Origin of the sequence: Tunturiibacter empetritectus, assembly GCF_014201375.1 — a bacterium.
In the GTDB taxonomy this organism is placed as follows: Bacteria; Acidobacteriota; Terriglobia; order Terriglobales; family Acidobacteriaceae; genus Edaphobacter; species Edaphobacter lichenicola_D.
Map to the genome: position 1 here is coordinate 1 of NZ_JACHDZ010000001.1, position 225,633 is coordinate 225,633.

Annotated in this window: 219 protein-coding genes, 3 tRNA genes and 2 pseudogenes (1 of these 224 only partly in view); 120 read left to right on the top strand and 104 right to left on the bottom strand. The window is 58.5% G+C overall.

The window, feature by feature from the left end; translation table 11 throughout:
- Positions 1–378, top strand: a pseudogene (locus tag HDF10_RS00005) (hypothetical protein); the annotation flags it as partial.
- Positions 379–421: 43 nt separating this feature from the next.
- Entirely contained in the window at positions 422–1,903 is a 1,482-nt protein-coding gene (gene xylB, locus HDF10_RS00010) for a xylulokinase (RefSeq protein ID WP_183809292.1), read from the top strand.
- Between the two features lie 105 nt (positions 1,904–2,008).
- On the opposite strand, the gene HDF10_RS00015 is transcribed toward xylB, so the two are convergent.
- From HDF10_RS00015 to HDF10_RS20530, 13 genes are all read right to left on the bottom strand, one after another.
- Entirely contained in the window at positions 2,009–2,362 is a 354-nt protein-coding gene (locus tag HDF10_RS00015) for a PH domain-containing protein (protein ID WP_183809294.1), read from the bottom strand.
- A 12-nt stretch (positions 2,363–2,374) separates the two neighbouring features.
- Entirely contained in the window at positions 2,375–2,602 is a 228-nt protein-coding gene (locus HDF10_RS20645; protein WP_260177508.1) for a hypothetical protein, read from the bottom strand.
- Entirely contained in the window at positions 2,595–3,056 is a 462-nt protein-coding gene (locus HDF10_RS20650) for a sodium:solute symporter family transporter (protein ID WP_260177509.1), read from the bottom strand. The genes HDF10_RS20645 and HDF10_RS20650 overlap by 8 nt, the downstream gene beginning before the upstream one ends.
- 192 nt (positions 3,057–3,248) lie before the next feature.
- On the bottom strand, positions 3,249–3,803 hold the full coding sequence (locus HDF10_RS20655) for a sodium:solute symporter family transporter (protein ID WP_260177510.1): 555 nt from the start codon (positions 3,801–3,803) through the stop codon (positions 3,249–3,251).
- Positions 3,804–3,849: 46 nt separating this feature from the next.
- On the bottom strand, positions 3,850–3,939 hold the full coding sequence (locus HDF10_RS21290; RefSeq protein WP_406705780.1) for a hypothetical protein: 90 nt from the start codon (positions 3,937–3,939) through the stop codon (positions 3,850–3,852).
- Between the two features lie 171 nt (positions 3,940–4,110).
- Positions 4,111–5,697, bottom strand: coding sequence for a ribulokinase (locus HDF10_RS00025; RefSeq protein ID WP_183809296.1), 1,587 nt, complete (start codon positions 5,695–5,697; stop codon positions 4,111–4,113).
- A gap of 41 nt (positions 5,698–5,738) precedes the next feature.
- Positions 5,739–6,428 (bottom strand): L-ribulose-5-phosphate 4-epimerase, encoded by a 690-nt coding sequence (locus tag HDF10_RS00030; protein WP_183809299.1) that lies wholly within the window; start codon positions 6,426–6,428, stop codon positions 5,739–5,741.
- Between the two features lie 61 nt (positions 6,429–6,489).
- The gene (gene araA / locus HDF10_RS00035) at positions 6,490–7,971 is read right to left on the bottom strand and encodes an L-arabinose isomerase (protein ID WP_183809301.1); all 1,482 of its coding nucleotides are present in this window, start codon (positions 7,969–7,971) and stop codon (positions 6,490–6,492) included.
- A 280-nt stretch (positions 7,972–8,251) separates the two neighbouring features.
- Complete coding sequence (locus tag HDF10_RS21555) at positions 8,252–9,166, bottom strand: beta-galactosidase (protein ID WP_455685146.1); 915 nt, start codon at positions 9,164–9,166, stop codon at positions 8,252–8,254.
- Positions 9,167–9,203: 37 nt separating this feature from the next.
- A complete protein-coding gene (locus tag HDF10_RS20670) occupies positions 9,204–9,878 on the bottom strand; it encodes a beta-galactosidase (protein ID WP_260177511.1) in 675 nt (224 codons plus the stop codon).
- A gap of 173 nt (positions 9,879–10,051) precedes the next feature.
- Positions 10,052–11,164, bottom strand: coding sequence for a LacI family DNA-binding transcriptional regulator (locus HDF10_RS00045; RefSeq protein WP_260177512.1), 1,113 nt, complete (start codon positions 11,162–11,164; stop codon positions 10,052–10,054).
- 184 nt (positions 11,165–11,348) lie between these two features.
- Positions 11,349–12,143 carry a hypothetical protein gene (locus tag HDF10_RS00050; RefSeq protein ID WP_183809303.1) on the bottom strand — a complete coding sequence of 265 codons (795 nt, stop codon included), beginning with the start codon at positions 12,141–12,143 and terminating at the stop codon, positions 11,349–11,351.
- Positions 12,144–12,202: 59 nt separating this feature from the next.
- Positions 12,203–12,349 (bottom strand): hypothetical protein, encoded by a 147-nt coding sequence (locus tag HDF10_RS20530; protein ID WP_221271315.1) that lies wholly within the window; start codon positions 12,347–12,349, stop codon positions 12,203–12,205.
- A 960-nt stretch (positions 12,350–13,309) separates the two neighbouring features.
- Here HDF10_RS20530 and HDF10_RS00060 point away from each other — a divergent pair.
- On the top strand, positions 13,310–14,935 hold the full coding sequence (locus HDF10_RS00060; protein WP_183809307.1) for a hypothetical protein: 1,626 nt from the start codon (positions 13,310–13,312) through the stop codon (positions 14,933–14,935).
- Positions 14,936–16,251: 1,316 nt separating this feature from the next.
- On the opposite strand, the gene HDF10_RS00070 is transcribed toward HDF10_RS00060, so the two are convergent.
- Complete coding sequence (locus HDF10_RS00070) at positions 16,252–17,247, bottom strand: AraC family transcriptional regulator (RefSeq protein WP_183811380.1); 996 nt, start codon at positions 17,245–17,247, stop codon at positions 16,252–16,254.
- A gap of 122 nt (positions 17,248–17,369) precedes the next feature.
- On the opposite strand from HDF10_RS00070, the gene HDF10_RS00075 reads away from it, so the two are divergent.
- The 4 genes from HDF10_RS00075 (at position 17,370) to HDF10_RS00090 (ending at position 20,074) form a co-directional block, all read left to right on the top strand.
- Complete coding sequence (locus tag HDF10_RS00075) at positions 17,370–18,104, top strand: SDR family NAD(P)-dependent oxidoreductase (protein ID WP_183809309.1); 735 nt, start codon at positions 17,370–17,372, stop codon at positions 18,102–18,104.
- A 135-nt stretch (positions 18,105–18,239) separates the two neighbouring features.
- On the top strand, positions 18,240–18,971 hold the full coding sequence (locus HDF10_RS00080) for an SDR family NAD(P)-dependent oxidoreductase (RefSeq protein WP_183809310.1): 732 nt from the start codon (positions 18,240–18,242) through the stop codon (positions 18,969–18,971).
- A 46-nt stretch (positions 18,972–19,017) separates the two neighbouring features.
- A complete protein-coding gene (locus HDF10_RS00085) occupies positions 19,018–19,620 on the top strand; it encodes an NADPH-dependent F420 reductase (protein ID WP_183809312.1) in 603 nt (200 codons plus the stop codon).
- A 37-nt stretch (positions 19,621–19,657) separates the two neighbouring features.
- Positions 19,658–20,074, top strand: a complete 417-nt coding sequence (locus HDF10_RS00090; protein ID WP_183809314.1) for a nuclear transport factor 2 family protein — start codon at positions 19,658–19,660, stop codon at positions 20,072–20,074.
- Between the two features lie 157 nt (positions 20,075–20,231).
- On the opposite strand, the gene HDF10_RS00095 is transcribed toward HDF10_RS00090, so the two are convergent.
- Positions 20,232–20,813, bottom strand: coding sequence for a helix-turn-helix transcriptional regulator (locus HDF10_RS00095; RefSeq protein ID WP_260177514.1), 582 nt, complete (start codon positions 20,811–20,813; stop codon positions 20,232–20,234).
- Between the two features lie 20 nt (positions 20,814–20,833).
- Entirely contained in the window at positions 20,834–21,046 is a 213-nt protein-coding gene (locus HDF10_RS00100; RefSeq protein ID WP_183809316.1) for a hypothetical protein, read from the bottom strand.
- Here HDF10_RS00100 and HDF10_RS21295 point away from each other — a divergent pair.
- Positions 21,045–21,770, top strand: a pseudogene (locus HDF10_RS21295) (tyrosine-type recombinase/integrase). The gene HDF10_RS00100 and the pseudogene HDF10_RS21295 overlap by 2 nt on opposite strands.
- Before the next feature lie 85 nt (positions 21,771–21,855).
- Here the strand turns inward: HDF10_RS21295 and HDF10_RS00115 are convergent.
- A tRNA-Val gene (locus tag HDF10_RS00115) sits at positions 21,856–21,932 on the bottom strand.
- A gap of 80 nt (positions 21,933–22,012) precedes the next feature.
- Here HDF10_RS00115 and HDF10_RS00120 point away from each other — a divergent pair.
- The 7 genes from HDF10_RS00120 (at position 22,013) to HDF10_RS00150 (ending at position 28,030) form a co-directional block, all read left to right on the top strand.
- Entirely contained in the window at positions 22,013–22,588 is a 576-nt protein-coding gene (locus HDF10_RS00120; RefSeq protein WP_183809320.1) for a CDP-alcohol phosphatidyltransferase family protein, read from the top strand.
- A gap of 378 nt (positions 22,589–22,966) precedes the next feature.
- Positions 22,967–23,434, top strand: a complete 468-nt coding sequence (locus tag HDF10_RS00125) for an RrF2 family transcriptional regulator (protein WP_183809322.1) — start codon at positions 22,967–22,969, stop codon at positions 23,432–23,434.
- 68 nt (positions 23,435–23,502) lie between these two features.
- Complete coding sequence (locus HDF10_RS00130; RefSeq protein WP_455685148.1) at positions 23,503–24,783, top strand: IscS subfamily cysteine desulfurase; 1,281 nt, start codon at positions 23,503–23,505, stop codon at positions 24,781–24,783.
- A 60-nt stretch (positions 24,784–24,843) separates the two neighbouring features.
- The gene (iscU, locus tag HDF10_RS00135) at positions 24,844–25,260 is read left to right on the top strand and encodes a Fe-S cluster assembly scaffold IscU (RefSeq protein WP_183809324.1); all 417 of its coding nucleotides are present in this window, start codon (positions 24,844–24,846) and stop codon (positions 25,258–25,260) included.
- Between the two features lie 99 nt (positions 25,261–25,359).
- Entirely contained in the window at positions 25,360–25,860 is a 501-nt protein-coding gene (locus HDF10_RS00140; RefSeq protein WP_183809326.1) for a HesB/IscA family protein, read from the top strand.
- Complete coding sequence (gene hscB, locus HDF10_RS00145) at positions 25,861–26,472, top strand: Fe-S protein assembly co-chaperone HscB (RefSeq protein ID WP_183809328.1); 612 nt, start codon at positions 25,861–25,863, stop codon at positions 26,470–26,472. It begins immediately after the preceding gene.
- Positions 26,473–27,169: 697 nt separating this feature from the next.
- Complete coding sequence (locus HDF10_RS00150) at positions 27,170–28,030, top strand: WD40 repeat domain-containing protein (protein WP_183809330.1); 861 nt, start codon at positions 27,170–27,172, stop codon at positions 28,028–28,030.
- 391 nt (positions 28,031–28,421) lie between these two features.
- Here HDF10_RS00150 and HDF10_RS00155 read toward each other — a convergent pair whose 3' ends face one another.
- From HDF10_RS00155 to HDF10_RS00165, 3 genes are all read right to left on the bottom strand, one after another.
- On the bottom strand, positions 28,422–28,919 hold the full coding sequence (locus HDF10_RS00155; protein ID WP_183809331.1) for a DinB family protein: 498 nt from the start codon (positions 28,917–28,919) through the stop codon (positions 28,422–28,424).
- Positions 28,920–29,161: 242 nt separating this feature from the next.
- Positions 29,162–29,656: a VOC family protein gene (locus tag HDF10_RS00160; RefSeq protein ID WP_183809333.1), complete on the bottom strand. Its 495-nt coding sequence runs from the start codon at positions 29,654–29,656 to the stop codon at positions 29,162–29,164.
- 63 nt (positions 29,657–29,719) lie between these two features.
- On the bottom strand, positions 29,720–30,541 hold the full coding sequence (locus tag HDF10_RS00165) for a helix-turn-helix domain-containing protein (RefSeq protein WP_183809335.1): 822 nt from the start codon (positions 30,539–30,541) through the stop codon (positions 29,720–29,722).
- A 107-nt stretch (positions 30,542–30,648) separates the two neighbouring features.
- Between HDF10_RS00165 and hscA the strand changes: the two genes are divergently transcribed.
- Together hscA and HDF10_RS00175 are read left to right on the top strand one after the other, a co-directional pair.
- The gene (gene hscA, locus HDF10_RS00170) at positions 30,649–32,655 is read left to right on the top strand and encodes a Fe-S protein assembly chaperone HscA (RefSeq protein ID WP_260177515.1); all 2,007 of its coding nucleotides are present in this window, start codon (positions 30,649–30,651) and stop codon (positions 32,653–32,655) included.
- Positions 32,656–32,658: 3 nt separating this feature from the next.
- Positions 32,659–33,093 carry a 2Fe-2S iron-sulfur cluster-binding protein gene (locus HDF10_RS00175; protein WP_183809337.1) on the top strand — a complete coding sequence of 145 codons (435 nt, stop codon included), beginning with the start codon at positions 32,659–32,661 and terminating at the stop codon, positions 33,091–33,093.
- A gap of 7 nt (positions 33,094–33,100) precedes the next feature.
- On the opposite strand, the gene HDF10_RS00180 is transcribed toward HDF10_RS00175, so the two are convergent.
- Entirely contained in the window at positions 33,101–33,520 is a 420-nt protein-coding gene (locus HDF10_RS00180; protein ID WP_183809339.1) for a DUF1348 family protein, read from the bottom strand.
- 46 nt (positions 33,521–33,566) lie between these two features.
- Positions 33,567–34,637 (bottom strand): PGN_0703 family putative restriction endonuclease, encoded by a 1,071-nt coding sequence (locus tag HDF10_RS00185; protein ID WP_183809341.1) that lies wholly within the window; start codon positions 34,635–34,637, stop codon positions 33,567–33,569.
- Positions 34,638–34,718: 81 nt separating this feature from the next.
- On the opposite strand from HDF10_RS00185, the gene iscX reads away from it, so the two are divergent.
- A complete protein-coding gene (gene iscX / locus HDF10_RS00190) occupies positions 34,719–34,934 on the top strand; it encodes a Fe-S cluster assembly protein IscX (protein WP_183809343.1) in 216 nt (71 codons plus the stop codon).
- A 105-nt stretch (positions 34,935–35,039) separates the two neighbouring features.
- On the opposite strand, the gene murJ is transcribed toward iscX, so the two are convergent.
- Complete coding sequence (murJ, locus tag HDF10_RS00195; protein WP_311732618.1) at positions 35,040–36,707, bottom strand: murein biosynthesis integral membrane protein MurJ; 1,668 nt, start codon at positions 36,705–36,707, stop codon at positions 35,040–35,042.
- 71 nt (positions 36,708–36,778) lie between these two features.
- Here murJ and HDF10_RS00200 point away from each other — a divergent pair, with 71 nt between their 5' ends.
- Entirely contained in the window at positions 36,779–37,696 is a 918-nt protein-coding gene (locus tag HDF10_RS00200; protein ID WP_183809345.1) for a LysR substrate-binding domain-containing protein, read from the top strand.
- Positions 37,697–37,778: 82 nt separating this feature from the next.
- The gene (locus tag HDF10_RS00205; RefSeq protein WP_183809347.1) at positions 37,779–38,714 is read left to right on the top strand and encodes a YeiH family protein; all 936 of its coding nucleotides are present in this window, start codon (positions 37,779–37,781) and stop codon (positions 38,712–38,714) included.
- Between the two features lie 128 nt (positions 38,715–38,842).
- On the opposite strand, the gene HDF10_RS00210 is transcribed toward HDF10_RS00205, so the two are convergent.
- The 3 genes from HDF10_RS00210 to HDF10_RS00220 all read right to left on the bottom strand — a co-directional run bounded on the left by HDF10_RS00210 (position 38,843) and on the right by HDF10_RS00220 (position 40,989).
- Positions 38,843–39,220: a hypothetical protein gene (locus HDF10_RS00210; protein ID WP_183809349.1), complete on the bottom strand. Its 378-nt coding sequence runs from the start codon at positions 39,218–39,220 to the stop codon at positions 38,843–38,845.
- 2 nt (positions 39,221–39,222) lie between these two features.
- Positions 39,223–39,741 carry a MerR family transcriptional regulator gene (locus HDF10_RS00215; RefSeq protein ID WP_183809351.1) on the bottom strand — a complete coding sequence of 173 codons (519 nt, stop codon included), beginning with the start codon at positions 39,739–39,741 and terminating at the stop codon, positions 39,223–39,225.
- A gap of 117 nt (positions 39,742–39,858) precedes the next feature.
- Positions 39,859–40,989 (bottom strand): NADH:flavin oxidoreductase/NADH oxidase, encoded by a 1,131-nt coding sequence (locus HDF10_RS00220; RefSeq protein WP_183809353.1) that lies wholly within the window; start codon positions 40,987–40,989, stop codon positions 39,859–39,861.
- 331 nt (positions 40,990–41,320) lie between these two features.
- Here HDF10_RS00220 and HDF10_RS00225 point away from each other — a divergent pair, with 331 nt between their 5' ends.
- The 7 genes from HDF10_RS00225 (at position 41,321) to HDF10_RS00255 (ending at position 50,660) form a co-directional block, all read left to right on the top strand.
- Positions 41,321–41,947 (top strand): hypothetical protein, encoded by a 627-nt coding sequence (locus HDF10_RS00225; protein WP_183809355.1) that lies wholly within the window; start codon positions 41,321–41,323, stop codon positions 41,945–41,947.
- Between the two features lie 79 nt (positions 41,948–42,026).
- A complete protein-coding gene (locus HDF10_RS00230) occupies positions 42,027–42,713 on the top strand; it encodes a TFIIB-type zinc ribbon-containing protein (RefSeq protein ID WP_183809357.1) in 687 nt (228 codons plus the stop codon).
- Between the two features lie 231 nt (positions 42,714–42,944).
- Positions 42,945–46,130: a DUF3857 domain-containing protein gene (locus HDF10_RS00235; protein ID WP_183809359.1), complete on the top strand. Its 3,186-nt coding sequence runs from the start codon at positions 42,945–42,947 to the stop codon at positions 46,128–46,130.
- 84 nt (positions 46,131–46,214) lie between these two features.
- Complete coding sequence (pyrR, locus tag HDF10_RS00240) at positions 46,215–46,790, top strand: bifunctional pyr operon transcriptional regulator/uracil phosphoribosyltransferase PyrR (RefSeq protein ID WP_260177516.1); 576 nt, start codon at positions 46,215–46,217, stop codon at positions 46,788–46,790.
- Between the two features lie 229 nt (positions 46,791–47,019).
- A complete protein-coding gene (locus tag HDF10_RS00245; protein ID WP_183809361.1) occupies positions 47,020–48,021 on the top strand; it encodes an aspartate carbamoyltransferase catalytic subunit in 1,002 nt (333 codons plus the stop codon).
- Complete coding sequence (locus tag HDF10_RS00250) at positions 48,018–49,325, top strand: dihydroorotase (protein WP_183809362.1); 1,308 nt, start codon at positions 48,018–48,020, stop codon at positions 49,323–49,325. The genes HDF10_RS00245 and HDF10_RS00250 overlap by 4 nt, the downstream gene beginning before the upstream one ends.
- Positions 49,326–49,538: 213 nt before the next feature.
- A complete protein-coding gene (locus HDF10_RS00255; protein ID WP_183809363.1) occupies positions 49,539–50,660 on the top strand; it encodes an alpha/beta hydrolase family protein in 1,122 nt (373 codons plus the stop codon).
- A 181-nt stretch (positions 50,661–50,841) separates the two neighbouring features.
- On the opposite strand, the gene HDF10_RS00260 is transcribed toward HDF10_RS00255, so the two are convergent.
- Both HDF10_RS00260 and HDF10_RS00265 read right to left on the bottom strand, forming a co-directional pair.
- Entirely contained in the window at positions 50,842–51,750 is a 909-nt protein-coding gene (locus HDF10_RS00260; RefSeq protein WP_260177517.1) for a hypothetical protein, read from the bottom strand.
- Between the two features lie 98 nt (positions 51,751–51,848).
- Positions 51,849–53,069 carry a glycine C-acetyltransferase gene (locus tag HDF10_RS00265; RefSeq protein WP_183809365.1) on the bottom strand — a complete coding sequence of 407 codons (1,221 nt, stop codon included), beginning with the start codon at positions 53,067–53,069 and terminating at the stop codon, positions 51,849–51,851.
- A 133-nt stretch (positions 53,070–53,202) separates the two neighbouring features.
- On the opposite strand from HDF10_RS00265, the gene HDF10_RS00270 reads away from it, so the two are divergent.
- Positions 53,203–54,117, top strand: a complete 915-nt coding sequence (locus tag HDF10_RS00270; protein WP_183809367.1) for a hypothetical protein — start codon at positions 53,203–53,205, stop codon at positions 54,115–54,117.
- Positions 54,118–54,174: 57 nt separating this feature from the next.
- Here HDF10_RS00270 and miaA read toward each other — a convergent pair whose 3' ends face one another.
- Entirely contained in the window at positions 54,175–55,134 is a 960-nt protein-coding gene (gene miaA / locus HDF10_RS00275) for a tRNA (adenosine(37)-N6)-dimethylallyltransferase MiaA (protein ID WP_183809369.1), read from the bottom strand.
- Between the two features lie 258 nt (positions 55,135–55,392).
- Between miaA and HDF10_RS00280 the strand changes: the two genes are divergently transcribed.
- Complete coding sequence (locus HDF10_RS00280; protein ID WP_183809371.1) at positions 55,393–55,854, top strand: hypothetical protein; 462 nt, start codon at positions 55,393–55,395, stop codon at positions 55,852–55,854.
- A gap of 110 nt (positions 55,855–55,964) precedes the next feature.
- Here HDF10_RS00280 and HDF10_RS00285 read toward each other — a convergent pair whose 3' ends face one another.
- Entirely contained in the window at positions 55,965–56,999 is a 1,035-nt protein-coding gene (locus HDF10_RS00285) for a TonB C-terminal domain-containing protein (RefSeq protein WP_183809373.1), read from the bottom strand.
- A gap of 217 nt (positions 57,000–57,216) precedes the next feature.
- Between HDF10_RS00285 and HDF10_RS00290 the strand changes: the two genes are divergently transcribed.
- Both HDF10_RS00290 and HDF10_RS00295 read left to right on the top strand, forming a co-directional pair.
- Positions 57,217–57,720: a MogA/MoaB family molybdenum cofactor biosynthesis protein gene (locus tag HDF10_RS00290; RefSeq protein ID WP_311732675.1), complete on the top strand. Its 504-nt coding sequence runs from the start codon at positions 57,217–57,219 to the stop codon at positions 57,718–57,720.
- Positions 57,721–57,735: 15 nt separating this feature from the next.
- Positions 57,736–58,383, top strand: coding sequence for a YqaA family protein (locus tag HDF10_RS00295; protein WP_183809377.1), 648 nt, complete (start codon positions 57,736–57,738; stop codon positions 58,381–58,383).
- Positions 58,384–58,397: 14 nt separating this feature from the next.
- On the opposite strand, the gene HDF10_RS00300 is transcribed toward HDF10_RS00295, so the two are convergent.
- Positions 58,398–59,495, bottom strand: coding sequence for a metal-dependent hydrolase (locus HDF10_RS00300; RefSeq protein WP_183809380.1), 1,098 nt, complete (start codon positions 59,493–59,495; stop codon positions 58,398–58,400).
- A 238-nt stretch (positions 59,496–59,733) separates the two neighbouring features.
- Between HDF10_RS00300 and gatB the strand changes: the two genes are divergently transcribed.
- The 5 genes from gatB (at position 59,734) to HDF10_RS00325 (ending at position 64,423) form a co-directional block, all read left to right on the top strand.
- Complete coding sequence (gene gatB, locus HDF10_RS00305) at positions 59,734–61,236, top strand: Asp-tRNA(Asn)/Glu-tRNA(Gln) amidotransferase subunit GatB (RefSeq protein WP_183809382.1); 1,503 nt, start codon at positions 59,734–59,736, stop codon at positions 61,234–61,236.
- Between the two features lie 327 nt (positions 61,237–61,563).
- Complete coding sequence (locus tag HDF10_RS00310; RefSeq protein ID WP_260177518.1) at positions 61,564–62,994, top strand: hypothetical protein; 1,431 nt, start codon at positions 61,564–61,566, stop codon at positions 62,992–62,994.
- A gap of 92 nt (positions 62,995–63,086) precedes the next feature.
- On the top strand, positions 63,087–63,350 hold the full coding sequence (locus tag HDF10_RS00315) for a DUF6496 domain-containing protein (protein WP_221271321.1): 264 nt from the start codon (positions 63,087–63,089) through the stop codon (positions 63,348–63,350).
- Between the two features lie 2 nt (positions 63,351–63,352).
- Positions 63,353–63,808 (top strand): nucleoside deaminase, encoded by a 456-nt coding sequence (locus tag HDF10_RS00320; protein ID WP_183809384.1) that lies wholly within the window; start codon positions 63,353–63,355, stop codon positions 63,806–63,808.
- Positions 63,809–63,868: 60 nt separating this feature from the next.
- The gene (locus tag HDF10_RS00325; RefSeq protein ID WP_183809387.1) at positions 63,869–64,423 is read left to right on the top strand and encodes a DUF2199 domain-containing protein; all 555 of its coding nucleotides are present in this window, start codon (positions 63,869–63,871) and stop codon (positions 64,421–64,423) included.
- Positions 64,424–64,525: 102 nt separating this feature from the next.
- Here the strand turns inward: HDF10_RS00325 and HDF10_RS00330 are convergent, their stop codons facing one another.
- Entirely contained in the window at positions 64,526–65,911 is a 1,386-nt protein-coding gene (locus HDF10_RS00330; RefSeq protein ID WP_183809389.1) for an APC family permease, read from the bottom strand.
- A gap of 331 nt (positions 65,912–66,242) precedes the next feature.
- Between HDF10_RS00330 and HDF10_RS00335 the strand changes: the two genes are divergently transcribed.
- Positions 66,243–66,686: a hypothetical protein gene (locus HDF10_RS00335; RefSeq protein WP_183809390.1), complete on the top strand. Its 444-nt coding sequence runs from the start codon at positions 66,243–66,245 to the stop codon at positions 66,684–66,686.
- Between the two features lie 25 nt (positions 66,687–66,711).
- On the opposite strand, the gene HDF10_RS00340 is transcribed toward HDF10_RS00335, so the two are convergent.
- The 4 genes from HDF10_RS00340 to HDF10_RS00355 all read right to left on the bottom strand — a co-directional run bounded on the left by HDF10_RS00340 (position 66,712) and on the right by HDF10_RS00355 (position 70,757).
- Positions 66,712–67,128, bottom strand: a complete 417-nt coding sequence (locus tag HDF10_RS00340; RefSeq protein ID WP_183809392.1) for an FmdB family zinc ribbon protein — start codon at positions 67,126–67,128, stop codon at positions 66,712–66,714.
- An 84-nt stretch (positions 67,129–67,212) separates the two neighbouring features.
- Positions 67,213–68,835, bottom strand: coding sequence for a phosphoglycerate dehydrogenase (gene serA / locus HDF10_RS00345; RefSeq protein WP_183809394.1), 1,623 nt, complete (start codon positions 68,833–68,835; stop codon positions 67,213–67,215).
- Positions 68,836–69,146: 311 nt separating this feature from the next.
- Entirely contained in the window at positions 69,147–70,313 is a 1,167-nt protein-coding gene (locus HDF10_RS00350; protein WP_183809396.1) for a glutathionylspermidine synthase family protein, read from the bottom strand.
- Between the two features lie 27 nt (positions 70,314–70,340).
- Entirely contained in the window at positions 70,341–70,757 is a 417-nt protein-coding gene (locus tag HDF10_RS00355; RefSeq protein WP_183809398.1) for a hypothetical protein, read from the bottom strand.
- Between the two features lie 63 nt (positions 70,758–70,820).
- On the opposite strand from HDF10_RS00355, the gene HDF10_RS00360 reads away from it, so the two are divergent.
- A complete protein-coding gene (locus tag HDF10_RS00360; protein ID WP_221271322.1) occupies positions 70,821–72,119 on the top strand; it encodes a serine hydrolase domain-containing protein in 1,299 nt (432 codons plus the stop codon).
- Positions 72,120–72,431: 312 nt separating this feature from the next.
- Here the strand turns inward: HDF10_RS00360 and HDF10_RS00365 are convergent, their stop codons facing one another.
- Positions 72,432–73,631 carry a pyridoxal-phosphate-dependent aminotransferase family protein gene (locus HDF10_RS00365; RefSeq protein ID WP_183809400.1) on the bottom strand — a complete coding sequence of 400 codons (1,200 nt, stop codon included), beginning with the start codon at positions 73,629–73,631 and terminating at the stop codon, positions 72,432–72,434.
- A 169-nt stretch (positions 73,632–73,800) separates the two neighbouring features.
- Here HDF10_RS00365 and HDF10_RS00370 point away from each other — a divergent pair, with 169 nt between their 5' ends.
- Positions 73,801–74,268, top strand: a complete 468-nt coding sequence (locus HDF10_RS00370; protein ID WP_183811398.1) for a GatB/YqeY domain-containing protein — start codon at positions 73,801–73,803, stop codon at positions 74,266–74,268.
- 86 nt (positions 74,269–74,354) lie between these two features.
- Positions 74,355–74,822: a hypothetical protein gene (locus HDF10_RS00375; protein WP_183809402.1), complete on the top strand. Its 468-nt coding sequence runs from the start codon at positions 74,355–74,357 to the stop codon at positions 74,820–74,822.
- Here the strand turns inward: HDF10_RS00375 and HDF10_RS00380 are convergent.
- Complete coding sequence (locus tag HDF10_RS00380) at positions 74,810–75,049, bottom strand: hypothetical protein (protein ID WP_183809404.1); 240 nt, start codon at positions 75,047–75,049, stop codon at positions 74,810–74,812. The genes HDF10_RS00375 and HDF10_RS00380 overlap by 13 nt on opposite strands.
- A gap of 13 nt (positions 75,050–75,062) precedes the next feature.
- Here HDF10_RS00380 and HDF10_RS00385 point away from each other — a divergent pair, with 13 nt between their 5' ends.
- Positions 75,063–75,518 carry a hypothetical protein gene (locus HDF10_RS00385; protein ID WP_183809406.1) on the top strand — a complete coding sequence of 152 codons (456 nt, stop codon included), beginning with the start codon at positions 75,063–75,065 and terminating at the stop codon, positions 75,516–75,518.
- 137 nt (positions 75,519–75,655) lie between these two features.
- On the opposite strand, the gene HDF10_RS00390 is transcribed toward HDF10_RS00385, so the two are convergent.
- Positions 75,656–77,539, bottom strand: a complete 1,884-nt coding sequence (locus tag HDF10_RS00390) for a TonB-dependent receptor plug domain-containing protein (protein WP_311732619.1) — start codon at positions 77,537–77,539, stop codon at positions 75,656–75,658.
- Positions 77,540–77,686: 147 nt separating this feature from the next.
- Between HDF10_RS00390 and HDF10_RS00395 the strand changes: the two genes are divergently transcribed.
- A complete protein-coding gene (locus HDF10_RS00395) occupies positions 77,687–78,148 on the top strand; it encodes a MarR family winged helix-turn-helix transcriptional regulator (RefSeq protein WP_183809410.1) in 462 nt (153 codons plus the stop codon).
- 26 nt (positions 78,149–78,174) lie between these two features.
- On the opposite strand, the gene HDF10_RS00400 is transcribed toward HDF10_RS00395, so the two are convergent.
- Positions 78,175–79,374, bottom strand: coding sequence for a hypothetical protein (locus tag HDF10_RS00400; RefSeq protein ID WP_183809413.1), 1,200 nt, complete (start codon positions 79,372–79,374; stop codon positions 78,175–78,177).
- Between the two features lie 437 nt (positions 79,375–79,811).
- On the opposite strand from HDF10_RS00400, the gene HDF10_RS00405 reads away from it, so the two are divergent.
- Positions 79,812–80,240: an OsmC family protein gene (locus HDF10_RS00405; protein WP_183809415.1), complete on the top strand. Its 429-nt coding sequence runs from the start codon at positions 79,812–79,814 to the stop codon at positions 80,238–80,240.
- A 2-nt stretch (positions 80,241–80,242) separates the two neighbouring features.
- Here HDF10_RS00405 and HDF10_RS00410 read toward each other — a convergent pair whose 3' ends face one another.
- The gene (locus tag HDF10_RS00410; RefSeq protein ID WP_183809417.1) at positions 80,243–80,926 is read right to left on the bottom strand and encodes a ribonuclease HI family protein; all 684 of its coding nucleotides are present in this window, start codon (positions 80,924–80,926) and stop codon (positions 80,243–80,245) included.
- A gap of 354 nt (positions 80,927–81,280) precedes the next feature.
- Between HDF10_RS00410 and HDF10_RS00415 the strand changes: the two genes are divergently transcribed.
- The 5 genes from HDF10_RS00415 to HDF10_RS00435 all read left to right on the top strand — a co-directional run bounded on the left by HDF10_RS00415 (position 81,281) and on the right by HDF10_RS00435 (position 86,273).
- Positions 81,281–82,072, top strand: coding sequence for an RNA polymerase sigma factor (locus tag HDF10_RS00415; protein WP_221271324.1), 792 nt, complete (start codon positions 81,281–81,283; stop codon positions 82,070–82,072).
- 99 nt (positions 82,073–82,171) lie between these two features.
- The gene (locus tag HDF10_RS00420) at positions 82,172–83,158 is read left to right on the top strand and encodes a HEAT repeat domain-containing protein (RefSeq protein ID WP_183809419.1); all 987 of its coding nucleotides are present in this window, start codon (positions 82,172–82,174) and stop codon (positions 83,156–83,158) included.
- Between the two features lie 62 nt (positions 83,159–83,220).
- A complete protein-coding gene (locus HDF10_RS00425; protein WP_183809421.1) occupies positions 83,221–84,219 on the top strand; it encodes a PDZ domain-containing protein in 999 nt (332 codons plus the stop codon).
- 155 nt (positions 84,220–84,374) lie between these two features.
- The gene (locus HDF10_RS00430; RefSeq protein WP_260177519.1) at positions 84,375–85,439 is read left to right on the top strand and encodes a radical SAM protein; all 1,065 of its coding nucleotides are present in this window, start codon (positions 84,375–84,377) and stop codon (positions 85,437–85,439) included.
- Positions 85,440–85,496: 57 nt separating this feature from the next.
- Entirely contained in the window at positions 85,497–86,273 is a 777-nt protein-coding gene (locus tag HDF10_RS00435; protein WP_311732620.1) for a class I SAM-dependent methyltransferase, read from the top strand.
- A gap of 47 nt (positions 86,274–86,320) precedes the next feature.
- Here HDF10_RS00435 and HDF10_RS00440 read toward each other — a convergent pair whose 3' ends face one another.
- Together HDF10_RS00440 and HDF10_RS00445 are read right to left on the bottom strand one after the other, a co-directional pair.
- A complete protein-coding gene (locus tag HDF10_RS00440; RefSeq protein ID WP_183809422.1) occupies positions 86,321–86,887 on the bottom strand; it encodes a PPC domain-containing DNA-binding protein in 567 nt (188 codons plus the stop codon).
- A 4-nt stretch (positions 86,888–86,891) separates the two neighbouring features.
- Positions 86,892–87,545, bottom strand: a complete 654-nt coding sequence (locus tag HDF10_RS00445; protein WP_260177520.1) for a DsbA family protein — start codon at positions 87,543–87,545, stop codon at positions 86,892–86,894.
- 98 nt (positions 87,546–87,643) lie between these two features.
- Here HDF10_RS00445 and HDF10_RS00450 point away from each other — a divergent pair, with 98 nt between their 5' ends.
- The 4 genes from HDF10_RS00450 (at position 87,644) to HDF10_RS00465 (ending at position 91,909) form a co-directional block, all read left to right on the top strand.
- The gene (locus tag HDF10_RS00450; protein ID WP_260177521.1) at positions 87,644–89,143 is read left to right on the top strand and encodes a TolC family protein; all 1,500 of its coding nucleotides are present in this window, start codon (positions 87,644–87,646) and stop codon (positions 89,141–89,143) included.
- Between the two features lie 165 nt (positions 89,144–89,308).
- A complete protein-coding gene (locus HDF10_RS00455) occupies positions 89,309–89,704 on the top strand; it encodes a hypothetical protein (protein ID WP_183809424.1) in 396 nt (131 codons plus the stop codon).
- An 82-nt stretch (positions 89,705–89,786) separates the two neighbouring features.
- Positions 89,787–91,127 carry an MFS transporter gene (locus HDF10_RS00460; RefSeq protein ID WP_183809426.1) on the top strand — a complete coding sequence of 447 codons (1,341 nt, stop codon included), beginning with the start codon at positions 89,787–89,789 and terminating at the stop codon, positions 91,125–91,127.
- A 38-nt stretch (positions 91,128–91,165) separates the two neighbouring features.
- Complete coding sequence (locus HDF10_RS00465) at positions 91,166–91,909, top strand: hypothetical protein (RefSeq protein ID WP_183809428.1); 744 nt, start codon at positions 91,166–91,168, stop codon at positions 91,907–91,909.
- A gap of 68 nt (positions 91,910–91,977) precedes the next feature.
- On the opposite strand, the gene HDF10_RS00470 is transcribed toward HDF10_RS00465, so the two are convergent.
- The 4 genes from HDF10_RS00470 to HDF10_RS00485 all read right to left on the bottom strand — a co-directional run bounded on the left by HDF10_RS00470 (position 91,978) and on the right by HDF10_RS00485 (position 96,506).
- Positions 91,978–92,808, bottom strand: coding sequence for an energy transducer TonB (locus HDF10_RS00470; RefSeq protein ID WP_183809430.1), 831 nt, complete (start codon positions 92,806–92,808; stop codon positions 91,978–91,980).
- A 66-nt stretch (positions 92,809–92,874) separates the two neighbouring features.
- Entirely contained in the window at positions 92,875–95,811 is a 2,937-nt protein-coding gene (locus HDF10_RS00475; RefSeq protein ID WP_183809432.1) for a phosphoenolpyruvate carboxylase, read from the bottom strand.
- 141 nt (positions 95,812–95,952) lie between these two features.
- Positions 95,953–96,201: a hypothetical protein gene (locus HDF10_RS00480; protein WP_183809434.1), complete on the bottom strand. Its 249-nt coding sequence runs from the start codon at positions 96,199–96,201 to the stop codon at positions 95,953–95,955.
- A 125-nt stretch (positions 96,202–96,326) separates the two neighbouring features.
- Positions 96,327–96,506, bottom strand: coding sequence for a Trm112 family protein (locus tag HDF10_RS00485; protein WP_183809436.1), 180 nt, complete (start codon positions 96,504–96,506; stop codon positions 96,327–96,329).
- A 52-nt stretch (positions 96,507–96,558) separates the two neighbouring features.
- Between HDF10_RS00485 and HDF10_RS00490 the strand changes: the two genes are divergently transcribed.
- The 5 genes from HDF10_RS00490 (at position 96,559) to HDF10_RS00510 (ending at position 101,611) form a co-directional block, all read left to right on the top strand.
- A complete protein-coding gene (locus HDF10_RS00490) occupies positions 96,559–97,506 on the top strand; it encodes a bifunctional 5,10-methylenetetrahydrofolate dehydrogenase/5,10-methenyltetrahydrofolate cyclohydrolase (RefSeq protein ID WP_183809438.1) in 948 nt (315 codons plus the stop codon).
- 5 nt (positions 97,507–97,511) lie between these two features.
- Positions 97,512–98,168 carry a dephospho-CoA kinase gene (gene coaE, locus HDF10_RS00495; protein WP_183809440.1) on the top strand — a complete coding sequence of 219 codons (657 nt, stop codon included), beginning with the start codon at positions 97,512–97,514 and terminating at the stop codon, positions 98,166–98,168.
- Between the two features lie 138 nt (positions 98,169–98,306).
- Positions 98,307–98,855, top strand: a complete 549-nt coding sequence (locus HDF10_RS00500) for a hypothetical protein (protein ID WP_183809442.1) — start codon at positions 98,307–98,309, stop codon at positions 98,853–98,855.
- Positions 98,856–99,109: 254 nt separating this feature from the next.
- Entirely contained in the window at positions 99,110–100,327 is a 1,218-nt protein-coding gene (locus HDF10_RS00505) for a S1C family serine protease (RefSeq protein ID WP_183809444.1), read from the top strand.
- A gap of 351 nt (positions 100,328–100,678) precedes the next feature.
- The gene (locus tag HDF10_RS00510; RefSeq protein WP_221271326.1) at positions 100,679–101,611 is read left to right on the top strand and encodes a site-2 protease family protein; all 933 of its coding nucleotides are present in this window, start codon (positions 100,679–100,681) and stop codon (positions 101,609–101,611) included.
- Between the two features lie 25 nt (positions 101,612–101,636).
- On the opposite strand, the gene purN is transcribed toward HDF10_RS00510, so the two are convergent.
- Both purN and HDF10_RS00520 read right to left on the bottom strand, forming a co-directional pair.
- The gene (purN, locus tag HDF10_RS00515; protein ID WP_183809448.1) at positions 101,637–102,245 is read right to left on the bottom strand and encodes a phosphoribosylglycinamide formyltransferase; all 609 of its coding nucleotides are present in this window, start codon (positions 102,243–102,245) and stop codon (positions 101,637–101,639) included.
- A gap of 62 nt (positions 102,246–102,307) precedes the next feature.
- Entirely contained in the window at positions 102,308–104,044 is a 1,737-nt protein-coding gene (locus tag HDF10_RS00520; protein ID WP_183809450.1) for an amidase, read from the bottom strand.
- 99 nt (positions 104,045–104,143) lie between these two features.
- On the opposite strand from HDF10_RS00520, the gene HDF10_RS00525 reads away from it, so the two are divergent.
- The gene (locus HDF10_RS00525) at positions 104,144–104,806 is read left to right on the top strand and encodes a DUF6629 family protein (protein ID WP_183809452.1); all 663 of its coding nucleotides are present in this window, start codon (positions 104,144–104,146) and stop codon (positions 104,804–104,806) included.
- Positions 104,807–104,906: 100 nt separating this feature from the next.
- Here the strand turns inward: HDF10_RS00525 and purM are convergent, their stop codons facing one another.
- Positions 104,907–105,989, bottom strand: coding sequence for a phosphoribosylformylglycinamidine cyclo-ligase (purM, locus tag HDF10_RS00530; RefSeq protein ID WP_183811409.1), 1,083 nt, complete (start codon positions 105,987–105,989; stop codon positions 104,907–104,909).
- A gap of 202 nt (positions 105,990–106,191) precedes the next feature.
- Positions 106,192–106,641, bottom strand: a complete 450-nt coding sequence (locus HDF10_RS00535) for a thiol-disulfide oxidoreductase DCC family protein (protein ID WP_183809455.1) — start codon at positions 106,639–106,641, stop codon at positions 106,192–106,194.
- A gap of 46 nt (positions 106,642–106,687) precedes the next feature.
- Here HDF10_RS00535 and hemL point away from each other — a divergent pair, with 46 nt between their 5' ends.
- On the top strand, positions 106,688–107,977 hold the full coding sequence (gene hemL / locus HDF10_RS00540) for a glutamate-1-semialdehyde 2,1-aminomutase (protein WP_183811411.1): 1,290 nt from the start codon (positions 106,688–106,690) through the stop codon (positions 107,975–107,977).
- A gap of 392 nt (positions 107,978–108,369) precedes the next feature.
- Positions 108,370–109,278, top strand: coding sequence for an NADP-dependent oxidoreductase (locus tag HDF10_RS00545; RefSeq protein WP_183809457.1), 909 nt, complete (start codon positions 108,370–108,372; stop codon positions 109,276–109,278).
- A 49-nt stretch (positions 109,279–109,327) separates the two neighbouring features.
- Here HDF10_RS00545 and HDF10_RS00550 read toward each other — a convergent pair whose 3' ends face one another.
- Positions 109,328–109,948: an FMN-dependent NADH-azoreductase gene (locus tag HDF10_RS00550; RefSeq protein ID WP_183809459.1), complete on the bottom strand. Its 621-nt coding sequence runs from the start codon at positions 109,946–109,948 to the stop codon at positions 109,328–109,330.
- Between the two features lie 115 nt (positions 109,949–110,063).
- Here HDF10_RS00550 and HDF10_RS00555 point away from each other — a divergent pair, with 115 nt between their 5' ends.
- The 6 genes from HDF10_RS00555 to HDF10_RS00580 all read left to right on the top strand — a co-directional run bounded on the left by HDF10_RS00555 (position 110,064) and on the right by HDF10_RS00580 (position 114,237).
- Positions 110,064–110,516 carry a MarR family winged helix-turn-helix transcriptional regulator gene (locus HDF10_RS00555; RefSeq protein WP_183809461.1) on the top strand — a complete coding sequence of 151 codons (453 nt, stop codon included), beginning with the start codon at positions 110,064–110,066 and terminating at the stop codon, positions 110,514–110,516.
- 149 nt (positions 110,517–110,665) lie between these two features.
- On the top strand, positions 110,666–111,127 hold the full coding sequence (locus HDF10_RS00560) for a cupin domain-containing protein (RefSeq protein WP_183809463.1): 462 nt from the start codon (positions 110,666–110,668) through the stop codon (positions 111,125–111,127).
- A gap of 111 nt (positions 111,128–111,238) precedes the next feature.
- A complete protein-coding gene (locus HDF10_RS00565; RefSeq protein ID WP_183809465.1) occupies positions 111,239–112,501 on the top strand; it encodes an RNA polymerase sigma factor in 1,263 nt (420 codons plus the stop codon).
- A gap of 163 nt (positions 112,502–112,664) precedes the next feature.
- The gene (locus HDF10_RS00570) at positions 112,665–113,102 is read left to right on the top strand and encodes a YciI family protein (protein ID WP_183809467.1); all 438 of its coding nucleotides are present in this window, start codon (positions 112,665–112,667) and stop codon (positions 113,100–113,102) included.
- A gap of 174 nt (positions 113,103–113,276) precedes the next feature.
- Entirely contained in the window at positions 113,277–113,663 is a 387-nt protein-coding gene (locus tag HDF10_RS00575; protein ID WP_183809469.1) for a YciI family protein, read from the top strand.
- A 166-nt stretch (positions 113,664–113,829) separates the two neighbouring features.
- A complete protein-coding gene (locus HDF10_RS00580; protein WP_183809471.1) occupies positions 113,830–114,237 on the top strand; it encodes a YciI family protein in 408 nt (135 codons plus the stop codon).
- A gap of 29 nt (positions 114,238–114,266) precedes the next feature.
- Here HDF10_RS00580 and HDF10_RS00585 read toward each other — a convergent pair whose 3' ends face one another.
- On the bottom strand, positions 114,267–115,571 hold the full coding sequence (locus HDF10_RS00585; protein ID WP_183809473.1) for an MFS transporter: 1,305 nt from the start codon (positions 115,569–115,571) through the stop codon (positions 114,267–114,269).
- A gap of 198 nt (positions 115,572–115,769) precedes the next feature.
- Positions 115,770–116,501, bottom strand: a complete 732-nt coding sequence (locus tag HDF10_RS00590; protein WP_183809475.1) for a polysaccharide deacetylase family protein — start codon at positions 116,499–116,501, stop codon at positions 115,770–115,772.
- Between HDF10_RS00590 and HDF10_RS00595 the strand changes: the two genes are divergently transcribed.
- Positions 116,500–116,682: a hypothetical protein gene (locus HDF10_RS00595; protein ID WP_183809477.1), complete on the top strand. Its 183-nt coding sequence runs from the start codon at positions 116,500–116,502 to the stop codon at positions 116,680–116,682. The two genes, HDF10_RS00590 and HDF10_RS00595, sit on opposite strands and share 2 nt — an antisense overlap.
- Before the next feature lie 235 nt (positions 116,683–116,917).
- Positions 116,918–117,754 (top strand): hypothetical protein, encoded by an 837-nt coding sequence (locus HDF10_RS00600; RefSeq protein ID WP_183809479.1) that lies wholly within the window; start codon positions 116,918–116,920, stop codon positions 117,752–117,754.
- A gap of 114 nt (positions 117,755–117,868) precedes the next feature.
- On the opposite strand, the gene HDF10_RS00605 is transcribed toward HDF10_RS00600, so the two are convergent.
- From HDF10_RS00605 to fabD, 4 genes are all read right to left on the bottom strand, one after another.
- Positions 117,869–118,153 (bottom strand): hypothetical protein, encoded by a 285-nt coding sequence (locus HDF10_RS00605; protein WP_183809481.1) that lies wholly within the window; start codon positions 118,151–118,153, stop codon positions 117,869–117,871.
- Positions 118,154–118,214: 61 nt separating this feature from the next.
- Complete coding sequence (locus tag HDF10_RS00610) at positions 118,215–118,694, bottom strand: peroxiredoxin (RefSeq protein ID WP_183809483.1); 480 nt, start codon at positions 118,692–118,694, stop codon at positions 118,215–118,217.
- On the bottom strand, positions 118,691–119,146 hold the full coding sequence (locus HDF10_RS00615) for a hypothetical protein (RefSeq protein ID WP_183809485.1): 456 nt from the start codon (positions 119,144–119,146) through the stop codon (positions 118,691–118,693). The genes HDF10_RS00610 and HDF10_RS00615 overlap by 4 nt, the downstream gene beginning before the upstream one ends.
- A 43-nt stretch (positions 119,147–119,189) precedes the next feature.
- The gene (gene fabD, locus HDF10_RS00620; protein ID WP_183809486.1) at positions 119,190–120,179 is read right to left on the bottom strand and encodes an ACP S-malonyltransferase; all 990 of its coding nucleotides are present in this window, start codon (positions 120,177–120,179) and stop codon (positions 119,190–119,192) included.
- Between the two features lie 121 nt (positions 120,180–120,300).
- Between fabD and HDF10_RS00625 the strand changes: the two genes are divergently transcribed.
- Positions 120,301–120,738: a universal stress protein gene (locus HDF10_RS00625; RefSeq protein WP_183809488.1), complete on the top strand. Its 438-nt coding sequence runs from the start codon at positions 120,301–120,303 to the stop codon at positions 120,736–120,738.
- 16 nt (positions 120,739–120,754) lie between these two features.
- On the opposite strand, the gene HDF10_RS00630 is transcribed toward HDF10_RS00625, so the two are convergent.
- From HDF10_RS00630 to HDF10_RS00665, 8 genes are all read right to left on the bottom strand, one after another.
- Positions 120,755–121,039 carry a hypothetical protein gene (locus HDF10_RS00630; RefSeq protein WP_183809490.1) on the bottom strand — a complete coding sequence of 95 codons (285 nt, stop codon included), beginning with the start codon at positions 121,037–121,039 and terminating at the stop codon, positions 120,755–120,757.
- A 334-nt stretch (positions 121,040–121,373) separates the two neighbouring features.
- The gene (locus tag HDF10_RS00635) at positions 121,374–122,033 is read right to left on the bottom strand and encodes a DUF4230 domain-containing protein (RefSeq protein ID WP_183809492.1); all 660 of its coding nucleotides are present in this window, start codon (positions 122,031–122,033) and stop codon (positions 121,374–121,376) included.
- Positions 122,034–122,276: 243 nt separating this feature from the next.
- A complete protein-coding gene (locus HDF10_RS00640; protein WP_183809494.1) occupies positions 122,277–124,508 on the bottom strand; it encodes an alpha/beta fold hydrolase in 2,232 nt (743 codons plus the stop codon).
- A 98-nt stretch (positions 124,509–124,606) separates the two neighbouring features.
- On the bottom strand, positions 124,607–125,161 hold the full coding sequence (locus tag HDF10_RS00645; protein ID WP_183809496.1) for a chlorite dismutase family protein: 555 nt from the start codon (positions 125,159–125,161) through the stop codon (positions 124,607–124,609).
- A gap of 67 nt (positions 125,162–125,228) precedes the next feature.
- Positions 125,229–126,872: a CTP synthase gene (gene pyrG / locus HDF10_RS00650; protein WP_183809498.1), complete on the bottom strand. Its 1,644-nt coding sequence runs from the start codon at positions 126,870–126,872 to the stop codon at positions 125,229–125,231.
- 153 nt (positions 126,873–127,025) lie between these two features.
- Positions 127,026–128,207, bottom strand: a complete 1,182-nt coding sequence (locus HDF10_RS00655; RefSeq protein WP_183809500.1) for a carboxypeptidase-like regulatory domain-containing protein — start codon at positions 128,205–128,207, stop codon at positions 127,026–127,028.
- A gap of 276 nt (positions 128,208–128,483) precedes the next feature.
- Entirely contained in the window at positions 128,484–129,230 is a 747-nt protein-coding gene (locus HDF10_RS00660; protein ID WP_260177522.1) for an NAD-dependent epimerase/dehydratase family protein, read from the bottom strand.
- Between the two features lie 37 nt (positions 129,231–129,267).
- A complete protein-coding gene (locus tag HDF10_RS00665; protein ID WP_183809502.1) occupies positions 129,268–131,127 on the bottom strand; it encodes an LssY C-terminal domain-containing protein in 1,860 nt (619 codons plus the stop codon).
- 129 nt (positions 131,128–131,256) lie between these two features.
- Between HDF10_RS00665 and HDF10_RS00670 the strand changes: the two genes are divergently transcribed.
- Genes HDF10_RS00670 through HDF10_RS00680 form a run of 3 tightly spaced genes read left to right on the top strand, consistent with a single transcriptional unit; the run spans position 131,257 to position 132,785 of the window.
- Positions 131,257–131,709, top strand: a complete 453-nt coding sequence (locus tag HDF10_RS00670) for a YraN family protein (RefSeq protein ID WP_183809504.1) — start codon at positions 131,257–131,259, stop codon at positions 131,707–131,709.
- On the top strand, positions 131,703–132,236 hold the full coding sequence (locus tag HDF10_RS00675) for a DinB family protein (RefSeq protein ID WP_183809506.1): 534 nt from the start codon (positions 131,703–131,705) through the stop codon (positions 132,234–132,236). The genes HDF10_RS00670 and HDF10_RS00675 overlap by 7 nt, the downstream gene beginning before the upstream one ends.
- Before the next feature lie 54 nt (positions 132,237–132,290).
- A complete protein-coding gene (locus tag HDF10_RS00680; RefSeq protein ID WP_183809508.1) occupies positions 132,291–132,785 on the top strand; it encodes a hypothetical protein in 495 nt (164 codons plus the stop codon).
- A 49-nt stretch (positions 132,786–132,834) separates the two neighbouring features.
- Here HDF10_RS00680 and HDF10_RS00685 read toward each other — a convergent pair whose 3' ends face one another.
- Both HDF10_RS00685 and HDF10_RS00690 read right to left on the bottom strand, forming a co-directional pair.
- On the bottom strand, positions 132,835–133,983 hold the full coding sequence (locus HDF10_RS00685; protein ID WP_221271328.1) for a glycosyltransferase family 4 protein: 1,149 nt from the start codon (positions 133,981–133,983) through the stop codon (positions 132,835–132,837).
- Between the two features lie 78 nt (positions 133,984–134,061).
- Entirely contained in the window at positions 134,062–134,871 is an 810-nt protein-coding gene (locus HDF10_RS00690; protein ID WP_183809512.1) for a 2OG-Fe(II) oxygenase, read from the bottom strand.
- Between the two features lie 360 nt (positions 134,872–135,231).
- Here HDF10_RS00690 and HDF10_RS00695 point away from each other — a divergent pair, with 360 nt between their 5' ends.
- Together HDF10_RS00695 and HDF10_RS00700 are read left to right on the top strand one after the other, a co-directional pair.
- Positions 135,232–136,236, top strand: a complete 1,005-nt coding sequence (locus HDF10_RS00695; protein ID WP_183809514.1) for a glycosyltransferase family 2 protein — start codon at positions 135,232–135,234, stop codon at positions 136,234–136,236.
- A 98-nt stretch (positions 136,237–136,334) separates the two neighbouring features.
- The gene (locus tag HDF10_RS00700) at positions 136,335–137,255 is read left to right on the top strand and encodes a glycosyltransferase family protein (RefSeq protein WP_183809516.1); all 921 of its coding nucleotides are present in this window, start codon (positions 136,335–136,337) and stop codon (positions 137,253–137,255) included.
- Positions 137,256–137,412: 157 nt separating this feature from the next.
- On the opposite strand, the gene HDF10_RS00705 is transcribed toward HDF10_RS00700, so the two are convergent.
- On the bottom strand, positions 137,413–138,327 hold the full coding sequence (locus tag HDF10_RS00705; protein ID WP_183809518.1) for a glycosyltransferase family 2 protein: 915 nt from the start codon (positions 138,325–138,327) through the stop codon (positions 137,413–137,415).
- A 435-nt stretch (positions 138,328–138,762) separates the two neighbouring features.
- Here HDF10_RS00705 and HDF10_RS00710 point away from each other — a divergent pair, with 435 nt between their 5' ends.
- Together HDF10_RS00710 and HDF10_RS00715 are read left to right on the top strand one after the other, a co-directional pair.
- On the top strand, positions 138,763–139,440 hold the full coding sequence (locus tag HDF10_RS00710) for a class I SAM-dependent methyltransferase (RefSeq protein ID WP_183809520.1): 678 nt from the start codon (positions 138,763–138,765) through the stop codon (positions 139,438–139,440).
- Between the two features lie 104 nt (positions 139,441–139,544).
- Positions 139,545–140,921 (top strand): lipopolysaccharide biosynthesis protein, encoded by a 1,377-nt coding sequence (locus HDF10_RS00715; protein ID WP_183809522.1) that lies wholly within the window; start codon positions 139,545–139,547, stop codon positions 140,919–140,921.
- Positions 140,922–141,213: 292 nt separating this feature from the next.
- Here HDF10_RS00715 and HDF10_RS00725 read toward each other — a convergent pair.
- Positions 141,214–141,289, bottom strand: a tRNA-Ile gene (locus HDF10_RS00725).
- A gap of 831 nt (positions 141,290–142,120) precedes the next feature.
- Between HDF10_RS00725 and HDF10_RS00730 the strand changes: the two genes are divergently transcribed.
- Both HDF10_RS00730 and HDF10_RS00735 read left to right on the top strand, forming a co-directional pair.
- Positions 142,121–142,753, top strand: coding sequence for a hypothetical protein (locus tag HDF10_RS00730; RefSeq protein WP_221271331.1), 633 nt, complete (start codon positions 142,121–142,123; stop codon positions 142,751–142,753).
- Positions 142,754–143,270: 517 nt separating this feature from the next.
- Positions 143,271–145,337, top strand: coding sequence for a PP2C family protein-serine/threonine phosphatase (locus tag HDF10_RS00735; protein ID WP_183809526.1), 2,067 nt, complete (start codon positions 143,271–143,273; stop codon positions 145,335–145,337).
- A gap of 48 nt (positions 145,338–145,385) precedes the next feature.
- On the opposite strand, the gene HDF10_RS00740 is transcribed toward HDF10_RS00735, so the two are convergent.
- The 4 genes from HDF10_RS00740 to HDF10_RS00755 form a co-directional block, all read right to left on the bottom strand.
- Positions 145,386–145,751, bottom strand: coding sequence for an STAS domain-containing protein (locus HDF10_RS00740; RefSeq protein WP_183765013.1), 366 nt, complete (start codon positions 145,749–145,751; stop codon positions 145,386–145,388).
- A gap of 12 nt (positions 145,752–145,763) precedes the next feature.
- The gene (locus tag HDF10_RS00745; RefSeq protein WP_311732621.1) at positions 145,764–146,207 is read right to left on the bottom strand and encodes an ATP-binding protein; all 444 of its coding nucleotides are present in this window, start codon (positions 146,205–146,207) and stop codon (positions 145,764–145,766) included.
- 8 nt (positions 146,208–146,215) lie between these two features.
- Positions 146,216–147,364, bottom strand: a complete 1,149-nt coding sequence (locus HDF10_RS00750; protein WP_183809528.1) for a PP2C family protein-serine/threonine phosphatase — start codon at positions 147,362–147,364, stop codon at positions 146,216–146,218.
- 205 nt (positions 147,365–147,569) lie between these two features.
- Entirely contained in the window at positions 147,570–147,794 is a 225-nt protein-coding gene (locus tag HDF10_RS00755; RefSeq protein WP_183809531.1) for a hypothetical protein, read from the bottom strand.
- Between the two features lie 169 nt (positions 147,795–147,963).
- On the opposite strand from HDF10_RS00755, the gene rfbB reads away from it, so the two are divergent.
- Genes rfbB through HDF10_RS00775 form a run of 4 tightly spaced genes read left to right on the top strand, consistent with a single transcriptional unit; the run spans position 147,964 to position 151,470 of the window.
- Positions 147,964–149,127, top strand: coding sequence for a dTDP-glucose 4,6-dehydratase (rfbB, locus tag HDF10_RS00760; protein WP_183809533.1), 1,164 nt, complete (start codon positions 147,964–147,966; stop codon positions 149,125–149,127).
- Positions 149,124–149,999 carry a glucose-1-phosphate thymidylyltransferase RfbA gene (rfbA, locus tag HDF10_RS00765; protein ID WP_183809535.1) on the top strand — a complete coding sequence of 292 codons (876 nt, stop codon included), beginning with the start codon at positions 149,124–149,126 and terminating at the stop codon, positions 149,997–149,999. The genes rfbB and rfbA overlap by 4 nt, the downstream gene beginning before the upstream one ends.
- The gene (rfbD, locus tag HDF10_RS00770; RefSeq protein ID WP_183809537.1) at positions 149,999–150,925 is read left to right on the top strand and encodes a dTDP-4-dehydrorhamnose reductase; all 927 of its coding nucleotides are present in this window, start codon (positions 149,999–150,001) and stop codon (positions 150,923–150,925) included. The genes rfbA and rfbD overlap by 1 nt, the downstream gene beginning before the upstream one ends.
- Positions 150,922–151,470 (top strand): D-glycero-alpha-D-manno-heptose-1,7-bisphosphate 7-phosphatase, encoded by a 549-nt coding sequence (locus HDF10_RS00775; RefSeq protein WP_183809539.1) that lies wholly within the window; start codon positions 150,922–150,924, stop codon positions 151,468–151,470. Before rfbD ends, HDF10_RS00775 begins: the two co-directional genes overlap by 4 nt.
- Before the next feature lie 101 nt (positions 151,471–151,571).
- On the opposite strand, the gene rfbC is transcribed toward HDF10_RS00775, so the two are convergent.
- Positions 151,572–152,159, bottom strand: a complete 588-nt coding sequence (gene rfbC / locus HDF10_RS00780) for a dTDP-4-dehydrorhamnose 3,5-epimerase (RefSeq protein ID WP_183809541.1) — start codon at positions 152,157–152,159, stop codon at positions 151,572–151,574.
- Positions 152,160–152,547: 388 nt separating this feature from the next.
- Between rfbC and HDF10_RS00785 the strand changes: the two genes are divergently transcribed.
- The 6 genes from HDF10_RS00785 (at position 152,548) to HDF10_RS00810 (ending at position 159,752) form a co-directional block, all read left to right on the top strand.
- A complete protein-coding gene (locus tag HDF10_RS00785) occupies positions 152,548–153,288 on the top strand; it encodes a sugar transferase (RefSeq protein WP_183809543.1) in 741 nt (246 codons plus the stop codon).
- Between the two features lie 288 nt (positions 153,289–153,576).
- Positions 153,577–153,849, top strand: a complete 273-nt coding sequence (locus HDF10_RS00790) for a DUF721 domain-containing protein (RefSeq protein ID WP_260177524.1) — start codon at positions 153,577–153,579, stop codon at positions 153,847–153,849.
- On the top strand, positions 153,846–154,172 hold the full coding sequence (gene gatC, locus HDF10_RS00795) for an Asp-tRNA(Asn)/Glu-tRNA(Gln) amidotransferase subunit GatC (RefSeq protein WP_183809548.1): 327 nt from the start codon (positions 153,846–153,848) through the stop codon (positions 154,170–154,172). Before HDF10_RS00790 ends, gatC begins: the two co-directional genes overlap by 4 nt.
- 11 nt (positions 154,173–154,183) lie before the next feature.
- Positions 154,184–155,638 carry an Asp-tRNA(Asn)/Glu-tRNA(Gln) amidotransferase subunit GatA gene (gatA, locus tag HDF10_RS00800; RefSeq protein WP_183811418.1) on the top strand — a complete coding sequence of 485 codons (1,455 nt, stop codon included), beginning with the start codon at positions 154,184–154,186 and terminating at the stop codon, positions 155,636–155,638.
- Positions 155,639–155,799: 161 nt separating this feature from the next.
- Positions 155,800–158,637: an SLBB domain-containing protein gene (locus tag HDF10_RS00805; protein WP_183809550.1), complete on the top strand. Its 2,838-nt coding sequence runs from the start codon at positions 155,800–155,802 to the stop codon at positions 158,635–158,637.
- Positions 158,638–158,846: 209 nt separating this feature from the next.
- Entirely contained in the window at positions 158,847–159,752 is a 906-nt protein-coding gene (locus HDF10_RS00810) for a glycosyltransferase family 2 protein (RefSeq protein ID WP_221271335.1), read from the top strand.
- A gap of 80 nt (positions 159,753–159,832) precedes the next feature.
- Here HDF10_RS00810 and HDF10_RS00815 read toward each other — a convergent pair whose 3' ends face one another.
- From HDF10_RS00815 to HDF10_RS00825, 3 genes are all read right to left on the bottom strand, one after another.
- A complete protein-coding gene (locus HDF10_RS00815) occupies positions 159,833–162,445 on the bottom strand; it encodes a capsule assembly Wzi family protein (RefSeq protein ID WP_183809552.1) in 2,613 nt (870 codons plus the stop codon).
- Positions 162,446–162,617: 172 nt separating this feature from the next.
- Positions 162,618–163,778, bottom strand: coding sequence for a YeiH family protein (locus HDF10_RS00820; protein WP_183809554.1), 1,161 nt, complete (start codon positions 163,776–163,778; stop codon positions 162,618–162,620).
- A gap of 358 nt (positions 163,779–164,136) precedes the next feature.
- Positions 164,137–164,916 (bottom strand): CHAD domain-containing protein, encoded by a 780-nt coding sequence (locus HDF10_RS00825; protein WP_183809556.1) that lies wholly within the window; start codon positions 164,914–164,916, stop codon positions 164,137–164,139.
- 128 nt (positions 164,917–165,044) lie between these two features.
- On the opposite strand from HDF10_RS00825, the gene HDF10_RS00830 reads away from it, so the two are divergent.
- Complete coding sequence (locus tag HDF10_RS00830; RefSeq protein ID WP_183809558.1) at positions 165,045–165,323, top strand: hypothetical protein; 279 nt, start codon at positions 165,045–165,047, stop codon at positions 165,321–165,323.
- A gap of 30 nt (positions 165,324–165,353) precedes the next feature.
- Here the strand turns inward: HDF10_RS00830 and HDF10_RS00835 are convergent, their stop codons facing one another.
- On the bottom strand, positions 165,354–166,043 hold the full coding sequence (locus HDF10_RS00835) for an FmdE family protein (RefSeq protein WP_183809560.1): 690 nt from the start codon (positions 166,041–166,043) through the stop codon (positions 165,354–165,356).
- A gap of 92 nt (positions 166,044–166,135) precedes the next feature.
- On the opposite strand from HDF10_RS00835, the gene HDF10_RS00840 reads away from it, so the two are divergent.
- Positions 166,136–166,588: a CBS domain-containing protein gene (locus HDF10_RS00840; protein WP_183764953.1), complete on the top strand. Its 453-nt coding sequence runs from the start codon at positions 166,136–166,138 to the stop codon at positions 166,586–166,588.
- Here the strand turns inward: HDF10_RS00840 and HDF10_RS00845 are convergent.
- Together HDF10_RS00845 and HDF10_RS00850 are read right to left on the bottom strand one after the other, a co-directional pair.
- Positions 166,578–168,281 carry a SulP family inorganic anion transporter gene (locus HDF10_RS00845; RefSeq protein WP_260177525.1) on the bottom strand — a complete coding sequence of 568 codons (1,704 nt, stop codon included), beginning with the start codon at positions 168,279–168,281 and terminating at the stop codon, positions 166,578–166,580. The two genes, HDF10_RS00840 and HDF10_RS00845, sit on opposite strands and share 11 nt — an antisense overlap.
- A 153-nt stretch (positions 168,282–168,434) precedes the next feature.
- The gene (locus HDF10_RS00850) at positions 168,435–169,166 is read right to left on the bottom strand and encodes a hypothetical protein (RefSeq protein ID WP_260177526.1); all 732 of its coding nucleotides are present in this window, start codon (positions 169,164–169,166) and stop codon (positions 168,435–168,437) included.
- A 325-nt stretch (positions 169,167–169,491) separates the two neighbouring features.
- Here HDF10_RS00850 and HDF10_RS00855 point away from each other — a divergent pair, with 325 nt between their 5' ends.
- The gene (locus tag HDF10_RS00855; RefSeq protein ID WP_183764945.1) at positions 169,492–170,022 is read left to right on the top strand and encodes a bactofilin family protein; all 531 of its coding nucleotides are present in this window, start codon (positions 169,492–169,494) and stop codon (positions 170,020–170,022) included.
- A gap of 67 nt (positions 170,023–170,089) precedes the next feature.
- Here HDF10_RS00855 and HDF10_RS00860 read toward each other — a convergent pair whose 3' ends face one another.
- Positions 170,090–170,515 (bottom strand): DUF2752 domain-containing protein, encoded by a 426-nt coding sequence (locus HDF10_RS00860; RefSeq protein WP_183809564.1) that lies wholly within the window; start codon positions 170,513–170,515, stop codon positions 170,090–170,092.
- Positions 170,512–171,186 (bottom strand): DUF4339 domain-containing protein, encoded by a 675-nt coding sequence (locus HDF10_RS00865; RefSeq protein ID WP_183809566.1) that lies wholly within the window; start codon positions 171,184–171,186, stop codon positions 170,512–170,514. The genes HDF10_RS00860 and HDF10_RS00865 overlap by 4 nt, the downstream gene beginning before the upstream one ends.
- Before the next feature lie 146 nt (positions 171,187–171,332).
- Between HDF10_RS00865 and HDF10_RS00870 the strand changes: the two genes are divergently transcribed.
- Positions 171,333–172,286, top strand: a complete 954-nt coding sequence (locus tag HDF10_RS00870; protein ID WP_183809568.1) for a diacylglycerol/lipid kinase family protein — start codon at positions 171,333–171,335, stop codon at positions 172,284–172,286.
- Positions 172,287–172,329: 43 nt separating this feature from the next.
- On the opposite strand, the gene HDF10_RS00875 is transcribed toward HDF10_RS00870, so the two are convergent.
- Both HDF10_RS00875 and HDF10_RS00880 read right to left on the bottom strand, forming a co-directional pair.
- The gene (locus HDF10_RS00875) at positions 172,330–173,049 is read right to left on the bottom strand and encodes a response regulator transcription factor (RefSeq protein ID WP_183809570.1); all 720 of its coding nucleotides are present in this window, start codon (positions 173,047–173,049) and stop codon (positions 172,330–172,332) included.
- Positions 173,046–174,200 (bottom strand): histidine kinase, encoded by a 1,155-nt coding sequence (locus HDF10_RS00880; protein WP_183809572.1) that lies wholly within the window; start codon positions 174,198–174,200, stop codon positions 173,046–173,048. Before HDF10_RS00880 ends, HDF10_RS00875 begins: the two co-directional genes overlap by 4 nt.
- A gap of 17 nt (positions 174,201–174,217) precedes the next feature.
- On the opposite strand from HDF10_RS00880, the gene HDF10_RS21135 reads away from it, so the two are divergent.
- The gene (locus HDF10_RS21135) at positions 174,218–175,669 is read left to right on the top strand and encodes a DUF4118 domain-containing protein (RefSeq protein WP_183809574.1); all 1,452 of its coding nucleotides are present in this window, start codon (positions 174,218–174,220) and stop codon (positions 175,667–175,669) included.
- Positions 175,670–175,671: 2 nt separating this feature from the next.
- Here HDF10_RS21135 and HDF10_RS00890 read toward each other — a convergent pair whose 3' ends face one another.
- The 3 genes from HDF10_RS00890 to HDF10_RS00900 are packed head-to-tail and all read right to left on the bottom strand — an operon-like array spanning position 175,672 to position 181,597.
- Positions 175,672–177,126, bottom strand: a complete 1,455-nt coding sequence (locus HDF10_RS00890) for an efflux transporter outer membrane subunit (protein WP_183809576.1) — start codon at positions 177,124–177,126, stop codon at positions 175,672–175,674.
- Complete coding sequence (locus HDF10_RS00895; RefSeq protein ID WP_183809578.1) at positions 177,123–178,388, bottom strand: efflux RND transporter periplasmic adaptor subunit; 1,266 nt, start codon at positions 178,386–178,388, stop codon at positions 177,123–177,125. Before HDF10_RS00895 ends, HDF10_RS00890 begins: the two co-directional genes overlap by 4 nt.
- A 29-nt stretch (positions 178,389–178,417) precedes the next feature.
- Positions 178,418–181,597 (bottom strand): efflux RND transporter permease subunit, encoded by a 3,180-nt coding sequence (locus HDF10_RS00900; RefSeq protein ID WP_183809580.1) that lies wholly within the window; start codon positions 181,595–181,597, stop codon positions 178,418–178,420.
- A 135-nt stretch (positions 181,598–181,732) separates the two neighbouring features.
- On the opposite strand from HDF10_RS00900, the gene HDF10_RS00905 reads away from it, so the two are divergent.
- Both HDF10_RS00905 and HDF10_RS00910 read left to right on the top strand, forming a co-directional pair.
- On the top strand, positions 181,733–182,641 hold the full coding sequence (locus HDF10_RS00905) for a LysR family transcriptional regulator (protein ID WP_183809582.1): 909 nt from the start codon (positions 181,733–181,735) through the stop codon (positions 182,639–182,641).
- Positions 182,642–182,682: 41 nt separating this feature from the next.
- The gene (locus HDF10_RS00910) at positions 182,683–183,087 is read left to right on the top strand and encodes a DNA-binding transcriptional response regulator (protein WP_311732622.1); all 405 of its coding nucleotides are present in this window, start codon (positions 182,683–182,685) and stop codon (positions 183,085–183,087) included.
- 66 nt (positions 183,088–183,153) lie between these two features.
- Here HDF10_RS00910 and HDF10_RS00915 read toward each other — a convergent pair whose 3' ends face one another.
- The 3 genes from HDF10_RS00915 to HDF10_RS00925 all read right to left on the bottom strand — a co-directional run bounded on the left by HDF10_RS00915 (position 183,154) and on the right by HDF10_RS00925 (position 185,134).
- Entirely contained in the window at positions 183,154–183,738 is a 585-nt protein-coding gene (locus tag HDF10_RS00915; RefSeq protein ID WP_183809586.1) for a YceI family protein, read from the bottom strand.
- Positions 183,739–183,864: 126 nt separating this feature from the next.
- A complete protein-coding gene (locus tag HDF10_RS00920) occupies positions 183,865–184,569 on the bottom strand; it encodes a pirin family protein (protein ID WP_183809588.1) in 705 nt (234 codons plus the stop codon).
- Positions 184,570–184,663: 94 nt separating this feature from the next.
- Positions 184,664–185,134, bottom strand: coding sequence for a MarR family winged helix-turn-helix transcriptional regulator (locus HDF10_RS00925; protein ID WP_183809590.1), 471 nt, complete (start codon positions 185,132–185,134; stop codon positions 184,664–184,666).
- 315 nt (positions 185,135–185,449) lie between these two features.
- Between HDF10_RS00925 and HDF10_RS00930 the strand changes: the two genes are divergently transcribed.
- Complete coding sequence (locus tag HDF10_RS00930; protein WP_183809592.1) at positions 185,450–186,130, top strand: carboxypeptidase-like regulatory domain-containing protein; 681 nt, start codon at positions 185,450–185,452, stop codon at positions 186,128–186,130.
- Between the two features lie 59 nt (positions 186,131–186,189).
- Here HDF10_RS00930 and HDF10_RS00935 read toward each other — a convergent pair whose 3' ends face one another.
- Complete coding sequence (locus HDF10_RS00935; RefSeq protein WP_183809594.1) at positions 186,190–186,660, bottom strand: hypothetical protein; 471 nt, start codon at positions 186,658–186,660, stop codon at positions 186,190–186,192.
- Between the two features lie 22 nt (positions 186,661–186,682).
- Between HDF10_RS00935 and HDF10_RS00940 the strand changes: the two genes are divergently transcribed.
- Positions 186,683–186,967 carry a hypothetical protein gene (locus tag HDF10_RS00940; protein WP_183809596.1) on the top strand — a complete coding sequence of 95 codons (285 nt, stop codon included), beginning with the start codon at positions 186,683–186,685 and terminating at the stop codon, positions 186,965–186,967.
- Here HDF10_RS00940 and HDF10_RS00945 read toward each other — a convergent pair.
- Together HDF10_RS00945 and HDF10_RS00950 are read right to left on the bottom strand one after the other, a co-directional pair.
- The gene (locus tag HDF10_RS00945) at positions 186,951–189,323 is read right to left on the bottom strand and encodes an OPT family oligopeptide transporter (protein WP_183809598.1); all 2,373 of its coding nucleotides are present in this window, start codon (positions 189,321–189,323) and stop codon (positions 186,951–186,953) included. The two genes, HDF10_RS00940 and HDF10_RS00945, sit on opposite strands and share 17 nt — an antisense overlap.
- 177 nt (positions 189,324–189,500) lie before the next feature.
- Positions 189,501–190,031, bottom strand: coding sequence for a hypothetical protein (locus HDF10_RS00950; RefSeq protein WP_221271337.1), 531 nt, complete (start codon positions 190,029–190,031; stop codon positions 189,501–189,503).
- Positions 190,032–190,329: 298 nt separating this feature from the next.
- Here HDF10_RS00950 and HDF10_RS00955 point away from each other — a divergent pair, with 298 nt between their 5' ends.
- The 4 genes from HDF10_RS00955 (at position 190,330) to HDF10_RS00970 (ending at position 194,440) form a co-directional block, all read left to right on the top strand.
- A complete protein-coding gene (locus HDF10_RS00955) occupies positions 190,330–191,217 on the top strand; it encodes a ComF family protein (protein ID WP_183809602.1) in 888 nt (295 codons plus the stop codon).
- Between the two features lie 68 nt (positions 191,218–191,285).
- Complete coding sequence (locus HDF10_RS00960; RefSeq protein ID WP_183809604.1) at positions 191,286–191,957, top strand: HNH endonuclease; 672 nt, start codon at positions 191,286–191,288, stop codon at positions 191,955–191,957.
- Positions 191,958–193,084: 1,127 nt separating this feature from the next.
- A complete protein-coding gene (locus HDF10_RS00965; RefSeq protein ID WP_179639586.1) occupies positions 193,085–193,348 on the top strand; it encodes a hypothetical protein in 264 nt (87 codons plus the stop codon).
- 372 nt (positions 193,349–193,720) lie between these two features.
- Positions 193,721–194,440: a hypothetical protein gene (locus HDF10_RS00970; RefSeq protein ID WP_183809606.1), complete on the top strand. Its 720-nt coding sequence runs from the start codon at positions 193,721–193,723 to the stop codon at positions 194,438–194,440.
- Positions 194,441–194,592: 152 nt separating this feature from the next.
- Here the strand turns inward: HDF10_RS00970 and HDF10_RS00975 are convergent, their stop codons facing one another.
- From HDF10_RS00975 to HDF10_RS00985, 3 genes are all read right to left on the bottom strand, one after another.
- Entirely contained in the window at positions 194,593–195,339 is a 747-nt protein-coding gene (locus HDF10_RS00975; RefSeq protein WP_183809608.1) for a hypothetical protein, read from the bottom strand.
- A gap of 16 nt (positions 195,340–195,355) precedes the next feature.
- Positions 195,356–196,156: a hypothetical protein gene (locus tag HDF10_RS00980; RefSeq protein WP_183809610.1), complete on the bottom strand. Its 801-nt coding sequence runs from the start codon at positions 196,154–196,156 to the stop codon at positions 195,356–195,358.
- Between the two features lie 335 nt (positions 196,157–196,491).
- Positions 196,492–197,442, bottom strand: coding sequence for an outer membrane lipoprotein-sorting protein (locus HDF10_RS00985; protein ID WP_260177527.1), 951 nt, complete (start codon positions 197,440–197,442; stop codon positions 196,492–196,494).
- Between the two features lie 104 nt (positions 197,443–197,546).
- On the opposite strand from HDF10_RS00985, the gene HDF10_RS00990 reads away from it, so the two are divergent.
- The 3 genes from HDF10_RS00990 (at position 197,547) to HDF10_RS01000 (ending at position 202,918) form a co-directional block, all read left to right on the top strand.
- A complete protein-coding gene (locus HDF10_RS00990) occupies positions 197,547–199,040 on the top strand; it encodes a sensor histidine kinase (protein WP_183809612.1) in 1,494 nt (497 codons plus the stop codon).
- 215 nt (positions 199,041–199,255) lie between these two features.
- A complete protein-coding gene (locus tag HDF10_RS00995) occupies positions 199,256–202,198 on the top strand; it encodes an alpha/beta hydrolase family protein (protein WP_260177528.1) in 2,943 nt (980 codons plus the stop codon).
- A 174-nt stretch (positions 202,199–202,372) separates the two neighbouring features.
- Entirely contained in the window at positions 202,373–202,918 is a 546-nt protein-coding gene (locus HDF10_RS01000; protein WP_183809614.1) for a regulatory protein RecX, read from the top strand.
- A gap of 192 nt (positions 202,919–203,110) precedes the next feature.
- Here the strand turns inward: HDF10_RS01000 and HDF10_RS01005 are convergent, their stop codons facing one another.
- On the bottom strand, positions 203,111–203,494 hold the full coding sequence (locus HDF10_RS01005) for an RNA-binding S4 domain-containing protein (RefSeq protein WP_183809616.1): 384 nt from the start codon (positions 203,492–203,494) through the stop codon (positions 203,111–203,113).
- 33 nt (positions 203,495–203,527) lie between these two features.
- Complete coding sequence (locus HDF10_RS01010) at positions 203,528–203,719, bottom strand: hypothetical protein (RefSeq protein ID WP_183809618.1); 192 nt, start codon at positions 203,717–203,719, stop codon at positions 203,528–203,530.
- A 69-nt stretch (positions 203,720–203,788) separates the two neighbouring features.
- Here HDF10_RS01010 and HDF10_RS01015 point away from each other — a divergent pair, with 69 nt between their 5' ends.
- The 3 genes from HDF10_RS01015 (at position 203,789) to alaS (ending at position 208,238) form a co-directional block, all read left to right on the top strand.
- The gene (locus tag HDF10_RS01015; protein WP_183809620.1) at positions 203,789–204,700 is read left to right on the top strand and encodes a hypothetical protein; all 912 of its coding nucleotides are present in this window, start codon (positions 203,789–203,791) and stop codon (positions 204,698–204,700) included.
- Positions 204,701–204,823: 123 nt separating this feature from the next.
- Entirely contained in the window at positions 204,824–205,237 is a 414-nt protein-coding gene (locus tag HDF10_RS01020; RefSeq protein ID WP_183809622.1) for a methyltransferase family protein, read from the top strand.
- A gap of 31 nt (positions 205,238–205,268) precedes the next feature.
- Positions 205,269–208,238 (top strand): alanine--tRNA ligase, encoded by a 2,970-nt coding sequence (alaS, locus tag HDF10_RS01025; RefSeq protein ID WP_183809624.1) that lies wholly within the window; start codon positions 205,269–205,271, stop codon positions 208,236–208,238.
- Between the two features lie 200 nt (positions 208,239–208,438).
- On the opposite strand, the gene HDF10_RS01030 is transcribed toward alaS, so the two are convergent.
- Genes HDF10_RS01030 through HDF10_RS01040 form a run of 3 tightly spaced genes read right to left on the bottom strand, consistent with a single transcriptional unit; the run spans position 208,439 to position 210,778 of the window.
- Entirely contained in the window at positions 208,439–209,770 is a 1,332-nt protein-coding gene (locus HDF10_RS01030; protein ID WP_183809626.1) for an Nramp family divalent metal transporter, read from the bottom strand.
- 57 nt (positions 209,771–209,827) lie between these two features.
- On the bottom strand, positions 209,828–210,547 hold the full coding sequence (locus HDF10_RS01035; RefSeq protein ID WP_183809628.1) for a metal-dependent transcriptional regulator: 720 nt from the start codon (positions 210,545–210,547) through the stop codon (positions 209,828–209,830).
- Positions 210,548–210,607: 60 nt separating this feature from the next.
- Positions 210,608–210,778 carry a hypothetical protein gene (locus HDF10_RS01040; protein ID WP_183809631.1) on the bottom strand — a complete coding sequence of 57 codons (171 nt, stop codon included), beginning with the start codon at positions 210,776–210,778 and terminating at the stop codon, positions 210,608–210,610.
- Between the two features lie 181 nt (positions 210,779–210,959).
- On the opposite strand from HDF10_RS01040, the gene HDF10_RS01045 reads away from it, so the two are divergent.
- From HDF10_RS01045 to HDF10_RS20685, 5 genes are all read left to right on the top strand, one after another.
- A complete protein-coding gene (locus HDF10_RS01045; protein WP_260177529.1) occupies positions 210,960–213,344 on the top strand; it encodes an N-acetylmuramoyl-L-alanine amidase in 2,385 nt (794 codons plus the stop codon).
- Between the two features lie 391 nt (positions 213,345–213,735).
- Positions 213,736–214,998 (top strand): flagellin lysine-N-methylase, encoded by a 1,263-nt coding sequence (gene fliB / locus HDF10_RS01050; RefSeq protein ID WP_183809633.1) that lies wholly within the window; start codon positions 213,736–213,738, stop codon positions 214,996–214,998.
- A gap of 161 nt (positions 214,999–215,159) precedes the next feature.
- Complete coding sequence (locus HDF10_RS01055) at positions 215,160–216,320, top strand: DUF6599 family protein (RefSeq protein ID WP_183809635.1); 1,161 nt, start codon at positions 215,160–215,162, stop codon at positions 216,318–216,320.
- A gap of 188 nt (positions 216,321–216,508) precedes the next feature.
- Positions 216,509–216,691: a hypothetical protein gene (locus HDF10_RS01060; RefSeq protein ID WP_221271341.1), complete on the top strand. Its 183-nt coding sequence runs from the start codon at positions 216,509–216,511 to the stop codon at positions 216,689–216,691.
- Positions 216,692–216,792: 101 nt separating this feature from the next.
- The gene (locus HDF10_RS20685) at positions 216,793–216,924 is read left to right on the top strand and encodes a hypothetical protein (protein ID WP_260177530.1); all 132 of its coding nucleotides are present in this window, start codon (positions 216,793–216,795) and stop codon (positions 216,922–216,924) included.
- 104 nt (positions 216,925–217,028) lie between these two features.
- Here the strand turns inward: HDF10_RS20685 and HDF10_RS01065 are convergent, their stop codons facing one another.
- Entirely contained in the window at positions 217,029–217,520 is a 492-nt protein-coding gene (locus HDF10_RS01065) for a GNAT family N-acetyltransferase (protein WP_183809639.1), read from the bottom strand.
- A 122-nt stretch (positions 217,521–217,642) separates the two neighbouring features.
- On the opposite strand from HDF10_RS01065, the gene HDF10_RS01070 reads away from it, so the two are divergent.
- The 3 genes from HDF10_RS01070 (at position 217,643) to HDF10_RS01080 (ending at position 219,596) form a co-directional block, all read left to right on the top strand.
- Positions 217,643–218,536 (top strand): LysR substrate-binding domain-containing protein, encoded by an 894-nt coding sequence (locus tag HDF10_RS01070; protein ID WP_183809641.1) that lies wholly within the window; start codon positions 217,643–217,645, stop codon positions 218,534–218,536.
- A 94-nt stretch (positions 218,537–218,630) separates the two neighbouring features.
- A tRNA-Thr gene (locus tag HDF10_RS01075) sits at positions 218,631–218,706 on the top strand.
- Positions 218,707–219,140: 434 nt separating this feature from the next.
- Positions 219,141–219,596: a hypothetical protein gene (locus tag HDF10_RS01080; protein ID WP_183809643.1), complete on the top strand. Its 456-nt coding sequence runs from the start codon at positions 219,141–219,143 to the stop codon at positions 219,594–219,596.
- 28 nt (positions 219,597–219,624) lie between these two features.
- Here HDF10_RS01080 and HDF10_RS21140 read toward each other — a convergent pair whose 3' ends face one another.
- Complete coding sequence (locus HDF10_RS21140; RefSeq protein WP_183809645.1) at positions 219,625–221,640, bottom strand: PP2C family protein-serine/threonine phosphatase; 2,016 nt, start codon at positions 221,638–221,640, stop codon at positions 219,625–219,627.
- Between the two features lie 276 nt (positions 221,641–221,916).
- Between HDF10_RS21140 and HDF10_RS01090 the strand changes: the two genes are divergently transcribed.
- The 5 genes from HDF10_RS01090 to HDF10_RS01110 form a co-directional block, all read left to right on the top strand.
- Positions 221,917–222,483: a helix-turn-helix domain-containing protein gene (locus HDF10_RS01090; RefSeq protein WP_183809647.1), complete on the top strand. Its 567-nt coding sequence runs from the start codon at positions 221,917–221,919 to the stop codon at positions 222,481–222,483.
- Between the two features lies 1 nt (position 222,484).
- A complete protein-coding gene (locus tag HDF10_RS01095) occupies positions 222,485–223,099 on the top strand; it encodes a hypothetical protein (RefSeq protein WP_183809649.1) in 615 nt (204 codons plus the stop codon).
- A 134-nt stretch (positions 223,100–223,233) separates the two neighbouring features.
- Positions 223,234–224,652: a flotillin family protein gene (locus HDF10_RS01100; protein ID WP_183809651.1), complete on the top strand. Its 1,419-nt coding sequence runs from the start codon at positions 223,234–223,236 to the stop codon at positions 224,650–224,652.
- A 65-nt stretch (positions 224,653–224,717) separates the two neighbouring features.
- Positions 224,718–225,386, top strand: a complete 669-nt coding sequence (locus tag HDF10_RS01105) for a PspA/IM30 family protein (protein ID WP_183809653.1) — start codon at positions 224,718–224,720, stop codon at positions 225,384–225,386.
- Between the two features lie 227 nt (positions 225,387–225,613).
- Positions 225,614–225,633, top strand: partial view of a tetratricopeptide repeat protein gene (locus HDF10_RS01110; protein WP_183809655.1) — the start only. It continues 847 nt past the right edge of the window; the window shows 20 of its 867 coding nt (coding positions 1–20); its start codon is at positions 225,614–225,616; its stop codon lies off the right edge, out of view.

A 225,633-nucleotide genomic window follows, 5' to 3' on the forward strand; every position in this document is an offset into this window, starting at 1 on the left:
AACGCAAACGTCACTTCCATTCAAAGCCTCATGCATCTCACCGAAGAAGGTGATCCTCTCGCCATCAAGGCGATACAGAAGCAGGCCCTGCATCTCGGACAAGGTCTACGCCTCGTCACTGCGGCCCTTTCTCCGGAACTCATCCTCATCACCGGCGCTTTCACCACAGCGTGGTCTGCCTTTGGTTCCATCGTGCAGGACGAGTTGGTATCCGGAATTCTCGCAGGCTCTCCCCCCGCCTTGAGGTCACAACGGGAGGAGAGATGGCCCGCCTTCGTGGAGCTGCAGCGATCGCCTCCAGCGTCACTCCGGCTATCACAGCTCATCCCGCCGCGGCACGAAAGAAAAATCGAACGCAAGCAAGCGCTCCGAGACTAGTAGCTAAGCCTAATCAACGCACACAATCACGAGACTCACATCTATGTATCTAGGCATCGACTGCGGCACGCAAGGAACAAAGGCTCTCCTGATCGATGAGCAGGGCATCGCGCACGGTCGAGGGCATGCCACGCATCAAGTGATCCAGCGATCCTCCGGCGCCCGCGAGCAGGATCCTCAATGGTGGATTGAAGCCCTCCAACTCTCAGTCAAGCAAGCGATAGCACAGGCTCCCGGCCATCCCATCAAAGCCCTCGCAGTCTCCGGCCAGCAGCACGGCCTTGTCGTTCTTGACGAGCGCATGCAGGTCATTCGTCCCGCCAAGCTCTGGAACGACACTGAAACAGCAACGCAAAACGCGGAACTCATCGCCCGCTTCGGAGGCCAGCAAGCCTTCTTCGAGCGCTTCGGCATCATCCCCCTCACCGGCTACACCGTATCAAAGTTGCTCTGGCTGCAGCAGCGGGAACCAGAAAACTTCGCCAGAATCCGTCACATTCTACTTCCCCACGACTACCTCAACTTCTGGCTTACCGGCAATCTCTGGGCGGAGTACGGAGACGCCTCCGGAACCGGATACTTCGATGTCCGCAATCGCACCTGGGCTGCCGAGGTCCTAGCCTCAATCGACCAGGGTACTGGCCATCTCCTTCGCGCGCTCCCGACCCTCGTTCCTGCGCAGCGAATCATCGGCACGGTAAAGTCAGATGTAGCCGCCGATCTCGGGATCTCCAACACCTGTCTTGTCGCCAGCGGCGGTGGCGACAACATGATGGGAGCCATTGGCACCGGTAATGTCACCGAAGGCGTCGTCACGATGAGCCTTGGCACTTCCGCTACCGTCTACTCCTTCCGCAACGAGCCCGCAGCCAGCCCTAACTCGAGCATCTCTCCCTTCTGCTCCTCCTCCAACGGCTGGCTTCCGCTCGTCTGCACCATGAACGCAACCAATGTTGTCACGCAGATTCTGGATACGCTTGGCCGTACAGTCACTGATATCGAATCAGCTCTGGCCACCACGGTCCCCGGAGCTGATGCCCTAACGTTCATCCCGTTCCTCAACGGTGAACGCACCCCCGACCTGCCGTCTGCGCACGGCGTTATCCTCGGGATCTCGGCGTCCAATTTTACTCCAGAAAATCTCATCCGCGCGACGATCGAAGGAGTCAGCTTCGGAATTCTCGAAGGCCTCGATCTCATCCTCGATGGCACAAACGCGAAACGCATTCTGCTCATCGGAGGCGGGTCACGTTCCGCGCAATGGCGTCAGCTCCTCGCCGACGCCAGCGGCACAGACGTTCAGGTTCCTCTTGAAGAAGAGGCCGGCTGTCTCGGCGCTTGCATTCAAGCCATCTTCGCCGCTCGCAGCGATATGGGCTCGCCGGAGACCTTCATCGAAATCTGCGATCGTTGCATCAAGCTCGATAACCAACGAACAGCCTCACCCGATCCTGTCCTGGCATCGCAATACGCTCAAGCGCGCGCAGCTTACAAGCACCACCGGGCCACTCAATACGACGTCTAGCCGCGTCGATTCGCTATTCGGAAGGGTCGCTCCCACAATACGAAGGTTCAGGTGAGATTCGCTCTTGAACCGATCGCGAGAATTTTTCTGGTGCTTGTCGGACTCTTACGGCGAATCCCTCCGAACCCAACCGGAGAAGCGTGTGAAGAGACTTCTGGCGCTGGCCTTTCGTGGCTTGGGCGCAACAGATACCACTCTCGGCCTAAATCGGGTTGCGTAGAAGACGCCGAAGACGGTCATGCCGATTCCCCACCATAAGGTGGCGTGGAGCTGAGGAAGCACGACAGCGGGTGGGTGCCGAAACTGGTAAATCCCGATGGGAATAAGCACTAGTCCGTAGACGAGGCAGGGCGAGCAGACGAAGAACCAGATGGAGAGCGGATCCCGGCGGCGTGCGGGTCCCTTTGTAATAGTGCTGGAGGTAGATGGAGACTGGATGTATCCCGTTGGATCCGACATGTTGCGCACTCCTTACCAGAAGATGAAGTTGAGGATGAAGAAGACGGTGCCGACGACGATGGCCCAGAAGATCGGCTTCTGCCAGAGGGCTGCGGCTCCGTCGTGGGGGATAATTGTTGCGCCGTAGACCAGGCCCTTGAGCTCGGCTTTGGTCTTGGGCTTGGTCATGTAGCTAACGGCGACTGTTACAAGTACGCAGACGAGCCAGCTCCACAGAGCGCGGTAGAGGTTCTCAGCCATGGGTTTGGCGTCGGGTGAGAGGGCGATGTAACGCAGCGCGCCAGCGTGCCGCTGCACCCATGCCCACATGCCGATTGAAGCCACGGTGCCGCAGAGCAGACCCAAAATCCGCCGCTGCGGTAGCACGCTTCCATAGCATGCCCAATATCACCGTGCCGAATAGCGGCGCGATGAAGAAGCTGAAGAGCGCCTGGACGTAATCCATAATGGAGGCCGCGTTCATAACCAAGTACGCGGTACCCACGCTGGCAAGCATGCCGACGACAGTTGAGATGCGGCCCATGAACACGTAGTGTTTGTCCGTTCCGTCCTTCTTCAGGTAGGCACTGTAGAGGTCGTAGGTCCATACGGTGGAAAATGCAGTGACATTGCCAGCCATACCGGAAATGAAGCCTGCGACCAGCGCCGTGATGCCGAGACCAAGCAACCCTGGACCGCAGTAGCGCACCAACATGAGTGGCAGCACCTCGTTGTAGCTGTACTGGCCGGTGACGGCAGCGCGACTGACTCAGGCACGAGCTTCATCAATGACCCGTCGGGGTTGCGCAGCACGGCAAGCGCGAGCAGTCCGGGGATGATCACGATGATGGGTACTGCCATCTTGAAGGCCGCGCCAATGATTGGAGCCATACGCGCTGCGCGAAGGTCATTGGCCGAAAGCACGCGCTGGACGACGAGGAAGTCCGTGGTCCAGTAGCCGAAGCTGATAACAAAGCCTAGCCCGAAGACGATGCTCGTCCAATGCACGCCCATCTGGTTCGCCGAGAAGGAGCCCAGAGTGGACCACATGTGCGTATATTCGGTAGTGTGGCAGATTGGCCGCGATCTGCGCTTTGAGGTTGTGCCATCCGCCAACCTCGATGAGGCCAACAATGGGGATCAGGGCAGCTCCAGCCCAGATGAGCACAAACTGCAGCACCTCATTGATGATGGCCGAGCGCAGGCCGCCCAACATCACATACAGGCCTACCGTCGCTGCGCCTACCCAGATAGAGAAGTTGATATCCCAGCCGAGCACGACCTTCATAACCAGCGCCATGGAGTACATGTTCACACCACTCATCAATACGGTCATGAATCCGAACGATATTGCCGACAGGGCCCGAGCACCTTCACCGAAGCGCAGTTGCAGATACCCTGGCACCGAGTGCGTCTTAGAGATGTAATAAAAGGGCATCATTGCAATGCCGAGAAACAGCATCGCAGGAATGGCCCCTATCCAGTACCAGTGCGTCGCCAGGATGCCGTTACTGGTACGCCGACCCTGCCCAACCCATTAGCTCGAGCGAACCAAGGTTGGCCGACACGAAGCTAAGGCCCGCGATCCATGCCGTCATCTCTCGACCAGCAAGGAAAAACTCTTCACTTGTACTCGCCGAATCCTTCACATAGAAACCGATAAAGAGAACAATCGCAAAGTAGAGAAGAAGAATTGCAATGTCCGGCGGAGACAAATGTGAGCGTGCGGCTCGCGAAGAAATACAGGGCTAGCGGCATAAGTGAGATTCCTAGTCTTCCGTTCTTGATTGATGCGCGATGTGACGAAGCTGCGGCAGTACATCGCCGAGCGTGACGGCATCGGCATTGCGCGATCCGAGCGCGAAGTAGAGCTTGCGATAGAGCTGGTAGAGCAGTTCATATCGCTTGACCGCCTTTGGTCCAGGTATAAAGGTCCTGAAGGGAAGGCACAGTTTCTGCTGCGCGGCTTCGATCGATGGAAAGACTCTTGCGGCGGTGAGAGCCACGATGCCTGAGCCGAGACTTGTGGGGGTTCCGTTCGGCACCAGGACCGGCTTGTTCAGCACATTGGCGTACACCTGGTTCAGCACAGCGTTGTTCTGTGGAATGCCGCCGGCGTTAATAACACGCTCGATCGGCACGCCGTGCTCGGCCATGCGCTCCAGGATGATGCGCGTATGGAAGGCCGAGCCTTCAATGGCCGCGAAGAGCTCATCCTGCGCGGTGTGCATCAGGTTCCATCCGAGGGTCAGGCCTCCGAGCTCAGGGTTGACGAGCACGGTGCGGTCGCCGTTGTCCCAGCTCATGCGCAGCAGGCCGGTCTGGCCGGGCTTGTAGGCCTCGAGCCCCTGGGCAAGCTGCTTGACGTCGGTTCCCGCGCGTCGCGCGATGGCCTCGAAGATGTCGCCAACGGCGGAGAGTCCCGCCTCGATGCCAGTGAGCTTCGGATCCACGCTGCCCGGCACGATGCCGCATACGCCGGGGATAAGCTCAGTCTTCTGGGCCATGGCGATGATGCAGGTAGAGGTGCCGACTACATTGACGAGGTCGCCTTCTTTGCATCCTGCGCCGAGCGCGTCCCAGTGGGCGTCGAAGGCACCGACCGGAATGGGGATGCCAGGGCGCAGGCCCATCTCCGCGGCCCATTGCTCTGCGAGGCCGCCGTAGATGTGGTCCGAGGTTAGGTATTCACCAGCCATCTTTGCGCGCGCGCCTTTGAGCAGGGGATCGACCGCGACCAGAAACTCCTCAGAGGGCAGGCCGCCCCACTTCGGGTTCCACATCCACTTGTGACCCATGGCGCAGACGCTGCGCTTCAGGTCAGACGGGCTGCGGACGCCTGTGAGTGTTGCGGCCACCATGTCGCAGTGTTCGAGCGCAGTGGCAAACTTCGCGCGCTTCGCGTCATCGGCGTTGCGAAGCCAATGCAGCAGCTTGGCCCAGCCCCATTCGTGCGAGTACACGCCACCACACCAGTCGATAGCCTCAAGCTTCATGGCGTGGGCCTTTCCAGTGATCTCGTGCGCCTCGCGATGCGCGCGATGGTCGCACCAGAGGTAATACTCGTCCAGGGGCTGGAGCGCGTCATCGACCACGACGACGCTTGAGCCGGTGGTATCGAGTGCCATGGCCACGATGTCTTCGCCGCGGACGCCTGTCTCGGCCAGCACGTCGCGCGTGGCCTTCACCAGTCCGTTCATCTGGTCGGTGTGCGACTGGGTGGCATAGTCCGGATCTTCACGCCGGCGGTGCAGCGGATAATCGGCCAGGGCGGTTCCCAGCCGTCCGCGAACGGAGTCCAGCAGCGTGACGCGGACACTCAACGTCCCAAAATCAATACCGGCAACAATAGCCATAGAAACCTATCCGGAATGCGTAAGCAACCAAAGACTACAGTCTAAGAATTTTGTCCATAGGTTGCCTTCGCGCCGTGCTTGCGGAAGTAATGCCGGTCGAGCAGCGCCTCCGACACTCTGGAGTTCGAGTTGAGCAGTACGGTAATGAAGGCCATCTTCGCGACGGCTTCGAGCACGACGGCGTTGTGAGCGGCATCGCGTGGGCTGGTGCCCCAGGTAAACGGAGCATGGCCTGCGACGAGCACTCCGGGCACCGCCAGAGGGTCGACGTCGGCGAAGCGCTCGAGGATGGCTGTGCCCGTGCTCAGGACGTAGTCGCCGTTGATTTCGTCATCGGTCAGCTCGCGGGTGCATGGCACCGGCCCGTGGAAGTAGTCGGCGTGGGTGGTGCCGAGTGGAGGGATGTCGCGGCCCGACTGAGCCCACGCCGTGGCATGCTCGCTGTGCGTGTGCACTACGCCGCCGATGCCGCTGAAGGCTTTGTACAGCTCGAGATGTGTCTTCAGATCGCTCGAAGGACGGAGCGAACCTTCGACAATGTTACCTTGAAGGTCCGTGACGACCATATGCTCCGGCTTCATATCGTGATAGTCCACGCCGCTGGGCTTGATGACTACGAGACGGGTTTCGCGGTCGATGCCGCTGGCGTTGCCGAAGGTGTAGAGCACCAGCCCGCTGCGCACCAGCTCAAGATTTGCTTCCAGCGTGGCTTCCTTCAACTGCTCGAGCATCTGTTGTGCCGCCTTTCTGTGAGAGATGTGAGGCCTTCGCCGCGACTGTCAAGGGTGAGCATCAGTACCGAACGATTCCTGCGTCATTCCAACGGAGTTCCTGACGGAGTTGGTGGAGTGTTGTGTCGGCATTGATGCGGATGCACTCGATGCCGGCGATCTCCGCGTAGTCTTCCATGTGCTGCAGGGTAAGTGCCTGGCTGAAGCTGGTGTGATGGGCGCCGCCGGCATAGATCCAGGCAGCGGCGCCGACCTTTAGGTTGGGTTTGGGGATCCAGAGGGCGCGCGCGACGGGCAGCTTCGGCAGGCTCTGCTCGGGCTCGACGACATCGACTTCGTTAACCAACATGCGGAAACGAGTGCCCATGTCGATGATGGACGCATTGATAGCAGCCCCTGCAGGCGCGGTAAATACTAGTCGCACCGGATCATCTTTTCCGCCGATGCCAAGCGGATGTACCTCCAGCGACGGCCTGGCGGCGGCGATGGACGGGCAGATCTCGAGCATGTGCGAGCCCAGTACCTTTGGGGTTCCGCTGAAGTCGTAGGTGTAGTCCTCCATGAAGGAGGTTCCACCGCTCATGCCCTCGGCCATAACCTTCATGATGCGCACCAGAGCGGCTGTCTTCCAGTCGCCTTCGCCAGCAAAACCGTAGCCGTCAGCCATGAGCCGTTGAGCTGCGATTCCCGGCAGCTGCTTGATTCCGCGGAGGTCCTCGAACGTATCGGTAAAAGCGCCAAATCCGCCCTCGTCGAGGAATGCGCGCAAGCCGAGCTCGATCCTGGCGGCATCAAGCAGCGACCGCGGGCGATCGTGCTGCTTCGCAATGGAATATGCATCGCGGTATTCTGCGACGAGCTCGTCTGTCTCCGCATCGCTGAACTCATCGATGCGCGCGACCAAATCGCCGACGCCATATCCGTTTACCGAGTACCCGAAATGTGCTTGTGCGGCTACCTTGTCGCCTTCGGTGACGGCTACCTGGCGCATGTTATCGCCGAAACGCGCGACCTTCAGATGCTGCGATTCATGCCAACCAGCAGCCGCACGCGCCCAGGCGGCAACCTCGGACACTGTATCGGGGTCTTTCCAGAAACCTACAACCACCTTTCGCGCCAGCCGCAGACGCGCAGTGATGAAGCCGAACTCACGGTCTCCATGGGCTGCCTGATTCAGGTTCATGAAGTCCATGTCGATGGTGGACCATGGTAGCTCACGGTTGAACTGAGTGTGGAGTTGCAGGAACGGCTTGGAAAGCGCGCTCAGCCCAGCGATCCACATCTTCGCGGGCGAGAAGGTATGCATCCACAGGACCAGGCCGATGCAATGCTCTGCATTATTCGACTCCCGGCAGAGGCCGCGGATCTCCTCCGGCGTGGTGACCACTGGTTTGAACACTATTTTTAACGGCATCGAGGTCTCCTGCGCGAGTGACGCGGCGACGGCCTGTGCGTTAGCCGCAACCTTCTCCAGGGTCTCGGGCCCGTACAGGTGCTGGCTTCCGGTTACGAACCACACTTCAAGCGTCTTCAAATTCGTCATAGTCCTGTTGTTCTTCTGTGTATCTGATGGCTGGCCAAATGGCGGAGAGAGTAATAAATGTTAAATTTCAGGAAAACGCTTCCTTACCGCGATTGAAGTCACGATTTGCCTATCTTTTTGCGAAGCCGAGTAAACGTATTCTCAGCTGCGAAAGACATCCTAGGAGTTGGATCCGCCAATTGTCAAGAAATACCCTTTGCTGGGCCCGCTACGTGCGACCGAGTCAGTGCCCACCATCGCTCAAAAAGTGTTCCCTATTCGTATGGCACGGGTACAGAGCTTACCTCCGGCAAACCGGCTGTGCACGGAACATCTCTAAGCATCGCCCCCTTGGGGCCTGGCCGTTATCGAGGAGAGATGAACGAAGCCATTGGCCCGCTTCTTGCAGAAAATTTTGCCGGTTTCTAGAGTGACGCGTACGCTTGACGGCAGGGTCTGGTCTGAGTTCAGCAGGCTTGCCAGGCCGAGTACCTGCGAGACTACAGCAGTCTGACGCTTCTCGTTGAGCCAGGTGCCCTCGTAGGTCAATGTGCCGGACCCGAACTGGTTGCGGGTGATGGCGGGCCAGTGCCCGAAGAACGGGTGATCGTAGTATGCGAGAGGCTGGGCGTGCGTGCGCGATATATAGCGCAGGCACGATGAGAACCTTGTATTTCGAGAAGTCAGCGTCCTCGGGAAAGACAAAGTCTGTGCCGATGTTCAGGTTGTACAGGACGCGATGCATCTGTGTGACGAGGGCGCCGTAGTCGGCGGCCGGCGGACTGGAGGTCCACTGCGGCCCGGCACTGTGGGAAAAGGGCATGAAGTCCAGGACATTCGCCGAATCTACGCTGTAGAGAATGGCGACTTGGTTGGTGATTTTAAGGCCGACCAGATGCTGGCCGATGCGGTCGAGCTCGTGAGCTGTCCGCGAGACCTCGGCGTAGGCGCGGTTCGGTTCGAGGTCATGGCCGAGGACGCCCTTCCAGTAAGTCTCCTGCCCGGAGTGGATGGAGTGCCAGTGCCAGTGCTCGACCATGTCGGCGCCGTTCGAAAGATGGGTGTAGACGTCTTGGCGTAACTGGCCATCATAAGGCGGGTACTGCCATGCGGAGGTCCAGTCGGTAGTCTGAGCGTTGGTCTCTGTAACCAGGTAGTTGCCGTGCTTGAAAGATCGAATGTAGTCGCCAGTAAGGGACTGCGACTCGCCACCCATATTCGAACTGGTCAGGGCGCCGATACTGCCGCACCAGTTAGGCTTGCCATGAAAGGTAGTTGGTGACCCGCATCTGCTGCCAGCGAGACCATTCGAGCTTGTATCCCGTGACCTGTACGCTGTCTCGTGTAGGCAGTTCATCCCAGCTGTGGATGTCCTGTCCCCAGTAGTTCAGAAACCACGCTTTATCTAGATTTTCCGGAGTCGAGAACCTGCTCTTGAGATGGTCGACGAAGCCAGTGAAGACGTGGGGATTGGAAGCACCATACGAAGAAGTCTCGTTGTCGATCTGCCAGCCGATTACGGCGGCATTGTTGCGGTAGTGTTCGACCAGATTGTGCACGATTCTTCCTGTATAGAAGCGGAAGGTTGTATTGTCTGTGTCCATGTTTTGGCGCATGCCGTAGAAGACAGGCGCGCCGCCCAGGGGACGCGCGAGTATCTCGGGATGCGCCTTGTAGAGCCACGAAGGAATGGAGTAGGTTGGCGTTCCCATGATCACTTTTATGCCGGCCTTCCCCATGGCATCGACGACGCGATCCATCCAGGCGTAGTCGAAATGTCCATCCTCCGGCTCCCAAAGACTCCAGGTGGATTCTCCTAGGCGGACGACGGAGATGCCGGCCTGCTTCATGAGAGCGACGTCGGTATCGAGCCGGTCGTACGGCATGTACTCGGGATAGTAGGCCACGCCATACAGGACGTTGGGCAACTTCGGTAGCTGGGTAGCGGAGCCTGATTGTGAACGAGATGCAGGATGCTTGCCAGCAGGGAGCGACTGTCCTTGGACTTGTGAGGACGTGGTCTGTGAAGCTAACAAAAGGCCGAGGGAGGCGCAGAGGCACAGTTTTCGAGTGGTCAAGATTACCTCTCAGAATTCCGAATTCAGGAGTTGGAGCGGCGCCGGCGCGAGGGCTTTGATTGCTGCTGATTGTCGAGCATGGTTCCACGTGGATAACTCGTGGTCTGGCGGACGATCAATCGCGTTGTGATCGTCCATTCCCTTGCTGCAGAAGCATCGTTGGGTTTTTCGATTCCCGCGCGCAAAGCTTCTATGGCCGAACGCGCAATATCGGAACACGACATTTGAATGGTGGTCAAAGGGGGAAAGGTGAATTCAGCGATACGGATGTCATCAAATCCGATGACTGAAATCTCATCAGGCACCCGGGTATTGGTCTTGTAGAGCTCGTGCAGGACACCAATTGCGGTCATGTCGTTGGAACACATGACCGCCGTAGGCATGTGCTTGTTGCGTGCCAGAATACGCATGCCCTCCGTGCCTCCCTCGAGTGTGTGGGCGCCCTCGACGATACTCTCCGGGCTCACGGTTACGCCTATTTCGCGCATCGCTTTGGCGAAAGCATCGCGTCGCGCCTTCGCAGAGTGCAGCGCCAACGGACCCGTAATGAATGCGATGCGACGGTGTCCCAAGGCCGCGAGATGCTGCACTCCTTGGCGAATGCCGGTCTGATAATCCACCTTCAAAGTCCGCACAAAGGGAGAATCGGGACCTGTATCGATGAACACCAAAGGAACCTGCCGCGCTGCCAGCTCGTCGAGCAATGGCGCCTCAATGCCAAACGTCATGATAGCCACGCCATCGACTTTTCGCTCTAGCATCCGGCGGATACAACGGAACATTCGCTTGGGATCGTAGTTCGTTGAGCCGATCAGCACCTCGTAGTTGCTTTCGACGGCTACGTCTTCAAACTGCTGGATCAATTCAGGAAAAAACGGGTTAGTGATTTCGGAGATGATTAGTCCCAGGATCCGGCTACGTCCGGACACGAGCGCGCGAGCCTGAGTGTTGGGGAAATAGTTCAGATCTTCAATTGCCTGCCAAACACGTTTTGCCAGTTGAGGATTCACGGTCGAGACCTGGTTGATCGTGCGTGAAACCGTGGCACTGGAGACATTTGCACGGCGAGCGACATCTCGGATATCCATGCGGCCCGGTGCGAGCTCACGTTTACGTGTTTTTGTACTTTTTTTCATTGTGAGTGAGTATACGTATACCTGAATCCATTGAACAGGCCTCTCTTCGCCCTTCCGAGACAAAACAGGGAATCGGCACTTCCGACACGGTTGCTGCGCGCACAGAGCAAAAGAATCTTCAAAATCACTTGACATTCTTTTGGCGTAGCGAGTAGTTTTCTATCGACTCTGAGAAAACGTTTTCTCAAACAGTGATTGCATGAGTCTTCGCCTGTTTCAGAGCCCCACCGAAGACAGCATAGATCTGTCCTGTGGCGGTCAGATCGCCGCCCGTCGCGTGGAACGTCATGTTCTTATTGAGACATGCGTTCCAGTACGACGATGTGTTCTGGAACATGAGCGAGCTAGTACTTCCTGTGGCGTTGTAAAGCTCAATCTGATCGATCGAAGAGGTCGACAGGAATTGGATGGCCATCTGAGCCTGATAGATTGCCTCCAGCCATGTGCCTGTGAACTGAGCGTTCGAGGTGCAGTCTCTTAATCCTCCAAACTCAGTAACCCATATACGCAGTTTGGCCTTCTCGATCGGGTTCACTTCACCCGAAACGATCTTAGCCCAATCGCTGAAGGCATTGCTGAGAACTGTATCCGCCGAAGTTCCATTCCGGATTCCACCGTCGAGGATGCTGTCATAGCGATGGAGCGTCACGGTGTTTACATCACGGATCTTGCCGACCACCGCGTCGTTCCAGTTCTTGGTGCGCGCATCTCCCGATGAAGGAATAGAGCCGACCGAAGCGATGTGCGCGTTGGGATGCGTGCGCTTAAGATTAGCGGTCCATTCATTCATCTGCGACACATAGTCGGCTGCCGTGGGAAATGCTTTGTCATGGTCTGGAGAACTCCAGGAGAATTCGTTGCCAAGTTCCAGATCTTCCACCGGCAAGTTCAACCCGCGTGCTGCGTCGAGCATCTGGAGCTGGTTTGCCATCGCCTGCGGCAGGTTCGCGCGCTGCAGCACGGCATTGTTTAGCGTCATGACGTTCAGGCAGTAGACAGGATAGGTCCCGGTGGTGTGGGTCAGATCTGCGAGAGCACTTAGTGTGTCCTGTGTCCTGTGTCCTGTGTCTTGCTGGCTTTGCCCAGCGGATAGACGATTCCGTTCTTCCAGTCCCAGTAGTTGCTAACATCTCCGCCAGGAAAGCGAACCGTCTCAATTCCAGTCTCCTTGATAGTGCGTTGCAACTTGGGATCGTCCCAAAAGGGAACAGGGTTCGAGTAGCTGTTCTCGATGTTGACGCCTAAGAAATGCGGTGCAATCGCGTGAGGGGATGCTGTGCTTTTCGGGATGGGGCCTTGTGCGGCGGAATTGGAGCACGCGCAGAAGATCACACATCCCATCACCATGGCATTCAAAAAGACATTCAAACGATGTCTACGGTTAAGATGGCGCATTTCTTTTTCTATCACTAGCCGAAGTTCCTTCACTCGTTGCTGAACTACACTTGACTGAGAACCATGGAAGCAAAAATGCGAGCGTAACGACTCATATCGACACCATGCCAATCCGAAGATATCAAGTGATGGATATCTACACGACAATATCCGACTAGACCCGGATGTCTTGGTAAAGTTCTTCTTCATTTCGAATCTCAGTAGCGTGAAAATTGAGTCGCTCATCGCGTGCAGTTCTTGATGCGTCATCCAGTTTGTACGAATGAACAAGATCGAGATTCACCAACTAGAAACTTGTCCCTTGATAGTTCTTTCGATGCCCGCTTGAGCGCCCCGCTTCGACGGAAATCGGCAAGTCTCGCCGGCTACCTCATAAACGGCCTGAGTTAACCATTCAGGCATGTTTCAGCACCCAATGGGAGAGTCTCGGTCGAAAACCTCTGCCGTGCGCTAACAGAAGTTTCCCCCTAAATCCCATCTGCATAGCGACAAAGACAAAGCCACGTTCGATGAGCGCATTGGCGATTTGACATCAATCGAGGATCAAAAGAGCAGGCGAATCCCATTCGCTGCATACATTCAGTAAGTCGATTTTACGGATAGCCTGGTTTATAGAATCTGCCGGAACCTTCGATTTCTTTTGGGGTCTTAACAACCGGGGCTTCAATTCTCTCCGAGCTCATCGTAGGCTTGAAACGTGCAATATGCAGAGTCCCGTTGCTTTTCTCCGATAAGCACTGAAAGGTCGCTATGTCCAACGCCACAAGTGTGTTTAGGATGTTTTGGCTGTTTTTCTCCCTCGCAACGGGAGGGATCGATCTCGCAGTCGCCTCCTCGGCAGCGCCAGCTCAAAACGCTCACGCGGGACCGGTGACCGGAGTCATTGACGGCGTTCAGTTCCAAGGCGACCAATACTACGCGTCTGGTTGGGCTTGCCAGGAGGGCCAGCGAGGCTCCATTGATGTTAATATTTACGCCGACCATGCCGCGGGTGATAAGCCACCAGGAACGTTTGTTACTGCAGGCACGGCAAATCTGGCGAACGAACCTGCCGTGGACCGAGAGTGCCACGCGAATGGGGGCAAACACCGTTTCCGGATTCCGCTGCCGAACCAACTGTTGAGGACGTTTCAAAACAAGAAGCTCTACGTACACGGGATCGCGGTCGCGGGCAACGTCGGGAACGCCGCGATTGCAGGGTCAGGAAATTTTAGTCTTCCGATGCCGAAATGGCCGCCCGATCCGCCCACACCTAACTTTCTCGATGGTCCTCCTGTGGCGGCCTTCGACACCAGGAAGGATTCTTGCGAGCAGATCGACATTCCCGACGCCGCGGCGCGCGCCTTTCGAGACTACAAAGGGACGATCCACCTGATCGCTTCGCACTACGTGACGCGCGCGGGGCTCGGAGCAACGCTCGAAACCGTGAAGCACAATTGTCAGGTTGTCTATCAAACTCCACATGACGGAAACATTGCGGACTACAACGACTACACCTGGCTCAATGCGTTCTACAACGTGGATGGAAAACGGGTTGTGGCCCTGGGGCACATGGAATATCACGGCTGGGAGCATGGCCAGTGCGCAGGGAAGACGGACACCTTTACCTGCTGGTACAACATGCAGACATTCAACCTGTCGGAAGATGGCGGTTATCATTTCGCCCGCCCGAAGCCACCTGCGAACTATCTTTTGAGCCTTCCATATAAGTATCAGGTAAATCAGGGGCCTGAGGGGTGCAGCGTCGACGCCAACATCGTGAAGGTTGGCGGATGGTACTACGACGCGCTGAACGGGTGGACGTGGCCGCCCAATTGCGGCGACGGCAAGGGGTTGCGGCCTTGCCTGAATCCCGGAGGTAGTTGCCCGATTCGCACAGTGAATATCCAGGACGCATCATCCTGGCGCGGCTGGGATGGAAAGGGATTCAATGTTGTGTTCGCAGATCCCTACCGCGGACCGGTGGCTAATCCGGCGGCTCATCTTTGCGTTTCGGTGCCGAATATAGAGTTTTTGTCGGGGTTCAACTACTACGAGGCAGCGCATTTGTTTATTGGGACGCAGTTCACTCCAGTGGAGACCGCGTACGGTCCGCCGGGCGTTTACTTCACGACCACGCCGGACTTTGTGCATTGGAGCAAGCCCGCCCTGGCGCTAACTATGAACCAGATGCTCCGGCGGGAGCCTGAAGGAAGTTGGTCTTATGCGTATTTTTCACTGATCGATCCAAGATCGACGGATTCGAGCTTTATGACGATTACAGACACTCCTTATCTTTATTACGTACGGATGGACGACAACCACGGTCCCTACCAGCGCGTCTTGTTCCGGCAAAAGACCAAGTTGAACTGGTTAACGAAGGGACGAAATCGATGAACGAGTAGCGCCGGGTCGATTTTGACGACGTATTGCTCCAGGAATTCGGCGCCGAGTAAGCCATCTATCCTTACCGGAACTGGTACTTTGGAGAGGTCGACGATTTTCGCGTGCGGAATCCTGGTGACTAGGCCAGCAATAGTCAGTGTGACTTCGCCGGCGTCGCCACCAGACACTTCTCCTTTTCCGACGCCGTGAATCGAGCCGCCGGACCGTATTCCAATGTTCAGCTTCTGAGCTGCGGCTTCTCAATGATGCTGTTGGGCGCGCCCGTATCGAAGCAGAACCAAAGAGGGCCTGAGCCGTTCACCTGGACGGGAATGTAGATAAACTTTCCGACCGCAATTTGGGATGGCTGCTTCTATGCCATTTCGGCAACGTCACGCAACTCATTGAAATTGCGAGACATCAACCGCGCTATAACGCTACAAACGCACAGATTTTTCCTGTTATTGGACCCTCGAAACCACTCCACATATGCGCGTATACCGGGACCGATCCTGTATTCGCCGCAGAACTGATCAATGAGTGCATTGGGCCTTTTGGGTATTGAAAAACTCGCTCCCGGAAAACCGTGCTCAGAAACATCGCGCTGGGATGACCCTATAAACAATTTTCCCCGGCCGCCTATACATTTCTGGTCGCCCATTTCGAATCGGTTTTCAGAAAAATCGACTTTTTCAACACCCACGGCCTCTTGTCGCCAAAGTGACAACCGAAGACCACTTGTCCGACATGCCAATTACCAACTTTCCGTGAAAGCTAGCAACCGTGCTGTCGTACTCACCGGCATTCAGCCTGAATTGCCGCGTCCCGCATTGGCGCCGCGTTCCACAGTCTTTCGACCGCCACGCCTGGCTATCTCCTAGCTCACATCTTCCGCATTTTTGTCGCGGATCGAATCAACATTGAACCTGGAGACTTCCCACGCGTATACGCGCGTTCACGCTTGTAGGAGCGTACGTTTTTCTACTGTGCTGTCTGCATGCCCTTGGGCAGACAGCGCAGAACGATCCCTCTGCTAACCCAACGAAAACCTTTAAAGATAGCGACGATACGGTGGCGATCCTGGGGGTAGGAGCATCCACCAACTGGAACTTCAGCGGTGGTACGGCTACATTCGCGCCCAACCTTGCGGCAGAATGTACCGGGGATTTCATGTTCGGGCCAACTGGCAAGCATCGTTTCGGATGGTACCTGGAGCCTGCCTATGACGAGGACTGATCGTGGTCCTCCGGTCGATTTTGCAAGCGCTATGTTCCGTTCGTGAACGCGAGGCACTTGGGGCACCGCCACCAAAGTCAGAGTCCTCCGCTTCAAAAAGCTTCCGCTGTTCCGCCATTGGCGCGGCCTTCACGAGCACGTTTGATGTATTCACCAGTATTGACCCCAACAACTCGCTTAAACGCTTTACTGAAGGCAGCGTCGGACTCGTAACCGACCAACCGCGCTACGTCTATGAGCTTTTTGTCGCGCTGTTCGAGTAACTGCATCGCCTTCTGCATCCGCCATCCAGTCACATACTCCAGCGGTGTTTGTCCGAGTAGCTCTCTAAAACGGGCTGCGAATGCGGAGCGAGACATACCCGCGGCTGCGGCCAGCGATTCGACCGTCCAGGCTGTATTCACTCTGTCGTGAATGACTCTGAGGGCAGTGCCCAGTTGAGGATCGAAGACGGCACGAAGCCATCCTTTGTTGTGTTCCGGCCCGGACGCGATATGCGCCCGGAGTAGCTGGATAAATAGAACCTCGGCCAACCGAGTTGCGACCACTCCAGATCCGGGCGCCTGTTCTGCCATCTCTGATGCCAGCGCCTGCACAGTGTTGTGAAGAGCAAGTGTGCGTGCCTGATCGGCCTTGACCAGAATGAAGCTCGGCAACAACTGGGTGATGGGCCTCAGGCTGCGGCGATCGAAACTAAAGGATCCACAGACGATTGTCGTCGGTGTGCCACCACCTCCGTAATGAACGACATTGTCGTTGGCTATCTTGGCGATTTCGCGGAAAGTTGACCTTGGACGTGTTCGCGGGCTATCGCGCATGACGATCGAAGTGCCGCGGGCCAGCAAGAAGCAGTCGCCACCGGTCAACGGAATCGGATCCGACATGCCTTCGACATTGAGCCAGCAGTTCCCGCGTAACAGCATGGCGAAGTGCGCCAAGTCTGTGGGTGTATGTTTGTCTCCAGACGGAGTGGCCTGTTCTTCGGCCTGTTTCTCTTGGACTAAGCCCCATGGAGCGGTAACTTCGAGTCTGTGCTGACCGAAAGCTGTGATGTGCATGGTTCTAAAGATGTCGCTTATGGGATCCACATTAGCCTCCTTCTCTTGGACGAATAGACAAAATGTTTGGACATTCGAGCAGTTCTCGTCCACTGCCAAAGAACTCTACTCCTCAGTAGTGGATGCTGGACATCCACCAAAGGGAGGCAATTATGGGAAAGCTTGAAGGAAAAGTTGCAGTCATCACGGGTGGGACGAGCGGTATGGCGCTGGCGAGCGCCAAGCTCTTCGTGGAAGAGGGTGCTTACGTTTTCATCACGGGACGGAAGCAGGAACAGATCGACCAGGCAATCAAGGTCATCGGACGGAATGTAACCGGCGTCCAGGGTGACGCGGCCAATCCCGACGACCTCGATCGGCTGTTCGACATCGTGAAGCGGGAAAAGGGCAAGATCGACGTCCTGTTCGCGAGCGCCGGCATAGGGGAGCCCGTGCCGCTGGGGCAGATCACCGAGGAGCACTTCGACAAGACCTTCAACTTGAACGTGCGCGGCACACTTTTCACGGTGCAGAAAGCGTTGCCACTATTCAACGATGGTGGATCAATCTTCATGACCGGGTCGAATGCTGCGGCGAAAGGTTTCCCTGGTTTCGGCGTGTATGCGGCGAGCAAGTTGGCGCTGCGCTCCTTCGCCCGTACTTGGCTCAACGAGCTGAAGGACAGAAAGATCCGCGTGAACCTGCTGGTTCCCGGCGCTATTGCCACACCGATGCAGGAAGCAGTTCTCACCAAGGAAGCGAAGCAGTATTTCGAATCCCTCATCCCGCGGGGAACGATGGGTCAGCCTGAGGAAGTCGCGACGGTCGCTCTGTTTCTTGCTTCAGACGATTCAAGCTTCGTGAACGGGGCGGAGTTGTTCGTCGACGGCGGCATGACGGCGATCTGAAATCTCAATCGTTACTTCGAGGCGAGTCACTCATCGCCGCGCCACGCGCAAACAATCGAAGTTCCCCGGGCCAACAAAAGGCAATCGAAGGGATCTTCGGTACTGAATGTTCCATATCTACCAAAGGGAGTCATCATGGGAAAGCTTGAAGGTAAGGTTGCAGTCATCACGGGTGGATCGAGCGGCTTGGCGCTTGAGAGCGCCAAGCGGTTTGTGGAAGAAGGCGCCTACGTTTTCATCGTGGGCCGAAGGCAGGAGCAGCTCGACGAGGCCGTCAAGCTGATCGGCCGCAACGTGACGGGCGTGCGCGGCGACGTGTCCAATCTCGACGACCTCGACCGCCTGTTCGACACAGTCAAGCGGGAAAAGGGCAAGATCGACATCCTGTTCGCGAGCGCCGGCAAGGGCGAGGCCGCCAAGCTGGGCGAGATCACGGAAGAGCACTTCGATGCGGGCTTCGGCCTGATTGTGCGCGGCACCTTGTTTACGGTTCAGAAGGCGTTGCCGTTGATCAACGATGGCGGATCGATCATCATGACCGGCTCCGTTGCTTCCGTGAAAGGGTTTCCTGGTTTCGGCGTGTATGCGGCGAGCAAGGCGGCCTTGCGCTCCTTTGCACGTACCTGGCTCAACGAACTGAAGGGCAGGAAAATTCGCGTGAACGTGCTGAGCCCCGGGCAGGTCGACACGCCGGATTCCCAGCGCCTCGACAAGGAGACGAGGGATATGTTTGAGTCCCTGATCCCGCACGGCAAGATGGGTCGTCCTGAGGAAATTGCGGCGGTCGCGCTCTTTATGGCTTCAGACGAATCGAGCTACGTGAATGGCGTGGAGTTGGCTGTCGACGGCGGCTTCTCCGCAATCTAAAAGCCGGGAAATCAAGAGCAACATCAACATGTATCGGAGACACGTCATGAGCTATGCCATCGTAGGATTCGGCAAGATAGGCCAGGCCCTCGCCCACGCCTTCGCCCGTAAGAACATCGAAGTCACCGTCGCGAGTCGGCGGCAGCCCGAAGAGTTAGCGCCGCTGGCTCGGGCGGTTGGACCCACGGTCGTCGCCAGGTCGCTGCAGGATGCGCTCGGGGCCGCCACAATCATCTTGGCGGTTCCGTTCGGAGAACATCGCGAGATTGCGAAGGTCCTGTCAAGTTGGAAAGGCAAGACAGTCATTGACGCGATGAACTCGTTTCCAGTCCCACCTGAGGAACTGGACGGTCTCCTGTCCTCCGCCTTCGTTGCGAAGTCGTTTACTGGCGCCAAGCTCGTGAAAGGCTTCAATCACCTGGTTGCGGCCATACTGGCGACCGATCCAGTCGTCGAGGGCGGCCACCGGGTCGTCTTTCTGTCGAGCGATGACGAGGACGCGATCGACCCCGTGGCGGACCTAGCCAAACAACTCGGGTTCGCACCCGTCAAACTGGGGAAGCTCAACGAGGGTGGCGCGCTGGTGCACGCACGCGGCCGCTCCTGGGGTCCGCTCATCTTCCAGGATTTGTTCAAGAAGGGGCAGTGAGCGGACACGCTTGTTCTAAGGGAAAAGGAGAGACTTGATGAGCATTGAAAAGAACGTCCAGGTTGTGAAGGATTTCTTTGCAGCGATGGGCAGCGAGGATAAGCAAGGCCTGCTGTCATTGTCTGCAGAAGATATTGAGTGGATCGTTCCGGGTGAGGACTGGCCGCTGGCAGGCACGTACCGCGGGCACGCGGGATTGGCGGGGGTGCTGCAGAAGGCTTCCGAAGAGATAGAAATGACCTATCCGGAGCCCTTAGAATTTGTGGCGCAGGGAGAACGGGTTCTGGTCGTCGGCGTCGCTACAGGGAAAATCAAGGCCACGAATAAGGCGTTCAAGGACGACTGGGTCTTCGACATCACTGTTCGGAACGGCAAGGTGATGAAAATCCGGGAATACATCGACACGCAAGCGCTGGCGCGGGCCTCGGAGTTGGACGCGAGCCCCAGGCTTTAACCCAATCTGAAATTGGCGATCTCGGTGAGTGCATTTTCGCCACTGCACTCACAGAGACGCGATAACTGCCGAGAAGTCGGCTTATAGTCATCGATCCGCAAGGGACGAGAAGGACGTTTGTCGGTACTTATGTCTCTGACCACGCCATGAGGACCGATCACATCACCTTTGTTGGTCTTTGCGCTTCCCGCCAATCGCTCGGCGGCATGCCTTCCCAATTCCTAAAGGCGCGTCCGAATGAGTTGGGATCTTCGAAGCCTAATAGGTAAGCGGCCTCGTTCAGTTCCAAGGCTGAGTTGCTAAGGTAGTAACGCGCCATCAGGTGACGCGCTTCGTACAGAACGCGCTGAAAACTCGACCCCGAATCTTGGAGTCTTCGTTGCAATGTGCGGGGTCCCATATGGAGAGCTCTTGAAATTGCGTCGATTGAAGGACGATGACCTGTGAGCTTGTCTTGGATGGTGCGGCGCACAAGCTCCAAGAAGCTGTCCTCTTCTTTGTACTGTCGCAACTGTTCTTCGAACTGTGGGGTAAGTAGATCGAGAAGTTCCGCGTTTCGCGTGATGAACGTCTTCGTAGCATCTTCCGCACGAAAAACAATCACATTCCGCGGAGCGCCCATGACGATATCGCAGCCAAGGCTGCGCTCTATCTGCCGAAGATTCGAGCGCTGTTGAACATATTCGGCTCTGAGCGGGTTTACCGCCGTGCCACTTCCATGTCGAGCAAGAGAGCGCATCCACGAAAAACAGTAGTCGGTTAGCCTTTGGCGATCTTGCCGCCAGCTATCTTAGCAATGGTGCGAAGAAACTGGCGGTCACAACCCAATACACCGTGAAACATAGCTTTGATAATTACCTGGTACCGCGATGGGGTGCGATCCCGGCTCTCGATATCCAACCGCTCGAAGTAGAGCATTGGCTGCGCATTGCCGCTCGCAAACCCCACGAAGGACAAATTACGCCGCCTCATGTCCATCGTGTACACACAAGCCCAGAAGTACGGGCTCGTGCCGCGAACAGAATCGTCAAATCCAATATGGTGGGTTGAGCAATCGGCGAAATCGAGCTATAAGCCAATTGTGCTGGATCCATCTTCAGCTGCCAAAATCTTTGAGACTCTATCCGGCGCAGACCGAGCCCTCGCGATTTTGGTTGCTGCCACTGGCATTCGTATCAGTGAGGCGTTGGGCTTGAAGTGGGAGGATATCGACTACCAAACCAAGCAGATCAACCTCCGTTGAGTTTGGGTTGCGAAAACAATCGTCGAGCGCCTCAAGACGGATGACTCAGAGGCTCCGGTTCCGCTCACCGATCTTCTAGCCACCATTTTGCAGGACTGGCAAAAGGAAACGGTGTACGGAAGGCCAGACGACTGGGTTTTCGCCAGCAAGAGATGCAAAGGGCAGAAACCAAGGTCGGCAAGTGTTCTTGCGTTTGATCATCTCCGTCCGGCTGCGCTGGCCGTCGGGGTCAAGATTAGGCCGGGACAACGGTTCGGCTTTCACAACTTCCGCCACGGATTGGCAAGCTGGTTGGTCAACAAGGGTACGGATGTCAAGACGGTACAGAGTCTTCTCCGTCACTCCAATTTCACAACAACACTCGGTCTGTACACTCACCTGGTAAACGAATCAATGCTGTTGGCAAAGGACTCGGTCATGCGAGCAATGACCGCCTGTCAAACCATTCAGTAGGGATAGATCTCGATGGGTAGATCGAGGCAGGTGAGATTTAGCAGGCGAGAATTTCGCGGCCTTCGGTCTAACCTATTGAAAGGGATGGTAGGCACGAGGAGACTCGAACTCCTGACCTCTACCGTGTCAAGGTAGCGCTCTAACCAACTGAGCTACGCGCCTGTGCGTCTTCTAAGACTAAACGGAGATCGGCGTTGGGGCAACCTTGGCAGGGTTGGGTTAGGATGGATTGACCCCGCAACGTGCCCTTTCTGAGCCAATTTCGCGCCGCGCCAAACCTGCTTACGCTGATGCGGCTCTTTATTATCCCCTTCCTTTTGATTGAGATTCTGGATGGGCACTATGGCGTGTCGTTTGCGCTGTTCATGTTGGCGGGGATCAGCGATGCGCTGGATGGGCTACTGGCTCGATGGCTGAGCCAGAAGACTACGCTGGGGCTGTATCTGGATCCGATTGCGGACAAGCTGCTGCTGAGTTCGCTGTTTGTGGTGCTGACGCATGTGGGGCTGATTCCACTATATGTTACGGTTCTGGTCTTCAGCCGCGACGTGGGGATTCTGTTGATCGCTACGCTGCTGTTCGCGACGGGAACGCTGCGGGACTTCCGGCCGAGCGTGTTGGGAAAGCTGAACACGTTTGTGCAGATCGTCGCTCTGATTGTGGTGATCTGTCAGAAGCTGTTTCTGTCACTGCAGCTTGCGACGCTGCGGGATGTTCTGGTGCGCGCAATCGCGGTGCTGGCTCCGCTCTCTGCGGCCCAGTATGCATGGATTGTGTTACGCAGGATGAATTCACCGCCAGAGCAGACGGTCGTCTAGTCGTCTGAGGGGATCTCGGCGAGGGCAGACTTTTCTTCGATGGCGATATCGCTGTACTCGGCCGAATCGAAGACTTCTCCGCACTTTTGACACTCAACAAATTCAGCGTCTTCCTCTCGGGCGACGATTTTGACAATGGGATGTTTGCAGATGGCAGTCATTTTGGGGAGAAAAATGTGAATGGTATGGATTTTGCGCGTCCACAGACCCCTTGTCAACCTGGATTCCAGAGTTTTGTTGGGTGAAAACTCTGGAAGGAACGTTGAATCGGAGGGCTGTCCCTTCCGGTTGCACATGCGGAATTTTGGACGTACACTATTTAGGACTGGAATTGTCTGATTTACATCAATTTCAAGGGAGCGGGAGCTCGAAGCCGACATGCTGCGTCTGACCAAAAAAGCCGATTACGGTCTGATGGCTCTGAAGTATCTGGCAGAGCAGACGGACGGCAGCGCGCACAGCGCCAAGGATATTGCAGAGGCTTATCACATTCCGCCCCAGTTGCTGGCGAAGATTCTACAGACCTTAGCAAAGGCTGGACTGCTCGTTTCGCATGCCGGGACCAATGGGGGCTATGCGCTCTCTCGTAGTGCTACGGAGATGACAGCGTTTGAGGTCATTCGGGCAATTGATGGGCCGCTTTTCATTACGAGTTGCATTACCATTCACGGAACTTGCGACCTTGCCGGGCATTGCACCATCAAAGAACCACTGCGCAAGGTCAACGACAGCATCAAGGAGTTGTTGAATGGAATCCGTATCGCGGATTTGATCGAAGCCGGGGATACGGAGCAGGCTGGACCGGGAGCGCCGGTGGGCGGTGGTCTGGTAAGCATTGCGGTTTAGCCGTACGCTGCCGACGATAGACAGTTTGAGTGGAGTGACGAGTCAGAAGCATGAGTTTGGGAGATACGATGAGCAACGAGATGAGCAATAGCGGCGTAGTGATCAGCGAGTCCTCTGCACCACTACCGGCTGGCGTAACGCTGCCGATTTACATGGACAATCACGCGACGACACCGATGGATCCGCGGGTTCTGGATGCAATGCTGCCTTACTTCGGCAAGGTTTTTGGCAATGCGGCGAGCCGCAACCATATGTTTGGCTGGGAGGCCGAGCAGGCGGTGGAGAAGGCGCGTGAGCAGATCGCCAAGCTGATTGGCGCGACCGCGAAGGAGATTATCTTTACCAGTGGTGCGACCGAGTCGAACAACCTCGCGCTAAAGGGAATCGCCGAGATGTATCGTGAGCGCGGCAACCACATCATCACGCAGGTGACCGAACACAAGGCTGTTCTGGATACATGCAAGAAGCTCGAGAAGCAGGGCTATCGCGTGACCTACCTGCCGGTGCAGGCTGATGGGCTGATTGATCTGGAGGATCTGAAGCGTGCGATCGACGACAAGACGATCCTGGTTTCGATCATGTACGCGAACAACGAGATTGGCGTGATTCAGCCTATCGCAGAGATCGGCAAGCTGTGCCATGAGAAGGGTGTGATCTTCCACACCGATGCGGTCCAGGCTGTCGGCAAGATTCCGGTGGATGTGCAGAAGGACAATATCGATGTGCTCTCGCTCTCCGGGCATAAGATCTATGGGCCGAAGGGCGTGGGCGCGCTGTACGTTCGCCGCCGCAATCCGCGGGTGCAGATCTCGGAGCAGATCAATGGCGGCGGTCATGAGCGCGGGATGCGGTCGGGTACATTGAACGTTCCGGGTATTGTTGGTCTGGGCGCGGCTTGCGAGATCGCTGGGCAAGAGATGGAGGCCGAGGCGAAGCGTGAGAAGGAACTGCGCGACTACATGAAGGCCAAGTTCGAGAAGGCTCTGGACTATGTTCATGTCAACGGCAACATGGATCATCATCTCCCGGGCAACTTGAATATGAGCTTTGTCTACGTTGAGGGCGAGAGCCTTTTGATGGGAATCAACGATATTGCGGTTTCTTCGGGTTCTGCTTGCACCTCGGCGACGCTTGAGCCATCTTATGTATTGAAGGCTCTGGGTCTGGGCGACGATGTCGCGCATAGCTCGATCCGGTTCGGTTTTGGCCGCTTCAACACGAAGGCTGAAATCGACTATGTTTCGGACAAGGTAATCGATGTGGTTTTGAAGCTTCGGGAACTTTCACCCCTGTATGAGATGGTGAAGGAAGGCATAGACCTCACGAAGATTGAGTGGGCTGCTCACTAATTCGGCAGCATTTACACTTTAGAGTTTGGAATCTGAAAAGTTAGAGACAGGAGAAACAAGATGGCATATAGCGATAAGGTCGTAGATCACTACAATCATCCACGAAACGTTGGCACGCTGGACAAGAGCGCTGCCGAGGTTGGCACCGGGCTTGTAGGCGCACCGGAGTGCGGCGACGTGATGCGGCTGCAGATTCGCGTGAATCCCGAGACGAATGTGATTGAAGATGCGAAGTTCAAGACGTTCGGCTGCGGTTCGGCGATTGCGTCTTCGTCGCTGGCGACGGAGTGGGTGAAGGGCAAGACGATCGACGAGGCGTTGGCGATCACGAATACGGATATCGTGAAGGAGCTTGCGCTTCCTCCGGTGAAGATTCACTGCTCGGTGCTCGCGGAAGACGCGATCCGCGCGGCGATCGGCGACTGGAAGAAGAAGAATAACGTTGCCGAGACGGCATCGGTTGCTGTTGCTCACTAAGTTTTGAGTGGCGGTACAGGGTTGAGAACAACGGTAGCGGCGCATTTTTCAGTCGCGTCGCTACCGTGTTCTGTTGGTAGGTGCGGCAAGGACGGCGATATGGCGATGGTGACTCTACAAACCGCGGCGGAGATGGAGGAGGCCCAGCGGGCTGCTGCATCCGGCCAGGCGAAGAATCCGCTGGCGGGGATGAATGTGCTGACGGCGCAGGGGCAGGAGCCAGGTCAGAAGGGCATTCAAATTACCGAGAAGGCGCTGAAGCGGATTCGCGTTGCGATGGCCAAGGAAGGTGTTTCGCCGGAGCAGGGTGGACTGCGGGTGGGGATTCAGGGTGGCGGCTGCTCGGGGCTGAGCTATAACATTCGCTTCGATACGCAGCCTCGTGAGCGAGATCGTGTCTATGCGTTCGGTGAGGGGCTGGCGACCGTCGGCGATCCTACCGACGGGAAGGCGATACGAATCTTCGTTGATCCGAAGAGCTTTATTTATCTGCATGGCATGGTGCTCGACTTTGAAGAGACGCTGATGCGGCAGGGGTTCAATTTCATCAATCCGAATTCGACCAAGAGCTGTGGGTGTGGGTCGAGTTTTACGGCGTAGATGGATTATTTCTCTTTTTTCGATCTTCCGAGGAAGCTGACGCTGGATGTGGCGGCGTTGGAGAAACAGTTTTATGTGCTGAGCCGTAAGCTGCACCCGGATCGCTTCGCTTCGAAGCCGGTAGCTGAGCAGGAGGCCGCGCTGGCGCAGAGTTCGCTGCTGAATGACGCTTACCGCACGCTGAAAGACCCGATCTTGCGGACGCAGTATCTGCTGACGCTTGAGGGGGTCGAGCTGGAGGAGCAGTCGAAGGCGGCGACGGATGCGGCGCGGGCGTCGGGCGAGCAGAAGAAGCAGATTGTCCCTCCGGAGTTGCTGGAGGAGGTCTTCGAGCTGAACATGCAGCTGCAGGAGATGCGCGCGGCGAACCAGATGGGTGAGGATGAGCCGGAGTTGCGGCGCGACCTGATGACGGCGAAGGACAGCTTCGACGCAAAGATGGTGGAGACGCAGGCGGAGTTGGAGGGGCTATGGTCGGCCTGGGACTCCGGCGTGGATGCCGGGGATGAGGAAGCGAAGCTCCGAGCGAGAGACGCGATGGTGGTACTGCTGAACAAGCGGAGCTACCTGCGGAACCTGGTGCGGGATGTGAACGAGGCCCTGGGACGGTAGGGCGCTGGGGCTGTGATGGGTCCGCATTGTTACTCTCCTCTGCCGGGGGCCCCCCCCCCTATTACCCGCGTATAAACCTTTTATTATGAGTAGTTTGCGGCAAGTAAACCTTCGCAAATAATTCATTCTAAAAGGCTTACCTGCAGATTATTCATTCCAAACGGTTTACGGCCAATTTGCCCAGTTCTGGGGTTCTAGCGCCGCTTAAAACGAAAGAGCCCTGGCTTATGGGCCGGGGCTTTTTTGTCTTCCTTCATTCATTATAGTGGAGTTCCCCTAACTAATACGCCACGCGAATGTGCTGGATTGACGCGGGGTTTTGCGTTTCAGGGGCTTGACAGGATTTTGGCTCGGGAAGTTGTTATCCAACATACAAAGATTCCGATTTGCCGTCGGACCTGGTTTTTGGGAACTTGCTCAAAAGCAGACTTTACGGGCGTTTCATAAAAGGTCGTCTGAAAGGGTAATTTCTATTCATGAGTCGAGCGATCTGCATCATGGCCTTATTTTCGTCCCTTCTTCTGTTAGCGCAGGAGAAGCCTGCGGGGCCACCCGCCATCAACTCGTTCCCCGATTCGGACTTCACACTCCGCGACCACGGCGTGAACCACAGAAAGGTAGGGTCGTGCTGGGCCCAATGGAAAGCGACGGCAAGGGAGGAACTAAAGGCTCCTTCGCGGTATATGGAGGCGCATCCATGATTCAAGTTGGAAGCCTGTCGTTCAGTGGCGACGGAAAGATGTTAGCAGTTGGAAGTACGCCCGGGCATGTAGACGTGTGGGACATTGAAAAGCGAACAAAGCTTTTCTCATTAGACGGAGGCACTACGGTTGCATTGAGTCCCGATGGTCGCCTGCTTGCGAAGGATGGAAACGGAATCGAGATTTGCGACGCGGCGACGGGCAAACTGATCAGGAGAATTCCGTGGTCCATCACAACCTCAACTCCAGGCGTTCAGCGAATGATCAAGAAGCTGGAGTTCAATGCTGCGGGAAGCCAGTTGGAGGTCTCCTCAAACGGTGAAAATGATTTAGTTTTCGGTGTTTCTTCCGGCCAGTTGGTAGCCACTCTCACAAGTACACAGCAGGGGCAGTTTTCACGGGACGGGACGGCCTTTGTTGGCGGCAACGGAAAACACTTGATTGCATGGAGTACGAACGATTGGAGCAAGGTTAGCGATGTGCCGAATGGCCCCGACTACGTCACGCAAATTGCTGCTTTCCCCGAGAAAGACCTCGCGATTGTAGGAGGCCCGAACGGTGCGCGCCTTGTCCATATCAGTTCGGGAGAAGACGTTGCAAATGTGGGATCGGGGTACACGAATTTTGCCGCATTCAATCAAGACGGGACTTTGGTTTTCGCCTACACGGGTGGCGGCTTCGGTGTTTGGGATACCAGTGGAAAACAACATTGCCACAAGGAAGGTCTCGGCAATGGCACCGCCGCAATCAGTTCTGATGGTCGCTGGCTAGCTGCGGCGATGGTGGACGGTGGTACGAATGTAGCGATCTGGAATCTCAAAAACCTAACAGGTGTTTGTGGCGGCTCGGCTCCATGACGGGCCGGTGACCGCAATTTCTTGTATTGTCCGCTTGTTATATCTCCGTAGATCCTGTGCCCTCACTCGACGCGGTCATCGTTCAGTTCCACTAAGTGCTGCCACCCGGATGATCCGCGTTCGTGAAAAACGGGGTTTTGACCAAGTTCGAATCTCCCGCGCACGCCTTCGGCGCGGATGAGATTTTGAACACTCACCCGGCAACCAATCGAGTGGCGGCATAACGTTGTGGTCGGTGGCGGAATTCATAGTATTCCGCACGATACACGCTGACTAGTTCGATCGCTTTAGCTAAGAACTTTCAATAAATGCTCTGACCCAACCGTGCACGGGAAAGCGCTAAAGCTGATTGGGCGGTGGCGAACTCGACCTTGAAAAAAGGGGTGCAGGCTTAGTTGCCGCTTGCGGTTAGGCGCTCTAGTTGCTGGAGGTGGTTGATGTCGTGGCCGGCCATGGTCTCGACGATGGTCCAGAGGGTCATGGTGCCGCGTTCGGGGTGGGTGGCGGGGTGGTGGCGGTCGTCTTCAGAGACGGTGGCAAGGAAGAGGAGGTTCCAGTTGCGGATGGCGTCGAAGAGAGCGAGCGCGGGTTCGAGCTGGTAGACGGCGTAGCGCTGGGACCAGGCGTCCTGGTCGAAGGGCTGGATGATGTGGTGGGGCTGGTCGGGAGCGGCGGCGAGGGTCTGGCGGAGACGGAAGGCGAAGACCATCTCTGTGTCGGCGAGGTGGGTGATGATGTTGCAGATGCTCCATTTGCCGGGGGCGGGTGGAGTGTTGACCTGCGCGCCGGAGAGATGAGCCGTGAGGGTGTGGAGGCGCTCGGAGGTGCTGGTGAGGACAGGGATGGGGTCGTTGCCGTCGAGGTACTTTGCGTAGGGGTTTAATTCCATCTGGAGACGGTATCACGAGGGGCAGGGGGGAAGGCTAGATGTTGGTTTCGGATGTTGGGTTGATTGAAGTTGATTTAAATAGACGCTGTCCTGCCGGACGGGCTCCCTGCGCTCGGCCACCCCACAAACGAAGACCTGTTTGTGGGGACCCCGGTTCAGGCGGTCACTTCGTGACGTGTATACCCCTTCGGTTGGCGCTCCCGATGGTCACGAGGAAGATGGGATCGACGGCTATGTTTCGGTCATCGACGTGCGCTTTCTTGAGCGTGCTCGATTGCTGACTCGGGCTTTGGCTGCGATGATTCCTGTTGCCAGGGGTTGTAGGTGCCGATGCCCCACATGTGGCCTTCGAGGTCGCGGCAGGAGAAGTGGCGGCCACCGTAGTCCATGTCGCGGATGTCAATGATCATCTCAGCGCCGGCTGCCTTTGCGGTGGCGTAGATGGCGTCGGCATCGGGGACTACGAGGTAGGCGCCCTGGGTTTCGCGGAAGCCGATCTCGTCTGGTTGGGCCATGAACTTGCCGGCTTCGCCGCCGTTGTCGACCGAGCCGATCATGATCATGCCCGGGCCGAGAGTGAGTTGGGCGTGCTGGACGGTTTTGTTGTCGGGGGCGACGAAGACTGCTTGCTTTTTCAAGCCGAAGGCGGTGACGAGCCAGTCGATGGCGGCTAGCGCGTTGCGGTAGCGGAGGCTCGGGATGATGGTTGATCCGGTGGTGTTGATTGGAGTGTTCATGGTTGGAAGGATGCCATGTTGTTGTGGGGTCGTCTTGGAAAAATCGGCGGTGGTGGGAGATTTTTAGTCGAGCGGAATGTGGTTGGCCCAGATGCGGTTGGTGGTGGTGTAGTCGGAGGCGCTGAGGCCGGAGAAGGCGCGGAAGTCGTTGGCGAAGTGGGACTGGTCGTAGTAGCCGCAGTTGAGGGCTAGTTCGGCCCAGTGGACGTCGGAGCCGCGATGCATTTGTTGGATGGCTTGCTGGAAGCGCTGGATGCGGCAGTAGAGTTTGGGGGAGATGCCGACCTGTTGGTTGAAGCGCTCGGAGAGACGACGGGGGCTGAGGCCGGTGGTGCGGGTGAGCTCGGCGATGGTCGTGGTGCCGGGTGAGGTGTCGAGGTGGGTGAGGGCGTAGTCGAGGATGGGGTCGCGGCGCTGATGTTTGCTGAGGGAGAGGCGCGTGAGGAGGGCGAACTCGAGGAGAGAAAATTTTTGTTCGGGGGTAGGGGCTTCGCGGAGGTCGTTGCGGAGGTTGAGGGAGGCGCGGCCCCAGAGGTCGTCGAGGGAGGTTTCGCAGTTGGTGAAGAGGTGTGCGTCTTCGGGGAAGAAGGCAGCGGTGCCGCCGGGATGGAAGACGACGCCGATGAGCTCGGTGAAGTCGATGGCGTCGATCTGCTGGTGGCGGGAGTAGATGCCGAGGAAGATGGCTGCCGGGGTGTGTGAGAGTGGGTTGATGAAGTTGTTGGCGTCGGTGAGGTAGTCGCGGGCGAGGGAGAGGACGATTTGGGCGCGGCCGGTGGGGAGAACGCGCTCGTGGCGGTGGGTGGCGTGAGGGTCGCGGGCGTACCAGAGGCTTTTGATGAAGGGAGAGAGGGCGGGGTGGGGGTTGTGCTCAAGATAGAGCATGCATCGGCCTCGGTTCGGAGCACATCTGAAGGAGATGCGCGTGGGTGGCGGTGCTCGTGATGCGATTGTAGGACAATAGAAGATGGACTAATAGGGGATTTGAAGCGATGGCGGATGAACGGGTTGTAGGGATTGATTTGGGTACGACAAATTCGCTGGTGGCGTATATGGAGGGTGGTGCGCCGGTGGTGATTCCCGGCGAGGACGGCGAGCGGCTGGTGCCGTCGGTGGTGGCTTGGACTGATAACGGGGTGGTGGTGGGGAATGCTGCTCGTGGGACGCTGATGGCGGACTCGGCGAGCGCAGTTTATTCAGCTAAGCGGCTGATGGGAAGGGACATCGAGGACGTGCAGGGGGAGTTGAAACTGTTTCCGTTCAAGCTGGCGGAGGGGTTGAGGCCGGGTGAGGTGTTGAAGGTGAGCGTGGGCGGATTGATGCTGACGCCGCCGGAGATCTCGGCCTATGTGCTGCAGCAGTTGAAGAAGAACGCGGAGAGATTTTTTGGTGGGCCGGTGACGAAGGCGGTCATTACGGTTCCGGCGTACTTCAATGATGCTCAACGGCAGGCTACGAAAGATGCAGGGCGGATTGCCGGCCTCGAGGTGCTGCGGCTGGTGAATGAGCCTACGGCCGCTGCCCTGGCTTATGGGTTGGAGAAGAACAAAGACGGCCTGATTGCTGTGTATGACTTTGGTGGTGGGACATTCGACGTCTCGATTTTGAAGCTGCATGAGGGGATCTTCGAGGTGGTCGCGACGGGTGGGGATACGCATCTGGGTGGGGATGATATCGACAACCTGATGATCGCGATTGCGCTGGATGATATTGCCGGGGATCTGGGGGAGGATGTTCGTGGGAACGGCGAGGCGGTGCAGGCGGTTCGTAAGGCGGTGATCGAGGCGAAGATTCTGCTTTCGAGTACGGACAACGCGACGTTGAATGTTGAGCTGCCGAGTGGGAAGCATTATCTGCGGCAGATCTCGCGGGAGCAGTTTGAGGGCCTGATTGCCGGCGTGATTGCGCGGACGGCTGGGCCTTGCAGGCAGGCTTTGAAAGACGCTGGATTAAGCGCGGCGCAGATCGATGAGGTTGTGCTGGTTGGCGGGTCGACGCGGATTCCCGCGGTGCGGGCTCTCGTGGATGATCTGTTTGAGATGAAGGCGCGTGGGAAGAAGCCGCATACGGAGTTGAATCCGGACGAGGTGGTGGCGCTGGGGGCTGCGGTGCAGGCGCAGATTCTTGCGGGTGGGTCGGCTGCGACGGAAGACCTGCTGCTGTTGGATGTAACTCCGCTTTCGCTTGGGATCGAGGCGCTGGGTGGTGTGGTGGCGAAGATTATTCAGCGGAACTCGACGATTCCTGCGAGCGCGACGGAGCACTTTACGACGGGCGTGGATGGGCAGACGAATGTTGCGATCCATGTGGTGCAGGGAGAGCGGGAGCTGGCGAAGGATTGCCGGTCGCTGGCGCGGTTTGATCTGAAGGGGATCCCGCCGATGGTGGCGGGGCTGCCGCGGATTGAGGTGAAGTTTCTGATCGATGCGAATGGGATTCTCCACGTGAGTGCGCGGGAGCAGAGAAGCGGGAAGGAGGCTGAGGTTGAGGTGAAGCCTACGTACGGGCTCACCGACGAGCAGGTGGAGACGATGATTCTGGACTCGTTCGATAACGCGGAGACCGATATCCAGGAGCGGCAGACGATTGAGGCGAAGAATGAAGCTGAGACGATTCTGAGTGCGGTGAAGAAGGGTAAGGGCCACGCTGCGTGGCAGATGTTGACGAGCGTGGAAATAGAGAAGATCGCTACGGAGGTCTCGTTTCTAGAGGCTGCGGTGCAGGGTGGGGAGTACAAAGTGATTCGCAACGGGATCGAACGGCTGGATAAGGCGACGCGGCGGTTTGCGGAGTTGATGATGGATACCGCGGTCTCGGGCGCGATGCAGGGCAAGACGATGGAGGCTGCAGGTGAGAGCATAGGAGAGGGGCCTACGGCTCCGCATCCGTTTGCGAAGGCGCAGGTGAGCAGCTCGCATGCTGCTGCGGATACTGAGACAAAGAGCATTGAAGAATCCATTTACGATGAGGCTACGGCCGGAGAGTCGACGGAAGATTGAACAATGAGTGAGACGAAGAAGATTGCTGAAGCTGTGGATCTGTCGAAGCCTGCGGGCGAGGGAATGGTTCGCGTGACGTTTTTGCCTGAGGGCAGAACGGTGGAGTTTCCGTTCGACACGCTGCCGTATGAAGGACATGGATTGCCGATGTCGTTTCTCGATGTGGCGGAGAACTATGACATCTTTTTGGATCATGCGTGTGGTGGAGTTTGCGCTTGTACCACGTGCCATATCCATGTGAAGGAAGGCGCGCCGGGGATTAGCGAGGCTGAGGATCTGGAGTTGGATCGGATGGAGACGGCGGCGGATATTCAGTTGAACTCGCGGCTGGGATGCCAGGCGGTGATTGAGAAGCCGGGGACCTATGTGGTGGAGATTCCGAAGTGGAACAGGAACTATGTGCAGGAGGGCAAGCCTGCTCATGGACCCGGCGCCTAGAATCCCGTTATCGTGGCTCACGTGATCGCGGGCGCAATTGACTTTGGTATTCGGCGCTGTCGAAGCTTCCTAGCGAGGAAGCAACGCATCCATCGGAGTCGATATGCCACGTCTCGGAGCCGCTAATGCGAACCGGTTGTCCGGTGCCTCCCGGACCTGTGTTGTTTCCTGTGAGAGTCCAGTGGTAGATGACTCGGTCGTTTTGGATGCTCAGGTCGTCCATGACGATGCGCAGATCGGGGAAAGCGGCCATGAAGGATTGAACTACTTCCGCAATTGCGGTTCTCCCGACTGCGGGAGTGCCGTCGTTGATGCGGAGTGAGCCGTTCGCTGCAAAGAAGGCAGCGACGCTCGCGGCATCCTGGCTGCACCAGGCGTCGGTATAATGCGCTGCAAAATCTCGCAGCTCGGACGGATCGGCTTGCATGGACTCCAATTGTATCGGTGAGTCCGCGAGAGCGATGGTGTGATGACTACGCGGGGAGGATTCCGTACTTTGCTTCGAGGAATTGTTGCAGGTCTTCAGGGAGTACGGATGTCAGCTCCTGCCAGGTTAGGAGTTTGAGGCGCCAGGCGAAGCTGGGGTAGTGGACAGCGGAGAGGACGGAGTACCAGATCTCGATGAGGTCGTGGCGGCGAGCGTCGCAGAGGACGCAGAAGGATGCGTTGGAGTCAAAGGCGGCGAGAACGTTGCGGATGAGCTGGTAGCCTTGGATGATTGTGCGTGAGTGCGCTGATGTTACGGCCGAAGGCGCTGGGTTGGGTGGCTCTTCAAGGTCGGAGAAGTCCTCTGCCGATGGGTGCGTTGGTGGCGCGATGATTTTGTGGGGGAGGCGTTCGACGGCGAAGATGGTTTCGAGATCGCGATAGCGCTCGACGAGGCGCGGGCTGGCGGTCTGGAAGTTGGATTCGGTGAGCTTGGCTTCGACGAAGAGTTTGCCGAGTTGTAGGTCGATCTCGGTGCGGTCTTTGAGGTGATGCGCTTCTTCCGCTTGTGGCGAATTTGTGCGGATGCTGGCGTCGCTGAAGAGTGATGCGGTCGATTCTTGTTGATCGATGATGCGCGTTGTCTTCTTTCTGCTGGCATGAGATCTCTTCAGCGGTACTCCGGGGTGAATTCCGAAGTTGGGTTGGGTCTCGGAGTGGATGCCTAGAAGATTGGCGACGGCGGGGTTGAGACGGCTGTTGGAGAAGACTCCTGGGTGGCAGAAGATGTTCATCAATAGGGCGTCGGAGCTGTTGGCACAGTCGAGCTCCTTCCATTGCCAGTCGGCGCGGGCGCGAACGCGGCGGTGGGCGGTGTGGGCTTTGGCGAGGCGGCGTGACCACGCTGGGCTGGCGCTGATGGCGGCATAGCTTGCGGGATGGAAGTTGCCGTGGCGGGCTTGCTCGTCGCAACCGAAGAGGATGCTGGGTTCGGTGCCGGTGGTTTGTTCGTGCAGGAGATTGCTTGTGGTGGCGAGATGCTGGGCGCGGGCGTTCAGATCGCGGCGGAGGAGGGATGCGGACCAGGGTGTGGGAACGGTTTGGTGGTTGTGCGCCATGGAACTGTTACCGGTTTCTTGTAGTCTTTTGAATAAGGCGGTTCTTAGCCGCTTGAGATTAGTTTATTTGGGGGGGGCGCTATGGCGTTTGAGTTTGATTGGACGGATGCGGAAGAGATTGGGATTCAGCTGCAGGAGAAGTATCCGGAGATCGAGCCCTATTCGGTGCGGTTTACGGATCTGCACAAGTATGTGACAGGGCTGCCGGGATTTGTGGGTGATCCGGCGAAGTCGAATGAGGGGATTCTGGAGGCGATTCAGACGGCGTGGAATGAAGAGTATGAGGATGCGAAGTAGTGGACTGTTGAGCAGAGGCGAAACCAGAGAGGGTTTCCTGCCGGACGGCCCGTGCGCTTGCCACCTACGAACGAAGACCTGTTCGCGGAGACATCGATTCGGCTGTCACTTCGTACTTTGTTTGGTCGAGGCAAAGCGGGAGCGGATTTGATGCAGGAGCTTGGAGCCTGTTAGTTGGAGGGTTGCGATTGAGAGCGTGGCCCAGACTGCGGTGGCGGCGGCGATGATGACTAGATCGCGAAGGTGGCTGTGATGGAGAGGGAGGAGATGGACTACGACGGCCGCTCCGGCAAAGCTGATGATGGCGGCGAGGAGTGCGCCTGCTAATTCGCGGAGTTCGAGGCCGGAGAGACGGACGAGCTTGCGGTGATTGAGGAGGATGGCGAGGGTCAGGGTTTGAATGACGATGCCGATGTCGGAGGCGATGGTGAGGCCTTTGAGTCCGAGGGTGTGAAAGAGAAGCGCGTAGATGGGGATGGAGACAAGGGTGACGATCCAGCCGGCGGTGGCCGGGGTGATGGTGTTGCCGGCGGCGTAGAAGGAGCGGGCGTAGATTCCCTGGGCGGCCCAGAAGGCGATGGAGAGGGTGAAGAGAGTGAAGTAGAGCGCAGTGGCGCGGGCGTCTTCCGGCGAGAAGAAGCCGCCGCGGAAGAGATCGACGATCGGCTTGGCGAGGGCGATCATCCACGCTCCGAGGAGGAAGGATGCGGCTAAAACTCGGGAGACGGAGCGGTTGACGGCGTTGGCGAAGTCGTCGAATCGACTCTGGCTGTAAAGGGCGGAGAAGAAGGGGAGCGAGGCTGCTCCTGCGGCCTGACCGAGGATGCCCATGGGGGCTGTGAAGAGCGTTTTGGCTACGGTGAGGAGGCTTATGCCGCCTACGTCATTGGAGGCGAAGTAGCTGAGGATCCACTTGTCTGCGGTAACGAGGGAGACGCCGATCATGAGAGGGAGGGTGAGTCGCAGCCACTCGAGGAAGGCGGGGTGGCGGAGGTTGAGGATGGGGTGATAGCGGAGGCCGCCGTGGAAGGCTCCGTAAAGATTGAGGGCGGCAGGGCCGAGGATGACTCCGGCCAGCACTCCGATGGCGAGAGAGTAGATGCCGAAGCGTTGATGGAGGAAGATGGCTCCGAGGATGATGCCGGAGTTGTAGATGAGTGGGCTGATGGCCTGGTAGAGAAATATTTTGCGGACGAGGAGGCGGGAGCCTAAGACTCCGCCAAGGAAGAAGAAGAACTGCGCGGGCAGCAGGAGGCGAGTAAGGGCGGTGCAGCGGGCGGCTCGGTGAGGGTCGAAGCCGCGGAAGGCAATGTGGGTGTAGTAGGGGGCGAAGATTTCGGCCAGGACGATGCCTAGGAGAAGCACGGCGGCCATGGCGTTAAGGATGATGGAGAGTGCGCGGTCGGCGCCTGCTTCGTCATTTTGCGCTCGGTAGCGGCTAAGGATGGTGACAAGTGAGATGGAGACGACTCCGCCGACGAGGAAGTAGGCGAGCATGTCTGGTAGCTGGAAGGCTGCGTTGTAGGCGTCGGTCTCGGGGCTGGCTCCGAAGATGCGGTTGATGTACTTGGTGCGGATGAGGCCGAGGACTCCGGAGAGGAGGGTGGAGAGCATGAGCAGGAGTGTGGCGGAGAAGGCGCTCTGCGTCGAGGAGGGGTGGAGGAGAGCGAAGAGGCTGCGGCGAGGTTTTGGTTTGGAGGCTGGCGTGGCAGGCTCGAGAGTACTGGATTCGAGGGGGCTGAGAGCCGGGTTGGGATCTTCGTTGATGGCCACGGGTTAAATTGATTTTATCGGGTGGGCTTATGCTGATGGGTGGCGGGTCTGGTTCGTGGTGAGGAGTGAGCTTGGAGAACTTTCGGTTGCGGGTGTTTCGCGCGGTGGCGGAGGAGTTGAGCTTTCGTAAGGCTGCGGAGGTGCTGCATCTGAGCCAGCCGGCGGTGAGTCAGCATGTGCGTGCGCTGGAGGAAGAGGCTGGGGTGCAGTTGTTTGACCGTGCGAGAGGCGCAGGGCATGGGAGCCAGATCTCGCTGACCGAAGCTGGGCGAGTGCTGCTGAGGTACGCGAACGCTGCAGCGGAGACGATGGTTGAGGCGCGGCGCTCGCTTGCGGCTCTGCATGAGGAGGCGGATGGTCCGCTCAAGCTGGGTGCTTCGACGACGGTGGCGCAGTATCTGCTGCCTCGGATCTTGGGGGCGTTTTTGAAGCAGTATCCGCAGGTGAAGCTGTCGCTGGTGAGCGGGAATACAGAGCAGATTGTGGAGGCGGTGGCGGAGAAGAAGGTGGCGCTGGGAATTATTGAAGGGCCGGCGATGCGACGGGAGGTGAAGACGGAGCGGATGGTGGAGGATGAGATGGTGCTGATTGTGTGCCCGAATCATGCCTGGGCGCGGAAGGGAGGGGCGATTGAGAAGAAGGAGCTGGCGAAGGTGCCGTTGTTGTTGCGGGAGCGGGGGTCCGGTTCGAGGCGTGTGGTGGAGCGAGCGTTGAAGGAGATGGGGTTGCCGCTGCGGTCGCTGCAGGTTGCGATGGAGCTGGACTCGACCGAGGCTATTATCTCTGGTGTTGAGGCGGAGCTGGGAGTGGGGTTTGTTTCGCTGTGGGCGCTGGGAAAGGCTTTGCGGCTTGGTACGGTGAAGGTGGTTGCAGTGAAGGGGCTCGAGATGCGGCGGGACTTCAGCTTTGTCCGGCTGGCTGGTGCAGAGATGACGGGTGCTGCGGCGGCGTTTCAGCGGTTTGCGCTGGGGGCGGCCGACGGGCAATAGCTGATATACGTGATAAGTATTACTTATCGGCGATTGGAAAGTACTTCTCGACTCGCAGACTAGGTGCGCACATGCTTTATGCATGTGGAAGAAGTATCTTTTCTATATCGGAATTATTGTTTCTGCGAGCGGGCTGATCGGGCCTCCGCTTGCGTTGGCTGCGGGACTCGCGTTCGGACTGAGTACGGTGCATACCTTTCATGGGGAGGGGCGGAACCTTTCAAAGTTTCTGCTACAGGCTGCTGTGGTTTGCCTGGGCTTTGGGATGAACCTGAAGGAGGTAGTGCACGCGGGTGCATCGGGCTTTATGTACACGGCGATCAGCATTACGTTTGCGCTGGCTCTTGGTGTTGCTCTGGGTAAGCTGCTGCAGGTGGGAAAGACGCAGTCGCTGCTGATCAGCTTTGGGACGGCGATCTGCGGGGGGAGTGCGATTGCGGCGATGGGGCCGGTGCTCAATGCGAACGAAGAGGAGATGGCGGTTTCGTTGGGTACGGTGTTTGTGCTGAACTCGGTGGCGCTGCTGCTGTTTCCGTTTATCGGACATCTGATGAACTTCTCGCAGACGCAGTTTGGGCTGTGGTCGGCGCTGGCGATTCACGACACGAGTTCGGTGGTGGGCGCAGGCGCGAAGTATGGGCCGACGGCGCTGGCAGTGGGAACGACGGTGAAGCTGGCTCGGGCGCTGTGGATTGTGCCGCTGGCGATTGCTACGGCGATGCTGAAGAAGAGCAAAGCGAAGGTGCCGTGGCCGTGGTTCATTCTGTATTTCTGTTTCGCGGCGGTGGCGGCGAGTTACCTGCCGCGATATATGCCGCAGTCTGTGCCGCTGTTTTCTGCTCTCAATCGGTTGGGGCGCGCTGCTTTGACTGTTGTGCTATTTCTGATTGGGACCGGCATTACGCGGGAGACGTTGAAAGAAGTCGGAGTAAGGCCGATGGTGCAGGGAGTCACGCTTTGGATTGTGGTGGCGAGCCTATCGCTATGGGCGATTCATGTGGGATGGATTTCGCTGTGAGGAGTTAGCGTGGTTCTTGTTGAGGTAGAGTTCGGACGGTTCGCCGCAAAACCTATGTTTCAGAAATCGAGGCAAGGGCACCCGCATCTTTGCCAAGACTCTGGTTCTATTTCATCAAGAATTTTGCTCTAGCGGTCGGGAGGCGTCGAGGCGGTGGCTCGCGGCTGGTCGCCGCTCCTGTCTTTGAAGGGATCTATCCATTGGGTGGGGAGGCTGTTTCGACTGCCTCTCTTTTTTATTTTGATGCTGGAAGAGATGGAGATGCCTGCTACGGTGAAGCTCACCATCTGCCGCTGGCTACAACGGAGGCAGCGGACCGGGTAGCGCATGAAGAGTATTTCAGTGAGGTCCTGCGATCGAAGGCTGGACCGGCGGAAGTTCTGGCCGGAGCAATACTGACAGCGGATGGGAGCGCCGTTGCGAGACTCGGTGCCGAGGTAGGGGACGCGTGTGTGGGAGGAGTGCCTGCGGCGGGAGCTTTCCTTGTAATCGTCGTTGAATCTCATCTTCAACTCTTGTCCTCTTCGGGGAGGAGTGGAAGGTTGAAGAGTCTCTCCGGAGTTTGGCGCGGGGTGTTTGGAGTGCGAGGAGCGCGAATCGGGTGCACGGTGGGGCGGGCCGGTGATTTCGAGAGTAGGGTGTGGAGATCGCGGAGATCTTTATGCAGTTTGCGGAGCTGGCGGGAGTCGATGCTGGTGGGTGCGCCCTCGATGGTGAGGGCTAGTTGTGGCTCGCGCTGCCGGAGTTCTCCTTTGAAGACTTGGCGGGCGCCAGGGATGGTGTAGCCCTCGTTGTAGAGGAGACTCTTGATGCGGAGTGCCATCTCGACGTCGCGCCGGCGATAGAGTCGCTGGCCTGTGCCGCCTTTGTGTGGCTTGAGCTGAGGGAACTCGCTCTCCCAGAAGCGAAGGACATAGGCGGGGACGTCACAGAGTTTGGCGACCTCACCGATGCGGAAGTAAAGCTTGTCCGGGATGTCAGACCCGGAGGGTGGGGTGGTTTTGCGGATTGGCTGGTGCTGCGCCATGCCAGAAGCTCCGGAACCGCCTGCCCGGCGGGAGTGGCCTATCGTTCGGCTGCTGCCAGTATAGGCCACTCCCGCCAGCGTGGTTTGTAATTTTCCCTGGTAGGGGCTGTTGAATTTTCAGGCACCTGGGGTGGAAACGGGCTGGCGTGGTTCGGTCTTTCCGCGTGCGCTGCGGACGTATTGGACGGGCCAGGTGGTGGATTGATGTAGAACCGCCGCGGCGTGCAGCGGCCAATAGGGGTTACGGAGCAGTTCGCGAGCCAGCAGGATGAGGTCTGCCTGTCCGGTGCGGATGATCTGGTCGGCTTGCGCTGGCTCGGTGATCATGCCGACTGCGGCGGTGGGGATTTCGGCCTGGCGGCGGATGGTGTCGGAGTGATGGACCTGGTAGCCGGAGCCTACTGGAATCTGTTGTGCGGGGTGGTTGCCGCCGGTGGAGACGTCTACGAGATCGACCTCTGCCTGCTTGAGGAGCTTGGAGAAGGCGACGGACTGGGGCAGATCCCAGCTTGGACCGAGGGACTCGGGAGCCCAGTCTGTGGCTGAGATTCGGACGAAGAGAGGCAGGTGCTGGGGCCATGCGGCGCGGACGGCCTGGACTATCTCGAGTGGGAAACGTACGCGGTTTTCGAAGCTTCCGCCGTACTCGTCGGTGCGTTGGTTGGAGAGCGGGGAGAGGAACTCGTGCAGGAGGTAGCCGTGTGCAGCGTGGATTTCGACGAGGTCGAAGCCGGCGGTGAGGGCGCGATGGGTGGCTGCTACGAAGTCGGCGATGATTTTATCCATACCGGCGCGGTCGAGAGCGGTTGGGACTGGGTATGCTTCGTCGAAGCGGATGGCGGAGGGGGCCACGGGCGGCCAGCCGCCTTCGGAGGCGGGCATGGTGCGAGCTGGTTCCCAGGGGACGGACATGCTGGCTTTGCGTCCGGCGTGGGCTAGCTGGGTGCCGACGTAGGCGCCGTGCTGGTGGAGGAAGGTGGTGATGCGCTTGAGCTCAGGGGTGTGCTCGTCCTTCCAGATGCCGAGGTCTCCTAGAGTGATGCGGGCTTCGGGGCTGACGGCGTTGGCCTCGGTGATGACGAGGCCGGCGCCGCCAATGGCGCGGCTTCCGAGGTGGACGAGGTGCCAATCGTTGGCAAAACCGTCGACTGAGGAGTATTCGCACATGGGGGAGACGGTGATTCGGTTGGGAAGAGTGAGGCTGCGGAGCTTGAGAGGAGCGAAGAGGTGGTCGGTTGGCTGAGTCACAATCAATTGGATGTGGCGGGAGGGATTTGGATGTGGGTGAGGGGCAGCCGTATGGATTAAATTCTCTTGTTGTGTTTTGGAGGGGTTTTAGCGAAAGTCGTGGATTTTTGGTGGTTTTTTTGTGGTGTAGATGTGGTGAAATGCGTGGTGAACGTGGAGAAAAAACAGCGTTGATTTGAACGCTGAAAGATGCGCCATGGATTCCGGCTTTTTTTTGACCAGACCGAGGGACGGAGTTCGGCTAGACCAAAACGGAGTTCGGCCAGACCGAGAGACGGAACCTAAGGCGGCGAGAGAGCGTATTGTTTTTCTGACGGAATGGAGGCTTGAGATGCGGGTGAACCAGAGTGCAGCGGCGGGGATGCTGGCAGGGGCGATGGCAGTGTCGACGATGCTGATGAGCGGCTGCCGGATTGAGAACGACAAACATGGCGATGCCGATAACGTGAAGATCGCCACGCCGTTTGGCGGGATGTCGGTGAAGACGAACGAAGCGGCCGGAGTGGATGCGATTGGGCTGCCGGTGTATCCGGGGGCCGTGATGGTGAAGAAGAAGGATAAGAACGACGGGGCGGCCGATATCAATTTGAGCTTCGGCAGCTTTTCGCTGAAGGTGAAGGCGGCCAGTTACACGACGCCCGATAGTCCGGACCTGGTGGCGGCGTTTTATCGCAAGGCGCTGGGGCGATATGGCGATGTGATTCAGTGCCAGAACAACAAGCCGGTGAGTTCGCAGACACGGACGGCAGACGGGTTGACCTGTGATGACGATCAAAAGAATCACATCAAGGTGGACAACGACCTTTCGGGCAAGCTGGAGTTGAAGGCTGGGTCGAAGCAGCATCAGCATATCGTCGGGATCGATCCGGATGGCAGTGGAACGAAGATCGGGATGGTGGCGCTGGATCTGCCGGGGCATATCTCGGTTGGCGATGACGACAACTCGAGCAAACAGTAGCGCGGCAGGGTGCGGCTGGACGGTGCGGCGGAGTCGGTGCGCTTGCCGCGCCCTTTGGGGTGGGGTAGCTTCATAAGATATGCATGAGTACTGTCACCGTTGCGGAGGCGAGCTTTCTGCCAGTGTTGGCGATTCGCCGTTTTGCCCCCATTGCGGGTCTCCGCAGATCTATCTGCAGGACTACGAAGAGCAGAGCAACGGCGCGGAGGGCGATACGACGGGTGCGATGCCGCCGCCGCGGCCGCAGCAGGTGGAGTGGAAGACGGCGATTCGATGTGCGCTGCTGGTAGCGGTTGTGGCGGCGGTGCTGAGTGTGCTGTCGGCGCGGGTGCAGCTGGTGTCGCCTCTGACGTGGTTATGGACGATCAGCGGGTCGATGATTACGCTGGCGCTGTATCAGAAGAGGAAGCCGCTGGCGTGGATGGATGCCGGCATCGGGGCGCGGATTGGCGTGGTGGTGGGGCTGGCTCTGGTCTCGTGTCTCGCGGTGGCGATGGCGGGTGCGGGGTTGGTGGCGAGGTTTGGGCTGCATAACATGGCGGGGTTCGATGCGGAGCTGACGCAGGCGCTGCATGCTCAGGTGGAGAAGGCCGCTGCAACGACGCCGGAGCCGCCGGATGTGGTGCGGTTTCTGTATTCGCCTGAGGTGAGGGCGGGGATTATGCTGGCGGGGTTTGCGATGGTGTCTGGCGTGCTGCTGGTGTTGTCGACGGTGGGTGGGGCGCTGGGTGGATTTATGCGGATGCGGCGTAAGGTTTCGGCGTAGGTCTGGTTGGGCGGTTCCTCTACGACCTTTGTGGTAATTCCTTGGTTTCGATGCGGTCGTGCGCCAACGGGGCGGTGAATTCCATGGTTTGTCGGATCGGGTTCTGCTATACACAGCAGAGAGATTATGAAAGCCACTTTGTTTTGCTGTGCTCCTCTGTTGGTTCTCTCTGCCTTAGCGTTCGGCCAAAGCCCGACTTCGCCGGAACGTATTCCTGTTAAGAATTTGCCCTTGTCCGCGCCCGCATCGGGTGTGAAGGGTGCGGTAAGTCCCCCTGACTACTCTGGAGAGCCAGGCATCATTCAACATATGGACAGGGTGTATCAGGTGGAGGCAGACGGTACGGGCTGGCGATTGCTGACGACATCGGTTCAGGTGCTGACCGAAGGTGCGGTGAAGCAGTTTGGCGTGCTCAGCGTTGCTTTTGCGAGTAGTTCGGAGAGCGTCGAGATTATCTATGCCAGGGTGAAGCGCCCGGACGGCACGGTGGTGGAGACGCCGGTGAGCGGCGCGATGGAGCAGGCCGATTCCGTGACGCAGGCGGCTCCGTTTTATAGCGATCTGAAGCAGAAACAGCTTCCGATTCGGAGTTTGAGCGTGGGCGACACGCTGGAGTGGCAGGCGAAGGTGGTGCGGACAAAGGCAGAGGCTCCCGGTCACTTCTGGGGTCAGGAGACCTTCTTCGAAGATGCGGTGATCCTGTCTCAATCGGTGGAGCTGCGGGTTCCGAAGGATGCGTTTGTGAATGTGTGGAGCCCTACGTTGAAGCCGACGGAGACGACTGCGGCGGGTTACAGGGTGCTGCGGTGGGAGAACTCGCAGCTGAAGCCGACTGTGGGCAAAGAGGCCGATGCGGCGAAAGAGGCCAAGAGCAAGGTGGTGTGGACGCCGGAGCAGGAGTTGGAGGCGACGCAGGGCAAGCTGCCTATGATTGCGTGGACGAACTTCAAGAGCTGGGAGGATGTGGGTGCGTGGTATCGAGGTCTGGAGAAGGATCGGACCGCGCCGGATGAGGAGATCAAGGCGAAGGTTGCGGAGTTGACGGCGGGGAAGACGACGGAGGAAGAGAAGGTTCGCGCGGTGTATGGGTATGTGGCGACGCAGATTCGGTATATCGGAGTTGCGTTTGGTGTGGGCCGGTATCAGCCGCATCGTGCGGAGGAGGTGATGCAGAACCGGTATGGGGACTGCAAGGATAAGCACACGCTGCTGGCTTCGATGCTGGAGGTTTTGGGTTTGCACCCGGATGCGGTGTTGATTGGTGCGGGGATTAGGTTCAACGATGCGGTGCCTTCTCCTGCCGCGTTCAATCATCTGATCACGATGGTTGCGGTCGACGGGAAGGATGTGTGGCTGGATGCTACGGCGGAGGTGGCTCCGTACAAGATGCTGTCCTACTCGATTCGCGACAAGCAGGCGCTGGTGATTCCGGGCGCTGCAGTTGCGCAGGTGGAGCGAACTCCGGCGAAGCTTCCGTTTGCTTCGTATCAGGCGATGCATGCGGAGGGTTCGCTGGATAAGGAAGGGACTTCGAACTCGCGGCTGACGATGACGTTTCGCGGCGATGATGAGTTGGTGATGCGGAGCGTATTGCGGCAGCTATCGCCTGCGCAGTATGACCAGGTGGTGCAGCAGATGTCGCAGAATATTGGTTATCAGGGAACGACGAGCCACGCCGAGGTGAGCAAACCTGACGATACGGCAGAGCCACTGAAGATCAGTTACGACTACAAGCGAGAGAAAGGAGGCGACTGGGACAACTATCGCATCCTCCCGCAGATCGCGCCGGTGTCTCTTACGAGACCGGACGAGAAGACGCCTCCGGTTCGCGCGATCTTACTCGGTGTTCCGAGGACGGAGACTTCGACGGCGGAGATGAAGCTGCCGGCGGGTTGGGGTGTTGAGTTGCCAGAGGCGGTGCATCAGAAGTCGCCTTATGCGACGTATGACGAGACGTACCGGTTTGAAAAAGGGACTTTGTATACGGAGCGACGAATCGAGGTGCTGCAGGATAAGGTTCCGGTGAGTGACTGGAAGAGTTACAAGAAGTGGGCGGATGCGGTCGATCTGGGGAATGAGCAGTATGTGCAGTTGACTGGGATGGCGGGAAAAACGTCTGATGCTTCAGTCGGATCGCCTTCGACGATGGAGAACAACACCGAGGCGCAGACGTTGGTGGAGGATGCTTTTAGCGATGTGCAGCAGGGGCATCTGGACGCCGCGCAGCTCAAGTTGGATACAGCGAAGAGTTTGAACGCACGACAGATGGGGTTGTGGAGGACTTATGGGTATTTGGCGTTTTCACGAGGCCAGTCCTCTAATGCGATCGAAGACCTACAACAAGAGGTGAAAAATCATCCGGAACAACAGGCAATGTATGGGCCTCTAGCGGAGGCGCAGATCAGGTTGGGTCGGGTTGCTGAAGCGAAAGAGACTCTGAAGAGTTGGGCTTCAGTCGATAAGAGCAATTCGATGCCTTCGGTGAGGCTGGTACAAGTGCTTTTGGAACAGAAGAACGCGAAGGAGGCGGTATCAGAGGCAGAGTCAGCGATTGCCAAGCTTCCGGCTGACAAGAAGAACGATGGGGCTCTTCAATTGGAGCTGGGCAGGGCGGAGCTGCGGGCTGGGATGAAAGATAAGGGGCGCGTGACGTTGCTTGCGTTAATGCGCAGTACGGAAGATCCGCTGATGATGAATAACAGCGCTTATGAGTTGGCGGACGCTGGCCTGGAGCTTGAAGCCGCCGATGCAGCTACGCGGACTGCGTTGGACAAAATGGCGGAGGAAAGCAGGGCGTGGACGCTCGATGAAAGTCCACAGATGCTAGCTGCCAAGTCGCGATTGATTGCCGCAACGTGGGACACGATGGGGTGGATTCTTTATCGCGAAGGGAAGACGGAGGAGGCGGAGAGCTACCTCAGGGCATCCTGGAGGAACGATCAGAGTGCAGAAGAGGGCAAGCATCTGGCGTTACTGCTAGAGAAGAAGGGTGATAGGGACGCGGCTTTGACTATGTACGAACTCGCAGCCGCGACAATTTCGGACTATGACGCAACGGGTGCGAAGAAAGCTCCAGGAGAGCAGAAGCTCGAGTTGCAGAAGGACGCGGAGGCGTTGCGGAAGATGGGTGCGACTTCGTCGACGCATGACGCACATAAAACTCTCCAGGAACTGCGGACGATTCCGCTGGGCGCGGCGAAGGGGCTATCGGGGAGGGCCGAATATCGCTTGCTGATGAACGACGGCAAGGTGACTCAGTCAAAGGCGGTGAGGAGTTATGGTTTGAAGGATGGAGAAGAGCGAGTGAAGGCTATGCGGGTAACCGGGTTTACCCCGGCGGGTTCACAAGCCAACCTCGTGAGGACAGGGATGATGGATTGCCATGGGAATGTTTGTGAGGTGGTGCTCGAACCTTAGGGGTGTTCGCGGGGGAGACGGATTGGCTGGGGTGACGGCGGTTCTTTTAGGTGGGCGGATGCTGGTATCATCAAGCGCAATTGTATGAGTGAAGATACTGAAGTTCGGAAGCCGAAGTTTCGTGAAAAGGGCAGGCTGATGTCGGCCTCAGAGATCGAGCGTACGCTGGTAAGGCTGGCGCATGAGATCGTGGAAAAACATGGCGGCAGCAAGAATGTCGGCCTGGTGGGGATCAAGCGGAGGGGCGTTCCGCTGGCGCAGAGGCTGGGCTTGCTGATCGAGAAGATCGAGAAGCATCCGGTGGATGTTGGGGTGCTGGATATCAGCTTTTATCGCGACGATCTTTCGACCGATGGACCGAGGCCGAAGGTGACCCCGGGGGCGATCGGATTCGATGTGACGGGGCGCGACGTTATTTTGATGGACGACGTGCTGTATACGGGGCGGACGATTCGGGCGGCGCTGGATGCGTTGTTTGACTATGGGCGGCCGAAGAGTGTGCGGCTGCTGGTGCTGATAGACCGTGGGCATCGCGAGCTGCCGATCGAGGCGACGTATGTGGGGCGGCTGATTCCTACGTCGAAGCGGGAGATTATTGAGGTGAAGCTGAACGAGGTGGATGGGCAGGAGCAGGTGCTGCTGGTTGAGCTGGTGGATTGAGCTTGTCCTGCCGGACGGGCGCCCGCGCGGGCAGCGGTCACTTCGTGACTTGTATACCCCTTCGGTTAGTGCTCCCGTTGGTCGCAGGCAGGAGTTTGTGCCGACCAACAGGAGGACCTAAGGTGTTTGTCCTGCCAAGACCGGTACACGCGTGACGAAGTGACCGCCCTCCGCGCAGGAGGCACGTCCGGCAGGACAGAGATTCGCTCCAGGCTCTAAGATAAATTCGATGACGATATTAGAGACGGGCACGATTGCGGCGGGGTCGTTGCTGACGGTTGCGAGCCTGACGGTGGAGGAGGTTGCGGCGATTCTGGCGGCGACCGATCGGCTGGAGCGAATGGCTGCGGCGGAGCGGGCGAGGATTCTCGAGGGGCGGCGGATTGCGCTGCTGTTTTACGAGTCGAGCACGCGGACCAGGACTTCGTTTGAGCTGGCGGCGAAGTCGCTGGGGGCGATGACGACGCTGGTGAGCGATAAGTCGTCGTCGATTGAGAAGGGCGAGAGCCTGAAGGACACGGGGCTGACGCTGCGGGCGCTGGGGGCGGAGTGCATTGTGCTGCGGCATGCGAACTCAGGGGCGCCGTATCTGCTGGCGAAGATGACGGGGCTGCCGGTGCTGAATGCGGGAGATGGGATGCATGAGCATCCTTCGCAGGCGCTGCTGGATCTGCGGACGATGTTGGTGCGGTTGCCGGGGATGGGTGGGCGGCTGGTGAATGCCAAGACGCTTGAGGGCGTGACGGTGGTGATTACGGGGGATATTTTGCATAGCCGGGTGGCGCGGTCGAATGCAATGCTGCTGCCGCGGCTGGGGGCGAGGGTGGTGCTGTGCGGGCCAAAGGAGTTGCTGCCGGAGGATGCGTCGGGATTGGGTGCGGGGGTTGAGATTGAGCGGGATTTCGATAAGGCTTTGAAGCAGGCCGGCTCGCGAGGGAAGGCGGTGGTGATGATGCTGCGGATTCAGCGGGAGCGGCTGGCGGGGTTGGAGCTGGACCTGGGGGAGTATATCTCGCGGTATCAGCTGGATGAGGAGCGGCTGATGGCGCGGGCGCCGGAGGCTTTGGTGATGCATCCGGGGCCTATGATTCGCGGGCTGGAGATCGCGGGCGAGGTGGCGGATGGGCCGAACTCGGCGATTGAGGACCAGGTGCGGCATGGGCTGGGCGTGAGGATGGCGCTTCTGGTGAGGGCGCTGGGTGCGGGTGGATTTGAGAGTGTAACGGTATGAGTGACCTATTGATTTTGAACGGGCGGCTGGTGGATCCGGCTGGCGGGGTGGATGGGGAGCGGGACTTGTTGCTGCGGCATGGTCGGGTGGCTGCGGTGGAGATGCCGGGGGTGTTGCGGGCGGCCAAGGCAAAGGAAACGATTGACGCGAAGGGGATGATCGTCGCGCCGGGGCTGGTGGATGTGCACGTGCACCTGCGGGAGCCGGGGCAGACTTATAAGGAGTCGATCAGGACGGGTACGGCGGCGGCGGCGGCGGGCGGGTTTACCAGCGTGGTGGCGATGCCGAATACCGTGCCGGTGAATGATTCGGTGGAGAAGCTGGAGTGGATGCTGGATGCGGCGCGCGGGGCTTGCGTGAAGCTGTTCGCGATGCCGGCGGCTACGTTTGGCAGCAACGGTGAGGAGATTACCGACTATCACGAGCTGCAGAGGGCCGGGGCGGTGGGGTTTACCGACGATGGAAAGCCGGTGCTGCTTGATCGCGTGATGCGTGCGGCTCTGGTGGCGGCTGCGGGGATTGAGGTGCCGGTGTCGCAGCATGCGGAGGATACGCGGCTGACGGGTGGGTGCAGTATGAATGCGGGGCCGGTGGCGTTTCGGCTGGGGCTTCGCGGGATGACGGTGGAGGCGGAGTCGAAGATTGTGGAGCGGGATATCCGGTTATTGAAGGATATTGAGCGGCAGGATGGACTGCGCCCGCATCTGCATGTGCAGCATGTGTCGACGGCGAAGGCGATGTCCTTGATACGAGCGGCAAAGGCGGAGGGGCTGCATGTGACGTGCGAGGTTGCGCCGCATCACTTTACGCTGACCGATGAGGCGATTGGAGACTACGACACGAATGCGAAGATGAATCCGCCGCTGCGCAATGATGCGGACCGGTTGGCGATGATTGCGGGGTTGATGGATGGAACGGTGGCTTGCATTGCGACCGATCATGCTCCGCATGCGCTGTTTGAGAAGGAGCAGGAGTTTGAGCGGGCTCCGAATGGGATTACGGGGCTGGAGACCGCGCTGGGACTGGCGTTGCGGGTGTTGCATAAGGGCAACGGGATGCCGATCTCGCGGGTGATTGAGTTGATGAGTGCGCAGCCGGCCGGGATTGTTTCGCTGGAAGGGCGTGGCACGTTGAAGGTGGATAGCTTTGCGGATGTGGTGGTGTTTGATCCGGCGGCGGAGTGGAGTTTTGAGGCGGCGAAGAGTCTGTCGAAGTCGCGGAATACTCCGTTTGATGGGGCGCCGATGTTGGGTCGCGTTGCGGCTACTATTTGCGAAGGGCGTGTCGTTTTTAGGGGAGCCTGATCAGGTTCAACAGAGTGCCGACGCTGCCTAGAACGTAGTTGTGTCCTGCCGGACGAGCGCCCTGCGCGGGCGGCGGTCACTTCGTGACGCGTAATTGCTTCGCGAGACGCTCCCGCTGGTCGCGAGCCATCTTCCTTTCCGGCAAACGCTTGAATCTATGGCATTCGCAGTGGCAGCGTGGAACTAAGGGGAGGCGGTTTCGTATAGTGGCGCATGAGAACTTTGCGATGGGCGGCGACGCTGGTTGTTGGATTTACGGTGATGTTGAGCGTACGGGGTGGTTTGGCGGCAACCGGTGCGACGACTACGTACGAGGTGGGAGAGAGTTCGCGCGTGTTCAAGCCGGGGCATGCGCGGAACTGGCGGGGCGCGAAGACTGAGGCGTTGCGGGCGACGATCTGGTATCCGGTGAATGCGGACGGGAAGGTGTATGAGGAGCCGCAGGTGATTGGTCCGCCGGATGGGCCGCTGTTTCTTGCGGGTGGCGCGGCGGTGGATGCTCCGATTGCGACTTCGCCGGCGAAGTTTCCGGTGGTGATGCTGTCGCATGGGACGGGTGGGTCGGCGATGCAGTTGGCGTGGCTGGGCACGGTGCTGGCGCGGCATGGGTATATCGCGGTGGGGATCAATCATCCTGGGAACAACGCGCTTGAGCCGTATACGGCTGAGGGGTTTGTGTTGTGGTGGGAGCGGGCGACTGATATCAGTGACGCGCTGGATGCGCTGTTGAGTGATGCGACGTTTGGGACGCATGTTGATGAGGCTCGGATTGGTGCGGCGGGATTCTCAATCGGCGGCTATACGGTGTTGGAGTTAGCGGGTGCGCGAACGGACCAAGAGCAGTTTCTCAAGGCTTGCAGGACCGACCCGACTCTGCACAAGTGCGTGGTGCCGGAGATGAAGAGCATGGGAGATCCGGAGCAGATGCTGGCGAAGGTGAGGGCGAGCAGCGCAGAGTCGATGGTGCGTGGAGGTGCGAGCTATCGAGATTCGCGGGTGAAGGCGGTGTTTGCGATCGCTCCGGCTGTGGGGCAGGCGTTCGATGCGGACGGATTTCGTGAGGTGACGATTCCGGTGGCGATGGTGGTGGGGGCGGCGGATCAGATTGCTCCTGTGGCGACGAACGCGGGGAGGTTTCTGGCGTTGATGCTGAATGCGCACCTGACGGTGCTGCCCGATGGCGTGGCGCACTACACGTTTTTAGACACGTGTACGGATGTGGGAAGGGCTAAGCTTGGGGTGTTTTGCGTGGATGCTGCTGGTGTGGATCGCGAGAAGGTGCATGCGACTGTGTCGGCGATGGCTGTGAAGTTCTTCGATAAAAATCTGAAGTGAAAACGGAGAACGGTCTAGGCAGCAGCTTGCAGTGAATGGCAGACAGGATGCAACTGCAAAGACGAATGCGGGGGTCTCTCCACTGCGCGGCGGACGATGAGACTGTCCGCCGCTTCGGTCGAGATGACGATGTTGGTGGGGCGGAGAAAAACGCGATCTGCTTTAGTGGGTGTGGAAGAGTTTAGTGGGTGTGGAAGACGGCTTTGTTGACGTCGGGCCAGAACTCTTTGTAGAAGAAGTTGAAGCCGTCGATGATGTCGCTGGTAAGCCACTTCTGACCGACCTTGGTCCAGGTGCGGTAGGTGGTGGGGTAGTAGAGGCTGGAGATGCCGGAGGCTGCGCCGGATCCGATGACCTCGGCGAAGTTGAAGGTCGCGCCGCCGTCATCTTTGCGGGATATCAGAACGCGTGAGACTGCGTAGAGAGAGCGTTTGCGGAAGCCGCCGTGGCCGAGCGTGTAGAAGCGGTTGTCCTGCTTGAAGATGATGGGGCCGAGGCCGCCTACCCAGAAGTTCTCGTCGATGGTGTCGGCGAGGGTGTGCCAGTAGTAGCGGCCGTAGCCGGCTACGCCCTGATGGAACTCGGGGTAGGACTTGCTGTTGAAGGAGACGCCAGCCTGGATGCCGGCGATGAAGAAGGAGGAGTAGTCGAAGGTGTCTTTGCCGGCGATGAGGAACTTGTCCTTTGCGCTCATGGGCGGGAGCTTGGTGTCGGCAGAGACGGAGCGGAAGTTGGGTACAATGCCTAAGATGCGCTTGGTCTGCTGGGTGCCGTTCGGGCTGACGATGTCGGGATTGTCGGTCTTGACGGGCGGCGGGGGAGTGCTTTGCGGATAGAGCAGGGCGCCGGGAGCGTCGGGTAGATCGGGGGCGGCGATAGTGGCGGAGGCATCGGCGTGGGCATCGGCAGAGGTATCGGCGGGATTGGCTAGGCTGGACGACTCGGTGGCTGCGGAGGTCGGCGGGATTGCGCTGACGAGGAGTGTCTGTTGAGCGTGAAGAGTTACGGCTGCCCCGGGAAGTGAGATCGAGAGTACGGTGCCTAGCAGGAGGCCGGTTAGCCTCAGCTGGCGGAGGTTGTAAAGGGGCATACCATTAAGACGCATACTTTCAAGAATAGACTCTCCGCCGGGCGCTATTCGTGAAAATAGCCCCGTTTGCGGCGGATCGTTTGGGTCGATAACGTGGATCAGGATTGGAGGATGCCTATTTTTCTGGCGACGGAGGAGAAGGTTTCGAGGGCCTGATCGATCTGCTCGCGGGTGTGTTCGCTGGTCATGATAGTGCGAATACGGGCTTTACCTTCGGGAACGGTGGGGAAGGCGATGCCGGTGGCCATGACGCCGGCGTCGAAGAGGGCGCGGGAGTAGTCCATGGTGCGGCGGCTGTCTCCGATGATGATGGGGGTAATGGGGGTCTCGCTTTTGGGCGTGGTGTTGCCGCCTGTGTCAAAGCCGGCGTCGGCGAGCTGCTGCTTGAAGTAGCTGGTGTTGGCCCAGAGGCGGGCTATGCGGTCGGGCTCATTCTCCAATATGTCGAAGGCGGCGATGCAGGTGGCGGCGACCGAGGGTGGATGCGAGGTGGAGAAGAGGAAGGGCCGGGCGCGGTGATAGAGGTAGTCGATGAGGTCGCGGCTGCCGCAGACGTAGCCGCCGAGTGCTCCGATGGCCTTTGACAGGGTGCCGACCTGAACGTCGACTTTGTCGGTGGCGTGGAAGTGATCGACGGAGCCGCGACCGTTGCGACCGAGAACGCCTGAGGCGTGGGCGTCGTCGACCATCATGATGGCACCGTACTTTTCGCAGAGGTCGGCGAGTTTGTCGACGGGGCCGATGTCGCCGTCCATGGAGAAGACGCCGTCGGTGATGAGGAGCTTGCGGCCGGGCTCGTTCTGGACCTCTTGCAGGAGCTGCTCGGCGTGGGCGATATCTTTGTGGCGGAAGACTTTGATCTTGGCCTTCGAGAGGCGGGCACCGTCGATGATGCTGGCGTGGTTGAGCTCGTCGGAGAGGATGAAGTCTTCTTTGCCGAGGATGCTGGAGACGGTGCCGGCGTTGGCGGCGAAGCCGGACTGGAAGACGACGCAGGCCTCGACGCCTTTGAAGGCGGCGATCTTTTCTTCGAGCTCCATGTGGATGTGCATGGTGCCGGCGATGGTGCGGACGGCGCCGGAGCCTACGCCGTATTTTTTTGTGGCGGCGATGGCGGCTTCTTCGAGGCGGGGGTCGTTGCAGAGGCCGAGGTAGTTGTTGGAGGCGAGGTTGATGACGCGCTTGCCGTCGTAGGTGCAGACGGGGGCCTGCTGGTCGTCGAGTACGCGCAGCTTGAAGAAGGTGCCGCGCTCGCGGAGATCGTCGAGCTGGGCGGTGAGGTGGGCAAGCTGGGGGCGTCTGGCGGCTGCGGAGGTCATGTAATTATCTTAAACCTTTTGTGGCCGGGCGGTCTCTGGTGCGGAATGAGCATCTTACGAGATGTATCGGTTTGCGATCTGCGACTTATTCGTCGCTGAAGCTTATTTTCGAAGTAAGAACGAGGATGGCACGATGAACTTTCAATATTCGGGCAAGACAGCTGGTGCAATGATGCTGGCGTTGGTGATGCTGGCTGGATGCAAGTCGAAGCAGGACGCTGCGATCGATCAGGCTAAAAAACAGGCAGCGGCTACAGGGCAGGCACAGCAGGTGGTTTCGACCGATGGCAATGGCAATGTGACCACCACGACAGTGCAGCCGCCGGCACAGGGACAGACTGCGCAAGCTGTGACGACGACTACGACTCCCGCGTCTCCAACGGCAACTGTGGCGCCCAACACGCCCGCTACCGCTCCTGGAACTCCTGATCAGACGGCCACGGGACAAGGGGCGACGCCGGGGCAGGTGGATTCTTCAGGACAACTCGTGACGGCGCCTGCTCCCGGGGCCGCACCGATTATTCGGCCGGCAGATGTGAATATTGCTGCGGGGACGAATCTAACCATTCGGATCAATCAACACATCAGCGTGAAGACCAGCCATGCCGGAGACCGGTTTACCGGAGAGGTGGAAGAGCCGGTGGTTGGCCGGGGTGATCGCGTCGTGATTCCGAGGGGTACGCCGGTGAGCGGTGTGGTGGTTGCTTCTCATCGACGGGGGCACTTCAAAGGGTCTTCGATCCTGGAGTTGAGGCTGACCTATCTCACTCTCAACGGGTCGCGATATGCGCTGGATACTTCGGATTTGACGCGGACGAAGAAGGGCAAGGGTAAGCGGTCGGCGGCGATTATTGGCGGCGGAGCGGGAGCGGGCATGCTCGTGGGCGGGTTGGCGACCGGAGGCGTTGGGCTTCTGGTTGGCGGGCTTGTTGGCGGTGGTGGCGGGACGCTCATAAGCGGGTTGACGGGGAATCGGGACATCGAGATTCCGGCTGAATCGATTGTGCGGTTCAAGCTGGCGGATAACCTGGTAATTCAGCCTTCTTAATTTTTGTTCGAAGACCTGAAGGAAAAAGCTCATCCTTGCGGGTGGGCTTTTTTCTTGTCAGTGAAGATGCTTTGCGACGAGGTGATGGGCCTGGTCTGTGATGTCTGCGTCGCCGCCGCAGCCAGGAAGCCAGTGCATGTCGGGTTCGCGGCGGAACCAGGTGAGCTGGCGCTTGGCGTAGTTGCGATGGCCTTGCTGGGCTTGCGCGACGGCTTGCTCGCGGGTGAGCTCGTTGCGGAGGACGGCGACGGCTTCAGCATAGCCGAGTGAGGTGAGGGGACGGCAGGCTTCGCCATAGCGGGCTATAAGGCGCTCTGTCTCCTCGACGAGACCGCGGGCGAACATGCTGGCTGCGCGCTGGTTGATGCGTTGGTAGAGGAGGGAGCGGGCGGGGTTGAGGCCGAGGCGCAGGATGCGATAGCCGGTGAGGGCGTCGCGGCCTTGCTGCCATTGTTCGGTCATGGGAGTTCGCTTGTTGGGGCTGAGGCTTTGGCCGGTTGCGAGAGAGATCTCGATGGCGCGTACGACTTTGGGGACGTCGTTGGGGTGAATGGTTGCTGCTGCGGCCTGGTCGAGGCGGGTCAGGATGCGATGCAGATAGGCAGGGCTGCGGGTCGAGGCGATGTTGCGGAGGCGTTCGCGCTGGCCGGGTTTTTGTGGAGGTGCGGGGAAGAGGCCGTCGATGAGGGCCCGGAGATAGAGGCCGGTTCCGCCCGCGATGATGGGGAGATGACCGCGTTCGGTGATGCCGGCGAGGGCTTCGCGAGCCTGACGGCTGTAGTCGCCGGCGGTGCATGACTCGTCGGGCCAGGCGATGTCGATCATGTGGTGGGGGACGAGGGCGCGCTCTTCGTGGGTGGGCTTGGCGGTGCCGATCTCCATCTCGCGGTAGACGGCGACTGAGTCGCAGCTGATGATCTCGCCGTTGAACTGCTGAGCGAGCGAGAGCGCGAGGGAGGTTTTGCCGCTGGCCGTGGGACCTGCGAGAACGATGAGGGGATGTTCAGGCGGCTTCACCAAAGGCGCCACCAGCCTGGATGAAAGAGGTTGTGGACGCCAGCGCGGAGAAGACTGAAGAGGAACACGACGAGGGCTAACAGAAGTAGGCCGCGAATCTGGCGGCGGCGTTCTGTCTGAAGGGGTTCGGTTGGGTTCTGATGTGCGATGTTGGTAGCCGGAGTTTTCTCTGAAGCTCTTCTCGATGATAGATGACGAGGCGCAAACAAGGCTTCGGTACATTTGCTCAAAAGACAGCTGAGATGTGATCCTTGAGAGATGATGCTGAAGAAGATGATCTGTGCGGTAGCAGGATTTTTGTTGGCCTGCGGTGTTCCTGTTGTCGCACAGGAGAAGGGTTTGTGGCGTGCAGAGAGTTCTACGGCACAGAATATTACGGGTGATGTGGCCTTCGGCGGGGAGAAGATGTCGATCAACTTTACGAGCTTCGTGGTTGCGCAGATACGTTCTCTCGAGCCGGGCGAGGTGAGCGCAGTCTTCGATGCAGACAGCGGTGCCGGCGGGAGTGGCAACCTCTTCAGGCTGAATATCCCGGCTGCAAAGAAGTTTCTGCACAAAAATACTCTATGCGGTACTGAAGATGTGCAGTGGATGGCGACTTACGTTGTTGGGCGCTCGTTGAAGATTGCATTTTTCTCGGGACCAAAGATGCCGGTATTCGCGTTGAATGAGATCGCAAATTCGACGGAGTTGTGCGGCACGTTTTCTTATGTTCGGTGAGCTGCTTGCCCCTTGTGTCCTGCCGGACGGGCCCGCTGCGCGCGGGGCGGTCACTTCGTGACTTTTGTACCGCTTCGCAGGTCGCTCCCGTTGGTCGCGAATGAAGGCGATTAGGGTAGGGGCTTGTTGGTGAGGAAGTCGATGCGTAGTTCGAGGTTGGGGCCGTGGAAGTTGGCGGGGAGCGGGGGGAACTGGCCTACGCCGGTGATGCCGCCCCAGCAGGCGCGGTCGATGGCCTGATCCTGACTGCTGCCGTCGAGGTTCATGGCGGCGATGCGGCCGTCGGGAAGGATGGTGAAGCGGATGAGGGTCTCGCCTTGTTTGTTGAGGGGCGGACGTGCCTCTTCGGGGATGAGTGGGATCCAGTTGCGCTTGATGTCACCGAGGATGCGACGAATGTAGGGGCCGAAGTCGACGCCTTGCGTGTCGGAGAGGATCTCGGCGCCGGTGCCCATGCCGGCGCGTCCACTGGATTGGCCCCCGCTGTAGTCGCCGGCGCTGCCGTGGTCGCGGGCGGCACCCTGGGCGGCCTGGCGGATGGCGTCGCCTGCGGTCTGGTTGGGGTTGCCGAAGTTTGGCCGGGTTGGGACTGGCTTTGGTGCCTCGACCAGAGCCTGCTGGGCGGGTTGCTGCGTAGGCTGAGGCTGTGGAGACGGAGGCAGCGGTGTCGCCTGTTGCTGAGGAGTCGGCTGCGCGGCGGGTGGTGTGGGAGTTGGCGGAGCGGGGGCAGCGGGTGTGGGCGGAACGGGCTTGCGCATCGCTTGAAGCTGTTTCAACATCTTTTGGTCAACGACTGGCTGCGCCGGCCGTGCCTTGGGGGTTCTGGGTGCGATTTTGGCGAGGTTCGTCGGGTCGTCGAGGCGGGTCAGTTGCTGGTCGCGTTCTTTGAGCACCTGGGCGGGACTGATGAGGCGGGGCTGATGGAAGAGTACGCGGGGGCCATAGAAGAGGAACCAGCCGATGGCCAGGTAGATGATGAGCGAGATGTAGATGGACTCGCGGAAGCGCGCTTTGGAGCGTTCGTCGTCGAGAGAGTCCAGCAGGTGAATGAGCTCACGCTCGTCGAGTTCGCCGAAGCGGCCGGTGCGCACCTTTACGGGCTGGTTGGGCGGTGCGGATTTGGGCGGAGTCTCGAGTAGGGGCATGGGCTATGAGGTCTGACGTGTACGGGGGGCGAAAGTTTCGTGCGGGATGGATTGTGACACTCCCGGCAGGATGCACCGGGTTGCACAGTCCTCTCTAGTTTCTCATCTTTGATGCTTGTGTTGGGAAAAGAAGCGTTTCGGGAAACTTTCGGACAGACAGGGGAAACCGTAGACTGGGAGGGTGACTCTAAAATTTGCGCCCGATGTTCGTGCCGTTGTGCTGACAATCAGCGACCGCTGTTCTCGCGGGGAACAGATGGACTTATCGGGGCCTGCTGTGTGCGAGCTGCTGGAAGATGCCGGGGTGGGACAGGTGTTGAGCGAGATGTTGCCGGATGAGGTCGATCAGATTGCCGAAGCTTTGAGGCGTAACGCGAAAGTTGTAGACCTGATTGTGACGACCGGTGGGACAGGGCTGGCGAAACGCGATGTAACGCCGGAGGCTACGAGGATGGTCTGTGAGCGGTTGGTCGATGGGTTATCGGAGCGCATGAGAGCCGACGGGCTGCTGCAGACGCCGCTGGCAGCGTTGAGTCGTGCGGTTTGCGGGACTCTGGGAGATGCGCTGATTGTGAATCTGCCGGGGAGCCCGTCTGGCGCGAAGAGTTCGCTCGCGTCAATTCTGTCGGTGCTGCCGCATGCCTTGGATTTGCTGGCGGGGCGGACGGCTCATCATGCATTCACAGAGGGCGATCAGCATGGAAGAACCGACGGCAATTAGAATGAGAAGGACCTCGTGAAGATCTCTCCCGTTGCACTTCTGCATAAGTTGAATGTCGTGATGCTTGCGGCACTGAAGCCGCTCGGCGTGTGGGGTATCGGCGCGCTGGCGGTGATCGATTCGGCGGCAATTCCGGTGCCGATCGATGCTCTGCTCATCGACTATGTGGTGCACGATAAGTCACGTTTCTTGCTCTATTGCTTTATGGCGGCCGTAGGTTCTGCAATTGGAAGTTTGTTGCCTTACTACCTTGGGCGCGCGGGTGGGGAGCTGTTTCTGCTGAAACGGATCAACCGGCAGAGGTACGAGCAGATGCGGGACCGGTTCGCGAAGCAGGAGTTTCTCGCGATCATGATTCCTGCGATGATGCCGCCGCCGACGCCGGTGAAGCTGTTTGAGTTTGCCGCGGGCGTGTTCGAGATGAAGATGCTGTGGTTCTTCAGTGCGATCTGCGTCGGCAAGTTTATTCGGTTTTTGATCTGGGCCATTATCACGATCACGTACGGGCCTGCGATTCTGCATATGATTACGCGCGCGATTCATCAGCACCTTGCTTATGTGCTTGGGTTCAGCGGCATTTTGATTGTGCTGCTGCTGGTGTACGTGCTGCGGAAGGTGTTCGACCGGCGGCGGGGAACGACGCTTCCGGTGGAAGAGAATTAGGAAGTTTCAAGTTGCTAATGCTGGATGCGGCCGTCCATCTCCATGCGGACGATGCGCCGGTCGTTGTTGAGGTAGACGGCGCCTGAGAGTGGGGGCTTTTCGCGGCCAGCCAGGAATGGTGTGTCGTAGAAGAAGCGCAGGTCGCGGAAGGTGACGGTGGTGAGGCCTTCTTCGTTGGGGCCGATGTCGGTGACTACAGGAAACTGCGACCAGTCGAGGTAGGCTTCACCGAGCCAGCTGCGTTTGGCTACGAGGGTGGCCAGGGTAGTGGGTGGCTTATAGATGACGTCGGCCTGGGTGCTGGTGGTGACTACGCTGTTGAGTGTGTCGATGGTGGCGAGCTGGTAGAACTGCGGAGTTTCGGCGATTGTCTGCCAACGAAATGGATTGATGGGGTTGGGGCTGGCGAAGACGCGTGAGACAGGCGCTTCGCTGTAGTCGGTGGATTGGGCGAGTTGGAGCGCCTTGGCGTGTTCGACGAAGCGAAGAGTCCAGAGGACGGCGATGGCGAGGAGGGCGAAGATGGCCCAGCCTCGTCCGCGGAACGCTTGCTTGCGTGCGCCTACTTCGCTGTTGATGAGACCGAAGAGGGAGGGCGCGATAAGAGCCAGGAGCAGGAGGAGAAAGATGACAGGCTCGAAGATGAAGACGATGGAGCCGGCGTACCAGTGGGGGTTGAAGGGAAAGAAGGGGCGGATGCCGTAGTTGTTGGTCCAGTCGAGCAGAAGGTGGCTGAGCAGGGCGACGAGGGAGAAGCAGTAGAGCAGGCCCCAGCGGATGGGGGCGTGTCGATGAGGTAGCGGGGTGGTGGTGGGGTCATACGGAAGGGTGGGGTCGGGTTGCTTACGGGCTTCGTTGCGGCGGCTTCGCCAGTGGTGGAAGAGCCAGAAGCCGCCGACGATAACGGCGGCTTCGAGAGGGATGCCGAGGAGGGTGTGGGTCCAGCCGCGATGATGCTGGAAGGCTGCGATGGGGCCGCGGATCGACCAGAGGGTGTCAAGGTCGGGAGCTTCGGCGGCGAGGGTCATCGCTACGGTGGCGTAGGCTGCTTTGCGATTGAAGCCGGCGCGGGAGAGGACGGCTCCCGTCATGAGGTGGGTGATGGGTTCCATGCTGATGCGATGTTAGCTTGTTTCGAGGCGATGTCCTGCCGGACGGGCCCACTGCGCGTGGGGCGGGCGTTCACACGCCTTTTTAGAGCTTCGCGTGGTCCTCCCGTTGGTCGGAATCAACTTTTTCCTCGCGACCAACGGGAGCGCCAACCGAAGGGGTATACGCGTCACGAAGTGACCGCCCCACGCGCAGTGGGCCCGTCCGGCAGGACATGAGCTTGGTAGAATCAAGTTGTCTATGCCTACTTTGACCGCACTCTCACCCGAGATTCTTGCCAAGTATCAGCCCGTAATCGGGCTGGAGGTTCACGTTCAGCTTTTGACCAAGTCGAAGGCGTTTTGTGGGTGCGTGAACAAATATGGCGGAGAGCCGAATACGCATTGCTGCCCGACGTGTCTCGGGTTGCCGGGAGCGCTGCCGGTGTTGAATCGCAGGGCGGTGGAATTTGCGGTGCTGGCGGCGAAGGCGATCAACTGCGAGATTCGCGAGACAAGTATCTTTTCGCGGAAGAACTATTTTTATCCGGATTCGCCGAAGGGATACCAGATCTCGCAGTTCGACAAGCCGATTGCGGAGCATGGATGGATTGAGGTTCCGGCATTTGATGCGAGTGGCGCGGCGGTAATGAAGCGGATCGGCGTGACGCGGCTGCATATGGAAGAGGATGCGGGGAAGAGCATTCACGACGGGTTTGCAGATTCGGTGTCGAAGACGTATATCGACCTGAACCGCTGCGGGACGCCGCTGGTGGAGATTGTGAGTGAGCCTGATCTGCGAACGGCGGATGAGGTGTTTGAGTACCTGACGAAGTTGAAGGAGATTCTGCTCTATACCGGCGTGAGCGATTGCAATATGGAGGAAGGCTCGCTGCGGTGCGATGCGAACGTGAGCGTGATGTTGAAGGGCGCGAAAGAGTTCGGGACGAAGGCCGAGGTGAAGAACGTCAACAGTTTCCGGTACATTCGCGCTGCGGTGGAATACGAGATAGAGCGCCAGATTGGCGTGCTCGAAGATGGTGGGCGGGTGGTGCAGGAGTCGCGGCTGTGGAATAGCGCGGAGGGGCGGACCTACTCGATGCGGAGTAAGGAGCAGGCGCATGACTACCGATACTTTCCGGAGCCGGATCTGCCGCCGCTGGTGGTTGGGGCGGAGTGGCAGGCGGAGATTTTGAAGATGATGCCGGAGCTGCCTGAGGCTCGGCGAGCGCGAATGATTGCGGAGTATGAGATCTCCGCGCAGGACGCGTCTACGCTGACGGCGACGCGTGAGTTTGCGGACAAGTTTGAAGATGCGGCGAAGAAGGCGAAGAGCCCTCGGCGTGTGGCGTCGCTGCTGACGAGCGAGTTGACGATGCGGTTGCGGGCGGCGGGGTTGGAGTTGGAGCAGTCGCCGGTGTCGATGGCGGGTGTGGTGATGGCGGCTGACCTGGCGGAGTCGGGCGAGCTGTCGAGCAAGATGCTGAAGCAGTTGCTGGATACGGCGTTTGCGAAGAATGAAGATTTTTCTGTTGTGTACGAGCGGGAGAAGCCGCAGCAGATCTCAGATACGGGCGCGATTGAGGTGATGATCGACGAGGTGATCGCTGCGAATGCGAAGCAGGTGGAGCAGTATCGCGGGGGGAAGAAGACGGTGGCCGCGTTCTTTGTCGGTCAGGTGATGAGGTTGTCGAAGGGACAGGCAAATCCTGCGCTTCTGAATGAGTTGGTGGCGAAGAAGCTGGATGCGTTGGGGCCGCTGTAAAGGATAGCGGTCCTGCCGGACGGGCCCACTGCGCGTGGGGCGGGTGTTCACACGCCTTTTTAAAGCTTTGCGTGGTCCTCCCGTTGGTCGGGATCAGCATGTGCCGACCAACGGGAGGACCTGTGACTATCATCCTGCCGAGACCGGTATACACGTCACGAAGTGACCGCCCCACGCGCAGTGGGCCCGTCCGGCAGGAACATGGTTTCTAATGAGCAGATGCCATTGTCTCAATCCAGAAGCTTCTACCGTGGGGTGTATGTGAGTATTATGCTTGCTCTTTTTGGGTGCCGGAGCGAGGCTCCGTATGTTGTGCCGGAGGAGCCTATGCCGGCGAACACTGTGATGCTGTCGCAGATGATGCGGGAGTTGTCGGCTACGCCGGGATTTACCGACGCGATGCTCGCGCAGCTGGATAAAAACGGGAAGAAGGGCCCGGCGTTGATGACGCCAGCGCTGGTGAAGCGGCTTCGAGAGTTGATCCTCGGGAAAGACTGGCAGGGTCTGGACCGGTTTCCCGGGTGGACGATGCAGGCGATCAATCCCACGGTGAGAGTTGCTGGTCGCGTGGTTGCCAAGGATCAGGGCGTAACGGATCTTGCAGCACAGCATCCGGGAGCACCTGTGGGTTCGGAGGCAGCGAAGAGCGCGGTGACCACTGGGCAGACCAAGGACTATATCGATCTGGGGGGCTATTCGCTGAAGAAGGCTGAGAGGGTGAGTCTGGACACTCCGTCGAACCTGCCGGGATTTACTACGGATGGCTTGATAAGCGAGCTCGGTGCTGGTGTGGTTCGGGGAGATGGGGCGAATGTGACGCTTGCACCGATGCATGCTGAGAGTCAAAGGCTTGCAGATGTGTTGAATCGGCTAAGTCTGAATGAGCTGGATGGTTCTGCTCCTGTGGAGGTTACAGTTGAGGGGCAGAGCGCGAAGACGCCGCAGGAGCTTGTGAAAGCGCTGATGGCTACCGGGCACACAGTGGTGGTGGCAGATGCACGGTACTTTGCCAACTTCGGGCACTTTCATTACAAGGGGCAGGATGTGATGATGCCGTTCTGGGTGGACTCTCAGATTCGCATACCGGGGACGAGGCGTCCGCTGTTGGTTCCGGTGAGTCATGCTGAGTACGAGTGGGAGGTTCGCGGGCCGAAGGTGAATGCGGATGTGAGTTGGTACTTCGGCATCGACGGCAAGGCGGAGTTTCGCACGATGGATACCCAGGATCAGCCTTGGGTGCTGGGTCGCCATGCGCATGAATATCGTGATGCGGATGCGGTGGAGGTGACGCGGCTGGTGGGGAAGATGGCGATTGCGTATGTGCATCAGCATCTGGCGCGGCCGGACCTTCCGTTTGGCGGGTATTATCCGCTTGGCGTTTGCCAGGACGGCGTTGCTGCGATTGAGAGGAAGATGACGGGGAACGACACTCTGTTTCCCAACACTGCGGATGGAGCACTGTTTGACGATCCACGTGATGCGGAGATCAATGAACTGATCAAGGCTATTCCGAAGGACCGGGAGGGAGGCGTGCCGGAGCCTGCACGGATCTTCGGTTCGCTTCCGACTGCTGATCTGAATGCGATTACGATTCCAGGGTTGGCCGCTGATCTCGAGAGCGTGCATGCTGCCTGGCAGGATGGGTCACTGGAACGGACGCCCTCGTGGATACGGAAAGTGACGTTGAGAGTTGTCGGCGTGGCAGCTTTGGGGATGCTGGCGGGAATTGTGGTGTGGCGAAGAAGGCGGAATCGCTGACACTGCTGATGGATGTCGTTTGAGGTGCGGTGTTCGGATGTTGATGCAACGTTGTGGCGGTCTTGAAGCCTCTTAGTGTGAGGAGGAACTCTATGACTACGAAGAAAGCAACAGCAAAGAAGATGTCTGCGAAGAAAGCTTCGGCAAAGAATGCCGCAAAGAAGAGTTCGACGCGAAAGTACAGTCCTTCGGCCAGCAAGAACGTCGAGACTGAGATGCGCGAGATGAAGAAGGGTACGCTCAAGAGTGGTCGCAGCGGGAAGAAGGTGACCAATCCGAAGCAGGCGATTGCGATAGGTTTGTCAGAGGCGCGGAAGGCCGGTAAAAAGGTTCCGCCGCCGCCGAAGAAAGGGTAAGGATGACTGAGGTCGAGAGGTATCGCACGATGCTGGAGGTCGCGCTGAAGGAGGCTCGCACAGGGCGGAGTGAGGGTGGTGTTCCGATCGGTGCGGCGTTGTTTGATGGGGATTGCAAGCTGTTGGCCTCGGGAAGAAATCGCCGGGTGCAACAGGATGATCCGTCGGTGCATGGAGAGACCGATGCCTTTCGACGCGCGGGCCGGCAGCGGTCTTATAAGGACAAGGTGATGGTGACTACGCTTGCTCCTTGCTGGTACTGCAGTGGGCTGATTCGGCAGTTTGGCATTCGCACTCTGGTGGTCGGAGAGAGCAGGAATTTTTCTGGCGGGGTGGAATGGCTGAAGCAGTTGGGCGTGAAGGTGATCGACCTGGATTCGCAGGAGTGTTCGGATCTGCTGACCGGGTTTATTGCGGAAAAGCCTGAGATCTGGAATGAGGATATCGGTGAGGAGTAAAGGCTCCGCGGCAAAATCGCTCTCTCGTGAAGATGCTCTCTAATATGGAATGATGGAGAGATGGGAATTGAGTCAGAGAGCGGATTTGGTTGTAGCGTGTGTGGCGAGCGTCACGTTTTGTCTTTGAGCTACAGCGTCAAAGCTCCGTTGGCCGTGGGTGCGATTCCGACGGAGGAGTTCGATCAGCGAGTGGTGATTACTCCAGATCAGTGTGTGATCGATGGCAAAGATTTCTATCTGCGCGGACGTATTCTGGTGCCTGTGATTGGGCTGGAGGAGCCGTTTATCTGGGGAATTTGGGCTGAGGTGGGTCCGAAGAACTTTGTGCGGTCGAATGAGCTGTGGGTCGTTGAAGGGCGAGAGAAAGAGCCGGCGTTTCCGGGCTGGGTGAATTCGCAGCTGTCGGTGTTTGGCGATACCTACAACCTTGAAGTGAATGTCCAGACGCAACCTGTTGGGCAGCGGCCGCAGTTTACGATTGTGAATCAGGATCATCCGCTGGCAGTAGAGCAGAGGGATGGGATCACGATGGAGCGTGTGGAAGAGATTGCGGTGAAGATGCTGCATCCAGTCCTGCCGGACGGGCCCGCTGCGCTTAGCCACCCCACAAACTAAGACCTGTTTGTGGGGACCCCGGTTCGCGTGGTCACTTCGTGACTTGTATACCTTTTCTTGACTGCTGACCGGCTAGGCGGCCTCCCGTTGGTTGGCGTGGTATTAGATTGCTGAGGATTGGCGACGCGTGGTGAAGCCGAACCAGGCCATGCCGCCGAGGATGTAAGCGAGATAGACGTACGGTAGCCAGTTGTAGGGGCGCTCGGGGACGGGGTATAGGGTTCCGGCGAGTGCCAGGACGATGGCGAGTGTGGTGGCGGTGGAGAGGATCAGCGAAGCGCTGGTGAGGTGGTGGTTGCGCTTGAGGTAGAGGGGAAACGCGATTGCGGCGAGACCGTAGGTGGTGAGGAAGCCGTAGACGGCGAGGGAGCCCATCCAGCCATAGATGTCGGTTCCGGCTACTCCGCGGAGAGCGAGGACTGTCACAGGGAGCGCGGTGAAGATTCCGGAGACGAGGACTGCTGAGGCTGGGGTGGCGTTCTTGCGGTGGGCCAAGCCAAGTCGCTGGGGGACGAGGCCGTTGTGGCCCATGCGCATAAGGACGCGCGCGGCCGCGGTGATGCAGGCGAGGGTGCAGGCGAACATGCTGACGAGAGCGCCGAAGTCGATGAAGGGGCCGAGCGGGGTGACGCCGGCAAGTGTGGCAAGGACGCGCATGGGTGCGGTGGACTCGCCGAGGTTCTGGTGGGCGGTGTGCATGCCGAGGGTTTCAAGGTAGGCGCAGAGGATGAAGAAGAGGCCAGTGAACACGGCGCTCTGGATGACTGCACGGGGGATGGTGCGGAGCGGATTGGAGGCTTCGGCTCCGAGGGTGGTGGCGCTCTCGAAGCCGACGAAGCTGAAGAGGGCGAGGACGACGCCGAGACGGACTCCGGAGGCGGTGACGCCTTGCAGGTGGAGTTGGACGTGGTCGATGTGGAGGCCGTTGTGCCAAAGCAGGAGCGCGAGGACGATGGCGATGAGCGCGACGGATATGGCTTCGATCCAGAGCATGAGGCGGGCGGAAACCTGGACGTCACGATAGGCGATGAAGGAGGAGACGCCGACGCAGAGGATCGCGAGGAGGAAGGTTGGGGCCGACCTGCCGATGATCGAGAGGAGGAAGACGTTGGCGTAGTTGATGAAGCCTCCAGCGACTGAGGCTCCCGTGGCGATGTAGGCGAGCAGGAGCGCCCAGCCGGCGATGCCGCTGATGGATGGCGGTAGAGAGGAGGTGGCGTAGGTGTACAGCGAGCCGGAGCAGGAGGTGTAGCGGGCGAAGCGGCTGATGCAGAGGGCGATGAGCAGGACGGCGGCGGTGGCGAAGAGGTAGGCGAGCCAGGTTCCGTTGCCGGCGAGGACGAAGACCAGAGGGATGGTCATGGTCGGTGTGGTTGTGGGAGCGATGGTGGAGATGGATTGGGCGAGGGTCTCCATCGGCGAGAGGATGTTCGCGCGCAGACCGGGAGGAGGAGCGAGGGAGGCTTCGGATTCGGCGACTTGCTCCATTGTGCTTGATCCTTCTTGTGTCGTTGGGGACAGAGATGCGGATGCTGAAGCGTTGCCGGATGTCCGGGGCAGAGCTGCTGGTGGCTGGAACGATGACAGGGAGTTAGATCGAGGATAGCTGAAGTTGGCAGGAGCGCGAAGGGGTATCTTGCGCGGGTATCGATGACGCGAGTCTGCCGTAATTGAACGCAGAGGTTGGTTTGCCGGAAAAGGCTAACTTGTTGCTGCGATGGAACTCTTCAGAAGAGTGAACCGGAGATCTTCAAAGTCTCAAAATAGGTGTAAGCTTTCGGGCGGGTCCCCCACACACCTAAATCTATGAGGTACGACCATGAAGGCGTTCGCACGTTGTTTCGTCGCTTTGGTACTTACAGCTATTCCGCTCAGCGGGCTGGCACAACAGTATTACAGTCATGTCGGAGTTACTCGAGCTGTAAAGCTTCGGATATTGCCGGGGAAGACGAAGGAGTTTTACGAGGCGTTCGCTTATGCGCCTAAGGTCTTTGAGGCGGAAAAAGCAGCAGGAATAATCACGGGCTATCAGATTTTCGCTTCAGTTAACTTCGAGGGACCGGAGAAGTGGGATGTGATGTATGTGCTCCACTTCAAGAACATGGCCGTGCTGGATACGTCCGGGGATCTGGCCGAACCGATTATTGCGAAGGTGTATGGCTCGCCCGAGAAGAGAGCCGAGGTGCTCAAGATGAGGGCGGAGAGCACGGAGGTGGTCTCGAGCGAACTGGTTCGCGAGATTCAACTGAAGCCGCTGCCATAGACTGAAGCTCGGAGCGCCTGCGCGGCTATTTCTTGTCTGACGACGAGGAGGCTGCTGCCGCAGGCGCTGCTGCCGGGGCGGACGTGACTGCCGGAGAGCTGCTGTTCGAAGAGCTGGAGTCGGTGCTCGACTTTGAACCACCAGACTTGGAGTCTCCGGACTTGGCATCACCAGACTTGGAGTCGTCAGATTTCGAATCGGCGGACTTCGAGTCACTGGCGCTTGATCCTGAGCCATTGCTATCGCTCGAGGACTTTGGTTTGGCGTTGCCGTAGCCGTCCGCGTACCAGCCCCCTCCTTTGAAACTAATCGCTGGAGCGGAGATGACCCGCTCGAGGTGGCCGCTGCAGTGAGGGCAGACGGTGATCTCGGGGTCGGAGAACTTCTGGATCTTTTCTGTGTGCTTGTGGCAGGTGGTGCATTCGTATTCGTAGAGCGGCATGGTGTTCTTTCTTTACTTCTGATGATTGTGATGCGGTCCGAAGACTGAAGATGCGGTTTCAGTCTTCAGACGGTGCTGCAGGCGTTAGAGTTTGCCTAGTTCGATGAGGCGGACGCTGGCGATGGCTTCCACTTTGCGCAGGGCTTCAACGGCGGCGGTAGCTGAGGCGGCTTTGGAGACGTCGATCTGAACGACTGCGAGGGCCTGGCCGTGCGGGACGCGATGGCTTTGTGTGGAGCTTGCTCGGCCTAGGGCGAAGTTGGCGATGTTGACCGAGTGGTCGCCGAGGATGGTGCCGATGCGGCCGACGACGCCGGGGACGTCGTGGTTACGGATGGCGACGAGGGTGCCGTGGAGTGGTGCCTCGATATCGATGCCGTCGTAGCTGAGCAGGCGGGGCGAGGTGCCGTGGAGGACGGTTGCGGAGGCGCTGGCGTCGCCCTGGGAGGAGTGGAGAACGATCTTGAGGACCGAGCCTGCGCCGCCGATGGTGAACTCTTTTTTGTCTTCCTGAATGCGGATGCCGCGCTCGGCTGCGATGGCGGCGGCGTTGATGCGGTTGGCGGTGCTGCCTCCGTCTGCTCCCGAGAAGATGCCGGCGAGGGCGGCGTTGCGTATGAGGTCGGTCTTGCCCGAGGCGATGCGGCCGGTGTAGGAGATCTGGATGTTTTCGAGATTGCCTGGGGTCGCATGCGCGAGGAATTGACCGAGGCGTTCGGCCATCTCGATGTAGGGGGCGACCTCTTTGTACTCCTCGTGCGATAGGGAGGGGAGGTTGACGGCGTTCTGGACGACGCCGAGCTTGAGGTAGTCGCGAACCTGCATGGCGAGCTGGATGCCGATGGCCTCCTGGGCTTCGTCGGTTGCTCCAGCGATGTGCGGAGAAAGCAGGACGTTATCCAGATTGTAGAAGGGAGACTCCTTGAGCGGCTCCTGATGGAAGACGTCGAGGGCTGCGCCGCCGATGTGACCGGATTTGATGGCGTCGGCGAGGGCCTGTTCGACGATGAGTTCGCCGCGGGCGCAGTTGATGATGCGAATGCCCTTCTTCATGATCTTGATGGAGGTCGCGTTGATGAGGCCTTCGGTCTGGGTGGTGAGGCCGACGTGGAGGGTGAGGTAGTCGGAGGCTTTGAAGATCTCGTCGATGGGGACGAGGGTGACGTTGTTTTCGCGGGCGATGACGGGGGCGACGAAGGGGTCGTAGCCGATGATCTCCATGCCGAAGCTGGCGGCGCGGCGGGCTACTTCGAGGCCGATGCGGCCCAGGCCGACGATGCCGAGGGTCTTGCCGCGGAGCTCTTGGCCCTGGAGGGATTTTTTGTCCCACTTGGCCTGGTGCATAGTGGCGTTGGCGCGGGGGATGGACCGGGCGAGGGAGATCATGAGGCCGAGGGTGAGTTCGGCGACGGCGACGGCGTTGGCGCCGGGGGTATTCATGACGACGATGCCGCGATGGGTGGCGGCATCGGTGTCGATGTTGTCGACGCCTACGCCGGCGCGGCCGATGACACGGAGTTTGGGAGCTGACTCGAGGAGCTTGGCGTCGGCCTGGACGGCGGAGCGGACGACGAGAGCGTCGGCATCGGCTAGTTCGGCTGCGAGGCCGTTTTTAATCTGGTCGGGGGTAACGATCTGCCAGCCGGGTTCTTGTTGGAAGACGGCGAGGGTTGCAGGGGAGACTTTTTCAGCGAGAACGATCTTCATGGACCTTCTAATTCCTCTTCTTCTTGCTTTTGGGCAAAGTGGCCGCTACTGCGGTTTGGGACGGGAAGACACGAACAACGCTGCGAACTTCTAGTGTACTTGGGATTGCGTCCTGCCGGACGGGCGCCCTACGCGGGCAGCGGTCACTTCGTGACTTGTATACCGCTTCGCTTGGTCCTTCCGTTGGTCGCAAGCTAAAGTCCACGCCGACCAACGGGAGGCCCTATGCTGCTCATCCTGCCCTGACCGGTACACGCGTCACGAAGTGACCGCTCCGCGCGTAGCGGGTCCGTCCGGCAGGACATCAGCTTTCAAAGAAAGAAGTGGGGGACAAAGGAGCTGAGGTTGTCGGTGATGGGGTTGAAGGACTCGCGGACGCCCAGGCCGCAGCAGTCCTGGTCGATCATCCAGAGGCCTAGGACGGTGTGGCGATGGTCGAAGACCGCGTCGGGAGCGAGGGTTTGCACGATTTGTTTGCCGTTGTAGGGGCCGGGGGTGGTGGCGATGTTGGTGCCTTCGCGGACGAGGGTGATATTGGCGCCCTCGCGGGACATCAGCGGCTTGCGGACATAGTTGCGGAGCTGAGCTGCGGCGGGCGATTCGGCGAAGTGGGATTCGAGGAGTAGCTCGTGGTTGGGGTAGAGCTCCCAGAGGATGGGCAGGATGCCTTTGTTGGAGAGGAGCATCTTCCAGATGGGCTCGATCCAACGGGTGCTGGGGTAGGTGTCGATGGCGTGGGGACCGAACTCCTCCTGAAGCATGGCCTCCCAGGGGTAGAGCTTGAAGATGGAGAACATGGGCTGCTCGTCGGGATCGAGGAAGAGCTGCTGCTCGTCGTTCCAGCCGATCTCGTTCATGAACATCTGCAGGGTCTCGAGGCCGGCCTGCTGGGCGGTGTCGCGGAGATAGGTGATGGTGAGCTGGTCTTCGGGGTTGTCGAGCGCCGCGAAGTAGATTGGCTTCGAGAGGTAGGGGTCGATGTCCTTCCACTTGGCGATGAGCTTTTCGTGGATGGAGTTGAACTGGTCCGGCTTGGCGGAGACGAGCGACGAGGGCATGTCTTTGAGCCAGTGCCACTGGACGACTGCGGCTTCGAGGAGGGAGGTGGGAGTGTCGGCGTTGTACTCGAGGAGCTTGGGGGCGTGGCCTGATTGTGCCCCGGCCCAGCTTAGATCGAAGCGGCCGTAGAGGGCGGGCGGCTCGTTGTTCCAGGCCCACTCGATGGCTTCGATGGCGAAGGCGGGGATGTCGAGTTCGGCGTAGCGCTTCTGGTCGATGATGTGCTGGGCGGCGGCGAGGCACATCTCCTGCAGGGTGTTGCCGGCGGCTTCTAGGGTGTCGATCTCGGCTGCGGTGAAGCTGTAGGCGGCGGACTCGTCCCAGTAGGGCGTGCCGTTTTCGAGGGTGTGGAAGGTGAGGCCTACGGACTCGACTTTTTGCTGCCAGTTGTCGCGGGGGGCTAGGGTGATGCGCTGCATGAGTCTCCTGTTTTATTGCTTGCGGACTTATTCGCCCGCGCTGCCACCGTGGGCTCCGCCTTCGCCACCGCTGCTGCTGTGGCTTCCGCCTTCGGAGAAGGAGCGGCCGAAGCCTCCGCGGGTGGTGACGCCAGAGCGGTTGGCGTAGCTGCGACCGGAGATGGGAGCGTATCCTCCTCCGCCGGCTACGCTGCCGAGGCCATAGCCTCCCCAGCCGCCGTAGTAGTAGCGATAAGGGATGAGGATTGGGAGGAAGCCGCCATGGCCATCGGGACGTTGCTGCACGCCCTGCTGATTGGCGGGGAGATTGGCGCAGAGGCTGTCGTCGACGACGTGGTTGTTCTCGTCGACGCAGCGCTGCATCTCGGGCTTTTGGCAGCCGGTGAGCATGGAGAGGGCGGCTGCAGCTAGAAGTGGAGCGGCGACTTGGGTTGAGCGGCGCATCGTGAGTGGTGGCTTGTTGTTGAAAGATTAGCAGGCGGCTCCTTCGATTTCGGGACGATTTTTATGTCGAGACTGCGGCCACTGTTTGCCGGTGACGAAGATGCCGTCTTAGACTGGCTCGGGCGGAGCGGAGAAGACGCGGCTGGGGGTTTTGGGATGACCGACGCACTCAACAAGGGACGGGTTGCAGATTTGCATGGGACGATGAATGGTTATGTCGAACGCGGAGATATTCCGGGTATCGTTACGCTGATTGCTTGCGGTGAGGAGATTTATGTCGATGTGATGGGCAGGATGACTGTCGATGGAACGAAGCCGATGCGGCGCGACACGATCTTCCGGATTGCGTCGATCACGAAGCCGATTGCTGCGGCCGCAACTATGATTCTGGTCGATGACGGCAAGCTTCGGTTGGAGGACTCGGTGGAGCGGTGGCTGCCTGAGCTTGCGAATCGCAGGGTGCTCCGCCGCATGGATTCACAGCCCGACGACACGGTTCCTGCGACGCGGTCGATCACGGTGCACGATGTGTTGAACTTCGCCTTCGGCTTTGGCAGCGTGATGGCGAGGCCGGGAACCTATTGGATTCAGGAGTTGATTCGCGATGGTCATCTTGGTGGCGATGGGCCGCCGCGTCCGTCGCTGACTCCCGGCACGGACGAGTGGATGCGCAGGCTCGGGGAGCTGCCGCTGATGTATCAGCCGGGTGAGCGTTGGCTCTACAACACCAGCTGCGATGTGATGGGTGTTTTGGTGGCACGCGCCTCGGGGAGGTCGTTCGGAACGTTTCTGCGCGAGCGGCTGTTCGATCCGCTGGGCATGAAGGACACGGCGTTCAGCGTTCCCGCGTCGAAGCTCGATCGGTTGCCGGGTGTGTATCTGTTCAATCACGAGAGCAAGAAGCTGGAGGAGTTCGACAGTACGCAGGACAGTGAATATAGCCGGGCGCCTGCGTTTGAATCGGGTGCTGGTGGGCTTGTATCGACGGTGGACGACTACTACGCCTTCTGCCGGATGATGTTGAACAAGGGCGTGTGGGGTCGAGAACGTGTGCTGACGGAGGCGTCCGTTGAGGCGATGACGAGAGATCAACTTACGCCGCAACAGAGAGAGGGCGCGGAGTTGTTCTTCGGCAATCACAGCAGTTGGGGCTTTGGGATGTCGGTAGAACTTCAACGTGAGAAGCCGTGGATGGTGCCGGGGAGATTCGGTTGGGACGGAGGCTTTGGGACTTCGGCTTATTCGGATCCGGCGAACGACTTTATTGGCATTTTGATGACGCAGCGCATGATGGATTCTTCGGAGCCGCCTGCAGTGTTCGAGGATTTTTGGTCGGGTGCTTATCGGGCACTCGAAGCTTGATGGGACAGTTGGCTATTCGGCCCTGACACAGCTTTGATTTCGAAGATAGTCGGCCATTCGAATGCAGAAGACGAACGCCCCGAAAATAAATCTCAAAAAGCTGGCGTATTTTTCAGAGCCGGAAAAGTCGTTGCCTAAACACCACGTTTACACCACAACTCACCACAAACCCACCACGATTTCACCACCAGAAAACACCGCAAAATCGTAAAACCCCCTTGAAAAACCAGCTTTTCCCCACACCTGACTTTTTTTTGCAAATTCCGGCGCTCGAAGCTCCAAAAACAAGACCTCGACCGCCGGAGATTTTAGTTATTTGGCGTGTTCGGCGAAGAAGGTTTGGGCGGCGATGAGGCCTTTGCCGAAGGTGAAGTTGGGGGCGGGGAATTTGGTTTTATGGATGACTTGCTCGAGAGCGCCGAGGATGGCGATGGTGTCCATGTAATCGAAGAAGCCGATGTGGGCGATGCGGAAGAGCTGGCCCTTCATCTCGCCCTGGCCGTCGGTGACGATGGCTCCGAACTGCGACTTGAGACCTTTGACGAGGGTGCCGGAGTCCGAGCCTTCGGGGGCTACGATGGCGGTGGCTGCGGCGGCTTCGTTGCCGACAGGGGCGAAGAGCTTGAGGCCGAGTGCGGTGGCTGCGGCGCGGGTCATGGCGGCGCAGGTGATGGCATTGTCGACCAGTTTGACGCGGCCCGCGGCTAGGTCGCCTTCGGGTTTTCCGGGTGTGGCGGCTTGTGCGGCTATGTAGTTCAAGGCTGCGCCCAGAGCGGCGATGAGCGCTACTGAGGGAGTATAGGCGGATTCGCCCTTGGCGGCGTTCTTGCGCTCCTTGCGGAGGTCGAAGTAGTAGCGCGGGTTGTAGGTGGCCTCCATGCGGTCCCAGGCGCGGGCGCTGACGGCGAGGTAGCTGAGGCCGGGGGGAATCATGACGGCTTTTTGCGAGCCGCCGATGAGGACGTCGATGCCCCAGGCGTCCATGTCGAGGTGCGAGGTGCCGAGGCCGGTGATGCCGTCGACGATGAGGAGTGCCTCTGATTTTTCCTGCTTGAGGAGCTTGGCGATGGCCTCGATGTCGTGGCGGACGCCGGTGGAGGACTCGGTGGCCTGGACGAAGACGGCGCGTGTTTCGAGGTGGAGATGGGCTTTGATCTCGGCTATGGAAAACGTCTGACCATACGGGGCCGAGACAACGTCGACGTGGCAGCCGAAGGCTTTGGTGATGCCGGTCCAGCGCTCGCCAAACTTGCCGGCGGTCAGCACAAGCACGCGATCTCCTGGTGACGTCAGGTTCGAGACGGCGGCTTCCATGGCGCCGGAGCCGCTGCTCGAAAGGATGATGACGTCGTTTTTGGTGCCGACGAACTCCTTGAGCTGGGCGAGGACGCGGGTGTACATGGCGCGGAACTCGGGGGTGCGGTGGTGAATATCGGCCGCAGCCATGGCGAACTGGGCGGCGGGGAGGAGAGGGGTCGGACCAGGGGTGAAGAGGCGCGTTTTGCGGATCATGGGTTTATTGTAGCGGGGTCCTGCCGGACGGGCCTCCTGCGCGGAGGGCGGTCACTTCGTGACTTGTATACCTTCTTTCGGTGATGCGGGCGGCTTGGGGCCTCGCGATGCTCGGCGGATGATTGCGTTACTTATAATGAAGGGATTGATTCGATGAGATGAGGGAATGATGACGATTGGCGAGAAGATTCAGACGGATATTGTGGTGGCGATGAAGGCGAAGGACGAGCATAAGCTGACGACGCTGCGGATGGTGAAGTCGGCGCTGAAGAATAAAGAGATCGACAAGCGGGAGAAGCTGACGGATGCGGAGGAGTCACAGATTCTGACGACGCTGATCAAGCAGCGGAGGGAGTCGGTGGAGTCGTTTACCAAGGGCGGACGGCCGGAGCTGGCGGAGAAGGAGCAGGCGGAGATTGGGATGATCGAAGGGTATCTGCCGCAGGCCGCGGGTGAGGATGTGATTCGCGGGGTGGTGCAGGGGGCGATTCATACGATGTCCGAGGGCGGTGCGAAGCCGACACCGAAGGAGATGGGCGCGGTGATGAAGGTGGTGCAGCAGCGGATTTTGGCGGATGGGCTGAGAGCGGATGGGAAGCTGGTCAGCGAGATCGTGAAGGCGGAGTTGGCGAAGTAGTTGCGTGATGCCGGGTGCGACGGCTGGTTGATCGCGCGAACGGTACGTAGGCTGGGAAGGTTCATGTCCAGGAGCTTGTTTCTTCGATGTCGTATGCTTCTTTCAAATCAGTTGAATCGGAAGAGATTTTGTCGCCGCGAATGCCTGCGGCCAAGGCGATGAGAGCTCAGGGGCTTATTGCCTGGTCGAGCCTCTTCTTCGTGCTTCTGCAAAGCATCTGCAGCTTCTTTGTCGCTCTGGATGGTCTGCGTGTCGTAATTGGAGTAGGGGCTTTGGCCGGCATCACACAGGCCGGGATGACCTGGAACAAAGTCCACACAGACTGGATTCGCGTTCCCATGATTGCGTTTGCCCTGGTGGGTGCGCTGCTGAACCTGGCGATTCTGCGGCGCGCTCGATATCTCCGCAGACGCCCGTCGTCGCTCTGGCGTCAAAGGCCTCTGACCCTGCGCAAGATTCGAATGGAACGCGTCCAGTTGGTTTTGTCACTGGTCACGCTGGCACTCATAGCGATTGAAGAGCTGACACACTTTCATACGTTTCATCGGATGTGATCTTCGTTTTGCGTGCGGGTTGGCGGCTGTATCTTCGCGACCAGTTGAACTTGCGTGGTGCCATGATGGGAGATCTTTGCGAGGGAGGCCGGCGGATGAGCTGCGCGCGGATGGTAGGCTCTGGTGAGCGAGATGGTGAAGGCGGAGCTGGCGAAATAATCAGGCGCTTCGAGGGGAGTTTTCTGGATTGCGTGTCCGCTTCCAGCAGGTGTATATTCCTCGGCCATCGAGGTAACAACTATGCGAAAGATTCTGTGCGCTTTAGTGCTGTTAACGTTTGCGACGCCGCTGCTGGCTAGTGATCCCTTCGCTGGGACCTGGACGCTCAACTCTGCAAAGACGAAGTATACGACCGGGACTGCACCAAAGAACGTAACGCTCGTAATTGAGGAGCAGGGGGCCAATCTTCAGGTGACTGGTACTGGCACGACCGGTGATGGCTCGCCGATATCGGTGAAATATACGGTTCCGGTCAAAGGCGGGGTAGGGACCGTACAGGAGGGCGACTTCGATGGCGTCAGCTCGAAACTGATCAGCTCTCACGTTCGCCACAATACCTTCATGAAAGACGGGAAAGAGATCAGGACACGTCATGCCGTCGTTTCGGAAGACGGGAAGACGCTTTCGACCACCGTCAAGGGAACTGGCGCGGACGGGAAGCCGGTGGCCGGGGTGGACGTTTACGACAAACAGTAGCGTGGCGGTAGACAAGATTTAGCTTCGATTCGCATGAGGAAGATCTTGTAGGGCTAGGTTGACAGCGCGGTTTGCACAGATCAACAGGTTTGGGGTTCCTGAGTGCTGTTTATTCAGGAACCCCAAATTCGTGTCGGCTAATGGCGCGAAGCGGTCCAGTTGAACTCGGTTCCGGCAAGGATGGTGCGGCCTTGCAGGGGGACTTGCGGGATCTCCTGATAGCCGGTGTTGCTTAGGTTCAGCAGGCGAAGGTAGGGGCGGAGGTGGCCGGTGTTGCGGGAGAGGGTGACGTCCCAGAGCGGGTAGGCGGTGTGCTGGGTGCGCTGGACGATGTTGATCTGGGTGCGGGCGTTGATCTGGTGGCCGAGTCTGCCGAAGAGTTCTCCGGGCAGGGTTCCGTTCCAGGCGAAGATGGCGTTTTGTGCGGCGTAGTTGTAGGCGTACTCGGAGATAAGGTTGGCGGGTGGCGAGGCGGCGTGGGCGGCGGTGTAGCTGAATTGCAGATTTTGCGTGGTGGTGAGTCGGAGGCGGAGGGTGGTCTCGGCTCCGGTGATGTTGAGGTTCTGGATGTTGACGGCCTGATAGGGCTCGGCGAAGGTGAGGGCTGAGGTGGCGAGGGCGAACTTGGAGTAGTCGATGGAGTCTTTTTGCTGGAGGCGGAAGGCGGTTGCGGTGAGGGTGAGGCGTCCGTTAGTGGGGGTCCAATCGGCGCCTGCTTCGTAGCTCCAGGAGGACTCGGGTTTGAGGTTTGGGTTGCCGATGGTGGTGGGGTCGGCGTAGTAGAGATCGACGTAGGTGGGGAGGCGGAAGCCGTGGCCGGCGGCGGCGCGGAGTCGCGTGGTGTGGGTGAGTGTGTAGGCGGCGGCGATGCTGGGGGAGAAGACATTGCCGTTGCTGGAGAGGAGTTCGTCGCGTGCTCCGATCGACAGGGAGAAGCGGCCTAGGGCGCGGAGATTGAGGTTGGCGTAGCCTGCACCCTGGTTGCGGGCGTGCTGGCCGAGCGAGTTCGAGTGGATGGAGTCGCCGTCGGCTTCGAGGCCGTAGGAGAGGGTGATGTTGGGGGTGATGGTGTCGGCGCGGCGGAGGGCGGCTTCGTAGCTGGTGGTGATGTGGTTGTTCTCGTAGATCTGGGGCTGGTCGGCGAAGAGGACGAAGAGGTCGGAGTGGCGGCGGTAGCCGAAGCTGGCGGCGGTGCGTGCCCCGAGCTGCTGCTGGATGCTGGCGAACCAGCCTTTGGTGCGCTCCTGGGAGTCGTATGGGCCGTAGAAGAGGTTGGCGCCGTAGGGGCGGTCGCTGGTGGCGAGGAGGATGTCGGTTGTGCCGGGTTTGAGGGTGAGCCAGGTCTCGGAGGCGAGGGCGTTGCTGCTGTAGTTGCGGTCGGGGATGAAGCCGTCGGAGGTGTCACGGCTGCCGGTGAGCTGCTCACTGAGGGGGCCGTGGGCGTAGGAGACGCGGAGGTGCTGCTCGATGGAGTAGAAGCTGCCTGCTCCTGCGCTGGCGACGATGGTGACGCCGGGGGCGGGCGGCTGGGTGAGGAGGTTGACGGCGCCGCCGATGGCGTCGGAGCCGTAAAACGTCGATCCCGATCCGTGGAGGATGTCGATTCTGGTGACGGCGTCGAGGGGGATGGGGAGGTCGAGGTTGAGGTGGCCGGTTTCGGGGTCGTTGATGCGGAGGCCGTTGAGGAGGATGAGAGACTGCTCGAAGGTGGTGCCGCGGAGGGAGAGGTCGGCCTGGACGCCGTTGGCTGCGCGGGCCTGCAGGTTGAGGGAGGGATCCTGACGGAGGAGGTCTACTACGGAGTTTGAGACGAGGGGCTGGTCGCGGGGCGAGAGGAGGTTGACGGAGCGGTCGCTTTCGGCGAGTGGGAGGGGCTCGAGGGTGGTGGTGACGGTGATGCTTTCGGCGGTGGTCGGGATGGATGCGGGCTTCTGCGGATTGGCGGTGGATGATTGAGGGGATGGCTGCTGGGAGAGGGCTGTGCCGACGCAGAAGATTACAGCCAGTAGATTTCGCTTCACATATCTTTTCAGTTGGTGCGCGGGCATGAGTCCATCATCGCCGGTGCGCGAGCGGAGTGAAAAGTAGTTTTGTCCTTATCTAAACAATTGATCCGGTAAACCATATATGCTGGTTGCGCTGCTTTTGATTGACGGTGAGGAGATCAGGTGAGAATTGATGCGTTTTTGAGTCAGAGCCCTGTGGTGCAGACGATTCGTGCCGCTCGCCGGATGGAGTCTGCGGTCAATCAGGTTCTGCGGGGGCACGGCGTCACTCTGTTCGAGTCGCTGGTGTTGGCGGCGATTCTCTTCGAGAGAACAGGGGAGATACAGCCGTCGCATCTGGCGGAGACGTTTCAGACGACTCGAGGCAATATAAGCCACTGCATCTCGTCGCTGGAGGCGAAGGGGCTGGTTCGCAGGAAGATGAATGTGGAAGATGCCCGTGCGCTTCGGTTGGTGCTATTGCCTGCGGGGCGGCGGCGGGCTGTCCGGGTGGCTGGGATTCTGGATGGGATGCAGAGGCGCTTCGAGGACAGGTTTGGGGCGGTGAAGCTAGAGGGAATGATAGGGCAGATGAGTGCGGTGGAGGAGGTCTGCTCGAGTCTGGCTCGGGCCGCAGAGTTGTGAGGTCACACAAGTGCGATTCGAAGCAGTTAGCTTTTAGCAGAGAGGCCACTCTCCGCGTCGAACTGAGGGTTGACGTAGTCCCACTCTTCGGGATCCTCCAATCCGACTCTGATGGAGTCCTGTTTGAAGCCGTGGTGATCGAGCAGATCCATCATCAGTCTTAGAAGCGAAGGATTTTTTGTGACGAAGTCGATTCCGGGCACCGGGGTAACAGGGCCTCGGGTGAGGCCGGCGAGAAATTGCATCAGTTCACTTGTGGTTTGCAGCTTATCGGGATAGGTGGCGTAGTCGGTTGAGGCAGGAAGCTCCTGAATGATGATCGTCCTGGCGGTTCCGTCGACGATACATTCCACTGGCGTCCATACCTTGCTGAAGCTAAGGTGCCCGAGCAGAACGTGGAAGTCTGCGTTGAGCTGCTCCATTTCTTTCGCGTGGTCGGCTTTTATCTTGTCCAGAAGCCTGTTTCTCTCGGGACTGTCGAAGGGCAGTTTGTAGAGTGGGAAGAATGCTTTGAGGTCGCGCTCGGCAATTTCGTAGAGGTTGCGGCAGAAGTCGGCACGCTGGCTGATCGCGGTGACGACGAGAGCTTTGTGGTTGTCCGGCACGATCCTCTCCTCGATAGTGAACGCGGAGACAAAACGGATGTAGGGCTGGGTAGGAAAGGTCTTTGCGAGAGCTAGGCACATGGTCTGTAGAAAGCCCTGCTTTGCGGCATCGCTGTCGCTAATGAGTGCGATCTTCTGCACGGAGAGAGGGCGCCACTGTGTCCGGCTTTTCTGGTTTGCATTTTGAACGATCTGCTGATCGATATGGACGGTAAAGTTTCCCATCACGACGCCGGGAGATTGATCTCCCAGGGTGGTGACGCCACCCATTTTCACTTTTTCGATGGGCGCTGCGGGGCCGGTTGGCGCGGACGAGCCATAGTCTCCGCCGACAAACCCTGGGGAACCTGACCCCGCGGTGCGGATGTCGCCTATGGTCACGCTGCGGGATCTCCGGGCGGCGCTTCTGCTGACCAGGATGACGATAACCGCAGCAAGAAAAAGCCCGGCCGCAGCGATGCCGCCCCTGGTGAACTCCTGGCCGAAGATGGTGAACGCTACGTCGTTGCCGACGTGCTTCAGCGCCAGCACCGCACCTACGATAGCCAGCAGCGCAGCGATGAGGTATGCCCCAATAAGGGTCAGACGCCCATGATCCGATCTGTCCGGGTTTCCAGTCATATCTGACGGTCCCTCGCTCTTGTGGAAGATATTGGGAATGGTGTCAGGTGAAAGGAAAATTGGCAAATGCTTTTTTTTGAGGCCGCAGGTAAATTTGCAGTCTTTCGGGCACTACGGGAACGCATCCAAGGGCTCGGTGCCTGCTGGGAGAAGGCAGTTATTCCCGGATGATTTTGACGACGGCTAGGTCTCAATACATGATTGAAGGATCAGAGATTCAGAAAATCAAGTCAGCTGGACTTTGGCACGCGTTTGATGACCTGGGAGAGTTTAATCAAGCTGTTACCCATTGAATAACCAGCCATGGCTCGCCTAATGATGCGAATCCCAAGTCAAACTGAGGACCGTTACTCGCGGATGATTTTTACGAAGACTCCGTCGCGGAGGATTTTCAGGCTCTTATCGACTGACGCGATGAATCCAGAAAGGAACGACCCATGTTTGCCAAAACGGTTTGGAAAAAGGGGATGGAGTTTGAGGGGCACTCCGAAAGTGGCCATCATGTCGCCTTCGACGCTGGAGCTGCGCACGCCAACGGCCCTACCCCCATGGAGGCGGTTCTGATGGCCCTTTGCGCCTGCACGTCTGTCGACGTCGTGTCGATCCTCGAAAAGAAGCGCGAACCCCTGACCAGCCTTACTGTGTCTGCAACCGCTGAACAGGCCGCTGCGCCGCCCCGGGTGTTTACAAGGATCATGCTGACTTACCGGATTGGCGGTGCTGTCTCAAAGAAGGCTGCCGAAGACGCTGTTGAACTCTCGAAGAATAAGTACTGTTCGGTCTCGAAGATGCTGGAAAAGGCCGCCCAGATCGACTTCAGGATCGAATACGCGAACGACTCCAGCGTGGACGTCTCGAGGAAATAGGGTTATTCGCGGATGATTTTTACGAAGACGCCGTCGGGGAGGGTGGCGTTGCCGAGGATGTGGACGACGCCGTCCTTGGTGAAGCCGCGGAGCATGGTGTCGGCTTTGGCGTAGGGGTTGGGTGGGGCTTCGGATTTGTCGGGATATGGGTTGGCTTTGGGTGGGGCGGCGGGCGGGCTGGAGGTGCCGGCTCCGGCTGGGGTGTGGCGCATTCCGCGGTCCATGGCTTCGTTGGCTAGGCGGTCGGCGTCTTTGTTTTTGTGGCGTAGGGCGTGGGAGATCTCGAAGGCTTCGAGTTTGGCGATGCGGTTTCGGGCCTCCTGCCAGAGAGGTTTGAGGTCGGGGGAGTTGACCTTGTACTTGCCCTGGATCTGTTTGACCATCAGCTCGGAGTCGGAGACGACGCGGAGGCGGGGGTGGTGGTGATCGAGGGCGTATTGCAGGCAGCCGAGGAGACCGGAGTACTCGGCGTAGTTGTTGGTGCGGAGGCCGAGGAATTCGGAGAGCTCGGCGAGGACGTTGCCGTGGTCGTCCTGGATGAGAGCGCCGTAGCCGGAGGGGCCGGGGTTGCCGCGGGCTCCGCCGTCGCAGTGGGCGTTGATCCAGGCGGTCTTTTTCGGGGCAGGTGGATTGGGGGTGGGGGCTTCGGAGAAGAGGCTGGGAGCGGTGGTCGGGCGGGGAGGCATTGGGTGAGTTTACCGGATGGTGGGCTCGGGTGAGTTCGGCGGCGTGGATGGATAGGTGGTTCGAACTGGTGGGTAAATGCGAAATGCGGGGGGCTCTCCACTACGGAGGCAAAGTGCGCCGCCTCCGGTCGAGATGACGAGCATTTTTTGGAGATGACGGGTGTTTGTCGGGATGAGGAGCATTTTTGTGGATAACGAGTATTTGTGGATATGACGAGTATTTGTGGAGATGGCGATGCTATTGCGGTCTCGGTGGGGGGCTGCCCCTTTTGTGGTAGCTCAGGATGCTCACCTTTTGGAAGTTCGGGGGTCTATCGGGGTGTAGTTCGATTTCCTGACTCCGGAGTCAGAACGATGAATGCAGAGGCTGCTGGGTTGAATCCTGGCGGGGAGTTGTCTTCTCCGCTCGCTGTGGGGCTCCGAAAACGGCACGTCAGCCCGTTTGCCACGGGATTATTAGGGGTAACAGCGGTAGAATCGTTGCCAGCGATGGCAAAGGCAGCGGCTCAACCAGGAACCCGAAACGGCGGCAAGCTGACGCAGGCGCAGCTGGACGCGCGGGCACAGCAGCGGACCGAAGACGACGAACTGATTCGCGAGGCTCAGAAGGGCCAGCGAACGGCGTTCGACGCTCTGGTGCGGCGATATGACCAGTCTGTGCTTCGGCTGGCGCTGCATATGCTCGGCAATGAGCAGGATGCGCAGGATGTCCACCAGGAGGCCTTCATCAAGGCGTATCGCCACCTGGGGAACTTCCGGTTCGAGTGCAGCTTTTATACGTGGCTTTACCGGATTGTTACGAACCTTTGCCTGGACCAGCTGCGGCGGCGAAAGAGCCGCAGGGAAGATCCGGCGACGGTGTTGGATGCCAGTGGCGATGAGATGGACCTGATGGCCAATATCACCGACGACCGGGCGATGGCGAATCCGGGACGGGAGTTGGACCGCAAGGTGATGAGTGAGCGGATCGGCGAGGCTTTGAGCAAGCTGACGCCGCGGGAGCGAACGGTCTTCGAGCTGAAGCACTATCAGGGGCTGAAGCTGCGGACGATTGGGGAGATGTTGAGTACGACGGAAGAGACGGCTAAGAATACGCTGTTCCGGGCCACGCGAAAGCTGCGGGCTAATCTGGCGGAGCTGCGATAGCGGAGAGTTGTGAGTGCAGGCGAGTTGGGGATGATTTTATAAGGGCGCACTTAGAGCCCACAAAACAAAGCAAAATTTGAGGCTGGTTGAGGTAGGACAATGAAGTGTGAGAGCGCAAGAGACTGTATAGTTTTGTTGAACTACGGCGAGCTGCCCGACGAGCTGGCTGGGGGATTGGAACAACATCTGACCGAGTGCGAGGGTTGCCGCGCGGAGCTGGAGGCGTTCCGGACGTTCGAAGAGCGGTTGGCGTTGCTGCCCGTGCTGGAGCCTTCGCCGAATCTTCTGGCGCAATCGCGGATGCGGCTTGATGACGAGCTGGACATGATTCCGCCGCATGGGTTTCTTACTCAACTAAGGACACATTTTTATCGTTGGCTGGGGCATGTGCGAGGTGCTCCGGCGCTGGCGACGCTGCTGCTGGGAGTGGGTTTCCTGGGAGGAAACTTTACGCTGCGCTATCAGGTGGCACATGCTCCGAAGCCTCAGAAGCCGGTGATTGTCACGGGTCCGGATGAAGGCGTGGATAAAGGCGTGATCGCCAATGTGACCGGGATCGTGCAGACGCCGAACTCGGAGCTGGTACAGGTGAAGTACAACAGGGTCGTTCCTGAGACGATGGAAGGATCGCTGGACAGTCCGGAGATTCGGAATCTGTTGATGGTGGGGACACGTGCTGCCGGCGTGGATGGCGCCGATACAGTACGGAAGGATTCGGTTGCGTTGCTGACGAGCGAATGCAAGTCCGGTCATGCGTGCCAGCCAACCGCCGTAGACGGGAAAGAGATTCGCAATGCGCTGATGGTGTCGCTGCGATATGACCATGATGCCGGCGTTCGAATGACGGCGCTCGAGGGTTTACAGCGTTTTGTGGGACAGGATCAGCATGTGCGCGATGCGGTGCTCGAAGCCGTGATGCATGATTCGGATGCGCAGGTTCGGAAGACCGCGATTGGGTTGCTGGAGCCGGTGCAGTCGGACTCGAGTGTGCGGCAGGTGCTGCGAACGGTTTCTACGCAGGACGCAAATCCGTATATTCGGACGGCATCGTATAACGCGCTGCAAAGCTCCGCAGATATTCAGTAGACAGGGCAGGATAAGTGCGCTCGGTTGCCGGGCGTGAGTGCAGTGCGGATGAGGGTAGGCCGATGAAATACCGCAGGTCGCTGGGGATAGTGGCGGGGGTTGTGGCGCTGACGGCTGTCCTGCCTGGCGGGCAGAGTTTGCTGGCGGCGCAGGGTCTGCCTTTCTGGTCTGCGGGCACAGTGCTCGAAGGGGCGATGGGGGGCGGCTCGCACAAGTACGCGGTGCAGGGATATCTCGGGGTGGAGGCACGCGACGTGAGCGACGATCAGGCTGGTTCGCTGCGGATGAAAGAGGCGCGTGGGGCGGAGATTGTGAGTCTGGATCATGATGGACCGGCCTGCAAGGCAGGGATGCGGATGCATGACGTGATCCTGCAGATGAACGGCCAGGCGATTGACGGCCAGGAGCAGTTGAAGCGGATGTTGCGCGATCAGCCCGTGGGGCGGACGGTGAGCTTCGTGGTCAGCCGCGATGGGCAGACGATGACGATGACCATGCAGATGGCGGATCGGCGAACGGTCGGGCAGCAGGCCTGGGACCAGCACTACACGGTTCCGGCTCCGGGGGATGGGCCTTCGGGGTCTGTGCGGGGCGGCAATAGTTTTATGGGCGCCTCGACGTCGTCCGGCACGGCAACGACTCCCAAGGGGCATCGCGAGATGCTGGCGATGAATATGATTCTGAGTTCGTCTTACACGGGCGCTCAGCTTGAGGTGATGGGACCGCAGTTGGCGGGTTTTTTTGGCGCGGAGGGTGGAGCGGGGCTGCTGGTGCGGAGCGTGGACAGCAACAGTCCGGCGGAGCAGGCAGGTCTGAGGGCAGGAGATGTGGTGGTGCGGGTTAACTCGATCGCGGTTTCAAGTGGAACCGACTGGACCAAGACGATCCACGACAACAGGGGGCGGCCGGTGCCGGTGGTGGTGATTCGCGACAAGCAGGAGCAGACGCTGACGCTGACGCCGGATACCAAAAAGCGCTCGTGTGTGATTCCAGGGTTTGGGCTGGAGGAGTTTTTTGGCGAGACGGGCCAATATACTCGCGAACTGTTGGCCAAATTGTAGGGTGAGGTGGGTTTGGAAGACTCGGCGGATTTTTTTAGCAGAACTCTATTTGGGTAATAAGACGCGATAGTTTTTGGTGTTTTCTTGGGGATTTGCCGGTTATCGGGTTGGCGAAGAAGGAGATCGGCGCGCACTTCGATATACTTGAAAGTGATATGTCTTCTGCTCCTACAACTGCCGTGGTGAATGGCAGCCGTCCGATGACTGCCAGGCGCCGCTGGAAGGCAGTGACGCGAAAGCTGCGTGAGTTGGGTTCGATCGGTTCGGCGGTGATGTCGACCGGGCATCCGTACATGGCGCACATTGTGCCGATGCGGCGATGCAACCTGGCGTGCACCTACTGCAATGAGTACGACGACCACTCGGAGCCGGTGCCGCTGGAGGAGATGCTGCGACGCATCGATCATCTGGGGCGGCTGGGGACTTCGGTGATTACGATCTCGGGCGGCGAGCCGCTGCTGCATCCTGAGCTGGATCAGATTATTGCGCGGATCAGGCAGACGGGCGCGATTGCCGGGATGATCACGAACGGATATCTGCTGATGCCGGACCGGATTGAGAGGCTGAATAAGGCCGGGCTCGATCATATGCAGATCTCGATCGATAACGTGATGCCGGATGAGGTCTCGAAGAAGAGTCTGAAGGTGCTGGACAAGAAGCTGCAGATGCTGGCCGAGCACGCGGACTTTCATGTGAATATCAACTCCGTGGTTGGCGGCGGAATTGCGAATCCAAATGACGCGCTGACGGTGAGTGAGCGGGCGCTGGCGCTGGGGTTCAGCTCGACGATTGGGATCATTCACGATGGCAGCGGGCAGTTGAAGCCGTTGGGCGAGGCGGAGCGCACGGTCTGGGACAAGGTGCGGAACCTGACCCGGCGGAGCTACTCGCGGTTCAACCACTTCCAGGAGGCGATCGCCAACGGGAAGACGAATGATTGGCGTTGCCGGGCGGGCGGGCGATATCTGTATATCTGCGAGAACGGGTTGGTGCACTATTGCAGCCAGCAGCGCGGATATCCGGCGGTGCCGCTGGCGCACTATAAGACTGCCGATGTGAAGCGGGAGTTTTTGACGGAGAAGAGTTGCGCGCCGAGCTGCACGATTAGTTGCGTGCACCAAGTGAGCTACATCGACCACTGGCGCGCTCCGCAGACCTCCTCGGTGACGCCGGGCGCATCGGGGCATGGGGCTGACGCGGAGCTGGTACAGATTCGTTGATTGGGCGGGTGGAGTTGTTGGTGAGGCTGTAATCAGCGACGCACGGGAATTGCCCTCGTGCGCGAATTGGCGGATGCTGTTGGGATGATGTTTCTGAGTAATTTTCTGCGGCCACGGGTGGGTAAAGCTCTTTTGGTTTTAGTTTTGACGGCTGGAGTTTGCGTTCCTTCTGGTGGGCAGACAGGCGCGGGAACGCAGCGGACTCTGGACAAAGCGACCGCCATGATGTCGACTTCCCCTGACGCGGCGCAGGACGTGACGCAGCGTCCTACGAGTACTCCTTACTCTGGTGACCTTTCCATCTTTGAGTATCCGGATCGGGATAAGAAGCTGCAGATTGATCGTGTGATGGATCTGCTTGGAATTGTCGCGGGGAAGAATGTGGCGGATATCGGTGCCGGCTCTGGGTGGTTTACGGTGCGTGCGTCGCGCAGGGTGGGGCCTACAGGCGCGGTGATCGCGGAGGATATTAATCCGTTGGCGATCGAATACATCGGCAAGAGAGCGTTGAAGGAAGATCTGTCGAATGTGCGGACGGTGCTGGGCAGCCCGGACGATCCGCGGCTACCCTCGGGCAGCGTGGACGCGGTGCTGATGCTGAAGGTCTATCACGAGATCGCGCACCCTGTGCCGACGATGAAGGTGCTGCAAAAGGCTTTGCGGCCGGGGGCTAAGGTGGGGATCATCGACCGCAACGGCAATGGATCGGACCATGGATTGAACCACGATGTTGTGGTGAAAGAGATGGGTCAAGCTGGGTACAAGCTGGTTGGGACGTACGATTTTACCAAGGCGGACGGGCAGGACTACTTCCTGATCTTTCAGGTTCGGTGAGACGGCCAGAGTCGGTGAAGCGCCGTGACCGGGGAGGCGGGTGCGGGTTACTTCGTGGGGTCGATAAGCCTGAGGCCGCTTGGATCGTCGCGCTTGTTGAGCGGTGTGTCGTCGGCAGTCACGAAGACCTCCAGCGTGGGGTTGACCCAAGCCTCGAAGAGATGACCGCCCGCTGTGGTTCCGTCTTGTTTCCCCAGCACGATGTGGGTGTGAACGATTGGCCTGCCCTGGAAGGAGGCGATGTCGCCGATCATGGAGAGGACCTCGACCTGCTCGTTGACAGGCAGCGGGTGGTAGAGTTTGCGATCTAAATCGAACCATGCGGTGAGGGCGCTAGAGACTGCTCCTATGCCGGTGAAGTGCGCGTCGCCGACGTGATATTGTTTGGCGAAGTCGGTCAGTCCGCTGAGCACCTCGTCGCCTTTGCTGAAGATGACAGCGTAGGTGCGCTCCCCCTTCTGCTGATTCACCAGCTTCACCTGCATGTGGGGTGCGAGGCCTGTCGGAACAGGCCGCGAGGGCTGAATGAACTCCGGGGAGCTTTGCTGAGCGTTCGTGATTGCGACAACAGTTGTAAACAGGAGGCCCGAGAGTAGAAGCTGAGCCCTGGTCATCGGTCTACCGCTTCGCTGTCGTGGTCTTTGGTTTGGCCGCTGCGGGTGCCGGGTTCTCTGCGATTGCGGTGTCCAGCATGGCGTAGAGCTGGGTGACATCGTTGACCTCGACAAAGCCCTTGTGGGTGACGATGAAGATGGTCGGGGTCTTGGTGAGACCGACGCGCTCGCCGAGGGTCTGGTCGGCGTGCACCTCTGCAGCAAAGAGACCGTTCGGGTCGATGACGAACGGCATCACGCGGCCATGAGATTGGAAGTACTTTTGCGTGAAGGCGTTGAGGTCTTCCTTGGAGGCTATGGAGATCTGGTTGGCGAAGACCGCGCGGCGGTACTCTTCAGCGGCCTGGGGGGAGATCTTGTCCTGAATGTAGCGGGCGATCACGGCCGCATCGAAGCTCCAAACGTGCATCCGCAGAGGGAAGTCGTGGCGGAGAAGGGGGATCTTATATTTATCAACGGCCGCGTGGACGATAGGGAAGGCGTGCGAGCATGCGGGGCACTCGAGGTCTTCAAACTCGTAGATCGCGACCTGGGATCCGGCGGGTGCACGGAGCATGGAAGTGTCTTTGAAGCCCTGGGCAAAGGCCGGGATGCTGGCTGGAAGGGCGAGGAGCAGGGTTGCGGCGAGGACGATGCGGTTCATTGGTATAAGACGCATAGGATTATCTTTCGTATTTTAGCTGAGGGAGGGAGGCGAGGATCGTTTTCTCGCTATTTCTGCATCGGGAGGGGAGTGTGGCACTCTAATAAGAGAGCATGAAAGCCCTGACTGGAATTTCAAGAGAAGCGAAGATGCGGCTGTGGGCTGCTGTGTGGCCTGCGGCGCTGGCTTTATGCGTCCCCATGACGGTCGCGCAGACCCAAAGTGCGCAGGCCCAAAGTGCGCAGGCCCAGAATGTTGATCTTCCGTCGGCGCCGGTGCCGAATATCGTCAAATTGCCGGGCGGGGTGGTGGTCGAGCAGGGGACGCCGGGGACGTTGCCGCTGAGCCTGGATGATGCAATCGCTCGTGGAGAGAAGCGCAACCTGCAGATGTTGCTGGTCATCCAGAACGAGAGGATTGTGCGCGGCCAGGTGTTGACCGTCGAAAATAGTCTGCTGCCGAGCCTGACCGCGAAGGGCCAGATTGAGGCACAGGAGGTTAATCTGGCGGCGCAGGGATTCAAGGCCTCCTCGCTGGAAAAATTTAACCTTTCGCCTGGGACGTTCAGCGAGATCGTCAAGGTGAATACGGCTTCGGCACGGTTGAGTTTGAATCAGCAGCTCTTCAATGTGCCTGCGTACTATCTGTACCGGTCGGCCCAGCAGGCGGCGAAGGTGGCGAATCTCACGACGCTGAATGAGTTGGGTGGCGTCACTCTCGCAGTGGGAACACAGTATCTGCTGGCGCTGGCGGATGCTTCGCAGATTGCCAATGCACAGGCTCTGGAGAAGGCTGACGAGGTGGCGTACCAGCAGGCGAAGGCCTCGCATGAGGCAGGCGTAGGGACGAATCTGGATGAGTTGCGCGCCAGGGTTCAACTGCAGACGCAGCAACAAGCGCTGATCAATGATGAGAACGCGTTTGCGAAGGACAAGATTGCCCTGAACCGGCTGATCGGACTGCCCGCGGACCAGGAGATTACGCTTACCGATACGGCTCCTTATGCGGAGTTCGCGCAGTTACCGCTCGAAGATGCGAAGAAGCTGGCTTATCAGCGGCGGAAGGATTTGCTGAGTCTGCAGGCCCAGCTTGAAGTTGCGGCAAAGGCGCGGAAGGCAGTGCGGGCGGAGCGTCTGCCGGTGGTCTCGTTCGATGGATACTACGGCGTGCTGGGGGAGATCGGCTCGCTCTACCACGGTGTGTTCGCGGCGACCGGCAAGGTGAGCGTGCCGGTGTTTCAGGAAGGGCAGCTTCGCGGCGAGCGTGAGGTGGCGGACGCGCAGGTTATGGGGCTGAGGCAGCAGATCGATTCGCTGCGGGTGACGATCGAGCAGCAGATTCGTGCGGCGATGCTGGATGTTCAGTCGTCAAATGATCTGGTGAAGGTGGCAAAGAGCAACGTGGACCTCGCGACGCAGGAGTTGCAGGATGCGACGGACCGCTTCTCTGCCGGGGTGGATGATAATCTGCCGGTCGTGCAGGCGCAGGCGACGCTGGCCGCGGCCCAGAGCAGGCTGGTGGAGACGCTGTATCAATACAACCAGTCGAAGCTGCAACTGGCACGGAATACCGGAGTCGTCGAGAGCCAGTACAAGGTTTATCTGGGCCGCTAGGACTATCTTAGGTGGCCCGATGATAGGATTCTCAGCATGAACTATGCGGAACATTCCTCGCCGACGCGATTGGGAGCGTGGGCCTTAGTTGGCAATCTGGTCATGGCGAGCGCGGTGTTCTTCTGAGTCCTGCTTGCTCCGAAACTGTCGGGTGGGGTCACAGTTTTGCCGGTATGGGAGTTTAGGTTATTCACTTTCGACATACCGTTCCTAGTTGGACTTGCCATCGTCTTCCTGGTTGCGCAAAAGCTGCGTGACGGCATGAAGAAAGGTGTCTGGACCGATACGGAACTGGAGCCTTTGCGTCGACGGCTCCGAAACCCGGTGTGGGGTCTGATATCGATTGCCTTGGTCATCCTGGGCGTCGCCGTTGTTGTGACAGCTCGCGGATTCGATCATGCGAGCCTGTTCTGCTTCCTGATTATTCCCTTCCAGATTCTGTTGCAGATCGTACAGGCGGTTAGGCCAGTTGAGAATTTGCGCGAACGAATCGATTGGAATAGTTCAGCGACGGTACGGTCGGATCAGTGGGGCGAATCGCGGACCGGAACTGCGGACTGACCGCTGCGTAGGGGATCAAAACATGGCGAGAAGTCTGCGGTAGTGCCGACACGTTCGTAACAGAAGTGTGAAAACATAGGGCATGGCGGATGGTTCGCAACGAGTAGGGCAGGCGGTAGAGAAGGATTACCGCTCGGCGTTCAAGTCACGGGACTTTCGGCTTTATCAGGCAGCGCGGTTGATGGTGATTCTGGGGGCAGAGGCTCAGTCGGTCGCTGTGGCGTGGCAGGTGTATGCGATCACACACTCTGCGCTGGACCTTGGATATACGGGGCTCGCGCTCTTTCTGCCTGGGCTGTTCGTTATGCTCGCCGCAGGACATGCCGCGGACCGATATGACCGGCGCAAGATTATTCTGCTCTGCTACGGGCTGCAGGCTTGTTGCACGGCCGTGCTGCTGTGGCTCTCCTTGAGCGCGACGGCGTTGCAGCATGGGCGAATCTGGCCGATCTATGCGGTTCTCGTGGGGATTGGATTGGGCAGGGCGTTCAGCGGGCCGGCGGCGAGTGCGATGCTGCCAAGCCTGGTGCCGAAGGAAGACTTTGTGAACGCGGTGACCTGGGGCGCGACGGTCTACCAGATTGCGAATATGTCGGGGCCCGCCGTCGGTGGCCTGCTGTTTACGCTGCCGCTGGCCGGTGTTGCGGCGATGTGCAATGGCGCGCCGCTTGTATACAGCTTTACGCTTCTGATGTTGCTGGGGTTCATCGTGCTGGTCAGCATGATTCGAACGAAGATGGTGACCACGGAGAAGAAAGCCTTCAGCATGAAGACTGTGCTGGCGGGGTTGGAGTATGTCTGGCGCGCGAAGCTGCTGTTGGGGTCGATCTCGCTGGACCTGTTTGCCGTGCTGCTGGGCGGCGCAACGGCGCTGCTGCCGATCTTTGCGACGGATATTCTGCATACTGGACCGCGTGGGCTTGGGATGCTCAGGGCGATGCCATCGGTGGGCGCGCTCGCGGTTTCGCTGATGATGGTGGTGCGGCCGATCAAGCGCAAGGCCGGCTTGACGATGCTGGTGTGTGTTGGAATCTTTGGCGCGGCTACGGTGGTCTTCGGATTGTCGAAGAGCATCTACTTGAGCGCGGCAGCTCTGGCGATCGTCGGCGCGAGTGACATGGTGAGTGTGGTGGTTCGGTCGAGCGTGCTGCAGCTGGCGACGCCACCGGAGATGCGTGGCCGCGTGAGTGCCGTGAACTGGCTGTTTATCGGAGCATCGAATGAGTTTGGCGAGTTCGAGAGCGGCGTGACGGCGCACTGGTGGGGCGCGGTTCGTGCGGTGGTGATTGGAGGGATCGGGTCGATGTTGGTGACGGCCTCGGCTGCCGGGCTGTTTCCTCAGTTGCGCAAGGCTGACGCTCTGACGGCGGAGGCTTTGATGAGAGCCAATGAGGAGCTGAGTGTCGCAGAGCCGGTAGATTAGAGTGCAGAGGTTGCTATCTAAGGGGTAAGGGAGAGTCGATGGAGAACGGGGCTAAGGCGGCGATTGGTGCGACTGTGGTGCTGGTGCTGGCGGTGGGCATTCGGGTGGGGTTGATCTACCGGGAGCGAAATGCTCCGGACAACTCGGTGAAGGCGCCTGCGCGCGAGGTGATTCCCGAAGATGACCTCGTCTTCTTGAAGAAGAAGCGGCCGGATACGCTGAAGGACATCAAGGATCTGGCTGGCACGACCGTCTGGGTGTCGGCTGGCGGGCAGCTCGAATACTATCCTCTCGTGGGACATGCGGCTCAGTACGGCAAGGCTGCCGGGACGTTGTTGGGCGCGGAGCCGCTGGTGGTGAAGGACGCGATCGAGCAGGTGGCTCCGAAGGCTGCGACGTTTCGAATTCCTGGTGGCGACAAGCAGGTGGTGATGGTCTTCACGCGACCTGACGTTGCGGGAGATGCGAAGGAGTATGCCGTGCCGGTGGGGTATCGGCAGGCGGGCCAGTACACGTTTTATACCGACGAGATTCTGTTCTACGACGATCCGCATGAGCTCTACAAACACTGGGGACCGGAGATCTGGACGGCGGTGGATTCGCACCAGGTCATTCTCGGGATGAACGAGCGGCAGGTGGAGCTTGCGCTGGGACAGGTTAGCAAGAGCACGAGCAATGACTACGGAAACCGCATGGTGGTGTTTGCGAACCTTGGCAAACCGATGGCGGTGACGTTTGTGAAGAATAAAGTGACGGCGTTCCGGGCGGATCAGGGATACTGATTGCTGCTTTGCGGCAAGACTTAGCCAAATTTTGCACACAAGGCCGAATTCGCGACGGCCCAGCATGGTTAGTGGATCGAGAAGGCAGTTTCAATATTGAGTTCCACCGTAACTGGTTTCCCATTTTCCATTGCGGGTTTGAAGACATATCGCTCCACGGCGGCCATCGCATCTTCATCCATACCGAGCCCCAACGGGCGACGAACGCTGAGGTGACTTATCTTGCCATCACTTCCTACCCAAAAGTTCATGAGGACACTGCCACCGTATTTTTTATCTTTCGCGACGCTGTTGTAATTGGGCATGACGGAACTCACAAGCTTTGGCGGGCTGATCGCGCCGGCGATCTTTCTAGGCGTGGTGTTAGGCGACTGCGAGTCAGAGTTTGCCGAAGGTGCAGTAGGTGTTGCCGCGCTGGAAGGTGGTAGAAAGTTCTTTTCCGCATAGCTCTTCCAATAAACGGGCATGGATGGAACCAGCTTATCGAGGCCATCGACAAAGACAGCATCCAGTGCGGGCCCATAGTCACCACTGGGGCTCGCGGCGATCTCGATGTGCATGGGAAAGTCGAGCTGAACGCGGGTTTGCTTGTCGTCTGCTAATTCGAGACCGACGCGGGGACCTTCGAGGATGAGTTTGTCTGACTTTAATTTCACCGACTTAAGGTCGAAGCCGCAGACTGTAAAGGTGACCGTGCTGGAGTTTCCTATGAGGGCACCCTGGGAATCGAAGTGTAATTTATCCTCTCGCCAGAGTCCGCGTAAGTAGAGCGGCTTGCCTTTCAACCTGGCTTTGATGTCGGCTTCGGTCGTTTGTGCGTGGAGGGATGGTAAGAGTGAGCAGGCAAAGATAGACGCAACAACGTAACGGGCGCGAGAAGAGCGCAGCATCGCGAGCATGAGTTTGAATCTAGACGAAAAGTAGCTTTGCCGAAACAACAAAATGAGGATGGACCTACAAAGTCCTCAGCCGGTGTTGCGGAGGCCGGCACTGATGCCGTTGATCGTTGCTGAGATGGCGCGGTCCAACTCCGGGGAATGGGTCTCTCCCTTTGACAGGGCGGCTCGCTTGCGTCGCATCAGCTCGACCTGGATGAGTGACATTGGATCGACATACGGATTGCGCAGCCGGATGGAGCGCTCAAGAACCGGATTGGTTTCGAGGAGCGATCTTTGCTGGGTGATTTCGAGAATCATGCGGTGGGTCAGGTTGAACTCAGCTTCGAGGGTTGTGAAGACGCGGTCGCGAAGGGCCTTGTCTTCGACCAGGGACGCATAGAGGCGGGCGATGCCGAAGTCTGCTTTCGCAAGGGCCATCTCGACGTTGCGGATGATGTCGAGGAAGAGTGGAAAGTCGCGGGCCATGGTTTGAAGCTGTGCGAGGCCGTCGGGTTTGGATTGAATGAATCGATGAAGCGCGTGGCCGACACCGAAGTAGGCAGGAACAAGTTGCCGCGACTGCATCCAGCCGAAGACCCATGGGATAGCTCGCAGATCGGCCATGGATTTTTTGCCGCTCCGTTTGGCGGGTCGTGAGCCGAGGCGGGCGTGTTCGAGCTCGGCGACGGGAGTGGACTGCTCGAAGTAGGTGAACGTGTCGGGGTTGTCGACGATGTGTTTGCGGTAGAACTCGTAGGAGGTAGCGGAGAGCTCGTCGAGCGCAGCCTCCCACACGGGAAGGATCTCGCCGGTGAGATGGGGAGTCTCCGCGCCACGCTGCAGTGCTGCATCGGGGCGGGCCAGTGCGTCGAGGCTTGCAGCGATCATCAGCTCGAGATTGCGCTCGGCGAGCACTACGTCGGAGTACTTCCAGTTGAGGACCTCGCCCTGCTCGGTGATGCGAAGTTCGCCGGTGAAGCTGTCGACAGGCTGAGCGAAGATGGCGCGGTGTGTGGGGCCACCACCGCGACCTACGGTGCCGCCGCGACCGTGGAATAGACGCAACGTCACGGTGCACTCGCGAGCGACCTGGTGGAGTGCACGGTGGGCCTTCCATATCTCCCACGTGCTGGTGATCATGCCGCCGTCTTTGTTGGAATCGGAGTAGCCGAGCATGACCTCCTGCTGGCGGCTCCAGCTTGCGAGCAGCGGCTTGTAGATATCGCTCGTCCAGAGCTTGCGCATGATGGCCGGGGCGTTTTGCAGATCCTCGATGGACTCAAAGAGCGGCACGGGCTGCAAGCCGGGATCGTCTATTCTCCCATCCGTGGCTGGGGCTGTGGCTTCAACTCTGACTCCGCCGAGACGAGCCAGCCAGATGACCTGAAGTACATCTTCCGCGCTGGTTGCGCCGCTGATGACGTACTGTCGGATGGACTCTGGGGAGTAGGTCTGCTTAAGCTCGGCTATGGCGCGAAAGGTGTCGAGGACCTCCGCGGTCTGATCGCTTAGCGCGGCTGGGAGGTTGAGCGAGTCAGTCGAGTTAGAAGGACACCATGCCGAGACTTCGGCGACGGCGGCGGCGTGGACGCGGGCGTGCTGACGAATGTCCAGCGTCTGCAGATGCAGGCCGTAGGTGCGAACCTCTATCAGCAGCGGGTCGATGAGCATCTCGGCGAGTCGCGGGCCGCTATTTTCAATCAGCGAATCGCGAAGGGTCGTAAGATCGGAGAGCATCTCGGCGGCGCGGGTGTAGGGCTTGAGCGCGGGGTTGGCGGGAACGGGAACGGCGGATTGTGGAGTCGCTCCGAGCCGCATCATGATGCAGGCGATGAGCAGCCGGATGGATTCGTGAGGGAAGCGCTCTCCGAGAGCGTTCTGGCCGGCGGTGCGGAGTTGACTGAGGTAGCGGTCGAGCAACGCACTTAGTTCTTTGGAGACGGGAACCTGCTGGGTCGAGCTTGCAAGCTGCTCAAAGATGTTTTGCAGGCGTCGTCGATAGTGTGTCAATAAGAGAGCGCGAGCCATTGCGAGGGCGTCGCGAGTTGCCTGAGGAGTGACGAAGGGATTGCCGTCGCGGTCGCCGCCGATCCAGGAGCCAAAGCGGATCAGCTGGGGCAGATCGGCGATAGAGGGGTGAGTTGCTGAAAATTTGTCCTGCTTCGATCTATTTGTAACTGAATGGGATCTTTTATTGTTGGGATATTCGGCTGCGAGCGCGGTGGCGACCTCGGAGTAGAGAACGGGGAGGGTGTCGAAGAGGCTTGACTCGTAGTAGTCGAGGGCCATGCGGATCTCGTCGAGCACGGTGGGGCGGGCGCTGCGTACGTCGTCGGTCTGCCAGAGCGCGGTGATCTCGGCCCGCAGATCGCGCTCGAGGGATTCGAGGTGAGGTTCGGGGACGGGGATGCGGTCGAGTTGTTCGAGCAGATCGGAGATGCGGCGGCGCTTGAACATGACGCTGCGGCGGGCGACTTCGGTGGGATGTGCAGTGAAGACCGGCGAGACGCAGATGCGAGTCAGCAATGCGTGCACTTGTTCGGTGGTAAAGCCAGCCTGGCGCAGACGGCGAAGAGTTCCGCGCAGGTCGCCGCGCTGGATAGAGCCGGATGCGCTGGCGTTTTGATTGAGCTGCAGGGAGAGGCGACGGCGCTTGCGATGGTTGGTCTCGGCGAGGTTGATGAGCTCGAAGTAGAAGCCGAAGGCGCGGGCCAGCTGGTAGGCGGCGGGAAGGTCGAGCGTATGGACACGGGCGAGCGCCTGCTGGAGATGGGCGGTGGCGGCGGCCTGGTCGGCAGCTCCGGTCTGCGGGGCTTCCGCCTCGCGACGGGCGATTGCGATGCGGCGAAGGGCTTCGACGGCCTCGTAGAGCGGCTCGCCGGCCTGCTCGCGTAACACCTCGCCGAGCAGCATGCCGAGAGAGCGGACGTCGCGGCGCAGAGGAGCTTCTTTCAACTCACCAGTCGGAGCCTGGAGTTCGGCGAGGCGCTGGGGCCAGTCGGTTGGGGACCAAAGAGACGGCATCCTTTGATTATGCCTTGTGAGAGGGCCGAAGAATATTCGATGGGCTGATGCAGGTGCTTTACGCGGGGATGGGAGATCCGGCCTCAGCGTAGCGTGGGAGAGACAGAGAGTTGACTCTACACAGGCGCTGACGATCACGCTTCACATCAGCTGAGCGATCTTCTCCAGCTCCTCCTGGAGGCAAGGCAGGGAGCAGCTGATCGACTCCATCCGGAACGCCGCTTTGCGCGCATCCTGCGTAGAGACGCCGTAGCCGCGGGTGACCAGAAAGCTGCTGATGAGATCGGCAGCCTGCCAGGAGTCGAGACCCGACTTCATCAGATCTTCCCGCAATCCGGAGAGATCGGCCTCAGCGAACTTTTCGACGTGGGCGCCCTTTGCCTTTGTCATTTGTTCTTCTCCTGCCCGGCGTGTGTCCGCCGTCAGCTTACCCATAGTGTTAGACGTCATAATCTACCTATCGTCAGAGGACTTTACGAAAAGATGGCCCGGAAAGTTTCCTTGAGGCGCTCCCATTAGAGAGCGCGTTCCGCAAGCAGTACGGGGACTCCTTCGATCACCGGATAGCGTCGCCCGCATCCCTTGCACGAGATGACATCTCCCATGCGTCCGAGCTTCTGATGGCACACTGGGCAGACGACGTACTGGAGGTCTTCGTGCTTCAGATCTGCGGCCGGCAGAGATTGCGCGCTCACGAAACTATCTTACCGTCAGAGGAGCCGGGGAGCGCGATACCATGAAAGATGTATGGATGAGATAAAGAGAACTCCGGCGATTTTGGACGGCGTCGCCATCGCTGCGCAGATCAAGGCTGAGGTCGCAGCCGAGGTACAAGCTCTCTCGGCGCGCGGCATCACACCTGGTCTGGCGGTGATTCTGGTTGGCGAGGAGCCTGCGTCGCAGATCTACGTTCGCACCAAGGTGAAGACCTGCGGCGAGTTGGGAATCTTCAGCGAGATGATCACGCCACCGGAGAGCATCTCGACCGATGAGATGCTGGAGCTGGTTGCGGCTCTCAACGCCCGCGAGGACATCGACGGAGTCCTGATCCAACTTCCGCTGCCGAAGCACGTAGACACCAAGCGGCTTCTCGAGGCGGTGTCGCCGGACAAAGATGTGGATGGATTTCATCCCGTGAATGTCGGCCGGCTACAGAGCGGTCAGCCGGGGCTGGCTCCGTGCACGCCCGCCGGCATCCTCGAGATCCTGCGGCGCAGCGGATTGCCGGTTGCAGGGCAGAACGCGGTCGTCGTGGGGCGCTCGGATATTGTAGGCAAACCCACTGCGGTGATGCTGCTGAATGCCTCCGCCACGGTGACCGTATGCCACAGCAAGACTGTCGATCTCGGCAGCTTCACCCGCGAGGCCGATCTTTTGGTGGCAGCGATCGGTAGACCGGGATTCGTGACGGCGGAGATGATCAAGCCGGGCGCAACGCTGATCGACGTCGGAATCAATCGCATCACCGACGCCGCCGAGATGGAGGAGTTCTTCCCGGGCGATCCGGCCCGGGAAGCGGCCTTTGCCAAACGCGGATCGGTCGTCGTCGGGGACATTCACCCGGCTGCCTTCGCGTTATCGGGCGCGTTCACCCCGGTCCCTGGCGGTGTCGGCGCATTGACCATCGCGATGCTGATGCAAAACACAGTAGCTGCGGCGAAGCTGCGCCGAGGAATCTCGCTGGGGAGTAAGTAACCGCCATGCTGCGTGTTGGCCTCACCGGCGGCCTGGGAAGCGGCAAGTCCACCGCGGCGAAGCTGTTCGCGGCTCTCGGGGCGCATATCCTGCAGTCGGACGCGATCGGGCGCGAGCTGATGAAGCCCGGCCAACCGATCTACAACGGAATGGTCGCGCACTTTGGCTTCGGTGTGGTTCTGGCCGATGGCACTCTTGATCGCGCCGGCCTGGCACGCATCGCCTTCACGGAGGGCCGCGTCGAAGAGTTGAATGCGATCGCTCATCCTCTTGTAATCGCGCGCCAGATGGAGTTGACCGAGAAGATCTTTCAGCGAGAATCTCACGCGGTAGTGATGGTGGAGTCGGCTCTGATCTTCGAGACGCACCATGGTCCCGCGGATGGTTCGCGCTGGCAAAGCCGTTTCGACAGAATCATCCTCGTGACGGCTCCGGAGGAGGTGAAGGTCGCACGATTCGTCGCTCGTTCTTCGGCGGGCAAGACGATCAGAGAGGAGCAGCGCGCGGAACTTGAAGCGGAGGCATACCGCAGGCTGGCTCAGCAGATCTCCGACGAGCAGAAGGCAGCTTTGTCCGACTATGTACTGACCAATGGCGGGGCGCTGACCGAACTGGAGTGGCAGGTCGATCAACTCTGGCCGATCCTTGAAGCTGCTGCGTAAACCAAGCCCCGTCCTGGGATACGCGCATCGAATCCACAAAAACAATTGAGTGTCCCCGGATGATGCATTTCGATCTTCTGCCGATGAAGGGACTGTGTCAGACAGGCACACTTCACCGAAGGACAAGGAGACAGGCAGATGATCCGGCAAGCTATCAATTGCGATATCTGTGCAGCAGAGAAGCAGACGAGTAACTACTGGTTCGTCGCCTACGAACAGGGCGGCGAGTTGAAGCTCCGCGGCTGGGAGTCGCCGAAGAACTCGCGCAAGGACGCCAAGCATCTGTGCGGACAGAAGTGTGCGCAGCGCATGATGGCAAACTTCATGGCTTCGTTGATGGCGACCGTTCATAGCAGCGAGCAGGACGCCGAGCCTATGTTGGACGATGTTGAGGTCGTGGCGAAGAGCAAAGAAGTAGAGGTTATCAACCGCCCGGAACGCTCCGAGCGTATGGAAAGGTCTGAGCGCGCCGACAGATCCGATCGACTCGATCGCACCGACCGCTCGCTGGTAGGTCGCGCAAGCATCGACAGCGCTGACCTCGAAGCCGAATCCTGGGCCGGCCCGGTAAAGGTCAAGGAGGAGCCATGGGAGGCGCAGACCAAACGCCAGCCCGAACGCGAGAACTTCCTGCACGCGCCGCGCATCAAGCCCTCGGCGCTTAATCGGCTGCAGCGAATGGTGTAAGCAGACAGGACTTAGCCCTCCCCGGCAGGGGGATCGGGAGCACAACCGGACTTGAGTGCCCCGATGCTCTTAAAAAGCGGGACGAATCTGGTCCCGCTGTATCACTCTTCTGACAATCATGTGGATCGCTCCGACAGGATTCAGGACGGGATCCACGGCTCTACGCTGCCCGAGCAGCAGAGCGCGCGCCTCGATACAATGAGAGGTGTCGGTCTTTCGCAACCGGCTATTTGAAAGATCAGGTCGTGCTCCCAATGAAACTGCGCCCCGTTCTCCTTGTGGTCCTTCTCCTCTCCGGCTTTTACTACCTGACTACCCATGTCTGGTCGACGGGAGCCGTCTCGCCCTGGCTGCATCGTGCCACGGTCTCCGCCTCACTGCCTGCGGCGAGCACTGCGGCCGTAAATGGCCCGCTGGGAACCTTCGAGTTGACCGAGGCTCATGCTGCTCCTGCATACGACACCGAGGAGCAGCAGAATATCGCCGTCTACAAGAAGGCCCTGCCGTCGGTGGTCAACATCACTTCGACCGCGATCGCGATGGACTTCTTCTACGGTCCGGTTCCGCAGCAGGGGCAGGGGTCCGGATTCATTCTGGATAAGCAGGGACACATCCTCACCAACAACCATGTCATCGATAATGCCCAGCGCGTCGAGGTCACGCTCTCGGACAAGCACAAGTACAAGGCCACCGTGGTCGGCGTGGATAAGGGACACGATCTCGCACTGCTTTTGATCAACAACGCTCCTAATCTTCAGCCGGCAACGTTAGCCGAATCGCAGAGCCTCACCGTTGGCCAGCGAGTCTACGCGATCGGCAATCCGTTTGGTCTGTCTGGCACCATGACACGCGGAATCATCTCGGCGATTCGGTCGATTCGCGGGCCGAACAACAATCCCATCGAAGACGCGATCCAGACCGACGCGAGCGTCAATCCGGGAAACTCCGGTGGCCCGCTTCTCAACTCCCGCGGCGAAGTCATCGGGATTACTACTCTCATCGCTTCGAATGGTGTCGACCAGTCGGCGGGTATCGGCTTCGCCATCCCGGTCAACACGGCCAAAGCTGTCATTGCTGACTTCGCGAAGTACGGGCGAATCCGTCGTCCGTCGCTTGATATTGCCACGTTGGAGATTGGGCCGGAGGTTGCGCAAGAGATCGGTCTGGCGGCTGACTACGGTCTGTTGATCGAGCGTGTCCTGCCAGGTGGCGCAGCAGAGAAGGCTGGTCTGCATGGGGGGACTCAGAGAGCCTATCAGGGAAACATGCCGGTGATGCTGGGCGGCGATCTGATCGTCGCGATGGACGGGCAGGAGATCACCAACGCGCAGGATCTGGCGGCGACGATGAACTCGCATAAGGCTGGCGATGAGGTGACGCTCACGGTCTTGCGCGGGCGCAAACGGATCGATGTGAAGGTGAAGCTGAACGACGCAACCGAGCAGCAAGGGCAGGCAGGTCGCGAGACTTAGAAGCTGTCCTGCCGGACAGGCCCACTGCGCGTGGGGCGGCACTTCGTGACGTGTATGCCGGCTTCGCCCGGGCCTTCCGATGGTCGGCACAAGATCTTTCTTCGCGACCAACGGGGAGTGCCAACCGAAGGGATACACATGCCACGAAGTGCCACCCTCCGCGCAGGAGGCCTGTCCGGCAGGACAGTCTCTGGACAGGCTCCTGCCAAGAGCGGAGCATGGTTGCGGACGAACGAATAAAATAGAGACAGATGCTTCTACGGCCGACCTGTTGTGACTGAAACGACCCCCTCACCTACTCTTCCTGACCCGATTCACAACTGTCCCGAGTGCGGCCTTTGGCTGCCACCGATGACGCTCGCCTGTCCGGAGTGTCATTCGATCGTCTATGCGCGACACTTGAAGGGGCTTGGACAGCTGGCCGTATCGCAGGAGCGGGAGCTAGCGTGGCCGCTGGCACGTGAGACCTGGCAGCAGATGCTCCAGTGGCTGCCCGCTGGTACGGAGCAGAGCCAGATGGTGGTAGGGCACCTTGCAGCGATCGACGGACGAATTCAGCAGGGGGAGCAGCGAACGGCGACGTGGAAGAAGAGGCTGGGTCCACTGGCTCCGGTTGCGTTCTTCTTGATGAAGGCCAAGACCTTTCTGTTCGCTCTGTTGAAGTTCAAATTTCTGTTCGGTTTCTTCGCTTTCTTCGGGGTCTACTGGGCGCTCTTCGGGTGGAGATTTGGCCTGGGCTTCGCGGTGTCGATCCTGATCCACGAGCTTGGGCACTATGTCGCTGCCCGACGCCGCGGATTGAAGGCCGATCTTCCGGTGTTCCTGCCGGGGTTGGGCGCGTACGTGCGCTGGTACAGCATGGGAATCTCGCTCGATGCACTCTCGAGTATCGCCCTGGCGGGACCGTTCGCCGGTCTGCTCGCTGCCGCCGTCTGCGGTAGCATCTACTTTTACACCAGGGTGGAGTTCTGGGCCGCACTGGCTCACGCAGGCGCATGGCTGAACCTGATAAACCTTGTGCCGGTGCTGGGTCTCGACGGCGCGCAGGCGACCCACGCGCTAAATCGTATGCAGCGCGGCCTGATCCTCGCAGCTGCTATTCTCTTCTTCGTGTTCCTGCACGAAGGAGTCTTTCTCTTCATCGCGGCCGGCATGGCGTGGCGTCTCTTTACGGGTGCTGCCCCGGAGAGCCCAAGCAGTGCAACGATGATTCGCTATACGCTGCTGTTGTTCCTGCTGGGAGCCCTGATGGGGCTAGTGCCCGAGACTATGCGACGGTTTTAGCTTCCGTCATCTTGGATGATTACGGTTAGACTTTGCTGCGGACGTAGCGGCGATCCTGTATGGAGTATTCGCCGCTGAGCACGGCTGCAATCGCCTCCGGATAGGCACGGTGTTCCTGCTCGAGGATGCGAGCCGACAGGGTCTCGTCAGTATCGTCGTCGTGAACAGGCACTGTCTTTTGCAGAATGATGACGCCATGATCCACCGCCTCATCGACAAAGTGCACTGTGCACCCAGCCACTTTGGCCCCATAGTTCAGCGCCTGCGCTTGTGCGTCGAGCCCAGGAAAGGCGGGCAGCAATGACGGATGCACGTTGAGAATCCGGTTCGGAAACGCCTCCACAAACACCGGTGAGATGATGCGCATGTATCCCGCCAGGCAGACCAGGTCCACCTTGTGCTGATGCAGACGCGCAATCATCTCGGCGTCATGCTCGGCGCGCTTGCGACCAGCGGAAGGAATCGCAAACGCTGGAATATTCAGCTCGCGTGCTGCCGTAAGCCCCAGAGCGTCTTCAAGGTTCGACAGCACTACAGCAATCTCCGCGCCGAGCAGCCGGTGTTCGTGGATAGCTTTGGCGATTGCAAGAAAGTTTGAACCTCTGCCGGAGAGAAGAATGCCGAGTCGATGCATGAAAGTCCCTTGTCTAGATTTTAGGCGACCCGTTCGCTCCATGTCCCGCCGAGCCACAATCGTTACCGCGCATCCGGAAGCAAACCCTTCTCCACCAGCACCGGCGGCCTGCGATGCTTCGTCGCCTGCTCATACGCATAGACCCAGCCCAGCAGATCTCCATCCCTCCACCGCCGCGCCGAGATCTCCAGCCCGAACGGCAGTCCCTCGGGATAGAACCCACCCGGCACCACCACGGCTGGCACGCCGATCATGTTCACCCATCCCGTATCGCTGTGCGGCCCCTCGCTGAGCTTCCCATTCTGCGGCATCGTTTCATCCGGCGGAGGCATCTGCGTCGCCGGGTAGACAAAGCCGTCGAGGTGCAGCCGGTCCAGGGTTTCGTTATAGGCCTCGAGCGCCTTCCTGCGTGGCCCATAAAAATTTGCTTCAGCCTGCGGGTCGCTCTCGATCGACTCCTGGACAATCGTAGGCCGCCCTCGTCTCGTCGCGGGATCGGCACCACCGATAATCGTCGGCGGCAGCGGCGATCCGATCACCTTCGCATACTCCTCAGCCGAGTGATACTGCGGCGGCCCATACTCCGCCAGAAACTTCTCCGTCCCCTCCTTCACATAAGGAAACGTCCCGACTCGCCCGACCGTTACGGCAAAGCTGTCCGGGAGAATAGAGTCATCGAACACGACGGTAGCCCCCGCCGTCCGCAAACCTTCAATCGCCTTCATAAACGCTGCCCGCGTCTCTAGTCGCAACGGCTCACGCGCGTCTTCGGTATCTTCTGTCACCTCGGTCGCTGTCGCCGATGCAGGAATCCCCTGAAACGCGATCCCCGCACCCGCAAGAATGAAAGCCGGCACGCCAAACCGCTTGCCCTTCAGCGCATCCATCTTCAGATACTGCGTATACGGCCCCTTCTGAGCGTTCGCGGCAAAATCCGCTGTGCGCGCATCCGCAGCGTCCTCTCCGGCCATCACCTCGAGCGCGATCGTCGCATCGGTCACTGTGCGAGAGATCGGTCCAGTGTTGTCGAGCAGCCAATCCAGCGGCGCGATCCCCGCGATACTCACCAGCCCTCGCGTCGGAAACACACCAACCACCGAGCTCGTCGCCGACGGCATGCGAATCGAATTCCCCGTATCGGTTCCGTTGCCCAACAACGCAAAGTTGCTTGTCACCGCCGTCACTGTTCCTCCCGACGAGCCGCCCGGGCTGAATCGCACGTCGTAAGCATTCCCCGTCCGCCCAAACGCCGTGCTGCGATTCGTATCGCTGGCCGCAAAGTCCGGCATGTTCGTCTGCCCCAGAATCACCGCTCCCGCCGCCCGCAGCTTTGCCACGATGGTCGCATCCTTTGGGGCCACCAGTTCGTGCCCTGGAATCATGTAGCCCTTCCAGCCATCGGTTGTTACCAGTCCCTTGATGCTCGTATTCGCCTTCGTCACAATCGGAACGCCCCACAACGGGCCGCGCCGAAAGCTGCTCCCACCAGCCCTTGCCTCTGCATCCTCACGAGCCGCGGCGGCCAGCGCGTTCTGTGCATCCACCGTCTGCACGGCGCGATAGACTCCGTTGTACCTCGCAATCCGCGCCAGGTACCACTCGACCACCTCGGTCACGGTGTACTTATGCGTGCGGTACAACTCCTCCAGACGAGGAATCGTAACCTCCATCAGGTCGCGATCCATCGCCGCCTGCAAAGCCCGCGCATTCACGGAAGCCGCACCCTGCGCGTTCAAACGAGCACCTGACAACAAAGCGACCACGACGAAAGCAAAGCAAACGCCAGCTCGAATCTTCATACCGTCCTTGAATGACCTTGAGTGATTTGGTGCCTTCTATAAGAACACACGTTCGTCGCCGGACACTCAAGCTATGATGGCCTGAACCACGAGGCCCCAATGTGCTTCTCTGCAACCGCGAACTTTGTCGGCAGCGCCGTTCTGGGCGGCATCGGCGTCGCCACGCTCACTGAGGTAAAACACCGCCGCGAGCTTCTCTTCGCCGCGATGCCCTGCCTCTTCGCCTTTCATCAGTTCATCGAAGGCTTCGTCTGGCTGGGCCTGGGGGGAACCCTTTCGCCTGCGGTGACGCACAACGCCGGTGCAGCCTACGTTCTCTACGCACAGGGTCTGCTGCCGTTTCTTCTTCCCCTCAGTGTCCTGCTTCTCGAGCCCACCCTGAACCTTCGCCGCCGGATGCTTCCCTTCGCTATCCTCGGCGGCGCGCTAATGCTCTACATGCTCTGGGGGTTGATCGCCTATCCGCTCCAGGTCTCGGTACAGGACAACAGCATCGTTTACGTCAATGTGATCACCACTACCACCCTCATCGCGATCCTCTATGTCATCGCGACCTGTGGCTCACTCTTCTTCTCCGGTTTTCGCGACCTCATTACACTCGCGTGGCTTAATCTCGTAGGGCTGCTGGTCGTCATGCTGGTCAAGCGATACGCCTTCACCTCGGTCTGGTGCGCCTACGCCGCAGGTGTGAGTATCATCATCTACTTCTTCTTCCGCCGCAGCCGTCAGCATCGCACATCTAGCTACGCCATCGCGGCATAGCGAATTTCATTCGCTGAGATAGAGCCACCCAAGCGAAAGCCCGCTGACCACCTGCGAAATCTGGTGGCCAGCGGGCTAGTAAAGCGATACTGCGAAGAATCTAGTTGTAGCTGACCTTGCGTTCTCCGCGCACCACGCGGCCAATCAAGCAGTGCCGTTCGTTTGCGCGATTCAGAATCGCCTTGGCCTTCTTGATCTTGTCCGCCGGAATTACCGCGATCAGACCAATACCCATGTTGAAGGTCCGCAGCATCTCGTCCTCATCCACGTTGCCCAGCTGCTGCAGATGTTCAAAGAGCGGCGGCACCGTCCACGAGGCGCGGTCGATCAGTGCCCCCATGCCCTTCGGCAGAATGCGCGGCAGATTCTCGGTGATTCCACCGCCCGTAATGTGCGCCATCCCGCTCACCACCTCAGCTCCGGTCAGCTTCTTGATCACCGAAAGATAGCTGCGATGCGTCCGCATCAAGGCGGCTCCGGTCTTGTCCTTCAGCTCGTTGATGTACTGCTCAGGGCCATACTTCGCGACCTCGAACAGCAGCTTGCGAGCCAGCGAATAGCCGTTGGTATGCAGTCCGTTCGAAGGCAACCCCACCAGAACATCTCCGACTTGAATATGCTCGCCGGTGATGATCTTGTCGCGGCTCACCGCACCGATGATCGTGCCAGCAAGATCGTACTCGCCATCCGCGTAGAAGCCCGGCATCTGCGCCGTCTCACCGCCGATCAGCGCGCAGCCGTTGGCTTTGCAGGCCTCGCTGATACCCTGCACCACGCGCTCGATCACCATGTCTTCGAGCTTTCCCGTGGCCAGATAGTCGAGGAAGAAAAGCGGCGTAGCGCCCTGCACTGCAATATCGTTGACGCAGTGATTCACCAGGTCCTGTCCAACGGTGTGGTGAATACCCAACTCAAACGCGACCTTCAGCTTCGTGCCAACGCCATCCGCGCTCGAGACCAGCACGGGGTTGGGAAACTTTTCGAGGTCCAGCGCGAACAGGCCTCCGAAGCCGCCGATCTCGCTCAGCACTTGCTTGTTGAAGGTCTTGCGCGCCAGCATCTTGATGCGCTGCTTGCTGCGGTCGCCCGAGGTGATGTCCACCCCTGCATCCGCATAGCTGATGCTCTTCTTCAAGGGGCTCTTGGCCTTTTCCTCGGAGGCGGATGTGGCAGACCGCTTCATCCCTGCGGCCTTTCTCTGCGCGATTGCGGACTGCAGCGAAGTGGCATCCCTGGGCGTGTCCTGCTCGGACGTGGTGTGATGCGTGGCGATTGAATCGGGCGGCGGGGAGGTCTCATCCGGCAAGGTCGTGCTCCATATCGTAGTGCTTGAAAAGAAGAAGTTTAGTCTAGCAGGGCAGCGGTCAAAGCATCGTAAACAACCGTTATTCGTACACGCCCAAAAGTTTTCGTCGCTGCTCCAAAGGTGGTAGAGGGCACGTATCGTAGCGCCCAAAGATTCGGTAGCGGAGGCGAGCGATAACTCCGTAGCCGAACTCCCGCACAGTCCGTGGCACCAGCCGCCCCAGCCGCCCCAGAAGCCTCCAGGGTGTGGAAAGCAGCATCAGCGCCGCGGCGACCGCGTCCGAACGCTGGTAGAGCCGTTCCTGCGGCCTCAGGGCATCGGTCAGCAACACTACGCCGTCGGGAAAGCTGTGAATGCCGAAGCGGCCAAGGACCTCGCGGCCAAGGGCGCTCTGGAGCGGGGCATAGCGCAGTCTCTCGCGATGGTCGTGTTCGAGCAGGAACTGAACCACGCCGTTGCACAACGCGCAGACGCCGTCGTAGAGCAGTAAAGCCCGGCCCTCAATCTCTGCATGTTCTGGCTCGGTCATGTCTCCTCGGTCCTATGAACATGATATGCCCTCTTATACTGTTGCTATGTCCCGCGCCCTCACCCGCTCCCGTCAATTGCAGCTTCGTGCTGAAAAGTTTCTGCCTGGGGGCGTCGACTCGCCGGTGCGGGCGTTTCGCGCCGTTGGCGGTGATCCGCCCTTCGTCACTCATGCCGAAGGCGCCTATCTGTTTGATGCAGATGGAAATAAGTATCTCGACTTCTTCGGCTCCTGGGGGCCGATGATCCTTGGACATGCCTTTCCGCCGGTGGTTGACTCGATTCAGAAGGCGGCCTCGCGCGGTGCGAGCTTCGGAGCCTCCACTGCGGCAGAAGCAGATCTGGCTGAGTTGGTGACACGATGCTTTCCCTCGGTCGAAAAGCTGCGCTTTGTCAGCTCCGGCACCGAGGCTTGTATGTCTGCTATCCGACTTGCGCGCGGTTTTACCGGGCGTAACTTCGTCATCAAGTTCGAAGGCTGCTACCACGGCCACTCCGACGCCATGCTGGTCAAGGCAGGCAGCGGTGTTGCGACGCTGGGAATCCCAGGTTCCGCTGGCGTTCCCGCCGAGACTGCGATGCACACCCTTGCCCTCCCCTACAACAATCTCGATGCTGTTCGAGAGGTCTTCGCGGCGCGGCCAGATGAGATCGCATGCGTCATCGTGGAGCCGGTGGTAGGCAACGCCGGAACCATCGCCCCTGCAGCGGAGTACCTGCTGGGTCTGCGGGCAATCACCGCTGAGTATGGCGCGCTTCTGATTCTGGATGAGGTGATGACTGGCTTTCGGCTGTCGCTTGGCGGGGCGCAGCAGGTGTATGGCGTGAAGCCGGATCTTACGACTCTGGGCAAGATTATCGGCGGCGGCCTGCCCTGCGGAGCCTTCGGTGGACGTGCGGATGTGATGGAGTTTCTGGCTCCGTTGGGGCCTGTTTATCAGGCTGGAACGTTGAGCGGAAATCCCCTCGCCATGGCAGCAGGCATCGCTACTTTGAGTCATCTCCTCAAGCATGAAGAGGAGGTCTACAACGGCCTTGAAAGCACAACTGCCCGCATCGCCGAGGGAGTTGCCGGAGTGGCGCGAGAGGCGGGGATTTCGTTGACGACCAATCGCGTTGGGTCAATGTTTACTTGGTTTTTTACGGATAAACCAGTTACTGATTTTGCCTCGGCTGCGACGTCGGATACGGTCGCCTTTGGCCGGTTTCATCGTGCGATGCTCGACGCTGGGGTATGGCTTCCGCCCAGCCAGTTCGAGGCCGCGTTCGTTTCGACGGCGCATGCGGAGGCGGAGATTGGAATGGTTCTCGAAGCTGCCCGCAAGTCGCTTTCCTGAAACCTGGGCTTGAGATAATTTTGGGGAGTGGGTTTATTTTTCTGCAGTTTTTTTTTGGGTGTGGTGGGCGGATGAGAATTTGCTGGTTTGCTGAGGTTTTTGAAGGGGGTTACAGGAAAACTGTGTGTTTGGACGTGGTTTTTTGATGGTGTAAACGTGGTGGAATGCGTGGTGAAGGTGGAGTTTTAGCACCATGTTTTTCGGCTTCGGGAAATACGCCATTTTTTTGAGATTTATTTTCTGGTTGGCCTGGAGAGGTGGTTCGGACGCTCCTCGATGACAGATTCGGGCTGGATTGTAGAGGCGTTGGATGAGCGTTAGACCGGGTTCGTCTTATGAGCCCATGCCGTCATCAACCGCATCTAAAGTAGCTATGTTAGCGAGGTAAAGTTATGAAAGCAGTGGTGCTACATGAGTACGGCAGCCCCGATAGGCTGAAGTATGAGGAGTGGGATGATCCCCAGGCGGGCGACGGCCAGATCCTTATTCGCGTGACCGCAGCGGGAATCAATCCGATCGATTGGAAGATCCGCAGCGGCGCCATGAAGGCTTTTATGCCGCTGGAACTGCCCACCATCCTCGGTTACGACTACTCCGGCGTTGTACGCTCGGTCGGCAGAGGAGTTGAGGGATATGCCGAGGGCGACAAGGTCTTCGGCCGCGCCGGCAAGACCTACGCCGAGCTGCTTTTGGGTGATCTCGCAGGCTTGTCAAGGCTTCCAGATGGCCTTGATCTCATCGAAGCCGCCGCACTCCCGGTGGTGCTGAACACTGGGCAACAACTCATCACTGAGGCTGGCAAGGTTCAGTCTGGCCAGACGGTCGTCATCACTGGCGCACTGGGCAGCGTAGGCCGCACCGCCGTGTGGGTGGCGAAGAAGCTTGGTGCCCACGTCATCGCCGGCGTACGCGGCTCACAGAAGAAGGCGGCAGAGGAGCTCGGGGCCGATGCTCTTCTCGCGCTCGATAGCCGCCAGGAGATGGACTCACTGGGCCTGGTGGAGGTCGTCGCGGATACGATTGGCGGCAACGTCGGCGAGGCGCTGATGGCTAAAGTCAAGCCAGGGGGAACCTACGCCTCTGTGGTGGGGCCTCCACCAAACGCCAAGCTACACCCTACTGTCAGGGTGGAAGCGTTCGGCTCCCATCCTGACGCAGTGAGTATGCGTTCTCTGGCAGAAGACATCGCAAAGGGAAGGTTCAAAATTTCTATCGATCGGACGATGCCGCTCGCTGACGCTGCTAAAGCACACGCTGAGGCGGAGAAGGGCGGCATCGGCAAGATTCTCCTTTTAGCGTGACCTCGCGGAGACCTCAAGAAGCTGTAAGCGTGGCCGTTCAGCTTTTGGGTTAGCGGGCGGATGCGAGGACGGCGGGACGAAACTGTGCGGAGTGCTCTTCGACGGTAGTTGAACCGAAGGAGACCGCGGCCGTGTTTCCTGCAAGAATGACTTCGACTTCGGTGATGCCGATAAAGGCGAGGATGCGTTTGAGGTAACCGGACTCATAGTCGGATGCGGCAGCAGGGAGGCCTTGGTCGTAGGTGCCGCCTGAGGCGATGATGATCTTGCAGGTTTTGCCGAGGACCAGACCTTTGCGTTCGGGCGGACCGGAGTGGGTGACGCGGGGGCGAACGATGAGGTCGATCCATGCCTTTAGATTGGCGGGGACGGTGAAGTTGTACATGGGGGTTCCGATGAGGATCTCGTCTGCGGAGAGGAGCTCTGCGATCAGTTCGTCGGAGACTGCCAGGGCGCGCTGCATCTCGGGTGTGTGTTTGTCGGAGGGGAGGAAGATGCCGGTAATCCATGGGACGCCGACGTAAGGCAGGGTATCTTCTGCCAGGTCGCGGAGAACGATCTTTCCGTCAGGGTGCCTGGTCTGCCATGCTGTGACGAAGTCGTGGCTGAGGGACCGTGAGATGGAGTTAAGGCCACGAGGGCTGGATTGGATGTTGAGCAGCGTGGGCATATGATTCCTTTCGGGGGGCGGCTCGCGCCAGCTTGTGTGATAGTCAATAAACTTGACTACCTTGCCCCAGTTGACCACTGTTGGATGGAATTGGTCAAGAAAGTTTACTAAAAAAATGAAGAAAATTTCGCATAATATCGCTCGAACCCTGATGGTGGCCTCCCGAGCGCATACGTCTGCCGTGACAGCCCGGCTGGCGCTGCGTGGGTACGACGATTTTCCGTTTGCGTCGGCGAGCCTGCTGTGGCTGATGGATGAAGGTGGGACGCGATCGACGGTGCTGGCGCAGCGGGCTGGCGTGACCAAGCAGGCGATGAGCCAGCTGGTGCGACTGATGGAACGGCAGGGGTATCTGGAGCAGGTTCCGGACCCGACCGATACGCGGGCGAAGGTGGTGCGGATGACCGAGCGGGGTGAGGCTGTGAAGACCGCCTGTGTTGAGGTTCGAGAGGAGTTGAATCGGAAGGTGGCCCGAGCTCTGGGAGTGAAGGAAGCTGGGCGGTTGGAGGCGAATCTGGATGCCGCGGCGGCTTTGTTTGGGGAGATTGCCGGGACGAGTCCTCAGTAATCGACGGACGCCCATCGTTCTCCATCAGCGCATTGGCCTCTTATTGAATTGTGGATAAACAGAGGGCCGGGCGCAGTTGTGTGGAGTACCCTGGCTCGCCTTCCTTCGGGTAACAACCTGGATGGCATCAGAAAAGGAGAAGCAAAAATATGAGAACCAGAATTCAGATCATCGCTTTCGCGGCGGCACTTTTATTCACCTTTCAGTCCCGGGCGCAAACAGGGGACGCAGGTTTCCCAAAAGGTGAACTATCCACCACGAAGAATCACACGGGGAACATTTGGCTCAAAGAGCTCAACGCAGGAGACAGTACGTTCGATCCCAGTATTGCTATGGCGATCTATGATGCCGGTGCAAAGCTGGATTGGCACATCCATCCAGGTGGTCAAGTCCTGCTTATTACCGAAGGCACTGGCTACTACCAGGAACGGGGAAAGCCAATACAAATCGTTCACAAGGGCGATGTCATCAAGTGTCTTCCGGGCGTAGAGCATTGGCACAGTGCAACCCCGAAAAGTACGTTTGCGTATATAGCGGTTACGCCGACTCAAAAGGGAAAGACAATTTGGTTGGAGCCCGTCAGCGACAAAGACTACAACAGCGTGAAGTAAAAGCAGGCTCAGGCCGTCCTCAATCAGCGCATTGGCGTCTTATTCGAATTGTGGATAAACAGCGAGCCGGCGCAGTTGTGTGGAGTACGTACGTTTGTTAGTTTCACCTGCATGTCGCAGAATGTTCCCGAAGAGCTCAGTAGAACCATAGAGACGCTTTACCGGACCGAATCGGGCAGGATTCTTGCTACGCTGGTGCGCCTGCTCGGAGATCTTGATGTCGCCGAAGAGGCCATGCACGAGGCCTTTGCCGCTGCTTTGGACACGTGGCCTGAGGCCGGTGTGCCGGATAATCCGCGTCCCTGGCTGATTTCGACCGCGCGCTTCAAGGCTATTGACGGAATGCGCCGGCGGGCGCGCTTTGACAGTGTGCAGAACGACCTAGCGCTCTACCTCGATGCGCGCAGCAACGAAGCGCACAGCAACGAGGTGCCTTACGAGGATGAAGAGATCGAGGACGACCGGCTCCGTCTCATCTTTACCTGCTGCCATCCCGCTCTGCCGCCGGAAGGACAGTTGGCGCTTACGATGCGTGAAGTTTGCGGCCTGACAACCGAGGAGATTGCCCGGGCATTTCTGGTTACGCCTGCGACGCTCGCGCAGCGTATCGTGCGCGCGAAGGCAAAGATTCGAGACACACCGATTCGGTACGAGGTGCCGTCGCCGCAGGAGTTGCCGGAGCGACTGGGCGCGGTGCTTCAGGTTGTCTATCTTGTCTTTAATGAGGGCTACTCTGCTGCGGCGGGAGCGGAGGTAACGCGGGCCGAACTAACCGCGGAGGCGATTCGACTGGGCCGGTTGGTGAGCGAACTGCTGCCGGAGCCGGAGGTTATTGGGCTGCTTTCCCTGATGTTGCTACAGGAATCCCGTCGCGCCGCGAGAACCTCTCCTACTGGAGAGCTGATTTTGCTGGAGAATCAAGACCGCTCGCTGTGGAACCGGGAGCAGATCGCGGAGGGAGTGGCATTGCTGGAGAGAGCGCTGAAGTCCCGCGGCTTCGGCTCTTACACACTGCAGGCTGCGATTGCGGCCGTTCATGCGGAGGCGGAATCGGTCGCTGTGACCGACTGGCGGCAGATTGTTGCGCTTTACGGCCGATTGATACGAATTCAGCCTTCGCCGGTTGTAGAGCTAAATCGTGCGGTGGCCATTGCAATGCGCGATGGTCCAGAGGCCGGTCTGGCACATATCGATGCGGTGTTGGAAGATGGCGAATTGGCAAATTACTACCTGGCGCATTCAGCCCGCGCGGATATGTACCGCAGGCTGGGCAGGACCGCCGAGGCTCGGTCCTCTTATGAGAAAGCTCTGGCACTGACCCAACAGGAACCGGAGCGGCAATTCCTGCGAGAGCGGATTCGGCAGCTGAAATAAAAAAAGCGCAGAAGAAGCAAAATTTCCTGGACGCTTTGTCGAATTCCAGTCTGGCCGTTCGACTATGTAGTGAAGACGGGCAACCGGGCCGCCCGTTAGCCGACAAATAGCTAAACCGAAGACAAGCCACCCAACCATCGCTCAACCAAAGGAGACTCCGCAAATGCGATTCATGGTCATCGTCAAATCAACCCCAGAGGCAGACAAAAAAGGCGCCCTCCCCGATCCACAGCTCATGGCCGAGATGGGCAAGTTCAACGAAGAGCTCATCAAGGCTGGCATCGTGCTCGCCATGGATGGCCTCCATCCCAGTTCTAAAGGCGCACGCGTCAAGTTCTCCGGCAAGTCTCGTACCGTCGTTGATGGCCCCTTCACGGAGGCCAAGGAACTCATCGCCGGCTTTTGGATCTGGCAGGTCAAGTCCCTCGAAGAGGCCATCGAGTGGGTCAAGCGTTGCCCCAACCCCCACGGCAGCGACTCCGAGATCGAAATCCGCCAGGTCTTTGAGATGGAAGACTTCGCCCCCATCCTGTCCAAAGAGGAGATCGAGTACAAGGTAGCGAAACGGGCTGAGCTGCCGAATCAGCCCACCGGCAGATAGCCGCTCTTGCATCCAGGGATTGAAGCCGGTGTGATCGGTAGCGGTGTCCGCTACCGGTCCACATCAGGTCTTCCATCGCTTCATCGAAGCCGTAAGGCGCATCGAGTCCGCGCTCGTCATCGCAGGTTTTCCCCGGCTCGCGCGAAGACCGTTACACGATAAGAGGAGGAAATCATGCCGCAATATTTGCTTGCGAATTACCTACCCGACAACTTCGACCCGTCCACCATGACCGAAGCGACGGTACGCGCTATCAATGATCTCAACGACGAGTTGGAAGCTGCTGGTGCCAGGCTCATGGCTTGTGGCCTCAGCCCAGCCAGCCAGGCGAAGTCGGTGCGAGGGCAGCCGAATGGCGAAGCTCTCATCACCGATGGTCCGTATCTGGAAACCAAGGAGCACATTGGCGGTTTTTGGATACTGGAAGCCGCTGACATGGACGAGGCACTGGCGTGGGCCCGCAAGGCTGCCTTCGATAGCCGGTCGCGGGGCGAGGTGCGCGAGATCCCATATAGCAGCCTGCCGGGCGGCACACCTCACCCGTCGCGGGTAAAGCCGTAAGTTACCCCTACCGGCGAAACCGGCTCCTCTTCCGACCTTTCTGACCGGGTCGATCTTCGCTCTCCCGAACGACTCTCTGATAACAGAACGATGAGCTTCGGCTCCTTGAGTCACAGGAAACAAGGAGTCACAGGGAATAAGGAGTCACAGGAAACAAGGAGGAGCTATGAAATACATCTGTTTTGGCTACTACGACAAAGGCAAGTTCGATGGCATGACTGAGAGCGAGCGAGACGCCATGTTCGATAAATGTTTTGAATATGACGAGCATCTTCGCGCCAACGGGTACAGGGCTGGCGGAGAAGCGCTTCAGCCTTCGGAGACCGCCTTGACGCTGTATTGGAAGAACGGCAAAGTGGCAACGACCGACGGTCCCTATGCCGAAACCAAGGAACAACTCGGCGGCATTCTCGTCCTTGAGGCGCGAGACATGAATCATGCGGTACAGCTCATGGCGCAGCATCCGGCGATGACGTTTGGCAACATCTTCGAGATTCGGCCAGTGGGGGACATGAGCGAAATCATCGAGGCAAGTGAGCAGCGGCGACGAAAGAAGACGGCGCGGGCAAGCTGACAGATGGGGCAGTCTGCCTGAGTGGGAGTTCAGGCAGACTGTGTGGCTGCGGGTTTGGGCTCCATCCAGATTTTGCCTGCCACTATGAGGACGACGAGCATGGCGGCGCAGAGGGCGAAGACCTGACGGACGCCGATGTATTGCGAGAGGAAGCCGGAGAGGACCAGACCTGAGATCTGGGCGGTGAAGATGATGGACATGAAGGTGGAACCTACGCGGCCCATCAGCTCTGGCGGGGTTGCTTTCTGAAAAAGGGTTTGGGAGGGGACGATGATTCCTGCTACCGAGAAGCCGATGGTGAGGTTGCCGAGGATCGTTGACCAGAGGTGAGGCAGCAAGGTGAGGATGACGAGACCAACGGCGATGCCGCAGAGACCGGAGTAGACCAGGAGCGTGTCCTTCAGTTTTTTGCCGAAGGTGTTGAGGCCGTTGATGCCGAGGAGCATCCCGAGGCCGATCATTGCTGAGGCTATGGCGAAGGATTTGGTGGATGCGTGGAGGGAGTCGCGCACGTAGATGGCGATCAGCGGGCCGAAGCAGCCGAGGACGAACATACCTGCTGCCATGGCGAGGATGACGAACAATAGAGCGGCGTGGTGCAGGATGAAGTTGAAGCCTTGCTTCATGTCGAGCCACACTTTGCCGATCGCGGAGCTGTTTGCTGTGTCGGGAGTTGGCGCGGCTGCTTTTGGTCCGACCGCCATGAAGGTAACAGAGGCGATGAGCATGGCGGAGCCGACGAAGCTGGCGGAGTCGAAGGCGTAGCAGCTGACGGCTCCGAGATAGGAGACCATGAGACCGGCGATGGCAGGGCCTATGATGCGCATGCCGAACATGACCTGCTGCATGAGTGCGTTTGCGGAACGGAGGCCATGCAACGGGACTGCGGAGCGGATGGCGACTCCCTGCGCCGGGCCGAAGAAGCTGGAGATGACGCTGATGGCGGCGAGGATGGCGTAGTAGTGCCAGATCTGCGTGGCGAAGATGAGCAGGAGACAGAGGCAGGCGCGAATGGAGTCGCTTGAGACCATGGTGGGCTTCAGCGGCCAGCGGTCGACGAAGACTCCGGCGAGGATGCCGAGGACTGCGATGGGAAGCATATAAGCGATCTGGACGCCGGTGACCTGCTGGGCGGTGGCGTGCAGCCTGAAGGTGATGACGTTGATGACGGCGAAGAGGGCGAGGAAGTCGCCGAAGACGGAGATGATCTGGGCGTACCAGAGACGGCGCATCATGGGGACGCGCAAGACGTCTCTCATGGATAACGGCGCGGGGAGTTCGGGATCGATGACGGGGTTCTGCTGGGCCGCGGCTGGATTGGCGGTTGTGCTCATCGGGGTTCCTCTCGGGGTGTTGCCATGGTACGGGATCGGGTGGGGATCATAGCTCCAGAATTTTGCGTGGCGTCTGTCTGGGAATCTATTGGGGACTATGGCAATTTGCCTGATGGTGTTGAGACAGCAAACGCAGATTCCCTTCGGGAATAACAAACAAAAAGGCCAAGGCGACTCTACCTCAACTGCGGCGTTGCTCTATGTCCAGGAATCTATTGTCACAAACCGGATCTCCGGTTGATTTTTATAGTGTTGAAGAATCAGGGATGTGGCTTCGACGCTGGGCAGACGGGGCTGACCGAGACCTGCCTGTCCGCCGTCGTGCAGCACGATATTGGATGAACGGTTTTGGCGTTGGTTGCGGAGAATTCCACGGAGGGTTCGGTTCGCGATCTCGCGGGGGGAGAGGGGCTTCCAATCGCCGGGAAGGATGTTCCACTGAACAGGGGTGAGGCCGAGCTCGTGGCCTATGCGGAGGACTGCGGGGCGGCGGGCGCCGTGGGGGGCGCGGAAGTAGCGGACGGGGATGCCGAGGGAGTCTTCGATGGCGGCGTTGCAGCGGGTGAGCTCTTCGCGGATGCGGGCGGGCGACTGCCAGGCCAGCCAGGGATGGGTCATGGTGTGGTTGCCGATGAGATGTCCTGCGGCTGCGAGGTCGCGGGCGATGGCGGGGCGCTGCTGGACATAACGGCCGATGAGGAAGAAGGAGGCGCGGGTTTGATGGCGGGCGAGGACCTCGAGGAGGCGTTCGGTGACGATGTCGTTGGGGCCGTCGTCGTAGGTGAGGGCGATCTGGTTGGGATTGTTGGTGGCGATGAGAAGCTTGCCGAAGAACTGGGACTGTGCGGAGAGCGCGGCGTAGGTGAGGGCTCCTGCGGCGGCCGTGGTCGCGGTGAGAAGGGCCGTGGTGGCTATTTGAGTTTGTGTCATGCCCCGTTCTTCCATTATAGGGAATGGACTGCGGGGTGCTGCGGAGATTGACGGAGATCGGCGGAGGATCACGGTTGCGCGTGTCGACGATGGGACGAGGTGCGCTAACAGGTTGGCTGAGCTGGGGTTGGGTGGCTATGCGGGCGATGCTGAGGTACGGGCGTCTGAGATTCTGATATGACGGAAAATTGATTGCTTTCTTGCCTTGAAGTTCCTACTATTAGCCGCACTAATTTTGACACTTGCTTCCAGGCTCCGGGGAAAGACTCGTTCCCGGGCAGTCGGGCTGAGGATTTTTATCCGCGGCGTGCCTGTCCGCATTGCAGGCGATATACCTCTCGCGAAGACACCAGAGGAGTTCGTTGTCTGCGCACCGCCTCTGCTTCTCTCACGCTTCCATCCAGGAGAAAGATCGTATGAAGCTATCCATTTGTTCTCAATGTACTGCCCTGTCTGTGATGTTTCTAAGCTTTGCGAGCAGCGCGACGTTAACCGTTTACGCACAGGACAAGGTGATTGCGGGTCCAAAGATATTGACGATTCAGCGGGAGTTCACCAAGCCGGGCAAGGAAGGTGCAGCGCATGAGAAGAGCGAGGCTGCGTTTGTCAAGGCGATGGCGGATGCGAAGGCTACGGACCACTATTACGCCCTTACGTCTCTTTCGGGCCGGCCCAGGGTTCTGTTTCTAAGCACCTATCCGAGCTTTGCGGAGATTGAGGCTGAGCGCAAGAAGGTGAATGCCAATGCGTCTCTCTCGGCGGAGCTTGACCGGGCGAATGAGGCGGATGGGGATCTGCTTGCGGAGACGAACTCGAGCATGTGGATGCGAAGGGACGATATGAGTCTGAACCAGGGATACCGGGTGGGAGCTCGCTATGAGGAGCTGACGCAGTTTGTGGTTCGGCCGGGCCACATGGGCGAGTGGACGGAGCTGGTGAAGCTGGTGATCGACGCGTACAAGAAGGGTGTTCCGGATGCTCACTGGGGAACCTACGAGTTGGTTTACGGCGGAGGCGGCACGTTCCTGGTGATTACGACGCTGAGGTCCGGGGAGGAGATCGACTCGAACTTTGCCAAGGATCCGAAGTTCATCGAGGCGCTGGGGCCAGAGGGCTTGAAGAAGCTGGATGCGTTGGAGGCTGCGTGCGTCGAGTCAAGGCAGTCGAATCTGTTTCGGATCGCACCGAAGATGAGTTACCCGCCGGATCAGTTGGTGCAGGCTGAGCCGGAGTTCTGGACGCCGAAGCCGTAGCTGCCGGGAGGTCATGGCGGTCAAAGGGAAGAGCCCCGCGCTGGCTGGCGTTGGGCTCTTCTTTTTTTCGTCTTGCGACTTGCGACGGGCTTGTGCTGGAGCGGCTGCGCGGGATCACGCAGGGATGTCGAATCCCAGGTCGCGCATCATCTGATCGGTGACTTCGTAGTCCTGGTTGGGGTCGGGCATCACGTCTCTGCCTGTGTCCTGTGTGCCGAAGGAGTGAAGGTAGAGGCCGGCTTTGAGGAAGGCCCCTCGAAGTTTTACTGCGTCGGGAAAGACAACTTTCAGCGGATTTTCTTCATGCGTGATGTCGATCACGCGCTGGTATTTCAGGAGGTATCCGCCAGGGTGTTCCGGGTCCTGATGAAGCTTAAATCTCACTTGATAGGTGTTCATAGGTAGGGTCTCTGGTTCTTCGATGCTGCTGCGCGGTTTTGTTGCGGCGGATGTGATGAGGTTATTTTTTGGCGTGAGCTTTGAGGAGAGCGAGGACCTCTTCGGCGTGGCCTTCGGGTTTGACCTCTTCGAAGATGTGGAGGAGGCGCTGGCCTTTTCCGGTGTCGGGGCCGATGAGGTAGGTGGTGCGCTTGACGCCTTTGACGAGCTTGCCGTACATGTTCTTGGGCTTGACGAGGTCGTAGCGATTGATGAGCTCCATGTCGGGGTCGGCGAGGAGGTCATAGGGCAGGTCGTACTTGTCTTTGAACTTCTTCTGGTCTTTGACGGTGTCGCGGGAGATGCCGAGGACGACGATGCCTTGCTTCTGGAACTTTTCGAAGGCGTCGCGGAAGCCGCAGGACTCGATGGTGCAGCCGGGGGTGTCGGCGCGGGGGTAGAAGAAGAGGACTACGGGCTTGGTTTTGAAGTCGGTGAGGGAGACTTCTTTGCCATCCTGGTTTTGGAGGGTGAAGTTTTCTACTTTGTCGCCGGGATTCATGAGATCTTCTCCTGTTGAAGCGGGTCAAATCCTTGATTGAGCTTCGCGTATTCAATTTCAGTTACAAAATACGCTACGAAGACAAGCACTTGATGAGGATCGAGGCCCTGAGCCATCGCGTCTTGGACAGACGACCATTCGGATGCCATTTTCCTAAAGTCTGTCTCTGCATGGAGCTTAGTGAAGCCGCTCAAAATCTCCGAGCAGGAGCGACGACAAAAGGCTGGCCATGATTCGGCGGGTTTGCGTTCTTTCGAATCAACACTGAGCCAGTGCATTTCACAGGTGCCAGTAGAAAGGCGGAATTGAAACTGCCCTCCAAGGCAAGCGTATCCAAGAGCCTCTGCCTTAGCGAGAGCACCAGGGAAGCAATCAAGTTGCCACCCATACTCGTTACCGCTTTGTGTCGCGCCTATTGTTATCTCTGGCGGAAGATTATCGGGCTTGATCATGGGGCCTTTTCATAGCAATGAGATGGTAGGCAATGGAGAGGTATCAGGCCGTCGCTAACGCCGTAAGAGTTTTTTCGAGGGAGGCGGAGTCGGAGACGTGGGTGGCGTGCTGGTTTTTGTCGATCTTGTGGACGAGGCCGGAGAGGACTTTGCCGGGGCCTACTTCGATGAAGTGGGTTGCGCCGTGGGCGATGAGGAGCTGCATGCACTCGACCCAGCGGACGGAGCCGGTGACCTGACGGATGAGGCAGTCGGGGACCTCGGCGCGGCGGTGGATGAGGCGGGCGTCGACGTTGGCGGCGACGGGGAAGGCGGGGTCGTGGAAGGTGACGGCTTCGAGGGTGGTGGCGAGGGCCTCCTGCGCGGGCTGCATGAGGGCGCAGTGGAAGGGAGCGCTGACCTGAAGCAGGATGGCGCGCTTGGCTCCGGCTTGTTTGCAGAGGTCTGCGGCACGCTCGACGGCGTGGGTGGCGCCGGAGATGACGGTCTGGTCGGGGGAGTTGAGGTTGGCGGGGGCGACTACGGCGTCGTTGGGGGAGAAGGTTTTTGCGGCGGGGTCGGTGGGGAGGGGCGTGAGGTCGTCGGAGATCTGGGCGCAGATGTCGGTGATGAGGTCGGCGGAGAGGCCGAGGATGGCGGCCATTGCACCGACGCCGGGCGGGACGGCCTGCTGCATGAACTGGCCACGGGAGCGGACGGTGCGGACGGCTTCGGCGAAGGAGAGGGTGCCGGCGACGACGTGGGCGGAGTACTCGCCGAGGGAGTGGCCGGCGGCGAAGGCTGGGGTGATGCCTTTTTCTGCAAGGATGCGGGCGGCGCCTACGGAGACGGTGAGGATGGCGGGCTGGGTGTGCTCGGTGAGCTTGAGTTGGTCTTCGGGGCCTTCGAAGATGAGTTTGGAGAGGGGGAAGCCGAGGGCGTGGTCGGCCTCGTCGAAGACGGCGCGGGCGGTGGGGAAGTGGTCGTAGAGATCGCGGCCCATGCCGACGGTCTGTGACCCCTGACCGGGGAAGAGGAAAGCTAGTTTTGTCATCGTGATTATCGTAAATCAGGGTGCGGACTCCTGGCTTGAGCGCCGGATTCGGCTTCGCGAGCAATTATTTCGCTCCTAACTTCCCTCTGGAGGTATCGAAAAGGAGTGAAGGGAAGAGATTATGTTCAAGAAGATTGCTGTGGCATTCGATGAATCGCCTGAGTCTGGGAGGGCGTTTCATTCTGCGCTGGAGCTGGCCAAGTCTACTTCGGCCACGCTTCATCTGATAACGGTGCTTGAGGGCTTTCCGGCGTATATGAGTTACGTTGCGGCGGTGGCTCCTGATGTGCCTTTGTTGTTGAAGAATGAGAAGCGGAGTTTTTATTTGGACTTGCAGGGCAAGGCGAAGGCGGAGGCTGACCGGGCCGGCGTCAGTCTTTCTCTGGAGATTACCGAAGGAGATATTGTCGGCGAGTTGTTACGGTTGATCGAGGAGATCAAGCCTGATCTGCTGGCGATTGGGCTTCGCCATCAGCAGGGCGCGGTGGGCCGGTCGATGGGCGGGACGGCGCAGCAGATAGCGGTCCATGCGAAGTGCACCCTGCTTGGGGTTCACTGAAGGGTCTGTGGGATTGCTAGATGCCGAGGCCGAAGTCTACGTCTTTTTCGTCGCCGGAGTGGGCGTAGAAGTCGTAGGGGGTGCGACGGTTGAACTTGTAGCGCTGGCGGAGTTCGCGACCAACGAAGAGGCCGAGGGCTACGGCGCCGAGACCGGCGGAGATCCAGCCTACGGTCTTGATGAGGGTTGACTCTGCGTCGTCGTCTTGCTGCTGCGCGAGGCGCGGGAAGGGGAGCGGCGCGGTGACCGGGACGTCCTCGGGTTGAGAGTCTTCAAGCCTCGATTTGGAGCGGAAGATCATGCTTGAATGATAGCGCAGGTTCGTGGGTGGTTGAGAGAAGCGACGCTGGAGAGGTGCTGCTTCGGTGGCATTGACTGGTTGGACGCGGTGGGGCGAATAAGGTTTCTGCGGTGGTGAGTGGGCGGAAGGTAAAGCAACTACAAGGGCAACCGCAGATCCCCTTCGGGGATGACAACAAGAACGGCAACGGCAACAGCAGATTCCTCCGCTTCGCTACGGAATGACAAGCAAAAGAAACGGGCAACGGCAAGCAACGGCATTGGAGGCGGTAGCTTGGATTAGGTGACGTCGACCTGATTGACGCGGAGCGTGCTTCGATCTTGAGTGGCCGGGACTAGGTGACGTCGACCTGGTGGAAGCCGAGGCCGTAGAGCAGGGTGGTGATGGTGGCGCGGGCGTTCTTGCGGGCGGTGTCGAGGATGCCGTCGGCCAGGGCGGACTGCTGGAGCTGCTGCTCGGCTTTGGCGCGGGTGTCGGACTCGAGGTTCTGGTCGGCGGGGATGAGGAGGCCGGTGGAGCGGGCGTAGACGCGGGTGTGCTGGTTGTCGAGCGTGGTGACGAAAAGCTGCGAGGCGGGGAGGGTGACGTGGATGGACTGGCCGTTGTTTTCGATGCGGACGTCCTCGGGCTTTAGTTGCGAGAGATCGATGCCGGCGATGGACTGGCCGTGGACGACGAGGAGGAGGCGGTCGCCGGCGAGGAGGTCGGGGAGGACGGCGCTGGACTTCGAGCCTTCGACTACGGTGTCGATGGAGTAGACGACGGTTTCGAGGCGGTTGAGGCGCTGAATGCGCTGGACGACCGCGGGAACTGAGGTGTCGAAGGTGGTAGTGCGGCCGGTGATGGCGGTGGCGGCGCGTGCGAAGATGCCTGTGGTGGCGTGGCGCAGGAAGACGGCCAGGGCTGCGGCGCCGAGGATCAACGAGAGCAGGACGACGAAGAAGGTGCCGGAGGATCTGCGTTCTGAACCGTAGGAGCCGTATTGGGTAGTCATGTTGTTTGGATGCTACTACGGTGCGGTGTAAGTATTGGCGGTGATGGGAGTGACAGCAACTGCGCTGCGTTCAGGATGACCGCAAAAACAAAACAACTGCAACCGCAGATCCGCTTCGGGGATGACAACAAGAACGGCAGCGGCAACGGCGCAGATCCCATTTGGGGATGATAACCAGAAAGGCAACCGCAACTGCAACCACAACGCCTATGTAACTGCTATCGCAGAGGTTGGGGGATGGGGTTAGGGTTTGAGGTAGGTTTCGAAGTGCCAGAGGATGCGGTTGAAGAGCTCGTCGCGTGCGGTGGGGCCGGCGATGGAGTGGGTTTTGCGGGGGAAGAGCTGGAGGTCGTAGGGGATGCCGGCGTCGATGAGGGGCTGGAGGAACTGGATGGTGTTGGCCATGTGGACGTTGTCGTCGCCGGTGCCCTGGGCGATGAGGAGATGGCCTTTGAGTTTGGCGGCTTCGGTGGTGGGGGAGTCGGTAGTGTAGGTGGTGGCGTTGGCGGCGGGGAGGCCGAGGTATCGCTCGGTGTAGATGGAGTCGTAGTTGCGCCAGTCGGTGACGGGCGCTACGGCGACGCCTGCGCGGATGCGGTCGGTGTGGGTCATGGTGTAGAGGGTGAAGGTGCCGCCCCAGCTCCAGCCCCACCAGCCGATGCGCTTGGGGTCGAGCTGCGGGTATTGGGTGAGTATCTGGTCGAGCGCGGCCATCTGATCGGAGAACTGGACAGGGCCGAAGTTGCGGTAGGCGGCCTGTTGGAATTCGCGGCCACGACCTCCGCTGCCTCGGGTGTCGACGTCGAGAACCGCGTAGCCGTGCTGAGCGAGGAGCTCGTTGAAGATCTGGCTGGCGCTCCATGAGTTACGAATGCTGCTCTCGGGGGTGGGTCCGTTGTAGGGGTTGAGGATGAGAGGAACGGAGATGGAGGTGGGACTTGTTGAGGAGGGAAGAGTGAGGCGGCCGTAGAGCTTGGTTTTTCCGTCTGCTGCAGTCACTGAGACGATGGCACTGGTGACAGTCGTGGCTGGGGGAAGGGGCTTCGACTTCCAGATGGGAGAGCAGTTTCGAGTTACGTTGCAGAGACTGATGACGGGCGGGGTGATGGCGTCGCTGTAGTAGTCGCTGAAGTGGGTGCCGTCGGGGGAGGTCTTTGTGCCGTGTGTGCCACGCCCGGCGGCGAGCTGATCTTTTGCGGTGCCGTCGAGTTTGATGGACCAGAGATTGTCTTCGAGAGGCGAGCCCTCGTTGGAGGTGTAGAAGACGGTGCTGGATTTTTCGTCGATGCTGTTGACGGACTCGACCTCGTAGTCGCCCTCGGTGAGCTGGCGGGTGAGGGTGGCGTCGGCGGCGAGGGGATGGTGCTCGTCGAAGTTGTAAAGGTAGAGGTGGGTGTGGCCGTCGCGCCAACTGCTGATGAGGAAGCGACCGCCGGAGAGGATGTTGAGGTCGGTGCTGAAGTTGAGGTATTTGGCGTCGGTGTCGGTGTAGACGAGGCGGGTTTTGCCGGATCGGGCGTCGGCGAAGTAGAGGTTGAGGTGCTGCTGGTCGCGGGTGAGGACTTCGAGGTAGATGGTGTTGGCGTCGACCCAGCCGAAGCGGGGGATGTAGTCGTTGTTGGGGCTGAAGGGAACTTCGAGGAACCTGGTCTTGCCACCTTTGGCGGCGACGATGCCGACGCGGACGGCGGGGTTGGGGTCGCCGGGCTGGGGGTAGCGCTGGCTGTCGATGGTGGCGTGGGTTGGGATCCAGTCGGTTATGGGGTACTGCGGGACTTTGGCCTCGTTCATCTGGAGGTAGGCGATGGATTTGGAGTCGGGCGACCAGAAGTAGTTGCTGCGGACGTCGAGCTCTTCGAGATAGACCCAGTCGACCTCACCGTTGAGGAGGGTGTCGGTGGTGTCGCGCGTCAGGGCCGTCTCCTTGCCTTGGGCGGCTACGGGATGGACGTAGAGATTGTGGTTGTGGAGGTAGGAGACGGACTTTGCGTCGGGGGAGAACTTGGGGTCGTCGCCAGAGCCCTCGTGGGTGTCGACGATGAGGGCGCCGGTTCCGGCGGCGATGTCATAGAGCCAGAGACGGCCGCCGTTGTCGAGGAGGAGATGTTTGGAGTCGGCTGCCCAGAGGTAGGCGGACATGCCGTAGCGGGCGCGATGGTCTGCGTCTTTCTCGTTGACGGCGGCGGCGGTGAGCTTGCTGAGCTGCTCGGCGGTGGCGAGGACGCTGGCGTGGCCGGTGGCGGCTTCGATCTGGACGATGTCGCCGGTCTTGCCGGTGGTGTCGTCGTCGGAGGCGATGTAGGTGAGGAGCTTGCCGTCGGGGCTCCAGTCGATGCCGTGGGGCGGGGTGCCGGTGAGGTTTTTGTTCGCATCGGCGATGGTGCGGAGGCCGGGGTCGGTGGCGGGTGTTGTCTGGGCGATGGCGCAGGTGGCGGAGAGGCCGAGAAGGAGTGCAGCTCGCAGAGGGAGTGGCATGGTTGGGACAAGTCTACAGAGAAGGCAGGCTTGGGCCAAAACTTCCCGCTTTGCGTCGGCTGTTTAGCCCTGTTGCGATAAGGTTGGCGGCGTGAGGTTTATGCGCGGACGAGGCGGATGTCGATCTCGCGGTCGACGTATTGCCATTCTCTGGAGCTGCGGAGGCGGCTCACGAGTTTTTCGAAGATATCGCAGTGCTCGGGGGCGTACTCGAACCAGGTGAGGAAGTCGAAGGGTTGGGCGAGGTCGCGGCTGTGGAGCAGGCGGCGCGCGATGGCGGGGAGATACTCGAGGCCGATGCCTATGTGGCTGGATTGCTCTTCGAAGATGCTGCGGCGCTCGTCCTGGGGGAGATCCCACCAGTCTGCTGTCTTGCGAATGGGGATGAGCGCGGCGCGTGTTGCCTGACGGCGGTGAAGGCCTTGCTGCTTTTGAAGGAGCGCGCCGGATTCGGATCGTTTGGTGTACCGGATGTGGCTGGTTACGCCACGCAGGGTCCAGAGGGGTGCTTCGACGGGGTCGAACTCGCAGCCTTCAAGGACGGTGAGTCTTTCTGCTGGTTGAAGACCGTCGCCGGCGACGCATTCGATTCGATCAATGCGCCAGGGGCCGGATGCTCCGGCGACGAATGAGACTAAGAGGGGTCTTGCCATAACGCTCCCTGACAGGTGCGCATGGTTCGACTCCGGGCTCGGTTTTTGGTTACAGGGCTTCCAGGGGTTACAGGGCTTCCAGACTGGAGGAGGTCGCGATCTCGTGGCGGATGGCGAGGCGGTTCTGGTAGCTTGCGGCGATGAAGTCGCGGAAGAGCGGGTGCGGCTCTAGCGGCTTGGATTTGAACTCGGGGTGGAACTGGCAGCCGAGGAAGAAGGGGTGGGTGGGGATCTCTACGATCTCGACGTAGGTTGCGTCGGGCGTGGTGCCGGTGATGCGAAGACCGGCACCGGTGAGGATGGCCTCGTACTCGCGGTTGAACTCGTAGCGATGGCGGTGGCGCTCGCTGATCTCGGTCTTGCCGTAGGCGTGAGCGGCGAGGGAGTCGTGCTCCAGGACGCAGTCCCAGGCACCGAGGCGCATGGTGCCGCCCATCTCTTCGACGCCGGTGAGCTCGCGGAGTTTGTAGATGATGCGGTAGGGGGTGGCGGGGTCGAACTCGCCGGAGTTGGCGTCCTTGAGGCCGCAGACGTTGCGCGCGTACTCGATGCAGGCGGTCTGCATGCCGAGGCAGATGCCGAAGTAGGGGACGGCTTCCTCGCGGGCGTAGCGGATGGCGTTGAGCATGCCTTCGATGCCGCGCTTGCCGAAGCCGCCGGGGACGAGGATGCCGTCGAAGCCTTGAAGCTGGGCGGCGTAGTCGGGGGTTTCGAGACCTTCGGCTTCGAGCCAGGTGACGCGGAGCTTGAGGTTGTGGGCGAGGGCGCCGTGGACGAGAGCTTCCTTGAGGGACTTGTAGGAGTCTTCGTACTCGACGTACTTGCCGACGATGGCGATGGAGACTTCGTCTTTGGGGTGGTAGGCGCGGCGGACGATGTCCTGCCAGCGGGAGAGGTCGGGGGTTTTGGCTTCGATGCGGAGGTACTTGAGTGCGAGGGTGTCTACGCCTTCGGCTGCGAAGGTGAGGGGGACCTCGTAGATGCTGGCGACGTCGCGGGCGGCGATGACGGCGGGCTCTTCGACGTTGCAGAAGAGGGCGATCTTGTTGCGCATCTCGCGGGGGACGGCGCGGTCGGAGCGGCAGAGGAGGATGTCGGGCTGGATACCGATGGAGAGCATCTCTTTGACGGAGTGCTGAGTGGGCTTGGTTTTTAGCTCCTGCGCGGCGGCGATCCAGGGGATGAGGGTGACGTGGACGAAGCAGGTGTTCTCGCGGCCGAGGTCCTGGCGCATCTGGCGGATGGCTTCGAGGAAGGGGAGGGATTCGATGTCGCCGACGGTGCCGCCGATTTCGACGATGGCTACTTCGCAGTCTGCGGCAACCTTGCGCATGGCGTTTTTAATCTCGTTGGTGACGTGCGGGATGACCTGGACGGTCTTGCCGAGATAGTCGCCGCGGCGCTCTTTGGTGATGATCTGCTCGTAGATGCGGCCGGTGGTGAGGTTGTTGTCGCGGGTGAGCCTGGCGTGGGTGAAGCGCTCGTAGTGGCCGAGGTCGAGGTCGGTCTCGGCGCCGTCGTCGGTGACGAAGACTTCGCCGTGCTGGAAGGGCGACATGGTGCCGGGATCAACGTTGAGATAGGGGTCAAACTTCATGAGGTTGACCTTGATGCCGCGGGCCTCTAAGAGACAGCCGATAGAGGCTGCGGCGAGACCCTTGCCGAGCGAAGACACGACTCCGCCAGTTACAAAGATGTACTTTGCAGACATGTCCGCGACCTCTTTATATGTATTTGAAATTTGTGCAGGATGGGCACGGTTAAGTATCGCAGGGTCCGGGCCGGGAAGCAATGGGTTGACTTTTTAGGGGGAAGTCAGGTTGAGTCGTGAGATTTTTTTTGGAGTCAGGCGAACGCGATTCTTCTATTTTCCGGGGAGGGGAGTCTTCGGGATGCCGCGTGAGAGCTTCTTGACGAGGAACTCCTGAATGAGGGAGGAGGCTGCGCCTGAGGCGGTGTCGATGAGCCCGTTTCTGATGGTGAGTCCTGCTCCGTTGCGATCGCTGGACGGGTAGTAGAGGTTGGAGATGCCTGCGGAGGCGAAGTTGCCGAGGATGAAGGAGTAGTTGGGTTGCCAGTGGCCGTTGTCTCCTTTGCAGATGAAGGCAGTGGACATGGCATAGAGAGCACGCGAGCGAATGGTTCCGGTGCCTTTGTAGAAGTAGCGCGGGTCCTGATGGAAGACGGAGGGAAGGATCGCGTTGCCGAGGATGTTGCCGATGAAGCCGTCGCCGTAGGAGGCTCCGAAGCGCTTGAAGTAGCCTGCGGTGCCTTGGCCGTAACCGCTGAAGGTGTCCTGAGACTGCTCGGTACCTGCGATGATTGCGGGGATGGCGAAGGAGACGGGATCGTAGGCGGTTCTCCAGGCCAGGCGGAACTTCTGGCCGGAGCTTAGTGGCACTGCGTCCCAGTTGTAGGATACGTAGAAGTTTGGGAAGACGCCAAGGACGCGCTGTTTTTCTTCGAGCGATACCTGCTCCTCGGCGATGTCGTGGCGTGTGAAGTTTACATCGACGTTTGTCATGGCAGAGGACATCTGCAGCGAGATGTTTGGCAGCTCGTACAGTTGGCCTTTTTGCAGGACAAGGGATGGGGATACCCAGTTCGCAAAGCCTGCTGAGATGACCGCTACCTTGAAGGTGCCGGGGTTGACTGCGGTGAAGCTGAAGGAGCCGGTTGCGTCGGTCGAGAGGGTGCGTTGGGGCCTGGAGTCGAGGAATTGGATCGAGACGAGAGCGCCTTCGACCTGGGCTCCGCTGGGGTCTAAGACGGTGCCGCTGATGCTGCCGGCGGGTTGCTGGTCGGATGAGATGAAATTGGCGGATTGCTGTTCGGGTGCTTCTGGCAGTTCGTCGTCCGGGGGGGCGGGGAGGGGGGCGAGGGTGGCGATCTGCGGGATTGTGGTTGTTGGCGTTGAGGTGATTGGCCGCGAGGGCGATGTGAGGTTGGATTGGCGGGAGAGCGTCTGCGCGTGAGCATACGGGCTGAGCATTGAGAACAGCAAGGTGGTCAGCAGAAGGGGGCCCGGATTACGCAAATCATGCATATCAGCGATGTTTCCAATTGTAGATGTCCACGCTCGATGTTTCACGGGAGGTGCGAGTGTGGGAGCCGATCTTGCTGACGGGATTGATCTTCCTAATCTTCTTGATCTTCGCTCTTGAATCTGCGATCCCGCAATCACCCATCGGTCCGATCACCTGGATTGGCCGGACGGGAGCTGTTGTTGCATTGGATTCAATATCACTCTTAGAGTTTGCAACCATCGGATGGTTGCAACGGTATGGTTCTTATTTTTAGAGGAGTATTGCGTCGGGGTTTTTTACAAGGTGTTGATGTCTTTGGGCTCCAGGACGGGGCGAGGGAAGCCGTGTTTGGCGACCAGAAGCATGGCGCGGCCTACCTGTTCGGTGGTGCCGACCTGCGCGGGGAAGGCTCGTCGCATGAGGGGGAGGATCGGCGTCAGGACGGAGTAGAAGATACGGTACGACTTCGTTTTGGAGACGATGCCGTGGAGCGGCTGGATGAATCCGATGCGGAACATGTAGGCAGCTTTGAAAGGAAGTTTGAGGATGTCGTTTTCGGTTTTGCCTTTGACGCGAGCCCACATGGTGCGACCGCGTTCGGTGCCGTCGGTTCCGGATCCTGAGACGTAGAGGAATGTCATGGAGGGGTTGAGCTTTGCCAGGGTTGTTGCAGCGGCGAGGGCGAGGTCGTGGGTGACGTGGGTGTACTGTGCCTCGGACATGCCGGCAGAGGTGACGCCGAGACAGAAGAAGCAGGCGTCGTAGCCGGTGAGGTCGGCTTCGATGGTGGAGTAATCGAAGAGATCCTTGTGAACGAGTTCGCGGAGCTTGGCGTGATGCTGGCCGGTTGGGCTGCGGCCGATGGTGAGGACCTGCTTTACGTCGGGGTCCAGCAGACACTCGCGTAGAGCGCTCTGGCCGACCATGCCAGTTGCGCCGAAGAGGATCACGTTCATCGGGTTGCCCTCAGTTTGAGTGCGCGCAGTTGTGGATGCGGCGCGGATCATCGACGTTAGTGGTGCGGATTGCGTCGATGGTTCCATGCTACAGGTGTGTGGTTCGAGGGATGGTGATTTGCTGCTAATGGGACTGCAAGACTGGGGACGGTGGGTTGAGGATGTTCGGTTTGGTGGGGCCGAGCTCTACGATCGAGAGCTGGCCGTCGGTGAGCAACTCGTCGCCGGTTGCGTTGGCGGTCTTCTTGGGGGCGTGCGGGCGGTCGACCAGCGCGTAGGAGGTTGCGGTGCCGGAGTAGAGGAGATCGGTTTCAATCCATTCGCGTTCGCGATCGACGTGGGGATCGATGCGGTGGGACCACTTTGTCTTCGCTTTTGCGGTTGAGATGGCGATGTCGTGGGTGGCGGCTCCGATCCAGACGTCGCGTCCCTGATAGGTTCCGGGCTCCTTCCAGATGCGGATGTGATGCCGCTTGGCAAAGGTGTCGAGGGACTTTTGAAAGACGAGATCTGGCGGTTTGCCGTTGATGGTTAGGAGAGACACGGGAGCGTTGGTGTACCCGGCGCCGCGAATGGTCGCCTGGACGGACTTTGCTGCAGAGCCCATGCTGAGGGAGTCCGCCTCGAACCATCCTGACTCCTTAAAGGCTGCTTCGAGTTGTTGCCGGGAGCCGAGGAACATGAGATTGGTTACGTCGGAGGGCTTGTTGTCTTTGGTGTAGACGCGTAGAGGGGCCGCGGTAACGAGCGCCTTGAGCGGTGCATCGACCGGCAGTACGGGCCAGCCTGACCAGGTGTCGCGGGTCTTCAGCATGGAGGGCCGGACGACCTGGATCTGCAGGTCGGTTCCTGCGGGGAAGAGAATCTCGCGTCGAATGGAAAGGCCGTAGACCGCGGAGACGCCTTTGATGGTGTATCCCGCGATGGGATTGACCATGCTGAGACCGGCGAGAGCGATGGATCCTTTGGTGGAGGCGTGAGGCTGGATGATGCCGAGGATCTCGTTGTTGCGGACGGTCTCGCGGGCGTTATCGACATCGAGGACTCGTGCGTAGAGTGGCGAGCGTGTGCCGTCGGCGTGAATGATGTTGGAGAAGTCGAGGACAAGGCGCGGGCGAGAGTATTTGTCGGGAGCTTTTTGCGCGAAGAGGACGGTTGCCTGAACCTTCGTGCCGGGGGCGATGACGAGTTCTCCGTTGGGGCAGGCGATATTTTCTCCGCTCTTGCAGAGGGGATAGGTGACGGTGCCTTCTACGGGGTCGCCGGTGCGGGAGTGTTCGCTGTAGACGGGGCCGTTGAGGCGGACGCTCAGGGTTTGGCCGGGGGCGAGATCGGCTTTTCTTGACTGCGCTACGCTGGCGGCGATGGTGTGCGGCATGTCGCCGTTTTCCTGATTGAAGAAGTGGAAGAAGGCGGTGAGAAATCCGCTGGTTGCACCGTTTTCTATCAGCAGGGTCTGGATCTCGAAGTTTGGGGAGTAGAGGAGGTAGTCGAGCGCGGTGTCGTTGTAGATGTCTTCGCGATTGATCTCTACGCCGTGTTGGATGAGCTGGTCTGCGATGCCTTCGTAAGCCACGATGATCTTCGGCTTGATGTTGTAGCTGGAGCCGAAGATGGTCCAGTGAAGCGCGGTGCGGCCGTACTGGTCGGTTGCTTTGACGTCGGCTCCGTCTGCGATTAGTTTTTTGGCTTCGGTGAGCCGGTCGAGGATGGGCTGCTCCTTGGTTTCGCGGGTGGCCTGGTAGAGCTTTTGAATGAGCGGTGAGGTGTGCGAGAGGTCGAGGGTTACGGCGGCAGTGTCCAGCTCGTCGTCCGGTGTCTCCTGGGTGTCGACGGTAGCCTCGGCGGCTTCGGGCGGCGATTGTTGATCTGCTTGAGCTGATGGTGCTGGCTGGCTCTGGGCAATCGCTTGAACTCCCGACGCGGGTCCGAGAGTTAGGAATATTCCAAGGAGAAAGAGCGGTGCTCTCGATGCGCTTGGCATTTGTGACCTCTGATTTTCAGGGGGCCCGTATCTGAGTGTGGAACAGGGAAGAGTTGGCGTAAGGACAGCGGTTCCAAAGCCACGTATTCTAGTCGGAGATGGTGGCTGAAATCATATACGAGAGGACGGATGACAGCTACGGTGTGGATTGATCTTCAGGCTTGGGCGATGCGCAGGCTGGATTCTCTGAGTGTCCGTCGCGAAGGGGGGCCTGCTCATCTTGTGACGGGCGAGCAGGGCGAACGGGAGGCTCTGTTCCATCTGCGGAAGTTGGGGTACACGGTCGTAGCGCAGAGGTGGAAGACGGCGAAGGTGTGGGGGGATATCGACCTGGTGGGGTGGGATGGGCCAACGTTGTGCTTTGTCGAGGTGAAGGCGCGCGGTGCTAGGGATGGGATGACGGCGGAGTCGGCCGTGGACCGGGACAAGCGAGAGATGCTGCGGAGGATGGCGCGGGCTTATCTGAAGGGATTTCCGGAGAAGCTGAGGGGCGATGTTCCAGTGCGGTTCGATGTGGTGTCGGTATACTTGCTGCCAACTGGAACTGAGTTCGAAGTGTACAAGGGAGCGTTTGGATGGTGATGTATGCACAGGAGTCAGATGCTGCGCTGCTGGATTCAGCCGAGTTGAGCGAGCGGCTTGCGACGGTGCTGCGTGAGTGGATGCCGGGGCTGGTGACACTCTCCGAGGCTGAGGCGAGCGTGCCGGAGCGACCGGGCAAGTGGAGCGCGAAGCAGGTGATCGGGCATCTTATCGATTCAGCGGTGAATAACCTGGGGAGAGTTGTTCGATTACAGATTGAGCCGGGACAGAGCGAGTCAGGGTATGAGCAGGTGGAGTGGGTAAACCTGCAGCACTACGCCGAACGCGAGTGGGCGCAGGTGCTGGCGCTTTGGTTTGCACTGAATGAGCATATGGCGTGGACGGTTCGACATATTGAAAAATCGAGTCTGAGAAGCGTCGGGTTGATTGAAGGGGAGTCGTTGACGCTTGGGTTCCTGATCGAGGACTACGTCGCACATATGCAGCATCACTTGCGACTGATGAAGGTATGGCTGGGAGCCGGCGATAAGGTGGGGTCGTCCGAAATGGACGGGGCCGGTGTCTAATAAATTTGATCTGTTTTTGATCTACTTGTTTTTGACCCACAAGGATGAGGAACTATGACACTGCTGAATGCACCGGAATTCGACAACCGCCGCGAGACACGAAACCGTAATTTGTTGATCGCTTCCGGTGTTCTGATTGCGCTGTTGGTCGTATCGGGGATGGGTGGATTCCTGTTGGGACATGGGTGGTTCTTTTCGAATCTTCCGGCCGAGCATAAGGTAAGCAACTTCTTCAGCGCTCTGGAGGCGCAGGACTATGGCAAGGCGTTTGCGATTTATACAAACGACCCGGACTGGGAGCAACATCCCGAACGCCATGTGGACTATCCGCTGAAGAGATTTACCGAAGACTGGACGACGGCGAGCCCTGTAGGTGGACCGATTCGTTCTCATCACGTGGATATTTCGAAGACCGATGGGACGGGGGCGTTTGGAAGCGGGATCATTGTCGCAGTGCGGGTGAATGGCGACCATAAGATTTTTATGTGGTACGAGCGCAAGGATGGAACGCTGACGGAACCGGCGCCGCATGAGCTTCAGTACGACTGATGTGGCCGTTAAGCTCATACCGCTTCGCGCAGCCTGGATTTTTGCTCTTCTACACTAGTTCCGCTATCGCGTTATCGAGCGTATCCCGATACACGCGGATGGTACAGGCGGCGGTTTTTTGCCATGTGAACCCAGCGGCCTGGAGGAGGGAAGCTTTATTCAGTTCTTGCCGTAGAACTGAATCCGAAAGCAGGCGATTTAAAGAGAAGGCAATCTGTTCGACATCCATTGGATCCACCGCTAATGCTGCGACTCCAGCAACCTCTGGCAAGGAGGATGTGTTGCTGGTGAGAGTGGGAATTCCACAGGCAAGAGCTTCAAGCACAGGAAGACCGAAGCCCTCGTACAAAGAGATATACGCAAAGACGTCTGCGGCGCAGATGAGGAATCGCTTATCTTCTTCGGCTACGAAACCGGGAAAAAATATACGTGCTTCCAACTGCAGCCGACTAACGCACTCAAAGAGCGAGTCATACATCCATCCTTTTGAACCTGCTATTACTAGTGCGGTATCCGGATGAAGGGCAGCTATCTCCGAGAACGCTTCGACCAACCGCACAAGGTTTTTCCGAGGTTCGATTGTTCCCACATACAAAATGAAACGCGAGGGTAGACCGTACTTATTCCGGACTTGCTGGAGAGGCTCCTGATCCCAACAAGGTGAGAAACTATCGCTTTTGCCATGATGTATTACGACGGAAATACCCTTCGGCGGCCCGAACCTTGCTATCAGATCGCTTCGAGCGGATTGAGAGACGAAGATCAGAGCGTCTGCGAGCCTGGCTGCAGCTCGAATAAAGGCTCGGTAATAAAGCCTCTTAAAAGTCAGGTGCACTTCGGGCATCGAGAATGATGTCATGTCATGAATTGTGACAACGTTCTTTGCTCGGCCGCTGATGAGAGGAAAAGAGTAGTGGAGGGAATGCACAACATCGATATGGTGCTTCCACAAGATAAGAGGCAAAACCACCTGTTCGAAGATTAAGCGAATCAGCGGTGTTCGCAGCAAATTAGAGGGAACCCACAACACCGTGACATTCGGCAAGCTCTGGTAGTCGAAGTCAGAGTCATCATCCTGGGCGAGAACAAATAGATGTATTTTGTCATTCGATACCAACAGATCGATTAAGCTCTTTGCATATACGCCAACGCCGGCCTTCCTCTTAGTCACTCCCATTGCATTGATAAGTATTCTCATGACCATTTAAGTCGAGTCAACGATTCGATAACAAACACGTTAATTGCACGCTGATTTTGTCGAGCGGCTTCCAGTGGGTTAGCTCTTTTCGTAAACGTGCTTGTTCTCTACGATACCCTTCTTGAACACTTTGCGAATACCTTGCCGCAGCGCTATGTCGCCCTGTAGTACCAAATCGCGTACCGGCTGCTCAGGCCTGCCCCTAAACGAGGTCACATGAAAATACTCGTGATTTTCTAGGGGTTTCGGGGAAAAGTAATAGTTGGAGACGCAGCAACGCGAGCGGTCCACTTTCACCTCGCTCACGGAATGCCATGATTTTTTGTGAGTGGCCATCAGTGCAAGACGATTGAAATGACTTGTAATCTCTCGCGGCGCACCCTTAGGGCCGTCATCCCACAACTCCAGGTTTCCACCGTGCTCGTGGCCCCAGTCTGGGGTCACGTAGTAAAGCAGATTGAGGACACGGTAGACCTCGCGCTTGATGTCATGAGAGTTATCGAGATGTGGGTTAAGGAAGTTTTCCTTCGCCATGAGGCTGATTCCGCCCGCATACAGCTTATCGTCGGGGACCATGTCACGGATGCCGGTAATTTCTGCGACCGCGTTCAGGACACCTGGCTCCTGAAATGCATAAACGATCTCTTCAAGTATTGGGGCATATTGATTCATCTGTGCGGCAACATGCTTGTTTTCGCGCAGGCTCTTCTTGAGCATCATCTCGCTCTTGTCGGGAAAGGCGTTGCATATCTCCAACGCAAGTTCTTTCGGTAAAAGGTCATCGACATAGCAGCTTTGCACCACATACTTTGGAAATTCCTGCCGCAGCCGGTCAGCTTCGGCTCTGAGTCGTGTTTCGATAAGGGCGGCGTACTCTCTGCGGTTCATGTGGCCAACTCCTAATCCTAATAAGACGCGTTCTGCGATCGTCAAATCGCATTGATACTAGAAGAGAGTATAAAGGAATTGACCCATGTGTAAGTAGCGCGCCACCGCTGAACCTCCCTTTGGCACAACTCGGCAAGCCTCTCTCAATGGGATTGTCGCGCAAGAAAAAAGACAATTTTTATTTATAATGAGGTGCGCCGCTCCACCTCGTGGTCGAGGAGGCAGCGGCTGCATATTGGTGGGACTCAGTGACGCCAAATCAGCATGGCTCTTGCTGTCGGTTCGCGGCATTCTCGGAGTGCATCGGAGCGCGGATGTCTCAAGGGGTTGATTTTCAAAAGAAACCGACGGAGAGATTTGGTGCGTGACGACGTGCGATTTTCAGTCGCAATGTGTACTTATAACGGGGAAAAATATCTTGGCGAACAGCTAGAGAGCATTGCTCGTCAGGAGTTGCTGCCGGAAGAACTCATTATTTGTGATGATTGCTCAATCGATGCCACTTTGAGCATCGCAGAGAGGTTCGCAGCTGAGAGTCCCTTTGCTGTGCGTATCGTTCGCAACCAAAAGAACCTAGGCTACAGTGGTAACTTCGCGCGGGCCATCGAGCTTTGCACTGGAGAGCTTATCGCGCTCTGCGATCAGGACGACGTCTGGTATCCACAGAAATTGAAAAGGCTGAAGGAGTTGTTCCTTAATGATCCTTCCGTCGCGGGCGTCTTTTCAAATGGCGACCTGATCGACTCTTCGTCGCGGCGTTTGGGAAAAGATCTTTGGGGAAGTTTCCAATTTGATGCATTTGATCAAGAGCACTTTCGATCAGGACAGGCTGTGGAGGTTTTGGTGAGAAGGAATGTCGTTACAGGCATGACCTTGGCTATCCGCAGTTCATCGAAGAAAGAACTTCTCACAATGCCATCGAACTGGAATCACGATGCGTGGCTTGCGCTGATGCTGGCGGCACACGCTAGATTGATAGCTTGTCCTGAGCATTTGGTTGCTTACCGCATCCATGCAAACCAACAGATCGGCGTGCCTATTTCGCTCGGCGAGAAGTGTCGTTACATCTTGTCATACGGCGTGAGTGCGTATATTCAGCTCTCACGCGATCGCAACCAAAAAGTATATCGAGAGAATGCTCTCCAATTCGACGCCCTGCAGGTGTCTTTGGAAAAACAGGGTAACCCCGGGGATGACCATCTGTTGATCGAAGCATGTGCCAAGGCAGAACACGCTCATCGTGGGGATGCACTCTTATCGCTTAGTAGATGGAGACGATTGCCCACTGTCCTGGGTCACCTGCGGAGTTATAAGAAGTACTCGCCGACTGGATTGGATGCCGCACTCCGGGATCTTATTTTGTGAGGGCGATCTGCAGAGTGAATGGGTTTTCTATGGAGGCGGATTAGTGCGTCACCCAAAGTTATAATGAAAGTCGAAAGGCCTAGCAATCTACCATCCGCATGGATTCCCCTGCCCAGTTCGCTATTCCACGTGATGCAGGAACAAACATCTTCGCTGTCATTGTTCTTTACAAGAAGCTGGTAGCCGCGTCTCCCACGGTACGGACACTGCTCGAAGCAGCCCGTGCGGCTTCTAATCGACTGCGGCTTACTGTTTTGATTGCCGATAATACGCCCGGAGGCCAAGACCCAGGCTCTCTTCCGGATGGAGTGCGATATTATGCAGAGCCTGATAATCCCGGGCTGGTGGTTCCTTATAACAGGGCGTTAAAGATGGCCGAGGAAGAAGGCTTTACCTGGTTGCTGACCCTCGATCAGGATACGAACCTCCCGGTGGACTTTCTTACGAAAATCGAGGTTTATGCAAAGCTCTATGCTTCTGACACTCGAGTTGCAGGCATCGTTCCTCGTATAGCAGATCGCGGAAGACTTATCTCTCCCTTCCGTTTTGTGGGAGGTTTTTTCCCGAAGGTTCTTGCGCCGGGGATGCAGGGTATCTCTAAGCGATTTACTTCGGCGCTCAACTCGGCGTCGATGCTTCGTGTTTCTGACGTCCGTATGCTCGGTGGTTATGATTTGCAATTTCCGCTGCATAACAGCGACACCAATCTCTTTTATCGTCTGGATAAAGCGGGACAACGGCTGGTTGTAGCTGGGGATATCCTGGTAAACCACGAACTCGCGATCATGGACCGTCAAGGACGCATGACTCCAGAACGGTACAGGCGACTTCTGGCGGATGAGCGGGCGTTCTGGGACCTTCATATGGGAGTTTTAGCCAGAGCGGAGAGATTGCTGCGGCTCATGGGACGGGTGTGCAAAGATTTTGTCCGAAGTGAAAATCGAGACTTTCGTGCGATCTCACTGGATGAGATCAAGCTCCGATTGCTGACGCGCAGGCGAAATCGGATTAGGTGCTGAAGGGAGGCTGAGCCGGGTGGGAGCGGTGAACGGTTATAGCTGCCATACCCATGCCCTAAGAGCGTGCTCGTTAGCCGATGACTAAATTCCAATGTAATAGATTTTAGAACCGCTCTGAGGACAGCGACGTGCAAGCCTACGAGCTTAGGTGGCCGCCCTACTGTTTTGATTCCAGATATCCACGTTGCTGATGGCTTCGCAGAAGCATAGCGTGTAATTTCCCGGGCTTCAGTGGCCCTGAAAGACGGTCGACTGACGACGTGAGCATCTCTAAGAGCAGGGGACGAGCTCCTAAAATCGTACAGATTTTCGCCTTTATATCCTTAGCCGACATATCCCGAGCAGAAGGCCAGATCTGGTGAAACTGTCGCTGTGAACGGCCGAGGGTGTGCATTCTTCTGACAGCCTGCAGGAAAGTGGTTGGGTGGACGTGGGAAGCGATCGCATCAGGAAGAAAGGTGAGGTGCATTTGATCCCGGGTTACCAGCCGAAATCCGAGTTCTATGTCCTCCCAGGCAGCGGCTTTAAAGCTTTCGTCAAAGGGGTTGGCTTGAAATAAACGCGTTTTGAACGAGAGATTGCTGGTGTAGAAATGCTGCCAGGTTGGGGTGAGTCCGGCAGTGAGTCTTCCGTAGTCGAACTGAATCTCTTCGTACCATTCCATGAAGGGTGTGATCTCTTGGTAAACCGTGTCCCATTGTGTCCGACCAAGACCGACCGCCTTACTGTCCGGGTTCGTTCGGTGAAACTGGAGATGAGCGTCCAGGAGATTAGGAGTCGCGAGAATATCGTCGCCAATCAGAAGACAGATCTCCTTTGAGACATGTGCAATCGCCAGATTCCTCGCTCGCGCAGGTCCGGAGTTTTGCTGATGCAGGACCTGTAAACGAAGAGGGCTATTCTCCTGGATCTCAGCTAACGCTGCCTCGGTGCCGTCGGTCGATCCATCATTGACGATGATTACATCGAAGTCAGCTATCGTCTGCGCCTCTAAATGCTCCAAGCAAAGTCGCAGAGTCGACAAGCGATTGAAGGTGGGGATGATGACCGTCATCGCACTGCTACTGGTCATAGGATCTCCGGACGAGATGAGGATTGTTGGTAGACAAGCCCGGAACGGCCACAGGAGATTTTAGTGGGTGGATGTGGCTGCTTGGAATCGTCGATCTCATTGCGCTTGTTCAAAACTACTCACTTCACAAGTTTACCGCACCAGTCGCCATCCTTTCGGGCCGTATTCGGACGCAAGATCGAGCGAGAGTTTATCTTTCGCGTTTGCGGTCGGGTCGTGCCGGGTTATCTCTGGTTTGGGATTTCCATCGGAAAGAGACAAGCTGCGAGTCGATGAATCGCATCAGCGGCTGGCGCAAACGGGCATTTGATAGATAAGGAAATTGTATAATTTTTGCTATGCTATCTTCCGGTTCTCCAAGAATTTGGAGTGAGGTTGCGGTTCTTATTCTTGTGCGAACGACCGTAGGTCGCCGCCTACCATGTAAAGGATCTAATGCTTAACTGGGCCGCCAGGTACTATCCGATTGCGCGAATTTTGAAAGCCCACGGGATGTTCGAGGAGGGATCCGTACTCGAAATTGGTTCTGGCCCTGTCGGTCTTGGGCGATTTCGTAAAGTTCCTTTTGTCGGTTGCGATGTTTCCTTCCCCTTTGAGCCATCATGGCCTATGACCCCCATGGTCGCTTCTGCGGCGGAGTTGCCAGTAAAGGACAACGCATTTGATGTCGTTCTCGCATCGGATGTACTGGAGCATGTTCCACCTGATCTAAGAAAAGTGGTGATAGGGGAGGCTCTGCGTGTTGCACGCAAGCTTGTCATCTTCGGATTTCCGTGTGGCAAGCTGGCCTGGGAGTCGGATCGCGAGTTGCTGAACGTTTACGTGAAATCTAATCGGACCCCCCCAGGTTGGCTAAGCGAGCACATGGATGCACCCTTCCCTGAATCGGAGATATTTGAAGGACTTGATGGTTGGGAGATGCAGCAACAGGGCAATGAAAGCATTGCCTTCCACTCGTGGCTGATGCAGAGAGAGATGTCAGGAATCTTTAATCGGGCCTCTTCGCTGGGGATGCGAGTGGCGCCTTCTCTTGTTGAGGCGCTGCTGCGCCAAGCGGATCGAGGGCCATTTTATAGACGGATTTTTACCCTACGAAGCACTGAGAATGATTAAACACTACTTCGTTAGAGCGATCTCAACCTCTATAAAGGTTTTCTCACGTTCACGATGCTCCGTGCCGAGGCTGCACAATTAGGTTCCCTGGGAGCAGGTTTGCCATGACAACCGTAAGATCTGACGATTCTCGTGGCGATCCTCTATTGGAGACAGTTGATGAAGCGACGCCTCACCCATTGAGAGCGAAGGTCCGTCGAGTGTTTCGGATTGTATTTCATTTCTTTCTTGGTCAGGGAGCGCTTCAGGGAATCAATGTTGTCATTGGTGTTTTTCTTATACGCGTCTTGAGCGTTAATGATTATGCGAAATTCGGTTTGGCTTCAGGATTTCAGGCTACGACCTCGATCTTGATGGACCTAGGTTGTGCCAGCACGATCATACCTTTGGTTGGCGATCGGGCTCTGGATCCGCTAGTAGTGGGTAGATATGTGCGAGGGGCGAAGTCTCTCCGAGACACTGCATTTTGGGTGTTGTCACCGTTTGCAGCTCTCGTCTTCTTGATCATCACTCATAGACAGAAGTGGCCATGGCCTATTCAGATCACCCTGTTGATGACGGTTCTTCTTGCGCTCTATTCGAGCGGCCCAGTCTCTTACTATTCAGCTCCTTTGTTTCTTCACAGACGGTTGCGCGATTATTACGTTCCACAAACGATTTCGAACATATGCAGATTAGGTGCTTATGTCGTTCTGAGTGTTTTAGGTGCACTCAATTCGTGGACTGCGGCTGGATTGAGTGCATTGAACATCACTTTTAATGGCCAACTCCTTGAGAGAAAGAGCCGACAGTTCTTCACTTGGCCACAGACTAACGACCTGTCAATCCGGAAGGAGATCGGTCGTTATGTCCTGCCTGCTTCGCCGGCCATTATTTTGGGAGCTTTTCATGGACAGGTTGCGTTATTTCTAATCAGTATCTTTGGCAATACGGTGAGCATCGCTGAGGTCGCGGCGTTAGCACGTCTCGGCCTCATCTTCAACTTCCTGATGACGTTCAATATAGTGATCGTCGAACCGTATATAGCTCGCTTGCAGCGGGAACGGCTGCTTCTCAGTTATTTCCGGCTGATTTTCTTCGCTGCACTCAGCTGTGCTGGACTGGTTCTATTTTCTTTTGCCGTTCCGAATGTCTTCCTATGGCTTTTAGGGCCGAAGTATGGCGGTCTACGCGGGTTGATCGGATGGGTGGTTCTAACGGCATGCGTCAACTACGTTGCTGGATTGATCTGGATTATGAACCGCTCCCGCAAGTGGGTGTTCTGGCGAGGGACGATTGCGGAGATTGGCCTGCTACTGCTCGTTCAAGTTGGATTTGTAATCCTCTTTGGAGTACGAACTACTCGAGACGCAGTTATGTTTAACCTTGCTTCCAGCTTCTGTTATGTTTTCGCTCATTCGTACGTAGCAGTCTACGGCTTTTTGAAGAAGGACGAGAACCCCGTGCCGGAGCTCGCACCTGATCCACCTATGACGGATTGATCAGGTGCTCGTGTTCTGGTCGCTCGTCTTGGCAGTACGGGCACTCGTTCTCCTGCGCCACGGCCAGCGCCAGAATCTCACGCTGACGGGCGGAAGGGCGACCATACGAAAACGCCTTCGACTGGCTGACTCGAAGCAAGCCTGGCATTGTCAAGAATCAAAGCTGATCTGAATCCGCGCAACGTCACAACCAAACCGTCCAGATCCAAAAAAGATCGGTCCAACTTGCAGGTGCTGCTGGCCTAATCCCACACCATACCGTCAGTGCACTGAGAAGCGGGGAATTGAGATCTGGTGGGCCCGGAGGGATTTGAACCCCCAACCAAGGGATTATGAGTCCCCTGCTCTAACCGTTGAGCTACAGGCCCTTCGATACCTTACGATCCTTCGAGACGCGCTGTGTTGGGATTTTGTGGAGGTCGGAGCCCCCTGCCCGTTCCAGAGCCCTACGACTGAACGTCCGAGCCGGTCAAAGGCGAGTTGCACAGACTCCGGCGGCAGGAATATATCGCTGGCTCACTGTCACGCTGGAATGACCGGCCAGCTCTTTGATTGTAAATGCATCGGTGACCGCCTGACTAAGCGAGGTCGATACTCGATTCACCCGAGGAAAGAGTGTTTCCAGCGAAGATGTCTTCGTCGTCAGGTTCAGTGAAGCCGCGATTGTGAACGCTCCTTGGACAGGTAGCTCGGGCGCGCTCTCGTCCCGAATTTAGTGGCGCTTGAAGCAGCTACTCAGTTCAGAGCCATAAGTGTGTCTGCCGTGGACTCCGATTTTGGAAGAGGATTGCTGTTAAATCCAGTTTCGGATTACCAGCGTTCTTCGCGGAGTTACTTCCACGTACTTTGGTGCTGTTTCAAGAGTTCAGCGATTCTCCTGCCACTTCATTTTGAACCTACTGTCGGTTGCACCAAACAGCGTTATCCATAGATGAAGTCGGGGGAAGTCGCCGCGGGTTTCCAGATGTCGTGAAAGGTACTAATACTTCCGTTTACCCTGCAATGTTCTGCGCATTGAGAACTATAGAGTCGACGATTCCACGGGATCTTTGGGGTTTTCCTTTGGCATGGCACGTGCTTGTTGAATGACACAACCAAGGGTCATAAACGATAAGGTCCACCGCGTGTACCGGCACAATTTCCTGATCCGAGCTGTGATTGCAGATCAACACATGAGTATTTCTGGAGGAATACAGAAAATGAAACATCTTCTTCGCGTCCTTTTTGTTCTGGCTCTGCTGTGTGGCGGTTCCAGCCTCGCCCATGCGAGCGGCATTGACTTCCGAATGACCGTTCTTGACCCTCCTTCGTGTGAACAAGGCAATACGTTTTGCCAAGAGTTCAATGGGGCAGATACCCTTCCCAGCGTTAGCCTTTCGACGGCTGCCTGCAACTCGGTTGGCATCAACCTTGGTCCGAACGCAACGCCGTACGGATGCTTTGTCCTGAGTAACTTTTCGGGTGAAACCATTGACAGCCTAACGCTTCATTTTCTTCTTGGGCCTCTTGGTAATCAGGATGCTAGCTGCGATTCACAGGGTCAGAGCGGAATTCCGAGTGCTCTAAACGTAGTGTCGTGTACTAATAACGAACAGACTGGGTTCTACGATCTCGTCTTTGGCGGTGGAGCAGGCGTTCCTACCGGCCAGAATCTCATTGTCTTCGAGCAAGGTGCGGACCCCAACCTGTTCCAGGGAGGAAACGGAACAGTTGGCGTTACACCTGAGCCTGACTCACTGCTATTGTTTTCGACCGGCGTCATGATGGCCGGCCTGTATATGTCGCGTCGGATCTGGACGACTTTCAGGAAAACTGCTGACGGCAATCGCTAAGCAGAAGAGGTTTCTGAAACGGTTGTACTGTTATGTGAAGTGAGAAGAAAGCCCGGGCTCAGGCCTGGGCTTATTCGTTAAGAGAGGCGTCGAGACTAATGAGCTTCACTGCCTGTCCGGATAGGCGGGCAGAGGTTTGTACTGGGACCGGGTGGTTCGCAACTAATGGGGAGCTGCTGTTACGTGGCCTGGATGGCAGATCGCGAGCCTGCAGCATTGCGGCACTGTGCCGCAAAGTCTCATCGTGTCAGAAAGATGACGTTGACAGGGGGGCTTCGATTTGCGTAACCTGCGGAGCAAGCACCCTGTGGGCTAACTACCTCCTCACCCGAATTTTCTTTGCCCGGCGATCGTTGGCACAGGGCTTTTTTGTAAGTCCCAAGAGAACCTCACTCGGAATCAGACGCGGGTTGATGTAAGGACAGTCGCAGCTGCCTTAGCGCAGTTCAGGGGAGCAGTGCTCGGGTTTTCATTCATGCTGACGGATTTTTTTCAACAGGTCTTGAGAGTTGCATCTATGCGCCGTGCAGGAATTTCGATTGTGTTGTTGCTGCTCCTCGGTTTTGCAGGTGTACTGCGTGGACAGAAATCCCCCGCAGTCCCTACACCTAGAAGTCAGCTCGAGGCCACGCTCGGAGACGGCACGGTAGAACTCTCTGGCCTGTGGAAGTTCCGCATGGGCGATAACATAGCCTGGGCGCAACCGGATTTCGACGACTCGAGTTGGGGGACGATCGATGTAACTCCGCCAGCTGGGTCGGCGAATCCGGAACTTGGCACCAGCGGATATATTCCTGGTTGGACGGCGAACGGCTACCCGAAACAGAGTGGGTTTGCGTGGTATCGGCTCAAAGTCAACGTACAGAGTTCTCATGGCAGGCTGGCGATCAAGATGCCGAACGAGGTCGACGATGCGTATCAGCTCTACGTCAACGGTCAGCTAATCGGCGAACTTGGCAGATTTGGCGCACATAAGGCAACGGCTTATAGCACGCTGCCCCGAGAGTTTCGACTACCGAGAGAACTTCGCAACGGACAAATAACTATTGCCGTCCGGATATATATGGACAGCGCGTCCCTCTTCCTTACTCCGGACGCCGGCGGGATGCATGAACCTCCGGTTCTTGGGCATGCCGGAGTGATCGGAACCCTGATTCAAATGGACTGGGACAATACCGCGCATGTTGTCGGCAGCGGCTTTCTCGAGATGCTGATTCTGCTCCTTGCGTGGATGGTAGCAGTCAGCCTTCTATCGATGGACCGTACCGAACCTTCGTACTTATGGCTGAGCCTGGTTTGCGCTGTCACGATTTTGGGTAATGGCGTCGTTCTCATCGTCAGCTTCGTACCATGGATTGCCCTTACGCCCGGAATTTTTCTGCAGTCTGTCATCATTGGTCCGATTCGAATCGGGCTTTGGGTCATCTTCTGGGGCTATTGGTTCCGGATCAGCCGGATGCATTGGGTTCATCGCATCGTGTGGACGCTTGTCGGTCTTACCATGATCGGAACGGCCATGATGAGTGCGCCGATTTATGGGGAACATATCCCGGTACGCGCGGCCGTCTACCTGCTACCTATTCTGTTAGGGCTTAGGCTTAGTTTTGCGGCACTCTTATGCGCGATTACGTTCCGAGGGATTCTCAAACAGAAGACTGAGGGATGGCTCGCCCTTTCGGCAGTCGTTCTGGTGGCTATCGCCCTTTTTCAGAGCCAGCTTCGCCTTCTTCATGTCCCGACCGCATTCAATATTCTCGGATTCGACGTTGAGTTGGGCACCATCTCGACGATCTTTTCCCTCTTTCTGATCACGGTCATGTTGGTTCGGCGATTCCTGAATACCCAGCGGGTCCGCGAGCAGTGGAAGGCGGAGATCGAACAGGCCCGGCAGATTCAACACGTGCTTATTCCAGAGCATCTGCCGCAGACACCTGGTCTTGCTATCGAAAGTGAGTATCGTCCGGCACGTGAGGTTGGCGGGGACTTCTTCCAGATCCTTCCTGTGCAGGAGGATGGCAGCGTACTGATCGTGGTTGGCGACGTTACAGGGAAGGGCCTGCAGGCTGGAATGCTCGTTGCGCTGATCGTTGGAGCAATACGCACGGCGGTTCAATACGACTCAGATCCCTTAGTCCTCATGAATAGCCTTAATGATCGGCTGTGGGGACGTGGCCGCGCCAGTGCGACCTGTCTCATCCTTCAGATCTGCACCGATGGACGGGTGACGCTGGCAAACGCGGGTCACCTGCCGCCGTATCTGAATGGGGTAGAGGTTGAGATGGGTGGATCACTCCCGATCGGTGTGGTGCCAGGTGCGGAGTTCTTTGTCTCCCATTTCACGCTGGAGCCAGGGGACACGTTGATGCTGATGTCCGACGGAGTCGCTGAGGCGCAGGATCAACAGAAGCAGTTGTTTGGGTTTGAGCGCATCGAGAAGATGCTGCAACAGCCTATCTCGGCCGCAGAGCTGGCGTCGGCTGCCCAGAACTTTGGGCAGGAGGACGACATTCTCGTGCTGCGGATTCAGCGCAGACTTCAGCCTGAGAATGTTCCCGATGAGAAGGGTATTCTGACAGCGACCTGAACGGCGGGTTTCAGCGGAGACGATTCGGTGGCTTAGCGTGGCTCAGGTTTATTCGAAGCCAGCACAGGCGGCGGCTTCGTCAGGGTAGAGTTTGGTGTACTTCGTAATGCCTACCATGGTGAAGACCTTTTGGAAGTGCGGTGTCAGGCCAAACGTCTGGACGGTTTGTCCTTTCTGACTTGCGGCGTAAAGCAGTTGAATGATCAGTGCGATGCCGCTGGAGTTGAGATACTCCACCTTGGAAAAATCGAGCAGGATGCGCTTGGATGTCTCGGGTGATAGTCCGCCGTATGTGCCGAGTACCGCAGGCTCGGACGAACTCGTAATATCACCGGCGAAACGCAGCACCGTGATTGGATCGCCAGAGGCGCATTTAACCTGCTCCATTTTGACTTTCGTACCTGAGTCCGCCATCTTGATCTCTCCTCAATCTCCAGTGTTGTTTAAGCGTATGACGAGTCGGGCGTAGCTTCCAGTGAGAGGCGCACTCACCCATTCCGCCTCGTCCACCAGAGACTGAATGAGAAACATTCCCATGCCACGACTAGCCTCTTCTCCGTGCATTTTTTTATCCATATCCGGAGCGTGAACTCCTTCCGGAGGCCCGGTGCCTGTGTCGAGCACCTTTACTTCAAGGGAACCCTCGTTCATGGAGAGAATGACGTCGACGATCAGAGATTCGTCGAGTTTGTTTCCATGCTCCATCGCATTGATGCAAGCTTCTGCGACAGCCGTTTTCAGGTCCTCAACTCGATCTGGAGCGAACCCCATCAGTTTCGCGACGCTGGAGGCGGTACTCATTGCAACTTTTTCAAAGCCGAGACGCGAAGGAAGACGCAGCTCGATGCTGTTCACGTTCTTTCCGTTCACTTCCCCTCCTACGGCTTCCGTCCAATTACGAGTGCGGTCATATCGTCTGATTGGTTTTCCTGATTGGAGAAAGCATCCAGAGTCTGCCAAATCGAGTTCAGTGTTCCAGTCGCGTCCGAGAGGCGGCAGGTGCGGAATGCGTCCATAAGGCGGTCCTGGCCGAATTCTTCGTCACCCTTAAACACCTCAGTCATTCCGTCGGTGTAGATTAGCAGCTTCGCCTTCTCAGACAGCACATATTTTTCCGCGGTGTAACCAGAGAAAGGCAACATCCCGACCGGAGTTCCGCTGGCCTCAATCAACTCAGGCATATCGCTGCCATTGAGAAGAAAGGCGGGATTGTGCCCGGCGTTAACTACTTCGACAGTATGGGTCTTTGGATCGAGCCTCAGGAACATGGCCGTGACGTAACGGCGGCGCGACTCCTCGCCTTCTTTGTAATGAAGAAGGTTCATATGTGTCGCCATGTCGGCGAGCGGCATCCCCGAGTTTGCGATGGCTCGTAAGGCCGCCCGAAACGAGCTGCCAACCAGAGCCGAGGCGAGGCCTTTGCCCGCGACATCGGCTACGACGATCATGTATTCCCCTGATGAAAGTTCCATAAGATCGAGGTAGTCGCCGCCGACCTCGTAGCAGGTTTGCGAACGACCCGCGATGCTGTAGCCCGAGATATTTGGAAACGTCTGTGGAAGGAGACTTCGCTGGATGTCACGGGCGCAGGAGAGGTCCTGTTTTACCCGCTCCATGTCCAGGGTTTGTTCATGATAGCGGGCGTTTTCAATAGCGACGGCAGCCTGGACCGCGAGATGCTCCAGGAAGTCCTGTTCGAAGAGGGAGAGCGGGGCGCCTTCGCGGGTGATGACAACCATTTCGGTGAGGACGGCGCCGTGGCGATCCAGCAAGGGGAAGCGGTAACAACCGCGTCTTGGATCAGAGGATGGCGGATGCAAGAGGAATCGCGGGGGAATCTCTCCGTAAGAGAACGGAAAGGCCGTGAAAAATGCACCCGCCATCTCAAGTTCGCGCACGGTGATCTGCAGGACGCTGCGGAGAACACTGTCCAATTCGATGGTGCTATGGATTCTGTGGGTCGTGTCCAGGAGTGCCTGTAGCCGTGCGATTTGCTGTTGAAGATGGAGACTGCTTTCGATTTCCATGGAACTGCTCCTTCACGTAACCCCTTTTCAGACGACGATAGAACTTTTTGTCGCATAGGTGGCAGGGTCAGCCCCTGCCGTCATCCACCGTTCTTCTATGCAACAGTGGCGCAAGCTCGACTGGAGCAGTGGTGGCAACAGATATCGACGTCTTGTAGGTCCTTTCAGGAGATACCACGGATGAAAGACATTGAACAGAACAATCTTATTTCTTGCCTGTGGTGCCTGGGGTAGTGTTGGCATCTTCCGGCGCGGAGGGATTGATGCGCCCCTGATTGTTCTCCGGAGTGTTGGAGGTGACCGTCGTGGATCCCGGACCTGCGGTCGACGGGTTATCCCACTTGGGACCTGAGGGTTCTACGGCGTGTTTAGGGTCGACAGGGGGCGTCTGATAGCGGGTTTGATTCGTCTGTTGATTATTCGTGGTCATAGGGTCACCTTTCGAGTTTCGATCTCCATTGGAGAGAAGGGTGGAGTTTGCAGTTGCCTGATTCTTCGCAAAAGGCAAAACGCAGCCGGGAGGTAAGCCGCCTGATGGCGAAGGGTAGGTAGCCTATTATTAAATGTTGGAACCAAAGTTCGGAGGCATTAACAGAAACATGAGAGCAGCAACAGAGGCAGAAGCGATCACGTTCAGCGATTCCGTTCTAGTGACCGGCGGAGCCGGGTTTATAGGGAGCAACTTTGTCCTTGACTGGCTGGCTGCGGGCCATTGGCCGATCGTCAATCTGGACAAGTTGACGTATGCGGGGAATCCAGAGAATCTGGCGTCTGTAGCGCACAACTCTGCCTACACGTTTGTGCAGGGTGATATCTGCGACGCGGAGATGGTTGCCAACTTGCTGCGAAGATACCGCCCGCGAGCGGTAGTTCATTTCGCCGCCGAGAGCCATGTCGACCGTTCAATTTTGGGTCCCGAAGCGTTTCTGCGAACCAATATCGACGGCACATTTACCTTGCTGCAGGCGGCACGGGCATACTACGAGAGGCTCGCAAGTGCAGATCGAGAGAGGTTCCGGTTTCTGCATGTTTCGACCGATGAAGTGTATGGCACGCTGACACCAGAGGCGCCGGCTTTCCATGAGGAGACGCCCTATGCTCCAAACAGTCCTTATGCGGCGTCAAAGGCAGCGTCGGACCATCTGGTGAGGGCATGGGTGCATACCTATGGCTTACCGGCCATTATCACGAACTGCTCGAATAACTACGGGCCGTATCAGTTTCCAGAAAAGCTGATTCCTCTGATGATTACGAATGCGCTGCAGGGTAAGCCGCTGCCGGTGTACGGAGACGGACAGCAGCTAAGGGACTGGCTGTATGTCGGAGACCACACGAGTGCTCTGCGCACGGTTCTCGAGCGGGGGCAGCTTGGTGAGACCTATAACGTCGGCGGCGGAAATCAACGCAGCAATCTCGAGGTAGTGAAGACGGTATGCTCGCTGCTGGATGAGTTGGTGCCTCAGTCATCGTTCAAACCACATCTGCAACTGGTGAAATATGTGACCGACCGGCCGGGACATGACCGGCGTTATGCGATCGATGCGCGAAAGCTTGAGGGGGAACTCGGCTGGCGAGCGCAGGAGAGCTTTGAGACGGGACTGAGGAAGACAGTGAAGTGGTACCTCGAAAACGCGTCATGGATGGAGAATGTGACCAGTGGGGCGTATCAGCAGTGGGTTGTCCAAAACTACTCAGGTCGCGAAGATCAGGTCGCTGTTGCTGAGCGTGGCTCGATAACCGAGGCAGGTGAGAGGGTTCGATGAAGGGGATTATTCTCGCTGGGGGCTCTGGGACGAGGCTGCATCCGGTGACGCAGGTCGTTTCAAAGCAATTGCTGCCGGTCTACGACAAACCGATGATCTACTATCCGCTTTCGGCACTTTTGCTGGCGGGCATTCGCGAGATTCTGGTGATCTCGACACCGGAGGACACGCCGCGTTTCGAACAGCTTCTAGGAGGTGGTGAACAGTGGGGAATCAAGCTGCAGTATGCCGTACAACCGTCCCCTGATGGTCTGGCGCAGGCGTTCTTGATCGGAAAGGAGTTTCTTGCGGGAGAGGGTTGTTGCCTAGTACTGGGAGACAACATCTTCTACGGACATGATTTCGCGAAGACCCTACGCGAGGCTGCTGCGGGTGGTCCGGGCGCGACGGTGTTCGCTTACCCGGTCCTTGACCCGGAGCGATACGGGGTGGTGGAGTTCGACAAGAGCCGCCGTGCGATCTCAATTGAAGAGAAGCCGCTGAAGGCAAAGTCCCGTTATGCGGTAACGGGAATCTACTTTTATGACGCGCAGGTGGTTGGCATCGCTGAGGGCCTAAAGCCATCTCCGCGTGGCGAACTTGAGATCACCGATGTAAATCGCTGGTACCTGGAGCACGGGCAGTTGCGGACGCAGGTGCTTGGGCGAGGAATCGCATGGCTCGATACCGGGACACACGATTCGCTGCTCGAGGCGGCGACGTTCATCCACACGATTGAGAAACGGCAGGGCCTCAAGGTGGCCTGCCCTGAAGAGATTGTGTACCGGCTCGGTTACATAAACGCTGATCAGCTGCGAAGCCTGGCATCGAAGATCGCGAAGAGCACGTATGGGCAATATCTGTTGCGCGTGCTGGAAGAGACGGTGTACTGATGGTGTCTGGGAGGCTGCCATCGGGGGAGCGGATTCTGCTGACGGGAGCTAAGGGCCAGGTTGGTGGGGAGTTATTGAAGACTTTGGAGCCATTGGGCGTTGTGATTGCTCCGGAGCGCGCGAGGATGGATCTTGCGGATGCGACTTCTGTTCGCGATACGATTCGGGCAGTGCGGCCAAGGTGGATCGTGAATGCCGGAGCCTATACGGCGGTGGATCGAGCGGAGAGCGAGCCGGGTCTTGTCTACGCGATCAATGCTGAGGCCGTCAAAGTGATAGGAGAAGAGGCGCGAGTGCTGGGCGCTGGTGTCATCCACTTCTCCACAGACTATGTTTTTGATGGATCAGGAGAGGAACCTTATGTTGAAACTGATGCTGTCGGACCGATGAGTGTCTACGGCGCCAGTAAACTCGCCGGAGAGAGGGCGTTGGCTGAGAGCGGCGCAGGCCACATGATCTTTCGGACGAGTTGGGTTTACGGGGCACGAGGGAAGAACTTTTTGCTGACGATCCTGAAGCTTGCGCGAGAGCGGGAGGCGCTGCGAATCGTGGCTGATCAGCACGGGGGGCCAACGTGGGCCCGCGACTTAGCAAGGATGACGGCTCATGTGATCGAGCGGTGTGAAGCAACTGCCCAGACGAGGGGATGGAAGGCTGCATTACAGGACAAAAGCGGGGTTTACCACGCGACTGGCGGGGGCGAAACTACCTGGTTAGAATTTGCAGCGGAGGCCGTTCAACTACAACACGAGAAGGAGCCTGGAGTGCGATTCGCGAAGATCGAGGCGATATCGACCGATCAGTATCCGACTCCTGCCAGGCGCCCGTCGAACTCGCGATTGAACTGTACCAAGCTGAAGGAACGGTTCGAATGGACCATGATGGACTGGCGGGACTCGCTGCGAGAGGTGCTGTCGGAGCTATGAAGCAACGGGCGTTATTTCTCGATCGAGATGGTGTTGTCAACGAAGAGGTGGGATATCTGCATCGAGCCGAGGAGGTGCGGTTTGTCGACGGAATTTTTTCGCTCTGCAGGACTGCCGTGGGACTTGGATATCGCCTGATCGTTGTGACGAATCAGGCAGGCATCGCGCGGGGCTACTATTCGGAGGCTGATTTTCACAACCTGATGACGTTCATGCGTGCAGAACTCCACGCGGAAGGAGTTGAGCTCGATGCCGTTTATTTTTGTCCGTTCCATCCCGAGCATGGAGTTGGGGAGTACAAACGGGAGCATGAGGACCGGAAACCTGGCACGGGGATGCTGAGACGCGGAGTCGCTGAGTTTGGAGTGGTGCTAAGCGAGAGCGTGATGGTTGGCGACCGGTGCTCAGATGTGGCGGCGGCGAATGCGGCTGGATTGCGGCAGGCCTTTTTGATCGGCGGTACTGAGACTGCCGGCTGTAGTGGAGAACATCTGAAGGTGCAATCATTGGCTGAAGTGGAACGTTGGCTGGTGGCGCACCGGTAGCGTAGACCACTGGTCGACATGTCGAGACAGGCTCCGCTTCAAAGCTGTATGGCGTGTAGATTCAGATCAGGAGATATCGACAGAGCCTCCCTTGTGCAGAGCTAGACCAGATGAGGCGTTTCGACCGGCGGGAGTTCGGCTTCGAGAAAGTGTTTCCCAAGAGCATCCTTTGGACTGACAGAGAGCGGGATGCCGTTAAGGTCTTCTAGTGGCCAATCGATGGCGAGAGTTGGGTCGTTCCAGAGAATGGAGCGCTCTCCCGCCGGGTGGTAGAGGTTCGTGGTCTTGTAGAAGACCTCTGCGGTGTCCGAGAGGACAACAAAGCCGTGGGCGAAGCCTTCGGGAATCCAGAGGAGCTGCAGTTGGTCGGCGGCGGACTGGGCTTTCAGATGGAATCCGGCCCATCTGCCGAAGTCGGGAGATTCGCGCCGAAGATCGACCGCCACGTCCCAGATATGGCCGGAGAGAACTCGTACGAGCTTGGCCTGAGGCCTGCCGAGTTGATAGTGAAGGCCGCGAAGTACTCCTTTGACCGAGAAGGACTGATTGTCTTGCACAAAATTCGCCGATAGCCCGACAGCTCCGAAGGTTGATTGATTGAATACCTCTGCAAACCAACCGCGACTATCTGCGAAGCGTTGGGGTTGAAGTAGCTTAACGTCACGTAGAGGCGTTTCAAGAACCTGCATTGGAGTAGTTTAGTGTCCTTAACTCGTACATGAAAACAGCGTGATGTGTTGTTCCAAAGTGGAACGAATAAAAGGCGAACCCAGTATGCGTAAACTCCTTTTTCAGAACACCGTCGGTTAGAATGGTGAAGTTGTGTCAGTGCGCTTTGTTTTCCCAGTCGTCGACTTGGTCCAACCCGACTTATAGAGAGGCCATCGTAAGGTCCATAGGCGGGTAGCATGTGCAGGCAGGTGGAAGTGATTTGGAAGCGCGGCCGTTTCCGGGCTCATTGAGGCTCTAGGAGCGGGCTAGAGAAGGTACCGCGATACAAGGCGTGTAACAGGAACCGGTCCGGCTGATGTAACGCAGAACATGCGCACATACGAGCTGAACAGATACAGGATTCGAATGCAGGCTGAATACCAATCCCCCGAGTCGCGGACAGCGGCTATCGAAGGTTCTTATTCGTATCCGGAGTCGGTTGGTGGCTCGCTGGAAATTTCGCATCGAGCAGACGAAACTCCGTCAGAGTTTTTCCGATACCGGGTGATCAAACGCTGCGTCGATGTCGTGTTGGTTTTGATTTCGATGCCCATTGTGCTGTTGTTACTCGGTGTTGTGGCCGTCTCCGTGAAACTGAGTTCGCCCGGGCCAGTCTTTTATTCGCATCGGCGGATTCGCAAAAATGGCGCCTTTTTCTCGATGTGGAAGTTCCGCACGATGTGTATCAACTCGGCTGAAGTGCTGGAGACTCATCTGGCGCGATATCCAAAGGCCCGCGCGGAATGGAACAAGACCCACAAACTTCGTAAAGATCCACGGATTACTCCTGTGGGGCTTTTTCTTCGGCGATACAGCTTGGATGAGTTGCCGCAACTTTGGAATGTGCTTGCTGGGCAGATGAGCCTGGTGGGGCCACGGCCGATTGTAGCGGCGGAAGTAGAGAAGTACGGTGATTGCTTCGATTGCTATTGCAGGGTGAAGCCTGGGTTAACGGGGCTTTGGCAGGTATCGGGACGCAGTGCCTTGAGCTACGAGAGACGAGTCGCACTCGACTGTGAATACGTGGAACGATGGGCGCTGATGAGAGACCTCTGGATTCTGATGAAGACGTTTGCGTCTGTGGTAAACCAGGATGGCGCGTATTAGTCTGCCTCTCATAAAATGAAGAGCGGCAGGGCTGCAACTGTCTGTTCCTCATCCACGAACACGTGGAGTTAGTTTCTTCGTTTTTGAGGGTTTGCATTTTAGCTTAGCTCGTGCAGGCGCTCCGTTGAATAAGCCTCTCTTCGTCGGATTGCCGTGATTTAACCACGAGCCATGGAGTTGGCAGATGTCCGACTCTAGCCGGAGGCTTCCTTTTCAACTCCCCGCCGAGAATCTCAACTGTGACAACTTGATCGGAGCTTGCTGATGTATTTAGAGGGAATGCGGGACATGTTGAAAGGTTCCCTGGGGAGGAGCCTGCAAGCGCTCCGGGAGGAGGATAGGCTGGCGGCAGCGTGGCCGGTGGCGTGTGGAAGGGCCATGGCGGAGCGGGGGCAGGTCGTAGGATTTGAGAATGGCGTGGTCCGAGTAGAGGTGGAAGATGGCGCATGGTTCCTGCAGTTGCTAAGTATGCGTCGACAGCTTGCCGCAGAGCTGTCGCGTATTTCGGGGGTGACTGTAAGCGAGATACACTTTGAGAAGAAGGGGAACTACAAGCGATGAAGGAACAGGCTGGCGTTACTCTGGAGGATGTGAGGCGGGTTGCAGAGTTGGCTAACCTGGAGCTAACCGCGGAGGAAGAGCCAAGGATGCAAAGAGACTTGAACGCCATTCTTGGCCATATCGATCAATTGAATGAGCTGGATACTTCCGGGATTCCTGCGATGGCGCAGGTAGGTGAGATGTTGGGGGGCACTTTGCTCGCTCGTGGAGAAGCGTTGCGGATGGACGAAGTGCGGCCGTCGCTTGACCGCGCTGAGGTGATGTCCGCGGCCCCGGATACCGACGGCCGGTTTTTCAAGGTTCCGAAGGTGATCGAAAGGTGAGCGCAAAAGTAGTGAACTTGGAAGATCTGACAATCGATGACGCGCGTCAAGCGGTAGCTTCGGGTGAAACTACGGCAACAGCGCTTGCGGAGCAGCACTATGACCGTATCGTCTCCCAGGATGTCGAGATCCATAGCTTTCTGGCGTTAAGTCGGGAGCGGGCGATGGCCCAGGCTAAGAAGATCGATGAGATGGCCGCCAAGGGTAACCCGTTGCCGCCGCTGGCGGGAGTACCGGTGGGGATTAAAGATGTTCTGGTCATGAGGGGAGCCCCGGCCACTGCAGGTTCACTCATTTTGAAAGGGTACCGGCCACCGTATGATGCGACTGCCGTCGCGAAGCTGGAAGAGGCCGGGGCGGTGCTTTTGGGAAAGTTGAATTGCGACGAGTTTGCGATGGGTTCGTCGAATGAGAATTCGGCCTACGGACCTGTACTGAATCCAAAGGCGTTAGATCGGGTTCCGGGCGGCTCGAGCGGCGGTTCGGCGGCTGCGGTGGCGGCGCACTTCGCAGTAGCGACCCTTGGAAGCGATACTGGCGGGTCGATTCGCCAGCCGGCGGCCTTTTGCGGTGTGGTTGGCGTCTTGCCTACGTACGGCAGGGTCAGTCGCTATGGATTGATTGCGTTCGCCTCCTCGCTGGATCGCGTCGGGCCATTCACCACGACAGTAAAAGGCGCGGCAACTGTGCTGCAGGTGATTGCAGGAAAAGATGTTATGGATGCGACCTCATCGACCAGGCCAGTGGATGACTATGTTGCCGGACTGACGAAACCTGTTCAGGGGTTGCGGATCGGCGTGCCTGAGGAGTACTTCGGCGAAGGGTTGGATGCAGAGATTCGCAGCGCAATCGATGGTGTAATTGATGGTCTGAAGATGGTGGGATGCGTGGTAAAGCCGGTCAGTTTACCCCACACCAAATACGCGATTCCAACCTATTACGTCATTGCTACGGCCGAGGCATCCTCAAATCTCTCTCGGTTCGATGGGGTCAGGTTCGGGTTGAGGGCGGAAGAGGCGAATACGTTATCCGCGATGTTCCGCAAGACTCGAGATGCAGGCTTTGGCGCCGAAGTGAAGCGGCGGATCCTGCTAGGCACCTATGCCCTCAGCGCGGGCTATTATGATGCGTATTACCGCAAGGCGCAGCAGGTTCGAACTCTTCTGACCCACGACTTTCTGACAGCGTTTGCCGAGGTGGATGTGCTTGTGGCTCCGGTAACTCCGACCCCTGCGTTCAAGCTGGGCGAAAAGACGGACGACCCTGTCCAGATGTATCTGGAGGACATTTACTCGGTGGCAGCGAGTCTGGCGGGTATCTGTGGCGTGTCCGTGCCCTGCGGGCAGACGAAGGAAGGATTGCCGATCGGCGTGCAGGTCCTGGGTAAGCACTTCGATGAATCGACCATGCTCCGGGTAGCGCAAGCCGTGGAGACGCAACAAGCGAGTCGGGAATTTGGTGCCTGAGGCCGGGTCCTCTGTGCGGGACGTACTCCGCCATTTGGATGTGATCGGGCCGTCAGATATATCCGTATGTCGGGTGCTTGATAGCTCTTTTCAGCGAGTGTGACTGCTGATTGTATGATGAACAATATCAGGTTAGAAGAAGGTCGCGAGGATTAGAGCAGATGCAGTTTGGTAGTTCCCCCAGAGTACGCAGGTTTGGATATGTGCTTCTAGTCAGCGTGTTCGGAACGCTAACGTCCTCTGCTCAGTTCGAACAATTCGGTCAGGCGCTCAGTGGGCAGACGACACAGCAGCAGTCTTGCGACCCGAATGATCCGACGTGTCAGTCTTCAGCAGATCAAAGCAACCTTCAGATCCGCAACCCATCGGTCAATCAGCAGCAACAGCAACAGACCTTGACTCCGCAGATTATTGTGCCCGGGCAGCAGGACACCCAGACCAACACACAAAATAACACTCGGACTCAACAGCAAAATCAGAATCTCCAGACTCCTCTTCCGTTGGACTCGCCGACTGAGTTTCAACTTCTGGTTGCCAATTCGATTGGTAAGATGCTGCCGATCTACGGCGTGAACCTCTTTCGCAACCTGCCGTCTACCTTTGCGCCGGTCAACTTGGTTCCGGTGACGCCAGATTACGTCGTTGGGCCCGGCGACGAGTTGCTTATCCAGATGTGGGGCCAGGTTACGCTGAACGGCCGCTTTCGGGTAGATCGATCTGGAAGCATCTTCGTGCCCCAGGTAGGCTCGATTCACGTTGCTGGGGTGAGTTTTGAGCAGATGCACGACTTTTTGAAGAGCCAGGTTAGCAGGGTCTTCCGAAACTTTGATCTCAACGTGAATCTGGGCCAGTTGAGGTCAATCCAGGTATTTGTAGTTGGACAGGCGCGCAGGCCTGGAAGCTATACGATCAGCTCGCTGAGCACACTCACCAACGCTCTTTTCGCCACCGGAGGGCCAACTCCGCAGGGTAGCCTGCGACACATTCAGTTGAAACGCGGCGATAAAGTCGTCGTTGATTTCGATTTGTATGATCTGTTGCAGCGTGGCGACAAATCGAAGGACGAAAAACTCCTGCCCGGCGATGTCATCTACATTCCGCCGGTCGGTCCGCAGGTAGCTGTCACTGGAAGTGTCAATCATCCAGCGATCTACGAACTCAAGTCCCCAAGCGATACGACCGTCGGTGATGTTCTCGAGTTGGCGGCAGGTTTGACGAACGTTGCTTCGGGACAGAGGGTTCGGTTAGAGAGAGTGGACGAGCGACGCAGGCGCAGCATGCTTGAGATATCCCTTGACGCACAGGGAAGAGCGACCGTGATGCAGGATGGCGACCTGTTGGAGTTGAACGCAGTGGTCAGCGAATACAAGGATGCGGTCACGCTCCGCGGGAATGTAGCCAATCCGGGACGTTACACCTGGAAGCCGGGAATGCGGGTTCGCGATCTGCTGCCGGATAAAGATGCATTGATCACTCGCGACTATTGGTTGAAGCGAAGCCAACTCGGTCAGCCCACTCTAACCTATATTCCTACATGCCTCCCATTGACCCCCTACGGCATTCCGAATCTGCGTTATGGAATTCCTGTTGGAGAAGAGGGAACGAACCCCAACTGGAGATACTCCTCTACCAGGAATCCAAATCTAATTGGACTGGCCTTCGGAAGCGAAGAGGGAAGTAGCTATCGAACGACAGATGGAGATGCGGGGAACGATAACGACACCGATCCCCCTACCGATGGCGGGCTCGACTGCGTCAAAATTCCAGCTTCGCAAACTTCGTTGAGCGGAAGCAATGATCGATATTCCCCTTCTGCTGCAGCAAATGCAGCCAACGGAATAAATGGAACGAATTCCGCGAACAACAATCAAAACGCCTACAGCGGTGGTAACCCCAACACCCCTGGGTTCCCACAAAATGGCTCCCAGTTCAACGCGGCAACTTCAAATCGTGTGAGTGCAGCCAGCGCCAGTTTGGGTTCAACCGTGGCAAATGCATCGTCTGGAGAATTTCGGCCGCGGAACAATGTGAAGTTGAGCGAGCCCGATATCGACTGGAGTTACGCTGTTATCGAACGTCAGAGCAAGGCGAACCTGACAACCTCTCTCGTGCCTTTCAATCTTGGAAAGGCAGTGTTGGAGGAAGACGCCTCTCAAAATCTTGAGTTGCTTCCCGGGGACGTCGTTACTATCTTCTCGAAGGCAGATATTCGGGTGCCTCAGGCGCAACAGACCCGATTCGTGCGGCTGGAGGGAGAGTTTGCCTCCTCTGGTGTCTACAGCGTTCTGCCGGGCGAGACCTTGCGGCAGTTGGTAGAGCGTGCCGGCGGGTTTACCTCGGAAGCATATCTCTATGGCTCGGAGTTCACTCGCGAATCCACACGTCGGGTTCAACAACAACGCCTGAATCAATACGTCGACGAGATCGCGCTGCAGGTGAGTACAAACGCAACGAATAACGCGGGTCGAGCTATAAGCGCTTCGGATACCGCAGCCGCAGCTGCTACTCAGGCCCAGAATCAGAACATCATCGCCAGCTTGCGACAAGCGAGGGCGACCGGACGTATCGTGCTGGATTTGAAGCCTGACAGCCACGACTTAAGCCAGATACCTGATCTCCCACTCGAAGATGGAGACCGTTTCATCGTGCCGCGTGTTCCCTCTACCGTAAGCGTAGATGGAGCAGTCTATAACCAGAACTCTTTTGTGTTCGAGACACAGCGCAGACTTGGCGGCTACATAAGACTAGCCGGCGGCACCAATAGAGATGCCGATAGGAGCCGGGCTTATGTTATTCGAGCGAGCGGATCCGTGATCAGCAAGCAATATAGTTCTTCTCTACGGGGAAACAACTTTGATTCGCTCCATTTGTATCCTGGTGACACGGTAGTGGTTCCCCTGAATCTGACGAAAGGCAATACGATACGTTTGATCGTCGATATTGCACAGATCGTCGGTCAATTTGGAATCGCGATAGCCGCGGCGAATGTGGTCTTCTAGAAAAAGACCATACTCGCCATGGGCGTTAGTGCTGAAGTTAGGATCGCAATCCCTCTAACTGAATTGGCCGGCATCGAGTGATCAGTCCTGCCTTCGCGATTCCGGGGCGACAATGTAACCAAGGCCTGACCTGTACGCCGGCGACTCCACACCGACGGTTCAGCGATGTCTCAATAAACCGCAGTTGCAACAGTGATAACCTTTGACTGGTGAATTTTTTCGTAGTTGTACCCACTTTGAATGCCGCCGAGGGATGGTCGCGGCTTACGCCGCTGCTTTTGGAGTCCATCGCAGCGGACCGGGTGCTGATTCTCGACTCTTCTTCTACGGATGAGACGGTGAATCTAGCGGACGCTGCCGGCTTTCGAGTGCATACGATCGCGAGATCCGAGTTCAATCATGGCGGAACAAGGCAGCTCGCGGCTGAATTATTGCCTGATGCTGAGATCCTCGTCTTCCTGACGCAGGATATTGAGCTTGCGCAATTCGACGCCATTCGTTGGCTGCTCAAGGCCTTCACCGATCCAGACGTTGCGGCTGCCTTTGGACGTCAGCTTCCGCGCCGTGGCGCAACTCCGATTGAAGCTCACGCACGTTTCTATAACTATCCTGCGCAGTCCGGCGTGCGCACGTTGTCGAGCCGGGAGCAGCTAGGATTCAAGGCCATCTTTATCTCAAACTCGTTCGCCGCTTATCGGCGGGAGGCGCTAATGGCTGTCGGCGGATTTCCGCGGGACGTTATCTTTGGAGAAGATACGGTCACCGCCGCCAGGCTATTGCTCTCAGGATGGAAGCTGGCCTACGTGGCCGAGGCGCAGGTCTATCACTCCCATAGCTATACCTGGATGCAGGAGTTCCGAAGGTACTTCGATATCGGTGTGCTGCATCGCCGGCAGAGCTGGATGCTCAGTGAGTTCGGTGGTGCCGGAGGGGAGGGTGGCCGCTTTGTTCGATCGGAGTTGCGATTTCTCTGGCCTCGGCATTGGTGGCTCCTTCCTTCTGCTTTGATCCACACCGCGGCTAAACTGCTAGGCTACCGGCTCGGCAGAGTCGAGAATCTTTTCGGTGCTGGTTTGAAGCGTCGACTCAGCATGAATCGTCTTTTCTGGAACTAACAGCTGTGTATGACTAACGCCTCTTCTGCCATAGTTGCTGTTCGGAGATTCCTGCGTGCACAGGAAGCCGCAAGCCGCAGCTAGCGATGCAGATGCAACTCCGGCGTCCATGTAACCTGAAGCCATCCACTCACGTTGTGTTGTGAGCCGCTCATGTAGGAGGGGATTAAGAACCGCTCGTACTGCGTGAAGAGCTGCGCCTGCCAGTGATGGTTGAAGGCATAGGAGCTGTTGAGGAATCCATCGGTGATTGTACTGCCGCCGGGAAGGAATTGAATTCCCCCTTTATTCTGGCGGTAGCCGGCCTCGACTCGAGTGCGGGCGGAGAACCAATAACTTGAACGGGCTTCGATAGCGCGGCCATCGCGGCCAACAGCGTTGCCCAGCAGAAATCCTTTGTTGGTATTTCCGTCCAGGTATTGGTTATTGATGAAGAAGTGCTGGCCGCCGAAGTCATTCACAAGCCCCTGCGAACTGACGGCCTCGACGCGTAAATCCATGTGAGGCAGAAGGGGCAATCGCGCAAAGTAAATACCGGGGCTCCAGGCAGCCCTGCGCGGTGCATCGATTGGACTGGGGTCATCGTCGGAGTATGCATCCGCGTAGAGGGTGACGGCCCGGCGCAAAAATGGCAGACGATAGCTGAAGTCGAAGTTGCTCTTGCGATCGCCAGGATCCGCTCGATCTCCGTAGCCGCCGCTCCCTCCGTTTCCATTGGTGATGTCACCGGTTGAGTTGAAGCTGAATACATTGTTCTTGAAGGTGTGGAGTGTGATGGGGTGCCCGACACCCCAAAAGATGGACCAGCGTGTAAAGCTCATCTCGAGGTTATCGCCGAAATTAATGTCAAGCTTTTGCCCATTGAACCACGGACGTGCGGGATAGCTGTGTCCGGATAGCTTTCCGAGCACGATATCGAAGCGATACGTGCCCAGCGATGGTACGAGCGGTATCGGGTGAGGGCGCGTGGATACGAGGCGCAGGTTGTACGTCGGTTCTGCGTTACTGGAGAAGGCGAGCGGACCCGTCGTAGTCGGCCCCCAATAGAGCTCCTGTTTGCCGAAAGAAAGCGCATTGCCCTCGAAGGCAACGCCTGCGTATAGCTCGATCGGTCGTTGACGAGTGTAGGCGGATCTTTCAGGGATTGGCTGTATGGTTGGGTCGCCGAAGTTCGGCAATCGATCCAACACGTTGATCAGCTGATTGATCGCCGGCGATTCAGCAGGATTCCCAGGACTTCGCTGCAGCTCCTGGCGGTCGTAAAAGAAGAGCCTTCCGTAGTTGGCGCGCACGGAATAACCCGCGATTGCGCTGCCGCCTCGGCCAAGCGGACGGCCGAAGTCGTTCCACCAGGTCTGGCCAAAGTGGAAGCTGTCAGTCAGCGCGGGGCCTGCAATCGTGCCGTACCGTGCGTAGACTGATTCGAGACTCAGCGATTCGTAGTAGTTAGGTTCGGTCTCGAATTCATGTTGGAGATCGGCCATGAGGCGACGGGCCTCAGAGATCAGCCTGGGGCTGTTGTATTGCTCCATATCAATCTGATCCTCGGCCACTCTAAGCTGACGAAGGCACTCCTGCCGGGTCCACGGGCGGATCGAGACACTCTGACCAGGGATGAATCCCATCGCGGCGAGTCGTTCCAGCGCCGGATAGACCCAACTGTCCATGGGGACGTTGGTCGATCCGATCGAATCTGGATCGTCATCTTCGGTGAAGAGCCGCGGCGGATGATGAGCAACAGGCGCTGGCTGAGAAGCTCCCTGCGCTTGTGGCGTCTTGTGGGCCCGGGGCACCCCGAAGTCATCCGGCATCGCCTTGGAGTCGAATGGGTTCAGGCTGAAGTTGTGATGCGCGCGATAGACATAATGACCGATCAGCCATCCGGTCGCGCTTCCAATCAGAACGTCCGAGGGGAAGTGCTGTTCCGCCAGCACGCGGCTGACGCTCACTCCGGTGGCAAGTCCGTAGACCGCAGTGCGGGTAATCCATCCCGGATATTCATCTCCAATTACTGAAGCCATGGCCCATGCCGCAGTCGCGTGATTTGAGGGGAAGCCTGACGTAGACGGGCTGGAGTTGAAGAAGTCACCCTTGGCATTGTTTACAAGGGGACGGTCGCGCAGGGAGATGAATTTGCCGACTTCGCTTACCGCGAGGCTGTCCGCCAGCGCTTCTGCTGTCAGCAGGCCAGTCTCGTGGGCCTGGGGCGCGTCGTTGAAGAGGCTCCAGAGGTACATGACTGCCGGCGCCGCCCCAAGCGCCACCACGCCCGCGTTAGAAAAGGTGTTGAACTTGCTGCGATCGTTCGCGTTGATTTGGATCAACGATGTCATGGTGTGATGGTCGCTGCCGATCAACACGCCTGTCGCTGCGCCAAGAGGTGCCAACCAGATTGCGTCACTGGGCCGTAGATGCAGAGGGCTGGTCCAGATGGCCTTCTGATCGGCCAGGAGACGCCGCGGGGTGCCAGCGAAGGTGATGCTCTCCGCCTTATCCTCCGCCGTTTTGGGGGCCGAGTCGGTCGCGACTTGCGGCTCAGGCGCATCTGGCAGAGAGCTTGACGCCTCCGCTGCAACATTCGTCGACGCTGGCTGTAAAGCTGCGTTTTGAGCGAAGCACAGTCGCCCAATCGAAAGCAAAAGGAATGCTGTGAGGCGGAAGTATCGATCAGGTTTTAGGTGAGCTACAAGCATCGGCAACGGTTCGGGGTGGGCGTACTCGGATAATGCAACCCCTTGCAGGAGGCTACCATAGCCGGGCACCCCCTGATGACACCGTGACGAAAGCGTGACAACTTTCCCACCCGAGACTCCCGCTTCGCTCGACGACAATCTGCGAAGCGGGAGCATCCACATCGTGCTGATTTTAGAGATGGAAGAAGCGGTTTGCACCCAGGACGAGCAGCAGGGTAATGGCGGCGATAGCGACCTCGCCGACAGCTCCCACGAGGAACGGCCGTGCCCCTTGTTTGAAGAGATCCTTCAGATTTGTCCGTAGACCTACGCCGGCAAAGGTGAGCAGGAAGGCCCAGCGGCTCAGGTTCCCTAATGCTGCGAGCTGAGGTTTCGAGAAGCCCAGCGCGGCTACATTGGGGTTGGTCGAAGAGCCCAGGGTGGCCAGCAAGGAGATAAGGAGGAAGCCGAGGACGAACTTGGGAAACTTCTTCCAGAGGAATGCGGCTTTGTTCTCGAGCTGTGCCGTGGCGGCACGGCTGGCGAGGCCCTTCCGCGCCCACTGGATCGCGTAGGCCAGCACAACGAAGCCGATGAGGGCGTTGCGGCAGGTCTTGGCGAGGACGGCGAACTTGCCGGCGGCGTCGGAGTAGAGGGCTCCGGCGGCGGTGGCTTCGGCGGTATTGTCGACCGCGAGACCGGCCCAGAGACCGTAGGCACGATCGCTCATGTGCAGCGCGTGGCCGATGAGCGGAAAGGTGAACAGTGAGATTGCCCCGAGAGCGAGAATGGCAGCGATAGCAGTCGAGGAGTCCTCTTCGTCGGCGTCAATCGCGCCCTGGGTGGCAATGATGGCAGAGACGCCGCAGACACTGGACCCAACGGCCAGCAGCGTAGTGAGTTGGGGACCTAGTTTGAAGGTGCGGCCCAGCCACGTCATGAAGGTCAGCGAGAACGCGAAGGCGACGAAGACCAGGGCCAGCGAGATGCCGCCGAGTTTGAGGATATCGCCGAGAATAAAGCGTGCGCCGAGCAGGATGATGCCTGCCTTCAGCCAGAACTCGTAGGTTGCCACGCCCGCGCGAAAGATCCGGGGCAGGCCGACAGTGTTGGCGATGAGGATCCCAAAGAGTATGGCCCAGAGCACATATTCGATGTTGGGGAGGACGTAGTGGTGAGCCTTGCCGTAGGCGTTGATGAAGTGCTCTACGAACTTGCCGGCGTAGCCGACGACGGCCAGAAGCGCAATGCCCGGAAGCAGGCCGAGGAGAGAGGAGCGCTCGGCTGGGACGCGGCCGGGGGCGTGTGGGGGATACTCCCTACGAAGATCGGGTAGATCGATTGAGGCGGCCATAGACTCTCCTTCGTGCACATTTGTTGAGGTGTGGACTTCGACGCTTACCAGACGACGGATTTGAGCAGCCCGACGCGGACGAGGACGGCCAGAGCAAGGGACAACACAATTGCCCAGGTGTCGGTAGAAAAAGAGAGACGGGTACGAGGGATGGACATGGAGAAGTCTCCTTGGAGAAAGAGTGGTGCACACGAAACGACGTGTGGGCTACAACACTGAACTTGTAGAAAAAGGGGGTACAGCGAAGGAAGGACTAGCTACAACAACAACGAGTCGGCATGAGGTGCAGCGGCGCGGGTTGGCGGAAGACCGTCATGTCAGAGTCCAGTGTACACCACGGGGGTAGGGGGTTGGTTGCTCAGGCTTTCAAAAGATGCGCTGCCTTCGACTCCGCCTGGCGCCGCAGCACTCCGGCCTTCGCGTAAAGCTTTTTGATGACGGGACTTCCACTCGGCAGACGGCTCTGAGCTCGATCCAGCAGAAGGAGATAGTCGTGCCATGCGCCGGTTGTCTGCTGGACGTCCTCCATGCGTTTTGCAAATTTGGCCGCGGTCCTGGACTCCCCGCTGCCGATCTCTGCGATGTACCGTGCGGTCTTGCAGGCCTTCCGGATCGAATGAAGGTCATCATCTTCGTGAGGATCGAGCCCGCGAACCGCCGGCGCCAGCCAGCTTCGCGCGACATAGATCAGCCTTCCTCCGCTGAGGCTTAAATCGGCGATTCCCCCAAAGATCATTTCGAGTCTGTCGAGCGCGTGGCGGATCTCATCTTCGTCCGCGCTGATCTGCCGACGCATTCTTTTCACCTTCTTTTTTCTCGATGCCTCCAGCTGCGTCTCCAACTCAGTCGCGCCACTCGTCGTTTGATAGGCGCGAAGAAGTTCACGGTGAACATCCAGATCGCGGACGTCGCCGGCGATGCGTCGGATTTTACGGACGGAACGTCTGAAGGCGCTGGATCTCTTCGGCAGAGCGGGCAGGTCGGCCGCCGGAGTCAGTAGTTCGAGCACAGCTTCCAGGCGGCGATTACTGGAGCGAAGTCTATGGACGGCTTCCGGCTTGGGATTGTCGAGGCAATCGGCCATCGCAGCCTTCAGGATCAGGGAATAGCGAAGAAAGGTGATGACCGGCTGCGGCATAGAACACCTGCTTTTGTTACAGATGCAGCTTATACGGATTAGGGCTTCAGGACACCGGATTGCCGCGATAGTTGCGCGCAACCGGTGCGAGTAAGGCGGGTTTCATTGGGTGTAGGCAGGAGGTTGTTATGAAGATCACAAACGTAAAAGCGATGGTTGCAAAGGGTGTAACGGTTGGCTTACTGGCAGGTGCGTTTGTGTTGGCGGCACCGGCAAAGGCTGACGCACAGCAGTTCGCAGTGGGGGTTCGGGCCGGCTATCCGGCTTACTATGGCTACCCCGCTTACCGCTACTATGGGCCCGACTACTATGCTCGTCGGCGCTTTGAACAGGAGCGTCGGCATGACGAGTGGGTGCGAGCGCATGAGTATGAGCGCTACCACCACGATCATCGCGGACGCTGGTAGCCTACGCGTAAGGCTGCAATCTTGCAGCGCCTAACAATGTTCGCAGGCCGGTTGCGGAGAGGTTTCCGCGCCGGCCTTGCTGTTGTTGGAGAGCTCTGATTCCGAAAGCGGTCGATAGTAGCGAGCCTCGGGGAAGGCGCATCCCTGGCAAAGTGTTCGTCCGTCGCGCAGGTGCTCGCGATCGTAGTTGATGCCCTCGCCGCACTGCGCGCAGGTGATACGCGCCGACTTGTAGCCAGGCATCTCACGCGGATGGATCGGTACTGCAACCCACTCTGTGTGGAAGAGGTCTTCGTTAGGCAACTCACGATACGCAAGCATCTGCTGCTCGTTCTTGTTTTCAATCTGCGGAAAAAGTTCGCGGGCGCGTTGCTTGGAAGATTCGAGCGCGGCAATCCGCAGAGCTTTGAAAACAGGTGTATCGCCCTGCGATGGCAGGGGCGAGGTCAGGTCGACGAAGGTAGCCGCCATCTTGCCCCAGTCGCGAAACTTGATGGCGCGCTTGCCCAGGCGGCAGCCAGTGACGACGGCAATCGCGTCGGTGGCGCAGCGGTCGATCTCGATGAAGGTGACCAGGCGCTTGCGGTCGGCACCCTTGGGATTTTCGACGCCAAGCCGTTCGCAGCCCAGCATGGCCATGCGGACGCCGAGAATCTGGCCGGCGCAAAGGTGGCCGTGGGCGATCTCGGCTTCGCGGAGAAGTGCGTCAAAAGACTGCATAGACTGATGATACTGCCGGACGAGGGAGCGCGTTTTTAAGTGTTTGCGCGAGGTTGCTCAGGGGGGGTACTATTCGAGGCCCGAGGTGACCCATGAGTGAGTTTGGAACGACGATCGGTATGGTGTTGAAGCAGAAGTCCGGGCCAGTTGCGACGATCGCGCCCGATGCCTCCGTCTATCAGGCCATCGAGATGATGGCAGAGCGGCAGGTCGGCGCGCTGCTGGTGATGACCCAGCAATCGCTTCTCGGCATCATCTCCGAACGGGACTACGCGCGTAAAGTTATCCTGCAGGGCCGCTCTTCGAAGGACACCCCGGTCGCAGAGATCATGAGCAGCCCTGTGATCTCAGTCTCGCCAAAACACACGGTGGGCGAGTGCATGCGCATCATCACCAAAAATCGCATCCGTCACCTGCCGGTGGTCGAGGGCGGCGCAGTCGTCGGCGTCGTCTCGATCGGCGACCTCGTGAACACGGTAATTAGCGAGCAGGAGATGACGATCCGGCATCTCGAAGCCTATATCTCGGGTGCGGCTACGACGTAGCGGATGGTTGCGCAGCAGCGATGGATAACACCGGGTTCTTCGCCGCGAATGCCTCGAAGGCATCGAGCGCGTCGTGCAGCCGATTGAAGATCCATGCGCTGCCGATGGCCTCGGTCAGGTGATGGCGGTCGAAGTCTGCCCTCGTGTTCCATGGCACTCGAGCGAATCCCAGCTGGACGCCTGCATCTGTCAGATTTTTCTTCAACTCCTCAACCACTCGCGCAGCGCTGTAGTCCAGGTTGGTAATCGCCTCGGCATCAACGATGAACCAGCGCACGGTGGTCGGCGAGGGGCCTACCAGGCCGAGAACCTCGTCGGAGAACCGGCTCGCGTTGGCGTAGAACAGTGCTGCGCCGAAGCGGTACATCACCAGTCCAGGTTCGGTCACTGCGCCCGGAGTCGGAGGAATCAGCTTCCACACATTGGCCTCGTCCGGAATCATGACGCCGGTGCGGGGATGATAGCTGTGATGCACGATGCGCAGCAGCGACAGGACCATCGCCAGAACGATACCGACCTCGACGCCCGCAGTAATCACTACGAGCGTAGTTGTCACAGCAAGCGCGAATTCGGCAGGGCTTTCGCGGAGAATATCCTTCAGGCTGCGCAGCTTGATCAGCCGAATCGCGACCAGGAAGACCAGTGTGCCGAGTACGCACTGGGGCAGGTATTGAAGCGGCTTGGTTAGAAACAGCAGGACCAGCGCGACGACTATCGCCGTGGTGACCTGCGCGATCTGGCTCCGACTGCCAACGCTCTCCACCATGGCGGTCTGCGTGGGGCTGCCGTTGACGACAAACGTCCCACTGAACGCAGCGGCTGCGTTGGCCGCGGACAGGCCGATCAGGTCCTGATTCTCGTCCAGCCGTTGATGATGACGCGCTGCATAGATGCGCGAGGTGGCAGCGCTCTGGGTAAGGATCATGATGGCGCATGAGCCGGCGACCGGGAGCAGCGGTCGGATGTCGCCCCAGCGGACGTCCGGCATCGCAAGGTGAGGCAGGCCGCCCGCTACCGCGCCAATGATGGCGATGCCATGCCCCGCAAAGTTCCATAACGCGCTGGCTGCTGTGGCCAGAATGACGGCCAGCATTGGCCCCGGTGCCTTCGGGGCAGACCAGCGCAGAGCAAAGACGAACGCAAGCACAGCAAGGGTCACCGCCAGCGTGTGCAGATGCACCTTCGGGAGGTTGCGGCTGATCTCGACGAACTGGAGAATCGATCTGCGCGAGGTGACCTGAATGCCAAGCATCTGTCCCAGAACCGCGATGCCGACCTGAAGTCCTATGCCCGTCAGGAAGCCGACGAGCACCGTCTGCGAGAGGAAGTCGGCGACGAATCCCAACCCGCACACCCGTCCCAACAGCAGGAAGACGGCGGTGAGCAGCGCTACCAGGCTCGCTAGTGCGACATACCGGGTGCTCGCAGTGGGAGCCATGCCGGCCAGTCCGCTGTGAAGGATGGCTGCGGTGGCCGAGTCGGCGGCGACGACTAGAAACCGCGACGAACCGAAGGTCGCAAAGGCAAACAGCGGTAACAGAAGGGAATAGAGGCCGGTTACGACAGGCATTCCTGCGATCCGGGTATACCCGAGTGCCTGAGGAATGTTCATCGCGGCAAACGCAACCCCGGCGACAGCGTCTCGTACAACGCCGATTCGTTTCAACGGTCTGATGCCTTGGAACAGATTCAACAAATTCGAAACTCCTGCCTGGGAGACAGCGCAAAATTCTCAGCCTTCGCCGCGGTTGTCTTGTAACTAGACGTTGATCCTAAACCAAATACCGCTGGTTTTGATGCAGGTCGTGTCGCGAATCCTCAACCCTGGCGACCAGCCGACGCTCTGCTATTCGTCTGAGTTGTCGCCCTCTTCCAGCAGAGAAACGGTGCCGACCACGTCGTAAGTGGTTGCCTCGCCGCCAGTCGGCTTCAGTGTCACCCGCATAGGCAGCCGCTGCCACCGAGCAGGCTGGCAGACTGGGATAAAGTGATCAGCCTCGGGCCACTTTCCGATCTGCTTCTGAACCACAGGGCGACGCGCTCCGAGTTCGGCCACAATAGCGTAGAGGCCTCCCTTGGCCGTCGTGGCGATGCCGCAGTACGCAGCATAGTCGCGGAACCAAACCACATCGGAGACAGCGAAGTCGAAGTCGGGCAGATGGAGCACCGTGATGTGACCAGTGACGCGATCAACCGAAAGCCACGGTCCAGGCTGCCAGATCCAATGCGGTGCAGCATCATTCGGCAGCGCGTCGTTGAGTCGAAGTGCGCGACGGACAGTAAAGGTGCGGTCGGTCACATCGTGGATCTCGCCAGTCGTCCACTCCTTCTGGCGGTCATCTACGAAGAGCGGGCGCACCCTCAGGCTGCTGGTCTCGTCCACTTTGGTGTCGGGAGTGGCGTCCGGCTGGGTGTAGGGAACCTTGCGGTACGCCCCCAGCGTGACCGTATGAATTTTAGGACCGGCCGCCAGCAGCGAATGTCCCGAATAAATCGACGACAAAGCCAAAAAAAATACTGCCGCCAGAAGATGAGAAAACTGCAGCCTGACGCGGGTCGTGCGGGGAGTCGAACTCAAGGGATAGGGCTCTCACAGAGGGATTTTCAGTTGTTGCCATCCTACCTGACACACAGTCTTTTCTATGCGGTAGAGGCTCTAAGCCACATACCACTTTTGAGGTGGAAGAAAAGTGAGAAAAGTGAGAAGAAACTTCGGGGGAGCCGAAAAGAACTCCATAGGTAACGGAAAAGGTACAAACGTTGTGGAATAGATTGTGAATACAGGGCAATCCACGGGCCTTTGCGGAGTAGTATCGTGGAAAGTATGCGTGCTGCCGTCGTGGTAGCGCGTGCGACAGACCGCGGCGGATCATTTGAAGCAGTACGAAAGGATACAAACGAACATGTGGAAACCGAATCAGACTGGAAGCAACACTCCCTCGACTCCTGAACCGGTGCGTCCGTCGACTCCAGCGACGAACTTCGAGGCGAGCCCAACCCGTCCCGCGACCGTCGGCGCTGGCAATGCGGCAGCCGCTGTACCAACCGGCGAACAAGCCACCATCGGCAAGTCTCTCATCGTCAAGGGAGAGCTGACAGGATCTGAGTCTCTTTACATCGACGGCAAAGTCGAAGGCGCAATCAACCTCCCCGGCAACCGCGTCACCGTCGGCCGCAACGGCCAGGTCGCGGCGAACATCGTGGCGCGCGAGATCGTTGTGCTGGGTAAAGTTCGCGGCAACTGCCAGGCCAGCGACCGCGTTGATATCCGCAGCGAAGGCTCGCTCACCGGCGACGTCATCGCAGCGCGTATCTCGATTGAAGATGGCGCCTTCTTCAAGGGCGGCATCGACATTCGCAAGCCCGGCGGAACCGACCTGAAGGGTGGAAGCGCTACCCCAGCTTCCACCGAGCCTGTCGCTGTCGAGGCGTAACGCTTCGTTGACATCGTTCCTTATCGAGTCGAGCGGTCCCTGCTAATCCCAGGGATCGTTTCGCTTTTTATTGGAGCAGCCGAAGCGGAAGATTGCGAAGTACTGTAAATACCGAAGCCGCAGCAAGCGCGACATACAGAGCTTCCTGCGAAACATTCGGCCCGCGGTAGATTCCACGCCGCACAAAGCGCCAATACCAATAAAGACCATAAGCTGCGGCGACAGAAAGCAGGAGCATCGCGAAGGCGTTCAGGTGCATCGCCTCGTCGAAGCGACCTTGAAGCAGCGCGGCAAGAGCACGTGTAGCTCCACACCCTGGACACTTCAGGTGAAGAGCCTCATAGATAGGACATCGTGGATAGAAGCTGTTCTGTGTAGGGGGAAAGCGACGCAGAACCCGGCTCACCACCCCGAAGACCGTCCCGACGATCGCCAGCGGCGCAGCGGTGCGCACAATTGCTGCGACACGGCCGCCACGAATCAACCAGATCATCGCGGCAGGTTGTGATATCGAAGCGTTTGTTTTAGCTGGTTGATCTCGTTGAGTTTGTACTGAAAGTAGATGCCGCCAAAGAAGAAGGTCATGACAGGGTTCAATCGCAGCCCAAGCGGCTCCGCACTGTTGAAGTGCTGTTCCAGCGTATCCCGCAGCGTAAAGCGAGCGACGAGACGGGCGACCCAGGAGGCAATCCCGATGAAGCCCCCCACAAAGTTCTGGTGCGGCTGCTGATGGTGGCTCATCGAGATAACAACCCCCCACGATCCGCCAAAGTTGAGCACGACCAGCACCGTGGCGATGATGTAAAACATCAGGGCTTTGCTCGCCGGCTGCACCTTGTTTGCCCATGCGGCGATCACCAGGTTCCACACCACCACAAAGAGCGTGCAAGTTAGAAAGCCCAGCAACAGCTCGAGCACCCAGTTCAAATTAGGTGGGTCTGGATATGCGTTGGTTGGCTGCGAATACGCGACAGGTGCAGCGTAGGAGGCCGTCGCCGGCACTCCAGCCGAGCCGAGGATCTGCGCAACCGGAACCCAATCCGGCATCGTATCGCTCTTGGCCATGTCCGTCGGCAGAACGTTTCCCGAAGCCACGTAGCGCTGAAGATCTTCGAGGGTATACGGTCCATACATCTGCCCATTGCGTGAAACCTGGTAGGTCATGCAAAGCTCCTGAGTGTCGGGGACTGCAACGTAGCTGCAGCCTCGATGAAATCACGGAGAGGCACTTCCGCACAATCACTTTCGGAGACCTGCCTCGATGACGCCAATTCTGTTCCCTGAGAAGGCAGATATGAGAGTCTTGCAGTGTGGATCGAGCGACTCTGATCGTCAACGCGTCGGCGGGCAGAAGAAAGGATCTGCAAACGCTGGTCCCTGCCCTGACGCAGGCGCTTCAACGGGCCGGTGTGCAGGCAAATGCAGCTTTGACTGCGGCCGCCGGGGAGGCACAGTCCATCGCGGCTGACGCTGCGGCCAGCGGATGCGATGCAGTCTTCGCCTGTGGTGGCGACGGCACGGTGCACGAGGTTCTACAGGGTCTCGTGGGCACAAAAGCCGCACTTGGAGTCGTACCTCTCGGCACGGCAAACGTCTTTGCGCGAAATCTGGGGCTGGCCTTCGATCCCGTAAGAGCCCTGCAACAGCAACTGAGCGTTGAGCCTCGCACGATCTCGGTCGGCGAGGTACGCTACACCGCCAGCGGGTCCGAACGTAAGAGATACTTCATCGTCATGGCGGGAGCCGGTCCCGACGGTGCGCTCGTCTATCGCCTGCTCGCAGGAAAACGATCGAGGCTGGGAAGGAGCGCCTACTATGCCCACTCACTACGGCTCTTCCTGACGCAGAGCTTTCCAGCGTTTCGTGTTGAGTATCGAAGCAGCGAGTCTTCCGAGTGGGTGGAACAGCGCGGAGTCAGCGTGATGTGCTCCCGCGTCCCGAATCTCGGAGGCATCTTCAGGCGTCTCGCAACGGAAACGTTCGCAGCCGATAACAAACTTCTTCTCTCTATTGCGAAGCCGCCGGCCAAAATCGGCTTACCGGCATGGTTCGCCTTCAGTCACCTTGCACTTAATGCAAGAAATCCCTGGCTGGAACAGGTTCGAGTCTCGGAGTTCCGCTGCACACCGCTTGAGCAGAATCATCGCATTCACGCCGAACTCGACGGCGAGTGGATCGGATATCTGCCAATGTCAGTAAGTCTTCTGCCGCTGGCGGTTTCGCTGTTGATGCCGAAAGATCACAAAGCAGAAGGGAAGCAATAAGTCCTGAAGAATAAGCCCGAACAGTGTTGCTTCGCGCACTCAGTTAGAACTCGTCGTTACCGGTGGGACGAAAACGGTAGCCGATCCACGGCTCCGTGATAATGTACGCAGGCTCTTCCGTTAGTTCTATCTTCTTCCGCAATTGACCAATGTTGACGCGCAGATACTCGGGCTGGTCGGCGTTCGTTCCCCACACCGCGTGGAGCAGCGCCCGATGGGTAAGGACCTGTCCAGGATGCTGCGCCAGGAATACGAGAAGATCGAACTGCTTCGGCGTCAGATGCGTATCTTGCCCGCGAACCACCACGCGATGCTGCGGAATATCGATATAAAAATCACCTGCCGAGATAATCTGCGGAGCCTCGGACTCGGCGGCCGAACCACGGCGGAGTTGCGCGCGGACGCGAGCCTGCAGCTCCTGAATGCTGAATGGTTTCGTCACATAGTCGTCCGCACCTGCGTCCAGCGCTTCAATCTTCATAGCCTCTTGATTGCGGACCGAAAGAACAATGATCGGAACCGTGGATACGGCGCGAATCTCACGACAAAGCTCAATCCCATTCATCTCTGGCATCGAGACATCCGTGACGACCAGGTCTGGCTTCCATGCATGCACAGCCTCCATTCCTTCAACGCCATTCGCGGCGATGCGCAACGAATAGCCTTGCGTCGAAAGCGCGGTGCGAAGGACACGAGTGATCTGAGCTTCGTCGTCCACGATGAGGATCTTTGCATGTTGCTGGTCCTGCAGGTTCTGTTTCATTCGCGCTCCGGATGTTGCGTCACGATGTGAACATCCACATTCGGCGACTCTTTCAGAAAATGTTGAATCGCCCAGTAGTAGAGGTATTTGCGAAAGCCGTGGACGGCGGTGCGGCCAAAGACAATATGAGTGATGCGCTTCTCGCGGACGAAGCTGGCAGCAGCGTGCGCGATGCTTTTTCCCTTGACGGTGAAAACCTGCGCATCGAGATTGCGTGCGAACTGAATATTGGCTGCAAGCGTTGCCTTCTCGTCTTCAGACAGATCTTCATCGGCGTCAACATGCAGAACGAACAGCTCGCCGCCGACACCTTCCGCTACACGCGCCCCTCGCGCGATCAGCATCTGCGACGAGCTGTTGGAGCTGATGCACACAGCAACGCGCTCGCGTACAGCCCAATGAGCCTCGATACGTTTCGCGTCCATATACGCGGTCAACGTACGATCAACCGCCTTGGTCACATGCTGCAGCGCGAGTTCGCGGAGCGCGATCAGGTTGCCGCGGCGGAAGAAGTTTGCCAGGGCCTTCTCCGCGCGAGCCGTCCCATAGATATCTCCACGCCGCATCCTTGTCTGAAGAGCCTCAGGCGTTAGATCGGCCATGACGATCTCGTCCGCGCGCTGCACCAGCCAGTCAGGGACGGTTTCGCGGATCATCACACCAGTAACGCTCTGCACAGTAGGAGCGACGCTCTCGATGTGCTGCACGTTCATCGTGGCCAGCACGTCGATATTCGCAGCCAGGACGTCCAGCACATCCTCATAACGTTTGCGATGTCTGCTGCCTTCAATATTGGTATGCGCCAACTCGTCGATCAGAACGATCTGCGGTCGCCGAGTGAGGATTCCGTCGAGGTCCATCTCTTCAAAGACCACGCCCTTGTACTCGATCCTTCTACGCGGAATCTGCTCCAGTTGCTCAGCCAGTTCCGCCGTACGTGGTCTGCCATGCGTCTCGACCACCCCGATGACAATATCCTCACCCCGCTGGTGCCGCCGGATCGCCTCGCTCAGCATGCTGTAGGTCTTGCCGACGCCCGGTGCATAGCCGAGGAAGAGTTTGAAGGTCCCCCGCATCTTCTCCGGTGCGACCTTCTCCAGCCATTCTTCCGGACTCTTCAGCGCCGGATTCGAGTTGTCGCGAGTGCCCATAAGGATAAGATAAAGTAGTGCAGGGAAAGCTTATACGCAGTATCGTCCGGTACAGTATCTCCACAGCGAGCGCAGCTGTCATTGTAGCCGTCTACTTTCTTCGGCTGCATGTCAACGAGACTACGGTAGCCCTGACATTCCTGATTGGCATACTTCTCGTAGCCGCAAACTGGGGCCTCCGGCATTCAATCTACCTGTCTATCCTCTCGGCCGCAGCCTTCAACTTCTTCTTCCTTCCGCCTGTTCTCACCTTTACCGTCGGCGACGGCCGCAACTGGGTCGCCCTCTTCGCCTTTCTCGTGACCGGTATCGTCGCCAGCCAGCTCGCCGAGCGCGCACGCCGCGAAGCAAAGATCTCGCGCCGTCGCCAGCGCGAAGCAGAGCGTCTGTACGAGTTCAGCCAGCAGATGCTGGTCACCGGCAATGTGATCGATCTCCTCAACGTCCTGCCGCAGATGATCGCCGTAACCTTCAACCTCGCCGGAGCCGCGATCTATCTTCGTGAAAAAGATCGCATCTACCGCTCCAGCCCAGACTACATGGACGTAACCGCGTCCGAACTGCGGGATGCAGCCTTCACCCGCGATCATCGTTATGACGAAGAACGCGCCGTCACACTCGTCCCCATCCTGCTCGGAACGCGCCCCATCGGCGCGGTCGGAATCACGGGCAACAGGACCTCTCCCGAGGCGCTCGACGCTGTCTGTGGCTTGGCGGCTATCGCGATCGAACGTGCCGGAGCCGTCGAAACCCTGACGCGGGTCCAGGCCTCACGCGAAAGCGAGCGACTGCGCAACGCGTTGTTGGACTCTGTGGCGCACGAGCTCCGAACGCCTCTCACCTCCATCACCGCCGCCGTCACGACCTTGCGCAGCGAGTCTTTTCTCGATGCTGAGCAAAGCGGAGAGATGCTCCAAGTGATCGAAGAGGAGGCCGCGCGGCTGGACCGGCTCGTGGGTCAGGCGATGGAGATGGCGGAGCTGGATGCCAACGACATCAAGCTCGATCTGCGCATGCATTCCATGCGAGAGGCGGTCGATCTTGCGCTCGAGGCTGTTCAAGGGCCGCTCAAAAATCATCCCCTCGAACTCCGCCTCCCAGACACCCTTCCTCCCGTTCAGATGGACCTCGAGCGCATCGCCAAAGTGCTGCAGCACCTGTTGGAGAACGCCGCAAAATACTCCGCCGACGGAAGTCCAATCTTCGTCAGCGCCGAGATCTCCCAAGGCCAGCTTGTCACCAGCATTGCCGACCGTGGTGCTGGGGTCGACGACCTGGAAAAGATGATGATCTTCGACAAGTTCTACCGTGGCCAGGGGCAACGATATCGCGTGCAGGGAACAGGCATGGGGCTAGCCATCGCGAAGGCGATCGTCGAAGCCCACGGCGGCTCCATTGAGGTAACCAGCCAGCCCACGCAAGGCTCAGTCTTCTCCTTCTACCTGCCTCTGAATCTCTCTGGCCGCTAAGTCTAAAGCTTCGGCAGTTGGGTCACATTCCAGCCGCCACCCAGCGCTTTGATCAGAAGCACGCTCGCATCCATCTGTCGGCGCATAATGTCGATGTCGTTGCGCTCATTATTCAGCTCAGTAGTCTGAGCCGTCACTACCTGCAGATAAGTGTCGAGCCCGCCAACGTATCTATTGTTGAATATCTGCGCAGCAGACTGAGCCGCCATCGTGGCCTGGTGTTGATGCCCCGCCTCCTGGTTCAGAACGCGCAGCGCGACTAGATTATCTTCGACCTGCTGAAACGCCGTCAAAGTCGTCTGCCGATAGTTCGCAACCGTCTCGTCGTAGCTGGCATTGGCCTGTTCAGAGACCGAGGCGCGTCGTCCCGCGTCGAAAACCGTCTGCGACAGCGTAGGCCCAAGCGACCAAAGCAGGCTTGCCGGATCGAACAGGTTCGCAAACGAAGTTCCCTCCACCCCGACCGAGCCGCTCAACGAAATCGTAGGATAAAACGCAGCTCGCGCAATGCCGATGCGGTCGTTCGCTTCGGCAACGCGGCGTTCTGCCGCAGCAATATCCGGGCGCCGTTCGAGCAGCTCCGAAGGCAGCCCCGGCGGAATCGCCGGCGGTCGCGCATTGAGAGGAGCGTTCGACAATGCAAACGACGCAGGCGGCTTGCCAAGCAGAATCGCGATAGCATGCTCGAACTGCGCTCGCTGCAACGTAATATCACGCGCCAGCACCCTTGCCGCCTCAAGCTGTGTCTGCGCCTGGTCGACGTCCGACTTCGGAGAGACGCCTCCCTCAAAACGATTCTTCGTGATCCGGTAGGCCTCTTCGAAGTCCTTAACGGTATCGTTCAGCAGCTTCTCCTGGGCATCGGCGCTGCGGGCCTCAAAGTAATCGACCGCAAGCTCAGCTTGAAGGCTCAGCATCACCGTCTGTCTATCTCCCGCGCTCGCCTGCGCCTCCTCGCGTGCAGCGCTGACGGTGCGCCGAACACGTCCCCAGACATCAATCTCGTAGTTCAAATCCACAGGAAGTTGAACTACGCCAACCCCATTTCCCTGGGCGTTGTTCACATTGAAGTAGGGCTGGTTGGACGATAGCCGTTCGCCGCCACCTGACGGCGCCACGCCAATGGTCGGATACAGCGACGCATGATTGAAGCGAATCAGGGCTCGAGCCTCGCGAAAGCGAGCATCCGCAGCCTTGAGACTCTGGTTATTCTCCGCCACCTGCGGCTCAAGAACATTTAGCTCCGCATCGCCGAAGATCGTCCACCATTCTCCACGTTGCGCCGCATCGGCCGGCTGCGCCATCTGCCAGTTCGAGTTCTCCTTGTAGGCGTCCGGGCCTGCTTCCTTATAGTCAGGCGCCATTGGAACCGACGGTTTCACATACTTCGGCCCCACCATGCATCCGCTAAGCAGGAACACAGCGGCACTGGCCAGAGCACCGGGTCGTAGCGTCACTGCGCCCCCTCTTTCTTCTCCATCTGCGTTGCACTTTCGTTCATCTGGCTCTTCACCTGCACCTCCTGGCCGCTCGCCAGTGAGTCGGAAGGATCAAGAATCACGGCATCGTTCGGTGTCAACCCCGAGGCAATCTCAACGTTCGCGCCCATGTCTTTACTGATCGTCACCGGCACCAGTTGCACTCGTCCATCGCGAACGACTCCCACCTGAAGGCCCTGCGCCCGGAACAGCAGCGTGTTCGACGGAATCATCAAGTTCGAAGCACGCTGCGGCACCTTGAAGTGAACAAAGACATAGGCCCCCGGCAGTAGTTCGCCCTTGGGGTTGTCGACATCGACTTCGACGTTCAGCGTGCGAGTCGCTGAATCGATCGCATTCGAATTACGCGCAACGGTACCCTCGAATTCACGGCCCGGATATTCATCCAAAGTCAAAGCTGCCTTACCACCGGCCTTGATTGAGGTTGAGTAAGCCTCGGGAACCGACACGAACACGCGGATCTTTTGAATAGCAGCAAGATGGAACAGCTCCTTGGGAGTCGTGTTCTCACCAGCCTGAATCAATCCGCCGATATCGATATTGCGCGCTGTCACGATTCCATCGAAGGGTGCGTAGATCTTCTCGAACGATTGCAACTGCTGCAGTCTGCGCACCGCCGCCGTCGAGGCATCCACCGCCGCTTTCTTCGCCGCTGCATCACTCACCGCAACATCGGTCTCCTGCTTCGATACCGAGTTGGTAGTCAGAAGATTCTGATAGCGCGCTGAGGTCGTATTCGCCAGGTTCAGATTCGCCTCTGCGCTCTTCAGATCAGCCTGCGCCACCTGAAGCTGCTCATCCAACTCAGGCGTCTCGATGACCGCCATCAACTGTCCTTTGCGAACATGCGCGCCAATATCGAAGTACCATTTCTTCAGATACCCGCTCGTTCGGGCATAGATCGGCGTGTCCACATACGCCTGCGTGTTTCCCGGCAGCGCCAGCCCCGAAGACAGTATCGAACTCGCAGGATGAATCACTTTGACAGATGGAATCGAGGCAGCTTTTGTGTCCGTGTCGAGCGTACTCTCCGTCCGGCGACGTGCGGCGATACCGAAGATGACAACCAGGGCCACGATCACCGCGATGACCGCCACTCCAATCCACGTGCCTCTTGTCAGGCCGGGCTCCGGAGCGTCCGTTACCTCTGTTGGGCGCTCGCCGGAGAGTGTGGTCTCATCCTCATTCATCCTGGTCTCCACCTTTGTTCCGCTCGTCATGCGTTCTCCTTCATGGCTCTCAAGTTCTTTCAATCGCCCGCAGTCAACTGGTGCTCGCGGCTTTTGTTGCTAACAGTATTTTTCTTATCTGAGCTATGCAGCAAAGCAAAGACCGCGGGAACGAAGATAAGGGTCGCAACCGTCGCGCAGCAGAGTCCGCCGATCACCGCTCTACCTAACGGCGCATTCTGTTCGCCGCCTTCCCCCGCACCCAGCGCCATCGGAATCATGCCGATGATCATCGCCAGAGCCGTCATCATCACAGGCCGGAACCGGGTAGCTCCCGCTTCAATCGCAGCCTCGATCGCATCCCCATGATGCAACAGGCGTTCTTTCGCAAACGATACCACCAGAATACTGTTCGCCGTTGCAACGCCCATGCACATAATCGCGCCCATCAACGCCGGAACGCTCAACGTCGTCCTCGTCGTAAACAGAAAGAGCACAATACCCGCCAGCGCTGCCGGCAGAGCCGTAATGATGATGAACGGATCGAGCCAGGACTGGAAGTTCACAACGATCAACAGGTAGACCAGCACAATCGCAAACGCCAGTCCGGCGAGCAGTCCAATGTAAGAGCTATTCATCGTTTCAATCTGTCCGCGCACCCTCACAAAGCTGCCGCGTACCAGGGACTTCTCATTCCTTGCCACAATCTTGTTGATGTCTCGTCCCACCGAACCAAGATCGCGCTCTTGAACGTTTCCATAGATATCCAGCGTGCGGCGCACGTTGTAGTGCGTCACCACCTCCATCTCGCTGCTGCGCTTAATGGTCGCGACATCGGTCAGAATCTCCGGCTGCTTTGCCGTCGGAGACGAGATCGGAATATTTTCAAGCGAGCTCAAAGAGCTGATCTGGTACTGCGGTGTCTGCTCCACGATGTTGTAGGTATTGCCATTGTTCCAGTTCAGATAAAACATAGGGTTCAGCTGGGTGCTGCCACCGAGTATGTTCAACAAACTGCTGCCCACATCGCGTTCCGAGTAGCCGCCCTGTGCCGCTTTCGTGCGATCTACATCGACGTTCAACACAGGGTAGTCATCGGGCTGCTGAATGCGGAGATCGACAAGGCCTGGGACCTGGCGCAGTTCGCTCAAAACCTGGTTCGCAACCTTTCGGTTAGCCGCGATATCCGATCCCTCAAACTGAATGTCGATCGGCGCAGGCAGGCCGAAGTTCAGAATCTGCGTAACGATATCCGACGGTAGAAAGTAGAACGTAACTCCGGGGAAGGCACGTGGGAGATCCCTGCGCAGTGCCTCGACATACTTAGCAGTCGGATGGTGGTCTTCCTTCAGCGAGACCAGAATATCCGCATCTCCCGCACCGATTAGCCCCGAAGTTGCATGCTGAGTGTTCAGTGTGCTGTACGGCAGGCCTATGTTGTCGAGGATGTTGTCCATCTCGCCTGCTGGAACGGTCTTCCGAATGTCTTGTTCGATCAGATCGCACAGCTTCGCAGTCTCCTCAATACGGATTCCGCTCTTGCCCCGAACATGGAGAATGAATGATCCATTGTCTGTGCTCGGAAAGAAGTTCTGTCCAAGAAACGGCAGCAGTGCGAAGGCACACAGGCAAAGAAGCAAAAAGATGGGAACGAAGAAGACTCGCGCCGCTACCAGCCGGCCAAGCAGATCCTGATAGCTCGTGCGTAGCTTCTCAAAGACGCGCTCAAATCCCCTCTGGAACCGCGCAAGGATGTTATTCGAAGGTACGGCATGGTGATCATGCGCCTTCAGCAGATACATCGCCAGCGTCGGAACCAGCGTTCGAGAGAGGACATACGAAGCCAGCATGGCGAAGACCACTGCCTCGGCCAGCGGCACAAAGAGGTAACGCGCAACCCCGCTCAAAAAGAACATCGGCAGAAACACAATGCAGATACACAGCGTCGATACCAGCGCCGGCACCGAGATCTGCGCCGCACCTTCGAGGATGGCGTCATGCAGCTCTCTGCCTTCCTCCAGGTAGCGTTCGATATTTTCAATCGTCACCGTGGCATCGTCCACCAGGATGCCGACCGCCAGCGCCAGTCCGCCCAGCGTCATGATGTTGATAGTCTCTCCCAGAAGCCCCAGCACGATGATCGAGGTCAGGATCGACAACGGAATCGAGATCGCGATAATAATCGTGCTGCGCCAGCTCCCCAGGAACAGAAGAATCATCAGCCCCGTCAGCACCGCAGCAATCACAGCTTCGCGGATAACCCCCTGCACCGATCCCCGGACAAACACAGACTGATCCCCGATCGGCGTAATCTTCAACTCCGGCGGCACCGTCAGCTTCACCCTTGGAATCAGATTTCGCACGCCGCTCACCACAGTCAGCGTCGATGCGGTTCCCGACTTCAGAATCACCATCAGCGCCCCGCGGCGTCCGTCCTGCCGCACAATATTCGTCTGCGGTATACTCCCGTCCGCCACAGACGCCACGTCATGCAGATAGATCGTCGTGCCATTCACCTGCTTGATCGGCAGGTTACTGATCCCTTCCAGAGTTACCGGCGACGAGTTGATGTGAATGTCATACTCGTCCTGGCCAATCTTCGCCGTTCCGCCCGGCTGCACCACGTTCTGTTGTCCTACGGCGCTCAATACATCAACAGGTGACAGCCCCTTGGCCTGCAGCAGCTTCGGATCGATGTTCAACATAATCGACCGCTGCTTGCCTCCATAGATATTCGGGATCACAACGCCCGGCACCGAAATCAGCTGTGGCCGAACAAAATTCGCTCCCAGGTCGTTGAGCTGCTGCTCGCTCAGCCCCGCGCCCGACAGCCCCAGCTGTACGATCGGCACGCTCGATGCGCTGAAGTTGATAATCTGTGGCGGCAGAATCCCCGGTGGCAGGCTCCTCAACTGGTACTCCGAAGCCGCCGACACCTGCGCGTTCGCCGTGTCCAGGCTCGCACCCGGCTGCAGGTAGATCTTCACAATCACCTGCCCCGCAAACGTGGTCGACTCGATATGCTGAATGTTGTCCACCAGCACCGTCAGAGCCTTCTCATACGGTGTCGTCAGCCGACCTTCAAGCTCCTCAGGATTCAATCCCGTGTACTGCCACGCAACCGATACCACCGGAATATTAATGTTCGGAAAGATGTCGGTCGGAGTACTCGAGATGACCACAGGCGCAGCGATCAGAATCAGGATCGCCAGCACGATGAAGGTATACGGTCGACTCAGAGCTACTTTGACAATCCACATGCGACGAACCCTCTTCCGCTTCGGCTAAATCTTTCTATAGAGTAAGACATTCTTACCCGCGTGAAGGTCTCAACAGTTATTTCCGAGAGCTGCCATCGGAAAAACCGATATCCTCAAACCAGGGGATCTACCTGCATGGAACTGAGACATCTGCGCTACCTCTGTGCCGTCGCCGACCACGGCACCTTCAGCGAAGCCGGCCGCCGCCTCCACGTCTCCCAGTCCGCCATCAGCGAGCAGATCGCCGATCTCGAGCGTGAAGTCGGCGGCCCGCTTCTCAATCGCAACTCAGGCCGAACTCGCCTCACGCCCCAGGGTCAGCTCTTCCTCGCCGAAGCCCGTAAAACCCTCGCCGCCGCCGACCGCGCCATCGAGATCACGCAGAGATCCCTCATAGGCCAGGTCGGCTCTCTCAACATCGGCTTCTTCCTCTGGGGAGCCGGCGGCTTCTTCGCCCGCATCATCCGCGACTACCGCAAGCTCCACCCCGACATCAAGCTCTCGCTCTACGAGATGCGCACGCCCGAGCAGATGGATGCCCTCCTCACCGGAAAGATCGACATCGCCTTCGCCCGCCCCCTCGAGCCGCCCTTCGACCAAACCCTCCGCGCCGAACTCCTCTATCGCGACCCCGTCGTCGTCGTCCTTCCCCGCGACCATCCTCTCGCGGGCAAACCCATCTCCATTCAATCTCTCGCCTCCGAACGCTTCGTCCTCTGCGACCGACAGATGACTCCCGCGCTCTTCGACGGCATCGTCGCTCTCTGTTCCGCCGCAGGCTTCTCGCCAAACATCGTCAACACTGCTGCCACCTGGTCCAGCGTCCTCACCCTGGTTGAATCCGGCGAAGGCGTCGCCCTCGTTCCCTCAGGAGTCCGTTACCTCCGCCCTTCCGGAGTCGTCATCTCCCCGCTTGTGCCGCAAAATCTCCACATGGGGCTCTCCGTCGCCTGGAACCCGCAGAACGAAGACCCCATCCAGCAGAACTTCCTCCACCTGGTTCGCGAAAACAAAGACCGCATCCAGCGCACCCGCGGCCTCTAGCGGATCGTCTTCTGCGGCAATTTTAGTGTTTAATGCTGTCCATGATCAGACCCTGCTTCCTAGTCATAGACCGGGAGTTTCCCGGCAGCATCTCAACCCGCAAGCTGGTCATCGAAACCGCGAAGTTCAACGTCCTGACCGCCTACAGCGGCAGTGAGGCTCTCGAGGTCTTCGCTCGTTTCCCAGCTGTCAGCGGTGTGGTCCTCGACGGCGGTCTCGACGACTTGTCCTGCGATGAAGTCGCCGACAAAATCAAACTACTTCAACCAAAAATTCCCATCATCGTCATAACCGCCCCCGGCTTCAAGGGCTGTCCCTCAGCCGACTATCAACTCGAGTCCTTCGACCCGGCAAAGCTGCTGGAGATCCTTCGCAATCTGAAGCCAGAGGCCTCAGCAGCCATCGAAAAGCGCAACGAACAACTCAGCCGCGAAAAGCTCTCGTAGTCCAGCCAAAAGAAAAAGCCCTCCCCTCCGCAGCTTCCGCGAAGAAAAGGGCTATCTTACCGTCGCTTATTTGTTCGCTTCGATGTCGATTGTGAACTGAACGTCGTCGCCCAGAATGGGCGCGGCATACTTCGAACCGAAGTTGAAGTCGCTGCGCTTCACCGTCCCGGTAGCCGACATGCCGATGACAGTCTTGCCGCCCATTCCCTTCTGCGGAGCGGTTGGTCCATCAACAGTCAGCGTTACGCTCTTGGTCACACCCGCGAGCGTCAGATCGCCGACAACCTGCAGCTTCCCGTTCGCGCCTGACACCGAGGTCGACTTGAAGGTCAGCGTCGGAAACTTCTCGACGTTGAAGAAGTTGGCAGACTTCAGGTCCTTGTCGCGGTTGTCGTTGTTCGTGGACACAGTGGTCGCGTCTATAGTTGCTTCCACGCTGGACTTGCCGGGGTTCTTGTCGTCCCACACTATCGTGCCGGTCACACCGCTGATCGAGCCGCGAACTGTGCTGACTCCCATATGCGCGATTGCGAAATTAACCTGTGTATGGTTCTTGTCGATCGTCCAGGTTGATGCGGAGCTTTGGGCGAACGCGCTGACTCCAGTAAGGAGCAGGGCAGAGAGGGCTGCGGTAAAGATGCGACGGTTCATAGGGTGTTCTCCTTGGTAGATCTGCTGTGAGATGTCTTTGTCATAGTGACCGGCTCAGAAATATGTGCCGGTCACTGTTGCATTTGTGTAAAACTTGTAGGCCCATTTCTACAGCGGGAGAGTTAATTAGGCGAGATCGAACAACAGTATCTCGCTATTCGCCTCTCCCTGCGCGCTTACTTCGAGCGCCTCTTCGTTGTCGACAGCAACAGCATCGCCCGTCTCCAGTGTTTTGCCGTTGACCGTCACCTCTCCCTGGATCACATGCAGCCACGCATGGCGCTTGCTCCCCAGCGGATAGGTAATCTGTTTGCCCGGCGTCAACTCGGCAACCGACACGCTAGTGTCCTGGTTGATCGTCGCCGCACCGGCCGTCGGTGTAGGCGAAGCCAGAAGCTTGAAGCGGTCCAGCTTCTCCTCCGCCTCAAACTTCAACTGCTCATAGCTCGGCTTCGTGCCACGGCTCTTCGGCTCAATCCAGATCTGCAGAAAGTGAACCGGCTCCGTCTCCGAACCGTTGAACTCGCTATGCACCACGCCGCTGCCGGCCGACATCTTCTGAATCTCGTTCGGTCCCAGCAACTCCACGTGGCCCATGCTGTCCTTGTGGGCAAGCTGGCCCTTCAGCACATAGCTCAGAATCTCCATATCGCGGTGAGCATGCGCTCCAAACCCACGCCCCTCCGCCACGCGATCCTCATTGATCACCCGCAGCGAGCGGTATCCCATATGCTCTGAGTCGTGATAGTTGGCGAACGAAAACGTGTGGTGCGAATCCAGCCATCCGTGGTCTGCATGGCCTCTCTCGTTACTCTTCCGAACAGTCAACATGACATTTCCTTTCCGTCTCTCCACCGGCTCATTGCTTAGGGCCGTGTGTCTTGCTTCAAAAGTCCTACTGCATCCTGCTCAAAGTCTTGTTGCGTCAAGCGGTCTTGCACTTCTGTGTGGGAACCGCCATCTTCGCCGCGAGCCCCATCTTCTTCAACCCCTCGTACATCGTCCTTCGCTCGGCCTCGCTCAACCCCGCAGCGACAAACTCGAGGTCCTTCTCATGCCGCGCATAGATCTCCTCGATGAATCCCTTGCCTTCATCCGTCAGCTCTACGTAGCGGGTGCGCCGGTCGGTTGCACAGTTCTTGCGTCGCACCAGTCCCCGCTTCTCCAGCCGATCGATCGCCGAAGTCATCGAAGCGCTCGCCAGCAGAACCTTTTCGCCGATTACTGAGATCGTCAGCGGTCCCTTGTGCAGCAGTACCTCCAGCACCATGAAGTCGCTAAGGATCAACCCCTGAGCATTAAAGGAGCCCTCGATAAAATCCCCGATCGAGCGAGAAGTCCGAGCCAAAACCAGCCAGAGCCGAGGTGCCGAAACTATATTCTGCTCATCTGTCATCTCCGGCTCCTCAACTCCTACGACATAAGATATCTCGACATCGAGATAAGATTCAAAACCCGACCTTCACTCCCTATCCTTCCTATTATCAGCAGATTAACGTTTTCGAGGCTGCGAGCCTTAGCTTCGCAGAGGATAATTGGCCGGACCAATGGACGTCTTTCCCCAATGCCGCTGGAGTGGCTATAGGAAGGTTCTTCGGGGTGGCCCTTGGAATCCCGTCAGTCAGGTCCTAACTTTCAGTGAGAGACCGGTGATCTGTGGGTGGCAGTCAGGCGACTCCCGAACACCGCTAGAGGAGACTCTCCGTTGCTGATGCTTCTATCGTTTCTGTCGCTGCTTGCTTTGCCCGTACCATTGCTGATCTTTTTGTCGACGGTGTTCCTGTTATCGGTGCTATCCCCGCTACCCTGGTCTGCTCTTCTGTTGTCCTTCCACAGCGCGGCCGAGGATTCTGTCCTTCTTCATCTTGCTTCCTTTCGTCCCGCTCACGCCTCCTTCTATCGCCTTTGCGTGGCCCTCGCTATCCTCGTGACGATTCCGGTCCCGACGATCAAAAGGGAGCGCAATGGACTGTTGATGTCCTGCCTGTTGGCGTTCGCCTTGCTCTTTTCTCTTTCGGACATCCCATCTTCAAGTTCAGGAAATCTCTCGCCGCGCATCCGGGGAACGGTAGACGACCGGGAAGGCTCAACCATCCAGGGTGCCAAAGTTGTCGTCGTCAATCAGAGGACCGAAACTGTCTTCACAACACGAACCGGCAGCGATGGAAGCTACGAGTTTCACAAACTCCCCGACGGGATCTATTCCCTGAGTGTCCAGGTCCCCGGCTTCCAAACCTTCACTGCCTACGGCATCCACCTCGCTCAGGATTCCGACTACGCCCGGCAAATCGATTTGCGGCACGCCTGCAGGACCCGCGCGATCCGGGCTCCGGCAAGAGCTCCGGCAGAGAACGTGCTGACCGTCGGATCGCTCCTCTGGTTGCAGCCTTGAGCTGACTACAGCCGCGAGCTTGTTACAGCCGGGAGCTTGTTACAGCTTTGACCGGCCACTTAAACCCGTTGCCGGCCAAGCTGGCGGCCAACATCTTTCATTCGCTCCATCTCATCGGTAGCATCCGAGACCAGTGCGGGCACCGGAGTGATTCCAGCCGTGAGTAAAGCCTCCTCTACGAACGTCTGTGCCTCCGTCTTTCGTGCGGCGATACCCTCCGCGCTAAACGTCCAGCACTCCTTCCCCTTCATCTGGCTCGAATCAAGCCCGGACAGCACTGCAACCAGACTGTTCAGCTCCTCTGTCCCGGGCCTTTCGCCCTCCAATCCAACTACTACCGTTTCTGCCCACAGCAGATCCGCCTCCCGCAGCGTCCCATAGCCCTTGTGCCCCACCTCGACCGCACCCGGGGTCCTCAGCCGTCGCAAGCGAATGCCCGCCTCCGCCTCGACCGCACCCACCCCGACGGCCAGTGCCAACTGCTCCGTGCGCTCCGTATCCGCCTGAAAGACCACCAGTACGTGACTCATATCTCAAAATCTCCTTCCCATCGTGAGACCCGAAGAAAACCCGCAACCGCTCCGTCTCCCTGAACCCAAAAAATACGGCTCCGACGGGCGACCGGTCAAAAATAAAGTTCAAAGCGTTGGCGTATTTTTCACCCCCGGAAAAGTGACGGCTAAAACACCACACCAGCCACGCAATTCACCACAACCTCACCACGATTTACCATCCAAAAACGCCACGAAAAACGCAAAAACCCCTGCAAAAAGCGCCCTGCACCACGCAGCAATTTTTTTCGCCACAAAATCCCAAAAAATCATCCTTCGCTGGTGAGAGGTTTCCGCGCAAAGTAGTAAAGCGAAAAAGCCAGCAGAGCAAACATCACCACGCTGACCGGGTCATGGTGCAGAGGATTATGCTCGCTGAACCGAGGAATCGAGCGGTCCGTAGCCGCTTCGTAGAGTTTTACGCAAACCCCCAGCAATCCAACGATTCCACCCGCCGCAATCAGCCCCGAAGCATAAAGAGAACCGGGAGAAACCTCAGATTCAAGAGTTACATCGCGAGCAGTAATGGCGTTGAAGACAGGAACCCCGCCAGGATCCGCATGTGCAGGATTCGTAGGGTCAAAGTCAGGATGTTGAGCCAGCCACGATTCACGATCAGAGTGCCAAAGGGCCAAAGAAGCGTCATGCTCAAGCCGAGCCTTCTCTGCCGCATGGCGAAGCATCGCGCGATCCACCATCCAACGCATGACGCCCCCCACAAAGATCGCCAGCGTAGTAGCAATGCTGAGATAAGCGCCTACAGCGAAGGTCAGAGATCGGACGCCAAGAAGCTCAACAACGACCACAATCGCAACACCCAGCAAGACCAGAGCCCAGGGCAGTTTGCGGCTCAGAATGCCATTGATGACGGTGGCCATGAGACGACCCTGTGGCGCTGCAGCCTTTTCGCTGCCGATACCTTGAATCCACTGGACTTCAATCTGACCCGTCGCGGCGTTGTAGAGATATTTGCCATCATCAAGCGTCGTGGATCCGATGGCGTTGAGGAGCACATATTGCTTCGCGTTCGAGAGCTCTTCTTTGGCAGGATTGTCCGCGTTGTGCGATGTGAGCGTGATCTTGTCGCTACCGGTAAAGTTGCCGTTGTTCTGGACTCCATCCGGTAGACGATTGAGGGAAAAGACGATTGGTTTGGGGAGACGCTGAAAGGTCTCAAGGCCTTTGTTCATCGCGTTGAGCGTAGCGCCAATCGAAAAGATCGAGACGATGACACCGATCATGATGGCGATCTGTTGTTTCCACGGTGTTGCGCCGATGAGGTAGCCGGTCTTGAGGTCCTGCGAGGTGTCGCCTGCGTTGGAGGCGGCGATGCAGACGACTCCGCCAATGGTAATGGCGAGTGCTCCGAAGGCGGGGGCCGTCCAGCCTTTGACGAGAAAAATTGCAGCCGTAGCCATCAGTGTGGCAATCGTCATGCCGGAGACGGGCGAGGCGGAGGAGCCGACAATACCTACGATTCGCGCGCTGACGGTTACGAAGAGGAAGCCGAAGACGACGACGAGGAGAGCGGCGGCGATGTTGGCGATGAGGCCGACCTGGGCTCCGGGGATGGGTTTGAATTCGAGGAAGAGAACCATCAGGACGATGAGGAGGAGCGAGCCGCCGAAGACGACGATGGGGGGAAGATCATGTTCTGTGCGAGAGGGTTGTGCGGCCGCCGATTTTCCTGAACCTGTCTTCTTGAAGCCTTGAGTGAGTGCACCAACGATGGTGGGTAGAGTGCGAAGGAGAGTGATGAGACCGGCAGCCGCGACTCCTCCTGCTCCCATGGGGCGGACGTAGGTTCGCCAGAGGTCGGACGGCGACATCTGCGTGATGAGGACAGTGCCAGGGTAGAGCGGAGTGGAGAGATGCGAGCCGAAGAAGTAGATCGCAGGCATCAGGACGAGCCAGGAGAAGACTCCGCCAGCAAGCATAATGGCGGCCACGCGAATACCGATGATATAGCCGACGCCGAGGTACTCAGGAGTGCAATCGGCCCGGATGGCGGAGCCTTTGAGAAGGTGCTGCGCGCCGAGATCAGGCTGGTAGTCGGGCTGACTAGGCCAAAGTGCGAAGAGGTTGTCGTTCTGAAAGAGGGTGTAGAGGCCGCCAAGACCTAGGCCGAGGAAGACGCGAGAGGCGAAGGAACCACCGCGTTCACCGGCGATCAGGACATCGGCACAGGCTGTTCCTTCGGGATAGATCAGGTTGTCGTGCTCTTCGACGATGAGTTGGCGGCGAAGTGGAATCATGAAAAGAACGCCGAGCCATCCGCCAAAGAGGGCGAGGGCAAAGATGCGAGAAGCTTCGAGGTCGAAGCCGAGGAAGATGAGAGCGGGAAGTGTGAAGATGACACCGGACGCGATCGATTGGCCCGCGTTGCCAGTGCTTTGAACGATGTTGTTTTCGAGGATGCTGGCCTTGCCGAAGGCTCGCAGGATCGAGATGGAGAGGACTGAGATGGGGATGGAGGCGGCGACGGTGAGACCTGCGCGGAGGCCAACGTAGACGGTGACAGCTCCAAAGAGGACGCCGAAGACAGCGCCGAGGATAAGCGCGCGAGCAGAGAGCTCGGGTCGAGTTTCCGTGGCGGGAACGAAGGGTTTGAAGGTGGGCTTGGTCGGTGTGGATGTTGCCATGTCGGTGCGTCTCCGCGTGCTCGAGCTGTGTTTCGGCTTCGATGGAGTGTATCAGCGGGGGTGAGTCTATAGGTATCGAACGGATCTAGAGGGAGGATGTTCGAGCAAGGTGCGCTTCCTTTGTGTTGTGTAGAGACTTTGCCGCGAAGTTAGCTTCGGTACAAAGAGCAGTGAACATCACACTGACTCATCATCGTGCGTATACGTTTCTAATTGTGGCCTGCGTGAGTTCGTCAACTTATAGCGGAGCAATGTGGCGACGGCGCACGATATTAGGAAGAGCATGGGGCCGGTGAAGAGGAAGCGGTCTGTAATCCATTTGTTGTCGAGCAGGCCGGTGGTCTGTCCATAGAGAGGGCCGAAGAAGCGTTCAATGCGGCCGACTGATCGGTGTGTGTCGAATATGCTTGAGGCTTGAGAATTCCAGGTGGCGAAGCGGATAAGAAAAGCAATCGTGACGGGTAACCATGCCCACAGAATTGGGGGAGGGATGGCATCGGGTTCCTGGGCTAGTCCGGCAGATGCGGAAGGAGCGACGGACCGGGAGAGATCTCCAAGTGCTTTGCCGAGTTTGCCGAAGGGAACGAGGCCGAGGAGAAATCCGGCGCCCGCGAAGATGGGTAGAAAGTAACTCAGTACGTAGCCAACGCGATTCAGGCCGGTCCAGTGCATCCTGATAGCCAGTTGCCATACGGGCGTCGTAACCACCCATGAGAATCGGATCGCGGCGATTGCGACCAAGAGGTACAGAAACAGGCATTTGGCGCACCATGTGGCGACTTTCAGCATGGCCTAGATGTAGCACAGGCGCATCTTTTGTGGTGCAGAATTGTTGACGGCTGATGTGGCTAAGGGGCTATACTGCGTGAAATGGCGCGGTCCGACGGACCTGGAGCGCCGGCGAGTGAGGTGAGTCTTCAGCGATTGCTTGAATGACAATGCGCTCGGGATTGGTTCCGGGGGGCCGCCCGGTGCTCCGCCTGGCGGCGGGGTAGAAGGGCACGCGATGTCTCGCTGGTGGCAAGGGCCTGGACGGGTGGTTCGGGCTGCGCTGGATGATCTGGTTACTACGTTGTATCCGACCGATTGCAGGGCTTGTGGTGGGCCGCTGCTGACAGCTGGGCTGTCTCCTGTATGTGACAGATGTATTGAGGTAGTTGAGGTGCAGTCGATGACGCTGTGCGTGCGTTGTGGCGAGGCGCTCGACATGGAGGGCGTGCGGTTCGCGGGGCAGTTTCCTGTGGAGGGGCTGGTGTGTTCGCCCTGCCGGATGGCGCCGCCGGAGTTCGAGCGGGCTGTGGCCTACGCGGTGTATCAGGATGAGTTGAGGGAGATGATTCACCTGCTGAAGTATGAGCGGATGCGTTCGGTGGCGAAGCCGCTGGGCAGGTTTCTGGCGCGGGCGATCGAGATGCTGGAGGGCGAGGCTGGTGGTGAGCTGCTGGTGGTTGCGGTGCCGTTATTTCCCTCCAAGGAGCGCGAGCGAGGCTACAACCAGGCGGTGTTGATGGCGGATGCTGCGCTTGCGGAGCTGAAGAGGACTCGTCCGCAGTGGAAGCTACGTTCGGCGCATGAGGTGATTCGCCGGGTGAAGGATACGCGGAGCCAGTTTGAGCTGACTCCGAAGGGGCGGCGGCGAAATCTGCAGGGCGCGTTCAAGGTGGACGATCGTGCGGCGCTGGCTGGGCGCGAAGTCTTGTTGGTGGATGACATTTATACGACTGGGGCTACGGCTCGCGCTTGTGCTCAGGTTTTGCGGCGGGCCGGGGCCGGCAAGGTTTGGGTGGCGACGGCGTCGCGGGCTCAGACTGAGATGGTCGCTTCCTGGGATTCCTCGGTTTCCTGGGATTCCAAGGATGCGGGTTCTGGTGTTGCCGTCTGGGATGCCGGTTAGTGGAGTTGGAGTGACAAGAGAAGCTTCGCGCGAAGTGCTAACAGTAGCTGGAACCGGAGGGCTTTGAGATGCAATCGGGGAAGATGCGGAAGCAGGGGCTGAGTGGAAAACGACACGCGGGGCACGGCGGCGGGCATGGGGCTGGGCATGCTTCCGGTCGGGTTACGACGGAGCGCGACGTGCGGGTTGGCGTGTTTCGCCAGCCGGCGATGCAGACCCCGGTGCTGGTGCTGAATGCTTCGTATGAACCGATCAACATCTGCGGGGCGCGGCGGGCGCTGGTGCTGGTGTTGAAGGGCGTTGCCAGGACCGAGGAGGAGCAGGGTGCGGTGCTGCATGCGGCGCGGATGCGGGTGGCGATGCCGAGCGTGATCCGACTGCTGGAGTACCGCAGGATTCCGCACCAGACGCGGGCGCTGAGCCGTAAGAACATTCTTCTGCGCGACCGAAACTCGTGCCAGTACTGCAGCGTCATCCTGACCGCGGGGGAGTTGACGCTGGATCATGTCATACCGCGGTCGCGTGGCGGGCTTTCGACCTGGGAGAACCTGGTCGCCTGCTGCCACAACTGCAACCGGCGCAAGGGCAACCAGATGCTGCATGAGCTGACGGACATGAAGCTGCAGCGGGAGCCTCGGCCGTTTTCTTTGCATACTTCCCGGCACATCATGCGGATGATCGGAAGTGCGGACGCGGCCTGGCGGAAGTATCTCTACTTTGAGGCTGAGCCGGCGGCTTAGTTAGGTACCCCCCTCCCCCCTTGGGGTATTTTGGGCATAAAATATTTGGAATCAATGGTTTGCAGGGCGAATATGCCTGCAACGTGTTGATTCCAGATTGGTTGTGGCTAAAATACTTTGAATCAATGGTTTACGACGATTTGGTGCTGAAAGACGAAAGCCCCGGGGAATGTCCTCGGGGCTTTTCTGGTCTCTGATTCTATTCTAGCGGTTTGGGGGTAACTCGTGCGCCAGGGGGACGTTGTTGTTTCGTAAAGGCTTAGGTGGTTTTGGGGCTTGACAGCCTTTTTTGCTTGTCTGCTTGTCTGCTTGTGTCCTGCCGGACGGGCGCCCTACGCGGGCTGCGGTCACTTCGTGACTTGTATACCGCTTCGCTTGGTGCTCCCGTTGGTCGCAAGCTAACGTTCGTGCCGACCAACGGGAGGCCTGTGCTGCTCATCTTGCCTTGACCGGTATACGCGTCACGAAGTGACCGCAGCCCGCGTAGGGCGCCCGTCCGGCAGGACAGTGTCTCTTTACTCCTGAGCGTCGGGCCAATCGAGCCGATTTCCAGCTCTGTCGGGACGCGGCACCCGAGCGGAGTAAGGCACTGCTTTACACTTGTGCGCTCTATCCAATTTGGTCAACTCTTCGTCCGAGTCGCTTACACCTATGGTTCTCAAACAGGTCAAACATATCGATTGGAAATTGCCATCCGCCATTCGCCGATGGGGGAAAAATGGTTCAGTTTTTTTATCCATCGCTGCGTGTCTCCTAGCCTCAAGAACGCGATGCCTGATAGTTCGGATTCCGTTTTTTTCCTCATTAAATCGGCCTTTTTCAGGGTTATTTGCGAATTAGCCGGAGAGACATCTTCTCCGCGCAGATTCACATCTTAGCGGTTTTCGCGTTGATGTCGGCGGAAGCAAAGTAAAGACAAAGATACAGAAATCTCTCCACTGAGTCGCGCGATGAGACTGCGCGACTCCGGTCGAGATGACGAGTCGCAGGGGGCGAGATGGTGAGATTTAGCGGAGTGATTGCGGAGGCTGCTGCTACTTCGAACTTCGGATGAGTTCTGGGCGAATCTCGATCTGGGGGCTGCGCGTTGAAACGGGGATGTGATAGTTTCAGCGGCAGGAGATCGAATGTCTTACATCGAGAGTTATCAGTGTGACGTGTGCGGCGACAAGAAGGGCGAGGGTGGAGACTGGTGGCTGGCCTGGGTGGACTGCTTTCCGGGAGAGAAGCCGGAGGAGGATCAGCCTTTGATCAAACTGACGCGGTGGCAGCATCACCATGCGCACTCGGCTGGGGTGAAGCACCTGTGCGGCGCGCGGTGTGCGGGGACGCTGATGGATCGGTGGATGACCCAGCAGCATGCGGACCCGGATGCTCACTGCGAGACGTAGTAATGGCTGGTAGTTGGTGGCTGCGTAGGCTTAGGCGTTTCGCTTTGATTGGCGAGCAAAGCGAAATACAGGGATTCTCCGACAGGCAGACGATCCAGCCAGATGCGAACTCTACCATAGCAGGCCTACCATTATGGTAGAGGTCGAGTGCAAGATGATCCCTGTGTGCATACATGCCAAAGACTCAATTGGGGGCTAAGATTTGCTAACGATGGCACTTTGGATTCGATCAAGCCCGAGGGTTCCGTGATTCGCATTCATGGTTTCGCGTTATACGATCTCGGGGCTAGCCTTCGACCATTAAGGGATCTTTCATCAGGCGTGCCACTCTCTTCGCTTTTTATGACGCTCATACGGGCTAGAGGAAATCTGATGTCTCCATTTTCGGAGACAGGTCCGTATCGGCTACCTATGAGCCGGGAGGCGGCGAGCAAATTGGCCGCCACCTTAGATGGTTTTCTGTGGGACCCGTCTGGCCCACAAACCCTTGTCGTAGGAGCGAGGTTTATTGGTGTAGTCGACCCAAAACGAGCGCTGACTGCCGATGAGGTAGATCGAGTAAAGAAGGGACTAGATACGCTGGAATCGGTCTTGGCGGCAGAAATGGGGCAAGCTGACATTTGGGCTGTATCGGAGAAAGGGCTCTATTCAATACGTAAACTGGTCGATTCGGCGCGCGATGCTTTGTCAACAACCGCACAAAGCGTAATTTGGAATACTGCCCTAACTGATTATTCTGAGGCCGGAAAATGTCTTGCCTTTGAGCGCTTCACTGCTTCTGGATTCCATTCGTTACGCTCTTTGGAATCTGTCATTAAGCAATATGTATTAACTGCTACAGGTAAACTACCGCCGCACAATAGACAGAACTGGGGCGAGTATATAGACCAACTCGACAAGAGTAAGGCTCCCGCTGCGATACTCGGAACACTACGAAGTATCAAGGACAACCATAGAAATCCGCTGATGCACCCCGAAGATATTCTGGATGAACGCGAAGCGATCTCTCTTTTCCAGATATCGGGGATGTCAATTGGAGAACTAGTGAACGATATGTTTACGCGAGGCCTTAGGCCAGCTTCACATCCGTGAAGTAAGAATTCCGATCGCGGCGCTGCGCTTATTTTCACCGCCGATACCCGATAACAAAGACCTTACTTATTTAAGATTTCTGCGCCGCGATTCTTCTAAACATAAGCCTTTGCGGGGTTGAATCGGATGACGACCTTCGAGTCAAGCGAAGGCTACTGGCCGATGGGCTCGTAGCCGGAGTTGGTGGTGGTGACCTGGAGTTTTTTTGCGGTGGCGTCGAGGACCGACCGCTGGACGTAGTTGGTGGAGTCGGGCAGGCTGGCAAAGCGTACGGCGAGAGTCACGACGTCCTTCGGTTCGTCCATGTAGGTGTTGACGTTCAAGGCGCTGATCTTCTTGTCCGCAGTATCGAAGGAGATGGTCATCTGGTCGCCGGGTTGAGCGTAGTCCTTGAAGACGATCTTTGCGATGCCTGAGTCCGGGGAAGGGTTGATGGAGACTTTTCCTTCCTGAAATGCCTGCTGCATGCGCTGCGGGTCGGGCGGCACGTACATGGCGAGCAGGATCTTGACCTGCCCCATGTAGTCCTTCATCTCTTCCTTCTTCTTTGCGATGATTCGTTGTTTGAAGCGTCCGCCGCTGGGAGCCTGCTGCTGCTGCGGGCCCATGGGAGCCTTCTCTACCTTGCCGTCGGGACCGTACTGACACATGGACTGGGTGGCGGGCTTGGCTTCGCCTTTGAGCGTGAGTTGGGTTGTCTCGAGCCACCGGTAGCGATGCAGCCTCTGCTGGTTTTCGGCGGTGGACTGCTTGAGAGCTGCTATCTTCGTCTGCAGATCGCCGAGTGCCTGGCTGTTTGCGCGGGTGGCGGGGAAGAGAAGAGAGGCAGATAGAGTTGCTGCGAGGAGTGCGCTCTGGACGTAGCGATGCGATGGAGTGTCTGTGCTGGGTCGGTTCATCGATCCCCTGACTGTTTTACTTGGTGGCGGTCTTCTTGACGTGGGGGATGCGGGTGACTGAGCCGTCGGGCATGACGATGTACTTGTCTCCGGTGGCGTCCTCGATGTAGGCGTTCTTGCTTCCGGGAACGACGGTGACCTCGCGGGCGTCGGTCTGGCCGGGTGCGGTGAGGACGAAGTGTTTGCCGTCGCCTTCATCGACTACGGGCGACTTGGTGGGGAGCGGAGCGGGGGCGACCATGGCCGTGGGTGCGGGGCCGGGTGTGGGCGCTGGCGCGGCGGAGCTGGTGGGGGGTGCGCCGGTATAGGCGGTCATCTGGCCGGTCTGGCGGAAGTGGACGTACTCTGGCCCCTTGATGCCGTTGACGCACTGCTGGTAGGCGTCGACGCCGACGGTCTGGCTGGTGGCGGTGGTGCTGGCGACGGCCTGGCTGTTGCGGTCGGTGCGCTGGGTGGCTCCGGTGGCGGCGGCGGTCTGGGCGCCGTTATTGTTGCCGCCCCACCAACCGTAGTTGTTCTTGCGGGAGATGGCGCTGGTGGCGGCGCCGGTGATTCCGGTGATGCCGCCCTGGGCCATCTTGTCCTTGTCCTGACCGTGCTCGCGGTCGTGGAGGGTTTTTTGCTCGTCGGTGAGCTGGCTGGAGGCCTGCTGGCGGCACTGGGTGAGTTGCTCCTGGGTGATGGGCATCATGTCCATGGTGATGCCGTCGGCGGGGCCGGCTGCGGGTGGTGCGGGAGCGGGTGCTGTCTGGGCGAAGGCGTAGCCCAGGGAGAGGGTGGCGATGCAGGTGGTTTTGAGAAGGAATTTGATTGGCACGGTGACCTCCCGGTGTGCGATCGTTCCCGACGATCAGACGCTGCAGGGGCCCGTGAATCCTAGAGTAACGGGAACACCGTGATAGTAAACTCGGCGCGGTTGGGGGGCAAGCGAATCTTCGGTAACTTTGATGAATTCTTGTTGTCCTGCCGGACGGGCGCCCTGCGCGGGCGGCGGTCACGTCGTGACTTGTATACCCCTTCGGTTGGTGCTCCCGTTGGTCGCAAGCTAAAGTTTGCACCGACCAACGGGAGGACCTAAGGTGTTCATCCAGCCAAGACCGGTATACGCGTCACGACGTGACCGCGCTCCGCGCAGGGCGCTCGTCCGGCAGACTATGGTTTGGGATTGGCGGGTGGATTGGCCGGGGGCTGCTGGGTGGTGTCCTTCTTGTCGGTGATGTCCTCGCCGTTGTAGATGATGCGCGCGGTGGCGTGGTACTGCTTGTAATCGGTGTATTTGACGATGTTGCGCATGTGGACGTCTTGCGAGAGGGCGCCCTCCTGGGCGACGAAGTGGAGGTTGCCTTCGGCCTTGGTGTAGGTGGGGAACCAGTATTTACCGTCGATCTGCTCGTAGTAGGTGGTGAAGGGTGGGGAGAGATCTTCGTGGCCCTTGCGCTTGTCCTGGGGGACGGTGATGCCGTTGACGAGGACGATCTGGAAGTCCTGCTGATCGACCCAGACCTTGCCCTGGAAGTAGCGCTTGCCTTTTTCGAAGGTCTTGGGGGCGGCGGAGAAGACGTAGGTGTCGAGCTCGTCGATGTGCTGGCGGCCGAGGTAGGTGATGTCGTACTTGGGCAGGTCTTCGGTGGTGAGGATGAAGGGGAGACGGTGCTCGATCTCGTCGAAGTCGGCGGGGGTCATCTGGACGCGGTCGAGGGTGTTCTGGGGGGCGAAGACGACGTGCTCGGCGCGCTTGCCGTCCTTGTCGAAGGTGATGTCGGTGACCTGCTGGTACTCGCCGTCGATGCGGTTGGTGTCTTCGGCGAGGGTGTCGACTTTGACGGTCTGGCGGAAGGTGTAATTCTGGCGGGCGAGCTTGAAGAGGGTCTCGCGGGCGGCGAACTTATCGATGATCTGCTGGGGGGTCGTGCCGGCGGGGGGCGCGGGGTCAAGCTGGCCAAAGCCGGAGGGTTCCTGGGAGGCGGTGGAGGCGGGGGCGGCTCCGTCTGGATTTGCGACAGCGGCGATGGCTGCGGTGGACGGGGCCGATAGCAAGAGGGATAAGACGCTTGCAGCAAAAAAGTAATGGGTCGCGGAGGCAGAGGCGCGGCTGGGCTTCATGTGGAGAACTCCATGGGCGGGGCTGTCTCTGTGCGTTGCCCCGCACGCTACTAAGAATAGACGCGATTTGGGGAGGTTTGGTGATGTGGCCTGGAGCGAGGGAGATGGGCGGTTTGATTGTGCTGCGCTGGCTGGAGCTTTCGCTGGCGGGCGGGGGCTTGTGGGCGCTGTGGAGCCGGATGCAGGTTGGGGTGGCGGAGGGCAGGCGGGAGCGGCGGGAGCAGGAGGAGTTGCGCGCCTATGCGGGGCTGGATGTTCGGCTGGGTGCGGATGTGGAGATGCCTGAGCTGGCGACGCGGGTGAGCCGGCTGATGGCGGAGAAGAGCGTCTTTCGCAGGACGGCGGTGATGGTGCGGGATGCAGGGGGAGCGCTTTCGGTGGCGGCCAATGCGGGAATGGAGGAGACGACCGTGGAGTCGCTGAATGCCTGGGCGGAGGGTGTGGTGGAGGCGGAGCGCCGGGGTGGGATTGGCACGCGGCGGGGGGAGGGCGGCCTGGGCAGGCGGGTGAAGAATAATGCGTTTGCGGTGGTGTTTGGGGTGGGGTTGGGAATGGGAAGTGGGACGGGTAGGGGACAAAGTGGGCGATTTGGGGAGGAGGCGCGTGGGGCGATCGTGATTCCGCTGTGGACTACCAGCGGGAGAATGATGGGGGCGCTGGCGGTGGGAGCGGACGGGTTGCTGAGCGTGCGGCAGAGGGAGCTGAAAGAGGCGCTGTGGCCGCTCGAGGCGCTCGGGGTGAAGGTGGCGCGGGCGATGGAGAACGCTGCGCTGGCCGAGAAGCTGATGCGCGCGGAGAGGCTTGCGGGCTTGGGAATGCTGGCTGGGGGGATGGCGCATGCGCTGAGTAATCCGCTGACGGCGGTGCTGGGGTTTGCGGAGCTGATTGCGGGGTCGACGGGCGAGGCGCGGGTGAAGACGGATGCGGAGATCATCGTGCGGGAGGCGCTGCGGATGCGGCAGACGGTGGAGACGCTGCTGGAGTTCTGGAAGCCGGTGGGGCAGGGCGATGAGCTGGTCGATCTGACGGAGCTGGTGCGGGAGTTGGCGGCGGCGTGTGGAGAGAAGCTTGAGGGCAGGGGGATTCGGCTGGTGGTGCAGGCCGATGGCGAGATGCCCGAGGTGCGGGGGAACCGGCACAGGCTGCGGCAGTTGCTGGAGCACCTGCTGAATAATGCGGCGCAGGCGCTGGTTGGGGTGCGGGGGGTGAAGACTAACGATGAGATGGTGATCCGGATGTCTTTGAGTTGTTCGGGGAGTTGTTCGGGGAACACTGCGGGAGATGGTTCGGGCGAGGCGTCAGAGGATCTGGATGGGTGGCGGAGGGTTCATTTGATTGTGAGCGATACGGGGCCGGGTTTTCGTGAGCCGGGTAGGATCTTCGATCCGATTTATACGATGCAGGAGGCGGGCGATGGTGCGGGGATGGGGTTGAGTCTCTGTTACTCGATTGTGCAGGAGCATGGAGGGGAGATCAGCGCGTTCAACATGCATCCGCATGGGGCGGCGGTGGCGGTGGAGCTGCCGGTGAGGATGGCGGCGGGAAAAAAATCTGCGGTGGCGGAGGAGAAGATTCGCCGCGCTGCTGTTGGGGGATAGGCCGTTTTGCTTGTGGTTTTTTGTGGTGCAGAACGTGGTGGGATGCGTGGTGGACGTGGTGGCGATGTGGTGTTTTGCGTGGTGAATTTTGTGGTCGAAAAAGGTGCCACGTCTTCTGGATTTATTTTTGTGCGGAGTGCGAAAACTTTGGTGGGGATTTCTTCCGTGGTTCCCCTTTTGGTTCGATCTTTGAGTTGCGGGGTTAAACTGGCGCGATGAAGAGGCGCGCGATTCGGGCGGGTGTTCTGGCATTGTCGGTGGTTGGGATTTGGGCCTGGGCCGGTGGCAGGATGTTGGCGCAGGGGTTTGGTCCTGACTCCGACTCTCTGTTGGGTGGTGCGGTGGGAAGACGGCCGATGACGTTTGCGGATCTGCAACGGATGAAGCGGGTGAGCGATCCGCAGGTTTCGCCGTCGGGCAGGTGGGTGATGTTTTCGGCGACCGATGTTGATCTGGAGAAGAATACGAAGGTGAATCATCTCTGGGTGGTACCGATGGCGGCTGCGCCTGCGGATGGTGCAGGAAAAGCAGATTCCTCCGCTGCGCTACGGAATGACAAACAAAAAAGCGGGGCTGATGGGCAGCCAAAAAGCGGGGCCGATGGGCCGGTAAAAGGCAGGACTGAGCGGCAGGTGACTTTCTGGAAGGACGGCGAATCGGGGGGACGATTTTCGCCGGATGGGAGGCAGGTTGCGTTTGTGGCGACCGATAGCGCGACGGGGTTGTCGCAGATCTTTCTGGCGACGTGGGATGATGCCGCGGGGACGCTGGGGACGCCGAAGCGGCTGACGAATGTGAGCACGGAGGCGGATGGGGCGGTGTGGTCGCCGGATTCGAAGAGGATCTTGTTTGCGTCGCGGGTGTATCCGGAGTGCAGTGACGAGGCGGCGTGGCTGAATGAGGATCTGTGCAACAAAAAGAAGGATGATGCCGCTGCGGCGAACCCGGTGAAGGCGCAGGTGTTTGAACATCTGCTGTATCGGCACTGGAATAGTTATGTGGGGCCGAAGCGGAGCCATGTGCTGGTGGTGTCGGCGACGGATGGAAACGCTGTGCGTGACCTGACTCCGCGGCGGGATATTGGAGATGCGGAGTCGCCGACGTTTACGCTGGGCGGCCCGGTGGGGTATGCGTGGGCGCCTGGCTCGGAGGAGATTGCATATGTAACCAATGTTGATCTTGTTCCGGCGGCGAGCACGAATAACGACGTGTTTACGCTGCTGCTGGATGATGCGGGTGCGCGGCCGCGCAAGGTTTCGACGTCGATGGGGAGCGATGATGCGCCGGCTTACTCGCCTGATGGGAAGTACCTTGCGTTTCGTTCGCAGGCGCGGGCGACGTATGAGAGCGACCGATTTCGGCTGATGCTGTTTGATCGGCTTGCCGGAACGACGAAGGAGCTGCTGCCGAAGATGGATCGGTGGGTGGATGAGTTTGTGTGGAACCCGGTGAATCCGGAGATCTGTTTTACGACGGCGGATCATGGGGGAGAGCGCATCTTCTGCACTTATCCGAATGTGGGTGATTCCCTTTTTGCGCTTCAGGGGAGTGGCGAGTATGGGGAGCTGCAGTTTGCGGCGTTGAAGGACGTTGGTTATGAACTGGTGGCGACGAAGATGACGGTGGAGTCGCCGTCTGTGGTGGTGGCGTTGTTTCGTGGGGATGTGAAGGAGTTTGCGGACAGGGAGATTGCAAGTGTCTCAAGCCAGATTGTAACTACGGAGGTTCGGCTGACGCATTTGAACGATGACCTGGAGCAGCATCTTGATCTGCCGAAGATGACGAGCTTTACGTTCAGCGGTGCGGAGGGTGCGCCGGTGCAGGGTTTTATGATTCCGCCGCCGAAGTTCGATGCTGCGAGAAAGTATCCGGTGAAGTTTTTGATTCATGGGGGGCCGCAGGGGGCGTGGGGAGATGCGTGGAGTTATCGGTGGAATGCGGAGCTGATGGCGGCCAGCGGATACGTGGTGGTGATGGTGAATCCGCGCGGGTCGACGGGGTATGGGCAGGCGTTTATCGATGGCGTGAACGGCGACTGGGGCGGGAAGGCTTACGTCGATCTGATGAAGGGGCTGGATTTTGCGGAGTCGAAGTTTGCGTTCATCGATAAGACGCGGGAGTGTGCTCTGGGTGCGAGCTACGGCGGATTTATGGCGAATTGGATTCTGACGCATACGGATCGTTTTGCGTGCATTGTGACCCATGATGGGATGTTCAATCCGGCGAGCGCGTATGGGACGACTGAGGAGATTTGGTTTAACGAGTGGGAGTTTCGGCGAACGGGCGAGGTGGCTCCTGGGCAGCCGTGGAGGTATGCGGCAGGGCCGATTGCGAGTGATCCTTTCAGGAAGTGGTCGCCGATGCTTTCGATTGAGAACGCGAAGACGCCTACGCTGGTGGTTCATTCGCAGAGGGACTATCGGCTGGATGTGTCGGAGGGGTTTCAACTCTTTACGGCGTTGCAGCGACAGAATGTGCCGAGCAAGATGCTTTATTTTCCGGATGAAGGGCACTGGGTGTTGAAGCCGCAGAACTCGAAGCTTTGGTATGAGACGGTGGGGGATTGGTGCGACAAGTGGACCAAGACGAATCTGTATGCGCCTGTTGCTGCTCCTGCTAAGGGAGGGGCGAAGGGGAAGGGGGTAGTTCGTGTGGCTGTTCCGGTGGTCTCTGCTGCTCCTCTAGTGGCTGCTGCGCCTGTCGATGCGGATGCTGCGTCTGAGGCGGATCTACCGCAGCGAGCTGTGATTGTAGAGGATTTTACGGTTGCGATCGGTGCTCCGCAGGATGAGGTGAAGTTGGGGTCGGATGCGAAGGTGACGATTGCGCTGAGGAATGTTTCAGACCACCAGGTTGCGTTTGCGCATCGGCCGGGGGCGAATAATCCGGAGTTTTCATACAGGATCGAGGTGAAGGATGCGAAGGGGCATGCGGTGGCGTTGACTGCGTATGGGCGGGAGGCGTTGCTGCATCAGCAGGAAGAGACGCGCATGGTGGAGTATGTGCAGCCGGGGAAGGCGGCGGTGCAGACGGCGCATCTGGAGAAGCTGGTGAATATGAATCGGCCGGGGCGGTATACGGTGGTGGTGTTTCGCAAGGATGCGAAGAGTGGGGCGGTGGTGCGGTCGAATGAGCTGACGATGAACGTGGTTCCCTGAAGGCTGGATTGTGAACTGCAACAACTGTCCTGCCGGACGGGCCTCCTGCGCGGAGCGCGGTCACTTCGTGACTTGTGTACCGGTCCTGATGGATTAGGTGCATGGGGCCTCCCGTTGGTCGGCGTGGGATCTGGTCTTTAATGATTCGGGTGAGAATGGGTGGGGGGATTCGCGATGGCGTTTGCACGGCCGAAGAAGCGGGAGCCGGTGGGTGAGGCGGGATTGTTCGAGTATGCGGTGGGGGCGCTGGCGCGACGGATGCGAACGGTGCGGGATCTGCGGCGGTTGATGAAGGCTCGCGCGGAGGAGGGGGAGGCAGGGGAGCGGGCGATGGATGCGGTGATTGTGCGCCTGAAGGAGCTGAACTATCTGAGCGATACGCGGTTTGCCGAGGACTATACGCGGGTGCGAAAGGAGAATGAGAAGTTCGGGAAGAGGCGGGTGCAGCAGGATTTGATGATGAAAGGCGTGGAGAAGGAGCTGGTGGCGTCGACGCTAGAGACGGCGTATGAGGATGTGGATGAGGTGGGGCTGGCTCGGCAGTATATTGCGCGGAAGCGGATAAAGAAGCCTGGTGGGGAGAACGCTCAGAAGGAGACGGTTCGGACGATGAATCGGCTGATGCGGGCTGGGTTTTCTTCGAATGCGATCTTTAAGGTGCTGCGGGAGTGGGATCTGCCGGAGGAGGCGCTGGCTGGGGTGGAGGAGGAGATGGATTAAGGCTTGTCCTGCCGGACGGGCGCCCTGCGCGGGCGGCGGGCGTTTGCACGCGCCCTTTTAAAGCTTCGCGTGGTCCTCCCGTTGGTCGGAATCAATCTTTCTTCGCGACCAACGGGAGCGCCATGCGAAGCGGTATACACGTCACGAAGTGACCGCGCTCCGCGTAGGAGGCCCGTCCGGCAGGACCTATCTTTAGTAGTCGCCGCGGAAGCTGTGGATGAGGCGGCGGTCGCGCTTGCTGGGGCGCTTGGAGGGTGCCGCGTAGGCGATGGGGCCGAGGAGCTTGCGCTCTTCGGCGGCTTTGCGGCGAGCCTCTTTGCTGTCTTCGGTTTCGCGATAGAGAGTTTGAGCTACGGCTGCGGAGCCGCGCTGCTGGCTTAGGGCCAGGACTTCGACTTCGAACTCGCCAGCTTCGTTTTTTATTCGGAGCATGTCGCCGAGGCGGACCTCGCGGGAGGGCTTGGCGGAGAGGTTGTTTGAGGTGATGCGGTTCATGTCGCAGGCTTTGGAGGCCTGCTCGCGGGTCTTGAAGAAGCGGGCGGCCCAGAGCCACTTGTCGATGCGGGTGCCGGTCATGGATCTATTTTCTTCTACTTCTGCGGAGAGGTGTTAGATGGCGCGGAGCATACGCACGGGGAGATAGAAGAGCGCTGCGATGAGCTCGAAGGTGCCGCCGACCACGATGCCGACGAGGCGGAAGGGCAGGAGGATCAGCCAGATCAGCGGGTAGAGCAGGATGGCTGCGAGGGCGAGGGGCCAGCAGACGACCATCAGGATCAGAAAGAGTAGAAGGTTGAGCATCGGTGTTTCTCTCCTGAGGAAGGAACGCAGGTGGGGCGGAAAAAGTTCCGTTGGGTGGATGATAGGAGGATGGCTAGCGGGATGCAGAGGGTGGTGGGGGTGGACTGGTCGGGGGATAAGGGGCCGGGGCAGCGGAGGAAGATCTGGGCGGGGGTTTGGACGGCTTCCTCTATGGGCGGCAAGGTGACGCTGGAGGGTGGGCGGACGCGGGAGGAGTTGGTGGCGTGGCTGGTGGAGATGAGCCGCGAGACTCCGCGGATGGTGGTGGGGTTTGATTTTTCGTTTAGCTATCCGGCGTGGTTTCTGCGGGAGCTTGGGATTGCATCGGCGCCGGAGTTCTGGGAGCTGGTGGCGGGGGGGCGGGGCGAGGAGTGGCTGCATCGGGAGTGTGCGGATGTGCGGTTCTGGGGACGGGTTGGGCCGAGGCGGCATGGGAAGAAGCCTGCGGAGTTTCGTGGGGAGCATGCGCACAGGATGCTGCGGAGGGCGGAGACGGTGTTGAAGGTGCGGGAGGAGATGACGGACCCGTTGCAGGTGGCGAAGATTGCCGGGATCGCGCCGAAGTCCGTGTTTCAGATTGGCGGGGCGGGGGCGGTGGGGACGGCTTCGCTGCGGGGGATGCCGGGGTTGCTGGTGCTGCGGGAGGCGGGGTTTCGGATTTGGCCTTATGATGAGCCGGATGTGGGGAGTGCTCCGTTGGTGGTGGAGATCTATACGCGGCTGATGACGGGGGCGGTGAATAAAAGCTCGGAGGTGGCGCGGACGGCTTATCTCGCGAAGAAACGGAGGGAGAGTGCGCTGTATGCCGGGCTGTCGCGGGGAGTGATGGCGAAGGCGCGGGCTTCGGAGGACGCGTTCGATGCGTTGGTGAGTGCGATGGTGATGGTGGAGCACGCGCGAGAGTTTGCGGCGCTGAGGAAGACGGAGGATGAGGTGTTTCGCTTGGAAGGGCAGACGTGGGTGCCGGGGTTGATCGGTTAGGGCTTGGGAGGTAAAGCGGTTCGCGCGTGGCGCAAATGCCCACATCTCGGAATCGAGATATGGGGCACCCGGCCGTGGTTGGTGATCGTACACTGAGAGCTTGGGGACTAAAAGAGTGGACTCATGAGAGCAAATCTGCTGACGCTTGCTGTCGTTATCTTTACGCTTGGTCTGCTTTTGGCCAATACCCCTGAGGTTGTTTGGAGTACGGCGAAGGTGATTGGGGCGGTGATTGTGGGGGTATCGTTTCCATTATTCGTGCTGGCTCGGTTGCAGCTGGGCAGTTCGTTTTCGATCAAGGCGAAGGCTGGACGACTTGTGACTACGGGTCTTTATTCGCGGATTCGTAATCCGATCTATCTGTTTGGGGGATTGTTCACGGTGGGGGCGTCGCTCTTCTTTTCGGTGTGGGGACCGCTGGTGGTGGCTTTGGTGATTGTGCCGTTGCAGGTCGTCAGGGCGCGCAGGGAAGAACAAGTTTTGGCTGGGGCGTTTGGGGAGGAGTACGCGCGGTACAAGAGCCGGACGTGGTTTTGAGGGGTGGGCTCGCTGGTAGACTTTAAGGTCTATGACGAATCGTTCGGGCAGCCAGCGTTTTTTTTCAGGAACGCAAATCAGGGAAGATTTTTTGCGGTTTTTTGAGGGTAAGGTGTCTGAAGCTACCGGACAGGGGCATCGGCGGGTGCACTCTTCTTCGCTGGTGCCGGTGAACGATCCTACGCTGCTGTTTACCAATGCGGGGATGAATCAGTTCAAGGATGTTTTTCTTGGGAACGAGAGGCGGGACTATACGCGGGCGGTGAGTTCGCAGAAGTGCGTGCGGGCGGGGGGGAAGCACAACGATCTGGAGAACGTTGGGTTTACGCGGCGGCACCATACTTTTTTTGAGATGTTGGGGAATTTTTCGTTTGGGGATTACTTCAAGAAGGATGCGATTGCTTATGCGTGGGAGCTGCTGACTTCGAATCACGATCATTGCTTTGGGATCGATCCTTCGCGGCTTTATGTGACGATCTTTGAGGGCGATGCTAAGGTTCCGCGGGATGATGAGGCGGAGAGGTTCTGGATTGAGATTGGGGTGCCGAAGGAGAGGATCTTTGGGATGGGGGCCAAGGATAACTTCTGGCAGATGGGGGAGACGGGGCCTTGTGGGCCTTGTAGCGAGATCTTTTATGACATGGGGATTGGGGCCGCGGAGGAGGGGGGAGTTGATAAGCCGTTTCCGTTGGATGATCAGCGGTATGTCGAGGTGTGGAACCTGGTGTTCATGCAGTTTGATCGAAGCAGCGATGGGACGTTGACTCCGCTGCCTAAGCCTTCTATCGATACGGGCATGGGGTTAGAGCGGATTGCAGCGGTGCTGCAGGGAGTGCTGTCGAACTTCGAGACGGATCTGTTTACTCCGCTGATAAAGCGGGCGGAGGAGTTGACCGGGCATAAAGTGGAACCCGAGCATGCTGTCGATGAGCGGTCGTGTGCGAGCTTGAGGATTATTGCGGACCATGCTCGGGCGGCTACGTTTTTGATTTCTGATGGGGTGAATCCTGCGAATGAGGGCAGAGGGTATGTGCTGCGGAAGATTCTGCGGCGCGGGATTCGGCATGGACGGCTGCTGGGGCAGGAGAAGCCGTTTATGCATGAGATGGTGTTTGCCGTTCGGGATGAGATGCAAGTGGCTTATCCGGAGTTGAAGGAGTCGGCGGAGCGGGTGAGCAAGGTGGTGCTGGCGGAGGAGGAGCAGTTTGCTCGGGTGATGGATAAGGGCTCGCGCGAACTCGACGATGCGATTCTTCGAATCATTGAACCAGCAATTCCAAGTGGTATGGATGCATCTGAAGCAGCGAATCCCCGAGAAATTGATGACAGCATCGAATCGCTTTCCGAGACCTCTGAGTTGTTTTTGAAAAGGATAATGCAAAAGAACCCAGAGTTCTGGCGAGATCAGCAAATTAGTGGTTCGAAAGCTTTATATAGCTTTCTTGTGTCTAATCGCCATTTGGCGCGAGTCCAATTCGATGGACGAGAAGCATTTCGTCTTTACGAGACTTACGGGCTGCCATTGGATTTCATGACCGATGCTATTCGTGATGCCCAAGTTGATTTCGATATGGGAGGGTTTGAAGCTGCGAAGCTTGAGGAGCAGCAGCGGGCTCGTGCGAGTTGGAAGGGTGGGTCGCAGAAGTCGGCGGCACCGGTTTATCGGGAGTTGCCGAAGACGGAGTTTGAAGGGTACTCGACGCTGCGGGTGGATGGGGCGAAGGTGCTGGCTCTGGTGAAAGATGGCGTTGGTGTGCCGGAGTTGAAGGGTGGCGAGTCGGGTGAGGTGGTGCTCGATACTACGAGTTTCTATGCGGACTCGGGTGGGCAGGTTGGGGATGTGGGGTGGTTGTATTCGGGGGATCACAACCTGGTGGTGGCTGAGGTGAGTGGCGCGACTAAGCCGGTGCAGGGAGTGTTTGCGCATAAGGTGCGGGCGAATCAGACGATTGCGGTGGGCGATGCGGTGGACACGGTGGTCGATGCGGCGACGCGGGTGGCTACGACGCGGAATCATACGGGGACGCATCTGCTGCATGCGGCGCTGAGGGAGGTGCTGGGCAAGCATGTGAAGCAGGCGGGGTCGCTGAACGATGCGACGCGGCTGCGGTTTGATTTTTCGCACTTCGCGGGGGTGGCTGAGGAGGAGTTGCGCGAGGTTGAGGAGATTGTGAACCGGCAGGTGATGGCGAACTCGAAGGTGGAGACCCTGGTGGATGTGCCGATCGATGTGGCGGTGAATGAGCTGGGGGCGATGGCGCTGTTCGGGGAGAAGTATGGCGAGAAGGTGCGGGTGGTGACAATCGGTGGGCCCGGCGGCTTTTCGACGGAGCTTTGCGGCGGGATTCATACCGGGGCTACGGGAGAGATTGGGTTGATCAAGATTGTGGGGGAGGGGTCGGTGTCTTCGGGGGTGCGGCGCGTGGAGGCGGTGTCGGGTACGGGGGCGCTGCATGAGTTCCGGCGGGACTTCGAGGTGGCTCGTGTGGTGGGGGCTTTTGTGGGTTCGGGGGCTGGGAGTTCGTCTGAGGGCGTGACGCCGGCTGAGGCGCTGCGGGCGCGGATTGCGGCTCAGGAAGAGGAGATGAAGAAGCTGCGGCGGGAGCTGGATGCGGTGCGGATGAAGTCGGCTTCGGCTTCTCTATCCGACGCTGGCGTGGCGGCCGTGGAGGTGAAGGGTGTGAAGGTGCTGGCGCAGAGGGTGGATGGTGTGGAGAAGGCGCAGATGCGGGAGCTGGTGGATTCGCTGCGGATCAAGCTGGGGAGTGGCGTGGTTGTGCTTGGTGCTGCTGTGGATGGGAAGGTTTCGTTGATTGTGGGTGTGACGAAGGATCTTACTTCGCGGGTTCAGGCGGGGAAGGTTGTTGGGCAGCTTGCCGCGCAGGTTGGCGGGAAGGGTGGGGGACGGCCGGATCTGGCAGAGGCTGGAGGGAGTGATGTGGGATCGCTGGATGCGGCTTTGAAGGGCGCGGCGGAGGTGGTTGGGGGATTGCTGGGCTAAGTGCTTGTGTCCTGCCGGACGGGCCCGCTGCGCGCGGTGCGATCACTTCGTGATTGGTATACCGCTTCGCTTGGCGCTCCCGTTGGTCGCGAGGATGATCGTTCCGACCAACGGGAGGACCACGCGAAGCTCTAAAAAGGCGTGCGAACGCCCGCCCTCCGCGCAGGAGGCCCGTCCGGCAGGACCTATCTTTTGTGTGTCTACTGGTGGCCGCGGAAGATTTGTATCAGGAGCCAGAGGTTTAGTCCGGCTATAAGGAATGCTACGGCGTAGCTTAGGAGCCTGGTTCTTGCTTGATTGACGAAGGGACCCATCTTCGCTGGGTTGCTGGTGAAGGCTACGAGTGGGAAGACCGCGAAGCTTAACTGCATGCTGAGGATGACCTGGCTTAGGACCAGCAGGTTTGCGGTGCCGCGCTCGCCGTAGAAGTAGGTGACGATTACGGTTGGGATGATGGCGAGCGAACGGGTGATGAGCCGACGGAGCCAGGGAGCGAGGCGGATGTGGAGGAAGCCCTCCATGACGATCTGGCCGGCGAGGGTTCCGGTGATGGTGGAGTTTTGACCGGAGGCGAGGAGGGCGAGGGCGAACATGGTGCTGGCTCCGGCGAAGCCCAGCATGGGGGTGAGGAGCTTGTAGGCATCGTTGATCTCGGCGACTTCGTAGTGGCCTGCGCGATGAAAGACGGCGGCGGCGAGGATGAGGATGGCGGCGTTGACGAAGAGGGCGAGCATGAGGGCGGTGGCGGAGTCGATGTTGGCGAAGCGGATGGCTTCGCGTTTGCCCTGCTCGGTGCGCGGGTAGTTTCGGGTCTGGACGATGGAGGAGTGGAGATAGAGGTTGTGCGGCATGACGGTGGCGCCGAGGATTCCGATAGCGATGTAGAGCATGTCGGGGTTGGTGATGATGGAGGTGGAGGGGATGACGAGGTTGCGGGCGATGGGGAGCCACTCGGGATGCGAGAGCAGGACTTCGACGCCGAAGAGAGCGGCGATGGTGCCGATGAGGGTGATGACGAGCGCTTCGAGGTAGCGGAAGCCGCGGTTTTGCAGGAGCAGGATGAGCAGGACGTCGGCGCCGGTGATGAGGACGCCGAGCATAAGGGGAATGTGGAAGAGGAGTTGGAGGGCGATGGCGGAGCCGATGACTTCGGCGAGGTCGCAGGCGCCGATGGCGATCTCGGCGAAGAGCCAGAGAAGAATGTTGGTGGGGCGGCTGTAAGTCTCGCGGCAGGACTGGGCTAGGTCGCGTTCGGTGGCGATGCCCAGCTTGAGAGCGAGGCTTTGGAGGAGGATCGCCATCAGGTTGGAGAGCATGATGACGAAGAGGAGGGTGTAGCCGTACTTGGAGCCGCCGGCGAGGTCGGTGGCCCAGTTGCCGGGGTCCATGTAGCCGACGGAGATGAGGAAGCCGGGGCCGAGAAAGCCGAAGAGGCGTCGCCAGAAGCCGGGCGACTGCGTGAGGCGCACCGAGGAGAATGCCTCCGGCAGGGACGGACGCAGCTCGCGATTGGTTTCCTGGAGGGTCGGCATAGGCGGCATTGGGACGTGCAGTCTTATATGCAGTATGCCACATTTAGTTAACCGAGGTTACGTTTTTTTACGTCGCCTTGGTTCATCTGCCGTGCCTAACCTTGTGCCTGACCCTGGGCTTGGGCGTACCCAGACCCTGATGGCGGCTGATTGGCCGAGGGTTACGGAGCCGTTGGGGGTCTTGATCTGCATGGTGTTGTCGTAGTTGCGTCTCTGGACGCGGACGGCGACTTTGGGCCCTATTCCGAGTTCGTGAAGAAATTCGAGCAGGCCGGAGTCTCGTTCGTAGAGACTTGCGACGACGTAGTCGGTGTTCTCGGTTGCTTCAGAGAGTGCGACGAGGCCTCGGCGTTTGATCTGCGCGGGGGTCTCCGGGAGGACCTTGTTGCCGTGGGGGCAGTCGCCCTCTTCGCCGAGTTTTTCGATGAGCTTGGCTTCGAATGCGGGGGAGATGGCGTGTTCGAGGCGTTCGGCCTCGGTGTGGATCTGATGCCACTCCATGCCGAACATCTCGGAGAGCATGCGTTCGACCAGATGATGCCTGAGGGCGGTGCGGTGTGCGGCTTCGCGGCCTTTTGTGGTGAGTTTGAGGGCGCCTTCGCGGCCCGCTTCGATGTATCCGTCTTCGCGGAGGCGCTTTACGGCTTTGGTGACGGCGGGTGCGGAGACCTCCAGCCACTGGGCGAGCAGGGCGGCGATGACGGTGTGGCCTTCGCTCTCGGCTTCAATGATTGCCTTGAGGTAGTCTTCTTTCGAGACTGTGATTTCCTGCGACATGATTGCAAGTTAACCATGGTAAAGGCGATTTGTCATCGCAGGAGTGCGTGGGTGGCTTGGTTATTTCGGCTTTTCCTCGTCTTCGAGAAGCTGTCTGGCTTCTTCGAGGTTGAGGAGGTTGCCGTCTACGACGATTTCGTAGACGCCCGCGTTATCCGGTACCGAGAAGACGCTCTGGACGGTGTGGCCGCGTTTGCGAATCGCTTCGACGAGAAGATCGATGTCTACCATGGGTGAGAGTTTATCGCAGGTTGAGTTGCTGTGATCGGGATTGGATTAGGGGCTTGATGCTGTCCATGCGCAATAGGTTGGGGTGCGGGGGGTGTCGGGGGGAGTACCGGGCTTCTTTTCACATGCGTTGCTGGGTGGGCTCTCTTAAACTTAGGCAGTCTGTCGGTTTTTGAAAAAGACTATGGGCCTGGGGAAGACAAGGCGTGGTGTCTGGCGGGGTGCGGCTTGCGCGGTGGTGTTGAGCTGCGTGATGGTGCAGGTTCTGCCTGCGAGGGCGGCGCGGCAGCGGCATGTGGAGTTGAGTCTTTGGGAGCAGGCTGAGCGGGGGCGGCAGACGCTGGAGGCGATGCCGGCGGGGACGCGGACCAGGGCAGACTATGCGCGGGCGATGGATGGATTTCGTGCGGTGTACCACGAGGCTCCGGGAGACAGGCACGCTCCTGACAGCGTGAACGCGGTGGCGGAGCTGCTGGCTGAGCAGGGACGCGGGCTGCATGATGCGAAAAGTCTGAAGGCGGCGGTGGGGCAGTATGAGTTTTTGCGGACGCAGTATCCCGGGAGCTCGCTGCGGGTGGGGGCGCTGCTGGCGGAGGGGCAGATCTATGAGAACGATCTGCAGGATGCGGGGGCGGCGCGGGAGAGATATGCGCTGCTGGTGAAGCAGTATCCGCGGAGTGAGTTGGCGGAGGAGGCTCGGGCTGGGCTGGCTTCGTTGGAGCAAGGGGGAGGGCGTAAAGACCAGGGGGTAGGGCGTAGGGATCAGGGTGTAGTGTCGGCTGCGGCTCCGGGTTCTTCTGGGTCTTCGATTGCTGCTGTTGAGGCTCCGGTTACGCGGGAGGGTGGAGCTGGCAGGATGCTGGCGACGGCGGGTGCGTCTGATGGGCGCGATGCTAAGGTCTCGGGCGTTGGTTCTGGTGCAGGTTCTGGTGTTGGTTCTGGGGGGCAGGGGGTGGTTGGGGAGAGGCAGGGGGTTGCGGCGCCGGGGGATGAGGCGCTTGATGCGGCTTCGGGCTTGGCTTCGGGCTCGGCTGTGGGATCCGACGCGGGAGGGCAGAGTGGAGCGCCGATGCATGTGGCGAAGGCGGGGCGGCGGGGGCACATGGCGCAGGTGACGGGGATTCGTCACTGGTCGACGCCGAACTATACGCGGGTGGCGATCGACCTGGGCGACGATGTGACGTATGAGGCGGCGCGGGTGCCGCATCCGGATCGTATCTACTTTGATCTGCATGGGACTCGGCTGGCGCAGGAGCTGGTGGGCAAGAGCTTTGCTGTGACCGATGATGGTTTTCTGAAGAAGATTCGGGTGGCGCAGTTTTCGAACGATATGACTCGCGTGGTGCTGGATGTTAATGATGTGACGGAGTACTCGGCGTTTCTGCTGCCGAATCCTTATCGCTTGATTATTGATATTCATGGTGGGAGTAAGGCGGAGCCGGGTGCGCCGGCGGTGAGCGTGCCGATGCAGAGGCCGGCGGCTCCTGCGCCTTCGGTTCCGAATACGACGGCGGTGAGGTCGGGGAGTTCGTTTGATGTGGCGGCGGTGAGTACGCAGCCGGGGAGGGTGGAGGCGACGACGCAGCCTACGTCGCAGCCGATCTCGGCGGTGGTTGCGGACAGGACTCAGCCGGACGGGACTCAGCCGGACAGGGCACAGGGTTCAGGGCACAGGGTTCAGGGGGGCGATGGTGCTTCGGCGGGTGCGGCGGCGACAAGCTCTGCTGACGTAGCGGTGCCTGGGCCGAGTGCGAGGAAGCTGCGGCACGGCAAAGGCGTGAAGGATGCGGATGCGGTTCCGGCGCGTGCGGCGGTGCCTACGGCCGATGGCGAGACCTCGATGGTGCGGGCGCTGGGGTTGAAGGTTGGACGGATCGTGATCGATGCCGGGCATGGGGGGCATGACTCGGGGACGCTGGGCGTGGATGGGATTGAAGAGAAGGACGTGGTGCTGGATGTGGCGCTGCGGCTGGGGAAGCTGCTGCATGAGCGGCTGGGGTCGGAGATTATCTATACGCGGTCGGATGATACGTTTGTTCCTCTGGAGACCAGGACGGCGATTGCGAATAAGGCGCAGGCGGATCTGTTTCTTTCGATCCATGCGAACTCGTCGGCGGATGCGAGTGCGCGTGGGGTGGAGACTTACTATTTGAACTTCACTTCTTCGCCCGATGCGCTGGAGACGGCGGCGCGAGAGAATGCGGTGTCGGATCAGTCGATTCATCAGCTGAGCGATCTGGTGAAGAAGATTGCGCTGAAGGACAAGATCGCCGAGTCGCGGGAGTTTGCGGGGGATGTGGAGCAGAGTCTGTATGGCGGATTGCAGAAGGGCAATGCGGGGCTGAAGGATCGTGGGGTGAAGAAGGCTCCGTTTGTGGTGCTGATCGGGGCGAATATGCCTTCGATTCTGGCGGAGATCTCGTTTGTGACGAATGCGAGGGATGCGCGGCAGCTACAGCAGCCGGAGTATCGGGAGCGAGTGGCGGAGAGTCTGTATAAAGGCGTCGCGAGGTATGCGGGTGGGTTGAGTGGGACGAAGACACCGACGGAGCGGGCCAGCGGGAATTGATCTGGGTTGTGCCGGGTGAGGCGAGATCCTCCGCTGCGCTGTTGTGGAAGGACTAACAAACACAGACAACTACAACGGCGAATACGGGGGCTCTCCACTGCGTCGCGCGATGAAACTGCGCGACTCCGGTCGAGATGACGGTGTTGTTGTTTAGGGGTGGGTGAGAAGAGGATTCCTCCGCTGAAGTGCGGAATGACACAAAGGCGTTATATTTTTGGAAGGAAGATTCGCGATGTGCTGGGTGGACATTCTTAGATTCTTCCAATCTGGATGATGCGGGGATGGCGGCTCGTTTGCTTTTGACCTCGACGCGGAGATTTTTCCGCTCGAAGATGCGCAGATTGTCTCGTTGATTTCGATGCGGAGACTGCCCTCTTCCGTGAGGAGGTCCATGAGGCCTGAGACGCAGAAGATTCAACCGCAGTACGGGAGCGCCTTTCAGTGTATCGGGGCGGAGTGTGAGGACTCCTGTTGTCATGGCATGAGCGTTCTGGTGGACAGGAAGACTTATGAGGGATACCAGGCGTTTCCGGAGGAGACTCTGGGGGCGCTGGTGACGCAGTATGTCTCGATTCTGCCGGCTGGCGCGACCGATGCTCTGTATGCACGGATTAAGCCGAACGCTTCGGGGCGGTGTCCGTTTCTTTCGGCGGAGCAGCTTTGCGGCGTGCACAAGGAGTATGGTTTGGGGCTGTTGTCTGCGACTTGTTCGACTTATCCTCGCGCGTTGAACCGTGTGGAGAACGAGCTTGAGGTTTCGCTGTATCTCTCATGTCCGCAGGCGGCTCGGCAGGTGCTGCTGGATGCGGACTCGACGCGGGCGGTGGGGGATGCTTCGGCGGGTCGCTTTCGGACGGATCAGAGTTCGCGGCTGGCCACCGGGGAGGGTGCGATTCATAAGCCGATACGCTACTTCTGGGAGGTTCGGGATCTGGTGGTGGCGATGATTCAGGATCGCCGACGCCCGATGTGGCAGCGGCTGTTTCTGCTGGGGATGCTCTCTAAACGGCTGAACGAAGTGACTACGGCACGGGACGACGAGGCTGTGCCGGAGGTGCTGGCCAGCTATTGGGAGATCCTGGAGAGTGGGGCGCTGCGCGACAAGCTGGAGATGGTGCCGGCGCAACCAGCGGTGCAGTTGGATGTGGTGCTTCGGCTGATCGATCAGAGGATTCGTGCGGGGTCGTGCGGGCAGCGATTTCTGGACTGCTTTGATGAGTTTCTGCAGGGCATCGGGTATTCCGCAGGATCGACCGCTGCGAGTGATGCGCTGCATTATGTCGAGGCTGAGTCGCGGTACTGTGCCCCGTTCTTTGCGGAGCGCCCACATATTCTGGAGAACTATCTTCTGAACTATGTTTACCGGACACTGTTTCCTTTTGGTCGCGAGGCGAGCGCGCATATCACTCCGCAGGGAGTCTTTGGGGAGTACATGCTGATGGTGACGCAGTATGCGCTGGTGTATGGTCTGCTGGTTGGGATGGCGGGTCATGCGCGGGAGAACTTTGGGGAAGAGCATGTTGTCAGACTGGTGCAGTCCTTCTCGAAGACGGTGGAGCATAGTCCTCGATACTTAGAGGAGATCAATGAATTGATCGCGAGCAGGGGGTTGGGAGATCCGCAGGGGACCGCGACGCTGCTGAAGTTTTCTTAGGATGATGCTGATGGATTGCTTCGGACTGAGTTCGGCTGGCTGGCTTCAGCTGGGTTCGGGTTAGGCTCGGGTGGCTTTGGGTTGGCTTGGATTGCTGGCGGCCCGGGAGTGGGGCGAGGCTCTAGGCTTACGTTCGGGCGCTGGTGTAGTCTGACCAACGTATGGGTTTTCTCTCTCGGATGCGGGTGGCGGCTGTGCTGGGGCTGGTGGTGATGGGTGCGCCGGCGAGTTGGCTTTGCGCGCAGGAGGCAAAGACGATGTTGGTGGAGCCGCCGGCTCCCCTGCTGCCGGACCAGATTGGGGAGTGGCTCCTGGAGCCGCAGCCTACGGGCGCAATTATGTGCTCGGACCAGAGCGAGAGGCCTGAGTCTCTGGTTTTAGGCGAAGATGGACTGAAGTGCTATGAGCATGGAGTCTATCGTTCGACGGCGAATAAAAATTGGACCATTACGGTCACTGCACGTCAGTTTGTTGACGCGACGGGTGCACAGTCTGCATACAGTTACTACCGTCGGCCGGGGTCTGCATCGGGCGGATCGAAGATCGGCGATGAGTCTGGGAACGGCTATCTGTCTCGTAGTGGGACGACGGTGGTGTCTGCGGATTCGACTGCGCCGTCGGTCAAAACCGTTGCTATGTTGAAGGAGTTGGAGACACATCTACCGAAGGTAGGTGGCCCGAAAGGCCTGCCTCCGCTGTTGCCGACTTATCTGCCAGCGAAGGGTCTGAAGACAGAGACAATAAAATATGCTCTGGGGCCGGTGGGTTATCAGGCGACGGGTGGGGTGCTTCCGGCGGAGATGATTGGCTTTGATAAAGCAGCCGAGGTGGTGACGGCGAAGTACGAGGGGAAAGGTACGCTGACGATGCTACTGTACCCGACGCCGCAGATTGCGGGCGCCCACGGGCGACAGATCGAGGCGGAGATGAACCGGGAGGGCAGTGCGGCGGGGACGGTGAAGCTGAGGCGTGAGGGGCCGCTGGTGCTGCTGACGACGGGGGCCTGGGGTGCGGCCGAGGCGCAGAGGCTGGTGGAGGGGATCCATCTGCGGAGTGAGGTGACCTGGAACAGGCCGGTGCCGCCGGAGTTCCATGCGGAGATCAGGAAGACGGTGAGCCTGCTGACCAGCATCCTTGTGTTCTGCGGACTGGGGGCGCTGGCGGCTGTGATTCTGGCGCTGTTTCTGGGTGGCGGACGGGCGGCGATCAGGGTACTTCAGGGTAAGCCTGCGGCGACGGAGCCGGAGTTTCTTCGGATCGATCTGAGCGGAAGCGCGGCTCGGATTCATACGGAGGGGTCCGGGGTTGAGCACGGGGGATGACCTGAGGGCTCGCAGATCTGCACTGGGGATGGTGCAGGGGGGAAGCTAAGCGGCTGATAGGAATGCGGTTTAGATTTTGATGAGGACGGTAAAAGCGAAAATTAGGCGAATGTAAGAGGCGCTGTTGGCAAGTGAGTAACCCCCGTAACCATTGAGGAATAAGGACTTACAGTAGTCGAGTTTTGGCCTTGACACGTCATATCGCCAAACTTAGTATTTCGCCAGAAAGTTCTGATGGCTTTGCCTCCGTTGGAACTATTCTCCCTAAAGAAGAGGCCACCCTGTTGCCGGGTGGCCTCTTCGCTTTTTCCGGAGGGGATTTTCTTGGTTATCTTCCGAGAGAGTTGGTTACCAAAGTGGGATGGCTGTGATGAAGGAATCTGCTGTGGTGGCGGCGTTGCGTGACGGTTGAGAGTGTTGCTGCCGATGAAGATCTCAGGGAACGTAAGGCTCTTCGAAGGAAGAGGCGTCTATGTCTCAGGGTCTACATCCGGTGCTTCAAGTAGCAATCGCTCTGGTGGCGCTCGCGATACTGGTCTGGCCGGCCGACATGGTGGACTCTGAAGGAGAAGACTTTGATGGTGTTGGTCGTCGTGACCTGTGAGCCTTGGTCTGTGATATTTGATCTGTGAGTGTGGGTCGGGCTTGTTTGACTCTGATGGACGTTGACGCGTGTGGGGTCTTTGGCCATTGGTCTTTGCTCATTGTTCAGGGAGTGGGGAACGATAGCTCCATCGAGACGTCTGCGCGGGCGTACGGAGACGGCACTACACGGTCTGGTGGGAGCCGTTTGAAGCCGACGGCTTCGTAGAGGTGAATGGCCGGGGTCAGCTTGTGGTTGGTTTCGAGATAGAGCCGGGTTGCGCCTGAGGTCCTTGCTTCGTCGACGACGGCCTGGAGGAGTCGGCGTCCGATTCCGGTTCCCTGGCAGGCTTGCGTTACGGCCATCTTGGCTACTTCGAACTCCCCGGGCTTCATCGCGACCAGAGCACAGCAGCCGACGGTCTCGCCGTTTTGAATGGCGAAGAAGATGCGGCCGCCGTGATCGAGGATGGTTGCCTGTGGGTCGGAGAGGGAGTAGACGTCCTTGGGCTCGAGGACGAACTCGCGGGTGATCCACTCTTCGTTGAGGAGGCGGAAGGCGATCTCGTCTCCCGGTTCGAACTCTCGGATCTTGAACTCCAGAGCTGTGTTGTTCATGGGACCTCCACTGAATTCTGCGATGCGGAAAGGGTCATTGAGGACGCCTCCTGAACTCAACGCTACGAGGAGATTCTTGGGATGTCCAATAGCTGAAAGGTCGCGATCTATATGATTGAGATATGAATGATCAGATCGAGCTGCGGCATCTGCGCTACTTTTTGGCGGTCGCTGAGACGCTTCACTTCAGCAAGGCGGCGAGGCGCCTGGGGATGGCGCAGCCTCCGTTGAGCCAGCAGATCAAACGGCTGGAACAGATGCTTGGTCATGCGTTGTTTGAGCGGACGACACGCGGAGTGAAGCTGACGGCTGCTGGACATCTGCTTGCGAGGCGCGCGCGGAGCACGATGGAGAAGGTGGACGAGGATTTTGCTCAGGTTCGGCGGTTGGGGCGTGGCGAAGAGGGGACGCTGACGGTGGGTTTCAGCGGTTCGGTGATGTTTACGGAGCTGCCGGCTGCGATTCGGAGCTTTCGGCGCCGTTATCCGAAGGTGGAGCTACGCCTGCGGGAGCTGGTGACGTCTGCGCAGATTGCCGCGTTGTTGAATGGGCAGATCGATCTTGCGTTTCTGCGGGATGGAGATCCGACGGAGGGGATTCGCATCACTACGTTGTTGAAGGAAAAGTACGTGGCTGTGTTGCCGGAGGCGCATCCGCTGGCTGGTCGAAAGACGTTGGGCGTGAAGGCGCTGGAGGGCGAACCGTTCATTATGTTTGCGCGGCGTATGGGGCCGCTGGCCTATGACCGGACGATCGCGTGTTGCGAACGGAGCGGGTTTCGTCCGAACATCGTTCAGGATGCGCCGCAGTGGCTGACGCTGGTGCGCCTGGTGGCAGCAGGGCTTGGGGTTACGCTGGCTCCGGCTTGTGTCGCGAGGGTTGCGATGCCGGGAGCGGTGTATCGAGAGGTGAAGGATGCGTGCCGGACGTCGATTGATCTTGGTGTGAAGGCGGGTGCGGAGAGCGTCCTTGCGAGGAACTTCATCGAAATTGCGAATCAACATCTGGGCGGTTGATCTCCAGCGTAGGTTGTTTTCTTGGCAAGAGCTAATTTCCGGACGAACGGAAGATTTGGCGGATGGCCACGAAGCCGATAGAATAGAGGAACAGGCCGATGTAGCTCAGTTGGTAGAGCAACTGATTCGTAATCAGTAGGTCAGCGGTTCAACTCCGCTCATCGGCTCCATTCAAACTCTCCCTCAAATAAAGTGCTTAGGAAAAACTCTGGCCGCGCGATGGCGAACCTAGGTGTATCTGTGGAACCGCACCTCCACATTCGGACGGGGTGTCGTCGGAGATCTCTATCATGCAGAGACTGATGGTCGTGTTGTGGAACGGCAGATCGCGATCTTTTCTCGTAACTCTTGGAGTACCGATGCATACGCTCCCATCTCCTAGTCGGTTTCGGCGATTGATGACGGTCAGCAGCTGAAAACATGCAGCGATACTTGAATCAATGCTATAAACACTGCACCTTAGCTTTGTCCTCGGGATGGTTTTGTGTAGTTGATGGGAAGTGTGATCCGATGGATCGAAGTGGGGCAGGTAGTCAGGCTGTGGGGCCCTCTGAACTAAAAGTTCGATTTGAAAAGGCTTTTAAATCAATGAGGAGAGAGAGCTATGCCGAGGATCACTAAGTGGACTACTCAGCTTTTGGTTGAGAAGGGTAACAGGCATGGACTGTGCGGGGTTCATCCGGATTGGGGGATGCACCCGTCGTGGATCGCGGGAATCGAGGGTTTGGACGCCTATAACCGCTGGGTGTGTGAGGTGCTGATGCCGATCGCGTTCCAGTGGATCGAAGAGAACTATACGGCGGTATATGCGAGCGTACCGGACGATTACAAGGATGATGTGGGTGTGGTCATCGCGTCGGCCTTCGAGCTCGTGAAGGCCATGTCGAATTACTCGGATGGAGAGGACAAAGCTAAAGAGTTCGATGCAGCGCATGAGGGCGGGAACGTGGATCTCACAAAGCTCAACCCGGTATGGACCGATATCGTCAAGCAGGTAAGAAACGACACGAAGACGGAGTATGACAAGTACAAGAGTGTTCTCAAAGACACCATTGATTGATCTGCGGTGAGTCCGCTCACAGGCGTTCTTACAGGTTCCGATCGGCTGCCGTGAGATCGGTGGACGCGTTGCCGGCGGGTACGCGGACCAGGGTGACGATGGTGATGTCGTCGTCCTGGCCAAAGTGCACCGCGGCTTCGGCGGCGCGAGCGGCGTTGGGGAGTGCAGCGAAGAGTTCGCGTGTCCGGTCGAAGCCGTAGAGTTCGCCGGTCTTGCTGCGAGCCTCAAGCAAGCCGTCGGTGTAGAGCGCGAGGTGATCGTTGACTTGAAGGTGCAGGTAGCTTTCCTCGTAGGCGATGGTGGGGAATAAGCCGAGGGGGAAGGAGCCGTGGATGACTACCTCTTGATCGTTGAGATAGGGAGGGGGATGGCCGGCGCTGGCGAGGACGCAGTTACCGTGGGGATCGAGACGCAGCGCCACGCAGGTGGCAAATCCGCCATGCAGGCGGCCGCTCAATCGCCGGTTCAACTCGGTCAACAATTGAGCAGGGCTGTGGGTGTTTTCCACCAGGACACGCACCAGTCCGACGATGAGTGAGACCGCGATGGCAGCCTTGAGGCCTTTGCCACTGACATCGCCAAGGATGACGAGCGTGAAGTCGTCATCGAGGGGGATGATCTGGAAGAAGTCTCCGCCGACTTCAAGCGCTGGACGATAGGCGCTGGTGACGGCGAAGCCTGGGATTGACGGGAAGGTTTCGGGGATGAGCACGTGCTGGAGTTCGCGGGCGCTGCTCATCTCCTGCTCGAGAAGGCTGCGACGGCGGCGGTCGTCCATGGAGGTGCGATAGACGGCGTACAGCAGAGCGACAAGCAGAAAGATTCCGGCGAGCGTGGGTGCCGATACGGCGTTGCCATAGAGATGAAAGAGGGGGGCGTGCAGTTTGTCGGCGAGAGTCCAGTGCGTGAAGCGCTGTCCCTGGGGGGCGAGTCCCTGGACAACCTGAATCATGCCCCAAAGAAATGCTGCGATGACCAGCAGCCGGCGAGCCAGATCCAAATGGCGGTGCTGCTTGATAGCGAGGGCGACGAGGGCAAGGGGAACCGCAGCAGTGATGAAGTAGATCGCTGTGAGGATCGCGTCCGTTATCTGAATGAGCCAGTACCAACTCACGCTCGCATCCAGGAGCGACAGAAGGCCATCGGAAGTACTGGCTGCGAGGCTGACGATGGCAAAGCGACGGATGAGTCGTATTAAGGATGGGTTGTCGTCGAGGTGTAGAAGCCAGAGCAAGAGAAACCAGAGAGAGATGTCGCGAATCGAGGAGATGGGCGGTCCCAGTGCGTTGGATAAGCCTACGGGCCACGCGATACGCATTCCATAGAGGACTAGCCGGAGGAGCGGGGTCAAGGCGAATCCGGTCATCCACAGGAGCGCTTTCTGCTCTCGATCTCGGAGCCAGGAGAAGAGGGCAAGGAGACCGGCGATGCCGTAGAGGAGGTATTGGCCGAATGAGAACTGATTGGCGCGGAGCCACTGGTAGTCGAGCGTGGTTTTGTAAGCTGCTACGGATTCGGGATAGCCGATGACAGGGGATCCCTCGAAGCCGCCGGACTGTCCGGAGTCCTCGGAGGTAAGAGGAGCCTTCCAGACGCGGATGGCGAGCGTGCCGCTAAGTTGGCGCTCGTGTTCCGGTCTGGACTCAGGGGTTCCTGGGTTGAGAGGGTAGAGGACTGGTGCGTCGGTGGATCGATACCAGATGGGGTAGGGAGGGAACTTTCCGCTGCGGCCGATGGAGTTGCCGTTCCAGAAGATCTCGTACACATCGTCCAAATGCGGCACGAGGAGGGCGAAGTTGGTTTGATCTCCCGGGACCGAATTGAGCGACAGGTGCAGGCGGTACCAGGCATAGCCGGTGTAACTGGGGTGTCCCTGCTCGCCCCAGGGCTTCTCTGCCGTGAGCCGTTCCCAATGGGAGTCGTCAAAGGTGGGAGAGGCCCAGTTGGGATCGTCGCCCAGATGGAACTGCCAGGGGCCCTCGAGCGGTGCGACGGCCCTGCCTAGACCTTCGATCGCGAGAGCGGATGCCGAGGATGGCGGCACAGGGGACGCCTGGCCGAGCGCGAGTGTCGGAAGAGATACGACGAGGGAGGAGACGTAAAGCAGGAGTGCGGGCAGGCAGCACGAATGCGATAGACGCCAGGCAGGCCGAAGCATGTGGCCAGCATACGCTGGGTTTCGGTTGTGAGATATCGAAACTGCCTCGGCAGATTCTTGTGGTGTCTCGAGGGTAGCGGTTTTCCGGGTTGAGGTCGGGCATTAAATTGCGCTTGATTTTTATTACATATTGCGATATAAATATTGCGATTTGCAATTGACATGAAACTCAGTGACAAAATTCGTTATCTGCGTGAGGTCGAAGGCAATCTCCGCGGCCTCAATCGCGCCATGACGCAGCAGGAGCTGGTTCGTGTGATTCAACAGGAAAACGGCACGGGCAAAAAGGCGGGCAACAGAGTAGGTAAGGGAACAATCAGCCAGTCGTATCTGTCGCAGATTGAGAGTGGAGCGCGCCCGCACCTGACGAATACGACGCGGCTGCTGCTGGCGAAGTTCTTCAAGGTTCATCCCGGCTATCTCGTCGATGATCCCGAGGGGTATCACTCCGAGTTGATCTCCGACCTGCGAACGGCGGAAGACAAGCTCGACCTCTGGCTGGTCGCAGGCGTCGAACGTTTTCGACGTGATCCGGCACTCTGCCAGGCGCTGCTGGCGCTGGCGAATCACAACAATTCGCGGCGCTGCTTCCTTCTGATCGAGAGCATTCTCGAGACGCCGGCGCTGCTGGATCGTCTCTTTCAGGTTCTTCGGCCCGAAAGCTCTTCGTTGACGGCTTCTTTAACTCAACCGGCTGAAAAGAAAGCTGCGAAACGGAGCACCAAATAATATGGACTCCTTCTATCTCATCTGCTTTTGTGTCGGTCTGGTCCTCAGCCTGATCTCGGTCGTCGGGGGCTTCGCCCATCTGCATATTGGCCGGTTTCACGTTGGTCATGTGGCTCATGGTCATGCGACGCATGGGGCGCATCGGGGATTTCCTGAATCTGTTGGATCTCATGGATCTGGATTGTCTGCGGTGAATGGCTTCACCATCACGGTGTTTCTCTGCTGGTTTGGTGGTGCCGGATATCTGCTGCATCACTCCAGCATCTTCGGCGGTGCGCTGATTTTGCTGATCGCATTGTTGAGCGGCGTTGTTGGAGCCACGCTCATCTGGGCTGTCCTGTTCAAACTGCTTCTTCCTCGCGAGCGTGTTCTGACGCCGGAAGAGACGGAGATGGCGGGCGTACTCGCCGAGGTGAGCGACTCCATTCGCGACGGAGATGGGATTGGCGAAATTATCTTTTCGCAGGCCGGGGCTCGTCGTGCGGCTGCTGCCCGGAGCGAAGACGGGAGCGCCATCGCGCGCGGAACGGAGGTTGTCGTCATTCGTTATGACCGCGGCGTTGCCTATGTCCGTCGATGGGACGAACTCGCGAACGGACTGCACGACGCGGTGTAGTTTTCTGATCGTAGTTTTTTGATCTTGGTTCTTGATCCAGGCGGCCTCACTTGCCGAGGCACTCCGCCCGCTCAACTTTCTCTTGAGGCAAGCACATCACACGCTCTCTCGTCCGTCCGGGACAAAGGAACGATATGCCGAACTCGGTCGTTATTATTGTTGGTCTGGTAGTTCTCGCCACTCTCGCATTAGCCCTTCTGATGGCTAAGATGTTTCGCAAAGCTGGTCCTAACGAAGCGATTATTGTCTATGGATTTCGCGGGCCGCGCGTCATCAAGGGCGGGGGCGCGGTGATCTTTCCGGTGGTGGAGAACTCTCGTCAGCTTTCGCTGGAGCTGATGAGCTTTGATGTGGCGCCGCAGCAGGATCTCTACACTAAGCAGGGCGTCGCGGTGACTGTAGAAGCGGTTGCGCAGATTAAAGTTCGTTCGGACAAAGAGTCGATCCTTACTGCGGCGGAACAGTTTCTGACAAAGTCTCCCGATCAGCGCGAGGGCCTCATCCGGCTGGTGATGGAGGGCCATTTGCGCGGCATTATTGGTCAGCTTACGGTTGAGCAGATTGTGAAAGAGCCTGAGATGGTGGCCGAACGGATGCGCTCTACCTGTATGGATGACATGAGCAAGATGGGGCTGGAGGTGATCTCGTTTACGATTCGCGAGGTGCGCGATAAGAACGAATACATCACGAACATGGGCCGTCCCGATGTTGCTCGGATTCGGCGCGATGCGGAGATTGCTGCGGCGGAGGCTGAGCGCGATACCGCGATTCGCCGCGCCATTGCACTGCGCGAGGCAGCGGTCGCTAAGGCATCGGCGGATCAGGATCGTGTGATCGCCGAGACGGCATCGCTTGCTAAACAGGCGGAGGCTCAACGTGACCTTGATATTCAGAAGGCGCAGTTCATGGAGCAGAGCCGTCGTCAGGAGGCCCAGGCCGATAAGGCGTACGAACTCCAGACGAACGTCATGCAGCAGAAGGTTGTTGCTGAGCAGGTCCGCGTGCAGCAGGTTGAGAAGCAGGAGCAGGTAAAGGTGCAGGAGGCTGAGATTCTGCGTCATGAGAAGGAGCTGATTGCTACGGTTCTCAAGGGCTCGGAGATCGAGCGTCAGCGCATCGAGAATATCGCTCAGGCCGATAAGTCGCGCATCATGATGGAGGCGGAGGGTCGCGCCGCAGCCACGAAGCTGCAGGGCGAGGCGGAGGCCAACATCATCTTCCAGAAGGGTGAAGCTGAGGCGAAGGCGATGAACGTGAAGGCCGAAGCTTATCAGGAGTGGTCGCAGGCCGCCGTCGTCGACAAGCTCATTACCAATATGGCCGACGTCGTTCGCGCGATGGCCGAGCCTCTGAGCAAGGTCGACAAGATCACGATTGTCTCGACCGGCAATGATGGTGCGACCGGAGCTAACAAGATCACGGGCGAGATGACGAAGATCGCCGCCCAGGTTCCCGCGCTCTTCGAAGCTCTCTCTGGCATGAATCTTCACGATTTGATGTCTAACGTCAAAGCGATGAAGCCTCGCGATGATGGCAATAGTCCGCAGGCCTGATCTATCAGCCGGCGCGGAGAACGCTCTCCGCGCCGGACGCACTACCGCAGTAAAGGAGAACTCCCATGGCACTGCTTGAGCGTGTAGGAACACTCTTACGAGCCAACATCAACGACCTTATCGAGAAGGCGGAAGATCCTGAGAAGCTGGCAAAGCAACTCGTGCTGGATATGGAAAATCAGCTTCTTCAGGTCAAGACGCAGGTTGCTATCGCCATCGCCGATCAGCACCTTCTCCAGAAAAAACTGAAGGAGCACGAGGATGCCATGAACCAGTGGAATCGGAAGGCCGAGCTGGCGGTCCAGAAGCAGCAGGACGATCTGGCGCGCGCTGCGTTGGAGCGCAGCCTGAGCAACCAGCAGCTGACGGCAAACTTTGCGCAGCAGCTTGACGACCAGAAGGCTGAGACGGAGACTCTTCGCAACGCCTTCAATCGGTTGCAACAGAAGCTGTCCGAGACGCGCTCGGCCTGCGAGTTGTTGATCGCCCAGCAACGCCGCGCCCGCACGGTAGGCAAGGCGAACGCTGCCCGCACGATCGCGGCCTCGCACCAGAGATCGACCGCCATGAACCGGCTGCGCTCGAGCATTCAACGTGAGGAGGCCGACAACCTGGCCAGCCACATCCTTCTTGAATCTCAGTCTCTTGAAGATCGGCTCAACACTTTGGAAAGAGAGGATCAGATCGAGCGGCTGCTCGAAGATCTCAAGAGCAGACAACCGCGTCTGAGCTGAAGGGCTTGCGATTTTTTCGAGTGTGAATTTGGCTTGAAGATCGGCGAACCCATTTTGGTACGAGTTATCCACGGCTATTTGAGGAGGTTAGGAGCTTTGGTCTTGATTGGCGCGGGTTTCGAAGGCATACTCCAGAGAGAGTTCGCAGGATGAACTTGTAAGACGGTGCCAACTGAGACACCACTGTGACCCGATATAGCCGTCAAGACGTAATCCGGATCCTTCACTTGCAGGCACGCCAGCTAAC

Coding starts and splice junctions, on each gene's coding strand:
- xylB (WP_183809292.1), top strand. CDS start 422: ATGTATCTAGGCATCGACTGCGGCACGCAAGGAACAAAGGCTCTCCTG.
- HDF10_RS00015 (WP_183809294.1), bottom strand. CDS start 2,362: ATGTCGGATCCAACGGGATACATCCAGTCTCCATCTACCTCCAGCACT.
- HDF10_RS20645 (WP_260177508.1), bottom strand. CDS start 2,602: ATGGCTGAGAACCTCTACCGCGCTCTGTGGAGCTGGCTCGTCTGCGTA.
- HDF10_RS20650 (WP_260177509.1), bottom strand. CDS start 3,056: ATGTTGGTGCGCTACTGCGGTCCAGGGTTGCTTGGTCTCGGCATCACG.
- HDF10_RS20655 (WP_260177510.1), bottom strand. CDS start 3,803: ATGCTGTTTCTCGGCATTGCAATGATGCCCTTTTATTACATCTCTAAG.
- HDF10_RS21290 (WP_406705780.1), bottom strand. CDS start 3,939: ATGACGGCATGGATCGCGGGCCTTAGCTTCGTGTCGGCCAACCTTGGT.
- HDF10_RS00025 (WP_183809296.1), bottom strand. CDS start 5,697: ATGGCTATTGTTGCCGGTATTGATTTTGGGACGTTGAGTGTCCGCGTC.
- HDF10_RS00030 (WP_183809299.1), bottom strand. CDS start 6,428: ATGCTCGAGCAGTTGAAGGAAGCCACGCTGGAAGCAAATCTTGAGCTG.
- araA (WP_183809301.1), bottom strand. CDS start 7,971: ATGACGAATTTGAAGACGCTTGAAGTGTGGTTCGTAACCGGAAGCCAG.
- HDF10_RS21555 (WP_455685146.1), bottom strand. CDS start 9,166: ATGGGTGGCGAGTCGCAGTCCCTTACTGGCGACTACATTCGATCTTTC.
- HDF10_RS00045 (WP_260177512.1), bottom strand. CDS start 11,164: ATGAAAAAAAGTACAAAAACACGTAAACGTGAGCTCGCACCGGGCCGC.
- HDF10_RS00050 (WP_183809303.1), bottom strand. CDS start 12,143: ATGACGCTAAACAATGCCGTGCTGCAGCGCGCGAACCTGCCGCAGGCG.
- HDF10_RS00060 (WP_183809307.1), top strand. CDS start 13,310: ATGTCCAACGCCACAAGTGTGTTTAGGATGTTTTGGCTGTTTTTCTCC.
- HDF10_RS00075 (WP_183809309.1), top strand. CDS start 17,370: ATGGGAAAGCTTGAAGGAAAAGTTGCAGTCATCACGGGTGGGACGAGC.
- HDF10_RS00080 (WP_183809310.1), top strand. CDS start 18,240: ATGGGAAAGCTTGAAGGTAAGGTTGCAGTCATCACGGGTGGATCGAGC.
- HDF10_RS00085 (WP_183809312.1), top strand. CDS start 19,018: ATGAGCTATGCCATCGTAGGATTCGGCAAGATAGGCCAGGCCCTCGCC.
- HDF10_RS00090 (WP_183809314.1), top strand. CDS start 19,658: ATGAGCATTGAAAAGAACGTCCAGGTTGTGAAGGATTTCTTTGCAGCG.
- HDF10_RS00095 (WP_260177514.1), bottom strand. CDS start 20,813: ATGCGCTCTCTTGCTCGACATGGAAGTGGCACGGCGGTAAACCCGCTC.
- HDF10_RS00100 (WP_183809316.1), bottom strand. CDS start 21,046: ATGAGGCGGCGTAATTTGTCCTTCGTGGGGTTTGCGAGCGGCAATGCG.
- HDF10_RS00125 (WP_183809322.1), top strand. CDS start 22,967: ATGCTGCGTCTGACCAAAAAAGCCGATTACGGTCTGATGGCTCTGAAG.
- HDF10_RS00130 (WP_455685148.1), top strand. CDS start 23,503: ATGAGCAACGAGATGAGCAATAGCGGCGTAGTGATCAGCGAGTCCTCT.
- iscU (WP_183809324.1), top strand. CDS start 24,844: ATGGCATATAGCGATAAGGTCGTAGATCACTACAATCATCCACGAAAC.
- HDF10_RS00140 (WP_183809326.1), top strand. CDS start 25,360: ATGGCGATGGTGACTCTACAAACCGCGGCGGAGATGGAGGAGGCCCAG.
- hscB (WP_183809328.1), top strand. CDS start 25,861: ATGGATTATTTCTCTTTTTTCGATCTTCCGAGGAAGCTGACGCTGGAT.
- HDF10_RS00150 (WP_183809330.1), top strand. CDS start 27,170: ATGATTCAAGTTGGAAGCCTGTCGTTCAGTGGCGACGGAAAGATGTTA.
- HDF10_RS00155 (WP_183809331.1), bottom strand. CDS start 28,919: ATGGAATTAAACCCCTACGCAAAGTACCTCGACGGCAACGACCCCATC.
- HDF10_RS00160 (WP_183809333.1), bottom strand. CDS start 29,656: ATGAACACTCCAATCAACACCACCGGATCAACCATCATCCCGAGCCTC.
- HDF10_RS00165 (WP_183809335.1), bottom strand. CDS start 30,541: ATGCTCTATCTTGAGCACAACCCCCACCCCGCCCTCTCTCCCTTCATC.
- hscA (WP_260177515.1), top strand. CDS start 30,649: ATGGCGGATGAACGGGTTGTAGGGATTGATTTGGGTACGACAAATTCG.
- HDF10_RS00175 (WP_183809337.1), top strand. CDS start 32,659: ATGAGTGAGACGAAGAAGATTGCTGAAGCTGTGGATCTGTCGAAGCCT.
- HDF10_RS00180 (WP_183809339.1), bottom strand. CDS start 33,520: ATGCAAGCCGATCCGTCCGAGCTGCGAGATTTTGCAGCGCATTATACC.
- HDF10_RS00185 (WP_183809341.1), bottom strand. CDS start 34,637: ATGGCGCACAACCACCAAACCGTTCCCACACCCTGGTCCGCATCCCTC.
- iscX (WP_183809343.1), top strand. CDS start 34,719: ATGGCGTTTGAGTTTGATTGGACGGATGCGGAAGAGATTGGGATTCAG.
- HDF10_RS00205 (WP_183809347.1), top strand. CDS start 37,779: ATGTGGAAGAAGTATCTTTTCTATATCGGAATTATTGTTTCTGCGAGC.
- HDF10_RS00210 (WP_183809349.1), bottom strand. CDS start 39,220: ATGAGATTCAACGACGATTACAAGGAAAGCTCCCGCCGCAGGCACTCC.
- HDF10_RS00215 (WP_183809351.1), bottom strand. CDS start 39,741: ATGGCGCAGCACCAGCCAATCCGCAAAACCACCCCACCCTCCGGGTCT.
- HDF10_RS00225 (WP_183809355.1), top strand. CDS start 41,321: ATGCGGGTGAACCAGAGTGCAGCGGCGGGGATGCTGGCAGGGGCGATG.
- HDF10_RS00230 (WP_183809357.1), top strand. CDS start 42,027: ATGCATGAGTACTGTCACCGTTGCGGAGGCGAGCTTTCTGCCAGTGTT.
- pyrR (WP_260177516.1), top strand. CDS start 46,215: ATGAGTGAAGATACTGAAGTTCGGAAGCCGAAGTTTCGTGAAAAGGGC.
- HDF10_RS00245 (WP_183809361.1), top strand. CDS start 47,020: ATGACGATATTAGAGACGGGCACGATTGCGGCGGGGTCGTTGCTGACG.
- HDF10_RS00250 (WP_183809362.1), top strand. CDS start 48,018: ATGAGTGACCTATTGATTTTGAACGGGCGGCTGGTGGATCCGGCTGGC.
- HDF10_RS00255 (WP_183809363.1), top strand. CDS start 49,539: ATGAGAACTTTGCGATGGGCGGCGACGCTGGTTGTTGGATTTACGGTG.
- HDF10_RS00260 (WP_260177517.1), bottom strand. CDS start 51,750: ATGCCCCTTTACAACCTCCGCCAGCTGAGGCTAACCGGCCTCCTGCTA.
- HDF10_RS00265 (WP_183809365.1), bottom strand. CDS start 53,069: ATGACCTCCGCAGCCGCCAGACGCCCCCAGCTTGCCCACCTCACCGCC.
- HDF10_RS00270 (WP_183809367.1), top strand. CDS start 53,203: ATGAACTTTCAATATTCGGGCAAGACAGCTGGTGCAATGATGCTGGCG.
- HDF10_RS00280 (WP_183809371.1), top strand. CDS start 55,393: ATGATGCTGAAGAAGATGATCTGTGCGGTAGCAGGATTTTTGTTGGCC.
- HDF10_RS00285 (WP_183809373.1), bottom strand. CDS start 56,999: ATGCCCCTACTCGAGACTCCGCCCAAATCCGCACCGCCCAACCAGCCC.
- HDF10_RS00300 (WP_183809380.1), bottom strand. CDS start 59,495: ATGGAACCCATCACCCACCTCATGACGGGAGCCGTCCTCTCCCGCGCC.
- gatB (WP_183809382.1), top strand. CDS start 59,734: ATGCCTACTTTGACCGCACTCTCACCCGAGATTCTTGCCAAGTATCAG.
- HDF10_RS00310 (WP_260177518.1), top strand. CDS start 61,564: ATGCCGGCGAACACTGTGATGCTGTCGCAGATGATGCGGGAGTTGTCG.
- HDF10_RS00315 (WP_221271321.1), top strand. CDS start 63,087: ATGACTACGAAGAAAGCAACAGCAAAGAAGATGTCTGCGAAGAAAGCT.
- HDF10_RS00320 (WP_183809384.1), top strand. CDS start 63,353: ATGACTGAGGTCGAGAGGTATCGCACGATGCTGGAGGTCGCGCTGAAG.
- HDF10_RS00325 (WP_183809387.1), top strand. CDS start 63,869: ATGGGAATTGAGTCAGAGAGCGGATTTGGTTGTAGCGTGTGTGGCGAG.
- HDF10_RS00330 (WP_183809389.1), bottom strand. CDS start 65,911: ATGGAGCAAGTCGCCGAATCCGAAGCCTCCCTCGCTCCTCCTCCCGGT.
- HDF10_RS00335 (WP_183809390.1), top strand. CDS start 66,243: ATGAAGGCGTTCGCACGTTGTTTCGTCGCTTTGGTACTTACAGCTATT.
- HDF10_RS00340 (WP_183809392.1), bottom strand. CDS start 67,128: ATGCCGCTCTACGAATACGAATGCACCACCTGCCACAAGCACACAGAA.
- serA (WP_183809394.1), bottom strand. CDS start 68,835: ATGAAGATCGTTCTCGCTGAAAAAGTCTCCCCTGCAACCCTCGCCGTC.
- HDF10_RS00350 (WP_183809396.1), bottom strand. CDS start 70,313: ATGCAGCGCATCACCCTAGCCCCCCGCGACAACTGGCAGCAAAAAGTC.
- HDF10_RS00355 (WP_183809398.1), bottom strand. CDS start 70,757: ATGCGCCGCTCAACCCAAGTCGCCGCTCCACTTCTAGCTGCAGCCGCC.
- HDF10_RS00360 (WP_221271322.1), top strand. CDS start 70,821: ATGTCGAGACTGCGGCCACTGTTTGCCGGTGACGAAGATGCCGTCTTA.
- HDF10_RS00365 (WP_183809400.1), bottom strand. CDS start 73,631: ATGATCCGCAAAACGCGCCTCTTCACCCCTGGTCCGACCCCTCTCCTC.
- HDF10_RS00370 (WP_183811398.1), top strand. CDS start 73,801: ATGACGATTGGCGAGAAGATTCAGACGGATATTGTGGTGGCGATGAAG.
- HDF10_RS00375 (WP_183809402.1), top strand. CDS start 74,355: ATGTCGTATGCTTCTTTCAAATCAGTTGAATCGGAAGAGATTTTGTCG.
- HDF10_RS00380 (WP_183809404.1), bottom strand. CDS start 75,049: ATGGCCGAGGAATATACACCTGCTGGAAGCGGACACGCAATCCAGAAA.
- HDF10_RS00385 (WP_183809406.1), top strand. CDS start 75,063: ATGCGAAAGATTCTGTGCGCTTTAGTGCTGTTAACGTTTGCGACGCCG.
- HDF10_RS00400 (WP_183809413.1), bottom strand. CDS start 79,374: ATGACTGGAAACCCGGACAGATCGGATCATGGGCGTCTGACCCTTATT.
- HDF10_RS00405 (WP_183809415.1), top strand. CDS start 79,812: ATGTTTGCCAAAACGGTTTGGAAAAAGGGGATGGAGTTTGAGGGGCAC.
- HDF10_RS00410 (WP_183809417.1), bottom strand. CDS start 80,926: ATGCCTCCCCGCCCGACCACCGCTCCCAGCCTCTTCTCCGAAGCCCCC.
- HDF10_RS00415 (WP_221271324.1), top strand. CDS start 81,281: ATGAATGCAGAGGCTGCTGGGTTGAATCCTGGCGGGGAGTTGTCTTCT.
- HDF10_RS00420 (WP_183809419.1), top strand. CDS start 82,172: ATGAAGTGTGAGAGCGCAAGAGACTGTATAGTTTTGTTGAACTACGGC.
- HDF10_RS00425 (WP_183809421.1), top strand. CDS start 83,221: ATGAAATACCGCAGGTCGCTGGGGATAGTGGCGGGGGTTGTGGCGCTG.
- HDF10_RS00430 (WP_260177519.1), top strand. CDS start 84,375: ATGTCTTCTGCTCCTACAACTGCCGTGGTGAATGGCAGCCGTCCGATG.
- HDF10_RS00440 (WP_183809422.1), bottom strand. CDS start 86,887: ATGACCAGGGCTCAGCTTCTACTCTCGGGCCTCCTGTTTACAACTGTT.
- HDF10_RS00445 (WP_260177520.1), bottom strand. CDS start 87,545: ATGCGTCTTATACCAATGAACCGCATCGTCCTCGCCGCAACCCTGCTC.
- HDF10_RS00450 (WP_260177521.1), top strand. CDS start 87,644: ATGAAAGCCCTGACTGGAATTTCAAGAGAAGCGAAGATGCGGCTGTGG.
- HDF10_RS00460 (WP_183809426.1), top strand. CDS start 89,787: ATGGCGGATGGTTCGCAACGAGTAGGGCAGGCGGTAGAGAAGGATTAC.
- HDF10_RS00465 (WP_183809428.1), top strand. CDS start 91,166: ATGGAGAACGGGGCTAAGGCGGCGATTGGTGCGACTGTGGTGCTGGTG.
- HDF10_RS00470 (WP_183809430.1), bottom strand. CDS start 92,808: ATGCTCGCGATGCTGCGCTCTTCTCGCGCCCGTTACGTTGTTGCGTCT.
- HDF10_RS00475 (WP_183809432.1), bottom strand. CDS start 95,811: ATGCCGTCTCTTTGGTCCCCAACCGACTGGCCCCAGCGCCTCGCCGAA.
- HDF10_RS00480 (WP_183809434.1), bottom strand. CDS start 96,201: ATGACAAAGGCAAAGGGCGCCCACGTCGAAAAGTTCGCTGAGGCCGAT.
- HDF10_RS00490 (WP_183809438.1), top strand. CDS start 96,559: ATGGATGAGATAAAGAGAACTCCGGCGATTTTGGACGGCGTCGCCATC.
- coaE (WP_183809440.1), top strand. CDS start 97,512: ATGCTGCGTGTTGGCCTCACCGGCGGCCTGGGAAGCGGCAAGTCCACC.
- HDF10_RS00500 (WP_183809442.1), top strand. CDS start 98,307: ATGATCCGGCAAGCTATCAATTGCGATATCTGTGCAGCAGAGAAGCAG.
- HDF10_RS00505 (WP_183809444.1), top strand. CDS start 99,110: ATGAAACTGCGCCCCGTTCTCCTTGTGGTCCTTCTCCTCTCCGGCTTT.
- HDF10_RS00510 (WP_221271326.1), top strand. CDS start 100,679: ATGACGCTCGCCTGTCCGGAGTGTCATTCGATCGTCTATGCGCGACAC.
- purN (WP_183809448.1), bottom strand. CDS start 102,245: ATGCATCGACTCGGCATTCTTCTCTCCGGCAGAGGTTCAAACTTTCTT.
- HDF10_RS00520 (WP_183809450.1), bottom strand. CDS start 104,044: ATGAAGATTCGAGCTGGCGTTTGCTTTGCTTTCGTCGTGGTCGCTTTG.
- HDF10_RS00525 (WP_183809452.1), top strand. CDS start 104,144: ATGTGCTTCTCTGCAACCGCGAACTTTGTCGGCAGCGCCGTTCTGGGC.
- purM (WP_183811409.1), bottom strand. CDS start 105,989: ATGAAGCGGTCTGCCACATCCGCCTCCGAGGAAAAGGCCAAGAGCCCC.
- HDF10_RS00535 (WP_183809455.1), bottom strand. CDS start 106,641: ATGACCGAGCCAGAACATGCAGAGATTGAGGGCCGGGCTTTACTGCTC.
- hemL (WP_183811411.1), top strand. CDS start 106,688: ATGTCCCGCGCCCTCACCCGCTCCCGTCAATTGCAGCTTCGTGCTGAA.
- HDF10_RS00545 (WP_183809457.1), top strand. CDS start 108,370: ATGAAAGCAGTGGTGCTACATGAGTACGGCAGCCCCGATAGGCTGAAG.
- HDF10_RS00550 (WP_183809459.1), bottom strand. CDS start 109,948: ATGCCCACGCTGCTCAACATCCAATCCAGCCCTCGTGGCCTTAACTCC.
- HDF10_RS00555 (WP_183809461.1), top strand. CDS start 110,064: ATGAAGAAAATTTCGCATAATATCGCTCGAACCCTGATGGTGGCCTCC.
- HDF10_RS00560 (WP_183809463.1), top strand. CDS start 110,666: ATGAGAACCAGAATTCAGATCATCGCTTTCGCGGCGGCACTTTTATTC.
- HDF10_RS00565 (WP_183809465.1), top strand. CDS start 111,239: ATGTCGCAGAATGTTCCCGAAGAGCTCAGTAGAACCATAGAGACGCTT.
- HDF10_RS00570 (WP_183809467.1), top strand. CDS start 112,665: ATGCGATTCATGGTCATCGTCAAATCAACCCCAGAGGCAGACAAAAAA.
- HDF10_RS00575 (WP_183809469.1), top strand. CDS start 113,277: ATGCCGCAATATTTGCTTGCGAATTACCTACCCGACAACTTCGACCCG.
- HDF10_RS00580 (WP_183809471.1), top strand. CDS start 113,830: ATGAAATACATCTGTTTTGGCTACTACGACAAAGGCAAGTTCGATGGC.
- HDF10_RS00585 (WP_183809473.1), bottom strand. CDS start 115,571: ATGAGCACAACCGCCAATCCAGCCGCGGCCCAGCAGAACCCCGTCATC.
- HDF10_RS00595 (WP_183809477.1), top strand. CDS start 116,500: ATGCCCCGTTCTTCCATTATAGGGAATGGACTGCGGGGTGCTGCGGAG.
- HDF10_RS00590 (WP_183809475.1), bottom strand. CDS start 116,501: ATGACACAAACTCAAATAGCCACCACGGCCCTTCTCACCGCGACCACG.
- HDF10_RS00600 (WP_183809479.1), top strand. CDS start 116,918: ATGAAGCTATCCATTTGTTCTCAATGTACTGCCCTGTCTGTGATGTTT.
- HDF10_RS00605 (WP_183809481.1), bottom strand. CDS start 118,153: ATGAACACCTATCAAGTGAGATTTAAGCTTCATCAGGACCCGGAACAC.
- HDF10_RS00610 (WP_183809483.1), bottom strand. CDS start 118,694: ATGAATCCCGGCGACAAAGTAGAAAACTTCACCCTCCAAAACCAGGAT.
- HDF10_RS00615 (WP_183809485.1), bottom strand. CDS start 119,146: ATGATCAAGCCCGATAATCTTCCGCCAGAGATAACAATAGGCGCGACA.
- fabD (WP_183809486.1), bottom strand. CDS start 120,179: ATGACAAAACTAGCTTTCCTCTTCCCCGGTCAGGGGTCACAGACCGTC.
- HDF10_RS00625 (WP_183809488.1), top strand. CDS start 120,301: ATGTTCAAGAAGATTGCTGTGGCATTCGATGAATCGCCTGAGTCTGGG.
- HDF10_RS00630 (WP_183809490.1), bottom strand. CDS start 121,039: ATGATCTTCCGCTCCAAATCGAGGCTTGAAGACTCTCAACCCGAGGAC.
- HDF10_RS00635 (WP_183809492.1), bottom strand. CDS start 122,033: ATGACTACCCAATACGGCTCCTACGGTTCAGAACGCAGATCCTCCGGC.
- HDF10_RS00640 (WP_183809494.1), bottom strand. CDS start 124,508: ATGCCACTCCCTCTGCGAGCTGCACTCCTTCTCGGCCTCTCCGCCACC.
- HDF10_RS00645 (WP_183809496.1), bottom strand. CDS start 125,161: ATGGCAAGACCCCTCTTAGTCTCATTCGTCGCCGGAGCATCCGGCCCC.
- pyrG (WP_183809498.1), bottom strand. CDS start 126,872: ATGTCTGCAAAGTACATCTTTGTAACTGGCGGAGTCGTGTCTTCGCTC.
- HDF10_RS00655 (WP_183809500.1), bottom strand. CDS start 128,207: ATGCATGATTTGCGTAATCCGGGCCCCCTTCTGCTGACCACCTTGCTG.
- HDF10_RS00660 (WP_260177522.1), bottom strand. CDS start 129,230: ATGGAACCATCGACGCAATCCGCACCACTAACGTCGATGATCCGCGCC.
- HDF10_RS00665 (WP_183809502.1), bottom strand. CDS start 131,127: ATGCCAAGCGCATCGAGAGCACCGCTCTTTCTCCTTGGAATATTCCTA.
- HDF10_RS00670 (WP_183809504.1), top strand. CDS start 131,257: ATGACAGCTACGGTGTGGATTGATCTTCAGGCTTGGGCGATGCGCAGG.
- HDF10_RS00675 (WP_183809506.1), top strand. CDS start 131,703: ATGGTGATGTATGCACAGGAGTCAGATGCTGCGCTGCTGGATTCAGCC.
- HDF10_RS00680 (WP_183809508.1), top strand. CDS start 132,291: ATGACACTGCTGAATGCACCGGAATTCGACAACCGCCGCGAGACACGA.
- HDF10_RS00685 (WP_221271328.1), bottom strand. CDS start 133,983: ATGAGAATACTTATCAATGCAATGGGAGTGACTAAGAGGAAGGCCGGC.
- HDF10_RS00690 (WP_183809512.1), bottom strand. CDS start 134,871: ATGAACCGCAGAGAGTACGCCGCCCTTATCGAAACACGACTCAGAGCC.
- HDF10_RS00700 (WP_183809516.1), top strand. CDS start 136,335: ATGGATTCCCCTGCCCAGTTCGCTATTCCACGTGATGCAGGAACAAAC.
- HDF10_RS00705 (WP_183809518.1), bottom strand. CDS start 138,327: ATGACCAGTAGCAGTGCGATGACGGTCATCATCCCCACCTTCAATCGC.
- HDF10_RS00710 (WP_183809520.1), top strand. CDS start 138,763: ATGCTTAACTGGGCCGCCAGGTACTATCCGATTGCGCGAATTTTGAAA.
- HDF10_RS00715 (WP_183809522.1), top strand. CDS start 139,545: ATGACAACCGTAAGATCTGACGATTCTCGTGGCGATCCTCTATTGGAG.
- HDF10_RS00730 (WP_221271331.1), top strand. CDS start 142,121: ATGAAACATCTTCTTCGCGTCCTTTTTGTTCTGGCTCTGCTGTGTGGC.
- HDF10_RS00735 (WP_183809526.1), top strand. CDS start 143,271: ATGCGCCGTGCAGGAATTTCGATTGTGTTGTTGCTGCTCCTCGGTTTT.
- HDF10_RS00740 (WP_183765013.1), bottom strand. CDS start 145,751: ATGGCGGACTCAGGTACGAAAGTCAAAATGGAGCAGGTTAAATGCGCC.
- HDF10_RS00750 (WP_183809528.1), bottom strand. CDS start 147,364: ATGGAAATCGAAAGCAGTCTCCATCTTCAACAGCAAATCGCACGGCTA.
- HDF10_RS00755 (WP_183809531.1), bottom strand. CDS start 147,794: ATGACCACGAATAATCAACAGACGAATCAAACCCGCTATCAGACGCCC.
- rfbB (WP_183809533.1), top strand. CDS start 147,964: ATGAGAGCAGCAACAGAGGCAGAAGCGATCACGTTCAGCGATTCCGTT.
- rfbA (WP_183809535.1), top strand. CDS start 149,124: ATGAAGGGGATTATTCTCGCTGGGGGCTCTGGGACGAGGCTGCATCCG.
- rfbD (WP_183809537.1), top strand. CDS start 149,999: ATGGTGTCTGGGAGGCTGCCATCGGGGGAGCGGATTCTGCTGACGGGA.
- HDF10_RS00775 (WP_183809539.1), top strand. CDS start 150,922: ATGAAGCAACGGGCGTTATTTCTCGATCGAGATGGTGTTGTCAACGAA.
- rfbC (WP_183809541.1), bottom strand. CDS start 152,159: ATGCAGGTTCTTGAAACGCCTCTACGTGACGTTAAGCTACTTCAACCC.
- HDF10_RS00785 (WP_183809543.1), top strand. CDS start 152,548: ATGCAGGCTGAATACCAATCCCCCGAGTCGCGGACAGCGGCTATCGAA.
- HDF10_RS00790 (WP_260177524.1), top strand. CDS start 153,577: ATGTTGAAAGGTTCCCTGGGGAGGAGCCTGCAAGCGCTCCGGGAGGAG.
- gatC (WP_183809548.1), top strand. CDS start 153,846: ATGAAGGAACAGGCTGGCGTTACTCTGGAGGATGTGAGGCGGGTTGCA.
- HDF10_RS00805 (WP_183809550.1), top strand. CDS start 155,800: ATGCAGTTTGGTAGTTCCCCCAGAGTACGCAGGTTTGGATATGTGCTT.
- HDF10_RS00815 (WP_183809552.1), bottom strand. CDS start 162,445: ATGCTTGTAGCTCACCTAAAACCTGATCGATACTTCCGCCTCACAGCA.
- HDF10_RS00820 (WP_183809554.1), bottom strand. CDS start 163,778: ATGGCCGCCTCAATCGATCTACCCGATCTTCGTAGGGAGTATCCCCCA.
- HDF10_RS00825 (WP_183809556.1), bottom strand. CDS start 164,916: ATGCCGCAGCCGGTCATCACCTTTCTTCGCTATTCCCTGATCCTGAAG.
- HDF10_RS00830 (WP_183809558.1), top strand. CDS start 165,045: ATGAAGATCACAAACGTAAAAGCGATGGTTGCAAAGGGTGTAACGGTT.
- HDF10_RS00835 (WP_183809560.1), bottom strand. CDS start 166,043: ATGCAGTCTTTTGACGCACTTCTCCGCGAAGCCGAGATCGCCCACGGC.
- HDF10_RS00840 (WP_183764953.1), top strand. CDS start 166,136: ATGAGTGAGTTTGGAACGACGATCGGTATGGTGTTGAAGCAGAAGTCC.
- HDF10_RS00855 (WP_183764945.1), top strand. CDS start 169,492: ATGTGGAAACCGAATCAGACTGGAAGCAACACTCCCTCGACTCCTGAA.
- HDF10_RS00860 (WP_183809564.1), bottom strand. CDS start 170,515: ATGATCTGGTTGATTCGTGGCGGCCGTGTCGCAGCAATTGTGCGCACC.
- HDF10_RS00865 (WP_183809566.1), bottom strand. CDS start 171,186: ATGACCTACCAGGTTTCACGCAATGGGCAGATGTATGGACCGTATACC.
- HDF10_RS00875 (WP_183809570.1), bottom strand. CDS start 173,049: ATGAAACAGAACCTGCAGGACCAGCAACATGCAAAGATCCTCATCGTG.
- HDF10_RS00880 (WP_183809572.1), bottom strand. CDS start 174,200: ATGGGCACTCGCGACAACTCGAATCCGGCGCTGAAGAGTCCGGAAGAA.
- HDF10_RS00895 (WP_183809578.1), bottom strand. CDS start 178,388: ATGACGAGCGGAACAAAGGTGGAGACCAGGATGAATGAGGATGAGACC.
- HDF10_RS00900 (WP_183809580.1), bottom strand. CDS start 181,597: ATGTGGATTGTCAAAGTAGCTCTGAGTCGACCGTATACCTTCATCGTG.
- HDF10_RS00905 (WP_183809582.1), top strand. CDS start 181,733: ATGGAACTGAGACATCTGCGCTACCTCTGTGCCGTCGCCGACCACGGC.
- HDF10_RS00910 (WP_311732622.1), top strand. CDS start 182,683: ATGATCAGACCCTGCTTCCTAGTCATAGACCGGGAGTTTCCCGGCAGC.
- HDF10_RS00915 (WP_183809586.1), bottom strand. CDS start 183,738: ATGAACCGTCGCATCTTTACCGCAGCCCTCTCTGCCCTGCTCCTTACT.
- HDF10_RS00920 (WP_183809588.1), bottom strand. CDS start 184,569: ATGTTGACTGTTCGGAAGAGTAACGAGAGAGGCCATGCAGACCACGGA.
- HDF10_RS00925 (WP_183809590.1), bottom strand. CDS start 185,134: ATGACAGATGAGCAGAATATAGTTTCGGCACCTCGGCTCTGGCTGGTT.
- HDF10_RS00930 (WP_183809592.1), top strand. CDS start 185,450: ATGCTTCTATCGTTTCTGTCGCTGCTTGCTTTGCCCGTACCATTGCTG.
- HDF10_RS00935 (WP_183809594.1), bottom strand. CDS start 186,660: ATGAGTCACGTACTGGTGGTCTTTCAGGCGGATACGGAGCGCACGGAG.
- HDF10_RS00945 (WP_183809598.1), bottom strand. CDS start 189,323: ATGGCAACATCCACACCGACCAAGCCCACCTTCAAACCCTTCGTTCCC.
- HDF10_RS00955 (WP_183809602.1), top strand. CDS start 190,330: ATGTCTCGCTGGTGGCAAGGGCCTGGACGGGTGGTTCGGGCTGCGCTG.
- HDF10_RS00960 (WP_183809604.1), top strand. CDS start 191,286: ATGCAATCGGGGAAGATGCGGAAGCAGGGGCTGAGTGGAAAACGACAC.
- HDF10_RS00965 (WP_179639586.1), top strand. CDS start 193,085: ATGTCTTACATCGAGAGTTATCAGTGTGACGTGTGCGGCGACAAGAAG.
- HDF10_RS00970 (WP_183809606.1), top strand. CDS start 193,721: ATGTCTCCATTTTCGGAGACAGGTCCGTATCGGCTACCTATGAGCCGG.
- HDF10_RS00975 (WP_183809608.1), bottom strand. CDS start 195,339: ATGAACCGACCCAGCACAGACACTCCATCGCATCGCTACGTCCAGAGC.
- HDF10_RS00985 (WP_260177527.1), bottom strand. CDS start 197,442: ATGAAGCCCAGCCGCGCCTCTGCCTCCGCGACCCATTACTTTTTTGCT.
- HDF10_RS00990 (WP_183809612.1), top strand. CDS start 197,547: ATGGGCGGTTTGATTGTGCTGCGCTGGCTGGAGCTTTCGCTGGCGGGC.
- HDF10_RS00995 (WP_260177528.1), top strand. CDS start 199,256: ATGAAGAGGCGCGCGATTCGGGCGGGTGTTCTGGCATTGTCGGTGGTT.
- HDF10_RS01000 (WP_183809614.1), top strand. CDS start 202,373: ATGGCGTTTGCACGGCCGAAGAAGCGGGAGCCGGTGGGTGAGGCGGGA.
- HDF10_RS01005 (WP_183809616.1), bottom strand. CDS start 203,494: ATGACCGGCACCCGCATCGACAAGTGGCTCTGGGCCGCCCGCTTCTTC.
- HDF10_RS01010 (WP_183809618.1), bottom strand. CDS start 203,719: ATGCTCAACCTTCTACTCTTTCTGATCCTGATGGTCGTCTGCTGGCCC.
- HDF10_RS01015 (WP_183809620.1), top strand. CDS start 203,789: ATGGCTAGCGGGATGCAGAGGGTGGTGGGGGTGGACTGGTCGGGGGAT.
- HDF10_RS01020 (WP_183809622.1), top strand. CDS start 204,824: ATGAGAGCAAATCTGCTGACGCTTGCTGTCGTTATCTTTACGCTTGGT.
- alaS (WP_183809624.1), top strand. CDS start 205,269: ATGACGAATCGTTCGGGCAGCCAGCGTTTTTTTTCAGGAACGCAAATC.
- HDF10_RS01030 (WP_183809626.1), bottom strand. CDS start 209,770: ATGCCGACCCTCCAGGAAACCAATCGCGAGCTGCGTCCGTCCCTGCCG.
- HDF10_RS01035 (WP_183809628.1), bottom strand. CDS start 210,547: ATGTCGCAGGAAATCACAGTCTCGAAAGAAGACTACCTCAAGGCAATC.
- HDF10_RS01040 (WP_183809631.1), bottom strand. CDS start 210,778: ATGGTAGACATCGATCTTCTCGTCGAAGCGATTCGCAAACGCGGCCAC.
- HDF10_RS01045 (WP_260177529.1), top strand. CDS start 210,960: ATGGGCCTGGGGAAGACAAGGCGTGGTGTCTGGCGGGGTGCGGCTTGC.
- fliB (WP_183809633.1), top strand. CDS start 213,736: ATGAGGCCTGAGACGCAGAAGATTCAACCGCAGTACGGGAGCGCCTTT.
- HDF10_RS01055 (WP_183809635.1), top strand. CDS start 215,160: ATGGGTTTTCTCTCTCGGATGCGGGTGGCGGCTGTGCTGGGGCTGGTG.
- HDF10_RS20685 (WP_260177530.1), top strand. CDS start 216,793: ATGTCTCAGGGTCTACATCCGGTGCTTCAAGTAGCAATCGCTCTGGTG.
- HDF10_RS01065 (WP_183809639.1), bottom strand. CDS start 217,520: ATGAACAACACAGCTCTGGAGTTCAAGATCCGAGAGTTCGAACCGGGA.
- HDF10_RS01070 (WP_183809641.1), top strand. CDS start 217,643: ATGAATGATCAGATCGAGCTGCGGCATCTGCGCTACTTTTTGGCGGTC.
- HDF10_RS01080 (WP_183809643.1), top strand. CDS start 219,141: ATGCCGAGGATCACTAAGTGGACTACTCAGCTTTTGGTTGAGAAGGGT.
- HDF10_RS01090 (WP_183809647.1), top strand. CDS start 221,917: ATGAAACTCAGTGACAAAATTCGTTATCTGCGTGAGGTCGAAGGCAAT.
- HDF10_RS01095 (WP_183809649.1), top strand. CDS start 222,485: ATGGACTCCTTCTATCTCATCTGCTTTTGTGTCGGTCTGGTCCTCAGC.
- HDF10_RS01100 (WP_183809651.1), top strand. CDS start 223,234: ATGCCGAACTCGGTCGTTATTATTGTTGGTCTGGTAGTTCTCGCCACT.
- HDF10_RS01105 (WP_183809653.1), top strand. CDS start 224,718: ATGGCACTGCTTGAGCGTGTAGGAACACTCTTACGAGCCAACATCAAC.